The following is a 227,396-nucleotide window of genomic DNA, read 5'->3' on the forward strand; positions in this document are numbered from 1 at the left end:
ACGAATTCGTGACGCTTGCCTCCATCGTGGAGAAGGAAACGGGCATCGCATCGGAACGTCCGCATGTAGCTTCGGTTTTCGTGAACCGTTTGAACAAGGGCATGCGCATCCAGTCCGACCCGACGATCATCTATGGTCTGTTTGGTGGAGCAGGAAAACCGCCGGATCGCCCGATTTTCAAGTCGGATATCGAAAAGCCGACGCCGTATAATACTTATGTCATCAATGGCCTGCCGCCGACGCCGATCGCCAATCCGGGCAAGGCCGCGCTTGAAGCCGTTGCCAATCCGCTCGACACCGACGATCTCTATTTCGTTGCTGATGGAACGGGAGGCCACGTCTTCGCCCGCACTTTGCAGGAGCACAATGCAAATGTGCGCAAATGGCGGACGGTTGAGCGGGAAAAAGCCCAGCAGCAACAACAGAATGCCGTTCAGTGACGGGCTGACGCTGACCGGCTTCCGGTCGGCATGAGGGGAAGGGAAGCATGGCGCTCCAGAGTATGACAGGGTTTGCGCGCCATGCGGTGCAGCATAGCGCAGCAGGTCCGGATAAAACCAATGGCGAGGCGCGTATCGTCTGGGAAGTGCGCTCGGTCAACGGCAAGGGGCTGGACCTGCGCCTGCGCCTGCCGCCGGGGCTGGAGGCAACCGAGCATCCGGTCCGCTCGCTGCTTGCCCGCTATTTTTCACGCGGCAATTTTCAGGCCACGCTGAACGTCGAATATGTGCAGGCGCAGGCGGGCTTCACCGTCAATCAGGCCATGCTCGATGAAGTGCTGAAACTTGGAGCCGAATTGCAGGCCCGCCACGGCCTCGCGCCCGCAAGTATCGACGGTATTTTTTCGCTGCGCGGCATTATCGACCAGACGGAAGTGAGTGAGGACGAGGCGACGCGTGCGGAACTGGAAGCGGCGATTGTCGTAGCATTCGAGGGCGCGCTCAAATCAATCGCCGAGGCGCGCGAGCACGAAGGAAACGCGCTTTTCACGATCCTTTCGGGCCATGTCGACACAATCGAAGGCCTCACGCTTGCGGCGCGCAACGATCCCTCGCGCGGCATAGAAACCATCAAGGCACGGCTTGCGGCGCAGGTCTCGCTTCTGCTGGACGGCGCGCACGATCTTGATGACGCGCGGCTTTATCAGGAAGCAGCGTTTCTGGCTACCAAGGCGGATATTCAGGAAGAACTCGACCGGCTTGAGACGCATGTGGCGTCGGCGCGCAAGCTGCTTGCCGATGGCGGACCGATTGGCCGCAAGCTCGACTTTCTTTCACAAGAATTTAATCGCGAAGCGAACACCTTATGCGCCAAGTCGAACGCGGCATCGATCACGGCCATCGGCCTTGAACTGAAGGCGATCGTCGATCAGTTTCGCGAACAGGTACAGAATCTGGAGTAACGGGAATATGGCCACCTCTTCGGTTGAAAATGGCATTGCGCGCAGAGGTCTCATGGTGGTGATCTCGTCGCCATCGGGAGCGGGGAAGTCCACCATTGCACGGCAATTGCTCAACGATCCGGACATGAAGCTTTCGCTGTCGATCAGCGTGACGACGCGTCCGCGCCGTCCCAGCGAGATCAACGGCGTGCATTATCACTTCATCACCGCGCGCGAATTCGAGCGCCTGCGCGATAATGACGAACTGATCGAATGGGCACAGGTGCACGGCAATTTCTATGGCACGCTGCGCGAGACCGCAGAGATTGCACTGGCTGACGGTCAGGACATGCTGTTCGACATCGACTGGCAGGGCGCGGAGCAGTTGCAGGCCCAGATGCCTGCCGACGTGGTCTCGATCTTCATTTTGCCGCCGAGCATGCATGAATTGCAGCAGCGCCTCAATCGCCGCGCGGAAGACACCGCCGAAGTGATCGAAACCCGGCTGCAAAACGCCCGTTTTGAAATCCAGAAATGGGTGCAATACGATTATATCGTCATCAACGAAGACCTTGAGCGCTCTTATGCGGGGATCAAGGGCATCATCACGGCGGAGCGCCTGCGTCGCGACCGCCGTCCCGGCCTGTTCGATTTCGTCACCGGCCTTCTGGAGGAGGAACCGGGGCGTGACTGAACTCCCGGATATTTATAAAAATTATATCGAATGCCTGAACGGGCAGGACTGGGAACGGCTGGGACAATTCGTTGACGAGAAGGTGGTGCACAATGACAGGCCGCTCGGATTGGCTGGCTATCGTGCGATGCTGGAAGGGGATTTTTGCGCCATCCCCGATCTCTGCTTCACCATACAATTACTCGTTTCCGAGCCGCCCTTCGTTTCGTGCCGCCTCTGGTTTGACTGCACACCCAAAGGCGAGCTGTTCGATCTTCCCGTGAATGGCCGGAAAATCCAGTTCGCCGAGAATGTCTTCTACAAGTTTCAGGCGGGACGGATCGCACAAGTGTGGTCGATCATCGACAAGTCTGTGATTGAGGCTCAACTTGCCGGCAGTGCCAGGCACCTGGAATAAGACTTGTTATACCGCCGTGCCGCCGACCGTTACCTGATCCATGCGCAAATGTGGCTGGCCGACGCCGACCGGCACCCATTGCCCGCCTTTGCCGCAATTGCCGCTGCCGGTATCGAGCTTCATGTCGTTGCCGATCATCGAAATACGCTGCATCGCGTCGGGTCCGTTGCCGATCAGCATCGCGCCCTTGACGGGCGCGCCGATCTTGCCATCTTCGATCATATAAGCTTCCGTGCAGCCAAAGACGAACTTGCCCGATGTGATGTCCACCTGACCGCCGCCGAACGAAACCGCATAAATGCCCTTCTTCATCGAGGCGATGATTTCTTCCGGTGTCTTGTCGCCTGAAAGCATATAGGTGTTGGTCATGCGCGGCATCGGCGTATGGGCATAGGATTGGCGACGTCCATTGCCGGTCGCCTGCATTCCCATCAGTCGCGCGTTCTGCCGGTCCTGCATGTAATTGACCAGCTTGCCGTCATCGATCAGCACGGTGCGATTGGTCGGTGTGCCTTCATCATCGATAGTCAGCGAGCCGCGCCGCTCGGCAATCGTGCCATCATCGACAACCGTCACGCCTTTGGACGCAACCTGTTGTCCGAGCAGACCGGAGAAAGCCGATGTCTTCTTGCGGTTGAAATCGCCCTCAAGCCCATGCCCAACGGCTTCATGCAGCATCACGCCGGGCCAGCCGCTACCGAGCACAATGTCAAAAGTGCCTGCTGGAGCAGGGATGGCTTCAAGGTTGACGAGCGCCTGACGAAGTGCCTCGTCGGCCGCGAGCTGCCAGCTTTTGCTGGTGAGGAAATCGCCAAAGCCCTTGCGCCCGCCCAGCGTATGCGAGCCTGATTCCTGCCGGTCGCCATGGCCCGCCACGACCGACACGCTCAGCCGTACCATGGGGCGGATGTCGCGGACGAAATGCCCGTCGGCACGCAGGATCTCAACGTGCTGCCATGAGGCGGCCAGCGAAACCGAAACCTGCCGTACTTTCGGGTCCTTGGCGCGCAGATAGGCGTCGATCTGCTGGAGCAGTTGCACCTTGGCGTCGAATGTCGGCGAACCGATGGGGTTCTCATCCGTATAAAGCTGGCGATTGGTGCCTGCGGGAGCGGTGGAATAGCTGCCGCTATGCCCGCTCAATGTGGCGGAAACCGCATCGGAAGCGCGCTTGAGGGCGCCAACCGAAAGATCGCCTGCATGGGCGTAGCCGATGGCTTCGTCTACTACGGCGCGTAGGCCAAATCCTCGGTCCTGGTTGAAAGAGCCGGTTTTGAGGCGGCCATTGTCAAAGACGAGCGCCTCTGCCTCGCGATACTCCATGAACAACTCGCCATCGTCGCTGCCCTGGAGGCTCTGCGCGACAAGGCGCTCAATATCGTCGCGGCTGGCATCGAAACTATCAATCAGGCTCTTCATAAAAATAATCCTGCGGCATGTGTGTGCCGCAGGATGTAAGCCTTAAACCAGCTGAGAACAACCGGGTGGTCATCCCTAAATCAGGGAAGAGCGTCGAAGCCTTCACCAAATCCGTTCAAATCCACCGGAATGCCCACGCCCTCTTCGGGGGTCTGGAACACGATGAAGGTTGCTGATTTGCCAGAGCGGAACGTGTTGAGAAGATCGTCTTCAAGGATTACTTCTGCATAGCAGCCATCTTCAAAGCAGCGCACGAAATAGGCGCGGCCAATATCCTTGCCATCGATATTCAGGCCAAGCCCGTTGGGCAGCAAGACGCCGAGCGGTGCCAGAACACGCAGGATGCGCGCCTTGTTGTCGGCGGTCTTGAGAACGACGACCGAAAGCCCCAGTTCAGGACGCTTGGCAGCCACCACATTCTGGATCAACGCGCATTGTTCGGTCTTGGCGCCCGCTGGCGTGTCGCACAGAATCGACCATGCGCCATGCTGCGACTTGAGCGTCCCGCTCTGTTGCGGCGTGGAGGAGGATTGCGGCTGCGTCGGCGATTCCTGGGGAGCAGGGAGCTGCGCGGGCGTTTCCTGTGCTGTGGCCGGCATCGCAACGGCGGCCAGCCCCAGAGCTGCGCCCGTTGCGAGATATGCCAGGCGTTTAAAGGTCGAGCGGCGGGCAGATATGCGCAAAATCATGAAATCTCCAGATCGAATCACCGGGACGTTAACGCGCAAAGCAGGTGGTGAAAAGCGCTTGTCGCTTCCATCTCACCCTCGCGAGAGCAATACCGTCCGTTACAGACATTGTCACGCGGCACATTAAAGGAAACGTCCTGCGCAATCATGGCTTCATTATGGGTTTCCCCGGTTTTCCAAGTTTTTTCCAAGTTTTTATGACCAAGCCTGCCAGTTGCGAAAGCGATGGATGCGGGCCTCTGACGCAGCCGCGCGCGCAAAAATGCCGCACAGGAACATATTCGCCTTCCTTGCGGTGTGCGCTAAGGTGTGGTTGAACGCGGACGGGGGATGCGGCCGTCTTTACGTCCGGCGTCCAGCCTGAAAAGGCGAAAAGGGAGAGAGTTCTGGTGGATAAGATTTTTGCCACAACGAAGAGCGCCGTCGCGGGTGCTCTTGGATTGCTGTGGACGGGCGGGGTCGCTCTGGCGGATCAGCCGCGTCCATGGGAGATAAGATTTCAGGATGCTGCCACGGGTATCGCCGAGCAGATCCACTGGTTTGAGCGTTATACGCTCTGGTTCCTTGTTCCGATTACATTGCTGGTTCTGGCTCTGATTCTCTGGTGCGTCATCAAGTTTCGCGCTGGCGTTAATCCTCAGCCATCGAAGACCAGCCATAATACGGCTATTGAGGTGATCTGGACGGTCGGTCCGGTTATCGTTTTGCTGTTTCTGGCGGTGCCGTCGTTCCAGCTTCTGACCGCGCAATATTCGCCGGAAGATCCGACGCTGACGGTCAAGGCGACCGGCTATCAGTGGTATTGGGGATATGAATATCAGACCGAAACCCCGGTCAGTTTCGACGCCCTGATCCTCAAGGACGATGAACGCGCCGAAGCAGGCAAGGAAGACCGCGCTCGTTATCCGCGCCTTCTGGCGGTCGACAATGAAGTCGTGGTTCCTGTAGGCGAGACGGTTCGTCTTCTTGTGACGGCTGGCGACGTGATCCATTCCTGGACCATTCCCGCTTTCGGCGTGAAGATGGACGCCGTTCCCGGACGCATCAACGAAGCCTGGTTCAAGGCCGACAAGGAAGGCCTCTATTACGGCCAGTGTTCGGAGCTTTGCGGCAAGGATCACGGCTTCATGCCGATTGCCGTGCGCGTGGTCTCGAAAGAGCGTTACGAGACGTGGCTGGCTGCGGCAGCATCGGATGTTCCAGGAGCCAACAAGGCGCTTCAGGCCGCCATCGAAGGCGATGCAAACGAAAAAGTGGCTGCGGCGGGCCTCTGAAATCCCGCCAGAGCGTCGCGTGTCCATGAGGGTGCGCACAGGACGCTCTGACTATTAAACCTACGCATCGGACCTTCGAGAAGCCGGAATGGTTTTGGGCCGATGTCGTAGCAAGACTGGAAGAAACGGGAGCAAATTCCATGGCTGGCACAGCAGCTCACGAGCATGGAGCCCATGACGACCACAAGCCTCGCGGCTGGGTTCGCTGGGTCTACTCGACCAACCATAAAGATATCGGGACTCTGTACCTGATTTTCGCGATCATTTCGGGTATTATCGGCGGCGGTCTGTCGATTGCGATGCGCGCCGAATTGCAGGAACCCGGCATCCAGATTTTCCATGGCCTGGCGGCGATGGTTTATGGCGTTGAAGGCGATGCGGCTCTTGATGCCGGCAAGCACATGTTCAACGTGTTCACCTCGCTGCATGCACTGATCATGATCTTCTTCATGGTCATGCCGGCGCTGATCGGCGGCTTCGCCAACTGGATGATTCCGCTCATGATCGGCGCGCCGGACATGGCGTTCCCGCGCATGAACAACATCTCGTTCTGGCTGCTTCCGCCTGCCTTGCTTCTGCTGCTGATTTCCTTCTTCATGCCGGGACCGGCCGGAGGTTGGGGACCCGGCGGCGGCTGGACGCTTTATCCACCTTTCTCGACGTCCGGCCAGCCCGGACCGGCTGTAGACTTTGCCATTCTGGCAGTTCACATTTCCGGTGCATCGTCGATTCTGGGCGCGATCAACTTCATCACCACTATTTTGAACATGCGTGCTCCGGGCATGACGCTGCACAAGATGCCGCTTTTTGCATGGGCCGTGCTGGTGACGGCATTTTTGCTGCTGCTGTCGCTTCCGGTTCTTGCCGGCGGTATCACCATGCTGCTCACCGACCGCAATTTCGGCACTGCCTTCTTTGCACCCGAGGGCGGCGGGGATCCGATCCTCTATCAGCATCTGTTCTGGTTCTTCGGCCATCCGGAAGTTTACATCCTGATCCTGCCGGGCTTCGGTATCGTCAGCCATATCGTGTCGACCTTCTCGCGCAAGCCGATCTTCGGCTATCTGGGTATGGCCTACGCCATGGTCGCAATCGGCGTTGTCGGCTTCGTCGTGTGGGCGCACCACATGTACACGGTCGGCCTGTCGCTTGACACGCAGCGCTACTTCGTCTTCGCAACTATGGTGATCGCGGTGCCGACCGGCATCAAGATCTTCTCGTGGATCGCGACGATGTGGGGCGGCTCGATTACCTTCCGCGCGCCGATGCTCTGGGCAATCGGCTTCATCTTCCTGTTCACCATTGGTGGTGTGACAGGCGTACAGCTCGCCAATGCCGGTCTCGACCGCGCCCTGCACGACACCTATTACGTTGTGGCGCACTTCCATTACGTTCTGTCGCTGGGTGCCGTGTTTGCGATCTTCGCGGGCTGGTACTACTGGTTCCCGAAGATGAGCGGTTATATGTATGACGAGTTCACCGCGAAGCTGCACTTCTGGGTCACTTTCATAGGCGTGAACCTGGTCTTCTTCCCGCAGCACTTCCTGGGTCTTGCTGGCATGCCGCGCCGTTACATCGATTACCCCGATGCCTATGCGGGCTGGAACATGGTGTCCTCGTATGGCTCCTATATTTCGGGCTTCGCTGTGCTGATCTTCCTCTACAACGTTTTCGAGGCGTTCGCGAAGAAGCGTGAAGCAGGTGCAAATCCGTGGGGCGACGGGGCAACCACGCTGGAATGGCAGCTTTCTTCACCGCCTCCATTCCACCAGTGGGAACAACTGCCGCGCATCAAATGATGATGTCGGGCGAAGACTCTGGCGAGGTGGCCAAAGAAAACTTCGCCCGGACGAGGAAATGTGCTATGTGCGGGCGGCATTCTATTCCGCCCGCAGCCGGTCGATCCAGAGTCAGTATTCAAGCTGGCATTTGACGCGGTACTTTTCGGGGCGACGAGTGCTTCCGGGAGGTATGATCGTGATGGGTGTCCGTTTGCATCTTTGCAGGATGCGGCGATGACCCGGTGAGTTCGAGGTTGTTGAAGTTAATGTCTCTGGTGGAAAAAAATACGGCTTCCGATAATGCATTCGCCCTATCCGAGGCGACTGCGCGGGATTACCTTACTCTTTTGAAACCGCGCGTAATGTCGCTGGTGGTGTTCACGGGGCTTGTCGGTCTAGTGCTGGCACCCGGACACATCAATCCGGTTCTTGCCGTGATCAGCATTCTTTGCATCGCAATCGGCGCCGGGGCCTCGGGTGCGCTCAATATGTGGTATGACGCGGACATCGACGCGATAATGAAGCGCACGCGCAACCGTCCCATTCCCGCTGGCGTGATCGAACCCGGCCAGGTGCTGGCCTTCGGTCTCACATTGTCGGTCTTTTCGGTCATCACACTTGGCCTGATGGTTAACTGGCTTTCGGCAGCTTTGCTGGCCTTCACCATCTTTTTCTATGCTGTGGTCTATTCGATGTGGCTCAAGCGTTCGACGCCGCAGAATATCGTGATCGGCGGGGCGGCGGGAGCTTTTCCGCCAATGATCGGCTGGGCCGCAGCCACCGGCGAGATCACCTGGGACAGCACGGTCCTGTTCCTGATCATCTTCCTCTGGACGCCGCCGCATTTCTGGGCCTTGTCGTTGTTTTCTGCCAATGATTACGAAGCCGCGCGCATTCCTATGATGCCCAATGTGAAGGGCGAGCTTTCGACCCGCCGCCAGGCGATGTTTTATTCGCTTCTGATGGCACCGGTCGGCGTGCTGCCATGGGTGATGGGTTTTGCCGGGCCTGTTTACGGTACCGTTTCGGTTCTGCTTGGTCTGGCTTTCATCTATTATGCGTGGCGTCTTCTGATGGCGCAATCGCAGCCGCAAATGCTGACTGCGGCCCGCAAGCTGTTCCGCTTTTCGCTGATCTATTTGTCAGGCATCTTCGCGATGCTGCTGCTGGAGGCCGTGACGCTGAATATTTTGACCGCCAGCGGGCTGCTGTGAAGACCGTGGCAATGGAGACTGTTTTGAAGGACAAGCCAGAGCAAGAATCGGCAAAGGAGGGACTGGATATGATCGTTCCGACCGAGTCGCAGAAAAAAGCGCAGCGCAACCGCTCGTTCGGGCTTGCCATCGCGCTCGTGCTGTTCGTGCTGCTTGTCTATGTCGGGACGCTGGCCAAGATGGGTGCGAACGTGTTCATACGGCCAATGTAGGCGTTGGGTCTTTCGGGAGGAGAAAATGGCGGAACGGCAGGAAAATAGCGGAAAGCGCGACAAGCAGCGCTCAAACACGACAATTGCCGTGGCTTGTCTCGCTTTCTTTGTATGCATGGTCGGCGCGGCCTACGCTTCTGTGCCACTCTATCGCATTTTCTGTCAGGTGACCGGCTATGGCGGTACCACGCAGCGCGTGGAGCAGTATTCCGACACTATTCTCGACAAGACCATCAAGGTGCGTTTCGACGCCAATACCGCGAATGGCCTGCCATGGGATTTCAAGCCGGTGCAGCGCGAGGTGACGGTGCGCATTGGCGAAACCACCATGATCAAATATGAAGCGCGAAATATGTTCAGCGGCCCCACCTACGGGCGTGCGAGCTTCAATGTCGCGCCGGGCCGGGCCGGAGCCTATTTCAACAAGGTTGAATGCTTCTGCTTCACCGACACGACGCTGCAACCCGGCGAAGACATGGAAATGCCGGTTGTTTTCTTCGTCGATCCGGAATTCGTCAACGATCCGGACCTCAAGGATGTGAAGACGATCACGCTCTCATATACTTTCTTCCCGATTGAAAATCCGGGACCGGTCGCCGATGCGAAGGGCGCGGCTTCATCCGGTAACGGGAGCTGAGCACGGGAATTGCAGGGTGCGGCGATAATGCCGCAAAGACAAACGAATAAACCGGTTTTATGGTGAGAGCCGGTTTCGAATTGAAGACATATAGCAGTATCCGGAAAGGTTTCGGATAACAGATACGGGCGATATCCGACAGTAAAAATATCGGCCCTTGCAGCGAATGAGAAACTTGCCTGATCCCCCTTTCGGGGTTTATGCAGGAAGACACCTGAGAGGAATCCCCTGAGGGGATACATGGGGAGAGACATGGCGGACGTTCATCAAAAGAATCACGATTATCATATTATCGATCCCAGTCCCTGGCCGTTCATTGGTTCGATAGGCGCATTCTTGCTCGCCATTGGTGGCATTTCATGGATGCGTTACAATAGTTCCGGCGAGCTGGTTTTTTTCGGCGTCAATATTGTAACGCCATGGATTTTCTTCATCGGCGTCGCAGTTGTTCTCTACTGCATGTATGCTTGGTGGTCCGATACGATCAAGGAAGGCCATGAAGGCCATCATACGCGCGTGGTGTCGCTGCATCTACGCTATGGCATGATTATGTTCATCGTGTCTGAAGTCATGTTCTTCGCGGCATGGTTCTGGGCGTTCTTCGATGCGAGCCTGTTTCCTAACGAAGTGCATCAGGTGGCGCGTGCCGAATTCACCGGCGGTCAGTGGCCTCCAAAAGGCATCGAAGTTCTCGACCCGATGCATCTGCCGCTCTATAACACCGTAATTCTGCTTCTGTCGGGCACCACCTTGACCTGGGCGCACCATGCATTGCTGCATAATGACCGCAAGGGCATGATCTCCGGTCTGGCAATAACCGTCGCGCTTGGTATGCTGTTCTCTTTCGTGCAGGCCTATGAATATGTGTACGCACCGTTTGCGTTCAAGGATTCGATCTACGGTGCGACCTTCTTCATGGCGACCGGCTTCCATGGCTTCCATGTGATCATCGGCACGATCTTCCTGGCGGTCTGCCTGATTCGGGCAATCGGAGGCGATTTCACTCCGAAGCAGCACTTCGGCTTCGAAGCGGCAGCATGGTACTGGCATTTCGTCGACGTGGTCTGGCTGTTCCTCTTTTTCGCCATCTATGTCTGGGGTGGCTGGGGTGCGCCAATGCACGGCTGATCCAGCGCCAAACCTGTATTCTGAGGGCGGCCCTGGCGACATGGCCGCCTTTTATTTTTAAGACTCTGGGAGAGCACGCAATGTCGGATGACAATTCATACTCGCCGGTCGATCCGATCAGGAGCGGGCTTGTCGGGCATTGCCCGCACTGCGGCGAGGGACATCTCTTCAACGGATTCCTGACCGTGGCCCCGCGTTGCAATGTATGCGGTCTGGATTATGGTTTTGCCGATTCAGGCGATGGCCCGGCAGCTTTTGTGATCCTCATCATCGGCTTTATCGTGGTCGGCTCGGCGCTATGGATGGAAGTCAATTTCGGACCGCCGCTCTGGGTCCATTTCATCCTGTGGGTACCGCTGGCGATTATTCTCAGCCTGATCGCGATGCGTTGCATCAAGGGCGTTCTGATCAATATGCAATATCGCCACAAGGCGGCCCAGGGGCGTCTGGACCAGCATCCGGATAACGACAAATGATCCAGACACAAAACCCACGCCGGTTCCCGTGGGGCGTATTGATCGCATCGGCAGTCGTGCTGGCCATATTGCTGGTGCTCGGCACCTGGCAGGTGCAGCGGCTGTTGTGGAAGGAAACGCTGATCGCCTCGACGCAGCAGCGCATCCACGAACAGCCATTGCCGCTCGACGCGATGGAAAAGGCCTACCGGGAAGACGGAACCGTCGAATATCGCCCGATAACGGTTTCCGGTACTTTCATGCATCCGGGCGAGCGCCATTTTCTGGCGACCCATGCGGGCGAGGCGGGTTTTTATGTCTATACGCCGCTGCTGCTCGAAGACGGGCGCTTCGTGCTCGTCAATCGCGGCTTCGTCCCCTATGACAAAAAAGACCCCGAAACCCGCCTTGACGGACAGCTGGACGGCCCAGTGAGCATAACTGGTCTTGCGCGCGATCCCTTGAAGCAAAAACCCTCCTCGCTCATTCCCGACAATGATCTTGCGAAGAATGTTTTCTACTGGAAGGACTGGGCGGCGATGGCCGAAAGCGCCGGTCTGCCCGCGCTTGATGAAACCGTGCCTTTTTTCATCGATGCGGATGATAAGCCCAATCCGGGCGGATTGCCCAAGGGCGGTGTGACGATTATCGATTTTCCGAACAATCATCTGCAATATGCAGTGACGTGGTATGGCCTCGCTCTGGCGCTCATAGGGGTTGTCGGGACGTGGCTGTGGCGCCATCGGAGGTTGGTAAGGGGTTGACAATGGCCGCTTTGCGGCCCAACTCCGGGATTGGAATTTTTGCGTGCTTCAAGCTGCACTAAACCCTGTGAGAACACTTTATGTCTGACCAACGCCCCCCTCTGGAAATACGCCTTTGCGGCCCGCGCGGCTTTTGCGCAGGTGTTGACCGGGCTATCCAGATTGTCGTGCTGGCACTGAAGAAATATGGCGCTCCGGTCTATGTGCGCCACGAGATCGTGCATAATCGCTATGTGGTCGAGGGGCTGCAATCACGGGGCGCGATTTTCGTCGAGGAACTCGATGAGATCCCAGCGGAGCATCGCGGCCAACCGGTGGTCTTTTCCGCCCATGGCGTGCCGAAATCCGTGCCGGCGGATGCCGAATCCAAGAACCTCTTTTATCTCGACGCGACCTGCCCGTTGGTGTCCAAGGTGCACAAGCAGGCCATGCGCCATCAGCGCCTTGGCCGCCATGTCATTCTGATCGGCCATTCCGGCCACCCCGAAGTCATCGGCACGATGGGGCAATTGCCCGAAGGCGCAGTGACGCTGATCGAAACGGTCGAGGATGCGCGGACCTGCTCGTTTGCGGATGAGGACAATCTCGGCTTCGTCACCCAGACAACGCTCTCCGTGGATGACACAGCCGGTATCATCGAAGAGTTGCAGGCGCGGTTTCCCAAGCTCACCGCACCGGCGGCGGAATCGATCTGTTATGCCACCACCAACCGGCAGGATGCGGTACGTGCCGCAGCCCCCGGCTGCGATCTGTTCCTGATCGTCGGTGCGCCCAACTCGTCCAATTCCCGACGTCTAGTGGAAGTGGCGGTAAAGGCTGGCGCGCGCATGTCTCTGCTGGTGCAGCGCGCCGCTGAAATCGAATGGGGCAAGCTTGGCGATATTTCCGTGGTTGGCCTTTCGGCAGGCGCTTCGGCGCCGGAAATCATCGTCGATGAAATCATCGACGCATTCCGCCAGCGCTTCGATGCGAAGATAGAACTGGCTGAGACGGTCGTAGAAACCGAGAATTTTCTCGTCAATCGTGAAATACGCGATGTAGAACTGACGACGAAGGATATGGCATTCGTCAACGGCGACAATCGAGTCGTCGCAATACCGAAATTTGCGCAGGGGAAATAAGCGGCATGGCCGTCTATACAGACATCAACGAAATCGAGCTTGGCGCATTTCTTGAGCAATATGATATCGGCACGCTGACCTCTTATAAGGGCATTGCCGAGGGCGTGGAGAATACCAACTATCTGCTGCATACGAGCGCGGGCGCTTTCATTCTCACGCTCTACGAAAAGCGGGTCAATCGCGGCGACTTGCCATTTTTCCTCAATCTGATGCAGCATCTGGCGCAGCGCGGTCTCGACTGCCCGCAGCCGGTGGTGCGGCGCGACGGCGCGGTGATCGGCGAGCTTGCGGGTCGTCCCGCGGCAATCGTCACATTTCTGGAAGGCGTGTGGATGCGCCGTCCCACGGTTGCCCATTGCGAAGCCGTGGGTGAAGGGCTGGCCCATATGCATCTTGCGGGCAGCGACTTCACCATGCGCCGCCGTAACGGCCTGACACTGCCCGACTGGCGTCCGCTGTGGGACCTGTCGAAAGAGCGCGCCGATACGGTCGAACCGGGGCTGGTGGCGGAGGCTGAAGCCGACCTCCTGTTCCTTGAAAAAAACTGGCCCACCGGCCTGCCCGAAGGCGTTATCCACGCCGATCTCTTCCCTGACAATGTGTTCTTCCTCGATGACAAGCTGTCGGGCTTCATCGATTTCTATTTCGCCTGCACGGATATTCTGGCCTATGACGTGGCCGTCTGCCTGAATGCATGGTGTTTCGAGAAGGACTTTTCCTTTAATCTCACCAAGGGAACGGCATTTTTGCGCGGTTATAATACCGTGCGTCCGCTGTCGCAGGCGGAAATCGAAGCCCTGCCGATCCTTGCGCGCGGTGCGGCGTTACGCTTCATGCTTACCCGTCTTTATGACTGGCTGACTGTACCCGATGGCAGCTTCGTGACCAAAAAAGACCCGATGGAATATGTCCGTCGCATGCGTTTCCACCGCCAGATCCGCTCAGCGAGCGAATATGGTCTGGCAATGCAGGGGGCGGTTGCGTGAAGCACATCGAAGCTTTTACGGATGGTGCCTGCTCTGGCAATCCTGGCCCCGGCGGCTGGGGCGCCGTGCTGCGCTGGAACGGCAACGAGAAGGAATTGAAGGGCGGCGAAGCCGACACCACCAATAACCGCATGGAGCTTATGGCGGCGATTTCCGCGCTCAGTGCGTTAAAGGAGCCATGCGAAGTCGACCTTTATACGGATTCGGTCTATGTGCGTGACGGCATTTCCGGCTGGATCGAAGGCTGGAAGCGCAATGGCTGGCGAACTTCGGCTAAAAAGCCGGTCAAGAATGCCGAACTCTGGCAGGCGCTGGACGAGGCGCGAAAGCCGCATACTGTCCGCTGGCACTGGGTCAAGGGACACGCTGGCCATCCCGAAAACGAGCGCGCCGATGAACTGGCCCGTGCAGGCATGGAGCCGTTTAAATATTCCGGCCATCATTCTCTGAAAGTAAAATAAAAGGGCGGCTTGTGCCGCCCTTCTTAGAGCGCGTTTCGATCTGACTGAATCAGATCGGCGCTCTAAATCAGAGCTGTTCGAGAAGCGCGCTTGCGCTGGATGTAACAGCCTGTCCCGGCTGCTCTTCGATGTTGAGCGCCTTGACCACGCCGTCTTCGATGATTGCCGAATAGCGCTTGGAACGCACACCGAGGCCACCGCCCGACAGGTCGAGATCAAGACCCGCGGCCCTGGCGAAATCGGCGCTGCCGTCGGCGAGGAAGAGGATCTTGCCTTCGCCGCCCGAAGCTTCGGCCCATGCGCCCATCACGAAAGGATCGTTGACGGCGACGACTGCAATCTGGTCCACACCCTTTGCGAGAATGGCGTCACGGTTTTCGAGATAACCGGGCAGGTGGTTGAGATTGCAGGTCGGGGTGAAAGCGCCCGGAACGGCAAAGAGAACGACCTTTTTGCCCTTGAAGACCTCGTCGGCGGTCATGTCCTTGACGCCGTCCGCCGTCTTTACCTTGAAGGTTGCTTCAGGCAGCCTGTCACCAACTTTGATCGTCATATTATCTCTCCTGGGAAGAATGAGGCGAATCGCCTTCGTAACGAAAAGCGCGCCACAGTTTAACGATTATATAAGTCGAACTTCAATCGAGTTTGACGCTGCCTGAAACCGCCTGGCCGTTTTGCACCAGCGTATAGTCGATTGCGGCTCCTGCTTTTGCGTTGCCGCGAAACTTGGCTGCAAAACGCGAATTTTGTTCCTGCACTTCGGGCACCGCGTCCAAAGGGCTCAATTCATTGCTTGCAATGAAAAGCTGCGCCGGAGCGGCAGCATCGGGCAGGGCGAGCTCGAATATGATCCGGTCTTGATGATGGCTGGCTTCACTGACGCCGAAATTGCTGGAGGCAGGGGAGGGCAGGCGGTCGAATGCGGTCTGGATGATCGTACGCGTTGCGATAGCCTGCGGTGAGGAGGCTTCTGCGCGCTCTGGTAGGGGAAGATCGAATTCGGCCAGCACGGGTATGCATATCTTCTCACAGATACCCAGAAAAACATTGCCCTTGAGGTGCTTGTCGCTCGGCTTGATCGTGAATGTCAGAGGCAACGAGACCGGCTGTGTATAGCCCACCCCCCCTTCATAGCCAGCGCCGAAGCGCACCGGAACCGGAAAGTCGATGCGTGCCTTGCCGTCGCCCGAAACGGTAATCTGGGGTGGCACGCCCGCATCGCCCGGATTTCGCCAATAGGTTTTCCAGCCCGGTCGCAATTCGATCTGCAACGCGCCGCGTAATTCGCCTTTGGTGCTGCTATCCTCGATGAGAATGCGAACCCGTCCGCCCGGCGTTTGCGTCCAGTCTGAGGTCGAAGCCTGCGCTGGCGCGAGCAGGGCGAGAAAGGCGATTGGCACAAGCAGGTGGGCTTTGATTTTCATGCCGTGAAGGTGGATTAAAATAATGGCTCCTTCAAGTCTCAGGGCATCGGTCGGTCACAAGATTTTCGCGTGAGGCTGAAATGATATTGTTATTTCGTGCAGGCTTGCTACCTTCTATATATGACCATTTTGCGGAAGCTGAATCAGGAGCAGGGGTTCTTGAACGGGCAATTCCTGCTTGCCATGCCCGGAATGAACGACGAGCGGTTTGCCCGTGCGGTGGTCTATATTTGCGCCCATTCCGAAGAAGGGGCGATGGGCTTCATCATCAACCAGCTTCAGCCGGTCGGCTTTCCCGAACTTCTTCAACAGATAGGCGTCATCGATGACGACGATCTGATCGTACTGCCCGAAAGTGCGCGGCATATGATCGTGCGCAATGGCGGTCCCGTCGACCGTTCGCGCGGGTTTGTGCTCCATACTGATGACTATATGGTGGATTCGACCATGCCGGTGGCAGAAGATGTCTGTCTGACCGCGACCGTCGATATTCTGCGTGCCATCTATGGCGGGCGGGGACCGGCGCAGGCGCTGATGACGCTCGGCTATTCCGGCTGGGCGCCGGGGCAGCTCGATCTGGAATTTACCGAAAATGGCTGGCTCACCTGTCCCGCCCCGATGGACATGCTTTTCGACAGCGACATTACCGGCAAATACGACCGGCTGATGGCCCAGATGGGCATCGATATGTCACGGCTCGTTTCCGACGCTGGCCACGCGTGACTTTTCCAAAACTCAGGCCGCGTCCGCGTCGAGCTGTTCCTTGATCATGCGGGTGGCTTCTTCGCGGCTTGATGGCTGGCCGAACATGAAGCTCTGCACATATTCGCAGCCCATCTGGCGCAATTGCAGCGCATCGCTTTCGCTTTCGACGCCTTCGGTGACAACGGCGAGGCCAAGGTCGTGGGCCATGCTCACGATGGAGCGCAGGAGCGTGGTTTTCTGCGGCTTGTCGCCCTTGACGAAAGAGCGGTCGATTTTGATGATATCGAACGGAAAGCGCGTAAGGTAGGCCAGCGACGAATAGCCAGTGCCGAAATCGTCGAGCGACAGGCCAATGCCCATCGTCTTGAGGCGCGTGAGCACATGCGCCGATTGCTCCGGATTTTCCATCAGCACGGATTCGGTCAGTTCCAGCTTGAGGCTGCCGGGACGAAGATGAATGCGCGAGAGCACCGAACGCACATCATTGATAAGGTCTTGCCGGATCAGTTGCGTGCTCGACAGATTGACCGAGACGAACAGTTCGATCTTCGGAAACTGCTCCTGCCATGCGAACAGATCTTCGGCGGAACGCTGGATGGCGAACAGGCCAAGCTGCACGATCAGGCCGGAGCTTTCAGCAATGGGGATGAATTCCGATGGCGAAATTGTACCCCGCCGTGGGTGTTCCCAGCGCATCAACGCTTCAAAACCGGCAATATCGCCTTCTTCCATCCTGACGATCGGCTGATAGACGAGGCTGATCTCGTCGCGCTCCAGTGCGCGGCGCAGATCGGATTCCAGTTGCAGCTTGTCGCTGCCGATGGCCCGGAAAGCCGGGCGGAAGGGTTCGATGCGGTCGCCGCCGAAGCGCTTGGCCTGATGCATGGCCAGTTCCGCATCCTTGACGAAGTCTTCTGCGGTGGAAGCGGTCTTTGTCCATGTGATGAGGCCGACAGAGGCCGTCAGCACGATTTCCCGCTTGGCATAGGCGATCGGCGCGCGAACCGCCTGACGCAGTGCTTCGGCAAAAGAGGCGATGCGGCCCGGATCGCTTTCAGAGGCAAGCAGCAGGCCGAACTGGTCGGAGGAAAGGCGCGAAAGCGTATCCTGCGGTTTCATCAGGCGCGAGAGGCGGCGCGAGATGGTGAGCAGGATGGTATCGCCTGCTGACATACCCAGACTGTCATTAACCTGCTTGAAGCGGTCTATATCGATGATGAAGACTGTTGGATGCAGCCTGCTTTCGCCGCGCGCCATGTTCATGACATTGCTCAGGCGGTCGAGGAAAAGCTCGCGATTGGGCAGGCCGGTGAGATTGTCGTGCACCGCATCATGCAGCAGCCGCTCTTCGGCTTTCTTCTGTTCGGTGACATTGATGAGCGTGCCCACGCAGCGTACGACCTCGCCATCCGAGCCGATCACCGGGCGCGCGCGCAGCGCATACCAGTGATAATGGCCGTCATTGGCACGCAGGCGAAAAATCTGGCCGATGCGCCCGCGCCGGTTTTCCAGAATGGCGTCGAGCGTTGAGCGGAAACGGTCACGGTCATCGCCATGCATCACGGGAAGCCAGTTGCGCACCGGCCCTTGCAGGGAACTGGCCGTGCTGCCCAGATAATTGGCGATGTCGGGCGTCGTCACCACGCGGTCGCGCGGGACATCCCAGTCCCAGACGATATCGCCTGCGCCGATGACGGCGAGCGCCTGCCGCTCCATGTCCGAGAGCAGCCCTTGCTGAAGCGCGCCGCCCGAAAAGGCGTGCTGCATGACGGTGAAGCCGATCAGAAGGACGATCAGCACCAGACCGCCGCCAAGTGCCGGCTGGATGATGTCATTATCGAGATTGCCGGAAACGGTCATCCATGCGCCCAGCAGCCAGATGAGCGTAAGAAGCCATGCCGGGATCAGCATGACCGCGCGATCATAGCCCTTGACAGCGAGATAGCCGATAATGGCGACCCCTGAAATCACGGTGAGGGTTAGGGATATGCGCGCGATGCCCGAAGCCACCGGCGGATCGAAGACCGCGACACCCGCCAGCGCCAGCAGGCCGAGCACCCATGTAATCGCGCCATAGCTGAAATGATCGTGCCAGCGATTGAGGTTGAGATAGGTGAAAAGGAAAATCACCAGCGAAGCGGCCAGCGCCACTTCGGTTCCGGCTCGCCAGATTTGCTCGCTGCCGGAAGTGATTTCCATCAGCTTGTTCCAGAAGCCGAAATCGACGCATATATAGGCGAGCACCGCCCAGGCGAGCGCCGCCGTAGCCGGGAAAAGCGAGGTCCCCTTGACCACGAAAAGAATGGTCAGGAACAGTGCCAGCAGGCCGGAAATGCCAAGCAAAATGCCGCGATAGAGCGTGTAGGAATTAACCGCATCCTTGTAGGCTTCCGGCTCCCATAGATAAAGTTGCGGCAGGTTGTGTGACGACAGTTCGGCGACGAAAGTAACCACCGTGCCCGGATTGAGCGTTATGCGGAAGACGTCCGCATCGGCGCTTGGCTGGCGATCGAGCGCGAAGCCTTCACTGGGCGTGATCGAGGAAATGCGCGGCGAGCCGAGATCGGGCCAGATAATGCCCGAATCGACCAGGCGGTAATGCGGTGCGACGATCAGGCGGTCGATTTGCTCGTCGGTCGGATTGGCAATGGAGAAAGCGGCCCAGTCACCGGAAGCGTTGGAATTGGGGTCGGCCTGTACTTCGATGCGGCGCACGATGCCATCCGCGCCGGGGGCGGTCGAAACCTGAACGCTTTCGCCCTGATTGCGTAGCAGCTCGACGGCGCGCGACAGATCAAGGGCAGTGTCTTCCTTGGAAATCTTGATTGATTCCGCGCTTGATGCATGCGTTGCCGAAAAGGTCAGAATAACGGCAAGCGCGACAAAGCGCACAAGACTTGTCAGCAACCTTTCTGTCAGACCGTTCACGAGCGTTCAACCTTGCCATTGATCATGCGTATGTCGCCTTCTATCAGGGCAAACAGCAGATGATCCTGCCAGAAGCCGTTTATCTTGAGATAAGAGCGCAAGAGTCCTTCTCTCTGAAATCCGGCTTTTTCGAGAAGCCGTATTGAACGAACATTATGCGGAATACAGGCAGCTTCAATCCGGTGCAACCTTAGTTCTGCGAATGCAAAGGAAATCGCCAGCGAGAGAGCTTCGGTCATATAGCCCTTGCCCGCGAATGGCGCGCCGCTCCAGTAGCCGATCATGCAGTTCTGCGCGACGCCGCGCCTTATATTGCCAAGCGTAATGCCGCCCACCAGTTGGCGGTCGCTGTTGCGGAAGATGAAGAACGGATAGCCGGTGCCGTCCGAAATTTCCTCCTGTACGCGCCTTATCCTGTGACGGAACGCACTTTTGGTGAGATCATCGTCAGCCCATGACGGCTCCCAAGGCGTGAGAAAGGCGCGGCTTTGTTCGCGCAGCCTGGCCCAGCCTGCAAAATCACCCATTGCCGGTTCGCGCAGATGAATGCGCGGACCGCGAAGGATAGTCGGATTACTGCGGCGGAATGGCAGGCCGATCATATCAGCCAGGGCAATAGGTGAATAAGGCAGTATGGCACTGGGAAGTTGAAGTGTGTACCAAGCATAACATACCGCCCTGTTCCCTTATGCCTATTCCCTTAAATAGCCATCTTCCTCGTATGAGCACTGGTCGAAAGAGCATCGCTGAGGCCATCGAAGCTCATCAGGCGTCCGACAGGACCGACACCGGCAATAGTGGGCTTGTTGTCTAGGAACAGGCGTCCCGCCAGGTCGGTCAGGCGCTTGGGCGTGATATGCGCCAGGCGATCCAGCAACTCACTATTGGCGACCGGGCGGCCATAAAGCAGCAACTGGCGCGCGATCTGGCCTGCGCGGCTTGCCGCACTTTCCTGCGACATGAGCAGGCTCGCACTATATTGCGCCCGCGCCCGATCGACTTCCTCGATGTCGATCGCGTCGGCTGCCTTGTGCAATTCCCCGATAATGACGGGCAGCAGTTCCACCAGTTCGTCACGCCCCGTCGCGGCATGAATGCCGAACAGGCCCGTATCGGAAAAGCCCCAGTGAAAAGCGTAGACCGAATAGCACAGGCCGCGCTTTTCGCGCACTTCCTGAAACAGGCGTGAAGACATGCCGCCGCCAAGGATCATTGACAGAAGCTGCGAGGCATAGAAATCGCGCACATGGTAGGCGCGGCCCTCAAAGCCGATGAGCACCTGTGCGTCCATCAAATCGCGATTCTCGCGAAAATCCCCGCCGACATAATGCGCCAGATCGAGAGTGGGGGCCGTGTTGAAGGCCCGGAAGCCGCCAAGCCGCTTTTCCACTTCGCGCACGAATTCGTCATGATGCACGCCGCCCGCTGCCGTCACGACCATGCGGTCGGCGCTGTATTGCTCGTCCATATATTGACGCAGATCGGCGGAAGTGAAAGAGGCCACAGTTTCCGGCTCGCCGAGAATGGCGCGTCCGAGGGGTTGATGGCGATAGGCGGTTTCGGCAAAACGGTCGAAGACGATATCGTCGGGCGTATCGTGCGCCGCGCCGATCTCCTGCATGATGACCTGCTTCTCGCGCTCCAGTTCGTCCTCGTCGAATTTGGGAGCTGTCATGATATCGGCAAGAATATCGATCGCCAGCGGCATGTCGTTGCGCAGCACCCTGGCATAATAGGACGTGGTTTCCACGCTGGTGGCCGCATTGATTTCACCGCCGACATTTTCGATGTCCGAGGCGATCTGCCACGCCGTGCGCTTATTCGTGCCCTTGAACGCCATGTGTTCGAGAAGATGGGCGATGCCATGCTTGTCCGGCGCTTCGTTTCTGGCGCCAGCCTTGACCCATATTCCCAAGGCGACGCTTTCCACATGTGGCATATTATCAGTGGCAATTGTCAAGCCGTTGGAAAGACGCGTTACTTCAACACCCATCAGAAAAATGCTCCCATAGTCCCATGCGGGTTCCTGCTCTTAATTCCGGCTTTATCACACGCGGGAATGGCGGCAGACGTATTCTTCCACGATTTTCAACTCGTTGTGAAGAACTGTGAAACTTTCTTTTCGTTGCATCAGGTCCGCAAGCCATGCCGGAAGCTGCGGCTCGACCCCGCATGCATCCCTTACGGCATCGGGGAACTTGGCCGGATGCGCAGTGGCCAGAATCACCATCGGGGCGGTGCCGGACACTTTTTCGCGAGCGACCTTCACGCCGATGGCTGAATGCGGATCGAGCAGATAACCATCGGATTCCAGTACGGATTTGATGGTTTTCGCTGTTTCGGCGACATTCGAGCGCCCGGCGAAAAACCCGCTACGAATGGCGGCAAGCGGCTTTTCCGAAAGGGTGAAGCCGCCTGACTGCCGGAGACCGTCCATCAGGCCGCGTACGGCTGCCGCATCGCGCCCATGCGCCTCGAACAACAGCCGCTCGAAATTGGATGAAATCTGGATATCCATCGACGGCGAGGTGGTCTGCGCCACGCCGCGCATTTCATAAGCGCCGCTCTCAAGCGTACGCGCAAGAATGTCGTTGTCGTTGGTCGCGATGATGAGCTGCTCGATGGGAAGGCCCATCTGCCTGGCGACAAAGCCCGCGAAAATATCGCCGAAATTGCCGGTTGGTACGGTGAAGGAGACCGGGCGGTCCGGCGCGCCGAGGCTCAAGGCGCTCGTGAAATAATAGACGATCTGCGGCATGATGCGCGCCCAGTTGATCGAATTCACGCCTGAAAGCGACATGCGATCCCGGAATTCGAGATCGTTGAACATGGCTTTGACAAGGTTCTGGCAATCATCGAAATTGCCTTCGATGGAAAGTGCATGCACATTGGTAAAGCCGGAACTGGTCATCTGGCGCTGCTGCACCGGCGACACGCGCTCATGCGGAAACAGGATGAAAATATCCACATTGTCGCGCCCGCCAAAGGCTTCGATAGCAGCGCCGCCGGTGTCGCCCGATGTCGCGCCCACGATTGTCGCCCGCTCGCCACGGCTCGCAAGAACATGGTCCATCATGCGCCCGAGCAACTGCATGGCGACATCCTTGAAGGCAAGGGTCGGGCCGTGGAACAACTCAAGAATGAATTCATTGCTGTCGGTCTGGACCAGCGGGCACACGGCGTCATGGCGGAATGTCCCATAGGCTTCACGCACCATGCGCTCGAAATCGGCCTGCGGAATTTCGCCGCCGATAAAAGGCGTCAGCACGGCCAGCGCGATATCCTCATAGGATTTTCCACGCAGCGCACGGATCTGTTCGGGTGAAAACTGCGGATATTCCTGCGGCAGATAGAGACCACCATCGCGGGCAAGTCCGGCGAGCAATGCATCGCTGAACCCCAGAACGGGCGCTTCTCCGCGTGTGCTGATATATTTCATTTCCAAGCCTTCAACTTCGGGTCAGGGTGGCAGTGAACCGCACAATGCAATAGAGCCTCCCTAAAAAAGCCGCAAGAATTAAAGCATCCTTTGAGGGATGGGGTTGCTCTTGGCGTCAAAAAACGGGAAAACACCATCATGTTACGCTCACGCGTCAGGGCGATATGCATCTGGTGGATGCACGGCGCTCTAATATAGAATAGGTCGATCAGCGCAGGGAAGCCCGGTTTATGCAGAAAGCATTACAGAATCGTTCATCGTTGTTTCCAGTCCTTGCAACGGTTTTGCTCGCAGCACTTGCAGGGTGCACGACGAGCGGCACTCAAAAATCCGCTGATTCATCGTCCGCCGAGACGGGGGATCAGCGCATCAGGGAATCCGAACTTCGCGCCTATTGTCCAACAGTGACCCTGCGCGAAGGGACAGCCTATTTCAACACCTATGACAAGGGCGGCGACAAGGAGCCGGCCCATGTCATCTATCAGGCAGCGCTCACCAACACGACGCGCGCTTGTCAATATGGCGCGGGCAACATCACCATCGACGTGGCCGCTGCCGGAAAGGTCGTGCCCGGCCCCAAATATAAGAGCGGCAACATCACCATGCCGATCCGTGTAGCGGTGTTGCAGGGAGGTCAGGTGGTCTATTCCAAACTGCACAAGCAGACTGTGAATATCGCAAACTCCGATACGGCGACCCAGTTCGTCTTTAATGACAAGGGTATTTCCTTCCCCGCGCCAGCGAGCCAGAATGTGCAGATTTTCGTCGGTTTCGACGAGGGGCCATATAATACGAAGTAATAGCGGCCCGCTTTGGACCCGTAAATATGGAGACGCATGAAAGATTCATGCGTCTCCTGAAATATATCTCATTTATCTTGCGTTATATTAGGAAATCATTTTATACATCAGTATTTATTGTATATTGCTAAATATAATATTCGTAACATATGTATTTACTCTTCCGTAAAAATTGGAATATATGAATGTTCATCATATATTCAGGAATTTATCTCATATGATGCTTCCGATTGACTGTGTCTATTAAAGTAGAGAAGTCGATACGGGAGATTTCAAGCTGGTTATCGAGGACATTGACGAGGCAGGCCAACTGATGCGGTTTCAGCATAATGGTTTCTTCTCGCCTGTTACTTTCGTCATCTGCATCCTGTTGCTGCTGGGGGGAATGGCGGGCAAATGGGCTGGAGACAGTTTCCGCCTTCGCGATAGGCAGGTGGGCATGGATGCTTATATGCACGCACTCGCTGCCCATGCAGACCGCATTGCGGTTTCGGCCCGCAAGGCGCTCGTCCAGGCTAATCGTTCGCCTTTCGAAAAATGCTCGCGGGAAGACAAGGTCTATCTGCGCGAGCTTATTTTTTCTGGCTATCATATCAAGGATATCGGTCGGCTCGGCGATGACCGGCTGCTATGTTCGACCTTGCTCAGTGATATTTCGGATGAACCGAGGCGCTCGGCGGAAGATGTGCGGCTTCGCGACGGCACATATATTTATCGCGACAGGAATCTGATCACGCCCGGCAGCCACGGTCCGGTCATCGGAAATGGCGACGCGAATATCGTGTTGAGCGCGGTGGCCTTCGACGCCATGAAGACGCGCAAATATGCCTTCGCCATTTTCATGGCCAATGAGGACCGGACGCAATTCGCCCGGCTTTACGGTTTTCCGGACGGTTATCTGCAAGGACAGAATCTGGCGACCCTTTTCGCAAAGAGAGAGCATGTAGCCGCCGCTTCGAGCAATGGGCTGCAAGAGCAGAGCTGCGATGCGGCGACTGGCATCTGCATCAGCCTCGCAACCAGCCCCGAATCGGGCAATCCTTCCGGCCAACTGCTGCCCATATTGTTCACAAGCCTGGGAATGCTTGGCGGCGGCGGCGTGGTGATGGCCTGGCTTTATTACCGAAGCCGGAACCGCTCGCTCAATTCAATGCTTAAAAAGGCGCTGGCGGCAAAGAAGCTGGCCCTCGTCTATCAGCCGATCGTAACCGTCTCTGACGGCAGGACCGTTGGCTTTGAAGCGCTGATTCGCTGGGAGATAACAAAAGGCGAGTTCATTCCGCCGGATATTTTCATCGCGCGCGCCGAAACCATTGGCCTTGCCGATAAGATCACGATCTATGTGCTCGATCGCGTGATCGAGGAAATGGGTGAATTGCTTCGCCAGAAGCGCGCATTGCGCATCAACATCAATATGACGGCGAGCAATCTGCAAAATCCTGGTTTCATGGATGCGCTCAGGCAACGCCTTGATGCGTCGGATATAGAGCCGCAGCAAATCGGACTGGAACTGACCGAGCGCACCGCGGTCGATTTCGCCAGAGCCACCGCCGGCATCAGGCAATTGCGCGAGCGGGGACACCGGATTTACATCGACGATTTCGGCACTGGCTATTCGAATCTTGCCTATCTCGGCGAGCTTCATGTCGATGCGATCAAGATCGACAAGGTGTTCACGCGAACCGTGGGTAATGAGGGCGAGGCTGTTTCGATTGTCCCGCAGATTGTTTCCATGGCGCAGGAGCATGGGCTGGACATTGTGGTCGAAGGAATCGAAACCCCGGCGCAACTGGAATATTTGCGCGGCCTGTGCGGCGGACTTTCGGGGCAGGGCTGGCTCTTCGGCAGGCCGATGGATGCAAATGCCGCACAGGCTCTTGTCGGCGCTGTCGCACAGCGCAAAAGGCGCCGGCGTTCGGTCAAGCCAGGCGGGAAACAAAATTAACCATAGGAAAAATCTATACAATTCTAATCAAATTGAATTGTGGATATGAAGCGAAAAGCAAGAAGTTTGCGCTAAAACGGCTGCAAGCGAGATTGCCGCCCTGAAAACAGGCAGGGAATGGTGCCTTGTGAAACTGCGACGAAACGAGAGGATGCAGCGGATCATAAGCTGCGCTGGTCTATGCCATGAAACATAAATATGAACGTGTGCTTGAGCCGACGGATACCTGGGCGATTTTCGAAATAGAAACGGGCGAGCCCGCCTCTATTGGCGACAGGTTGCTTATCGGCCTCGACGAGAGCGAAGCCGATAAATTGCTGGCGACCCTCAACGCAGAGCCTAAAGGCCGCAACAAGCGCAGCGCGGCCTGATCGATTGCATCGCAGGATCAGGCATCGACCCAGACAGACATGGCATCAATGACGCTCGGCAGATCCTTGTGGCGGTGAATGACAGTTTCAGCGCCTGCATCGGTCAGCTTGTCGGCATGGCCCGGATAAGTATGTGCGCCGCCGGTGAAACCGATCACCCGCATGCCAGCGGCGCGTGCGCCGTGAATGCCATGGGCGGAATCCTCGATCACGATCACATTGGCAGGATCGACGTCGAATTGTTGCGCGGCATATAGAAAGACATCCGGCGCAGGCTTGGACTTCTTCGTTCCCACTTCTCTTGCCGAGAAAATTTTCGGTGCGAACAGATCGTAGAGTTCTACGCGCTTGAGCATGATTTCAAGGCGCTTGCTGGTCGAGTTCGAGCAGATGCATTTCGGCAGCTTGAGGGCTGAAACCACCTCGACAATATCTTCCACTGCCTGAACTTCATTTTTCAGCCGCTCGTCGAGCAGCTTTTCCGACTTGTCCAGCAGCGACGCGGAAATCGGAATGCCCGCTTCCCGCTCGACGGTGAGCAGGATATCCTGCCACGTCAGGCCGGCGAAGCGTTCGGCCACTTCGTCGGGCGAAATCTCAAAACCGGCTTCGGTCAGAAGAACGGCATCCACTTCCGCCGCGATGATTTCGGAATCGACCAGCACGCCATCGCAGTCGAAGATAATGAGGGACGGAGCTGCCATAGATTTGGCCTTCTTGCTATAAGGGGAGGAGGTCCGGCAATTGCCGGAAAATCACGCCGTTCAGCTACACCCTTACGAGCATCGCGTCAAACTTCACCAGAAACTTCACGGCGGCGGCGGTCCAGTTCCTCGCTATAGCGACGCAGCGTATGGCTTTCCGTGAGAAGCCCCAGTACCTTACGTTCCTGCGCATTGTTGATCACTGCCAGCGCTTCGCTCTCCGCCCGGTCGAAGCGCGCAACCGCTTCCTTGGCGTTCATCAGCGGCAGCAGGAATTCATCCTGGTACCGCAGCAGGTCGGCGATGCCGCGCTCGCCATCGGCGGTATCGAAACTGTCCGAATAAGCTTCCGGAACCGGAATCATTCCCACATAACAACCGTTGCCATCGACCGCGATTACGCGCTGGGTCGAGCCGAGCGGAAAATCGTGCCGGAAGGTTGCGATATCCGTGTCGATGGGCACGGTGCGCACGTCATGACGCATCATGCGCTGCACGGTGAGATCGCGAACCCAGCCGATATCATGGGCGGAGCGGATGGCCTCGCCGCGCAGGTGAAAGCGCCAGGTGGCGAATGAGTAACCGAAGGTCTTTCTAACCATCAGGGACGAGGAGACGACGGCGCCCAGAACCAGCATGGAAATGGGAAAGTCGCCCGTCACTTCCAGCGCGAGAAAGGTCATGGTCATGGGACCGCCGACGATTGCGACCGCCATCGAACTCATGCCGATCACCGCATAGACCTGCGGCTCCAGCGCAAGCGGCGACATCATGCCGATCACGGCAGCAAAAAGCTTGCCGGTCAATGCGCCCAGAAACAGCGAGGCGAAGAACAGGCCACCGCGAAAGCCTGAACCGATAGTCACCGCCGATGCGAGCGACTTGCTGAAGATCAGCAGAAGAAGGATCGGAATGGTCAGTTCGGCGTGAAGATCAAGATGCAGCGCTCCATGGCCTGAAGCCAGAACCTGCGGCGTAGCGAATGCGATTATGCCGACAAGGACGCCGCCAAGTGCCGGTGCCAGCACGGTCGGAATGGTACTTTTGCGCGCGGCCTGCTCGATGAAGGTCACGCCGCGCATGATGAGAATGGCAATGCCCGCTGCGAAGAAACCCAACACCAGCGCCGGCACGTAGTCGCGCGCCGTAACCCCATCGATAGCGCCGATCTGTATGATGAAGGGCGCGCCGCCGATTGCCTGCGTGACGAGCGCGCTGACGATGGCCGAAACGACCACAGGCGCAAGGGTTGCAATGGAATAAACCCCGATAATGAGTTCAAATGCATAGAAGGACCCTGTCAGCGGCGCATTGAAGGCGCTGGCGATTGCTGCAGCCGCCCCGCAGCCGACAAGCGTGCGCAGATCAGCGCGGCGAAGTTTCAATGCGCGACCGATCCGCGAGGCAAAACCGCTGGTAAGCTGCGTATAGGCCGCTTCGAGGCCGACCGATAAACCGAACCCGTTGGCGATGAGATTCTGTCCGACCAGAATGAAACTGTCGGTCAGCGAAAGATGGCCGCCATGCAACGCATTGGCTTCGATGGGATCGACTATGGGCCTTTTGCGCCAGCGCGCCAGAACCCAGATGACGATCCCCATCAATATGCCGCCTGCCAGCGGTGCGATGAAGGCGGTGGAGGGAAGCTGCAAGGCGGAGCTGAGCCTTTCGCCTTCGCCCAGACTGAACAGTGCCTGATGCATCCATTGCGATATGCTGCCAATAGCGGCAACGACGAAGGCTGAAATAATGCCGATGGCGGCGCCTGCGATGACAAGACCGAACTCGCTTCCGCGTACGAGTGCGCGCATGCGGAACGGCACGAAAAGAACCCGTAAATATCGGTTATGCCGCAATTGGTTTATGTTCATTCTCAAATACCAGGCGGGTAATGCAAACAAGGGCGGCCTGCCGGACATTTCCCGAAGCAAACCAGTCTTGAGTAGATGATAGGCGAAAATAAATAACCAGCCCTTATCGTCGCAGCTGCCGCCTGAGTTTCCCCGAACTTAATTGACGGCTTTACGATGGCGCAAACAAAACTGTCAAAGCCTTGTCGGTTCATAAAGTCCCGCAAATGCGGGGCTTTGCGGGAGAGTTAAGAAAAAGTTTACAATTTCAATCACTTGGCGTTAACGGCATATTTACCCTGTCCAGTAACCATAGGGCCAAGTTTTTCGCGTCCACAGGTAATCGAGTATCCCATGTCCCTAGTACGTCTTGCACATGAGTTGCCTATTGAGGCCCCGCGTAATGCCTGGCTCGACTCCATCATCAAGGGTGATTGCGTTTCCGCACTGGAACGCCTTCCAGATCATTCCGTGGATGTCATCTTTGCCGACCCGCCCTATAATCTCCAGCTTGATGGCCAGTTGCACCGCCCGGACCAGTCAAAGGTCAATGCGGTTGACGATCATTGGGACCAGTTCGAGAGCTTTCAGGCTTATGATGCCTTCACCCGCGCCTGGCTGCTGGCCTGCCGCCGCGTTCTTAAGCCAAACGGCACCATCTGGGTCATCGGCTCCTACCACAATATTTTCCGCGTCGGTACGCAGCTTCAGGATCTGGGCTTCTGGATGCTCAACGACATTATCTGGCGCAAGACCAATCCGATGCCGAACTTCCGCGGCCGTCGTTTCCAGAATGCGCATGAAACGCTGATCTGGGCCTCGCGCGATCAGAAGGGCAAGGGCTATACCTTCAACTATGAAGCGATGAAAGCTGCTAATGATGATGTGCAGATGCGCTCGGACTGGCTGTTTCCGATCTGCACCGGCTCCGAGCGTCTGAAAGATGACAATGGCGACAAGGTGCACCCGACCCAGAAGCCCGAAGCGTTGCTCGCCCGCATCATGATGGCCTCAAGCAAGCCCGGTGATATCATTCTCGATCCATTCTTTGGCTCCGGCACTACCGGCGCGGTGGCAAAGCGCCTCGGACGCCACTTCGTCGGCATCGAGCGCGAGCAGGATTATATCGACGCGGCGACCGCACGTATCGAAGTAGTTGAGCCGCTCGGCAAGGCCGAACTCACGGTGATGACGGGAAAGCGGGCCGAACCGCGTGTGGCCTTCACCTCCATCATGGAAGCCGGTCTTCTGCGTCCTGGTACCGTTCTTAGCGATGCGCGCCGCCGTTTTGCTGCCATTGTTCGCGCCGATGGTACGTTGACGGCGAACGGCGAAGCCGGTTCGATCCATCGCATGGGTGCGAAGGTTCAGGGGTTCGACGCCTGCAATGGCTGGACTTTCTGGCACTTTGAAGAAAACGGCGTTTTGAAGCCGATTGATGATCTGCGCACGATCATCCGGGACCAGATGGCGGCTGCGGGCGCCTGACCAGAGATTTCAATCGGACGGCCTCCAGCACAGTCTGATATCGAGGCGCTCGAATCGTCAGGTTCGAGCGCCTTTTTGTCAGTGGCGTTTGGCCTGCTGCTTGAACGCACCTGGGATAGCTGCCGTGATCGCCTTTTTCATGACGGTTGGCAGGGCTTCGCCGCCAAGCTCTTCAGGAGCGGACCACCAGCCGTCTTCCGCCGTATGCCGGGCGATATTGCGGGCTGAATAGACCGAAAGCCGCAATTCAAAATGCGTAAAAACATGGGTGATCACGCCTGACGCCACCCAGCCGGCTGGGAATGGTGCGGCTTCGATGCTCGCATCGCCGTCGATCCGCGCGGTCCAGCCGCTGCCGGGAACTTCCGTCATGCCTGCCAGCAGTCCTTCGCCCTTGCGCTTGCGCAGCAGGATCGAACCGTCATCAGCGATGGCGATAAAGGCAGCACCCGTGCGGACGGGTTTTTGCGCCTTGGGAGCCTTGCGCGGAAACTGTTCCGGATCGTGCTCGCCCAGCGCCTTGCAACCCTCATTGATGGGGCAGATCGCACAGGCTGGCCGGCGCGGCGTACAGATCGTCGCCCCCAGATCCATCATGGCCTGCGCGAAATCTCCGGGCCGCGCGGGTGGCGTCATATCGCCCATCAATGCGCGTATCTGCGTCTTGGCCGCAGGCAAAGGCGTGTCGATTGCAAAGAGCCGCGAAATGACGCGCTCCACATTGCCGTCAACCACCGCAGCCGGTTCGCCGAATGCGATTGCCGCGATTGCCGCCGACGTATAATCGCCGATGCCCGGCAATTCTTTCAGCGCGGCGGTGCTGGCGGGAAACTTGCCACTATATTGCGTGGCGACGAGGTCCGCGCATTTCTTGAGATTGCGCGCGCGCGAATAATAGCCAAGTCCCGCCCATGCGCGCAGAATATCGTCTTCGCTGGCTTTCGCCATCGCCTCTATGTCAGGCCAGCGTTCCACGAAAGCGGTGAAATAGGATTTGACGGCCTCGACGGTGGTCTGCTGCAACATGATTTCCGACAGCCAAACCCGATAGGGATCGGGTTTGGCACCGCGCATTTGCTCGGTTGGCGTGACGCGCCACGGCAATATGCGATGGTGACGATCATACCATGCAAGCAGCTTGTCTGTTCGGTCGAATGAGGGGCTGGTCAGCATAAGAACATATGATTTAAGTTATGGGCAATCATTTGAATCTTGATTAAAGACCTTCCTTTAGAATTGATACAGATAATAAAGTGCATTGTCGGTCATATCATTATCGATCATGTGGTGCGCATACGAAAGAAGAGAGCCATTGGATAATTCCATCCCGGTCTATGCAATCAATCTTGAACGCTCGCGGGACCGGTGGGAGAGCCTGAAGGCCAGCGCAGATCAATACTCTGTCGATCTGCGCCGCGTGGAAGCGGTCGAGGGCAAGCTGCTCGACAGGGACGTGTTGGCTGATTTCGACGAAGCAGGCTTTCGCCGCTGGCATGGAAAGATACCGTTGCCCGCTGAAATCGGCTGCTATTTTAGCCATATCAGGGCACTCGAAATCATTGCTGCTGCACCGGAACCTTATGCGGTTATTGTCGAGGATGACGTCCGCTTCACGTCCGCTTTCGCACCCTTTATTGCCAAAGCGACGCAATTGCACGGGTGGGATGTGATAAAACTCGTCAATCATCGCACCCCGGCATTCCGCAGTTTTCAAAAGGTTGATGAAAAATTTTCTATCGGTCGTTGCCTGCATGGCCCTCTGGGCAGTGCGGCTGCCTATCTCGTATCGCGGGAAGGCGCGCAAAAATTGCTGGATGCAATCCGGGTCATGTCTTTGCCTTACGATGTGGAGCTGGAGCGCGGTTGGGCAGGACAGTACGAAATATTCACCACGGACAAGCCTGTATTGACCCTGTCAGGTGCGTCCATTTCGACCATTGCGCAGGGCAGGGGTGTTTATGCCAAAACCCGGTTGCCAGCCTATAAGAGGCTTGGCACGCTTTTGTTTCGGGCAACCGACTATATACGGCGAATCGCTTATGCATTGAGAATGACGCGCTTGGGAGAGGTCAGGGGTTGAGCTTTTTAAAGAAATCATTCCTCGTTCGCCGCAGAGTAGACACCTGGGCGCTGGGCGTCGCATCGGCGGCTATGCCCATCCGCTTCGGCCTGGGTCCGCTCCTGCTTTTTCTGTTTTCCTGCATCGGCATCTATCTCTCCTGCGGACGGCACGCGACGGCGCGATTGTTTGCCAGGAAATTCTATATTTTCATCCTGCTTTATGCGGCCTGGTCGCTGGGCCTGATCCTGTTTCGTGGTGAGCCGCTAAGTGACAATCGCCAGATTGGCTATGCGCTGCTGATTGCAGTATTTGCCTTTGCGGCTCCCGGCATGGTTCTGGTGCGTGACCCGCTTCGCGCCTATGTGGTGGGTGCGCGCGTCGGCACCATACTCGCGGTATTGGCTGCTTTTTATCTCGCCGTCATCCATGGCGGGCGCATCGGGGTTGGCGGTAATCAGGCGGTTTTTGCCTTCGTCGCAGGTGTTGCCGCCATCTCGGCCTCAATCCCGCTGCACAAGGCGCCACGCTATCTTGCCAATGGTCCGCACTGGATGGTGCTGGGATTGGCGGCGGTGTTGGCGTCCGAAACCCGCGCGGTCATTGTCGTCCTGCCGATATTCGCGGCAGTCGAGATAATCTTTTTCCTCAGACGTTTCAGCATCCGGCAACAGGGCGCAGCCTATGCGGCGCTGGCGGCAGCATTGGCCGCTTTGATCATTGTCGGCCCGGTGGGCGACATTCTTTCCAAGCGCTTTGCCGGCATGGTCGAATATTACGACAGCGGCGATAGTTCCAAATGGGAAGACAAGGCATCCGCCGATATTCGCGGGGTCATGTGGGAGAGCGCCGTAAAAATCATTGTCCAGCATCCGGTCACAGGCGTCGGCGCTTATTCAAAAATGGATTTGGTCAGGCAGCAGGCGGGAGATCAGGCACGATTGCTGGAAGGGTTCCGCCACGTCCACAACACCATTCTGGATGAGTTGCTCAATGACGGGATTATCGGGCTTGTCCTGATGCTGACGGCTTTTCTTTCTCTCTTTGCCCATATTTGGCGCTTTTCGGAGAGTTGGGGAATGCGTCGCGCTTTGATCTATTTTTTCGTCATATCGACAAGTTACGGCATGTTGCATAATCCGCTTCTGCATGAAGTGACGATTGCATCGGTCATGTTCTTTCTGGCAGCATTGAACGCGGCCTGTTCGCGCCGGATCATGGCCGCACGCCGGGCCGGTCTTTCCAGCTATTTTCGCGTGAAACGAGCATTATGAAAGCAATAGTGACAGGTGCCGCCGGTTTCATCGGCTTTCATACAGCCTTGCAGCTTCTCGATGAGGGCTGGCAGGCCGTCGGTATCGACGATCTCAATGCCTATTATCCGGTGGAACTCAAGCAGGCGCGGCTTGCCATCTTGCAGGCGCGACAGGGATTCCGCTTCGCAAAGGCCAACATTGCCGAGGTCGCAGCTTTCGAGGCGGCAATAGGCGCGGATCGTGATGCGGATATCATCGTCCATCTCGCAGCGCAGGCGGGTGTGCGCTATTCCATCGAAAATCCTGCCGCCTATATCTCCTCCAATGTCATGGGGCAGGTGACGGTTTTCGAGACAGCGCTGAAACTCGAAAAGCGCCCGCCGGTAGTTTATGCCAGCTCGTCTTCCGTCTATGGCGCGAACGAAAAGATACCCTTTAGCGAAAATGATCCCGTAGATCATCCGGTTTCGGTCTATGCCGCGACCAAGCGCTCCGGCGAATTGCTGGCTTTTTCCTATCGCCATGTGCATGGGCTGCATTCCACCGGCCTGCGCTTCTTCACCGTCTACGGCCCCTTCGGACGGCCCGATATGGCACCGTGGCTGTTCACATCGGCCATTCTCAAGGGCGAGCCGATCCGCGTTTTCAACAACGGCCAGATGCAGCGCGATTTCACCTTTATTGACGATATCGTCAGCGGTGTCGTCGGGGCGGCAGGGCGTATTCTGGCACAGCCTGAAGCAACCGCGCCCATTTATAATCTGGGCAATAACCGGCCTGTCATGCTCAATGATTTCATCGGCGCGATTGAAAAGGCGACCGGCAAAGAGGCAATACGCAGGCTGGAGCCGATGCCGGCCGCCGATGTGCCGCGCACTTATGCCGATATAGATCTTGCCGCGCGCGACCTTGGTTTCAGCCCCAAAATTACACTTGACGAAGGTATTCCTTTGTTTGTCGAGTGGTTTCGCTTCTATAATGGAGCGCGATGAGGGAACCGAAATCCAAACGGGGCTTTCGCCCGCTGGCGGATATGGCGTCGGGTCTGGTCGATCCGATGTTGCAAAAACGCGCCGGTATCAATCTTTCACTGCTGCAATCATGGGAAGATATCGTCGGCCCCGCGATTGGCGCTTCGTCGCGCCCCTTGCGCATTCTCTGGCCGCGCCGCCTGCATGAGGATGACCCGTTCAGTCCCGCGACGCTGATTGTCGCCTGCGAGGGGTTTGCCGCCTTGCAGATTCAGCATGAGACCGGTGAGATCATCAGCCGGGTCAACGGATTTCTGGGTTTTTCAGCCATTGGACGCATTCGCATCGAGCAGAAGCCGCCAATATTGCCCGGCAAGCCACGCGCAAAGCGGCTCGCGGCTCTGGCTCCGTCCGAAGAACGGCGGATCGACAAGGCCACGGATGGCATCGAAGACGATGCTCTGCGTGCCGCGCTGGCGCGGCTTGGCAAGAATATACTCGCTGAGAAGCGCACCACGAAGAAGTGACTGTTTTTGAGTGATAAATCGCTGTAATCGGACACAAAGCGCGCTGCTTGCCATAAATTTGATGTAAGTTTGGTGCTGTGCTGAAATTCATGTGAACGGGGTGGGCTGGTGAATGCATCTGCGTCGCATTAGATTACAACAAGAAGTCAACATTGAAACAGGACTGGATGATTCGTATGGCTGCAACGCTTAATCGCAGACACGTCATTTCTCTCGCGGGCGCTGCCGCCGCGGGAGTGGCTTTTGCCGGAAATGCCCACGCGCAGTCGCGCGATGCCGAGGGAACTGTCGATGCGGCCAAGGTCGCGGAACCAGGCAAGCTCAAGGACATGGTCTATGGCAATGCCGATGCGCCGGTCACGATCGTCGAATATGCCTCGCTAACCTGTTCGCATTGCGCCGATTTCACGGTTAATACTTTCCCCACGATCAAGGAAAAATATATCGACACGGGTAAGGCGCGGCTGATTTTCCGCGAGTTTCCGTTCGATCCGCGCGCAACCGCTGCCTTCATGCTGGCGCGCTGCGCACCGGAAGAGCGTTATTTCCCCATGATCGAAGTCTTTTTCAAACAGCAGCAACAATGGGCAACAGCGCAGGATGGTGAAGCCGCACTGCTACAAATTGCAAAACTTGCAGGTTTTACACAGGAGTCGTTCAAGGCTTGCTTGACGAACCAGCAACTTCTCGATGATGTGAGAGCGACGATGGACCGCGGATCGAAGGATTTCGGCGTAAATGCGACGCCGACATTCTTCATTAACGGAAAAAAATACGCTGGAGCCCTTTCGGTTGACGAAATGTCGGCAATCATCGACAACCTGCTCTAGGCCGCCTTTCGGCATGAAAAGCGGACGCTTCACTGCGTCCGCTTTTTGCGTTGCTGGAGGAGTGTGCTGATGCGCTTTTCCAGACTGCGCCTTGTTGGTTTCAAATCCTTTGTCGAGCCGATGGAGTTCGTCATCGAAGGCGGACTGACTGGCGTCGTGGGGCCGAATGGTTGCGGCAAGTCCAATCTTGTTGAAGCGCTGCGCTGGGTGATGGGTGAAAACTCATACAAGAACATGCGCGCCTCCGGCATGGACGATGTGATCTTTTCCGGCTCTGCCACGCGACCCGCGCGCAATATGGCGGAAGTTACTCTTTTCCTCGATAATTCCGACCGCAACGCCCCCGCCGCCTATAATGACACCGATGAATTGCAGGTGTCGCGTCGCATCGAGCGTGAATCCGGTTCAGTCTATCGCATCAATGGCAAGGAAGCCCGGGCCAAGGACGTGCAGCTTCTGTTTGCTGACCAGTCTACGGGCGCGCGTTCTCCGTCCATGGTCGGGCAGGGACGTATTGGCGAGCTTATTCAGGCCAAGCCGCAGGCGCGGCGCGCGTTGCTGGAAGAGGCGGCGGGCATTTCCGGCCTGCATAGCCGTCGTCATGAGGCGGAATTGCGCCTGCGTGCTGCCGAAGCCAATCTCGAACGCCTTGAAGATGTAGTGGGCGAACTGGGAAGCCAGATTGAAAGCCTCAAGCGGCAGGCGCGGCAGGCCAATCGCTTTAAGGGGTTGTCCGCCGATATTCGCCGCACGGAAGCAGCCCTTTTGCATTTGCGCTGGGTACAGGCCAAGGCGCAGGAGGGCGAAGCGCAGAGCGCACTGGCGCAGGCGACCTCCGCTGTCGGCGGCATGGCGCAGGCACAAATGAACGCTGCCCGCGACCAGGCTGTCGGCGCGCAGCAGTTGCCGCAACTGCGCGAGGCGGAAGCCAAGGCCGCCGCTGCTTTGCATCACATTTCCATCACCCGCACACAGCTTGATGAGGAAGACGAGCGCATCCGTGCGCGCCGCGCCGAGCTGATGAAGCGGCTCGAACAGCTGACCGCCGACATTGCGCGCGAAGAACAGATGCTGGGTGAGAACGCCGATATTCTGGCGCGCCTTGACGATGAAGAGCAGGAACTGATCGCGGCCAATGAGGCATCGGGCGAGCGTGACGAGGAAATCCGCGCCCTGTTTGAGGAAGCCGAAATCCGTCTGGCCGACAGCGAAAGCGCGCTGGCGCGGGTGACGGCAGAACGCGCGGAAGCCGCCGCCGAGCGGGTGCAGATCGAACGCGCGCTCAAGGAAACGCAGGATCGGCGCGATCGCCTGACCAGCCAGATGCACAATATCGAGCGTGATATTGCATCGGTCACGGAGCAGATCGGTGGCCTGTTCGACCCCGCCGAAAAGCGCCTTGCAGTCGATGCCGCGACAGAAACGCTGGCAGCTTGCGAAGAAGCCGTGATCACGGCGGAAGAACTGGTGGGTGCTGCGCGTGAAGCCGAGACGGCAAGCCGCCAGCCCCTCAATGATGCGCGCACCGAACTTAATCGCATCGAGACTGAAGCGCAGACATTGGCACGCATTCTTAATGCGGGCGAGGCTGGGCAGTTTTCGCCTGTGGTCGAGGAATTGCGGGTTGAAAAGGGTTATGAGATAGCCCTTGGCGCGGCGCTTGGTGAAGATCTCGATGCGGCCAGCGACGATCAGGCTCCGGTTTACTGGACTTATAATCCAGCCCTTGAAAGCGATCCGGCTTTGCCAGCGGGTGCAACCCCGCTCGACCGGCTGGTCGATGGGCCGCAACAATTGCGGCGCAGGCTGGCGCAGGTCGGTGTGGTGTCCGAGAGTGACGGCAAGTTCTTGCAGGCCGCTTTACATCCCGGCCAGCGGCTGGTGAGCAAGGCTGGCGCATTGTGGCGTTGGGACGGTTATACGGCCAGCGCGGATGCACCGACCCCGGCAGCCCAGAGACTGGCGCAGAAGAACCGCCTTGCCGAACTCGAACAGGAAGCAGTTTCTGCCCAAAAGCGCGTGCAAGATGCCGAACAGATGGTAGCGCGGGGCGAAATGGCGGTCCGCGAAGCGGTCGAGCAAGAGCGCGTCACCCGCGACGCATGGCGCACCAACCAGCGCAGCCTCGATGAGGCGCGTGAAGCGCTGGCGGTTGCAGAACGCGCGGCTGGAGAACTTGCGACCAGGCGTTCGGCGTTGGATGAAGCCAAAGCCCGGCTTGAAGAAAATCTGGAGGAAGCGCAGATCCAGGCTGTCGTGGCCGAAGATCATCTCGGCGAAATGCCGGATATGGAAGCAATTGCTCAGCGTCTTTCAGCACTGACCAATGAAGTTATGGCCGACCGCACGGCGCTGGCGGAAGCGCGCGCTGCCTATGAAGGGTTGCGCCGCGAGGCGGATGCGCGAAAGCGTCGTCTGGAAATGATTGCGATCGAACGCCGCAACTGGATTTCGCGCGCAGAAAATGCCGACCGTCAGATTGCAGCGCTTAATGATCGGCGCGTTGAGGCGGCGGATGAGGCGGAAAATCTGGCAGAAGCGCCCGATGAAATTGAAAATCGCCGTCGCGCGCTGTTGAACGAGCTTTCGCAGGCAGAAGCTCGCCGCAAGGAAGCGGCAGACATTCTGGCTCAGGCTGAAACGGCTCAGAGCGAACTCGACAAGGCTGCGACGCTTGCTATCCAGCAGCTCGCCGCCAGCCGCGAACAGCGCGCACGCGCCGAAGAGCGCCTGAATGCGGCCGAGGAACGGCGCAAGGATGCGCAAGCGCGCATTGCCGAAGCACTCAATTGCGCTCCGCATGAAGCGATCAGGCATACCGGCCTCAAGCCGGAAGACCGTTTGCCTGATCCGGATCAACTGGAACGCCAGCTTGAGCGGCTCAAGATCGAGCGCGAACGGCTTGGCGCGGTCAATCTGCGTGCAGAAGAAGAAAGCCAGGAGCTTTCCGGTCGCCTTGATGCGATCATCTCCGAACGCGAGGATATAATCGAGGCGATCAAGAAGCTGCGCCAGGCCATCCAGAGCCTGAACCGGGAAGGGCGCGAGCGCTTGCTTGCGGCCTTCGATGTGGTCAATGCGCAGTTTCAGCGCCTGTTCACGCATCTGTTCGGCGGCGGCACTGCGGAATTGCAGCTTATCGAAAGTGACGATCCGCTGGATGCGGGGCTTGAAATTCTCGCCCGCCCTCCCGGTAAGAAGCCGCAGACCATGACGCTGCTTTCGGGTGGCGAACAGGCGCTGACCGCCATGGCGCTGATCTTCGCCGTCTTCCTGACCAATCCTGCGCCGATCTGCGTGCTCGATGAAGTGGACGCGCCGCTCGACGACCATAATGTTGAGCGCTATTGCAACCTGATGGACGAAATGGCTGCGACGACTGAAACGCGATTTGTGATCATCACCCACAATCCAATCACCATGGCCCGTATGGATCGCCTCTTCGGTGTGACCATGGGTGAACAGGGTGTGAGCCAGCTTGTCTCGGTGGATTTGCAAACGGCGGAAAGCTTGCGCGAAGCAAGCTGACCTGCACTTTTTAAGTTTAATTCTCGCTCCACACGGCCAATTCATTGCCTGCCGGATCGGTGAAATGAAAACGCCGCCCACCGGGAAAGGCAAAGATCGGCTTGATAATTTTGCCGCCAGCTTCCGTAACACTATCCAGTGCCGCTTCGAGTTGCGTCGCATAAAGGACGGGCAAGGGCTTGGACGCCGCCGAGGGTTCGGCATCGAAACCGCCGTCCAGACCTTCGGAAAAGGCGGAGTAAGTCGGGCCGTAATCGGTGAAGGACCAGCCGAAGGCGCGTGAATAGAAGCTCTTGACCGAGTCGAGAGAGCCATTGCCTGCTGGTATTTCCAGATAATCGAGCTTGCCGGTGGTGCGCATTATTGCCTCCTGATTGTTCGCTATTTGTTCTTATTCTTGCCGTATTTTCATATCGGAGTCAATCGTCGCGCACGCAGTCTTCCAGTCTAATCGATTCTATTGTCGCGCTCCCTCTTTTTTCGTTGGCATGGCGTGGGTTGATCGCATAAGCACGATGGCAGTTTACGCAAGCGCCTGTGGAGTGGCACTCGTGCCTGCGGATCGTAATCTGTGCGAGGAGGCCAGAATGGTGAAGTGGGTGTACTCATTCGGCGACGGTAAAGCGGAAGGTGCGGCGAGTGACCGCAATCTTCTGGGCGGCAAAGGGGCGAACCTGGCTGAAATGAGCAGCCTTGGCCTGCCGGTGCCCCCCGGATTTACGATCACGACCGAAGTTTGCACCACCTATTTCGACAATGAGCGCACCTATCCGGCGGAACTCGATGCGCAGGTGAAAACCGCGCTCGATGAGGTCGCGACGCTGACGGGACGTAATTTCGGCGATGCCGAAAAGCCGCTTCTGGTGTCGGTGCGTTCCGGCGCGCGCGCTTCCATGCCCGGCATGATGGATACGGTTCTGAACCTTGGTCTTAATGACGAGACGGTTCAGGCCATTGCGCGTGAGGCGGGCGACGAGCGTTTCGCCTATGACAGTTATCGCCGTTTCATCCAGATGTATTCCGATGTCGTTCTGGGCGTCGATCACGGCTTCTTCGAGGAAATCCTTGAAGACAAGAAGGCCGATCTGGGTATCGAGGTCGATACGGCGCTGAGCGCCGATGACTGGAAAGAGGTGATCGGGCTTTACAAGGCGAAGGTCGAGGAAGAACTGGGCGCGCCGTTCCCGCAGGACCCGCGTGAGCAGCTCTGGGGCGCCATTGGCGCGGTCTTCTCAAGCTGGATGAATGCCCGGGCGATTACCTATCGCCGCCTGCATAATATTCCGGCCGCATGGGGCACGGCGGTCAATGTGCAGGCCATGGTGTTCGGCAATATGGGCGAGACATCGGCCACCGGGGTTGCCTTCACGCGCAATCCCTCGACAGGCGAGAAGAAGCTTTACGGCGAATTCCTTGTCAATGCGCAAGGGGAAGATGTGGTGGCGGGCATCCGCACACCGCAGAACATCACCGAGGAAGCGCGCATTGCCGCGGGTTCCGACAAACCATCGCTGGAAAAGGTCATGCCGGAGGCTTTTGCCGAATTCCTGAAAGTCGCGGGCAGGCTGGAACAGCATTATAGCGACATGCAGGATCTCGAATTCACCATCGAGCGCGGCAAGCTCTGGATGCTGCAGACGCGCTCGGGCAAGCGCACCGCCAAGGCGGCGCTGAAAATGGCCGTGGAAATGGCGGCTGAAGGGCTGATCAGCGAAGAAGAGGCGGTGCTGCGCATCGACCCGGCGGCGCTCGACCAGCTTTTGCATCCGACTATCGACCCGCGGGCCGAGCGACAGGTGATCGGCATGGGCCTGCCTGCCTCGCCGGGGGCCGCAACGGGTGAAATCGTGTTCTCGTCCGAAGATGCGGAGCAGGCAAAAGCGGAAGGTCGCAAGGTCATCCTTGTGCGCATCGAAACCAGCCCGGAAGACATTCACGGCATGCATGCGGCTGAAGGCATTTTGACAACTCGCGGTGGCATGACCAGCCATGCGGCGGTCGTAGCGCGCGGCATGGGCAAACCCTGCGTTTCGGGCGCCGGATCGTTGCGTGTCGATTACCGCAACGGCACGATGCTGGCAGCAGGCCAGACTTTCAGGAAAGGCGATGTCATCACTGTCGATGGCGGCAGCGGGCAGGTGCTGAAAGGCTCTGTCGCCATGCTTCAGCCTGAGCTTTCGGGTGATTTTGGCCATCTGATGGAATGGGCGGACAAGACCCGCCGCATGAAGGTGCGCGCCAATGCCGAAACCCCGGCGGATGCCCGCACAGCGCGGTCGTTCGGGGCGGAAGGCATCGGCCTTTGCCGCACCGAGCATATGTTTTTCGAAGGCGAACGCATCGTGGCCATGCGCGAAATGATCCTTGCGGACAATGAAGAGGGTCGTCGCTCGGCGCTCGCCAAGCTCCTGCCGATGCAGCGATCGGACTTCAAGGAATTGTTCGAGATCATGAAGGGGCTTCCCGTCACGATCCGCCTGCTCGACCCGCCGCTGCATGAATTCCTGCCGCGCACGGATGAGGAAGTGGCAGAGGTCGCCGCATCCATGGGCGTGGATGCCTCCAGACTGCGGGAACGCGCCGATAGCCTGCATGAATTCAATCCGATGCTGGGCCATCGCGGCTGCCGTCTGGCGATATCCTATCCGGAAATCGCCGAAATGCAGGCGCGTGCCATTTTTGAGGCGGCTGTCGAGGCGGGCAAGGCAACCGGGGAGCCGGTGGTCCCGGAGGTTATGGTGCCGCTGGTCGGGCTGAAGGCGGAACTGGATTTCGTCAAGGCGCGTATCGATGCCGTGGCAAAGGAAGTCATGAGCGAGGCAGGCATCAGGATCGACTATATGGTCGGCACGATGATCGAGCTGCCGCGCGCGGCTCTCCGCGCTGCGGAGATTGCCGAAACGGCGGAATTCTTCTCGTTCGGCACCAACGATCTCACCCAGACCACCTTTGGCATCTCGCGCGACGATGCCGCCGGTTTCATCACCTCCTATCAGAGCCGTGGTGTAATCGAGCAGGACCCGTTCGTGTCTCTGGATATCGACGGGGTGGGCGAGCTGGTGCAGATTGCGGCGGAACGGGGTCGCAAGACGCGTGAAAAGCTCAAGCTGGGCATTTGCGGCGAGCATGGCGGCGACCCGTCGTCGATTGCTTTCTGCGAAAAAACCGGGCTGGACTACGTGTCCTGTTCGCCGTTCCGCGTGCCTATAGCACGTCTTGCGGCGGCGCAGGCGGCCATCAGGCAAAAATAACTGTTATAAAATTTAGCTTTGCCTCCGCTGAAGCCATATAATGGAGCTTGCAGCCGTTCAGGCCCCGTTGGATTTCTCCTCCGGAGACAAGATTTTCATGACTGCTGCATAGTTGCGGCCAAGGCTCTCGAATAAGGCGTTGTCCCCGGTTAGAGGGGCGACAGAAAGCGTGGTTCCATCATTGCGTAGCGTGACGAAGATGACCTGATCCTGCGGCTGTCCGGCAATGGCGATTGCGCCGATACGCTGCGCGTCTTTGGTGTCGAGAGCGGGCATATTGAAGAGTACTTCGCCGCCGATCCGTTCAGCGGCCTTGGCAAGGGCTGCGTCGAACCCTTCGGTCAGAACGTCAATGGCGCCGAGCGCAAACTCAAGTTCCACAGCTTCGAGCGACATGATTTCCGGTTCGGTATCAGTCGAGCCGGATGACGCTGATAAACAGCCATGATGAAGGGTGCGTTCCATACCGTCCTCTCCGACGAATCCGAAAAAAGCCCCCATATACGCAATCATGCCTTTCGTTAGAAGTTGCTGCAATAGGCTTTCTATTGATTTAGCTATATTTTTTCCGTTTCCTTCAAGCTGCATGAATTAGCAGGCGAAACAACGCCTGCATTCTTTTGCCGGGCCGGTGTCTCTGCTATGCATGGGCGCAATTGCACATATTGTCTGGAACGTCGTATGAGAAAGCTTCGCTATCAGCGCCGTCAATCGCGCTCAGCTATATGGGCGCTGCGTTTTGGCATGTTTTCAACGGTGCTTCTGGCACTCGGTTTTTTCATCCATCGCTTCTGGGTGCTGGAAACGCCGGATTTCGTGCTGGTGGCTGGCTTGAGCGGAGTTCTTGCGCTCCTTGCTTTGCTATGCGCGGTCAAGGGATTTCGCAATTTATGGATCAATGGCGACAAGGGTGGCGCACGATCGTTCTGGGGCGGCTTTCTTGCCTTTGTTGTGCTGTTGCCGCTTTGCATCGCGGGTGGCCTCTGGTACGGCTCGCCGCCGCTCTATGATCTGGCCACCGATTTCCAGGCGCCGCCGCAATTCCCGGCCCAGATGCCTGAACGCCTGCCGCGCATGAACTCGATCACGGCAGGTATGCAGAGCGAAATACTGGCGCAGATATCGGCTTATCCTGACGTTCTGGGGCGCCGGTATCAGGCAGCACCCGATCGCGTGGCGCAGGGTGTTGCAACCGCCCTGAAAGCCTTCGGCTGGACGCAGATCAGCCGGGACTCGCCTTCGGCGCAGCAGAATATGATCCGCTTTGCCGCCACCGCCCATAGTTTCATTCTTGGCCTGAAAAGCGACGTGGTTATCCGCCTGCTAGATGAAGGCGAGACAACCTATGTCGATATGCGTTCGCTGTCGCGCTACGGCAAGCGTGACATGGGACTGAACGCAGCCTTCATCACGCAATTTCTGGCGGAGCTTGAGGGCGAGGTGAACAAGGCTCCGCTCGATGTCGAATAATCATGCGGGTTGATAGATTCCGTCAAGCGAGGGGTTGCCGTCTGTGGTAATTTCGCCGCGCCCCGCAAGGTCTTCCAGATGGGCCAGAACCGACAGGGCCGCAGCACCATGCAGGCGCGGATCGGTTTCGCGATAGATGGCTCTGACCATATCGGGAATGGTGCGGTCGCCCTGCACGATACGTTCAAGAATTGCACGCTCGCGCATTTTGCGATGAGCGCGCAGTCCGCGCACGAAGGCGGTCGGCTTCGTCACCGGCCCACCATGACCGGGCAGATAGATATAGTCGTCGCGCAAGAGCAGCTTGTCCAGCGAAGCCATATAATCGCTCATTGCCCCGTCGGGCGGCGCAACGATGGATGTCGCCCATGCCATGACATGATCGGCGGAAAACAGCACGCCCGTATCTTCAAGCCCGAAAGCCATGTGGTTGGCGGCATGTCCGGGTGTATGAATGCCGCGTAATGTCCAGCCATCGCCATGAACTGCTTCGCCGTTGCCAAGCGCCAGATCGGGAACGAAGTCGGTATCGGCGCTGGCTTCCAGCATGTTGATTTCCCCTGCATGATAGGGGCGGGCGGGGCGGTGCGGTCCTTCGGCGACGCTCAGCGCGCCAAACTCGTCCTTGAGCCGCTTTGCGAGCGGCGAATGATCGCGATGGGTATGGCTGACGAAAATATGGCTGACGGGGCGACCCGCAATTGCCGCAAGAAGAGCCTGATAATGCGCTTCGTTTTCCGGGCCAGGATCTATGACGGCAAGCGTGTCGCGGCCCACAATATAGCTGTTGGTGCCATGAAACGTGAAAGCGCTTGGATTGTTGACAGTCAGGCGCAAAATATCTTTACCCAAGGCAACCGGCGTCCCATATGAGGGGACAAAGCTGCCGTCGAAATCAAGCGCCATGAAATACGGTCCAGTTCTCGTTGGTTCGATTGCCGAAACGGCATAAGCCTTATATAGTTGGGTTTCAAATGGATAATCTGGGCAGAGCATCGGAAACGCCCAGTTGAAGGAGCGAGACAGGAATGCGTTACGAAACCAAGTCGAAAGTTGCCACTGCATCACTTGCAGCCGAATATTTGCCTACGGGACAACTGGCGCGGGCTTTCTGGTTTGTTTCCCTTGCGCTCGTCGGCACTGCCGTCCTGACGATCTCGGCCAAGATCAAGGTCGATCTCGTCTATGTCAATGTGACGATGCAGACCTTCGCGCTCTTCGCAATCGCAGCACTTTACGGCTCCCGCCTCGCAGTCGCAACCGTCGCGCTCTACCTGCTCGAAGGCGCACTCGGCATGCCTGTCTTCACCGGAACGCCGGAAAAGGGCATCGGCCTTGCCTATATGGTCGGCCCGACGGGCGGCTATCTGCTGTCCTATCTCGCCGCGGCATGGATGGTTGGCCGCGCCGCCGACAAGGGTCTGGCGCGCAATCCGCTGGCATTGGGCGGCGTCATGCTGCTTGCCGAAGCGGTCGTGCTGGTCATGGGCGCAGGCTGGATGGCCTATCTCTTCGGTCTTGAAAAGGGCATTGCGTTCGGCTTCGGCATCTTCATCATCGGCGATCTGGTCAAGCTCGCTCTTGCCGCTTGCGGTGTTCCGGCTGTAATCGCGCTGTTCAAGCGCTGATTGCTGCGGCTCAGGCGATATTCTGGAAAGGCCGGATAATTCCGGCCTTTTTCATATCTTTGTTGAAACTGCTTCGTGGTTGACAAGCGGCATCGGGCAAAGTTTTGTTGTCCGGCAATCAATTTGCTTGGCGGGAGAACGAAGTGAGGGTTGAAACACTTGGCGTAGAGCCACTGACAAAAGCCGTTTTCGCGCCTTTCGGCGATGTGATCGAGGTCGCAGGCGCCGAGCGCCGCCTTATCAATAATGGCACGACCGAGCGTTTTCACGACTTGGCGCGCGTCGAAGCCGAGGGAACCGAGGCGCGTGTCCTCATCAATATCTTTCGCGGACAGCCCTTCGCTGCGCCCATCGACATCACCATGATGGAGCGGCATGCCTTCGGTTCGCAGGCTTTCATCCCCTTGCAGGGCAGGCCGTTTCTGGTCGTGGTGGCGGAGGATGCAGGAGGAAAGCCCGGCAAATTGCGCGCGTTTCTGGCGCATGGGGATCAGGGCGTCAATTACTGGCGCAATGTCTGGCATCATCCGCTCCTGTCACTGGAGCAGGCCAGCGATTTTCTGATTGTCGACCGTGCTGGCAAGGAAGACAATCTGGAGGAATATTTTTTCTCCGATTTCATCTATCGTATCGACGCCATTCCGGCTTTCTGAACAGCAAATCCAAGGACCATCATGGGCAAGCTCTCCACTCATGTTCTAGATACAGCTCATGGCAGTCCCGCTGCTGCGATGCGAATCGAACTTTATCGAATCGCTGCAAATGGCACGCCGGAACTGATCAAGCGCACCGTGACCAATCTGGACGGCCGCACCGATGCGCCGCTTCTTGAGGGCGGCGAAATGCGCAGCGGCACCTATGAACTGCAATTTCATGTGGCCGAATATTTTGAAGGCCGTGGCGCGGATCTCTCCAACCCGCCATTTCTCGATCTGGTTCCGATTCGTTTTGCGATTGCCGATGCGGACGGCCATTATCATGTGCCACTACTCGTAAGCCCGTGGGCCTATTCAACCTACCGCGGCAGCTGAACGAACTTATCCCCGCCTTTAAAACTGCGGGTAAGCTCCTCGTATTGTCAATGCGAGGAACTGTTCATGGACCAAACACCCAATCTAAAGCTTCCCTATATCCTGCCCAGCCAGGCGCAGAAGCACGTCACCCACAATGAAGCATTGCGGCTGCTTGATGCCGTGGTGCACTTGAGCGTCCGTTCGCGCATGCAGGCCGAAGCGCCCGAAACGCCCTTGGCGGGAGAACGTTATATCGTGGCATCTTCCGCCGTCGGGTCTTGGGGCGGTAAAGATCATCTGATTGCCTCTTACATTGATGGTGGGTGGTTGTTCGTGTCGCCCGCCAAAGGCTGGCTGGCCTATATCGAAGACGAAGCCGGACTGATGGTATTCAACGGTATAAACTGGGAAGGCACGGCCTCGGTGCCTGACAGCCTGTCGCTCTCACTGCTGGGTGTGCAGGCGACCGCTGACGCGATCAATCGTTTCGCGGTTTCGTCCGAGGCGAGCCTGTTCAACAATGCCGGTGCCGGTCATCAGGTGAAGGTCAACAAGCAGGCATCGACGGATACGGCCAGCCTGCTATTCCAGGCCAATTGGACCGGCCATGCGGAAATGGGATTGAATGGCGATAATAATTTCAGCATCAAGGTTGGCGATGATAGCGGCAATTGGCGCGAAGCCGTCAAGGTGGATCACGCCACGGGAAATGTTGCGGTCGGCTCGGTGTGGCCACAAACGCGATTGCATGTCGACGGCCCCATCCGTCCCGCATCCTATAGCGTGGCTGGCCTGCCATCGGCTGCGATGCATGGCGCGGGGGCTATGGTTTTTGTGACCGATGCCGGTACGGGTGCGCAAATGGTCTGTTCGGATGGCAGTGTCTGGAGGGACATGCGCGCCGGCGCAATTATCGCTTGAGCCGGTGAATTGTTTCCCGGCGGATTGGCTGGGAAATGTCGAGTTTTGTTGCCTGACAGGTTAAATGACTATGAAGCGAAAGTACGCTGCTTTCCAGTTGCGGCGGTAAAGTGTCTGCTTCGCGAATTTTCTTGGGAGAAAATCCGAAGCGTGACCTGAACGCCCGGACAAACTGCGTTCCATCGCGAAAACCGCAATGATAGGCGATTTCCTTGAAGGAAACCGGCTTGTCCTTCCTGCTGGTTAAGATCCGGTTTGCATGATCAAGCCGTCGGTCGCGGATAGCCTTGGCGACACCGCCATCGGCTTCCAGTGTGCGATAAAGGTGAGAGCGGGATACCCGGAAATGCTGCATGAGCGAATGCGGACCCATCAGCGGATTGGCTATATTGTCCTCTATATAGGCGAGAATGCGCGAGCGCATGGGCTGGCTGACCGGCAGGTTTTCGGGAAAACCTTCATTGTTGCCATGGATACCGCTGGCGAGCAGCAACAGGATTGCTTCCTTGGCCGCTTCAGCTTCCGCAATCGTCAGCTCGTTAATGGTGCAATTCACCTCTTTAAGGTATTTGGCAAGAAGGCGGGTGATAGCAGCCTTGGCTTTCAGAACAACGCCGTGCAGGTTGCATAACCCGACATGCTTTTCCAGTTCGTGCCGCGGCATCACCACCGTAATGCGCGAACCGGCCTCCACCTCGCTGGACACTACTTGCGACAGGTCGTGAATGAGGATGTCGCCGGGCCCGGCTCGGATGCTGGCGCCGTTAAAATTTCCCTGCATCCTGCCCGCTAGTATGAGCTGTAACATATAATGGTTAAAGTGGCTCCGGGCGATGATGCTCTTTGTGCGCTTGTAGGTTTGGCTGTTGAATGTGACCGAGCCGACAAGTACCGTACCGAGCATATGAAACCGCAAGGATCCATTAAGGCCTTGATTATCTTTATCATTTAGAGGGGATACTTCGTAGAGAAGTTTCAGTGCCTCGCGCCAGAAGCCGTCCCGGATTGTGGAATCCACCATGTCGGTTGACAGAAACACTTCGCTGGCGATGTCGGTTCTGTCATGGTTCAGCAATGCTCTCGACCTTTATTTATGTCCACCCTGTGCTTGAGTGTAGGTCGATGTTAATCCATTTTTGGGAATTACTGCAATAATAAACTCATATATATTGAGTTATCATATAGTATAAGTGATAATTTATTATTGATATTGTGTTCTTGCAAAGCGATAACGTAATTTAATTCTATTTAATAATTCTTATTTGTAATAATATTTATTTTTCACTCTTGTGGGTATGATAGTAAATGTTCATGGCGATTGAATCGCCATGAACTGTTTTCTTTGTGATGTGCTTTAATAGGGGCTGTCGACCTTGCCCATTTCGACATAGACAGTCTTGATCTGGCTGTAATGCGAGAGCGCCGCGATACCATTCTCGCGCCCGATGCCTGATTGCTTGTAACCGCCAAACGGTACTTCCACCGGCGTCAGATTATAGGCATTGATCCAGCAGGTGCCGGCCTTGATCTGTCCGATTACGCGATGGCCGCGTGCGAGATCGGCGGTGAACACGCCTGCGGCAAGGCCGAATTCCGTATCGTTGGCCCGTGTGATGACTTCCTCTTCGTTCGAAAATTCCAATACGCTCATCACGGGCCCGAAAATCTCTTCGCGCGCGATCGTCATCTCGTCGGTGACATCGGTAAAGACGGTAGGCTCGATGAAGAAGCCCTTATCGAAGCCTTGCAGTTTGGGGATGCCGCCGCCGCAGGCAAGCGTCGCGCCTTCCTTTTTGCCTTGCTCGATATAGGACAGAATCTTGTTGCGTTGCGCGGCATTTATCAGTGGACCCATCTGCGTGGCCTCATCCAGCGGATCGCCGATGCGGATGGCGCGCGTGCGCTCGATAAGGCGTTCCACAAACCGCTCGCGGATGGCTTTGTGCACGAAAACGCGCGTGCCGTTGGAGCAGACCTGTCCGGTCGAATAGAAATTGCCGAGCATCGCACCGCCGATGGCGCTTTCAAGATCCGCGTCATCGAAGATGATGATGGGCGATTTGCCGCCAAGCTCCATGGTGACATGTTTGAGGTGTTCGCCCGCCTGTGCCATGATGCGCTTGCCCGTCGGCACGGAGCCAGTGAGCGAAACCTTGGCTGTCAGGCGGTGATTGACGAGGGCTGCGCCGACTTCGCCAAAGCCCTGAACGACATTGAACAGCCCATCCGGCAGGCCCGCTTCCTGATAGGCTTCGGCAAGGGCCAGTGCGGAAAGGGGGGTGTTTTCGGAAGGCTTGAAGATGAAGGCATTGCCCATGGCGAGTGCCGGGGCGGATTTCCACGCGGCGATCTGGATCGGATAATTCCATGCGCCGATGCCCACGCAAATGCCCAGCGCCTCTCGGCGCGTATAGGCGAATGAGCCGCCCAGTTCCACGAATTCGCCGTTGAAACCGGAAATGATCCCGCCGAAGAACTCCAGCGCGTCGGCTGCCGAAGCCGCATCCGCGACCAGTGTTTCCTGTAATGCCTTGCCGGTATCGAGCGTTTCGATCTTCGAGAGCTTTTTGTTTTTCTCGCGCAGGATTTGCGCCGTGCGCCGCAGGATGCGGCCACGCTCGACGGGTTTGAGTGCTGCCCATTCGGCCTGTGCCTTCAGCGCTGCGACAAACGCACTTTCGATCACATCGGGCGTTGCCGTATGAAGCCTCGCGATTTCTTCGCCCGTTGCCGGATAGATGACGGGAAGCGGTTTACCGGCCTTGTCCTCCACATATGCGCCGCCGATAAAATGCGAGGCTTTCGGCTGTATTTTCATGTTCTTCTCCTCGATATTATCAGCGATCCGAAACCTGCCAGCGCGGATTGATCCACGGCTCCTGATTGGAACGCGGCAGCGGTGTGCGGCCAAGTATATGGTCTGCGGCTTTCTCGCCCGCCATGATCGACGGGCCATTGAGATTGCCGTTGGTGATGCGTGGGAAGATGGATGAATCCGCTACGCGCAATCCTTCGACACCAATCACGCGACACTCAGGATCAACCACTGCGAAGGGATCGTCAACCGCGCCCATCCGCGCAGTGCCGCAAGGATGAAAGGCGCTCTCCGCATGTGCGCGGATGAAACTGTCGATTTCCTCATCGGTTTGAACATCTGCACCCGGCTGGATTTCTGCGCCCCGATAGGGAGCGAAGGCGTCCTGTCCGAAGATTTCGCGCGTCAGCCGCACGCAATGGCGGAAATCGGCCCAGTCATCCTCATGCGACATGTAATTGAACAGGATGCGGGGTTTATCGTGCGGATTGGCCGAACGCAAGGATACGCTGCCGCGGGATTTCGAGCGCATCGGCCCGACATGGGCCTGAAAGCCATGCGATTGCGCCGCCGCCTTGCCGTCATAGCGTATGGCTGCGGGAAGGAAGTGATATTGAATATCGGGATATTCGACACCCGCTTTCGAGCGCACGAAAGCTGCCGATTCGAAATGATTGGTCGCGCCATGGCCCGATTTGAAGAACAGCCACTCCGCCCCGATCAGCGCCTTGGAGAACAGGTTGAGCTTGGAATAAAGCGTGATGGGCTGCGTGCATTCCTGCTGGATATAGACTTCCATATGGTCTTGAAGATTTTGCCCGACACCGGGACGGTCGGCAACTACCTCTATGCCGTGCTCGGCAAGATGGGCGGCGGGACCGATGCCTGAAAGCATGAGCAGCTTGGGCGAATTGATGGACGAGGCCGCAATAATGACTTCGCGCCGCGCGCGGATGGTGGAGAATGTGCGACCTGCTTCGATTTCCACGCCGACGGCGCGCTTGCCTTCCATCACGACCTTGCGGGCAAGCCCCCTGACCAACTGCACATTGGGGCGCTTGAGCGCGGGCTTGAGATAGGCATTGGCTGCCGACCAGCGACGTCCATTATAGATCGTCTGCTCCATCGGGCCGAAGCCTTCCTGCTTCGCGCCGTTATAGTCATCCGTAACTTCGAAGCCCGCCTCGCGTCCGGCGTCGATAAAGGCCTTGAACAGCGGATTGTCGCGACGTCCGCGCTGGATATGCATCGGCCCGTCAGTGCCGCGCCAGCCCTCCTGTCCGCCATGGGCATTTTCCATGCGTTTGAAATAGGGCAGCACATCGGCGAAGGCCCAGCCCTGCGCACCGCTTTCGGCCCAATGGTCATAATCGCGCGCATGGCCGCGCACATAAACCATGCCATTGATCGAGGATGACCCGCCCAACACCTTGCCGCGCGGCGTCACCAGGCTGCGTCCGCCAAGATGCGGTTCCGGCTCGGTCGCAAAGCCCCAGTCATAGGTCTCCATATTCATGGGCATGGAGAGGGCTGCGGGCATCTGGATCAGCGGGCCGATATCCGGACCGCCGAACTCGATGACGATCACCGAATGCTGCCCGTCTTCCGACAGGCGATAGGCCATGGCGGAACCGGCGGAGCCGGAGCCGATGATAATGAAATCCGCTTCCATATTATTTTTCCCCCGAAAGCTGCATGGCAATATATTCCTCCACCAGCGCGGTTGCGGATGCTGCATCCGGCGTGCCTGCGCCCAGCGCGTGGCGAATATAAAGCCCGTCGATCAGCGCTCCCGCGCCCTCGGCGATATGATTTGCCCGCTCCCGCCCGGTCAGTTGTGCAAGGGCGAACACCAGATTGGAATGAAGCCGCCGCGCATAGACGCGCAATAGCCGCCGTGTATCCTCCGATTGCTGCGCATGAACGTAGAAGGTCAGCCAGGCGGCAATGGTTTCCCGCGAGAATTGCGCTGCGGAAAAATTGACCGCGATGATCGCCGCAAGGCGCTCATGCGGCGTCTGCGCATGTCCGGTTGCTTTGTTGAGATCATTGCCCAATTCACGCAGCAAATGGCGCATGGTGGCGAGGATCAGCTTGTCCTTGCCGCCAAAATAGTGATGTGCGAGGGCGGGCGATACCCCCGCCTCGTGGGCGATCTGCGCAACTGTCACATCCAGCGAGCCGCGTTGGCCGATGGTGCGTATGGCGGCATCGATAAGCTCGCGCCGACGCTGGGGTTCCATTCCGATTTTTGGCATTTCCGTTCGTATCTCATGTTAATTGCTCGCTATTCTATTTTTGATTGACTGATCAATCAATAAAAATCTGACTCGGAAATCTTGCCCCGATTAATGGTTGCGGATCGGCTATGCTTTGTTCACATTGTTGGCCGCCATGCGGGCTGATGTGACGGCGAGTCGATGATCGAGGTGAGGCGATGGAAAGCAATCCGGTTCTGGTGGAAGTATTTCGCGGCCCGGTGGTGGAAAGCCGCCATCGTGGCGCAATCGCGGTTTATGATGGCGACGGGCGCAGGGTGTTTTCGCTTGGCGACATAGAGCGGTCGACTTTTCCGCGCTCGGCGGTCAAATCCATTCAGGCACTGCCATTGGTGGAAAGCGGTGCCGCCGATGCTTTCGGCTTCGACGATGCCGATCTCGCCATGGCCTGCGCGTCGCATTCCGGTGAAGAAGAGCATGTCGCGCGCGCCCAATCGATGCTGAAGAAGGCCGGGCTTGATGCATCGGTGCTTGAATGCGGCAGTCACTGGCCGTTCCAGCAGCCCGTACTCATCAAGCTGGCGCAAAGCGGAAAAACGCCGACGCCGCTGCACAATAATTGCTCTGGAAAACATGCGGGATTTCTAGCAACCTGCATGCATTGCGGCATGGAAACCAAGGGCTATGTCGCGCTTGGTTCTGATATTCAGGACATGGTGCGTGATGCGATGGTGGATGTGACCGGCGCGGTCCACGATATCGACCATTGCGGCACGGATGGCTGCTCGATACCCACCTACGCCATTCCGCTTTCGAATATTGCCCATGGCTTCGCCAGGATGGCGACAGGAACCGGGCTTGGTGAGAACCGCGCCAAGGCTGCGCAGCGCCTGATCCATGCTTGTATGACCGAGTCCTTTTATGTGGCGGGCACTAGACGCGCCTGCACTGAACTCATGCGCATGGCGCCGGGGCGGATTTTCGTCAAAACCGGCGCGGAGGGCGTCTTTTGCGGCGCGGTGCCGGAACTGGGCCTCGGCTTTGCGCTCAAATGCGATGACGGCGCAACACGCGCATCCGAAGCCATGGTGGCAAGCCTGCTTTCGCGCATGTTCCACAAGGATGCGGAACTATCGGCAAAGCTTGCAGCTTTCGCCAGCCCGGGAATGAAGAACTGGAACGGGATACCTTTTGGCAGCGTGGCCCCGGTAGAGGTGTTTCGCAATGCTGTCATAGGTTAGGGCAGCAGGCTTGCGCAAAGCCTGCCGCCAGCCTAGAATCGTTCTATGAGTAGAGCATTTACCAAGGAACAGGACGACGCGCCCGACGATCTGGGAGAGCGGCCGATCAGCCCGTTTCGCAACCTCGTCACGCGCAATGGCCTTTCCCTGATAGAAGATGAGCTTGCGCACCTTCAGCGCGAACTGGCGCAGGCCAATGTCGCAGGCGACCGTTCAGCCATTGCCCGCATCTCGCGTGATCTTCGTTACTGGGCTGCGCGGCGCGAGACGGCCGAACTTTCGGTGCCCGAGGCAGGCAGCGATGTCGTTCGCTTTGGCATGACAGTCGAGCTTGAGGACGAGGACGGCGAAACTCGTATCTGGACCATTGTCGGCGAAGACGAAGCCGATCCCTCGAAGGGCAAGATTTCTCATGCCGCGCCCGTTGCCATCATGCTTTTCGGCAAGCCGGTCGGTGATGTCGTGAAGATCAATGGCAAGCAATGGGAAATCGTGTCGGCGAAGATTTAGATCAGAGCCAGCCTTTTCCCCGAAAATAGACAAGTGGCAATATGGCGGACGCGATCATCAGGCCCAGCGCCATGGGGTAGCCCCAGGGCGAATTCAGTTCCGGCATGAAGGAAAAGTTCATGCCATAGATTGATGCGACCAGCGTTGGCGGCATGAAGCCCACGGCTGCGACCGAGAAAATCTTGATAATGGCGTTTTGTTCGACCGAAATCAGCCCGACGATAGTATCGAGCAGGAATGTCACTTTGTTGGACAGGAAATCCACGTAAGCGGTCAGCGACTGGGCGTCGCGTTCCAGCGATTTGATCCACGAACGCGTGTCCTTCTTTGTGGCGACAGGGCTGTTGATCGCCGAAAGGTAGACCAGCATGCGGCTTAGTCCCGCAAGGCTTTCGCGCACGCGCGACAGAAATGTTCCCTGTCCGCCGATCTGCGTGAGAATATGCCGGAAATCCTGCGTCGTCATGGGGCGGGCCTTGGGCTGGCGGCGGTAGATCGAATGCGACGCTGCATCGATCTTTCCGGCGGCCCCTTCCAGAATATCCGCAAGGCGGTTCGTTGTGGCCTCGGTGATGCCTAGCATGATGGCAAGTCCCGAACATTTGGCCGATATCAACCCGTTGCCCGGCTTCGTCGCCCGCAAAATATAAATGCTGACGGACTTGGGATCGGCATAGCGTACGGTGATGAGGCGAGTGCCGTGCAGGATAAAGGTCACGGGGGCCAGTTCCCTGTGGTCGAGATCGACCGCGTGAAGGATCGGCACGGTGAGATATTGCGCGCCGCCCTCCATATAGAAGCGGCTTGATTCCTCGATTTCCGTCATGTCTGCATGCGTGGGAATGGAGATACCCGTCCATGCTTCTACAATGTGGTCTTCATTGACGGCGGGTGCGAACAGATCGATCCAGATGACATTATCGGGCAATGGCTGGCCCGGCTCGATATCGACGCGTTGGAGATGGTCTCCTGTAAGGCAGTAAAGCGTAATCATGCGGCACCTGATGGCAAATCCCTGAAACTGTTTTCCAACATTGCGCGAAAATTGTTAACGGAATGCGGCGGCGCTTTCAAAGCTTTGCCGCGCCGTCGTCAATCTGCATTGACAGTATGAGCGCACGAAGGTTAATCATCCGATGATTTGGAGCATTGATGCGACGACCCGGACACAACTGGCGCCGCTATGTGCCGTTTTGTGGTTTCCCTAATCATAGAACCGGAAAGGTTGGTGGCCTTATGAGCCATACAAGCCCGATTTCTCTTGTCGACACAGAGAATGAAATGCAGGTGCAGCCGGAACCGCTCATCGACGCGGAAACGGACAGTGTACCGCCACCCAGCGCCCAGCGTCCGCCAAGCAAGGCTCTGCGCATCCTTCTGGGATTGAGCCTTGTGTTGATCGCTGCCAATCTGCGGCCCGTTTTTTCCAGCGTATCGGTGCTGCTGCCCGAAATTATCGAAGGCACGGGCATGTCATCGATGGCCGCAGGCGTGCTGACGACCTTGCCGGTTCTTTGCATGGGACTTTTTGCGCCTTTCGCGCCGCGACTGGCGCAGCGTTTCGGCGCGGAGCGCGTGCTGCTTTTTGTCGTGGCCGTTCTGACGGTGGGAATGCTGCTGCGCGGCTTCGATCATGTCGCGTGGCTTTTTCTCGGCGCAGGGCTGGCGGGAGCCGCGATTGCCATGGGCAATGTGCTTCTGCCCGGCGTGGTCAAGCGCGACTTTCCCAAGCAGGCGGCAATCATGACCGGCCTTTATACGATGGCATTATGCGCAGGCGCAGCCTCTGCTGCCGGATTTACCATCCCGATCAAGGATATGCTTGGCGGATCGTGGCGGCTGGCACTGGCGTTCTGGGCCATTCCGGCGGCGCTGGTTCTGGCTTTGTGGCTGCCGCAGGCCCTGCGGGCGAAGCACAATACGGCTCATTCGGGCTTTCGCGTGATCGGCTTGTGGAAAGACAGGCTCGCATGGCAGGTGACGCTGTTTATGGGGCTGCAATCCTCACTGGCCTATATCGTGTTTGGCTGGTTGGCGCCGATCCTGCGCGAAAGAGGACTAAGCGCTGCAACCGCTGGGGGGCTGGTCTCTTTCTCCATCATGGCTCAGGTGATTACCTGTCTGGCGATCCCCTCGATCGCCATCCGGCAGAAAAACCAAAGCGCAATCAATGTCATTCTGTGCGCCTGCGCGACATTGGCGCTTGCTGGCTTTCTCTATCTGCCAAGCTGGACGTTCTGGCCGCTGGCTATCGTGCAGGGCATCGGGCAGGGCGGACTCATTGCCGCTGCCATGATGGTGATCGTGTTGCGCGCGCCTGACTCTCATACGGCGGCGCATCTTTCCGGTATGGCCCAATGCGTGGGCTATGTCCTGGCAGCGATAGGCCCGCTGCTGGTAGGCATGATTCATAATGTGACGGAAAGCTTCGCAGCTTGCGGCATTCTGTTTGCGGTGCTGGGACTGTGCGCGGCAATCAACGGCTGGGGTGCCGGGCGAGCCCGTCATATCGATGTGCGAACCGAGACGGAAACGGCATAAGGCAAGCCCAAAGTCCGGCAGGTCCCGAACATCGGGGCCGGCCGGTTTCAGTACAGTTCAGATGAACTGGCCAAGGCCGGGAATGGCCCCGACAACCGCATCAACTGGTTCATCTCCTGCCTTTTCCTTGGCAAAGCGGATGGTTTCCCTGGCCACGCCGGAAATCTCGCCCATGCCCAGACCCGCCGACATCAATTGGGAACCAAGGCCCATCACGCCGCCCATGAGGCCGGAAAGAAGGCCGCCGCTCTTGACTTGGGACACGGCTTCTTCGGCACCCGGAATTGCGGCCAGCAATTCCTGCACCTTGTCGGCCGGACCTTCCTTTTGCAGAAATGCTAAAATCATGCCAACGGCCTTTTGCGCCGTTGCCGCATCGATGCCGACATTGGAGGTGATGCGGGCGATCAGTTCATCCATGAGACTCTCCCAAATAATCTTACGTTTACGTAATACGCATTCTCGCCACGACTTTGCAAGTTAAAGATGGCTTTGCCGTTGTAGCGGGAGCGTGCTGCGGTTATACCGTAAAAGGAGAAAATTTTAGGGAGCGACCTGCCTGATGACTGCCGATGACGCTATTTTCCTTGGCGCAAGCCGCAAGCCGGACGATTCCTACCAGCAGCCGGAATATCTGGCGCTCAAATATGGCAACCGGCACGGACTTGTCACCGGCGCGACGGGGACGGGCAAGACGGTGACATTGCAGGTTCTGGCAGAAAGCTTTTCCGCCGCTGGCGTCCCGGTTTTCTGCGCGGATATCAAGGGCGACCTTTCGGGTATTGCCGCGACAGGCATTCTCAATGACAACCTTTCAAAGCGCGCCGCCGAGATCAAGCTCGACCCTTATGAGATGCGCGCCGCGCCGGTCATTTTCTGGGATATTTTCGGCGAGCAGGGCCATCCGGTCCGCGCGACCATTTCAGAAATGGGGCCGCTATTGCTTTCCCGCCTCATGAATCTCACCGAGGCGCAGGAAGGTGTGCTCAACGTAGCTTTCCGTCTGGCCGACGAAGAAGGTCTGCTGCTGCTCGATCTCAAGGATTTGCAGTCGATCCTCACGGAAATGGCGGAACGTTCCTCCGAATTGTCGGCCAAATACGGCAATGTCAACAAAGCTTCCGTGGGCGCGATCCAGCGCTCCCTGCTTGTGCTCGACCAGCAGGGTGCTTCGAATTTTTTCGGCGAGCCAGCGCTGCGTATTGCGGACCTCATGCGTACGACGACGGACGGGCGCGGCGTGATCAGTGTGCTCGCCGCCGACAAGCTGATGATGAGCCCGCGTCTTTACTCGACCTTCCTGCTCTGGCTGATGTCCGAGCTGTTCGAGGAATTGCCGGAAATTGGCGATCCCGACAAGCCGAGGCTGGTATTCTTTTTCGATGAAGCGCATCTGTTGTTCGACGAAGCGCCAAAAGCCCTTATCGACCGTGTCGAGCAGGTGGTGCGGCTGATTCGCTCGAAAGGCGTGGGTGTCTACTTCGTCACACAGAATCCGCTCGATGTGCCCGAAAGCGTGCTGGCGCAGCTTGGCAACCGGGTGCAGCACGCGCTTCGCGCCTATACGCCGCGCGAAACCAACGCGGTGAAAACTGCCGCAGATACATTCCGTCCGAATCCCGATTTCAATACATTTAAGGCGATCACCAATCTGGCGACCGGCGAGGCGCTGGTTTCGACCTTGCAGGCTAAGGGCGTGCCGTCCGTCGTACAGCGCACATTGATTCGCCCGCCATCGTCGCGCATCGGCCCGTTGACGCCGGACGAGCGCGCGAAAATCATCGCGGCAAGCCCGATATCGGGGCAATATGATCAGTCGGTTGACCGTGATTCTGCATTCGAGATGCTGGCTAGAAAAGCGCAGGCTGCTGCCCAGGCGCAGCAAAAGGGCAAGGAAGCCGAAGCGGAATCCAGCGAGGGTGGCGGCGGCATTTTCGGCGATCTTGTCGGAACAGCGCTTGGCACGGGCCGCCGCTCAGGGCGTCAGACGGTTGCGGAAGCCGCAATGAAATCGGTGGTGCGCTCGGTCGGCAGTTCGCTTGGCCGCGCTTTGGTGCGCGGTATTCTCGGCAGCTTCAAGCGCTAAGCAAGGCAATAGGGAGTGGGTGCTTCTCATAGGGGTTAATTTTTCAGAATTTGCCACTCTAGGTTGATATGATCCTCCTGATTACAAAAAACGAGCATAGTTTTTTTGCCTTGGCAGGCTGTTATTTTTGTCGGGTGTTCTCAGCGGGAGATTTCGCTACTTGTTGTCCGATGTAAATCGGAGGCTGAGCACCATGCCGTTATCCCAGGGTCTTCTTTCGCAGATCGCCCGCGATGCTCTTTGGGTTAGTGAAGATGTAGCCACCGATGGTGCGGAGCTGCCGCTGCAGATTGGTTGTGTTGTGGCACAAACCGGTGAAAGGGGGGTACAAAGTATCGCGGCCAGAGAAGTGGAACGTAACGCGATGGAACTTGCCCAACCATCCCCAAAACTGTCGACACATATCGCTCAATTGGCAGACAACGCAGTGAACCGGCATATCCAGCAAATCAACGCCGATAACGCTAAATGGGGCATCAATCTCTCAGAAGAAGAATCTCTCATTCAATCTCATTTTCGACGAGGCTTGTGCGGTGAAAGCTGTGATGCGGTTTTGTCATCTCTTCAAGACACCTCACTGCATGGAAGGGTCCAGAAGATCAACGCCGGATACAGAGGAGAAGTGCATTTTTTCTTGCAGAGTCCCGATGGTGAAATTTTCATCGAGCCAACGTGGAAGCAGATTGTGGTATCGCGTAGTGAAGAACAAACAAATCCAACGGAGATCGCGAATAAATTGAATAGTTTTCCGGACGTATTTGTTGGAAGTAAAAGTCAGTTTTCCAAGCAAGTTGCTAATTCTTGTGCGACGCTTAACAAGCATCACCTCATCTCAGAGGTGCTGAATTATTGGGGCATAAATCAGGATGGCCGGTTCATATAATATTCTTCATTCGGCGCGCTTTAACACCAAGGCGCTGAGATGCTAACGCATCACGCCCTGAAAATGCTCAATCGCCGCACAGACTTAACCAAAACCCAATGAGTTTCTTTCATCAAGCTTTGGTATAAGTTGGCGACTATGGCAGTTTCGCCTGCTCCCTTATCCCTATCACATGACCAGAATAGGCGACTTCGGCGGAACGCGATTGTAAAGATCCATGACGTCCTGATTGAGCATGCGCACGCAGCCCGATGAAACGGCCTTGCCGATGGTCCACCATTCGGGATTGCCGTGCAGGCGATAGATCGTGTCCTTGCCATCCTTGAAGATATAGAGCGCGCGGGCGCCAAGCGGGTTCTTGAGGCCCGGATCCATGCCGCCATTGCGCGCGCTGTAGGGCTCCAGTTCCGGCTGACGGGCGATCATGTCGTCCGGCGGCGTCCAGCGCGGCCATTTGCGCTTGTACTGGATAACGGCGCGGCCCGACCATGCGAAGCCATCGCGACCGATACCAACGCCGTAGCGCATGGCCTGCCCATTGCCGAGCACCAGGTAAAGGAAGCGGTTGGCAGTATCCACGACGATAGTGCCGGGCATTTCGCCGGTCGGGTCCTGTACGACCTGACGCAGATAACGCTTGTCCATTTTCTGGATCGGAATGGCGGGCAGTTGATAGCCCTCATCTTCGACCGCCGCATACATGGAAACCCAGCTTCCATAGGAGGCGTCGACATTGGCCTGCGGGGTTTTTTTGATGGGGTTTCCTGAAGCATCCACATCGATGATCGGAACATTCTGCCCCAACTGAGCACAACCGGCGAGGCCGGCCGCCGCTGTTGCTGTCATTGCCGTAAGAAATGAACGGCGGGTAAGGGTTGTTTGCATGAGATAACCAGATTAGTGACGGGAGGAGTTACTGATACAATGTTAGGGTTAACGAAACGCGACCAACGCTCTGATTGCGTCTGCAAGTTGAAGACGGGCAGTAGCGGCCCTGTCTGATTGGCCGCAAAACGCCTCAAAAATGTGGCGTCGGGCCGGTCGCAATAAGGCTTAAACGTGGCCGGGGCATAGTCTGTGTCTCGTGTTGCCGTTGTGACACAATTTTGGGAGCAATGGTTGCCTGCAGCGGGGCTTCCCTGATCGGCTCTTGGTAAAATCAGTCCAGAAGTTCCAGGCTGGGCAGGATAAGGGCCGGGGAATACTGCTTGTATTCGTCGGGCTGGCCGGAACGGTTTATCCATACTGCCCGCATGCCGAAGCGTGCCGCTCCCGCAACATCCCAGCGGTTTGACGACTGAAAGGAAATCGCCGAAGGATAAAGCCGCCATTGCAAGGTGACGAGTTCGTAGGCGGCGGGCGCTGTTTTGTAGCGCTTGACGGCATCGACCGAAATCACATCGTCGAGCAGTACATCAAGGGCTGCCGATTTGACGGCGGCCTCCAGCATGGCGGGCGAACCGTTGGAAAGGATCGCCAGCCGCGCGCCCCGGTTCCTGAGGGACTTGAGAGCAGCAGGGACTTCCGGATAGCAGTCAAGATTCCAGTAGGCATCAAGCAGATCGTTGCGCAATGCCGGATCGACGGAGGGATAGCGGGCAAAGGCGAAGTCGAGCGCTTCCTCGGTCAGTTTCCAGAAATCGCTATAGGTTCCCATCAGGCTCAGAATCCACGAATATTCGAGCTGTTTGGCGCGCCAGAGTTCGGAGAAGGCGCGGCCGTCCGGCCCGGCCTTGTCTTCATGCCGACGCACCGCCGAATGGACATCGAACAATGTGCCATAGGCATCGAAGACATAGGAACTGTAAGCCACTGGGTTTCTCCGTTCAGACAGGCGTATGGAAAGTTAATCTGGACTCTATTGTCCAGCGATTTCAATAATAATTCCCAGTGATTTCAATAATAATTCATTGTGCAGTCGATGAAATTTGGAATATGCGCCATTGCCGCCCGCACTGTTGCGGCCTATGTAGATTGAGCACGCAAGTTTTGGGGCATGTATCCGCTCTGCCCATCGCAAGCCGAATGATATAGAGGAGAGTTCCAATGGCTTTTGAACTGCCGGCCCTTCCGTACGACTATGAAGCACTTAGCCCCTTCATGTCGCGCGAAACACTCGAATTTCACCATGACAAGCACCATCAGGCCTATGTCACCAACGGCAACAAGCTGCTGGAAGGCTCCGGCCTTGAAGGCAAGAGCCTCGAAGAGGTTGTCAAGGAAAGCTTCGGCAAGAATCAGGGCCTCTTTAACAATGCCGCCCAGCATTACAATCACATCCATTTCTGGAAATGGATGAAGAAGGATGGCGGTGGCAAGAAGCTGCCGGGCAAGCTTGAGAAGGCGATTGAATCGGATCTCGGCGGCTACGACAAGTTCCGCGAAGACTTCCTCGCTGCCGGTGCTGGCCAGTTCGGCTCGGGCTGGGCATGGCTCTCCGTCAAGAACGGCAAGCTTGAAATTTCCAAGACCCCGAACGGCGAAAACCCGCTGGTTCATGGCGCAACGCCGATCCTCGGCGTCGATGTATGGGAGCATTCCTATTACATCGATTACCGCAATGCGCGTCCGAAATATCTCGAAGCTTTTGTCGACAGTCTTGTCAACTGGGATTATGTCCTCGAACTGTACGAACAGGCCTGATTGCTGCTGACAGCAATTCGCTAGCTAATATGTAAAGCCCCGGTCCTCCGGGGCTTTATGTTGTCATTTAAGCCAGCTCTTAATCTGCAATATATTGCTTAGACAATGTGCTAATTCGATTTGAAATTTTTAAATGCTATCAAGCTGTCGTTTTAAATAACATAGGATTTCATTATGCTAAAGAAGCACAGTATGTTTTTCTCTATATTTGCTCTTACTATGATTGTTTCTTCTTCTTCTTATGCATGCATCATGAAGGGATTGGCGGATCAGGGAGGGAATTGCGCGGCCCAGTGTGAACAATATGGGCAGCCATATTGGTTGTGCATGCTTGGATCGCCTGCCCCAAAAGAAAAGCAGAACGACGCTCATAATTCTTCGCCTGCTGTTGATTTGCCAAAAGCTATAGCGAGATAAGGCACATAGGCTCCGCGTGAGCGGAGCCTATTTAATAATAGTATTTTGGTCAGGCTTTTCACAACATCGTGAATTACATGTAATAAGCCTTATAAATCCTGCATGCTACTTTCCTTGAAAGGTCCTTACTCTGTGCAGTGGTTGCATTGGCCGCGACTGTGCTGGATATTCGGGCTCGACCAAGACTCATCAAGCTTTGGTTAAGCTTGTGTGGCGGTTGAACCTTTTCAAGGCATGATGCGTCAGCATCTTAGCGCCTTGGCTATAAGTGGCTAACTTTGTTTGATTTTTAAGTGCGGAGGCTTGCATGCGTTTCTTCTTCTTCACCATTGGCTCTCTCGCCCTGCTGGCGGCAGGAGCGGCGCACGCCGATGCAATTGCGGATCGTCAGGCCATCATGAAAGAGATGGGCCGATCGGTCGGTGCCGTTGCCTCGATGATCAAGGGTGAAAAGCAGTTCGATGCGGCAACGGCTCTGGCTGCACTCGAAACACTTGATGCCGATGCCCATAAATTCGACGCGGATACCCTGTTCCCGTCCGGCTCCGATCAGGGCGACACGGAAGCCTCGCCCAAAATCTGGGAAGACAGGGACGATTTCGTCAAGCATATCGAAAAGTTCAGAACTGATGCCGCTGCGGCAGCGGCTGCGAACCCGCAGGACCTTGATGCGCTGAAGCCGGTTTTCCAACAGGTCGCCGCCAATTGCGGCTCCTGCCATCGGGCCTATCGTATCAAGAAAGACTGACTGCGGAACGGCAACCATGACTCGTAAACTGGTATATGGTCTCGCAGCGATAATTGCCGCAGGCAGTGCGGCGTTCTGGGTGCTGACCGAGCCGCAGAAAGTGGATGAGCCGGTGCTTGCATCCTTGCAGCCGGGCGATGCCGTAAAGGGCGAGCAGGTGTTTTGGGCCGGGGGCTGCGCTTCCTGCCACGCCGCCCCTGGCGCTTCGGGCGATGCACGCAAGCTTCTCGCGGGCGGGCATGAGCTGATTTCGGATTTCGGCATCTTCGTTGCGCCCAATATTTCGCCGTCGGATCAGGGCATCGGAAGCTGGACCTTGGAAGATTTCGCCAATGCCATGCTCATGGGCGTCGGGCGGCAGGGCGAGCATCTCTATCCGTCCTTTCCCTATACGTCTTACGCAAGGATGCAGCCGCAGGATGTGGCCGATCTCTTTGCCTATATGAAGACGTTGCCGGAATCGGATAATGCCACCGCCGGTCACAGACTGGGTTTCCCGTTTAATATTCGTCGTGGGCTTGGCTTGTGGAAATTACTCTATCTTTCCGGTGAGCCGGTGCTTGAGACCGCCGATGCGTCCGATCAGGTGAAGCGCGGTCAATATTTAAGTGAAGCGCTGGGCCATTGCGGCGAGTGCCATACGCCGCGCAATATTATTGGCGGGCTGAAGACCAACCAGTGGATGGCAGGGTCGCTTTCGCCTGAAACGGGAAGCGATGGCAGCAAAGGCATCGTGCCCAATATCACTTCGGGTGAGGGCGGTATCGATAGCTGGAGCGAAAACGACATCGCCTATGCGCTGCAAAGCGGCTTCACTCCGGATTTCGATTCGTTAGGTGGATCGATGGCCGATGTAGTCGCCAACATGGCGCAACTCACCGATGCAGATCGCGAAGCGATCGCTGCTTATCTCAAGGCGATTCCGGCCCACGCAAACGGTTATCCGGCAAACCGCTGACCTATCGTCTGACGCAACGGACCACCGAGGGCGCGCCAGCATTGGTATACTTGCTTTGCATCGTATAGAGCCAACCCTGGCATTCGCTCATAGAGGTGAAGCAGCGGAAACGGTCGATCGGCACACGGGCATCGTCATCGCTGATGAAAGGTGATTCTTCGACACCGCTGAACTGTCCGACAATGACGCCGCTGCCGTGCGGTGGCGTATTACAGCGCTGCCCCGCATATTCGCTGACATCTTTGCGGACCTGAGCCTGTGCGCTGGTCGCGACGAGGGAGGGCAGCCCCAGCGTGAATGCGATCAGGAAAGTCATCGCGCGTTTCATGATGCGATCTCCATGTCGGCTTTGCACAATATAGGCCCGGCAAAAACTCCCGGCAAATCAAGTTGCCGGGAGTTGCTTGTTACTTTGGCTGATCGGGAAGCTTGCCAACTGCTTTCAATGCGAAAGCATAAGAATAAGCGACTTCTTCAAGCCGCGAGAACCGGCCTGACGCACCGGCATGTCCCGCATCCATATTGATACGGAACAAGACCGGATGGTCGTCGGTCTTACGTTCCCGCAGTCTGGCAACCCATTTGGCCGCTTCCCAATAGGTGACGCGCGGGTCGGTGAGGCCCGCAACCGCCAGAATGAAGGGATAGGACTGCGCCGATACATTATCATAGGGCGAATAGCTGGCAATGTTGCGGTAATCATCTGCCGAACTGATCGGATTGCCCCATTCGGGCCATTCGGGAGGCGTCAGCGGCAGCGTGTCGTCAAGCATGGTGTTGAGCACATCGACAAAGGGGACCTCGGCGATGATGGCTCCAAAGGCATCGGGAGCCATATTGGCGACCGCGCCCATCAGCATGCCGCCCGCCGATCCGCCATGAGCGACGATCCGATCATGACTGGTGAAGCCTTCGTGCACGAGATGGTGTGCTGCGGCGATGAAGTCGGTAAAGGTGTTGGCCTTGTGCTCGCGCTTGCCATTTTCATACCAGGCAAAGCCCTTGTCCTTGCCGCCGCGAATATGGGCGATGGCATAGATGAAGCCGCGATCCACGAGTGAAAGCCGCGACGTGCTGAAGCTTGCGGGAATGGTGATGCCGTAGGAACCATAGCCATAAAGCAGGCATGGCGCGGTGCCGTCGAGCCTCGTGTCCTTGTGATAGAGCAGCGAGACCGGCACCATTTCGCCGTCAGCAGCAGGAGCCAGAATGCGGCGCGTGACATAATCCTGATTATCGTGGCCGGAAGGCACTACCTGCGTCTTGAGCAGCGTGCGCTCGCGCGTGCGCATATTATAATCGTAAAGCTGTTCCGGCGTGGTCATCGAGGAATAGGAGAAGCGGATTACATCCGTATCATATTCCGCGCTGCCATGCAGGCCGAGCGAATAGGCTTCCTCATCGAAAGCGATGGCGTGCTGTTCGCCGGTTTCGCGGTCGTGAATGATAATGCGCGGCAATCCGTTGTCGCGTTCCATCCAGACAAGATGATGCCGGTAGGCGGAATGCGACAGGATCAGCCGTCCCGGCACTTCGGCCACGACTTCTTCCCAGTTTTCCGGTTGAGGCGCGGATGCCGGCGCGCGCATGATCTTGAAATCCTTGGCGCCATCGGCATTGGTCAGAATATAGAAAACATCGCCGCCTGGCGCGATGTCATATTCGACGCCTTTTTGGCGCGCCATGACGAGCTTCGGCTTTGCTGCCGGATCGTCGGCAGGCAGCAGCCAGCATTCCGATGTTTCATGATCGTGAATGTCGATGAAAATGTAATCATCGAGCGATGAGCCGCCGACGCCGAGAAAGAAGCCGGGATCCTGCTCTTCATAAATGAGCGCATCCGCCGACTGTTCGGTACCGATCCTGTGATAGAAAACCTTGGATGGCCGGTGGTTTTCGTCAAGCAGCGTGTAGAAGAAGCCCCGGCTTTGTGCGTCCCACACACCGCCGCCATTGGTATCGGCAACCATGTCGGAAATATCCGCCATGGTGGTGAGATCGCGGACTTTCAGTGCGTAGAATTCCGACCCTTTGTCGTCATAGCCCCAGATAAGCAGATTATGATCGGGCGAATGATCTGCGGAGGCGAGGCGGAAATAGGCTTTGCCCTCTGCTTCGTGGTCGCCGTCGAGCAGGATGGTTTCCGCGCCGCCGTCGCGCGGAGTGCGCAAAAAGCGCGGCTGCTCGCCGCCTGTCTTGTAGGACACGCCATAGGCATAGGGACCGTGCTTTGCGGGAACGGAGGAATCGTCTTCCTTGATACGCCCGCGCATTTCAGCAAAAAGCTGCTTTTGCAGCGCTTCCGTGTCCTGCATCAGCATTGTCTGATAGGCGTTTTCCGCTTCCAGATGCTTGCGGATGTCCGGTGCGAGCACGGCGGGGTCCTTGAAGACTTCCTGCCAGTTTTCGGCGCGCAGCCATGCATAATCATCCGTGCGGGTGATGCCATGGCGTGTGTCTCTCACGGGATGTTTGGGTGCGGAAGGAGGTGAAAGACGATTTGAATCGTAGGGCATTGAAAATCCGTTGTGTTTGAAATGGAGCGGTTCCATGCCTGATGAAGTATGGAACCGCTCCCCGATCGTTTAGTTTTGGTGGTCGAAATTACGAAGTTGGGCTTTCATCGAAAACCAGCGCGTGTCCGTTCATGCAATAACGAAGGCCGGTTGGCGGCGGACCATCAGGAAAGACATGTCCCAGGTGAGCGTCGCAATCCGCGCAGCGAATTTCAGTGCGCACCATTCCATAGGAGCGGTCTTCGAAGGCTACAACAGCATCCGGTTCTATTGGCTGGTAGAAGCTTGGCCATCCGGTACCTGATTCATATTTCGTCTCCGCGCTATATAGCGGGCGATCGCAGCAGACGCAGCGATAGACGCCGTTGAGCGAACTGTCGAAATTCGGGCTTGAGAAAGCACGCTCGGTGCCATGCTGGCGGGTGATCTGGTACTGGACCGGCGTGAGTTGCTCGCGCCATTCATCATCAGTTTTGACAACCTTCAGCGAACGGGTCTGATCGGCAGGATTGGACATGGTTCGATCCTCTCTATGGGTGGGGCGGCTGACAATGGGATCATCGGGGCATCGTGCTTCCCGCATCCGCTCTGCAACCCGTTCCTTTATATAATTGGCATACAGGCTAAATGCGAGTTGATCTCAATGAAATATATTCGAGTTGGGCCATTTTGCGGCCTCGTTTCCCTGTCACAGCCCCAGTCAATAAATTGCGTTTGTTTGCTCTGCGCTGCAATATCTGGTGCAGAAAATTTTGTTGTTCATATAAAAGCTGCGAAGTATGGGAGTTGGGTATCTGAAATGCTTGGGTCCCTTTCTTCATCAATAAATGGTGAAGCTCAAATTCTGGTTATCATCGGTTGTGCAGGCTTAATAGCGATTAAAAGTTCGATTTAAGTGCATTGTATTAATTCACTCAAGAAGAGTTCATCTCCATTAATGTAATGTGGTTTGACAATTCTATTGCAAATAGCAATATTCATTGATAATTGCAGGATTGATTAAGTTGGTTCGCGCACAGGAATTTGTGGGGCGGGGTTCAGTTTTTTGAGCCGCCATCTGCTTGAGCTAAAAGAACACCAAAAAGGAAAAACAATGGAAAACCCTGAAACCCATGATGAGAATGCAGAACTGCTTTTGACCCTGACGGCTGACGTTGTCGCCGCCTATGTCGGAAACAATTCGATTCGCGCCAGTGAACTGCCGTTGCTGATTGCTGAAGTGCATACTGCTTTCAAGCGTCATGTCGAACGTGAAGAAGCGCCGGTCGTCGTTGAAAAGCCGAAGCCTGCCATCAGCCCGAAGAAATCGATTACTGACGATTACATTATTTGTCTCGAAGACGGCAAGAAGTTCAAGTCTCTCAAGCGTCACCTGATGACCCATTACGGCCTGACGCCTGAACAATATCGCGAGAAGTGGGATCTCGATCCCAATTATCCGATGGTCGCTCCCAATTATGCGGCTGCGCGCTCGCGCCTTGCCAAGAAGATGGGCCTGGGCCGCAAGCCCAAGGAAGCCTGATCGCTCTGAATATCAGGCACAATTGCGCCGATAACATCACATAAACACGTTGCGCTGGCATTCGTTGGCGCAACGTATTTTTTCTTTGTTTCTTCCTCACTGCGAAACCGCCATTCCATCTGGAAACAAACGCCGAACTCAGTCTGCGAGCCGGTCGCGAGCCTGTTTGAGCGCGATGTGGCGATTGAGATCGTAACTCCAGTGACCATTCATGCCTTTAAGGCGCTCGCGCTCGATCAAACGGTTGAGTTTGCCTTTTGCATTCCGCCTCTCCTCCTTCGATGCAATCAGTAATTTATCCATGTCGATCCCCGCAATGATTTGCAGGGCGGCGCGCTGCATGGCGTTCGAGCGCTCCTCGACGCGGGCGGCGAGAAAAGCTGTCTTGGCGGTTCTAAGAGCAGTTTCCATCTGTTTTTCCTCGTTGGTTGTGTTGGGTCGTCGAGGATAGGATCGCTCAATATCCGGGCTGTTGGATAATATTCCTATAATTAATTAATCTCTGGGCATAAGCCATTTCAATAAACTTATCCACGCTTGCGTTTTCCTCATTATAAGAAGATATTCCTATTAATGTGAGGAAGCTGTAATGTCTTTGGAACTATCGAACGTCATTCACAACCGGGCAGAAGCTATCGAGGCTTTGCAAGTGATCGCGGCGCGGCATGGGCGAACAATCAGCCTGGGATATTCCGGCCGTGCCTTGAGCCGGAGGCGGCAGGCGAGCAGCACGGAATTGTGCGATGCCCTGATCGATCTGCTCGCAGCCTCTTTCGCGGTCAGCGGGGTGGAGCTGCGTGCGCCTCTGCGTGGCAGGCGCGCGGTTGCCCGCGTCAGGCAGGTGGGCATGTATGTCGCCCACACCTCGTTCGGCATGGCGATGAGCGAAGTAGCCGCCGGCTTCGGTCGCGACCGCACCACGGTCATGCACGCCTGCCATCTCGTGGAGGATATGCGCGACGATGAGGAATTCGACGCTATCATCTCGTCTTTTGAAAGGATCGTACATTCCGCTTTTACAGCATGGAGGATCGCGGCATGAGCATGAGATTTTCAGCTTCCGAGACGCGAATTATGCGTTTCCTGAAACAGGGCGGCTGCGAGGTGCAGGATTCGGTTCGCGAAACTCATGTTCTGCTGGTGGGGGAGCAGGGCACCATTGCAGCTTCGCGCATGGAAATAGAAGCCATGCAGAACAAGGATATGCTGCGCCTTGAGGGGCAGCATATCGCACTCTCGCAACGCGGCCGCAAGAGCGTCGCAAGCAAGCCAATCCCATCACGGGCGGCAGCCCGCGAGACGCAAACCGTAGAACTGGAGAAAGGCGAAAAGGTTGAAATCAACCCCTGCGAATCGCCCCTTGCCATGCTTTATCGCCGCAAGGGCTCCGATGGCGAAGCCTTTCTTTCGGAAGACGAGTTTCGGGCGGGTGAACGTCTGCGTGCGGATTTTACGCGCGGATCGCTGATGCCGTCGGTCACATCGCGCTGGGATGTGAGCGTAAGCGGAGGCGGACGGTCTGGCGCAGGCGGCATGGCCGAGCTCACCGATATAGCGCTGGCCAGCCGGATGCGGGTCGAACGTGCGCTGGCGGCGGTCGGGCCGGAACTGAGCGGAGTGCTGATCGATATCTGCTGCTTTCTCAAAGGGCTGGAAAGGGTCGAGAGGGAACGGAAATGGCCAGTCCGGTCCGCAAAAATGCTGCTCAAAACCGCTCTTGCAATACTGCACCGCCATTATTGTCCGCCGCAGGAGCAGCCCCGACGATCTAATGCGATTCTGCATTGGGGGAGCGATGATTATCGTCCGTCCCTCCATCAGGAAAAACGAGGCTGAAGCATTTCCGGCGAACCAGTTTTTTCTTTGCTGGAAATGTCTTATCAGGAATGCCAATGCAAGAGGATCGTGTGGGAGAATAAGATGCAAAAGAGCAGGGATCGGTTGGAAACCATTTTATTGCGGCTGGAAAAGCGCGCAGTCGATGAACAGGTTTTCGGCAGGACCTATGCCGATACGGCCCGCGAGGAGGCGGATGCTTCCGATGCGCGCATGGCGCAGGGCAAAGCGCTGGGGCCGCTTGATGGGCGCATTGTATCGATCAAGGATCTCTTTGATGTGGGGGGCGAGCCTACGCTGGCGGGTTCCGCCATTCGCAAGACAGCCGCTCCTGCAATCACGGATGCACTGATCGTCGAGCGTTTGCGTCGCGCCGGGGCCGTCATTGTCGGCAAGACTCATATGACCGAATTTGCATTTACGGCAGTCGGCCTCAATCCGCATTATGGCGTTCCGGCCAATGCAATCGACCCGACGCGCATCCCCGGCGGTTCCTCATCGGGGGCTGCGGTATCGGTCGCGGAAGGCACGAGCGAAATCGCCATCGGCTCCGATACTGGCGGTTCGGTGCGCATTCCCGCTGCATTGAATGGCGTGGTGGGTTTCAAGCCGACAGCACAGCGTATTCCGCTCAAGGGTGCATTTCCGCTTGCGCCTTCGCTTGATTCGGTGGGGCCTTTGGCGGGCAGCGTCGCCGATTGCATTTTAGCGGATGCGGCAATGGCGGGAGAACCGCTGGTCCTGCCCGAAGCCCTATCGCTGGCGGGGCGGAAGGTTGGTGTGCCGGAGGGCCTGCTGCTTCAGGATATGGAAGAGCCGGTGGCGGCAGCTTTCATGAGTGCCAAAAAGGCACTTGAAGATGCTGGCGCGCATATGGTCGAAATTAAGATCGACGACCTTATTTTGCAATTGCATGAAGCGACACGCATCGGCTCGATAGCCGGGATCGAAGCCAGCCGCGTTCATGCTGACAGTTGGCTCCCTGATTTGGCGGCCAATGTCGATATCAGGGTCAAAAGCACGCTTTCCAGGCGCATTAAAGTATCCGATGACGCTTATGCGGTGTTAATGCGCACGCGCGAAAATCTTGCGTGGCAAATGGATGAGCGGCTGCGCGGGATCGATTTTTTTATCACGCCGACTACGCCCATTGCCGCAACGACAATAGCTTCGGTCAGCAATGATGAGGATGAATATGATCGCGTTGAAACATTGTTGCTGCGCAATACGCAGATCGCCAATCAGTTCGATCTTTGCAGCATAAGCCTGCCTATGCCGGTCACGCCTTTGCCTGTCGGCCTGATGCTGACAGCGCGCGCTGGCACCGACCGGCATCTGCTGGCGATGGCGCTTTCGGTGGAAGAGGTTTTACGCTGAAACCCTGGCTGCTTCCGCCTCGCGGTGAATGCGCGCGACCATGGCGCGCAACCCGTTTGAGCGCTGCGGCGTGAGATGCTCGTCAAGTCCGAGTTTGCGCAGCACTTCTTCGGGATCGGTGGCAAGGATTTCCGAGGCTTTCCGGCCCGAATAAAGCGCAAGCACGATGGCGACGAGGCCGCGCACGATATGCGCATCCGAATCTCCGAGAAATTCGATGACTGGATCGGCTCCTTCATGCGGCAGCGTCTTCAGCCAGACCTGACTGACGCAGCCCTGAACCTTGTGCACCGTGTCGCGGGCATCGTCCGGGTAAGGCGGTAATTCTCGTCCGAGGTCGATCACATAGCGATAGCGATCTTCCCAATCGTCGAGAAATTCGAAATCGGACATGATGTTATCGATTGTGGTGGTCATGATATTCGCCTGAAATTCCGTCGCTATCGGGTATGTAGCCTATATAGGTATAAAAGCAGGCGAGGTCACGGAAAAGCTCAACGCTGTGCGCGGATTTGATGCAATGCGCTTTCGCGCGGCGTCGGAATCGGGATGAATTCCCGCTTCGTCGGAGCAGGAAGGGCTGTCTGTTTCTGTGTTGAACTGAAATGGCTGCTCAGATAGTCGAGCATTGCACCGCTATTTGCGAGCAATTGGCGTCCTGTGCTGGCAAGAAAGGACTGCCCGCCCTCGCAAAGCGGCGGATTATCTATGCAGAGCTTGCCAATCTCGACGGCGGTCTTGCCGCTGGCCAACAGATCACCGATCTGGTCACGCTCGGTTTTGCCCTCAACCGGCGCGGCTTGTTGCTGCGTTTCGCTTTCCGGTTCCGCTGGCAGGAAGTGCGGCATTATGAGAAATGCCAGCGACAGCCAGAATGCAGATTTGAGAACAAAGCGGATCATTGTGCTCGCGGATTATGCGCCTGTGTTGATCGATCGATGGGTACAGTCTGTGCTTGAATAGAAAAGATTTCGTAACCGGAGCGATTCGGACGGCCTGCCTGCGCTTCCCAGAAAAGCGGGTGCCTGTCCATCTTCTGTTTACCATAGCGACAAAAGCTACGCCTCAAAGACCCATATTCAGCCGCACGGCGCACCGAATGGCTTTGCTTTATCGTTTCTTTAAAGCCTCGCCTGCAATCTGACGTCAGGAAAACCGGATTGATCCCGGCAGTCCGCAGATTAGTGAGTGAGTAAAGCACATTGAAAGCCATTTTTTTGAAAGCAGCCGAAATCCGCAGCACCTTCGTGCAGGCTTTTGCGCGCTTTCATGACGATTTCTGCCGGCATCGGGCGGATAAGACCTCGCTGATATTGATGCCTGTTCTCCTGTTCGCAGCGGTTCTCGCCTCCAGCGCGGCCACGGGCTTTGCCGAGCTGGCCATTCTCGCAGCAAGCCTTGCCGGAATGGCGATGATTTTTAGCGCGCTCGGTCTCATGGGACTGCCCGCATCTTTTCTGATTGTGCTCAATTTTACCGTCTATGCAGCCGGTCTGGCCGCACTCGGTTTTCTCGCCCATGACAACGCCGCGCTCTGGCTTATAACGGCGGCGTTGCCGCTTGAAATCTGGTTTGCAAGCCGCAAGCGCTCCGTCGTAGGAGCGGGCGTCGGGACGGCGGCGCTTATTCTCGCATTTTTTGCCATCAGAAGCGGCGGCGCGATTTCCGGCGGCTCACTTGTTTCCGTCGTTGTGCTGGTTCTTTATACCGCGAGCCTCATCACCCGTAGTTTCAATACCAGAACTGCGACGCAACAGGCCGCACCCGCCAGTTCCGTGCTTGCCCCCATGCTGCCTAAGGGCGATGTGCGCATCGTCATGGATTTTGAGGGCGTCTTGCAGAATATCGATGATCAGACAGCTGCTCTGCTTGGCGTTCAGCCAAAAATGCTGGAAGGTGTTGCGCTGATTGATCGCGTGCATGTGGCCGACCGCGTGCAATATCTCTCCTTGCTTGCAGATCTACGCTGCGGCTCGACCGCCCATACGGCGGATATCCGCCTGCGCTCCATTGAAAATGGCAGCCCGGTTTTCCTCGGCTACCGGCTGGAGGGTGCCTGCGTGGATGACACAATCGTGCTGGTCGGACGTTCGCTGGAAGGCGAGCAGGATCTCATTCGGCAGATTGATACGCTGAAATCGGAACTCGAAGCGGAACGGATCGGCAAGGGGCGGCTTCTGGCGACGGTCAGCCATGAGTTGCGCACGCCGCTCAATTCGATCATCGGCTTTTCCGATATGCTTTCTCATGAGATGGCCCAGGGCATGGGTTGTCGTCTGGAGAATGAAAAGCAGCGTGAATATGCCGGGCTTATTCACCAGTCGGGCCATTATCTGCTCGAACTGGTCAATTCAGTGCTCGATAATTCGCGACTGGAAGAAGGCACCTATCGCATCGAACCATGCAGTTTTGGGTTCCGCGAGGCGGTCGATATGTGCACTTCGGTAATGTTGCCGCAGGCGGAAAAGAAGGGCATCGCCTTCTGTCACCGTGTCAATACGGCTGTAGGCGAGGTGATGGCGGATCGCCGGGCAGTCCAGCAGATTTTGATCAACCTTGCCGCGAACGCTGTCAAATTCACCGAGCCGGGCGGCTGCGTCACCATCGATGCGGCGAGGGTCCTGACCGATGGTCGCGCCATGCTCGAAATCTGCGTCTCGGATACGGGCATCGGCATCGCGCCGGAAGATTTGCAGCGCATCGGAACGCCTTTCACGCGCGCCGACAACAGCTATACGCGCGCACAGGAGGGGAGCGGCCTTGGCCTGTCTGTGGTCAAGGGGCTTGTGGAATTGCATCAAGGCTCGATGAAGCTTAAAAGCAGCGTGGGCGAGGGAACGGTTGTAACCATTCAACTGCCCGTCGCAGGTCCGCAAAACCAGAACAAACACCAATGTGATCCTTTGGGAGAGGATGATCGGCAGCTTGGCACGGTGATCGACATGCACCGTCACCAGGGAGAACGGCATGACGAATGGCAGAAAGACGAAAACCGGAAAGAGGGCCATGCGCAAACCCGTAAAACGGCGTAGTCCCGGTCGTCGCCTGTTCCAGCTTTTTTTCAATTCCGCTTCGGCGCTGGCGATCATTGCCGGCAATTTCATCGTGCGCAATCCGGTCCTGACTGGCGGCGCGACTGCCTTTGCAGTGGTGATGGGTTTCGTTTCGGCCAATGCGCTCTGGTACCAGCCGCAGGCCCACGATGCCGTCTTCTTCAAGACGCGGTCGGATTTCATATTCAAGGCGACGCCGCGAGCGACCCTGCCCAGCACGATGGCAGCGGAGCATGCCGTGGAAAAACCGGCAGAACCTGCAAAAAGTGTCGCTACTGTGTTGCAGGATATGGAGCCATCGCAGGAACTTGCTGGTTTGTCACCCGACCGACTGCAAGTTACCGGCTCGATTGATGAAATGCTCCCTGCCCTTGCACCCAACGCCGACCTGGAAATCGCGCGCTTGCAGCAAAGACTGTCGACGCTGGGCATATATAAAGGGCAGGTCGATGGATTTTCTGGCCCGCAGACCCGCGAGGCAGTCGAGCGCTGGCAGGGGCTTCAGGCAAAACTGGGCGTGATGCAGAAAAAGCCTGCGCCCGGAAGAAATGCTGTATTTGCGTCCCGCGATTCAAAGCAGGACGATGTGGCGAAGATTATGCAAAAATCCGGGGAATTTGTCGTGCCGGTCCCGCGTCCGCAGCCTGTTGTCGCTGTAAAGGAAGCGCCCGCAAAGCGCGCGCCCGATCTGGCTTCGCTGCAAAGCAAGGTGACGCCGGAACGCAAACCGCCCGAGCTGGTTCCCGCCGCGCAACAGCAGGCCAAGGTCTCGTCGCAGGATATCGTGCGTGTGCAGGCAGGGTTGAAGGCTTTCGGCAACGACAGGGTAAGCGTGGACGGTGTTCCAGGTAAATCCACGCAGGAAGCGGTCCGCGAATTCCAGAAGCTTTTCGGCTTACCCATGACTGGCGAAATCGATGCCGTACTGATCGGCAAGATGCGCGAGATTGGCCTCATTAGCTGATGCGGGACAGATCATGCGCCTGACGTCGGATTTCTGGGTTTCGGCATTGATTCGCAGGGTGCAGGGCGAAGGAGGGTTTGCGTACCTCGTCCGGCGCGGCGCTATGGAAGCGGGTGCGATCTTCATCAAGCTCGGCTCGCGTCATGGCATATGTGACCTTTATTCGCCTGCTCCGCAAACCTCCTATGAAGATGATAATAACGGCGAACGCATGTTTGCGTGCATCCTTCGCGATGCCGACGACGAGACGGCAGCGGCGCGCATGGAACGCGAAATCCGCTTCGATCCTGATCTTTGGCTTATCGAGCTGGAAGATATAGCCGATCCCGCCCGCCTGTTTTCGATAGCGGAAGGCGAGGGGGGCTTAGCTTAAAGAATGCACGCCGTGTCCGTCGAAAGTGGCGCTTTTCTCCGCCGACGCACTATTGTGCGCCTGCGCCATTTCCCGCAATTTGCTGCGCAGCAGTTTTGACATGTCGTCGGCTTTCCAGCGCCGAAGCAGCGTCACGGCTTTTTCGCGATCGATGGAGCGGTACATATGAACGAATTCGCGCAGATTTTCGCGATTGGCATCAATCGGTCCCAGAACCGAAGTCATGACGAGATAGCATTCCGATGAGGAAAGACCGAGTGCGCGCAGCGCGATCGGCAGGTAGGTATTGGGCCATTGTCCGATGATCGCATCGGCGCGCTCAAAGGACAGATCGAGCGCATCGGCAAGTGCAGTGCGGAAAATCTGGTCGTCGATCAACAAGGCGGTATCGATCAGATGATCGACTCCAGAAGTTGCGCCTGAACTCAGCAATGGTTGTTGTAAAGAGAATGCCATCTGGTCAGAACGGCTTGCCGCGTGGCGCGCTTCATCCTCAGAAAGGGAGGCGGGCGCAGGCGTTTCCAACTGCTCCGTCTCCAGATTGGCGAGATTTTCCTGCAACTTGAGCAGGCGGTCGATGACCGGATCGGCGAAACTGCCCAACACTTGTTTGAGCAGCGTATCGGCGGATTGACGGCGCGCAATGGCGCGCGCATGCAGCAGCCCGTGCCTGCCGATTATGTCGATCAAATCGGCGGGGCGCAGCAGGGGCGAGCGCAAAAGCAAAGGGGCGGAAATCTCCACCGGTTCATTGGACAATGCCAGCAGAAGATGACGCGGAGCGTTTTCCAGCGAGGCCAGCGCATTGGCCGCCTGACGCTTGCCGCGCGTGGTTGCGCTTTGCAGAAGCGGCAGGGCCAGATCTTGGAATTGCTGGATGTCATGCCGTCCGGGACGTGTAATGGCCGCAAAGGCGGCTATCGCGGCGACCAGAAGATCGTCCGCCTTGCTGCTGCCGCCCGCATTAGGGTTCGACGGCCCCCGACTCCCTGAAATCTCCTCCAGAACGCGGAACTGGTCATTTGTCACGCAAGATACCCCGGTAGGCTCCGAACCAAACGCTATTACATAGTCTGCCGAATACCGGCGGCTTGAATAATAGTCACCAAGCCTTAGCAACTCATTAACCGTGAGATAATCGGGGGTTAGAGTAGTTCAAACGTTGTGCAGCTTGCGTTCTCGAAGAAGCGCTGTACTTGGGTCTGCCAACTTGCATCGGGAACGAAGGCGCGCAATATGACCGCGCCTTCGCTGATATTCTGTTCAACCAGAATGGTGCGGCTGTCGTTCTGGCGGCCATTGGCGCGCAAGCCCGCCATGCCTATAGGATCGGCGATGATGAGATCAAGCGCGCGCTCATTCGAAACGTTATCGTTGAGGCTGTAGAGATTGTCGCCGTTGGGCGCATAGATCGACAGCGACCAAAAGGGCGGGGTGCCCCTGGTGGCGATCTGCACAGGCCCATCGGCTAGATCGAAACGGCAGGCCGCCTGCGCAATCAGCGGGTCGGGATTACTGACCACGCCTGCCTGTTCGCCCAGATGATGGAAACGATAGGCGTCGCCCAATATTTCCATATGTGACCAGGCGTTTTTGTCTGAATAGAGGGGAACAAGCAGTAGAACGGCGATATGCACGATTGCGGCGCCAGCAAGTCCGAGGAGAAGCAGGTGTAATATCTTAGCCACGGCACGCATCCCCCTGACCGGGAGCAGGCAAAAGGCGTGGCATGACGAGATCGGCAAGGCCGGATGAACTTGCCGCAGGTGTGTCGTATAGTGTCATGACAAGAACAAAAGGCCCGCTGCCTTCCACCGCAAGCCAATTATCCGGGCTTGCATCCGGCCCCACGGCGATCGTCACGCTGCCATCTTCATTATAAAGAATCTCGCGCGAATGCAGCGCCGGCTGTAAGCCATCTCTTGGTGTTATCGGCATGAGGTCGGAATTTGCCGGATAAAGCGTCCAGAAACGGGCAGGCGGGGTGAAGCCGCTCAAGCGATAATTGCAGCGCCGCTGCAATTCCCGGCCATTGCTGTCGCGCCGCGCATAAAAGGCCAGCCCCTCGGCGGTGCCCAATGCGAGCGAGGCTTTGCGTGCGGCCCGCGCTTTGGAATAGGGGTCGGCATCCATCGTGCCCGATGCAGGATAGGCGCTCCATCCGCCGACCTGCAACTCGCCAAAACCGTCGAAGTGATCGAGCGTATAATCGGTGATCCATATGCCGCCGCCCAGCGCAACCGCCAGTACCGCCAGAATTTTGGATATGGTCTCTAGCATCGCGCACTCAAAGAACTGAAACTTTTGTACGCCCGGCAAGTGCTGGCACCGGCGGCGCATTCAGAAGCCGGTCGTGCAATTCGCGCAGGGCCTGTGTGGCCGCGGGCGAAAGAACACGCGGCGGTGCTGCCATCATCTCGTCGGGCTTGCCCGTTGCGGCGACTTTCGGTTCCGCAGTCTTGGGCTGGGCCGGGAAGGGCGGGTCTATCCCCGGTATTGGTTTGAGCACGATATTCTGATGGGCATAATTCATCATGCGCTGCCATGCCATGGCTGGAAGCACGCCGCCGGTGAGGTTTTTCATCGGTGTGAAATTATCATTGCCGAACCAGACAGCGGCGGTGAAATTTCCGGTAAAGCCGACAAACCATGCATCGCGATAATCCTGCGTCGTACCGGTCTTTCCGCCCACGCGCGTCATCTGCAGCGCCGCCCGACGGGCCGTGCCGCGCTCAGGCACCTGCACCAGCATGGAGTTCATCTCATAAGCTGCTTTTTCGCTCAGAGCGCGGTGTGGCTTGGGAGCATCGCGCCGATAATCCCACAAAACTTTCCCATCTGTTGCAACGATCTGGGTGAAGGCATGTCGGTTGCCCGCCATGCCGCCATTGGGAAATACGTTGAAGCCGGTCGCCTGATCCATCACCGTCATTTCAGATGTACCCAGCACCATGGTCTTGTGCGATGAAATAGGCGATTCCACCCCCATGGCTTTGGTCAGCGCGACTATGGGAGCTGTGGTGAGATAGTCGCGCGCGAGCCTGACCGGCACGCTGTTGAGCGAGCGCACCAGTGCCGTCGTCAGATCAACGCGCCCGGCAAAACTGCGGCCATAATTGCGCGGCGACCAGTTGCCCCAGCTGATCGGCCCGTCGGAAATTACTGTGCTGGGGGTCAGCCCCTTTTCCATGGCTGCGGCAAAAACATAGGGCTTGAAGGAGGAGCCGGCCTGACGCAATGCGCTGGTCGCCCGGTTGAACTGGCTTTCGCCATAATCGCGCCCGCCAACGAGCGCGCGCACAGAGCCGTCATTGGCCAGCACGACAGTCGCGGCTTGAGAAACATCATACTCCTGGCCAAATTGCCGAAGATGAAATTCCAGCGATTCTTCGGCTGCCTTCTGGAGATTGCGATCGAGCGTGGTGCGCACGATCAATGTGTGCTGCGGAATATCGCTTGCGATCTGCTTTACTTTTTCAAAGGCCCAGTCGAGGAAATAATCCGGACTTTCATTCTTGGCCCGGTCGATGATGTTGGCCGGGTTACGGCGCGCGACCGCAACCTGCCCATCGCTCATGAAACCGCTTTCGACCATGTTGGACAGCACGACATTGGCGCGTGCACGCGCCGCTGGAAGATTGATATGCGGCGCAAATTTTGCCGGGGCCTTGAAAAGCCCCGCCAGCATGGCCGCTTCTGCAAGGGAGACATCCTTGACGTTCTTGCCGAAATAAAATTCCGAAGCCGCAGCAATCCCGAAAGTGCCGCCGCCCATATAGGCGCGGTCGAGATAAAGTTGCAGGATTTCCTTCTTGCTCAGATTGCTTTCCAGCCAAAGCGCAAGAAAGGCTTCCTTGATCTTGCGCTCGATGGTGCGTTCATTGGAGAGGAACAGGTTCTTGGCCAGCTGCTGCGTAATCGTGGAGCCGCCCTGTACGACGCCATTGGCGCGCAGATTCTGGTTGAGCGCGCGGGTCAACCCCCAGAAGTCGATGCCGTAGTGATCAAAAAAACGGCGATCCTCGGTGCCCAGAACCGCCTTGACGACATGATCGGGCAATTCGTCTATCGGTACGGCCTGCCGGTGCAGGATGCCGCGCTGGCCGATCTCGTTGCCGTAGCGGTCGAGAAACGTCACCGCATAATCGTCCTGCGAGCGCCAGTCTTTCTTGGTTTCCTCGAAAGCAGGCAATGCAAGCGCCAGCATGAACACCGCGCCGATAACGCCGAGCGTAAACCCTTCATCCAGAACTTCAATGACGAAACGCCGAAAGCCCTTCACGCGCAGGCGATTGGAAAGGATGGTGATGTTTTCCCATCCTTCGCGCAAGGTAAAACGCAGATTGTAGAGCGCCGAATCGATCCATGCGTCAAGTCCGATCAGTCGCGAAACCCGGAAGGGCCTGCGCTTGTTCTTCCCAGAATCTTTGTCAGCCGGTTTACGCATGAACGATGACTTCGGCACCCTCTGAATGTGGATACGGGCAAGATTTGCCCCGCAATCATAGCAGATTAGTAAGCTATAACTTATCTTAATTGGTAAACGGATATTGCAAAAAATAATGGGAAAAAAATCAAGAATAGGAAAATAGTCCTTGACTGCGTAACGGTCGTTTGATAGCTATAAGGCACAGTCGAGAAATTGCGGCTGAGGCCGATACAGCTTCGACCCCCCGGCTGATATTGGCGAAGTATTGCCCCCGGAAACCTGATGGCTTTCGGGGTTTTGCTTTTTGATGCGAAAGCATATCCCGCAAAGTCGAGGACATGGAGCAAAGCAGGAAACGGGGTAGCCTTTGGATATTGCAATTGAAAATCGCAAAAGGAGACGAGCGCCGTGAGGCGCGGGTCAGGCTGGCTTTTCGCCTGCAAATGAAACACGCCATAGAAATTGCGCAAATCGCAGAGGTCCTGGGCCTTTCCGAGAAAGGATATCGGGACCGCGTCCGCCGCCTGAAGCTGGAGGCGGACAAGCTCAATATGCCGACGGCTGCGGATCATGCGCTTGAGCGTTTGCAGGCGGAACTCCGCAAGCTCATCGAGGGCGAGGAATTGCCCGATAAAAGCAAGGCGGAAGCCTTGATGGCGCTGGCGCGGGCCGTGAAGACGGTTGGTGAGCTTGCCTCTGAAACCGGCTCTTCCCGTCAGGAGGAGAATGCCGGAACGGTGGTGAGCCTGAGCGAACTGCGGCAGGTGCTGGCACGTATAGACAGGAGAATTGAAGAACTTGCACAAAGGCGCGCGCGGGAAATCCTGGGCGGCGGGCTTGACGCAAAGGCAGATATTGGCGGCGGAAAACGAATGGCTGATAAGGGCGCGTGATGCGCAATTGCCGCCCGCCGGTGACTGGCGGGTCTGGCTTATTCTGGGCGGGCGCGGTTCGGGCAAGACGCGGGCAGGTGCCGAATGGGTGTCGGGAATGGCGCTGGGGCTGATGCCCTTTGCCGCCCGGCCAAGCGGTCATATTGCATTGGTCGGTGAAACCTTTGCCGATGCGCGCGAGGTGATGGTGGATGGCCCGTCGGGCATTCTGTCCGTCTCGCGTATTGCACGCCCGCGCTATGAGGCCACGCGGCGGCGACTTTTATGGGACAATGGCGCGGTGGCGTCGCTTTATTCCTCGGAAGACCCCGATGGTTTGCGTGGTCCCCAGTTCGATGCGGCATGGTGCGACGAACTGGCGAAATGGAAACGTCCGCAGGAAACATGGGACATGCTGCAATTTGGCCTGCGTCTGGGCCAGCGGCCCCGGCAGGTGGTGACGACGACACCGCGCGCAGTGCCATTGTTGAAAACATTGATGACCGATGCTTCGGTTTCCATGACCCATATGCGCACTGCCGAGAATGCCGCGCATCTGGCCGATGGCTTCATGCAGACTATCAACCAGCGATATGCCGGGACCCGGCTGGGGCGGCAGGAACTCGACGGCGAACTGATCGAGGAACGCGCAGGCGCATTGTGGTCGCGCGAGCGCATCGAGCAATGTTTCGAGCAGGCAGCACCACCATTGGTCCGTATTCTGGTGGCGGTCGATCCGCCTGCCTCATCGGGCAAGGCGTCGGATGCCTGCGGCATTGTCGTGGCTGGTATCGACGAAAACGGGTTTGGCCATGTGCTGGCGGATGAAAGCATGGAAATGGCCAAGCCGCATCAATGGGCGCGCCGGGCTATCGCGCTTTATCATGCCTATGAGGCGGATGCGATATTGGCCGAAGTCAATCAGGGCGGTGAAATGGTCGCCGCCGTGCTTTCGGCGGAAGATGCGTCGGTGCCGGTTTTGATGCGGCGCGCCTCGCGGGGCAAATGGCTGCGGGCCGAGCCGGTCGCGGCACTTTACGAGCAGGACCGGGTGCGCCATGCCGGACGCTTTTCGGCGCTGGAAGATGAAATGTGTGATTTTGCGCCCGAAGGTTTGTCCAGCGGGCGTTCGCCCGACCGGCTCGATGCGCTGGTCTGGGCCTTGGGCGAACTCATGCTCGGTGCGGAGCGCAAGCCGCGCGTCCGGCGCTTCGGCTGACAACTGAATTAAAATTGGAGAGCCAACATATGGCGTGGAATTGGCCGTGGCGCAAAAGCGCCGCGAACGCAGCCTCGCATTCTCATGCGCAGCGGCAGACCAAAATGGCGACCGGGTTCGTGGCGCTGCATGTCGAGCGCGGCGCATCGTGGATCGCGCGTGATTATACGACATTGGCCCGCGAGGGCTTTATGCGCAATCCGGTGGCGCATCGTTGTGTGCGCCTGATCGCGGAAGCAGCAAGCAATGTGCCCTGGCTGTTATATGAAGGGGCCACGGAGCACGAAATCCACCCGCTGCTCGATCTGATTGCGCGGCCGCAGGCAGGTGTCGATGGCAGCAGCTTTTTCGAGCGGCTTTACGGGCATCTGCTGATTTCCGGCAATGCCTATGTCGAGCGGGTCGACCTGCCCAGCGGCCGGTTCGAGCTGCATTTGCTCCGGCCCGAGCGTGTGACGCTGGAAACCGCAAGCGATGGCTGGCCGCTGTCGCTCGTCTATCGTTTCGGCTCGTCGGGCAGGGCGGTTTCGCTGGCTGGTTCAGCACCCACGGGGCTGCATCTCAAACTGTTTCATCCGCTGGATGACCACTATGGTTTTCCGCCGCTCGAAGCAGCCCTCATGGCGCTCGATATTCATAATGCGGCGGGCGCATGGAACAAGGCTTTGCTCGATAATTCAGCACGACCGTCCGGCGCGCTGGTCTATGCGCCAAAGGATGGTGGCAATCTGACGGAAGAGCAGTTCGAGCGTCTCAAGGCAGAGCTTGAAGACGGCTATACCGGGGCATCGGGGGCGGGGCGCCCCTTGCTTCTGGAGGGCGGGCTCGACTGGAAAGCCATGGGTTACAGTCCGCAGGACATGGATTTCATTCAGGCCAAGAACAGCGCCGCCCGCGATATTGCGCTGGCCTTCGGCGTGCCGCCCATGCTGCTGGGCATTCCCGGCGATAATACCTACGCCAATTATGCCGAAGCCAATCGCGCCTTTTATCGCCTGACCGTGCTGCCGCTGATCGACCGCACGGCAAAGGCATTTGGCGGCTGGCTGGGGCCATTGTTCGGCGGTGATCTGCGGCTCGAACATGATGTGGACCGGATCGAGGGCCTGTCGCTGGAACGCGAATCCCTCTGGCGGCGCGTGTCCGAGGCCCCGTTCCTGACTGATGACGAAAAACGCGATGCGGTCGGCTATCAGCCGCGCGCATGAAGGAGCTTAAGATGAGCAACTGGAATGATGCGGTTTTCGCTTCCGATGCCGCCTGGATATGGTTTTCCAAAATTGCGGGCGCGGTGGCCGGATCTGCTGTTTCGCTCGCCTATATGCTGCCGCACGGCAAGCGCGAAGCGGCGATCCGCTTCGCCGTGGGCATCATCTGCGGCATGGTGTTTGGCGGCGCGGCGGGCGTGAAAATCGCGCAATCGCTGGCGCTTTCTGAATCGCTGGGGCGCGCCGAACTCATGCTGATGGGATCGGCTGCGGCAAGCTTTGCGGCCTGGTCGGCACTGGGCATTTTCAAGCGCTTTACCGACCGGGCGAAAGATGCGCCTCTGCCCGCAATCTTGCCGGGAATGCCGCCATCCGAAAGGAACAAGAATGGCAAAACCTGATTTCAGGCTCGAAACCAAACGCGCTCCCCTTGCCTTGGATGAGGTGGAAATCGACGGTAGTTTCGGCGGCTATGCCAGCGTTTTCGGCCTGCCCGATCTTGGCAATGACGTGATCGAACCCGGCGCGTTTGCGCGGGCGCTGCGTGAACGCAAGGCTTCCGGCGTGCGTATGCTGTGGCAGCATGATGCCACTGAGCCCATCGGCATATGGACCGCTATTCGCGAGGATGCGCGTGGGCTTTACGTCGAGGGCAGGCTGGCCAAGGGCGTGGCGCGCGCTCGCGAAGCGCTCGAACTCATGCGCAGTGGCGGTCTTGACGGGCTTTCCATCGGCTTTCGCACAGTGAGGGCGCGCAAGGATGCGCGCACCGGCCTGCGCCATATCCTTGAGGCGGACCTGTGGGAAATCTCGGTGGTTACATTTCCGATGCTGCCGCAGGCGCGCGTCAGCACGGTCAAGGCACAATTGCCCACGATCAGACAATTTGAACGCTGGCTCACGCGGGATGCGGGGCTGAGCCGTGGCGCTGCGCGCACCGTCATAGCCAAAGGCTATGCGGCGCTGGCAGCTCATCAGGGCCGGAAAGGGCGGGACGCCATCTGGCAGGACGAAGCAGGGCTTGCGCGGCGTATGCGCGATGCTTGCAGACTTATGATCCCTAACTCGAAATAACAGGATGAATATGCAGAAAAATCATGCAATCCCGCTCGAAACCAAGAGCGTGGAAACCAAGGCGCTTGGCTCCAGTTCAGGCCACGATGGTGATGTATCAGAAGCTTTCGACGAGTTCATGACGGCATTTTCCGCTTTCCGCGAAGCCAATGATGAGCGTCTGAAGAAGGTTGAGAAAAGCGCCGATACGGACGTGCTGTTGCGCGACAAGGTTGATCGTATCAACCGCGCGCTGGATGAGCAGAAACAGGCGCTCGACCAGTATGCGCTCAAGAACGCGCGCCCGCCGCTGGGTGCGGGCGGTGCGGTTGCCAATATCGAGCACAAGCAGGCTTTCGACTTTTATGTGCGTCGAGGCGACGAACAGGCGCTGCGCGGGGTCGAGCAGAAGGCGCATTCCTATGCATCCGGCCCCGATGGCGGCTATCTGGTTCCGGCGGAACTGGAAACCGAAATCGGTCGCAGGCTTGGTGTTCTCTCACCCATCCGCGGCATTTCCAGCGTGCGTCAGGTCTCGGGCGCTGTGCTCAAAAAGCCGTTTTCGGTCAGCGGCCCTGCCGTGGGCTGGGTAGGCGAAACCGATGCGCGTCCGCAGACGGCTTCGGCGAAGCTTGCAGAATTGCAGTTCCCGACCATGGAAATCTACGCCATGCCAGCGGCAACCTCGTCACTTCTCGATGATGGGGCGATCAATGTCGAGCAATGGATTGCCGATGAGGTGGAAGCTGCTTTTGCCGAACAGGAAAGCGCCGCCTTCATCACCGGTAATGGTGAGAATAAGCCGACCGGCTTCCTTCATTATGACACGGTGGAAGACGGAGCCTGGGAATGGGGCAAGCTCGGCCATATCGCAACGGGTACTGAAGGCGCGCTGCCTGCGGAAGATCCGTCCGACAAGCTGATCGAGCTGATCTATGCGCTCAAGGCTGGTTATCGCCAGAACGCCAATTTCGTCATGAACCGCAAGACGCAAAGCGTATTGCGCAAGCTCAAGGATGCCGATGGCAATTATCTCTGGCAGCCCCCGGCTGCTGTCGGTGAAAAGGCCTCGCTCATGGGTTTCGGCCTGGTCGAGGCGGAGCATATGCCCGATATCGACGCAGCCGCCACGCCGATTGCTTTCGGCGACTTTGAACGCGGCTATCTCGTCGTTGACCGTATTGGCATTCGCGTGTTGCGGGATCCGTATTCCGCCAAGCCTTATGTGCTGTTCTACACTACCAAGCGCGTTGGCGGCGGCGTTCAGGATTTCGATGCGATCAAGCTTCTGAAGTTCTCTGCCTGATGAAAATGACAGCGGTCTGGCTGTCAATTTTCTCAGGTCGTTTCACCATCCCCTGCCGGATTTGGCAGCTAGATTCCGCTTTTGATCGGGTTGAATCTGTTTATGGGGTGCCATGCGTAACTCTCTGATTTGATAGTTATTTATAGGGGAAAGCCAATGACAATGTTTCTTGTCACGCCACCGGTAACGGAACCGGTGACGATTGCCGATGCACGCGCATTTTTGCGAATTTCCACCCAGAGCGAAGATGATATTCTCGAACGGCTGCTCAGGACGGCGCGCGAGCTTGTCGAGGCTGAAACGGGCCTTGCGCTGATCGACCAGACCTGGCGTCTGCGGGTCGATCGCTGGCCGCGTTCGGGCCGCCTGGCCCTGTTTCGCTATCCGGTGAAGGCGGTGACAGCTGTTGTCGCCTATCAGCCCGATGGAACCGCCATCAGCTTCTCGCCGGAGGAATTCGTTCTCCAGCACGACCGCAGGCCGCAGCGTGTCTATATGGCGCAATATCCTGATGCACGTTCTTTCACCGGGCTTGAGGTCGATTTTCTTGCCGGATTCGGCGAAACAGGCGCCGATGTGCCCGACACGCTCAAACAGGCCATATTGAGCCTGACCGCTCATCTCTATGAATCGCGCGCGGGCGTGAATGCCAAGAGCGCACCCACGTCCTTTCCTCCGATGGTCGGCCAGATGGTCGATGGCTGGCGGCGGATTTCCTTATGAACAATATGCTCTTTATCGATCCGGGCCAGCTCACTTCCGAACTGGCCCTCGAAGCCATGCTTCCGGTTGGGGATGGCATGGGCGGCTATGAGGAAACATGGTCCGAAGTCGCCACTGTCTGGGGACGTATCGAGCCTGTATCCACTGCGCAGCGCGATTTCGGGACAAGGCCGCGCCCGGAAGTGACACACCGCATACTGGTGCGTTTTTGCGATGACATCTCCTCGGACAAGCGCTTGCGCAGGGGCGGTCGTGTCTTTGCGCTGCGTTCGGTGCACGATCCTGACGAGAGCGGGCGCTATCTCATCTGTCTGGCCGTGGAGGAGGGGCGATGAACATTGCCATGAAACTCACCTTCGACGGCCTCGTGCGCGCCCTGCGCTTCCGGCAGCTTGCCGTGCGCGAGGATCTGGCGCTTGGACGCAGGCCCGGCAGCAGCGAAATCAAGGAAACAAGCGGGGAACGATATGACGAGCGGCGCAGCAGCATTGCAGAAGGCCCTGTTTGAGGCTCTCAGGAATGACGGCGAACTGATTGAAACGCTTGGCGGGGAACGTGTCTATGACCGTGTTCCGCCGAAAACGCCGTTCCCCTATATCACGCTGGGCGAGACGCTCAGTCGCGACTGGAGTACCGCGAGCGAACCGGGCGGTGAGCACTTTCTCAACATCCAGATCTGGGCGCGCGAAGCCGGACGCAAGCGCGTGCTCGACATCGCCGCACACATCGCCACGCGGCTCGCAGATGGGATGCTCAGTCTGGATGGGTATCGTCTGGTCAATCTGATGCTCACGGAAGTTCTGGCGCGCAACACCGATGGTCTTGGCAGCTATCTGGGCACCATGCGATATCGCGCGGTGACGGAAGCAGTTTACTGATAGGAACTTACAATGGCAGCTCAACGCGGCAAGGATATCTTGCTGAAAATCGCGCAGGGGGAAAACCTGTTTGAAACCTGCGCGGGTCTGCGCACCAAACGCATCGCCTTCAATGCGGAAACAGTCGATGTGACCGATGCAGACGCAGCAGGCCGCTGGCGGCAATTGCTTTCGGGCAGCGGCGTTCAGCGCGCCTCTGTCAGCGGCTCGGGCATTTTCAAGGATGCGGCATCGGACAAGCTGATGCGCAGCCTTTTCTTCAATGGCGAGATCAGGGACTGGCAGATTGTCCTGCCGGATTTCGGCACCATAACCGGACTGTTCCAGATCGTAGCGCTGGAATATGGCGGCAATCACGATGCGGAAGTGACCTTTGAAATCGCGCTGGAATCAGCCGGGCTGATTGCTTTTGGAGAAGCACTATGATGGTCAATCGACATCGTGGCGAGGTTGCGGCAAAACTTGATGGTCGTGACTGGACCCTATGCCTGACGCTGGGTGCGCTGGCGGAACTGGAGGCGGCTTTTGAGGCGGACAATCTTTCCGATCTGATTGCACGCTTTTCCACGGGTAGGCTTTCCGCCCACGATATGCAGCGCATCATCTGCGCCGGCCTGCGCGGCGGCGGTCATAATGTAGGCTATGAGGATGTTGCCGAAATGCGCGCGGATGGCGGCGCTGCCGGTTTTGCGCGTCTGGTTTCGGCGCTTCTGACAGCTACTTTCGGAAGCGCTGAAAAGGCAGAAAGCGATTCCGCGCCAAACCCTTGAGTGCCGCAGTTGAATCACAATCTTCGCCCGAACCTTTCCCATGGCCCGAACCCTTTCCATGGGATGAGGTCATGCGGGCGGGGTTGGGTCTGCTGCGGCTTTCTTCCCAAAACTTCTGGGCGCTGACCCTGCGCGAATTCGCTGCCGCAATCGGGCCTTTGCCGCGCGCGGCGAATGCGCCCACGCGCGCGACGCTCGATGCGCTGATGCACGCTTTTCCCGACAGGTGATTTTACATGACAGATGAAACAATGCGCGTTTCCGTTGAGGCGGATACGAGCGCATTCGACCGTGCCTTGACCGACCTTGAAAAGCGCTCGTCGAGCTTCGGTTCCAGCCTGACCACAGCATTCAAAAGCGCCATACTGTCCGGCAAGGGACTGGAAGACGTTCTGCGCGGTCTGGCGACCAGTCTGGCCGGTTCGGCCCTTTCGGCGGGCCTTCAGCCGCTCCAGAATCTCGGCTCGTCGCTGATGTCGGGCGCATTGGCCGGTATGCGCGGCATCATACCGTTCGCCAAGGGCGGAGTCGTATCGAGCCCCACCTACTTTGGCATGGGCAATGGTTCGCTGGGCCTGACCGGTGAGGCGGGGGCGGAAGCCATCCTGCCGCTGGCGCGCGGCGCGGACGGACGGCTGGGTGTGGCGAGCGGTGGTGCAGGCGGCAAGCCGGTTCAGGTGGTCTTCAACATGACATCGCCCGACGCCTCGTCTTTCAGAAAATCTCAGGCGCAGCTTTCCACCATGCTGGCGGGTGCGGTGCGTCGCGGTGCGAGGAGGATGTAATGGAAGTCTTTCATGATGTCCGGTTTCCGCTGGGCGTTTCTTTCGGCGCAACCGGCGGGCCGGAATGGCGCAATGAAATCGTCACGCTTACTTCCGGCATGGAAAAGCGCAATGCGCGCTGGGCGCATTCGCGCAGGCATTTCGATGCCGGAACCGGCCTGCGCTCGCTTGATGATCTCAAGGCCGTGCTGGCGTTTTTTGAGGCGCGGCGCGGCTCGCTTCATGCGTTTCGGTTCCGCGATCCGTTCGATTTTTCATCGGCCTTGAGTACTGCCGCGCCGTCACCCTTCGATCAGCCGATCGGTACGGGCGATGGGGCGAACCGGCATTTCCAGCTTATCAAACGCAATGAAGCCTATGACCGTCCGATCCGGCGACCGGTGGGCGGATCGGTCGTCATTGCCGTCGACGGCGTACGTCTGGCTGAAGGCGAAGCCTTCAGCGTTGACAGCGCAACGGGGGTGGTTGCTTTTCAGCCTGAATATACGCCCGCCAATAACGCGCTGGTGACGGCAGGCTTTCTTTTCGACGTGGCGGTTCGTTTCGACACGGATCGGTTGATGGCCAGCATCGCCTCGTTTCAAGCGGGTGAAATTCCCTCTATTCCGATTGTCGAGGTGAAGGCATGATCCCGGTTCCGGCGGCACTTGAATCACATCTGCAAAGCGAAGTGACAACCCATTGCTTTGCCTGGCTTATAAGACGCTCCGATCAACTCGTCCTCGGCTTTACCGATCATGACAGGGCGCTGGTTTTGCAAGCTGTTTCCTGTGAGCCGTTGACGGGCCTCAACAGCAGCGAGGCGACGACCGCGCTCGGCCTTTCCATCGCCGGTGGCGAAGTGGAAGGAGTGCTGTCTTCCACCCGCATCAGCGACACCGATATCGAGCAGGGGCGCTATGATGGTGCGACCATCGAAACCTATCTGGTCAATTGGAAAAATCCTCAGCAGCATATGATGCTTCGGCGTTGGACGGCGGGTACGATCAGCCGTTCGGGCAGCCGCTTTGTCATGGAACTCAAGGGTGCAGCAGCAGCATTTGATGCCATACGCGGACGCCGCATCCAGCGTCAGTGCGATGCGAAGCTCGGTGACGGGCGCTGCGGTGTGAATCTTGGCGATCCGCGTTTTTTCGCCCATGGCTCGGTGATCCGGGCCGAAGGTGCGGCTCTGACGGTTGCCGGGCTTGGCGGCTTTGCAGGCGGATGGTTTAGGCAAGGCACTCTCTCCTGGGAAACGGGTGCCAATGCTGGCCGTTCCATACGCGTGGCAGGCCATGAAGGCGGTGAACTGCATTTACGTGAACCGCCCCTAATGCCGGTTGGCGTGGGTGACGGTTTTCGCATTGTCGCTGGATGCGACAAGAGCTTTGCGACTTGCAAAGCCAAATTTGGCAATGGCAGCAATTTTCGCGGCTATCCGCATCTGCCGGGCAATGATGCGGCCTTTGCCTATGTCAACAGCGAGAATGAATATGACGGGAGTGCACTGGTTCCATGATGATCGCGGAAACTGTCATTGCCGAGACCGAATGCTGGCTCGGCACGCCATACCGTCACGGTGCGTCGCGACGTGGTGTCAGTTGCGATTGCCTTGGGCTGGTGCGCGGCGTCTGGCGTTCGCTCTATGGGGTGGAGCCGGAAAATCCCGGTGCCTATGCGCCCGACTGGGCGGAAGCAGCAGCCGGCGATCCATTGCTCGAAGCGGCCCGCCGGCATATGGGCGAGCGCGATGGCCTCGAACCGCAGCGGGGCGATCTGCTGGTATTTCGCTGGCGACCCGGCCTCGCGGCCAAGCATCTTGGTATCATGGTGCGTGAGAACCGTTTCATCCATGCCTATGAGGGGCATAGTGTGATGGCCTCGGCGCTGGTGCCGCAATGGCGCGCGCGCATTGCCGGAATTTTCATTTTTCCCGAACGGAAACCATAGAAATGGCGACAATAGTTCTGCAAGCGGTTGGTGCTGCCGTTGGCGGCATTTTCGGTCCCGTGGGTGCGGCCATCGGCGCTGGGCTGGGCGCGATGGGCGGCTATGCCGTCGATACCGCAATCATCAATTCCACCCGCCATATGGAAGGCGCGCGGCTCAATAGCGGTCGTGTAGCGACCGCCGAAGAAGGTGCCAGCCTGCCTTTCGTCTACGGCACGGCGCGACTGTCGGGCACGCTCATCTGGGCCACGCGTTTCGAGGAGAAGAAAACCACGGAGCGGCAAGGCGGCAAGGGCGGTCCCAAAGTGACCAGCTACAGCTATTTCGGCAATGCTGCGTATGCGATTTGCGAAGGCGAAATCGCAGGCATTCGCCGCGTCTGGGCCGATGGGCAGGAGCTTGACCTCACGGGGATCGATATGCGCATCTATCGGGGCACGCAGGCGCAGCAGCCCGATCCGCTGATCGAAGCCAAGCAGGGCACCGGCAATGCTCCTGCCTATCGCGGCACCGCCTATGTCGTGTTCGATCGCATCCCGCTCGACGCCTATGGCAATCGTCTGCCGCAATTCCAGTTCGAGGTCATGCGCCCGGTCGGAAAACTGGCGCGCGATGTGCGCGCCATCGCCCTTATACCCGGCTCGACCGAATTCGGCCTCTCGCCAGATCCGGTCAGCGACCAGCCCTTCTGGGGAATGCAACGCTGGGTCAATCGCAATGCCACACGCGGTCGCAGCGACTGGAGCGTCGCCATGGACGAATTGCAGGCGCTTTGTCCGGGGCTGCGCCATGTGGCTATTGTGCTGCCATGGTTCGGCGACGATCTGCGCGCGGGCGAGTGCCGCATCCGCCCCGGCGTCACCGATGCCTCGGCGCGCAGGCCAAGCAAGCTCTGGACGGTGGAAAACGTCACGCGCGCGCAGGCGCATGTGATTTCAAAAAGCGGCGAGGGCGCAGCCTATGGCGGCACACCCTCCGACCAGAGTGTTATCGATGCCATTCGCGATGCGAAGGCGCGCGGCTTGCAGGTGACCTTATATCCTTTCATCATGATGGATATTCCCGCTGGCAACGCGCTGCCGTCGCCCTATGGCGGCATCGGGCAATCGGTCTATCCATGGCGCGGGCGCATCACCTGTCATCCTGCCGCCGAGGTCGCGGGATCGCCGGACAAGACGGCGGAAGCGGGAGGACAGGTCGAAGCTTTCGTCAATGGAGCATGGGGTTATCGGCGTTTTCTGAATCACTGCGCCAATCTGGCCTTGCAGGCTGGCGGCGTCGACGCCTTTCTGCTGGGGTCGGAACTGCGGGGGCTGACCCACATACGTGACAGCCGCGAGAGCTTTCCATTCGTGACGCATCTCTGTGCGCTTGCCGCCGAGATGCGCACCAAACTTGGTGCTGCCTGCCGCATCAGCTATGGCGCGGACTGGTCGGAATATTTCGGTTATCAGGCGCAGGACGGCAGCGGTGATCTGTTCTTCAATCTCGACCCGCTCTGGTCGCATCCGGCAATCGACGCCATCGGCATCGACAACTATATGCCGCTGGCCGATTGGCGCGATGCGGACCTTGACGGCGGCAATCCCGATGGGTTTGAAAGCCCCTATGATCTGGATGGCCTGATCGCCAATATAGAGGCGGGCGAAGGTTTCGACTGGTATTATGCAAGCTCGGAGGATCGCGCCGCGCGTATCCGCAGGCCGATTACCGATGGCATGGCGGGCAAGCCATGGGTCTATCGCTATAAGGATATTCGGGCATGGTGGAGCAATCGCCATTATAACAGGATCGATGGCAGGGAAGCGGCGCAGCCCACCGGCTGGGTGCCGCAATCCAAACCGTTCTGGTTCACCGAACTTGGATGCCCTGCCGTGGACAAGGGGCCGAACCAGCCCAACGTCTTTCCCGATCCGAAATCATCGGAAAATGCTACGCCTTATTTTTCCAACGGGTCGCGCGCCGATATCGCCATGGATCGGTTTTTGCGCGCTCACTACCATTACTGGCCGCAAAACAATCCTGTATCGCCGGTCTATGGCGGGCCGATGCTCGATATGGACCGCATCTATCTGTGGTCATGGGATACGAGACCGTTTCCAGAATTCCCGCTTCGGGGTGATATATGGGGCGACACGGCCAACTGGCGATTGGGCCACTGGCTCAATGGGCGGATCAGCGGGGTTGCGCTGGATGAACTGATCGCGGCCATTCTCAATGATTTCGGATTGCCGCAGGCGGATTGTTCCGGGGCAGAGGGCCATCTGACCGGCTTTGTCATATCGGAATCGGCAACGGCGCGCGGCGTGCTGGAGCCGCTCCTGGACATATTCGGCGTTCATGGTTTCGAGCAGGCCGGGCGCTTCGTATTTGAAAACATAGCGCGCGCCGCTCCGGTGCTGGACCTTCAGGCGGCGCTGGTGGAGCCGCAGGACGGGGATGCCCTGACTTCGGTGCTCGATGATCAGAACGAACTTCCCGCCGTGGCGGAGTTTTACTGCCATGATCCGCTGCGCGACTTTCAGGTCGTGGGCGCAACGGCGCAGCGCGATGAGGGGCAGGGAACGGAAAGCCTGAGCCTGTCGGGAGCGATGGAGCCGGGGCAGGCAGCGGCTCTTGCGCAAGGCTGGATGGCGCGCCGCTATGCACAACGCCGCACGGCCAGTTTTGCCTTGCCCTGGTCGCAGGCGGCTCTTCATGTCGGAGATCGTGTTCGTCTCGACATTCTGGGCGGCGGACGCGATTATGTGGTGACAGCGCTCGAAGACGCAGAGGTCCGCGCGGTAAGAGCTGTGGCGCTGGCCCCCAACATCGTCTTCGCGGACCGGGGCGAGACGCCGCGTCTGCCGCCCGGAGGCCCGGTTTCGGATATGAAGCCGATCTTTCATTTGCTCGATCTGCCGCTCTGGCCGGGTGCGGAATATCCCGTCGGCCAATTCCGCATTGCCTGCCATGCAAGGCCATGGCGCGGGGTTGCGGTCTATGCGTCGCCAGCAGATGACGGCTTTGCCGAACGCGCCCTGATTGGCGAGCGTGCAGTGATGGGCGAATTGCTTGCTCCGCTTGCAGGTGCTCCGAGCGGTCGTCTTATCGACGGGCAATATGTGGAAGTGGCGCTCTATGCGGGCGAGTTGCAATCGCGTCCGCTGGCGCAAATTCTCAACGGAGCCAATACGGCTTTGCTGCAATCGCCGGATGGGGATTGGGAAGTTTTCCAGTTTCTCGATGCCGAGGAAGTCGGGCTCAACCAGTGGCAGCTTGGCAGGTTGCTGCGCGGCCAGCTTGGTACGGAGCCAGCCAGCCGGGTCGAAAAGCCGGTCGAGACGCCGTTCATTCTGCTGGATGGCGCGGTGACATCTATCGGACTGCAACCCGCTGAACTGGGGCTGGATATCAACTGGCGGATTGGCACGGCGGGGAAGGTTTTTTCCGATGAATTCTTCGCTACGGTTCGTCAGAGCGGCGGTCTGCGGGCATTGCGTCCTCTAAGTCCGGTCCATGTGAAAGCGGATCGCCGTGCCAATGGCGATCTGGCGTTCAGCTGGATCAGGCGCGGTCGCATCGATGCGGACAGCTGGCTTGGCGAAGATATTCCGCTCGGAGAGGAACGCGAGGCCTATCTTGTCGAAATATGGCAGGCGGGGCAACGCGTGCGAAGCGAACAATTGTCCGAATCTACCTGGCTTTATAACAGCGCCCAGCGGCTTGGCGATGTGGGAACAGATGATTTTCTGTTTCGTGTCGCCATGCTGGGCGCAAAAACCGGCGCAGGCGATTTTGCAACTCTCAATCTTATGGGCGGTATGTAAAACTCAGAAAGGAAATTTATGATTGACAATAAACCATGGTATCTCTCGCGCACGGTCTGGGCAGGTCTGGTCGCCTTGACCCTCCCACTTGCAGGCGCGTTCGGTCTGGGAAGCGGTGTGCTGGATCAGGGCCTTCTGACCGAAACGCTGCTGCAACTTGCCACAGCGATGGCCGGTCTTGTGACGGTGTTGGGCCGTGTCGGCGCAACTTCGCGCATTTCATAATATTACAAATCGTGATAGTGAGGTTTTGAAAAGTGGCATGATCGTGCAATGTTGAAAGATATTGATAAGATCATACTTAAATAACTCCGGACGGTTCCGGCCCTTGTTCGGGCCGGAGAAGTTCGGCGAGTCAAAAAAATCCTTTGTGCCTGAAAGCAGAGTGTATCGTTCATGCATTGTTCAGCTGTGAGGCGCTATATAAGGCTGCATGATGAAACAGAACGCTGCTCTCAAATTTTTCGCGCTTCTCGCGGTCAGCATTGGCTTGTTGCCGGTTGATGCCGGTGCCTTGCCGATGGGCGCGCCGCAGAAGTCCAGTCTTCTGATCGCTGCCGCTGGCGATTGCGCGGCAGTGGGCCAACGGGTGGCCGCCTCGCAGGGCGGGCAACTGGCCAAGGCCACGCCGACGACGCAGAACGGCAAGCCCATGTGTATCATTGTCGTGCTCGTACCCGGTCGCGATGGCGAGCGTCCGCGACGCGTCGAAGTCGCGGTTCCGGCTCAGTAAGCGCCTTTGCAAGGGGAAGTCTTGGCTTGCGTATCCTGATTGTTGAAGATGACAAGGACCTGAACCGGCAGCTTTCGGATGCGATGGTTGCGGCTGGCTATGTCGTGGACAGTGCTTTTGATGGTGAAGAAGGTCATTATCTGGGCGATACCGAACCCTATGATGCGGTTGTCCTCGATATAGGTCTTCCGCAAATGGATGGTATCAGCGTCGTCGAGCGCTGGAGGCGCAGCGGGCGCACGATGCCCGTTCTCATGCTGACGGCGCGCGACCGCTGGAGCGACAAGGTGGCCGGTATCGATGCCGGTGCTGATGATTATGTCGCCAAGCCTTTCCATATCGAGGAAGTGCTGGCGCGCCTGCGCGCGCTGATCCGCCGCGCGGCGGGTCATGCTTCATCGGAACTGGTCTGCGGGCCGCTGAATCTCGACACCAAGACATCGAAAGCAAGCGTCGATGGCGTCGCACTCAAGCTGACCTCACATGAATACCGCCTGCTCTCCTATCTGATGCATCATATGGACGAGGTCGTCTCGCGAACCGAGCTGGTCGAGCATCTCTATGATCAGGATTTCGACCGCGATTCCAATACAATCGAAGTTTTCGTCGGACGGCTGCGCAAGAAGATGGGTGTCGATCTGATCGAAACCGTGCGCGGCATGGGCTATCGCATCCGCTCGGACGAGCAGGCCGAGATGAAAGGGAGCGGGAACTGAAGCTTCTTCGCATTTTCCCACCGCTGCGTTCTCTTGCAATACGCGTCGTTACGCTTTCGACGCTCTGGGTCATTCTGGCGCTGGTGGTCGTGGCCACCTTCATCAGCACGCTGTATGGTGACGCTGCGCGCAGCAATTTCGAGCGGCTTCTGACGGCGCATCTGTTCAGCCTCGTCGGTTCTGTCAGTATCTCGGGCGATGGTCTGCTTCAGGGGCGTCCCGAACTGGGGGAACTGCGTTATTCCCGTCCGCTTTCCGGCTGGTACTGGTCAGTCGAACCGGTGACGCCGAATACCCGCGGCCAGTTGCAATCTCCGTCCTTGCTGGGGCGTAAAGTGCCGGAAATTCCGGTGACGCAGGTTCCCTTCGATAGCTCCTTCATGCGTAGCTATACGCTCCCCGGCCTGAATGGCGAGAAACTCTACGTCGTGGAAACGGAAGTCGTGCTCGACAATGATAACCGTGTTGCACGCTTCCGCGTCATGGGTAATCTCACCGAAGTCCTTGCGGAGGTTTCGGATTTCATAACGCGGCTCGCGCTCTACCTGGCTATATTTGCCCTTGGCAGCATTTTGATAAATGCAGCGGTGATCCTGTTTGGCCTGCGTCCGCTCGACAAGGTGCGCCGGGCGCTTGGCGATATACGCGAGGGGCGCTCGCCCCGGCTCGATACCGCGCTGCCGCTGGAGATTGCGCCTTTGGCGCGCGAAATGAATGCGCTTATCGAAAACAATCGCCGCATCGTCGAGCGGTCGCGGACGCAGGTCGGCAATCTCGCACATTCGCTCAAGACGCCGCTGTCTGTACTGGTGAACGAGGCACGCGCGATGGGCGGAGAGCATGGACGCATCGTGCGTGAGCAGAGCGAGGCCATGCAGGTGCAGATCCAGCATTATCTCCAGCGCGCGCGCATCGCCGCCCAGCGCGACAGTGTGGTGTTCCGCACATTGGTGACGCCGGTTCTTGAGCGTATGCAACGGGTAACGGCGAAGCTCAATCCGACGTTCGAGATACAATTTCGTAACCACGCGCCGGGTGCGGTTTTCGCGGGCGAGAAGGAAGACCTTGAAGAAATTATTGGTAATTTGCTTGAGAACGCAGGAAAATGGGGCCGCAGGCGTGTGAATATCGTTTTGCGTATGGGGCTGGAAAAACCGCAGGGTGGGCAGCATCAGTTTGAAATCCTGATCGAAGATGATGGGCCCGGACTGGCGCCCGGCAGGATCGACGAAGCATTGAAGCGGGGCAGCCGCGTCGATGAAACGAAGCCCGGAACGGGGCTCGGACTGGCGATCGTGCAGGATACGGTTCGTGAATATGGCGGTAGCCTGCATCTTGGTAAAAGCCAGCTTGGCGGGCTTCAGGTGCGCGTCGTCTTGCCCCTGACTGAAGATTGACGCCGAAAATTGATGTTTGACTTTGCCAAGAGGCGAACCAGAAGATTAGAACAATAGATGTGTGATGCGATAATATGCACACATTATTTTAAAAGGCCGGTTTATTATGACGATGGTATCGAGACTCTCTCCCTCGCTTCTGGTTGTTTTTATGGCGCTTGCCCTTGCAGGTTGCGGAACGGTTGGCAGCGGCAAGGGAACAGGTCTGGCGTCTCTTGGAAAATTTTCTTCATCATCATCGACACAGCCGAACCTGCTTGAGCCATTGGGCAGTGGGCTGTTGGGCAATGCGGCCAGCCAGTTGAGCGAGGACGATCGCCGCAAGGCGCTTGAGGCAGAATATCGCACGCTCGAATATTCCCCTGCGGGTAAAGCGATTTCGTGGAGCAGCGGCTCGGCCTCCGGCGACGTGATGGCGGCGCAACCCTATCAGGTGGGTTCGCAGAACTGCCGCCAATATACGCACACATTCTCTATTTCCGGCGTGCCGCAGACAATGCGCGGGACCGCCTGCCGCAATCCCGACGGAAGCTGGACGCCGCTGACCTGATCCTCTTTGCGGCGAATTGCCCCTGTCGGGCGCGTTGGCGCAGGTAGATGTTGGTTTTTGCCTTCGCTGCGACTAAGTCTCAGCCATGGAATTCTGGTTAACCGCCGCATTGCTGACTTTTGCAGCCACACTGATTGTTTTGTTGCCGCTGACGCGCAACAGGCAGGGCTTTCTGCCTGCCGAAAAAAATGATCTGGAAGTTTACCGCGACCAGTTGCAGGAAGTGGAGGCGGATGCTGCGCGCGGCATGATCGATGTCGCGAGCGCCGAGCAGGCGCGCCTTGAAATTGCGCGCCGCATTCTTGGTGCGGAAAAGGCCGGTACGAAAACTACATCAGGCACGGACAAGGCACGCTCGGGCCGCTTTCTGGCTTTTGCCGCCGTGCTCGCGGTTCCATTGATCGCGTGGGGCGTCTATCCGCTTTTCGGCGCTCCAGATATGCCATCCATGCCGCTTGCCGCCCGTCTGGCTGACAGCCCGGAACGCAACTCGGTCGATCAGCTCATTGCGCGGGCAGAAGCCCATCTGGCGCAAAATCCCGACGATGCGCGCGGCTGGGATGTGCTGGCCCCGATTTATCTGCGGCTCAATCGTGGTGCTGACGCCGCCAATGCCTATCGTTCGGCCATCCGTCTGGAAGGCGAGAACCTGGCGCGCGTTCTTGGCCTCGGCGAAGCCCTGGTCGAGATATCCGGCGGAACGGTCACGGCGGAGGCGGAAACGCTTTTCAAAAAGGCCGCGCAGCTTGGACCTGATGATGTCCGCCCGCAATTTTATCTGGCGCAGAGCGAAATACAGGATGGCCGCAGTGATGCCGCGGCGCTAAGGTTGCAGGCGTTTCTGGACAAAGCCCCGGCTGACGCGCCTTGGCGCGCGCAGGTCGAGCAGACGATTGCCAGCCTTAGTGGAGGGGCCGCTGCCCCGCAAGGCCCGACACCCGAAGATGTTGAAGCGGCGGCAGCACTTGGCGCCGAAGATCGTCAGGCCATGATTGAAGGCATGGTCCAGCGTCTGGATGCAAGGCTTCGCGAAAACAGCGCTGACGTCGATGGCTGGAAGCGCCTCGTGCGCTCCTATATGATCCTCAATCGCCGCGATGCGGCTCTGGACGGCTTGAAAAGGGGGCTTGAAGCCCTCGAAGGCGAGGAGCGTGCGGATCTGCAAGGTTTCGCCGCCGGACTTGGTTTGAAAGCGGGGAGCGCGACCCAATGAGTGCGACTACGCAGGAAAATGGACCCGGAAAGTCGGGGGTGAACAAGGGCGCAGGCATTGCCCGTGCCGTCAGCCGGAGAAAACGCAAGCGTCTGATGCTGATCGGCGGCGCTCTGGCGGTTCTGGCCGTGGCCGTTGGCCTCATGCTGATGGCTTTCAGTCAGGATATTCGATTTTTCCGCACGCCTGCCGATCTGACCGAACAGGAAATTACTTCCGGCGCGCGGTTTCGTCTGGGGGGGCTCGTCGAGGAAGGTTCGGTAACGCGGCAGGGCAGCGAACTCCATTTCACCGTTACAGATACGATCAAGACCGCCAAAGTGGTTTTTGAGGGTATTCCGCCCGACCTTTTCCGTGAAGGGCAGGGGGTCGTAGCCGAGGGCCGTTTCGGTCCTGACAGAGTGTTCCGCGCCGACAATGTGCTGGCCAAGCATGATGAGAATTACACCCCCAAGGATTTGGCCAGCAGCCTGAAGGAAAAGGGCGTCTGGGAAGGCCAATGAAGAAACCGGGATACAGTCTATGAATGTCGAGATCGGCCATTTTGCACTGGTGCTGGCGCTGGCCCTGTCGGTCGTGCAATCGATCGTGCCCGTTATTGGCGCGCAGCGCAGAGACATGCAGCTTATGGCTGTTGCGGTGCCAACTGCGGTGGCTGTTTTCGCGCTGATCGCCTTTTCCTTTGCGGTCCTCACCATCGCTTATGTCGTTTCGGACTTTTCCGTTCTCAACGTGGTCGAGAACTCGCATTCGCAAAAGCCGCTTCTCTATAAGATCACCGGCGTATGGGGCAATCACGAAGGCTCTATGCTGCTGTGGGTGCTGATCCTGAGCTTCTTCAGCGCGCTGGTGGCGGGCTTTTCCGCCAACCTGCCCGAGACATTGCGCGCCAATGTTCTGGCGGTTCAGGGCTGGATAGCAACGGCTTTTCTGGCTTTTGTCATCTTTACCTCCAATCCTTTCACGCGCATCTTCCCCGCTCCCATGGAGGGTGGAGACCTCAATCCGATCCTTCAGGATATCGGCCTCGCAATCCATCCGCCGCTCCTTTATCTTGGTTATGTCGGCTTTTCCGTCTGCTTTTCCTTTGCCATTGCCGCCCTTATCGAAGGCCGTATCGATGCGGCATGGGCGCGCTGGGTTCGCCCATGGGCGCTGGTCGCATGGATGTTTCTGACCGGCGGCATCGCTATGGGATCTTACTGGGCCTATTACGAACTGGGCTGGGGCGGCTGGTGGTTCTGGGACCCGGTCGAAAATGCGTCCTTCATGCCATGGTTGGTCGGCACAGCCCTGCTTCATTCCGCCCTTGTGATGGAAAAGCGCTCGGCGCTGAAAATCTGGACGGTCCTGCTGGCGATTCTGACATTCTCGCTTTCGCTGCTTGGTACTTTCCTGGTGCGCTCCGGTGTTCTCACTTCCGTGCACAGTTTCGCGACCGATCCGGGGCGCGGCCTTTTCATTCTCGCCATTCTGGCGGTCTTCATCGGCGGTTCGCTCTCGCTGTTTGCCTTGCGCGTGCAGAACCTTGCGTCCGGCGGATTGTTCCAGCCGATCTCGCGCGAAGGCGCGCTGGTCTTCAACAATCTCTTTCTGACGACCGCTGCCGCGACGGTTCTCATCGGCACGCTCTATCCGCTTCTGCTCGAAGTTTTGACCGGCGACAAGATTTCCGTGGGCGCGCCCTTCTTCAACATGACCTTCGGGCCATTGATGATCCCGCTGCTTTTCGCCGTGCCGTTCGGCCCGCTGCTTGCGTGGAAGCGAGGCGATCTTTATGCGGTCGCGCAACGATTGATGACGGCATTTGCCTTGTCGCTGGTGGTGACGGGCATTGTCTTGTGGCGCAGCAATGCCCACTCGGTTCTTGCGGCAATGGGCATCGGCCTTGCCGCATGGCTCATCTTCGGCAGTCTCACCGATCTGCTTCTGAAAGCGGGCATCGGCAAGGTATCGCCTGCAAAGGCATTTGCGCGCTTCAAAGGCTTGCCGCGTTCGGTTTTCGGTACCGCACTTGCGCATATGGGACTTGGGATCACCCTGCTGGGGATCGTCAGCGTCACAACGTTCGGCACAGAAAACGTATTGGTCATGCGCCCCGGCGATACCACGAAGGTTGCCGATTACTCGCTGCGCTTTGAGGGGCTGCGCCCCGTTACCGGATCGAATTATACTGAAAATCGCGGCAGCTTCACACTGTTCGATTCAACGGCCCGTGACCTTGGCCTGATCGAACCTTCCAAGCGGTTCTTCCCTGCCCGCCAGATGCCGACCACAGAATCAGGCATAAGGACATTATGGTTCAATCAGGTCTATGTCGCGCTTGGCGACGAGGTGGGCGATGACGCTATCGTGGTGCGTGTCTGGTGGAAACCGCATGTGACGCTGATCTGGTACGGCGCGATTGTGATGATGCTGGGCGGCATTTTCTCGCTGGCCGACCGCCGCCTGCGCGTGGGCGCACCATCAAAGGCACGCAAATCCGCATCGTCATCCACAACAGGAAAAGCAGGGGCGACGGCATGAGGCTGCGCGCGGCGGCTGCATCGCTTGTGCTGGGGCTTGGGCTGTCGTTTCAGGCGACACCTTCTCTGGCGGTCAATCCCGACGAGGTTCTGTCCGATCCGCAGCTTGAAAGCCGTGCGCGCGAAATCTCGGCAGAACTGCGCTGCATGGTCTGCCAGAATGAATCCATTGATGATTCCAATGCCGAACTGGCGCGCGACCTGCGCATTCTGGTGCGCGAGCGCCTGACTGCGGGCGATTCGGACCGGCAGGTCATGGATTTTGTCGTGGCTCGTTACGGCGAGTTCGTTCTGCTAAAACCGCGTTTAAATGCGCAGACTGCCTTGCTCTGGGGTTTTCCGGTGCTGATTCTGCTGATTGGCGGAGGTGCGCTGATATTTTCTTTCCGCAAGCGCGACACGATGGCCGAAGTCCAGAAGCCCCTCTCGGAGCGTGAAAAAGCCGAGCTTACCCGGCTTCTTGACGATAAATAACCCACCGTTCGGGCCGGTATTTTTTCTCAACCTTACAAAACTTTCATCTTCCGGAAATCGAGCGGTAAGGTAGCTCTCGCTATCTTACGCCCTATAAAGGATTTACAGTGCCGGATTGCCTTGATGGGGTAACGGCCTCGGATTGCTCGTAAGGAGAGACAGATGTCAAAAGCTACGATTTCCAAATATCGCAAAAGTGTTGCAGCCGTAGCACTGGCGGCTGCGCTCGCTGGTACATTCGTTGCAACGGGTCCGATGGGCGCGCTCAATGATGCCCGCGCTGAAGCTGTGAAGATCACCCCGCCCGTTCAGCAGGCAGGCTTCGCGGATCTGGTTGAAAAAGTCCGTCCGGCTGTTGTCAGCGTTCGGGTGAAGAAGGATGTGCAGGAAACCGCCAATAGCGGGCGGCAGTTCTTTGGCTCTCCGGGGTTTGACCAACTGCCTGACGGGCACCCGCTCAAGCGTTTCTTCCGTGATTTCGGCGTCGAGCCGCGCGGCGATGCGCGTCCCGGAAACCGCCAGAAAAGCCGTCCGGGACATGAACGTCCAGTGGCGCAGGGTTCCGGCTTCCTGATTTCGGAAGACGGTTACGTTGTCACCAATAATCACGTCGTTTCCGATGGCGATGCCTATAGCATCGTGCTCGATGATGGTGCGGAATTCGATGCCAAGTTGATCGGCACCGATCCGCGCACCGATCTTGCCGTGCTCAAGATCGAAGATGCCAAGCGCAAATTCACCTATGTCACCTTTGGCGATGATAACAAGATCCGCGTCGGCGACTGGGTGGTTGCGGTCGGCAATCCCTTTGGTCTTGGCGGCACGGTTACGTCCGGTATCGTATCTGCCCGTGGCCGCGACATCGGTGCTGGTCCCTACGACGACTTCATCCAGATTGATGCAGCCGTGAACAAGGGCAATTCCGGCGGACCGGCTTTTGATCTGTCGGGTGAAGTCATCGGCATCAATACTGCTATCTTCTCACCATCAGGCGGCAGCGTCGGCATTGCTTTTGCCATTCCGTCATCGACCGCCAAGCAGGTCGTCGATCAGCTCATCAAGAAGGGGTCGGTCGAGCGCGGCTGGATCGGCGTGCAGATTCAGCCTGTCACCAAGGACATCGCAGCCTCGCTTGGCCTTGCTGAAGAAAAGGGAGCGCTTGTCGCTTCGCCGCAATCCGATGGACCGGCCGCAAAAGCTGGCATCAACGCGGGAGATGTGATCACCGCAGTCAATGGCGAGACGGTCGATGGCCCGCGCGAGCTTGCCCGCAAGATCGCCAATATCACGCCCGGCGAAAAGGTGGCTCTGACTGTCTGGCGCAAGAACAAGGCCGAAGAGGTCAACATCACCATTGCGGCCATGCCGGAGGATCTGGGCAAGACGGACAATCCGGCTCCAGGCGGCGATACGCAGCAAGGCGAAACTCTTGACTCGTATGGCCTGACGGTTGTTCCGTCTGAAGACGGCAACGGCGTTGTTGTGACCAATGTCGATCCCGATAGCGATGCATCGGATCGCGGCATCCGCTCCGGCGATGTGATCGTAACCGTCAACAACCAGGCTGTTAAAGACGCACAGGACATCAACAAGGCCATTGATGAAGCCGCAAAGGCGGGTCGCAAGGCGGTCCTGCTGCAATTGCAGAGCAACGATCAGAGCCGCTTCGTGGCTTTGCCGATCGATCAGGCCGGGTAACCGCAACGGATGATCGTTCTGACGAAAAACGTCTGAAAATTGGATGCCAGGCGGAACTTCCGTCTGGCATTGCTTCATTTTCTCCAGCGACCCGGTTTATAGTGACGCCATGAAGATTCTCGTTATTGAAGACGACCGCGAAGCGGCCCGCTATCTTGAGAAAGCCTTTACCGAGGCCGGACATTCAGCCGATATCGCGGGTGATGGTGAAATCGGCTATGCACTGGCCGAAAACGGCAACTACGATGTGCTGGTCGTGGATCGTATGCTGCCCAGGCGCGACGGGCTTTCCGTCGTGGCGGGCCTGCGCGCCAAAGGCATGGAAACGCCGGTGCTGATCCTGTCTGCCCTTGGTGAAGTCGATGATCGCGTTACCGGATTGCGTGCGGGCGGAGACGATTATCTTACCAAGCCCTATGCTTTCTCGGAATTGCTGGCGCGCGTCGAGGTCTTGCAGCGCCGCTCAAGCCCACGCGAAGCGGACACAATCTATCGTGTCGGTGATCTGGAGCTTGACCGGCTCGCGCATACTGCCCGCAGGCAGGACGTTGATATCGCGCTTCAGCCGCGCGAATTTCGCCTTCTCGAATATCTCATGCGTCATGCCGGGCAGGTCGTCACCCGCACCATGCTTCTGGAAAATGTCTGGGACTATCACTTTGATCCACAGACCAATGTGATCGATGTGCATATTTCGCGCTTGCGCAGCAAGATCGAAAAAGGCTTTGATGGACCGCTGCTCCATACCGTGCGCGGCGCGGGCTATATGCTCAAAGCAGACCGGACAAAACAGCCGGGCACGGCTGCCAGGACGGAATGATGAGCCGCTTTTCTGCGCTGATGCGCACAACGGCTGCTCGCCTTTCAGCGCTCTATCTGCTGCTGTTTGTAGTTGGTGCCGTGGCCCTGGTCTTCTATATGACCAATCTTTCCGCGTCCTTTCTTGCGGGGCAAACGCAGGAAGCACTGGGTGAAGAAATTGCAAGTATCGGCAAAAGCTATGCGCGAGGCGGCATTCCGCAGCTTGTGCGTTCTATTGACTATCGCTCGCGCCAGCCCGGCGCCTATCTCTATCTGGTCTCTGATCCCACCGGACGTATCCTGGCCGGAAATGTCGAAAGCGTGCAGCCCGGTGTTCTGGACACGAACGGCATTGTCGAGCGCGCTTTCACTTATAGCCGCTATGGCGAACAAGGCGCGCAAACCGAACATCGCGCGATTGCCGTGGTGATCGCATTGCCCAATGGAATGCGTCTTCTGGTCGGGCGCGATCTGGGCGAGCCGGAACGCTTCCGCGATCTTGTCCGCCGCTCGCTCATGCTGGCGCTCGGTATCATGAGCGTAGGGGCTTTCCTCATCTGGTTCTTCGTGGGTCGCCGGGCGCTCAAGCGTATCGATGAAGTTTCGGGCGCGTCGCAACGCATCATGGAGGGCGATCTGACGGGGCGGTTGCCGGTTAATGGTTCTGGTGATGAATTTGATCGCCTTTCGACCAATCTCAACATCATGCTGGGGCGCATCCTTGAACTGAACGAGGGGCTGAAACAGGTCTCCGACAATATCGCTCATGATCTCAAGACGCCGCTCACACGTCTGCGCAATAGCGCCGAAGAAGCGCTTTCGGGCCAGAAGGATGGCCCTGAATATCGTGCGGCTCTGGAAGATATTATCGGCGAATCCGACCAGCTTATCCGCACATTCAATGCAATCCTGATGATCTCACGGCTGGAGGCAGGCTATTCATCGGAAAATCTGGATGACATGCCGCTCGCGTCCATTGTGGGCGATGTTGCCGAAATGTATGAGCCGGTCGCGGAAGATGCAGGCGTCAGATTTGAGCTGGGTACACTGGATGATACGCCCGTGCGCATCAATCGCGAGCTGATCGGCCAGACAGTTTCCAATCTGGTAGATAATGCCATCAAATATGCCGGTGGGGAGAGGGGCGGCTCCATTGTGACCCTGGCCATGGAGCGCGATCCGGGACATGTGCGCATCGTCGTGGCCGATAATGGCCCCGGCATTCCTGAGAACAAGCGCGAGCAGGCCACCGAGCGTTTTGTGCGGCTTGAAGAAAGTCGCACCCAGCCGGGCTCCGGGCTGGGGTTAAGTCTTGCCAAGGCGATTATGAAGTTGCACGGTGGCGCGCTTCGTCTTGAGGATAACCAACCCGGCCTGCGGGCGGTACTGGAGTTTCCGCTGCCTCATGACGAGACAGCTAAATAAATATGCAATGCCAGATCGGATTATAAGAGGGGACTATGGCGGCAGAGGACGCAAAGGCACTGTTTTTTGATCGTAAACTCTGCCCGCTTGCGCCGCTCGACGAGCAAAGGGCGCAATCCTTTCTGGCTGATCTTGAAGCCAGAGCGCAGGAAGATGAATTTTCCCGCGTCCTGGCGCTTATGCGTGACAATAATATAGCAGCTTTTCTTGCCGCCGTGCTGGACCTTTCCCCCTATATAAGGGAAGTGCTGACACGCCAGCCCCGCATTCTCGACCGGATCGCAGCCCATGCGCCGGAGACGGCGCTGGCCGGTGTTCTGGCCGAAATTTCCCTGTGCGACACACAGGCAGGGATTAGCGAAACCATCCTGATGAGCAGATTGCGCCAGCTCAAGCGCGAGGCGCATGTGCTGATCGCACTGTGCGATGTGGCGCGCATTTTCGACACCGAAACTACCACCGGCTGGCTTACAGATCTCGCCGAAGCCAGTACAGGAGCCGCCATTCGATTTCTGCTGCGCGATGCGGACAGCGTGGGCAAGATCGTGCTGTCAGATCGTGACGATCCTGAAAAGGATTGCGGCTGGATCGTGCTGGGCATGGGCAAGTTCGGTGCGCGGGAACTCAACTATTCCTCCGATATCGATCTGATCGTCTTTGTCGATGAAACCCGGCCCGCCATCGGTGATCCCTATGAATGTATCGAGACATTCTCGCGCCTGACACGCAGGCTGGTGCGTATCCTTCAGGATCGCACGGCGGATGGTTATGTCTTCCGCGTTGATCTGCGCCTTCGTCCCGATCCTGGTTCGACGCCGCTTGCGATTCCGGTGGGAGCCGCGTTGCATTATTATGAGGGGCGCGGTCAGAACTGGGAACGCGCCGCCATGATCAAGGCGCGGCCCGTGGCGGGCGACCGCAAATCGGGCGAACAGGTGCTGGCCGAGCTTGCGCCCTATGTCTGGCGTAAATATCTCGACTATGCCGCAATCGCCGATGTGCATTCGATCAAACGACAGATACATGCCCATAAAGGCCATGGCGATATTGCCATTCGCGGCCATAATGTGAAACTGGGGCGCGGCGGCATTCGCGAGATCGAATTCTTCGTCCAGACGCAGCAATTGATCGCCGGTGGGCGCTTTCCGGAATTGCGAGGCAACCAGACCGTGCCCATGCTGGGCAGGCTGGCGGAACGCGGCTGGATTACTGATGCGGCACGCGATGCGCTGGCGCGAGAATATAATTTCCTGCGTGAAGTCGAACACCGTATCCAGATGATTGCCGATGAGCAGACCCATATTCTGCCGGAAGACGACGAAGGTTTTACCCGCGTTTCATATCTGATGGGCTATGCCGACACGGCAGAGTTTTCCGATCGATTCCTCGGCGCGCTCCAGACGGTCGAAAAGCACTATGCCGCCCTGTTCGAGCAGGCGCCGGAACTGGGTTCTTCCGGCGGCAATCTTGTCTTCACCGGCGATGTGGACGATCCCGGCACGCTCGAAACGCTCAGCGCCATGGGCTATGAGCGTCCGAGCGATATTTGCCGCGTCATCCGCACCTGGCATTTTGGCCGCTATCGCGCCACGCAATCGGCGGAAGCGCGCGAGCGTCTGACCGAATTGATACCGGCCCTGCTCAACGCCTTTGCCGAAACAAGGCGCGCCGATGAATCCCTGCTGCGTTTCGACAGCTTCTTGCAGGGCCTGCCTGCGGGCATTCAGCTTTTCAGCTTGCTGCAATCCAATCCGCGCCTGCTTGATCTCATCGTAATGATTATGAGTGCTGCACCGAAGCTCGCGGAGATCATTACCCGTAACCCCCATGTTTTCGATGGCCTGCTTGATCCGGTCATATTCTCGGAAGTACCCAATCGTTCCTATCTCGAAGAGAGGTTACGCGTGTTTCTGGGGGCTGCGACCGATTATGAAGAAGTGCTCGACCGCCTGCGCATTTTCGCAGCCGAACACCGTTTCCTGATCGGCATCCGTCTTCTCACCGGAACGATAGATGGGGTGCGCGCAGGCCGCGCTTTCTCCGATCTGGCCGAACTGATGGTGGGCAAGGCTTTCGAGGCGGTGGAGGCCGAATTACAGCGGCGGCACGGCAGGGTGAAGGGCGCGAAAGCAGCACTTCTTGCCATGGGCAAGCTTGGCAGCCGCGAGCTTACGGCCGGGTCCGATGTCGATCTGATCCTGCTTTATGACCACGACAGGCACGCTGAGGAATCGGACGGCGAAAAGCCGCTTGCGCCGTCGCAATATTATATCCGCCTGACGCAGCGGCTGATTGCAGCACTTTCCGCGCCGACCGCCGAAGGCGTGCTTTACGAGGTGGATATGCGGCTCCGGCCATCAGGCAATAAAGGCCCCGTCGCGACCCATATCGAATCCTTTGGCAAATATCAGCGCAGCGAAGCCTGGACCTGGGAGCATATGGCGCTGACGCGTGCACGCCCGATCCATGGCGATGCGGCCTTTATCGATTTCATAAAAAGCGAAATCGAAGATGTGCTCGCCACTCCGCGTGACAGAAAGAAAATTGCTCATGACGTGCGCGAGATGCGCGAATTGATTGAGCGGGAAAAACCGCCACTTGACGATTGGGATTTCAAGCTCAAGCCGGGCGGCATTATCGATCTCGAATTCATCGCCCAGTTTGCGGCTCTTGCGGGAAGGGTGGCGCATACGCCGCGCCCGCTGGGCACGGAGGACGTGCTGGCGGGGCTTGCGCCGTCATTTGCCGATCCTGCCCGTATTGACAGTCTCGTTGTAGCGCATCGCTTCTATACCAATCTCAGCCAGACCACCCGGCTCTGCATTGGGCGCGATGCAAGGCGCGAGGAGTTCATCCCCGGCATGATCGATCTGCTGTGCCGCGCCGCCGATATGCCCGACATCCAGCGGGTCGAGCATTATCTGACGGAACTGGCGGTGGAGGTTCGCTCAGGCTTTGATGAACTTGTGCAATAATCAGGCAGCGTGGGTTTCGGACTGAAGACCGGGAGCGCCGTTTTCGCGGCGATCGGGAATGCACACTGAAACCACCGTGCCCACACCTTCCGTCGAGCGGATGCGAAGCCAGCCGCCATGCAGTTCGGCCAGTGAGCGCGTGATGGCAAGCCCGAGGCCCGAACCGGTATGGGTCTTGGTGAACTGGTTTTCCACCTGCTCGAAGGGCTGGCCGATCTTCTTGATCGCCGATTTGGGAATGCCGCAGCCGGTATCCTGTATGGTCATGAAAAGCGCTGTGCCGGTCTTGCGTGCGCGCACGGTGATCTGTCCGCCATAGGAGGTAAATTTCACGGCGTTGGACAGAAGATTGATCAGAACCTGCTTAATCGCGCGGCGATCGGCATAGAGCTGCATTGCCTCTTCAATGCGCGTATCCACCGTAATTTCCTTCTCGTCCGCCTGTAGCGAGATCATGCGCACCGTTTCATTAATGAGCGGACATAGATCGATTTTTTCGCGGTCGAGCGAGAAATGCCCCGTCTCGATCTTCGACATGTCGAGAATGTCGTTGATGACGTTGAGCAGGAAATTGCCGCTGGTGTGGATATCGTTGATATATTCTTCATAGCGGTCAGAGCCGAGCGGCCCAAACGTCCCTGCCTGAATCATTTCCGAGAAGCCGATGATTGCATTGAGCGGTGTGCGCAATTCATGCGACATATTGGCGAGAAATTCCGATTTGGCACGGTTCGCAGCTTCCGCGCGTTCTTTCTCCTGGCCATATTTGCGTGCCAGTTCCGAAAGCTCGCGCACGCGGTCGCGCTCGCCCTTGCGGGCGATGGAAAGATCGTGGATCGTAGCCATCAGGCGGCGCTCGCTTTCGACCAGACGCTCCTGATGCTGCTTGATCTGCGTGATGTCGGTGCTGATGGAAACCATCCCGCCATCCTGCGTACGTCGCTCGTTGACCTGGAGCCAGCGCCCGTCGCTCAATTGCCGCTCGAAAGTCTGGCCGCCCGCGTGATTATGCTCGTTCGCCATGCGGCGCTCGAAGCTGAACGGGCGGGTATGGGCGTCAACTTCGTTGCGCGGTACGCCCGGCCTCAACGTCCAGACCGGCAGGCCCGCATATTCGCTGAATTTGGAATTGGCCATGACCAGACGGCTTTTGGCGTCCCACAAGACGAAGGCTTCCGAAATATTCTCGATGGCTTCGCGAATGCGCATATCGGCTTCCGCTGTCTGCTGCGCAAAGCGGTGCTGCTCGCTGACGTCGAAAGCGATGCCGACCAGATGCAGATCGCTCTCGGTCGTGATTTCCGCGCGCACTCGCATCCACACCCATGAGCCGTCTGCGTGGCGCATGCGCCATACGCGGTCCACATGGGAAATATCCCCCGCTGCCGCCCGTTCCGCGATCGAATAAAGATCGCCATCTTCGGGATTGATGATCGCGGAAACATCGCCGAAAGGGAGCACTGCGTCCTGTGCCTCATAGCCGAGCATTTCATACATGGAACGCGACCAGTAGATACGCCCGCGCGCCATGTCCCAGTCCCACAATCCGCCGCGCCCGCGCGCCAGCGCCATATCGATGCGTCGCTGGATCTGGCCGGAAAGATCGTCGGCTTCCCGCGCCCGCGCCGCCTGGCTGAAATAGGCGTAAAGGATCGCGAACATCACTCCGGTCGTGCCGGCAAACAGGGTGATGCTGAGCGAAACCGCGCGTTTCCATTCGGCAAAGATCGTCCGCTCCGGTTGTACCGCGATGACTGCAAAAGGCGTTGAGACCGTTTTGGATAGGGCGCCGAAGGCTGCTTCGCCCTGCATGGTGATTGTGAGCACGCCTGCGCGTTCGGCAAAAAGCAACAAAGGCTGGACCTCGCCGAACACTGCACTTGCCTGCTTGCCCACCATGTCCGACTGCGGCCCGGAGGCGGCGATGATCGTCGAGGTGTCGTTGACCAGAGCGATTGTCATGCTGGGAGAGGAAAGGCCGCGCGAGCGGAATTCTGCGATGATGTTTTCGATATCTTTCGGTGCCATCTGCGCAGGCGCGTTCACGCCCCCATCGATACCATTGGATGCGCGCTCGATCATCTGCGCCAGATTGGCTGTCGCTGCCGAAAGAGCGGCCTTGTGCTGCTGCTCGATATCCTCGCGCCACGAAAGCATTGAAAAAACACGCGCCACGCCGAGAATGATGAGGAATATGATAATGAGCGCCGGAACGAGGCGGCGCAATATCGGCTCCATCGAGATGAACTTGCCATAGGCCGGGCCGGCAAGAAGACTGACATGACCCGAGAGCCTGCCTTTCTTTCTTTCCCGTCGGGGCGCGCAATGCTTCCCCGCCGGCGCGTCATACGCGTCGGTGCTCGCCATCGAGGGCCCCTCTTGATTTTTTGAATCAGTTCCAACGATAGGCTGAAGCATCAGCCGCCCGGAACTGCACGAACTGAAGTCTGTACTCAAAGCGTTTCGAAACGTCAGCTCCGAACAAGCTTAATGAATCAAAAGTGATTCGCTCTGTCCAGAGAATTCGTTAATGCATGATGAAATTCTCTACCTATCGGTTTTCTTTTTTCCATGAATCTCAAGGTGTTAACCGGAATCAGTTTCTAAGGCGGTGCACTTAAAGCCCTGAAATGACTCATGAAAGCTGCAAGTTTTTGTATGGACGGCCGAGCTTTGCCCTAAGAAGGCCGGTCGCTCCTTGCCGCTCCTGACTGTGGTAGGTAAGGAGCTGGCATTACCCATAAATAGGGAACTCGCGAATCAGGCGAGTGTCCTCTCCACAATATCGCGCAGATCGGTGGAGAGGCTGGCAACAGCGGAAATGCGCGCCAGCGCTACTCGCGCGTGCTCGCGCCGTCCTTCTTCAAGCGAGCGCCAGGAACGCAGCGACGTGAGCAGCCGCGCGGAAAGCTGAGGATTTTCCGGATCGATAGCCAGGAGCGTATCGGCGAAAAAGGTGTAGGCTGTCCCATCCGAACGATTGAAGCCCGTCGGGTTAGCCGCACAGAACGATCCGATCAGGGCGCGTACCCGATTGGGGTTGTCGAGTGAGAACAGCGGATGCTCCATCAATGCGCGCACGTTCTGGAGTGCGGCTTCACCGGGGCGGGTGGCCTGCACCATGAACCATTTGTCCATGACGAGTGCATCCTTGCCAAAGCGTTGCTCGAAGGAGGCAAGCGCCGCATGTGCTTCCGGCGTATCACCAAAGCGATGCACCAATATGGCAAGCGCTGCGGCGCGATCCGTCATATTGTCGGCTTCGCCAAATTGTTCTGCCGCGCGGTCGGGGTGGCTGTCATGGCGGCTCAGATAATCAAGCAGCACATTACGCAAGGCTCGCTTGCCTGCCTGTGCCGCATCGGGCGAAAAGGCGCGCTCCTGCCGCAAGGCGTCGTAAAGCGAGGTAAACTGGTCGGTATAGGCTGAAGCTATGGCACCCGTCATATGCTGACGGCTGGCTAGAATGGCGTCGGGATCGACATTCTGGCCCATTTCCCGCGCAATATCGTTTTCACTCGGCAAGGTCAGGCAAAGTGCGCGAAAGGCTGGATCAAGCCTCTCGTCAAAAGCGATGCTCCCAGCCAGTTCGGTGATGATGCCATCGACTTCCGGTTCGTAGCCGTCGCGTGCACGCTTGGCGCCATCAAGCAGCGCTTTTGTGAAAATACCGTTCATGGCCTGCCAGCGTGCGACGGGATCGCTGTCGTTAAGCGCAAGGAAACTGCGTTCCTGCGCCGAAAGTTCTTGAGCCAGATTGATAGGGGCCGAAAAACCGCGCAGCAGCGAAGGTACGGGACGCTCGGCCACGCCATGAAAAACAATGGATTCTTTGGCATGGCAAAGATGAATGACCCCATCGCGAACCATGCCGCCCTCGATGGATGTGGGCTGCATATCGTGACCATCCGGCCCGACAAGGCCGAAGGCAATGGGAATATGCATCGGCTTTTTTACGGGCTGCCCGGGCGTGGGCGCGTTTGTCTGCGCAAGCTCGATAGTAAAACGGGCCTGTTGCGCATCATGGCTGAAACGGGCTTGGACCAGCGGCGTACCGGATTGATCGTACCAGAGCGCGAATTGCGAAAAATCCTGCCCCGATATATCGGCGAAGACCTTGATGAAATCTTCGATGGTCGCAGCCTCGCCGTCATGGCGCTCGAAATAGAGGTCCATGCCCTTGCGGAAAAGCTCAGGCCCGATGATGGTGCGGATCATACGCACCACTTCCGACCCTTTTTCGTAAACCGTGGCCGTGTAGAAATTGTTGATCTCGCTATATTCGCGCGGGCGAACCGGATGCGAGAGCGGGCCGCCATCTTCCGGGAATTGCTGCGCCTTGAGGATTTTTACCTCGGTAATACGCTTGACGGGACGTGAGCGCTGGTCGGCCGAAAACTCATGATCGCGATAGACCGTCAGCCCTTCCTTGAGGCAAAGCTGGAACCAGTCGCGGCAGGTGATACGGTTGCCGGTCCAGTTATGGAAATATTCATGTGCGATGACCGCTTCGATACCGGCATAATCGGCGTCGGTGGCAGTCTCTGGATCGGCCAGCACATATTTGTCGTTGAAGACATTGAGGCCCTTGTTTTCCATGGCCCCCATGTTGAAATCCGAAACCGCCACGATGTTGAAAACATCAAGGTCGTATTCGCGCCCGAACTTTTCTTCGTCCCAGCGCATGGAACGCTTGAGCGCATCCATCGCGTAGAGTGCGCGCGCCTCCTTGCCGTGCTCGACATAGATGGCCAGATTGACCGGGCGACCCGATTGCGTGGTGAAATGGTCCTCGACAACGCTAAGTGAACCTGCCACCAGCGCAAACAGATAGGATGGCTTGGGATACGGATCGTGCCAGATCGCAAAATGCTGCCCTGACTGATCAGCAACCATGCCGCTTTCGAGGACATTACCGTTCGAGAGCAGGATCGGCGCAACGTTGCGATCAGCCTCGATGCGCACGGTGTAGACGGAAAGCACATCGGGGCGGTCATAATAATAGGTAATGCGGCGAAAGCCTTCGGCCTCGCATTGGGTGCAATAGACATCGCTTGAACGATACAGCCCGGAAAGCTGGCGGTTGGTCGTCGGGTTTATTTCCGTGACGATCTCCAGAACGAAGCGCTCACCTTCCGGCAGATCGGTTATCTCCAGCCTGTCCGGCGTGGCGGTGAAGCTGTTGCCGCCCAGCTGCGTGCCGTCAATGCTGACACTGACCAGTTTCAGTTCGTCGCCATCAAGGATGAGCGGTCTGCCCACAGGCGTGCCGGGGCGGCGATCAATGATGAGTTCCGCCCGCACGATCGTTTTTTCCGGCTCTAGCTGGAAATCGAGTTTGGTAGCGGGAATAGCATAAGGCGTGGGGCGATAATCTTCGAGGCGAAATGTCCGGCCGGTTTCAGTACGCATTGCAAAATTCTTTTCTGTGATCCGTTCGTCGGGCGAACCGTAACCGGCTTTTCGCCATCCGACAAGAAAAGCTAAGATAGCGAGATATTTTGTTTTTCTGTCCTCTGCTGTGCTGGCACTTTTGCGCGAACCGGCTTATGCATAGCCCGCTATGGCATCAGGCCTGTTCAAGGAATTGCGTTGTGAAATCTCTCCCGGACGCGTCTCCATCGAATATTTCACCGAGTGAGCCGGTCGAGGTCAACCTTCTTGGCCATAATCCGCTGCTGGGTATCGGCCTCAAAATTGCGTCCGTTACGGTTTTTGTCGGCATGTCGACGCTGATCAAGGCGGCTGAAGGTATTCCCCTTGGACAATTGATCTTCTTCCGCTCCTTCTTCGCAGCGCTTGCAATATTGTGTTATTTCGCCTGCCGTGGTCAGTTTTCCGGCATTCTTTATACGCGGCACGGCTTCAGCCATTTCTGGCGCGGATTGGTTGGCGTGGGCGCCATGTCCTTGAGCTTTCTGGCGCTGACCCGGCTGCCTTTGCCAGAGGCCATTGCCATCAATTATGCCTCGCCGCTGATTGCAGTGATTCTGGGTGCTCTCGTGCTGCATGAAGTAGTGCGTCTTTATCGCTGGAGCGCGGTGCTCATTGGCTTGTTCGGCGTGCTGATTATCATCTGGCCCCGTATGACGCTGTTTGCGGAAGGCAATGTCGGGCAATTCGAAGCAGTCGGTGCCTTGGCGGCGCTCGGCGGAGCAACCATGGCCGCTTTTGCGATGATGCTGGTGCGCCGCCTTGTGCAAACCGAACGCACCTCAACTATCGTTATTTATTTTTCCCTGTCCTCCAGCGTTATTGCGCTGTTCAGCCTGCCTTTCGGCTGGGTAATGCCGAACTGGCCGCAACTGGCCATGCTGATCGGGGCTGGCGTGGCCGGTGGAGTAGCGCAGATTCTGCTGACTGAATGTTATCGCCATGCGCCCATGTCCACGATTGCGCCATTCGAATATACGTCGATGCTGCTGGGGCTGGGCATCGGCTTTTTGCTTTTCGGTGATATTCCGACCTTCGAAATGCTTGTGGGCAGCGCCATCGTCATGGGGGCAGGCGGGTTCATCATCTATCGCGAGCATAAGCTGGCGATAGAGCCGCACAAGGTTAATGCGCCGCAGCAGCAGTAAGCCTACCGGGTCAGGACTGTTCCGGAGTACTTTCCGAACGGGGATCGAGCAACATGGTTTCCGGCGTGGATTGCCCGTCCGGAGTGTGGAACTTGTATTCTGTTTTCTGATCGCTGTGAGCCGGGCGTCGATGATGACGCATGCGCCAGAAGGCATGCAGCCCGTAAATGCCATAGGCTAGCGCCATAACGACGAAGAAGCCTCGCGCGCCCATCAGATCCATCAGAGGACCGGACAGTGCCGGTCCGAATACGCTCCCGGCCCCGTAAATTATGAGCAGTCCGCCCGAAATCTTCACGAATTCACTGTTATCGGCATAGTCATTGGCATGGGCGACGTTGAGGCTGTAGATCGGATAGAGCACCGAGCCGAACAGGAACATCATCCCATAGAGCGTATAGGGTGACGAGGGATGAAACAGCACCATCACCATCGAAAGCACAAATCCGATAATGCCCGCCACGATCATGACATAACGCCGGTCCATGAAATCCGAGGCGCGGCCAAGCGGATACTGGAAGATCGTTCCTCCCACCATGGCGCTGGCCAGCATGGTCGCGATGCCAAATGTCGACAGCCCGTTCTTTTCGCCATAGATTGCCGCCAGGAAGTTCCATGTGCCCGCCACGATACCGGCGAGCAGGGAGCCAATGGCGGCAACTGGTGAGCGGCGATAGAGCCCCTTGATATCGAGGGAGACCTGCGTCAGTGGATTTGGCGACTGGGCACTTGAAAGGGCGGTTGGCAGCAGAGCACTTGCATAGATGATGGCGCAGATGATGAACAGCGTCTGCGTTCCCGCATCGCCAAAGGGCAGGATATATTGCCCGCAAAGCAAACCAAACATCGTGATGATCATATAGATCGAGAATATCTTGCCGCGCGATTCATTGGTGGCGCGCTCATTCAGCCAGCTTTCGATAATCATATAGGAGCCGGCAAGTGAAAACCCGGCAATGCCGCGGAAAATCATCCAGGCGGACGGATCGACAATGAGCGAGTGCAAAAGCAGTGCGATAGACAGCAGCGTCAGTAGAGCGGAGAAGACGCGCACATGACCGACACGGCGCACCAGATGGGGAATAACGATGCAGCCAATGGTGAAAGCAAGCGAATAGCTGGTCCCCATCCCGCCGATGATCGTAGTGGACCAGCCCTCCATACCTCCGCGCAGGGGCAAAAGGATGCCTGCGAGGCCACCGGCAAGCAACATGAGAAACGTGCTCGCAAGCAGAGCAGCGATGGGCAGAAGCTGTCCAGCCATGTGAAACTCCACGAAGCCTGTATATTGTAAAGGTGCCCGCCACGGTCAGGCGTCTTGCGAACGGCGAATTAATACATGTTTGCGGCATGTTGGTGACATTGCTCACTGTCGATGCCGTTGCCTTGAAGGACAATCAGTCCTCTAATTCAGCAAGCTTCATTTTTACAGCCAGAAAATCACGCCAGGCAAAACGTTTCTGTGCGGGGGTGCGCAGCAGATAGGCCGGGTGCAGGGTGGGCATGACCGGAATTTCCATGCCTGATGGCGTGCGATGAACTTTCCAATTGCCGCGCAGGCGTAAAATCCCCTCCGATGCGCCCGTCAGCGCCTTGCCTGCCGGGCCGCCCAACGCGACCAGCACTTTAGGAGTGGCAAGCTCGATCTGCCGTTCGATAAACGGGCGGCATAATTCGGTTTCCAGCGGCGTAGGCGTGCGATTGCCGGGGGGGCGCCACGGAATCGTATTGGCGATATAGACGCTTTCGCGTTTTAACCCGATCGCCTCGATCATCCGGTTGAGCAACTGCCCGGATTTGCCGACGAAGGGCAGGCCCTCGATATCCTCATCGCGGCCCGGCGCTTCGCCAACGAACATGATGTCCGAAGACGGGTCGCCATCGGCAAAGCAGAGATTCTTGGCGGTGAATTTCAGGTTGCAGCCATCATAGGCCGCAAGCCGCTCGCGCAGCTCTTCCAGCGTTGTTGCTTGTGACGCGGCTTCGCGCGCAAGCGCTATCTGGGCGTTATCCGGTAAATCTGCTGCGGCCTGCACTGGCCTGCTTGCCGGAGATGGAATGGCGGCGGCGCGTGGTTCGCGCGATGGCCGCACGGTCTCAGACAGGCTCGTGATTGGCGCGGCTTTTTGCGTTGGAGCAGGGCGCTGCGGCGCGGCAAAACGGTCAATGGGCGTTTCCGAAAGCGGCATGTCGACGCCCGCTTCCGCATAAAAGCGCAGCAGCTCCTCCATATCCAACGTTTCGCGAGTGTCTTGCATTCATATACCTCACCAAGTGAGGTGGCGAATTTTGGCTGCAAATGCAAGAGGGCGACCGGCTATTTCACGCCCGCACAGCCTCATTGTACGATTGCTTTGCGAGAGTTTTGGACAATTGGACGCATAGGCGATAGTTCTCAACTCTGCCAGAGGATAAACGAATATGGGGAAATGTGTCCCTTTCGAATGCGTCTTATCGCTATTCGAGATAGGATCATGAGTAAAACAATTGGATGCATTGCTCGCGCTGGCATAGTGAAGCAATAGCATACCGGACGGAGGCATAGATGTCTGAAGCGAATGCGCTTCCTGAACGCGAAAGCATGGAATTTGACGTTGTGGTCGTAGGCGCAGGTCCAGCGGGACTTGCTGCGGCGATCCGGTTCAAGCAGATCAACCCTGAGCTTTCCGTCGTCGTGCTTGAAAAAGGTGGCGAAGTCGGCGCGCATATTCTTTCCGGTGCGGTGGTTGATCCGGTGGGCATCGACCAGCTTCTGCCAGACTGGCGCGACGACGAGGGCCATCCCTTCAAAACCCCGGTGACGGACGATCATTTCCTTCTCCTTGGCCCTGCCGGTTCGGTGCGATTGCCCAATTTCGCCATGCCGCCGCTGATGAGCAATCACGGCAATTATATCGTCTCGCTCGGCAATGTCTGCCGCTGGCTTGGAACGAAGGCTGAAGAACTGGGCGTAGAAATCTATCCCGGCTTTGCGGCGACCGAAGTGCTTTATAATGACGAAGGTGCCGTGATCGGCGTCGCAACCGGCGATATGGGTATTGAGCGCGATGGTACGCATGGTCCCAATTACACCCGCGGCATGGCACTGCTGGGCAAATATACGCTGATCGGCGAAGGCGCGCGCGGCTCGCTCGCCAAGCATCTGATAGCAAAGTTCAAGCTCGATGAAGGACGTGAGCCGGGCAAATACGGCATCGGCCTCAAGGAACTCTGGCAGGTGGACCCCTCGAAGCACAAGCCGGGCCTGGTGCAGCATTCGTTTGGCTGGCCGCTTGATATGAAGACCGGCGGCGGCTCATTCCTCTATCATCTGGAAGACAATATGGTTGCGGTCGGCTTCGTGCTGCATCTCAACTACAAGAATCCGTATCTGGCGCCGTTCGAGGAATTCCAGCGTTTCAAGACGCATCCGGCCATCCGCGACACGTTCGAGGGCGGCAAACGCCTTTCCTATGGCGCGCGCGCTATCACCGAAGGCGGGTTCCAGTCAGTGCCGAAACTCTCCTTCCCCGGCGGCGCGCTGATTGGCTGTTCGGCGGGTTTTGTCAATGTGCCGCGCATCAAGGGCAGCCATAATGCGGTTCTGTCGGGCATTCTGGCCGCTGACAAGATCGCGGAGGCCATTGCCACGGGCCGTGCCAATGACGAGCCGGTAGAGATCGAAAATAGCTGGCGCGATAGCGCCATCGGCAAGGATCTGAAAAAGGTCCGCAACGTCAAGCCGCTCTGGTCGCGCTTCGGAACGGTAATCGGCGTGAGCCTTGGCGGTCTCGATATGTGGACCAACCAGCTTTTCGGCTTTTCGCTCTTCGGGACGCTCAAACATAGCAAGACCGATGCGCAATCGCTGGAGCCTGCGGCAAAACACAGGAAGATTGATTATCCCAAGCCCGATGGCGTATTGACTTTCGACCGCCTGTCATCGGTGTTTCTGTCAAACACCAACCATGACGAAAACGAGCCGGTGCATTTGCTGGTCCGCGATATGGAATTGCAGAAGACCTCGGAGCATGACGTCTTTGCCGGTCCATCGACGCGCTATTGTCCGGCGGGGGTCTATGAATGGGTCGATGCGGACGGCAATGCCGCTGCTGACCCGAATGCTAAAGATGTTCGCTTTGTCATCAATGCGCAGAACTGCGTGCACTGCAAGACCTGCGATATCAAGGACCCGAACCAGAACATCGAGTGGGTCCCGCCACAAGGCGGCGAAGGACCGGTCTATGTGAACATGTAGAGCATTTCCAGCAAAAGTGCGTAGCGGTTTTGCGTCCGGATAATGCGAGAGAATAAATGTTCACATTTGAGACCGTGTGCGTCTCGACCGCCGCCAGAGAAATGCCGGCGAAGGACCGGTCTATGTAAACAGCGATCGGGCGGCAGGATTTTCTTCCTCCGCCCGATTATGCTCTGTTACTGAAAGGCAGTTTCGTAAAAACTTCTGAGCTTGCGCGAGTGCAGGCTTTCATCGGGCATGGAGGCAATTTTCTCCATCGCCCTGATGCCGATCTGCAAATGCTGCGCCACCTGTCTTTTATAGAATTCGGTGGCCATTCCCGGCAGCTTCAGTTCCCCATGCAAAGGTTTGTCGGAAACGCAGAGCAGGGTGCCGTAAGGCACGCGAAAACGAAAACCATTGGCGGCGATGGTAGCCGATTCCATGTCGAGCGCAATGGCGCGCGCTTGCGAGAGCCGTTGAACGGGGCCGCGCTGGTCGCGCAGTTCCCAATTGCGGTTGTCGATGGTTGCGACCGTTCCCGTGCGCATGATGCGCTTGAGGTCGTAACCTTCCAGGCCGGTAATTTCTTCGACCGCTTCTTCGAGCGCTACCTGAATTTCTGCGAGTGCGGGCAGGGGAACCCAGGCAGGCAGGTCGTCATCAAGCACATGATCTTCGCGCATATAGGCGTGGGCCAGAACGTAATCGCCAAGCTGCTGGCTGTTGCGCAGGCCTGCGCAATGACCGAGCATCAGCCATGCATGCGGTCGCAATACGGCGATATGATCGGTAATCGTTTTGGCGTTGGAAGGGCCGACGCCGATATTGACCATGGTGATGCCGGAATGATCGGCGCGCTGCAAATGATAGGCGGGCATTTGCGGCAGGCGCTGAAGCGGATTTCCGGTACTCGGCGCGGTTTCACCGGCTCGCGTTATGATATTGCCCGGTTCGATGAAGGCTTCATACCCGCCGCCGCCCTCCGCCATGAGCTGGCGGGCATAGGCGCAGAATTCGTCCATATAAAACTGGTAGTTGGTAAACAGCACAAAGTTCTGAAAATGCTTTGGGACGGTGGCGGTGTAATGCGAAAGCCTGTGCAGGGAATAATCGACGCGCTGCGCTGTAAAGGGGGCGAGCGGCAATGGTCCGCCCGCCGCGGGGTCGAGATCGGCATTGACGATCTTGTCATCGGTCGATGTCAAATCCGGCACGTCGAACAGATCGCGCATGGGATATGTGAAAGCATCGGCGATTGCCGCTTCCACATAGGTGTCTTCCATGAAGGCGAAATGGATCGGAATCGGCGTGGTGGATTCACGCACCGTGACCTGCACGCCATGATTACGCATCAAAAGCCGGATTTGCTCGACCAGATAGTCTTCGAAAAGATCAGGTCGGGTGATGGTGGCTGAATAGTCGCCCGGCATACTGACATGACCATAGGCCAGGCGCGAATCCACATGCGCGAAACTGGATGTGGACAGGCAGATTTCGGGATAGAAAGCTCGGTAGCGCTGGGGCGGAACCTCGCCGCGGGCAAGATTTGCGAAGGCATCGCGCAGAAAGGCGGTGTTGCGGTCGTAAAGCCTGCGCAGGGCGGCGACGGCCGCGCGCGCATCTGCGAAAACTTCCGGCTCTATGGCCGGAGGAGTTTTGATCGCGGTGAGAAATGTCTGTTCGATTCGCTGTGTCATGGCCTAGTATAGCCCAGTCTGGCAAAATCCATGAAGGTGGCATGTACGACTTTATGCGTTGCGTTGCAGGCTGACATATAGAACCAGTCCGATCCCGTTCATCCCGCTTTTCTGGCCTATTTGATTATAGGCGAAAACCGCAGAAGGCCCGGTGAACACGGCAGTAAACAAAAAGATGCGCAAGGCGATTGCGCTGAAAATGCGAAGCCTGGCAGTCATGACCGATAGCTACCGCCTGCATGTTGCATACGCTTCGCCGTAACCGGATCGATGACCGACTGATCTTTATAAATATCGTATTTGCGATCAACGAAAATGCTGGCGACAATTGCCAGCCCCGCGATCAGCAAGCATACGATGGTGAAACGCCACAGTAGCATGTTTGCCCCCGAAAAATGGCCGTTCTATCTTTACAACATTCAAATTAACGTCCGCACCTGAACCTTTCCTGAGGCGCATATTCATCTGGCGTTCAAAAATATTGATGTTTTACGAACCTGTACCGGGCCTTACTTGCGTAAAGCACGGTGGTAACTATGTTAACTGGAACCGGAATTCCGCGCAAAGCCAAGAAAACGGGAGTTAGAGCACGATGTCTCAACAGATAAAACCCATTGAGCTATATTATTGGCCGACGCCGAACGGCGTTAAGATCAGCATCATGCTGGAGGAGCTTGGGGTTCCCTATCAGGTCAAATATATCAATATCGGCAAGGGTGATCAGTTTCAGCCTGATTTTCTCAAGATTTCTCCCAACAACCGCATGCCTGCCATCGTCGATCCGGAAGGCCCGGGCGGCGAGCCAGTTTCGGTGTTCGAATCTGGCGCGATCTTGCAATATCTCGGCCGTAAATTCGGCAAGTTCTACCCATCCGACGAACGCAAGCGCGTCGCCGTTGATGAATGGCTGATGTGGCAGATGGGCGGATTGGGACCCATGTCGGGACAGGCGGGACATTTCCGCGTCTATGCCCCCGAAAAGATTCAATATGGCATCGACCGCTATACGAACGAGGTCAATCGCCTTTACGGCGTGCTGAACCGCCAGCTTGAAGGGCGCGATTATATTGCCGGTGAATATTCCATTGCCGATATGGCCTGTATCGGCTGGATCAACGCCTATGCGAATTACGACCAGAAACTGGAAGATTTCCCCAATCTCAAGCACTGGCATGAAACGATGAATGCGCGGCCCGCCGTACAGCGCGGCCTGCTTGTGGGCAAGGAAGAGCGTGAACGCGCGGCTGCTTCTGCCAATCAGGAAGAAGAGCAAAAAATCCTGTTTGGCCAAAAGGCCCGCTGACTATAGCGTGGCGTCATTTAACAACGTGAAAACTAAATACGGGTGAAGCGACTCATCTATTTCCTGAAAAGATGGGTCGCTTTGCCGTCATATTATCGTCGGGTCAGATATTCGCTCTGGCAGATCAGTCCCCGTCATGCGACCGGAAAGCAGAAACCAAAGCTGGCTATGGTTATCATTCGGTTTCCGCGCAAATAGCGGAGCAAAGGCATGATTTTCAAAAAAACCAGCAATCCGTATAGTTTGGATGTTTAACGAAATACCAATTTTACCCCTTGTTGGGATTTCGTTGGCTTCCTGTTAAGCATTTGGTTTAACGCGCATTTTATCCCTCTGCCTTATCTTGAGGATCATGAACGGAACGACAGATCCGGCGGTTCGGGACGGTAAAGCCAGCCCCGAAAACAGAACGGACGGTTCTCGGGATTTAACAGGGAAAAAGACAAATGACGCAATTTCACAGCTTCGCACAACACGACAAGACGGCTCCACAGGATCGCATCCTTCTGGAAATGGGTTTGAAATATGCGATCGGTCGTGACTGTGAGATCGACGTTATCGAGGCACATAAATGGCTCAATATCGCAGCCATTCGCGGGAATCAGAAAGCTGCCCGCATGCGCAATCAGGTCGCAGCGACCATGAGCAAAAGCGAGCTTGCTGCGGCACTGCGCGGTGCGCGCGAATGGATGACATCGCATTAGACAGCATCTCCCCGAAACGGTCCCGCTATCTATCGAGCGATTCGGGATATTAACTCTGCTTCAATAAAGATCGGACAGGTGCACGGAATTACTATAAATTTACTTGGAGACACTTCTATGACTGTAACACGTCAAGAATGTCGGTTAGAAATTTTGTATTGTAGATAGTCGTAATATTGAGCAAATGATTGACAGCCATCTCGTCTGGCGGCAGATTTGAATGTAGACGAGTTTAGTTTGATAGGAAGCTACAAAATGTCTATTCGCACTATGACAGCCTTGGCTGGCACCGCCATTATCATGGGCATGTCGGTTTTTGCCTTTTCATCTCCCGCCAGCGCGTTGACGATGAAGGAATGCAGCGCGAAATATCAGGCGGCCAAGGAAGCGGGTACGCTTGGCGACCAAAAGTGGAATGATTTCCGCAAGGCCCAGTGCAGCGATGACGCCGCCGCTGCTCCGGCCCCCGCAAAGAAGAAGGCCGCAGCGCCCGCTGCCGACGATGCAGCCAAGGGCCTGACGATGAAGGAGTGCAGCGCGAAATATAAAGCCGCCAAGGAAGCTGGCGCCGATAATGGCATTAAGTGGAATGATTTCCGTAAGTCCGAATGCGGCCCCGGTGCTGACCCGGCGGCACTGAGCACGGATGGCACTTCCGAACCCGCCGCGCCAACCATCGCCGCTCCGCGCGGCGTTAAATTCCCGACGAAGGTTTCTTCGAAATTCTCGAGCGAATCGCCCGGAAAAGCCCGCATGCGCACCTGCCTTGAGCAGTATTATGCGGCTAAGGAAGCCAACGCCTTGGGCGGCCTCAAATGGATACAGAAGGGCGGCGGCTATTACAGCCTGTGCAATGCGCGCCTGAAAGGCAATTCGTAATCCATCGACAAGATCAAAAGGGGGCCTCGAAGGCCCCTTTTGTTGTTATGTTTTTTTCGAGAACCAGCCGGTCAGGCCGGTGATAAGCCAGCCAAGCATCATGAGCGTTCCCCCAGTCGGGGCGGCGTAGGGGAAAAGCCTGTTGCCCGTCAGGCTGCGTAAATAGAGATCACCGCAGAAAAGCATCAGTCCGATAAACAACATGGTACCGCCGATTTGCGCGGTACGGCTGGCCGGTGCGATCAGGGAAAGAACGAGCAAGGCGGGCGCATGACCCAGCAACAAGGGAGCGATAGTCGCAAGCTGGCTTCCCGTTCCATGGGCGGACCCGGCATAGGCGGCGATTGCCAATGCGCCGCAGAGCCCGCCAAGCGTGCTGAACAAGATGTTGCGCGACGGGCCGTTTCGGGAATCAGGCATACGATTTCTCCACTGTCAGACGAATTTTTGAATGCGCTGCGCATCCGCGAGCGCTTCGGGGAGGGCGGCTTCGAAAACATCGAGCTGTTCATTGATGCCGACGCTCACACGAATGCAGCGATCGAGAACTGGCGCGCCGGGCTTGCGCACAAAAACATCGCGGGCGATCAGTCCGTTGAGCACCGCCGTTGCAAATGCGCCATCAGCGCCGCAATCAATGGCGACGAAATTGGTGGCTGAGGGGATCGCGACAAGACCGTTCTGCTCGGCAATTTTCCCGATTCGATCCCGCCCCGCATGGATTTTTCCGACCACTTCACGCAGATAGGCCTGGTCTTTGAGAGCCGCGATCCCCGCCGCCTGTGCAATCCGGTTGACCGCGAAATGATCGCGAATCTTGTCGAAAGACCGGATCGCCTCGGCGCAGCCTATGACATAGCCGCAACGAATGCCCGCAAGCCCATAAGCCTTTGAGAGCGTGCGCATCCGCAATATATTGGGCCGATCGGTCTCGAAAGCGGGAAAGGCTGTTTCAGGACCGGTTTCGCAATAGGCTTCATCGAGAATCAGCATCGTGGATTCAGGAACCCGCTCGATGAAGGATTGAATATCCGCGCCTTCATGCCATGTGCCCATCGGATTATCGGGATTGGCAATATATAGAATCGCGGGCTCTTCATTGCGCGCCATATCGATGAGGGCATCGAGATCTGGCCTGTCCTCTTTATAAGGTACGCTCAGCAACTGCCCGCCATAGCCCGAGACATGATAATTGAACGTCGGATAGCCGCCGAGGGAATTGATTACCTTATCGCCCTGCTGGACATATTGCCTGACGACCAACCCCAGCAGGGCATCGACACCGGCGCCGGGCATGACGTTTTCAACATTGATGCCGTGATGGGCCGCAATCGCCTGACGTAATTCACGGTTTTCCGGATCGCCGTATTTCCAGACTTCTGAGGCTTCTTTCTGCATTGCAGCGATGACGGAAGGAGCGGGGCCGAAGCTGCTTTCATTGGCGCCGATTCGTGCCGCAAACGGCTTTCCACGCTGCATTTCCAGCGTTTCCGGGCCAACGAATGGTACGGTTTCGGGGAGGCTTTTCACAAGGGGTGTAAGACGAGGCGATGCCATGGCGTTTCCGGTCGGTTTGGTCTGGGGGAACGCAAGGACCGCAAAAACCAGCCTTCCGCACCCGATAATGGATCAGGGCTCAGGCATATCAACTTGTCCCGCCTCTTTCTATATAGAGAGGAAAGAAACATATTCTCTTATGGAAGCAAGGAACCAGAAATTCCAAGAGTATAAGTGATTTCAAGGGCTTGGAGAAACAATGGCGGAGAGGATGGGATTCGAACCCACGAGACCCTTCCGGGTCTACTCCCTTAGCAGGGGAGCGCCTTCGACCACTCGGCCACCTCTCCGGTAAGGGCGAGATAGCCGGTACGCTTCATCATTTCAAGCGATTTGCGCGCTGGAAGGTAAAATTCCCGCCAGAATCTCATTCTTTATATAAAGGCATATGCGAATAACCGCGATTTCATGCTTCCCGGAACGGTCTTAGGCAGTGTCCGGGCGACTCGCGCGGAGCCGGGATTCGCCTGTTTCGTGATGGAGCCGGTTTGTAAACGCATTTGCCGGAGAGCGGTTGCCATAATTCCACAGCCATGGCGCAGATTCGGCACCTCTCATTTCCTGATTGCTAAAAAATACGTCTTTTCAAGCGTTAAGAGGAGTTAACAGGCATTAAGCAATGTTAAAAATGTCTGAATTTCTCAATCCAAAGGCGGCGAATTCGTGTCTTTTCTGCAACAACCCCTCTGCATAGCGGTCTCGCAGGGGGTGGGAAGCTATATTCGATGTTGAAACGAAAAAGCTGGCGAGTATCTTCACATCCAGAAGAAGGAGCGCTTCGGGGCGACTTTTTCATCAGGGGATGGGGACAGGTTGTCCTTCAGCCAAATCAAAATGCCCAGACCCATTTTTAACTTTGACTGGAGGTCAGAAATGAACATCAAGAGCCTTCTCCTCGGCTCCGCTGCCGCCCTGGTTGCAGCTACCGGCGCTCAGGCTGCCGACGTAATCGTCGCGCCAGAGCCAGAAGCAGTTGAATATGTCCGCGTCTGCGATGCTTACGGCGCTGGCTACTTCTACATTCCGGGTACCGAAACCTGCCTGCGCGTCCATGGCTATGTCCGTTACGACGTCAAGGCTGGTGACGATGCTTACTCTGGTTTTGACCGTGAAGGCTGGGATAAGGGCGCTCGTTTCGCACTGCGTCTTTCGACCGCTTCGGAAACCGAACTCGGCACCCTGTCGACCTTCACCGAACTGCGCTTCAACTATGGCGCTGATTCTTCGGGCATTGACGGCGTATACGGTGATGCGTCCGGTAGCACCGATCTGCGCTTCGCTTACATCAAGCTCGGTGGCCTGAAGGTCGGTATCGACGAATCCGAATTCCACACCTTCACTGGTTACCTCGGCGACATCATCAACGATGACGTGGTCGACGCTGGTACCTACCGCACGGGCAAGATCTCGTACACCTTCACTGGCGGAAACGGCTTCTCTGCCGTGCTCGCTCTCGAAGAAGGCGGCGATGACTACGTAATCGACGAATATGTACCGCATATCGTTGGTGGCCTGAAGTACGCTCAGGGCTGGGGTTCGATCGCAGCCGTTGCAGCTTATGACTCGGTTATCGAAGAATGGTCTGCAAAGGCTCGTTTGGACGTTAACCTCACCGAACAGTTCTCGGCCTGGGTACAGGGCGGTTATTCTTCGGAAGAAGGCATCGACCAGAACTACGGTCGTTGGGGCGGCGATTGGGCTGTCTGGGGTGGCCTGAAGTTCAAGGCAACCGAGCGCGCAGCAATCAACTTCCAGGCTGCTTACGAAGACTGGGGTAAAACCGCTCTTGCTGCTAACGTAGCTTACCAGCTCGTACCTGGCTTCACCATTACGCCAGAAGTCACCTACACCAAGTGGGACACCGATCATCCGCTTCGTGAAGCTGGTCTTGTTGAAAAAGACGCATTCGGAGCAACGATCCGCTTCCAGCGTTCGTTCTAATCCTTTCAGGATTGGTTACAGGAAACCCGGCAGCATCGCTGCCGGGTTTTTTGTCATGTGCGCTTGCGATAGAATCTTTGATTGACAGCGGGGCCATTGCTGCCTTTCCTGTATCTATTAATGAATGCTTCGGATCGGATGGCGAACGGATTCCATATGCTTTATGTTGCGCAGAGATGCGTAAAAACAAGCAGGTAGAGCGGTTCCAATGATTCCATGAGAACCGAGGCCGCTCTATAGTATGAGGAAACCTACATGCCGATATTGATCGCTCAACTGGCGATTCTTGTTGCCATTGCTTTTATTATCGGCTGTATTTTGAACCGCTTTGCCAAAAGCCGAATAAACGCCGGCAAGGATAGGGAAGACATTATCATCGCGGCTGCTCATGCAGCGCCCGCAATAGATGAAAAGCCGCAGGCTCTGGAAAGCCCCCAGGCTGCTGTCGTGCACATTGCAGAACCGCTCGAAGACGAGGATGAGGAAAAAACGGGCACGCCTGCGCTTCAATCAACAGCGGAAGAAACAGAAGGCCCTGCTCAAGCCATAGAAGAGGATGAACCGGAACATCCCGCTGAAAAGATCGAGGAACAGCATCGACCGGAATGGCTTGAAGCCCCGCTTCGCGGCAAGGTGGACGACTTGACTGCCATCAAAGGCATCGGGGCGGCTGTGCAGGGCATGTTGCATGAACTGGGCATTTTCCATTATTCGCAGATCGCGCAATGGAACATGGAGGAAGCGGCATGGATCGAGCGCCGGATCGGCTTTTCTGGTCGAGTGACGCGCGAAAACTGGGTGGCACAGGCAGGAAAACTTGCCGAATCAGCGCGCAAACCCGCGCCGAAACGCGCTGCCAAGCCGAAGAAACCTGCGTCGAAAACGAGAGCCACCGCACCGCGCCGGAAAAAAACATGAGCGTGATCGCCTGTATTTCGCTGGATCAGGACCTGCCATGAACAAGATCGGCGCGTATATCGGCATTGCCGGTAAGGCGCGTCTTGTAGACCTCATAATTCTCCATCACGCGCTGCACATAATTACGCGTTTCCGAATAGGGAATTCGCTCTATCCAGTCGATGACCTCTTCGATAGGCTTGCCACGCGGATCGCCATATTTTTCGACCCACTGCAAAGCGCGGCGCGGCCCGGCATTATAACCGGCGAAGGTCAGCACATAGGAGCCGTCGAAACGGTCGAGCTGCTCGCCAAGAAAATGAGCGCCAAGCGTGGCATTATAAGCGGCGTCGGTAGTTAGCTTCTGGGATGAGAAAGCCATGCCGTTGCGGCTTGCGACATTTTTGGCGGTGGCTGGCATGAGCTGCAAAAGCCCGCGCGCGCCTGCTTTCGAGACTGCGCCGACATTAAATTCGCTCTCCTGCCGGGCGATGGCATAAGCAAGCGCCTTGCCCGATCCACTGATATTAGCGCTGGCGGGGATAGCGCCGAGCGGATGCGAAAGCGCGCCGACATCTAGTCCGCGCAGGGAAGCTGTCTTGCCGACACGCAAGGCGAGATAATGATTATCATTCTTTTCGGCCATGCTGGCGAGAAGGGCCAATTCGCCAACACTGCCAAGCTCTCGCGAGAGCAGCATATAAAGTGTGTTCGCCCGGTTGCTATAACCAATCTGTTCAAGCCTCCTGATTGCCTGAACCGCGGGATGGCCCGAAAAACGCACCCGCTCTGCGACGGATGGCTTTGGATAGGCCAGTTCGGGCGCTTTTTCGCCTAGTTTTGCGGCAGAAAGCTGGCCGTAAAAAGTGGTGCCGAAATGTGCCGAGCGGCGATAATAGTTGCGGGCATCGCCACCGCCACCGGCTTCAGCGGTGCGTCCTAGCCAGTAATAGGCGCGCGAAGCGGATATGGGGCGCGAAGAAATCTCTGCGATTTTAGTAAAATGCGGCACGGCAAGCTTCGGCTGCTTTAATGCGCGTAAGGCATACCATCCTGCGTGAAACTCGGCCTCAGCCGCCATTGCGGGTGATTCGGCAGCGTGTCCCGCAGCAAGTTTGTAGGCAAGTTGCGGCTTTCCGATATCGAGAAGCTCGCGCGAAAGGATGCGCCGCTCGACCCACCACGCATCGGGATCGACAAGGGAGGATGTCTGGCGAGGAGCCTTGAGCATCAGTTCGGCGGCTTCGGTGAAGCGGTCCGCACGCCTTAGATGGCGGATTTGGAGAAACAGATAGGCAGGGTTTGCATGCCAGAAAGCGTCCACATCGGCAATGACCTTGGCCGTATCGGGTGATTTTTTCGCCAATGCCGCAAAGGCTTTGTAAAGCGATTGTGCCTGCGCAGGCCCTGCAAGCTGCTTAGCCGATTGCAGGCGGTTATTATAAAGCGAGCGGATAATCCGCTTTTGGTGATCTTCGCGCGTCAGAACTGCGCCGAATTCTTTTAGAATTCGGGTTTCCTCGTCGGCTGAAAGGCGCGCCTGCGGCCACCAGTGCGCGAGAAGCTTATGTACTTTGGCGGTATTTTCATCCGCCATATAGGCCCGGGCAAGGGCGATCATTCCTTCGGTTGTCTGTGGAAGTGTCGTGCCGAAAGTTGCGATCACCGTGCTGGCTGGCGGGTTTTCCTTAAGAAGAGCGCGCTCGGAATTACGGCGCAGCGCTGGCATTCCGGGCCAGCCAGGCAATTCGGAAGTGGCCGCGGCGATTTCGGCGCTTGGCACTCCGGCTGTCCCAGACGTTGCGATTGCCCATGTGAGGATCTGGCGATCGAGCGAGCCTTGCGGCATACCATTACGAAAGGCAAGCGCGCTGTCTGAATCGCCGGAATAAAGCGCGTCCAGTCCACTTTTAAGTGTTCCGGCTACGATGGCAGGATTTTCTATCCGGCCGAACGATGAGGTGATGACAGGATCGGGTGTCGCCGGGCGCGCCGTTGGAACTACCAGATTGATCGGCGATTCAGACGGCGCCAATCCCGGTATGGCTGGGGATGACAAAGGGCGCGCGAGCGGAGTCGGAACATTGGCGGGCAGGGAAGACTGGGCATAAGAAGGTGCGACCTGTCCCGCCAGCAGCGTGCTAGCCAAAATAAGGCCGCTCGAAACGAGCGTTCTTTGTTTTGTGGGCGTGGCTATATCTTTTTCCCGCTTGAACTGGCGAGGCGAGGCCCCAATAATGGGCAAGCTATTGTTTGAATGAGGCATTTCTAAGCCCCGCCCATCTCCCATAGGTTGCGTCCGTAATTGTAGTTGCGATGCATGAAACAAGGGTTAATAAAGGGTTATATTGCTGTTTGCGCCTGTTCGCCTCATGGCGGACTGCTATAGGGAGAGGCGATATATTTATTGCAAAACCATCTCTGCATCGCTGTTTTACGCGCGCAATTTGCTTGCTCGATTCGCGCTGCAAGACTATGGTGCACCGCCTTGTGGGTGCCATGGATCAGCGTGGCGCAATGAGGCGCTTTATGTATTTTTCAGGAGTTCACGATGCTGAAAGGCTCAATCACTGCACTTGTCACGCCATTCGATAGTGAAGGGGCGTTCGACGAGAAAGCCTTTCGTGATTTTGTGAACTGGCAGATCGAAGAAGGTACGCAGGGGTTGGTGCCGGTTGGCACCACGGGTGAAACGCCTACCCTTTCGCATGACGAACACAAGCGTGTCGTTGAAGCCTGTATCGAAGTGGCAGCAGGCCGCGTGCCGGTAATAGCGGGTGCGGGCTCTAATAGCACGGTGGAAGCCATCGAGCTGGCGCAGCATGCGGAGCAGGCTGGCGCGGACGCGGTGCTCGTCGTTACGCCCTATTATAACAAGCCCAATCAACGTGGCCTTTACGAACATTTCTCGCGCGTGGCGCGTTCGGTCTCAATCCCTGTCGTGATCTACAATATTCCGGGCCGATCGATTGTTGATATGCTGCCTGAAACCATGGGCGCACTGGCGCGCGACCACAAGAATATCATTGGCGTGAAGGATGCGACCGGCAAGATCGAGCGCGTATCCGAGCAGCGTGAAACCTGTGGCAAGGATTTCATCCAGCTCTCCGGCGAGGATGCGTCGGCGCTTGGCTTCAATGCCCATGGCGGGGTGGGCTGCATTTCCGTGACGGCCAATATTGCACCGCGCCTTTGCGCGGAATTTCAGGCGGCCTGCCAGGCTGGCGATTTTGGCCGTGCGTTGGAACTGCAGGATCGGCTGATGCCACTGCATAAGGCACTGTTCATCGAGCCGAATCCATCCGGTCCCAAATATGCTTTGTCGCGCCTTGGCCGCGTCGAAAATGTCCTGCGCTCGCCCATGGTGACGGTTGAAGCCGCAACGGCACAGAGAATCGAGCAGGCTATGCAGCATGCGGGGATTATCAACTGATCTGGCCAAATGCCGTTTTGGACGATTTATGCTCCCGCTTGCGGGAGCATTTACGTTTGATGCCGCAGTTAACTTCTTGAATCAATGGGTTCTGCATCCCAAATATCGATTCCGATTTCAGAACCGATGCTGTATATGATGCGGTTATGAATAAGCCGAAGAATTCTCCCGCGCGTAAAATCATTGCGGAAAACCGCAGGGCGCGCTTCAATTACGAGATCATCGATACTTTGGAAGCCGGTCTGGTTCTGACGGGCACCGAGGTCAAGTCATTGCGCGCTAATCAGGCCAATATAGCCGAAAGCTATGCGAGTTTTGAAAATGGCGAGTTCTGGCTGATCAATTCCTATGTGCCTGAATATACGCAGGGCAACCGTTTCAATCACGAACCGCGCCGATTGCGTAAGCTGCTGGTCAGCCGGCGCGAAATGTCCCGGCTGTTCAACTCTGTTTCTCGCGAAGGCATGACTGTCGTTCCGCTCAAGCTTTATTTCAATGATCGCGGGCGAGCCAAACTTGAACTGGCTCTGGCGCGTGGCAAGAAAACCCATGACAAGCGCGAAACGGAAAAGCAACGTGACTGGAATCGCGAGAAGGCGCGGTTGCTGCGGGATCGCGGTTAGTTAAGCGGAAACCTCATTGAGATAGGCGCGCGCATTTCTGAAAATATCGCGAAACATTGGGTCGGTCAGCCGGCCCGTATTCGTATTGTAGCGCGAGCAATGATAGCTCGAAAATATGCGCAATTTCCCGATATCCGTTACCTTTCCGTGTCCGAAAGGATGGCGGGCGACCGGTGCGCCCATGGCGCGGACGGTCGACTGATGCGCGATCGTACCCAATGTCACGACCGCTCGTAAATTTGCAAAATGCGTGAGCAGGGGGCTGAAAAACTGGCGGCAATTATTGATCTCGCTGCCTGTCGGCTTGTTTTCCGGTGGCACGCAGCGCACGGCATTCACAATGCAGGCGTCGAGCAGTCGCAGGCTGTCATCGGGGCGGGCCTCGAACTTGCCCGTTGCAAAACCGAATTCGCACAAGGTGCTGTAGAGAAGCTCGCCTGCATAATCGCCGGTGAAAGGGCGCCCGGTGCGGTTCGCCCCGCGTAGGCCCGGAGCCAGCCCGACGATCAGAAGCCGCACATCGTCGTCATGTGCAGGCAGAAAAGGAGAGACCGGCGCATTGTGCCATTGAGGCTCTTTGCGCCGCCATTCTTGTAAAAAATCATGCAGCCGGGGGCAAATGGCGCAATTCGGAGAGGGTTCTGAAATCATGGTCCTGCATGAACTGGACGCAGGAAGACGTCAATAGTCCTCATCTATATCTTCATCGTGACGGCGCTGCTGCTGCGGACGCTCGGACGGGTCGCGCCCGATTTCCGCCTTCAGCGAAACGAGATCGATGAAATGATCTGCCTGCCGGCGCAATTCGTCGGAAATCATTGCAGGCTGCGTGGTGAGTGTCGAAACCACCGAAACCTTACGGCCTTTGCGCTGTAATGCCTCGGCCAGCGAACGGAAGTCGCCATCGCCCGAGAAGATCACGAAATGATCGACCGTATCGGTGAGTTGCATGGCATCGACGGTGAGTTCGATGTCCATATTGCCCTTCACCTTGCGGCGGCCTGTGGAATCCGTGAATTCCTTGGCAGCTTTGGTGATAACCTTGTAGCCGTTATAATCGAGCCAGTCGATCAGCGGGCGGATCGACGAATATTCCTGGTCTTCCACCAGCGCCGTATAATAATAAGCACGCAGCAGGTAGCCGCGCTTCTGGAAAGCCTTCAATAATTTGCGGTAATCGATGTCGAAACCGAGAGTCTTTGAGGCTGCATATAAATTGGCGCCATCAATAAAAAGCGCAATCTTTTCACGAGAATCGAACATCGTGTAATATATCCACTCTACGGTCGGAAGGGAGTGGGCCATCGACCGCGTATTTAGATTTGTTTTTCAAACGGCGGGCGGTATTAATTTTTACCAAAGACGCTTATTGCGTTCTAAGGAGAAATTATAGAAAAACAAGCAACTAATGGTTGTTATTTGCTCCCACTAAATTGCCAGCGGTCTGATTTTGGCGTTTTCTAGACGCCAGTAATACCGGAACGCAAACGCCGAAATCAGACCACCGGTAATTTTATGAATCTATTGGAGTAACCCCTGTAGCCTGAAATCCATTGTACCGATATGAAACAGTTAGGGCTTATGTCAGATAAATCAATGGCGGATGATTGCTGATGCATATGTATACGCATTTTCGCGCTTTTGCTTGTAATTACGCCGCACAAGCGTTATGTGCAGAGAAATTCCGTTAAAGCTTAAGAAATGAAAGGGACCGCCCATGGCCCGCGTCACCGTTGAGGACTGCGTAGATAAGGTCGAGAACCGTTTTGAACTGGTTCTGTTGGCCGGTCATCGCGCACGCCAGATTTCCCAGGGCGCACAGATCACCATCGACCGCGACAACGATAAAAATCCAGTGGTCGCGCTGCGTGAAATCGCCGATGAAACGCTTTCACCTGACGATCTGAAGGAAGACCTGATTCATTCGTTGCAGAAGCATGTCGAGATCGACGAACCGGAAGCAGCCGCTCCGGCGCAGATTCCGGACGCTTCCGAAGATGCTTCTGAAAGCATTGCCGAGACAGCAGAAGAAGACGTGGTTTCTTTTGACCGCATGTCGGAAGAAGAATTGCTCGCTGGCATTGAAGGTCTGGTCGCCCCAGAAAAAAGCGACGATTTCTGATCGGCATCACGGCTGCTTGAAACAATGAAGCGTGCGCGCGGCTGATCGGCTGCGGCGCACGTTTTTGTATAATGGCGGCCCATGTTGCCTTTCACTGCCCGGAAATTAAGCCTGTTGGTAAAAAACAGCTTTGGAAAAGCGTAAAGTATTATATTTTTTAGCGTTTTCTGGTCAAAATAGCGATTATGTCTGTATGCGGCTTTAGGGAGTTTCGGTAGATGATGCGCCAATATGAGCTTGTGGAGCGTGTCCAGCGATACAAGCCTGACGTGAACGAGGCGCTTCTCAATAAGGCATATGTCTATGCCATGCAGAAGCATGGCAGCCAGAAGCGTGCTTCCGGCGATCCGTATTTCTCCCATCCGCTTGAAGTGGCCGCTATCCTCACGGATATGCATCTTGATGAAGCAACGATTGCAATCGCTCTGCTGCATGACACCATTGAAGATACGACCGCCACACGGCAGGAGATCGACCAGCTTTTCGGGCCTGAGATCGGTAAGCTTGTCGAGGGATTGACCAAGCTCAAGAAGCTCGATCTGGTTTCCAAAAAGGCAGTGCAGGCGGAAAACCTGCGCAAGCTGCTGCTTGCCATTTCAGAAGATGTACGGGTACTCTTGGTGAAGCTTGCGGACAGGCTTCATAATATGCGTACGCTCGGTGTGATGCGCGAGGACAAGCGCTTGCGTATCGCAGAAGAAACCATGGATATCTATGCGCCGCTGGCAGGGCGCATGGGCATGCAGGACACGCGCGAAGAGCTTGAGGATCTGGCTTTCCGCTACATCAATCCCGATGCTTGGCGCGCCGTTACCGACCGTCTTGCAGAACTTCTTGAAAAAAACCGTGGCCTTCTTCAGAAAATTGAAGAGGACCTTTCCGAGATATTCGAAAAGAACGGCATCAAGGCCAGCGTCAAAAGCCGCCAGAAAAAGCCCTGGTCCGTGTTTCGCAAGATGGAAACCAAGGGGCTGTCCTTTGAGCAGCTCTCCGATATTTTTGGCTTCCGCGTCATGGTCGACACGGTGCAGGATTGCTATCGCGCGATGGGACTGATCCATACCACCTGGTCGATGGTTCCGGGCCGTTTCAAGGATTATATTTCGACGCCCAAGCAGAATGACTATCGTTCGATCCATACCACCATCATCGGACCGTCGCGCCAACGCGTCGAATTGCAAATACGTACTCGCGAGATGGACGAGATTGCGGAATTCGGCGTGGCCGCCCATTCGATCTACAAGGATCGCGGCAGCGCCAGCAATCCGCACAAGATTTCCACCGAAACCAATGCATATGCATGGTTGCGCCAGACCATTGAGCAGCTTTCGGAGGGCGACAACCCGGAGGAGTTTCTGGAGCATACCAAGCTCGAACTGTTTCAGGATCAAGTCTTCTGCTTCACGCCCAAGGGGCGTCTTATTGCGCTGCCGCGCGGCGCGACCCCGATCGACTTCGCCTATGCGGTGCATACCGACATTGGCGATAGCTGCGTCGGCGCGAAGGTTAATGGCCGCATCATGCCACTGATGACTGAACTCAAGAACGGCGATGAAGTGGACATCATCCGCTCCAAGGCGCAGGTACCGCCTGCGGCATGGGAATCGCTCGTGGCAACAGGCAAGGCGCGCGCCGCCATCCGTCGTGCGACCCGTTCGGCGGTGCGCAAGCAATATTCCGGGCTTGGCATGCGCATTCTGGAGCGTGCCTTCGAGCGCGCCGGAAAGCCGTTCAGCAAAGATATTCTCAAGCCTGGCCTGCCGCGTCTGGCACGCAAGGATGTGGAGGACGTGCTGGCGTCGGTGGGACGCGGGGAACTGCCATCCTCTGATGTGGTGAAGGCGGTCTATCCTGATTATCAGGATACCCGCGTTACTTCGCAGAACAATCCGGCGAAAACCGGCGAAAAGGGTTGGTTCAACATCCAGAATGCGGCTGGGATGATCTTCAAGGTGCCAGAAGGTTCAGAAGACACGAAGATGCCGCCAGAAAACGGCGAAAAGCCGAGCCGCAAGGCGCTACCGATTCGCGGCACCAATTCCGATCTCCCGGTACGTTTCGCGCCCGAAGGGGCCGTTCCGGGCGACCGCATCGTGGGTATTTTGCAGCCCGGCGCAGGTATCACCATCTACCCGATCCAGTCGCCAGCTCTTACCGCCTATGATGACCAGCCCGAGCGCTGGATCGACGTACGCTGGGACATCGACGAAGGGATGCATGAGCGTTTTCCGGCTCGCATCAGCGTCTCCGCGATCAATTCGCCGGGGTCGTTGGCCGAGATCACGCAGATCGTTGCATCCAACGATGCCAATATTCACAATCTCTCCATGGTGCGTACTGCACCCGATTTTACCGAAATGATTATTGACGTTGAAGTGTGGGATCTTAAACACCTCAATCGCATCATTTCCCAACTCAAAGAAAGCGCGGGCGTCAGTGGCGCAAAGCGCGTAAACGGATAGGACCAGAATGAACACCGAAGACGTGCTTGCCGTCTTCCGCGAAGCGGGAGCGATCCTTGAAGGTCATTTTATTCTCACCTCCGGCCTGCGTAGTCCCATCTTTTTGCAAAAGGCACGCGTTTTCATGCACGCCGACAAGACCGAGAAACTGTGCAAGGCGCTGGCGGAAAAAATCCGGGTGGCGGGTCTGGGCCAGATCGATTATGTCGTCGGGCCTGCGATTGGCGGCCTCATCCCATCCTACGAAACCTCGCGCCATTTGGGCGTTCCGTCGGTCTGGGTGGAGCGCGAGAACGGTATATTCCGCCTGCGTCGCTTCGATATGCCGGAAGGCGCGCGGGTCGTCATCGTGGAAGATATCGTCACGACCGGGCTGTCCATTCGCGAAACTATCGATTGCATGACAAAGCTCGGCATTGAAGTCGTCGCGGCCGCCTGCATCGTCGACCGCTCCGCAGGCAAAGCCGATGTCGGCACGAGGCTCATCTCGCTTGCTGAATATGAAGTGCCAGCCTACACGTCCGATAATCTGCCGCCGGAACTGGCCGCAATTCCGGCCGTCAAACCGGGCAGCCGCAATATCTGACCCGATTTTCAGGCAGTCATACTGGATAATTCCAATCCTGCGGCGAAATTGCTCTTGGAGTATTGGTCCTGCATCCCTAATTTAGGGAGCAGACCAAATGCTTGCTCATATCCCTGTCGCTAGGAAATCATCGTGGCTGTTGTGCCTCTCGTCTTCGATCCCAAATCGGCTTATCGCGCACCCTGCGGGGTGTGTGCCGAGTGCGATGTCCGCCAGATGGCGGTCTGCGCTGCGCTCGATGACCGGGATCTTGGCGCGCTCGAAGCCATCATGAGTTCCAAGCAACTTGATGCCAACGAATTGCTGGTGGAGGAGGGCGAGCCGAAGCGCCGCGTCTTCAGTCTCACTTCAGGCATGTTGCGGATATATACACTGCTGCCCGACGGACGCCGCCAGATAGCAGGCTTTCTGGTTCCGGGCGATTATCTCGGCCTTGCCGATGATGATGTCTATTCGCAATCCGCCGAAGCGGTGGTGCCTTCCGCTCTTTGTGCTTTTTCGGCCAGGGAAATGGACGAATTGATGGAAAGCTTCCCCCGGCTTAAAGAGCGGCTGTATCAGATGACCCGCGATGCACTGCGTACCGCGCGCGACAATCAGCTTGTACTGGGCCGTCTTGCGCCGGTGGAAAAGCTCGCAAGCTTTCTACTGGTTCTGGCCGCGCGCACAGAACAACATGGCGGCAAGGCCGATCTGGTGCATCTGTTGATGAACCGCACCGATATCGCCGATTATCTCGGTCTGACCATCGAAACGGTGAGCCGCAGCTTCACCAAGCTCAAGACACAGGGCCTCATTCAGTTGCTGGATGCCAATACGGTCGAAATCCTTTCGCGCCGCTCGCTGACAGTCGTTGCTGGCATGGACCCCGATGCGGCCTGACCCCCATTATTAAACTGCCGGATTGCAAGTTTTAATTGCGTTGATTTAAATCAATGCAATTCCCTTTGGCGCCGCCTAAACCTGACCGTGGAAATTGACCTGGCCCGCTGCATAATTCCTGAAGCGGAATTGCTGGCCTACTTCAATGAGGTGGATAGGTGTCGTCGTGGCAGGCAATCGAACATCGTCTGAATGCGGGGTGGACGTGCCATGCATGAAGCTGCGATAAGGCGTTATGCGGCGCTGACCGTGCCGCGCTATACTTCGTTTCCGACGGCGGCGGATTTTGTATCCGTCACTTCCGACACGACGCGCTGCTGGCTGCGCCGGATCGGTCCCGAAGAAGCCGTCTCGCTTTATATTCATGTGCCGTATTGTAAGCAGATCTGCCACTATTGCGGCTGTCATACCAAGATGGCGGTCCGCGAGGACGTGGTGGAGAATTTCGTTACCGCGCTTCTCAGCGAGATCGAAACAGTAAGTAGCAATCTGACCGTCAGACCGCAGATCATGCATCTGCATTGGGGCGGCGGCACGCCCTCCATTCTAACGGCTCTCCAGTTTCATCGCATTCTTGCCGCGTTGCGTCTGGCATTCGACTTTCATCCTGAAATGGAACATGCCATCGAACTTGACCCGCGCACGGTCACATCGGTTCTGGCACGGACGTTGGCGCTCATGGGAGTCAATCGCGCAAGCCTTGGCGTTCAGGATATCGATGCCGATGTGCAGAAGGCCATTGGCCGCATTCAGCCAATAGAAATCGTTATTCGAGCAACTTCTTTCTTGCGCGAGGCCGGTATAGATAGGCTGAACTTTGACCTGATCTACGGCCTGCCGCACCAGAGCGTCGAAACGCTGCGTGAAACATGCGAGCGGGTTGCGTCGCTCAAACCCGACCGGGTGGCTTGCTTCGGCTATGCGCATCTGCCGCAGCGCCGCGCCAATCAGCGACTGATCGATGCCAGCATGTTGCCGGACGCGGAAGCGCGCTTCGCGCAGGCGGGGACTGTCGCGGAAAATTTTACGCGTTTCGGTTATCAACCAGTGGGGATTGATCATTTTGCACTACCCCACGATGAGCTGGCCATAGCCGCCGCGAACGGGACGCTGCATCGCAATTTTCAGGGTTATACGACTGATGGCTGCCAGACGCTGATCGGTTTTGGCCCATCGTCAATCTCGCAGTATCCGGGCGGCTATGCGCAGAATATTTCCGATGTCGGCCAATATAGCCGCCGCGTGGATACGGGGGAGATGGCGACTGTTCGCGGCTATTCCATGCGAGAGAGCGACAGGGTTCGCGCGGGGATCATAACCGCGCTCATGTGCAATTTCCGGGTCGATCTCAATGATATCGCGCCGGATATGGAATTCGCCGACGAACTGGCTCTACTGCGCCCGCTGGTGACGGACGGGCTGGTCGAGGTGCGTGATGGCGTTATCAGCGCCACGGAGGATGGCAAGCCGCTTATCCGTCTCGTGGCTGCTGCATTTGATGAATTCCGCAGGGAGAACATGCAAAGCTTCAGCTTCGCCGTGTGAGCTTGCGACAAGACAAAGAAATAGAGCGTGCTGCGCTCTATTAAAATATTGCCACTGCACCGGGCCGTCGAAAGGTCGGTGGCAACCCGGAGCACCGTTCATTGGGGGATGAGCGGTGCTCCACTTTTTTCAGGCTTTGTGAAGCTTTTCGAGCTTGGGCAGGAATATGGTCAGCAACCCGAGCAGCGGCAGGTAGGAACAGATCTGGTAGACGAATTCGATGCTGGTGTGGTCGGCGACGATACCGAGCACCGCAGCTGCAATCCCGGCTATGCCGAAGGCCAGCCCGAAGAACAATCCCGAGACCATGCCGATGCGTCCGGGCAGCAACTCCTGCGCGAATACGATGATTGCCGGAAAGGCGGAGGCGAGTACAAAGCCGATGATGATGGTGAGAACCGCTGTCACTTCCAGATTTGCGTAAGGAAGCGCCAGCGTGAAGGGAAGAATGCCGAGGATCGACACCCAGATGACTTTGCGTGTGCCGATCTTGTCGCCGATAGGACCGCCGATGATGGTTCCCGCCGCAACCGCGCCCAGAAACAGGAAAAGCAGCAGTTGCGAGGCCTGCACGGTGACGCCGAAATGGCTGATCGTATAGAATGTATAATAGCTCGTCAGGCTAGCCATATAGACATATTTGCTGAAAATGAGCATGGCTAGCACGGAAATGGAAGCGATCACCTTGTTGCGCGGCAGCGGTAATGTCCTGTCTGGCCGGGGCCGATTCGCATTGGCGAGGCGATAGCTGTTATACCAGTTGCCCACACGCCAGAGCAGGAACATGCCCATCAGGGCCGCGAGTGAAAACCATGATACGCTGACCTGGCCGAAGGGCAGCACGATGAAAGCGGCGAGAAGCGGCCCCACCGATGAGCCGAAATTGCCGCCCACCTGAAACAGCGATTGCGCGAAACCATGCCGTCCGCCTGAGGCGAGGCGCGCCACCCGCGCAGCTTCCGGGTGAAACACGGACGATCCGAAACCGATGCAGGCAGCGCCCAGCAGGAGGAACGTATAATGATGTGCCGTCGCCAGCAGAATAAGACCAATCAGCGTGCTGCCCATACCAAAGGTCAGCGAATAGGGCAGTGGCCTGCGATCAGTATAAATGCCTACCAGGGGCTGTAGGATCGAAGCTGTCATCTGGAAGGTGAAGGTGAGAAGCCCGATCTGCCAGAAAGTCAGGTTGTAATTCTCTTTGAGCATCGGGTAGATAGCTGGCAGCAACGACTGCATCATGTCGTTGAGAAAATGGCCCATGCTCGTGGCCAGGATAATGGTGAGAACCGTATTGTTCGCACCGCTGTTCGAAGGCTGCTCGGCAGCGCTCATGCTCATTGCTTTCTCCGGGGACCGCTCGTTGCGCATTGATGTCGCGCGCAATGGAAAAATTGCGAATAATGCTTATCCTCATTGCTCCTACAGGGAAAGTGGAAACACTCCAATGCAATAATAACAATTGTTTCCGCACGCAGGGACCAGTATGAGAAGTTTATGTTGTTTCGCCGTCGAAATCCGCTGACCAGAAAAGAGCGCCTCAGGCTGCTCGTATGGCCACGCCGGTCTTTCTCCCGTTCATTGAAATATGGCGGCAAGAGAGTGCTGCGCATCGCTGCCTCGCCCCATGCGGTAGCGGCGGGACTTGCTGTCGGCGTTTTCTCGGCTTTCACGCCGTTTTTCGGTTTCCATCTGATTATCGCAATCGTGTTGGCCTACTTTCTGGCAGGTAATATCGCCGCTGCCGCCCTTGGCACCACACTTGCCAATCCGCTGACGCTTCCCTTCATCTGGGGCAGTACCTATGAGCTTGGCCGACTAGTCATCGGAGGGTCGCTCGGCGACGCGCCGCCCTTGCATCTAGGACGTGCGCTGGAAACCATGCGTTTCGATGAAATCTGGGCGCCGCTCCTCAAGCCGATGCTGTTCGGATCGACGATTCTCGGCGCGGTTTTCGCCGTGCTGGTTTATTTCGTGACGCGGCTTGCCGTATCTGCATTCCGCCGTCGCAGGCTTGAACGTCTCGCGATCAAACATTACCGGCATCGCAGGCAGGAACTGCGAAACACATGATAATTGGCATTGGCAGCGATCTGATTGATATACGGCGTGTTGAAAAGACGTTGGAAAAACACGGCGATCGTTTTCGGCAGCGCGTTTTTACCCCGATTGAGCAGGCAAAGTCCGAAGGGCGCAAGCAGCGCGCCGCATCCTATGCCAAGCGTTTCGCGGCCAAGGAAGCTTGTGCCAAGGCGCTTGGGACCGGCATTTCGCACGGCGTTTTCTGGCGTGACATGGGCGTCGTGAACCTGCCATCGGGCAAGCCGACCATGAAGCTTAGCGGCGGGGCGGCGGAGCAGTTGAAAAAACTTCTGCCGGAAGGCATGCGTGCTGCCATACATCTGACAATTACCGATGATTTTCCTCTCGCACAGGCTTTCGTGATTATCGAAGCCCTCAATGCGAGCGAATGATTGCAATCAGATTGCTTCGGGCAATCTTAGCCGTTATTAGATCGCACAACGGCAAGCGGAGATACAATGAACGTGTCCAGCAAAAGTGAAAGCAAAAAATCCGGCGGCCTTGGCGAAACCGTCAGCGTTATCGTGCAAGCGCTGCTGCTGGCGCTGATTATTCGCAGCCTTCTTTTCCAGCCCTTCAGCATTCCGTCCGGCTCGATGCGCCCGACGCTGCTGGAAGGCGACTATCTGTTCGTGTCCAAATATGCCTATGGCTATTCACGTTATTCGCTGCCTTTCGGCCTTGATCTGTTCTCAGGCCGGATCTGGAGCGCCGAACCCAAGCGCGGCGATGTGGTGGTGTTCAAACTGCCCAGCGACACATCGATCGATTACATCAAGCGTGTGATCGGCCTGCCGGGCGACCGTGTGCAGATGCGCGGCGGCATGCTCTATATCAACGATCAGCCGGTCAAGCGCGAGCGGGTCGGGACCATCGACAATCCTGATGTTACAGAGGTTAATCGGCCCGTCGAGGTCTATCGCGAAACGCTTCCCAATGGCGTGACCTATGATACGCTGGATCTTGCGCCCAATTCCATCGGCGACGATACGCGCGTTTTTGAAGTTCCTGCCGGTCATTATTTCATGATGGGCGACAACCGCGACAACTCGCTCGATAGCCGTTTTGGCGTCGGCTATGTGCCGTTTGAAAATCTGGTCGGTCGCTCGAATATTATTTTCTTCTCCATTGCGGACAAGGCAAGCCCGCTGGAAATCTGGAAATGGCCCACCGATGTTCGCTTCAGCCGCCTTTTATCATGGGTCAGCGGCGAGCCGCATACCGCAGTTACCGGAAACTGATATGGTTTCCGCGCAGAAGGCCGCAATTGCTCTGGAAGAGCGCACAGGCTACCGTTTTCTCGATCTAAAACGGCTGGAACGTGCGCTTACCCATTCGAGCGTTCAGACACCTTCGCGCGCCAATTACGAGCGGCTGGAGTTTCTGGGTGATCGTGTCTTGGGCCTCGCCGTCGCCGAGATGCTTTTCAACGCATTCCCCGATGCGCCTGAAGGCGAATTGTCTGTGCGCCTGAATGCGTTGGTCAATGCCGAAACCTGTGCGGCTGTTGCCGATGAAATCGGGCTTGCCGATCTCATCCATACCGGTTCGGACATAAAATCGCTCAATGACAAGCGTCTCCTGAATGTGCGGGCCGATGTGGTGGAAGCTCTGATTGCAACCATTTATATCGAAGGCGGGCTTGAGGCTGCCCGTGTTTTCGTCATGCGCTATTGGCAAAAGCGCTCGCTTGAAACGGGCGCAGCGCGGCGCGATGCGAAGACGGAATTGCAGGAATGGGCGCATCAGCAGGACAATGTGCATCCGATTTACGCTATTGTAAGCCGCAGCGGGCCGGATCACGATCCGCTATTTGTCGTGGAAGTGACCGTAAAGGGGTTCGACCCCGAAACAGGCGAGGGGCGGTCCAAGCGTATAGCCGAGCAAAGTGCTGCGGAGGCAATGCTCTATCGGCAGGGCATATGGAAACGAGACGGTTCCGCTTGATGCGGAACGGCGCTTTCTGGCTTATTCAGAAAACAAATAGAGCGTTGCATAATCGCGAAGCGAAACGCTCACCCAAAGGATGGACAATGAACGATCCGACGACGCCGATAGATGGCGAAACTGAAACCGGGGCGACCCGTTCCGGCTTTGTGGCGCTGATTGGAGCGCCGAATGCCGGAAAATCCACGCTGGTCAATCAGCTTGTGGGCACCAAGGTTTCAATCGTCACGCATAAGGTGCAGACGACGCGCGCATTGGTGCGCGGTATTTTCATCGAGGACAATGCGCAGATCGTGCTTGTTGATACACCCGGTATTTTCCGGCCCAAGCGCAGGCTCGACCGTGCTATGGTCACGACAGCCTGGGGCGGAGCGAAGGATGCCGATATTATTCTGGTGATCCTTGATGCGCAGGGCGGATTGAACGAGAATGCCCAGGCGCTTCTCGAAAGCATGGCCAATGTGCGTCAGACGAAAATATTGTTGCTCAACAAGGTCGACCGCGTTGATCCGCCTAAATTGCTTGAACTTGCCCAGAAGGGCAATGAAATAGCAACTTTCGACCGCACGTTCATGATTTCCGCGCTCAACGGGTCAGGCTGCAAGGATTTGGCGAAATATCTTGCGCAAAGCGTGCCTGAGGGTCCGTGGTATTATCCAGAAGACCAGATTTCCGATATGCCGATGCGCCAGCTTGCCGCCGAAATCACCCGCGAAAAGCTCTATTTGCGCCTGCATGAAGAACTGCCTTATTCGTCCACCGTTGAAACCGAGCGATGGGAAGAGCGCAAGGATGGCTCGGTGCGTATCGAACAAGTGATATATGTCGAGCGCGAAAGCCAGAAAAAGATCGTTCTTGGCCACAAGGGCGAGACGATCAAGGCAATCGGGCAGTCCGCACGCAAGGAGATCGGCGAAATTCTGGAGCAGAATGTGCATCTGTTTTTGTTCGTGAAGGTGCGCGAAAATTGGGGTAACGATCCCGAGCGCTACCGCGAAATGGGACTTGATTTCCCGAAATAAGCGGCAATGCTTGGCATTGGATGCCGGTCGCGTTTGGGCGCAAGCCGGTTTCCGCTTGCTGGAAATATTCTATGGAATGGCGTGACGAAGGCATAATTCTCGGCACACGGCGTCATGGTGAAACGAGCGCCATCGTCGAGGTGATGACGCGCGAACATGGCCGTCATATGGGTATGGCGCGCGGCGGGCGTTCCCGCCGCATGCAGCCTCTGCTTCAGCCGGGAAACCATGTCGATTTGACATGGTGGGCGCGTCTGGATGAACATCTGGGCAGTTTCACTATCGAACCGCTGGGCTTTGCCGCCGCGCGCCTGATAGAAACGCCGGTCGCGCTTTACGGTATCCAGCTTGCGGCATCGCATTTGCGGCTTCTGCCCGAACGCGATCCGCAAAGAGCGCTCTATGAAACCCTCCATCTCATCCTCGAACATTTCGACGACCCGCTGGCGGCGGGCGAATTGCTCTTGCGCTTTGAAGTGATGATGCTTGAAGAACTGGGCTTCGGCCTTGACCTCAAGGAATGCGCCGCCACTGGTACACGCGAGAATCTGATCTATGTTTCCCCTAGGTCAGGGCGCGCGGTTTGCGCCGATGCAGGCGCGCCATGGGCCGACAAGCTTCTGCCACTGCCTGCTTTCGTCAATAGCACTGCCGTGCGTGCTTCCTGCTATGACGATCTCGACCGCGCTTTCACTATGACCGGTTTCTTCTTCACGCGCCATGTCTGGGAGCCGCGCGCGCAGACGCCACCGGATGCACGCAGTGGATTTCTCAATGCAGTGGCGCGCACTATTACCATGGCTTAAACAGGCAAGCTGAAGACCTCGCCTTCAAAGGCATCCGCTCCACGTCCGATTTCCTGTATGGCCGCAATCATGCGGCCCTGGCGCTCAAGTATCCCGTCCGCCAATTCTATCAACCGCATATTGGGTGTTGCGGAAGGTGAAAGCCTGCGGAGCATTTTTGCAAATTCTACCTCATCCCCAGACGGGTTTAAGGCCAGCGCCACGATATAGGCGCTGGCCGTAGAGCGCGATATGCCCGCATAGCAATGGATTAGGAGCGGCTGCGCGCGATCCCAGTCTTCCGCGAAGTCGAGCAATTGTTCGACATGGGTTCGATTGGGCAGCACCAAGCCGTCGCGCGGCTCGATAATATCATTGAAGATCAGGCTGAGCCGATGGGTGGCAAGGGGTAGGGAAGGCATACCGGCACTGGTGAGTGTTACGATATGGCTGGGCCGGTGCTGTTCGATCTGGGCGGCCAGTTGCGAGAGCGGACTGACGACGATATGCGGCATGATGAGAGCATTTCCAGCAAAAGTGTGAAATGGTTTTGTATCAGGACAATGCGACAAACAAACATTTAGAGCGGCGGGTCCCGCTCTAACCTTTGCGCGCTTTTTCCAGTTCGCAGAAGCAGGTCAGAAACTCTTCCTGTACTTCTTGCGTTGGGCGCGGCGTAAGCGAAAGCCCTTCGGGATCGAATCCGCGCGGACGACCAAAATATTTGACGGCTTCGCTTTCTGTGAAGCCCGCAAGCCGTGTGGCTTCAAAATAAGCCGCGACCTGATCGGCGCGTTTGATCTGTTTTCTGAGGGCTGCGGGAATGATCGGGGGAAGCGAGAAGCGCAAGTGAATGGCGTTTTCCAGTCGTGCTTCGATCAGCTTGTAATTGCCGCCCATCACCGCTTTGAAGGGCGAAATCATATCGCCGATCACATATTCGGGCGCATCGTGGAGCAATGCCAGCATCTGCCATTCTTTGCTGGCGTCGGGAACGAGCCGATTGAAAATCTGTCCGACCAGCAGCGAGTGCTGTGCCACCGAATAGGCATGTTCACCGACCGTCTGCCCGTTCCAGCGCGCCACGCGCGCAAGCCCATGCGCGATATCCTCGATCTCAATATCAAGCGGTGAGGGGTCGAGCAGATCCAGCCTACGCCCTGAAAGCATACGCTGCCATGCGCGTTCTTTTCCCGATGAGCGGTCCACGGCTGCCATCAGGCATCCCCCGTTTCCGGTTCCGACAAACCGAAACGCACATGTGGCGGCAGGGTCAGCGTGATGATCGTGTCATCGGCCATGATCGGCGTGCCGGAATCAATTGCATCCTTTACGCGGTCGATGCGCACAAGAGCCAGGCCGAGGTCGCCCGCCGAACTGCCGAGCGTTCCGATTTCGCGCTCGCTTACCTTGACCGGCGTGCCCATCGGGGGCAGGGAGGCTTCCGTTCTTGCTACCAGAACGCGGCGACGCGCCGTGCCGCGATGCTGCATGCGTGAGACTACTTCCTGCCCAACGAAACAGCCTTTCGGAAATGTCACGCCGCCGGTCTGGTCGAAATTCACATCATGCGGGAAAGCATCGCCATAGGCAAAATCGGCTTCGCCTTCGGCAATGCCATGTTCGGCGCGAAGCCGAACCCAGGCACTTTCATCATTCGTACCGTCAGCGGGGCCATAGATGCGCAGCACATTCAACCCTTGCGGAAAGCGTGAATCGCGCTTGATCACATCATCGTTTGAAGGAGTAGAATCATTTTGCCAGCAAACGCTCACAAGCGATTCTGGCAATTGGGCAATTTCTGCTTTGGCGCGCAGGCGATAGAATATCATTCGCTTGATAAAATCACTCGCAATGCTTGCCGGCATATCGAAGCGCAGGCCATTTTCGATGCGCGATACGAGAAAGTCGAACAGGATTTTTCCTTGCGGCGAAAGAAGCGCGCCGGGCTTCAATTCGTCCGTCCCCAGCTTGTCGAGGTTGGTGGTGATCACGGCTTGCAGAAATTTCTCTGCCTCTTCGCCCGTGATACGAACCAGCGCTCTGTTGGAAAGATTTACCATTCCGGATACCATCGTCATTGCTTCTTCCTTGCCTTTGCCGCCATCGTTACGTAAGCCCCATCGAAGAGGCTCGCAAGTCCCATCAAGTCAGCAGGAGACAACAATGGCTGAAACGTTCGATACGATCCTGAAAGGTGCAACCATCGTCAATCACGACGGCACAGGTCAGCGCGACATCGGTATTCGTAACGGACGGATAGAGGCGATTGGCTCTCTTGGGACAAATTCCGCGGGTGAGGCCATCGACTGTACGGGGTTGCATGTCCTTCCCGGCGTGGTCGACAGTCAGGTTCATTTTCGCGAGCCGGGACTGGAGCATAAGGAAGATCTCGAAACGGGTTCTCTTGCTGCTGTCCTTGGTGGCGTGACGGCTGTCTTTGAAATGCCCAACACCAAGCCGCTGACAACTTCAGCCGAGACGCTTGAAGACAAGATCCGGCGCGGTCGTCATCGCATGCATTGCGATTTCGCATTCTGGGTCGGTGGAACGCGTGATAACGCGAAAGATGTGGCGGAACTCGAACGCCTGCCGGGTGCAGCGGGCATCAAGGTTTTCATGGGCTCATCGACCGGCGATCTTCTGGTTGAGGATGACGACGGCGTTCGCTCCATTCTCGAAAATACTCGCCGCCGCGCCGCATTCCATTCAGAAGACGAATTCCGCCTGAAAGAGCGTGAAGGCCTTCGCGTTGAGGGCGACCCGTCCAGCCATCCGGTATGGCGCGATGAGGTGGCGGCACTCCAATGCACTCAGCGTCTGGTGCGCATTGCGCGCGAAACCGGCGCGCGCATTCATGTGCTGCATATTTCGACTGCGGAAGAGATCGATTTCTTGCACGCGCACAAGGATGTGGCGACCTGCGAAGCCACGCCGCATCATCTGACGCTTTCGGCGGATGATTACGCGACGCTCGGCAATCTGATCCAGATGAACCCGCCCGTGCGCGACAAGCGCCATCGCGACGGCGTCTGGAAAGGCATTGATCAGGGCATTGTTGATGTTTTGGGTTCAGATCATGCGCCGCATACGCTGGAAGAAAAGCAGAAGTCCTATCCCGCTTCGCCATCCGGCATGACGGGTGTGCAGACGCTGGTGCCGATCATGCTTGACCATGTAAATACCGGAAAGCTGTCGCTCGAACGCTTCGTCGATCTTTCCAGCCACGGCCCCAACCGTATTTTCGGCATGGCACGCAAAGGCCGCATTGCTGTCGGCTATGATGCCGATCTGACGATCGTCGATATGAAGCGCCGCGAAACCATCACCCACGAACAGGCAGGCTCAAAAGCAGGCTGGACGCCTTACCATGGAAAGAGTGTCACCGGCTGGCCGGTCGGCACTTTCGTGCGTGGCATCAAGGTGATGTGGGAAGCGGAGATCGTCAATCCGAACAAGGGCGAGCCGGTCGAATTTCTGGAAGCTTTGCCGCGTCGTTAATTCAATGGAGCGTATCCTATTGGAGGATACGCTCCGGCAGCAGGGTTCCGGCAATGATCTGTTCGCGCATTTTTTCAATCAGCTCGAGCGCGCAATCCTCGCCTGCTTCACGCATGAGTTCGGTCAGCGCAGTGGTGAAAGCAGCTTCGGCCAGTATTTCAGGCTCGATACCTTCGGAGATACCATCAGCCCAGGCTTCGTTCTGATATTCGATCGCGACCAGCTTCTTTTCATGGGCAATCATTTCGTCCAGATCGGCTGGCATATATTCCATAGGCTTCATCCTGGCTTGCGCCTTTCTACTGCATGGGCGGGTTTCTCACCGTCATCGGGAGTGAAAATGCTTTGCAGCCTGACTGTCATTTTTAAGACAGTATTAACAGATCACTGCGGATTTGGATGGCGCAATTTACGTCAATCCGCATAAGAGTTATGAATTGGTTAATTGCCATAGCGCGAGATGATCTCGTTCGACAAGCTTTCTCCCTCCTTCGTATAGCGGTCAATCGCCGCAAGGGCAGAAGGCGTGCAGCGCACATAATTATCGCTGAAAACACGATATCCATAGTTGAAACTCGATATAAGCCGCATTCTTTCCGCCTCTGGCGGATTTTCGGCGGCAATGATCGCATCCATCCGGTCGCGCCATTCGCTGCCGGTTTCTCCGCAAAGATTGCGCAGATAATGCAGCGAACCGAGGATTTCGGCGACCCTCAGCAGCTTCCCCTCATAGGGTGCATCCTGCGCGGATAGGGCCGGGGATGCCGCACCCAGCCATAATCCAACCGTCAGCAGTGAAAGCCAGTTGCCTTTCAAGTGTAACCCTCTCGCTCGCCGGCTTTGTTGCGTGAAATAGGGGCTGCTTCAAGGCAGCTTTCGCAACAGGATTAATATATAAGCCCATCTTCACGTTCCGCCACCGAACGCGCCACGTCCAGCGTGCTTTCGGTCACATTCGCCGTGGCCATTTCTTCCACCGTCAGCCAGTGAATGGAAACCGCGTCGTCGCCTGCCTGTTCACGGCCTGAAAGATCGAAGGCACGATAGACGGACAGATAATAGCTCTTTTCATAAGCCTGGCCTTCCAGCGCCAGATCGACCGTAATCACATGGGCAAGCGAACCGGCATCCAGTGCTGTTTCTTCCTTCAACTCACGAAGGGCCGCTTCCTGTGCGGTTTCTCCCGCCTCGACGCTGCCGCCGGGAAAGGCAAGCCAGCCTTTCCAGGGCTCCTTGCCGCGGCGGACGAGCAGGAAGCGCCGGTCGCGGCGGCAGATCAGGGAGACGCCGTGAATTTGCGGCGGAACGGGAAAAAGCGGAACTGTAGTCATGCATCAGCTATGATGGCCCCGCGCGGATTTGGCAATACAGCCGTGGCTTGACCCATGAGGGAAAAGCCTGAACATAGGCGCCATGTGTGGACGTTTTTCTTTAACTGCAAGCCGGGAAGAGGTTGAAGCCTTGCTCGGTGCAATGATTACGGAGGATTTTCCTCCACGTTACAACATTGCGCCAACCCAACCGATACTCTCCATTCTGGCGGGTGAAACGCCGCCGCCCGGAAGCAACCGGCCTGACAGGGCGGGAATGCTGGTCCGTTGGGGTTTTGTGCCGTCATGGGTGAAGAACCCCAATGACTGGCCTCTGATGTTTAATATCCGCTCGGAAACCGCCGCGGAAAAGAATTCATTCCGCGCGGCCCTCAACCATCGTCGTGCACTGATACCTGCTTCCGGCTTTTATGAATGGCGGCGCGAGGGCAAGAACAGATCGCAGCCCTATTGGATCAGGCCGCGCAACGGCGGCATTGTGGCTTTTGGTGCATTGGTTGAAACATGGAGCAGCGCCGACGGATCGCAGATTGACACGGCGGGTCTGCTGACAACAAGTGCCAATGCACTGCTGCGCCCGATCCACGAGCGCATGCCGGTCGTGGTGCAGCCGGAAGATTTTGCCCGCTGGCTCGATTGCAAAAACTTTCTGCCCAGGGAAGTGGCCGATATCATGCGGCCCGTTCAGGATGATTTCTTCGAGGTCATTCCGGTGTCCGACAAGGTCAACAAGGTGGCCAATACATCGCCGGATTTGCAGACCCGCGTGGAAGAAGGCTTGACGGCGGAAGCGCCTCAGCCAAAAAGAAAGAAAAGGTCGGAACCGGAGGCGGATTCGGGCGGCCAGCTTTCCATGTTCTGATTTCAGCTTTTATTTTTTGGGGAATTTCTGTGTACTCAGCCGCTCTTTCCGGGTTTCTTCTTGGCGCGTCGCTTATCATCGCCATCGGCGCGCAAAATGCGTTCATCCTGCGTCAGGGGCTGTTGCGCCAGCATGTTTTTATTCTGTGTCTGATTTGCGCGCTGTCCGACGCCCTGCTCATAGTGGCCGGTGTTGCGGGGCTTGGAACGCTGATCGCGCAATCGCCCAGGCTCATTTCTTTCGTCACTCTGGCGGGTGCGGCTTTTCTGTTCTGGTATGCGTCGGTGGCCTTTCGCCGCGCATTCCATCCGGAAGCCATGCAGGTCAGATCGAACGGTAGTGTGAGCTTGAAAGCAGCGGTTGCAACCTGTCTGGCGCTGACTTTCCTTAATCCCCATGTCTATCTCGACACGGTGGTATTGCTTGGCAGCCTGTCAGCCCGCTTCGAGGGTTTTGCCCGCGCTGTCTATGCCGCAGGCGCGGTAACTGCATCATTCGTGTGGTTTTTCTTGCTTGGCTATGGCGCGCGGCTATTACAGCCCGTCTTCGCCAGGCCTGCCGCCTGGCGCGTGCTCGATTGCATCATCGGCGTGGTGATGGCGCTGATCGGCATCAGCCTTTTAGTGCGTTTTTTTAATCGAATCTTTTAATCGCCAGGATCGAGCGGCGATGATTGTCGTTGCGCGCTTTGCCCTTGCGATCTGTCTTGTTCAGCAGGGCGGCAACCAGAACGGCGGGTCCGATTTCGCGATATTGGCTGATCAGTTGATCTTGTCGCGGTTGCGGTTGATTTTTAGGCATTGGTCCATCCTCATCCAAAATGTACCTCACTATTTTGTGATGGATTGAGACGGAATGAAGGCTGATTGAGGCCGGTTTTACGGTATTCCGGTTAACGCTCTTCAAGATCTGGAAGGGTTGTAAAAATGCCACAGAAAAATCGGGGTAAATCCACCATTGCGAACGGGCTCTTCTAAAAGTCCTTGACGTGAGCGGTTGGGGTGGGGATAAGTGGCCGCATGAAAATGCCGACCGCAATCATTTGTACTGGTTCGATTATTATAGGCTAGCAGCTTGCTGGCCCGGCCGTTTTCGTCTCCCCTCGCATAAACAGGATGATAACGCCCCGGCCAGTCGGCTGTGGTTTTTCGTACCCGTATTTTCAGGCCTTTTGGGGAATTAGAATGGCTGATGCGCCGCAACTCCGTCTCTACAATACGCTGACCCGCACCAAGGAGGATTTCGCACCCCTCGATGCGAATAATGTGCGCATGTATGTCTGCGGCCCGACTGTTTATGACCATGCCCATATCGGCAATGCGCGGCCGGTGATCGTATTTGACGTGTTGTTTCGCCTGCTGCGCCATGTCTATGGCGCGGAGCACGTCGTTTACGCCCGTAACATTACTGACGTCGACGACAAGATCAATGCGCGTGCGGCTCGCGATTATCCGGACTTGCCGTTCAACGAGGCGATCCGCAAAGTCACTGAAAGCACCAATGCGCAGTTTCAAGCCGATGCGAGTGCGCTCGGCAATTTGCACCCGACCGTGCAGCCGCGCGCAACCGAACATATGGATGAAATGCGCGCGCTCATCGACCGGCTCGTGCAGCGCGGCGTCGCCTATGTCGCGGAAGATCATGTGCTGTTTTCCCCATCGACAATGAATACGCGCAAGGGGCCGCGTTATGGTGCGCTTGCGCGCCGTTCGCTCGATGAAATGTTAGCAGGTGCACGCGTAGATGTGGCGTCTTACAAGCGCGACGAAATGGACTTTGTGCTGTGGAAACCGTCGAAGAAAGATGAGCCGGGCTGGCCGTCCCCGGCGGGAATTCAGACGTTAGGCCGCCCCGGCTGGCATATCGAGTGCTCGGCCATGTCGATGGCGAAGCTCCTGGAGCCATTTGGCGGCGGTCTGAAATGCGACGATCCGGAAAAGAACCAGTTCGACATTCATGGCGGCGGTATTGATCTGGTCTTTCCACATCATGAAAACGAGATCGCCCAGTCCTGCTGTGCCCTTGATACAGAGCGGATGGCCCGTGTCTGGATGCATAATGGTTTTCTGCAAGTCGAAGGGCAGAAGATGTCGAAGTCTCTCGGCAATTTCATCACCATTCGCGACGTACTCGATAAGGGCCTGCCGCAGCTTGACGATTGGAACGATAATTCCATCCGTGACCGTTGGGTGGGGCTGGCGGCTCGCCTGTCCATGTTGCAAACCCATTATCGCGAGCCGATCAACTGGACGGGGCAACGTCTGGCGGAATCTGCGGAAGAGTTGCATCGATGGTATGGCCTCCTGCGAGACGAAGGCTTCGCTTCGCCACAGCAGGTTTCTGCGGATCATGAAGCGGTCGCGGCATTGGCGGACGATCTCAATACCTGGGCTGCGATTACCGCGCTACGAAAAGCCTTCAAGACGAAGGACACTGCGGTACTGGGCGAAGGCATGGCGCTTCTGGGCTTGCTCGATCCCTATTTCATGGCGGTCTCCGACCTGCCCATCTTCGCGAAGGTGGCCGTGGACAGAGAGGTGATTGAAGCGCGCATTAGCGAGCGTCTGCATTTCATCGCCGAGAAGAACTGGGCGGAAGCTGACCGCATTCGTGATGAGCTTCTTGGAAAAGGAGTGCAGTTGAAAGACGGCAAGGACCCTGCGACCGGCGAACGCGTCACGACTTGGGATGTGGTAAGCTGATAGCAGCCGACAAGAGGGAAGGATGCCATGACTCTTGATAACAAGCCGCTTTATAGCGGCGGATGCCAATGCGGTGCGGTGCGTTTTCGTATCGAGGGCGCGTTGGGTTCCGCCTCGATCTGCCATTGCCGCATGTGCCAGAAAGCATTCGGCAGCTTTTATGCGCCGCTGGTTTCCATTCGGGAAGCAAAGCTTAAATGGACGCGCAATGAGCCGAAGCGCTTTCAATCCTCTAATCATGTCAGGCGCGGGTTTTGCGCCGAATGCGGCACGCCGCTCACTTACGAAGCGCCGGATGGCGTTGCGCTGGCGATTGGTGCCTTCGACAATCCGGAAGCGATTGGGCCGGTCATTCAATGGGGGGTCGAAAAGAAGCTTCCCTATGTCGACGGTCTCGCAAAATTGCCTGGTTGGGAAACCGAGCGCGATCCAGAGAGCATCGAATTCATAAGAACCATGGTTTCCTACCAGCATCCCGACCACGATACGGACAATTGGCAGAAGCCATAAATACTCAAGCAGACATCCACCGACAGGCAGGCAAAATGACACGCGAGCGCATCTATGTTTATGATACGACTTTAAGGGATGGACAGCAAACACCCGGCGTTGACTTCTCGGTCGAGGACAAGAAAGCGATTGTCGGACTGCTTGAAGAATTGGGCGTCGATTATATCGAGGGTGGCTATCCCGGCGCCAATCCCACCGATACGGCCTTTTTTAGGCAGCGCCGAACAACGCGAGCGAGATTCACGGCCTTCGGCATGACCAAGCGGGCCGGAGTTTCCGCTTCCAATGATCCGGGACTTGTGACCTTGTTGCAGGCGTCGAGCGACGCGATCTGTTTTGTCGCCAAAAGCTGGGATTACCATGTGCGTCTGGCGCTTGGATGCACCAATGAGGAAAATCTCGAATCCATCACCGCTTCCGTTACCGCCGCCCGCATGGCAGGGCGCGAGGCACTGGTCGATTGCGAGCATTTTTTCGATGGTTACAAGGCAAACCCTGATTACGCACTGGCCTGCGTAAAGACCGCCTATGCGGCAGGCGCGCGCTGGGTAGTACTGTGCGACACCAATGGCGGCACGCAGCCTTCCGAAATCGCCAGCATCGTCAAAGCGGTGTGTGCTGTCGTACCGGGCGAAAACCTTGGCATTCATGCCCATAACGATACGGAACAGGCGGTTGCCGTCTCCCTGGCAGCCATTGACGCCGGGGTGCGCCATGTGCAGGGAACGCTGAATGGAATTGGCGAGCGCTGCGGCAACGCCAATCTCGTATCCCTGATCCCCACACTGGCGCTCAAGCCCTATTGGGCGGATCGTTTCGAACTGGGGGTTTCGGCAGAGGGATTGAAGGCGATCACGCGTATTTCGCGCGCTTTCGACGATATTCTTAACCGCGCGCCCGCTGAGCAGACACCTTATGCTGGCGCGTCGGCCTTCGCCACCAAGGCGGGCATTCATGCCTCGGCGCTTCTCAAGGAACCGCAGACTTACGAACATATTCCGCCGGAAACGGTCGGCAATAGCCGCCGTGTCATGGTGTCCGATCAGGGTGGAAAGTCGAACTTCATCGCTGAACTGGAGCGGCGCGGCATTCACGTAGCCAAGAACGATGCTCGCCTTGATGCGCTGATCATGCTGGTCAAGGAGCGTGAAGCGGAAGGTTATGCCTATGAAGGGGCGGATGCGAGTTTCGAGCTTCTGGCGCGCAACATGCTCAGTCCGCAGCCGGAATTCTTCAGGGTGGATTCGTTCCGCTGCCTGGTTGAGCGCCGGTTCGATGTCAATGGCATGCTGAAGACGGTTTCGGAGGCGGTAGTCAAGGTTGAGGTAGATGGCGAGATGCATATGTCGGTTGCGGAAGGTCACGGCCCGGTCAATGCGCTGGATATCGCACTGCGCAAGGATCTTGGTCGCTATCAGGAAGAAATCGAGGATCTTGAACTGGTTGACTTCAAGGTGCGCATTCTCAACGGCGGCACGGCGGCGATTACCCGCGTACTCATCGAATCGGGCGACGCAACCGGCACGCGCTGGCGCACTGTGGGCGTCTCCGACAATATTATCGATGCATCCTTTCAGGCGCTGATGGACTCCATCAATTACAAGCTGATGAAAAACCGGTCTCTGGCCGGGCTTGTGGCGGCGGAATAGTCGCTTCAATCACGCTAATTGATGCTTTGATCAGTTTAATTGAATGGATTTTATCAATCGCTGAGCGCATAGCATACTCAATATGGTATTCGAAGTTTCGGCTTTCCGAGAGCCGGATTCAATGCGGAGATGGAAATGACCGAGCAGACCTTGTCCGGGGCCCGCCTTTCGGACGGGGCGCGGGGCTTTTTGATGGCGCTGGGTGCCTATGGGCTTTGGGGTGCGCTGCCATTCTATCTCAAGGCACTTTCTCACGTACCTGCTATCGAAGTCGTGGCGCATCGCATTGTCTGGTCTGTGCCTGTCGCACTGCTACTTCTGGTGTTGCTGGGACAGTTTAAGGGTATTTTCACAACCCTGCGCCAGCCACGCATGCTGGCTATGGCGGCGCTGACAGCGACGCTCGTCTCGGTCAATTGGACGGTTTACATCTGGGCGGTGGCTCATGATCAGGTTATGGCGACGGCGCTCGGCTATTATATCGGTCCCTTGGTCAACGTGGTTCTGGGCGGCCTTTTTCTTGGAGAACGTTTGAGCAAGACGCAATATATAGCGGTGGGCTTTGCCTTTGCGGCAGTGCTGCTTCTGACATTAGAGGCCGGGGGACTGCCCTGGATATCGATCGTCCTGCCGGTGACGTTCGGGCTTTATGGGTTCTTCCGTAAGTCTCTGCCGATGCCGGCCTTACAGGGCTTCACGCTTGAAGTGCTGATCCTTGGTATTCCCGCGCTCGCCTACATTCTATGGCTGGGCGCGAATGGGCAGGATCATTTCGTCGCCGGTTCGTCATCCGATATTTCGCTACTGTTGCTTGCCGGTCCGCTTACTGCCATTCCGCTCATTCTTTATGCGGGCGGCGCGAAACTGCTGCGTTATACGACGCTGGGGCTGATGCAATATATGACGCCGACGATGCTGTTTCTGTTTGCGATCTTCATTTTTAATGAGCCGTTCTCGACGGCACAGCTTGGTGCATTCGTGCTGATCTGGACGGGGCTTGCGCTTTATACCTGGTCGATGGTTCGGGAGCATCGCCGTAACCGGATACGGGTAGAGAAGTAAATTTCAGAGTGGTTCTGGTTTTGACGGAATCATTGAAACCGCTCTATCTATTTGTTTTTATACATTTCCAGCAAAACCGTTTCACGCTTTTGCTGGAAATGCTCTAGTGCTCTGACAATTTGAAATTTATACGGTGGCCAACGCCACGAATTCCGCAACGTTGAGCGTCTCGGCGCGGCGGGTTCCGTCAATACCGGTTTTTTCCAGCAATTGCGCGCCGCCAACCGGCTTGAGGCTCTGACGCAGCATCTTGCGGCGCTGACCGAATGCGGCTTGCGTTATCTGGCCCAGCCTTGCCGCGCGGCAAGGCAAAGGCTCCTCGCGTGGTACGATATGCACGACCGACGACGTGACCTTGGGGGGCGGCGTGAATGCCTGCGGCGGTACGTCGAATAGGATTCTCGCCTGCGCGCGCCATCCCGCCAGCACGCCCAACCGCCCATAATGGGTGCTTCCGGGCGCCGCTACGATGCGTTCGGCGACTTCCCTTTGAAACATCAGCGTCATGGATGCATAGAAAGGTGGCCATGGCTCGGTCAGCAACCAGTTGAGCAGTAATTGCGTGCCGACATTGTAGGGCAGATTGGCAATGATACGCGGCTTTGGCCCATCAGGGAAAAGTGCTGCAAAATCCTGCTCAAGTGCATCGCCTGCAATGATCCGCAGCCGTCCCGGATAATAGGCTTCGATTTCCGCCAGAGCGTCAAGGCAGCGTTCGTCCCGTTCGATCGCCGTCACATAAGCGCCTTGTGCGAGAAGGGCGCGGGTGAGCCCGCCTGGACCGGGGCCGACCTCGATTACCGGCTGATCCTGAAGGTTGCCCGCCTGTCGGGCGATTTTGGAGGTCAGATTCAGATCGAACAGAAAATTCTGGCCCAGTGATTTTTTTGGCATCAAATCATGCTGTTCGATGACCTCGCGTAGCGGGGGGAGACTATCGATGCTCATGATCTGTGCCCCGCGGTGTTTTCCGCCAGCTTGTCCGCAAGGCGGATGGAAGAAATCAGGCTATCCGGTCGTGCAATGCCCTTGCCTGCAATATCGAAAGCGGTGCCGTGGTCGGGTGAAGTCCGGATGAAAGGCAGGCCAAGTGTTACATTGACGGTTTCGTCAAAGGCCAGCGCCTTGGCGGGAATCAGCGCCTGATCGTGATACATGCAAATAGCGACATCATAAGTGGCGCGCGCTGGCGCATGAAACATCGTGTCCGCTGGCAGCGGACCCCAGGCATTGATGCCTTCGCGCTGTAACTCTTCGATGGCTGGACGGATGATGGCGTCATCCTCCTTGCCGAGTGCGCCGCCTTCGCCCGCATGGGGATTAAGACCGGAAATCGCAAGGCGAGGGGAGGCAATACCAAAACGCTCTTTCAGTTCCCGTGCGGTGATGCGCGAGACCTCAAGGATAGCCTGTCTGGTGAGGGCCGATGACACCTGCGCCAGGGGAATATGGATCGTCACCGGTACAGCGCGCAGTTGCGGTCCAGCAAGCATCATGATGGGGGTGACGGTCCGGCCCAGATAACCGCTTGCCAGTTCCGCAAGGAATTCTGTATGGCCGGGGTGGCAAAAGCCCGCCTCATAGAGCGGCTTCTTGGCAATCGGGCAAGTGACGACTGCCGAAGATTCACCGCGCAATGTCAGGGCTACGGCCCGTTCGATCGCCTCTATGGTTCCGGCTGCGTTTTCCGGCAATGGCGTGCCGGGGCTTTCTTTATGGCTGTTGGCAAGCGGCAAGACCGGAAGTTGCTGCGTTAAAATTTGGGTAGCTTCCGATGCTGTGTTTATGGTGTAAATTGGCACTTCGAGGCCAAGATGACGCGCCCGTGCAGCCAACTGATCCGGATCTGCGATCAGCATAAAAGGCGGCAGCGCAAGTTCAGCACGCTTCAACCATGCCGTGAGCGCAACATCAGGCCCGATGCCCGAAGGGTCGCCAATGCTAACGGCGAGCGGAAGAACAGGCTGGGCGCTCATTGGGTTTCTCGGCTGGTCAGGAGCAAGGAGGTGTCGACCTCCATTCATAGATCTGAAATAACGCTGCGCGGTTCCGGCAGCATATATTAGCGATTTACAATGGTGGCCTTCTCACGAAGTTCCTGCAAGTATTTCTTGCTCATATCCTCGGCCTTTTTTTCCTGTCCGGCTTCGGAATCTATGCCTTCCATGGAGAAGACGAGCTGGGCGACACGGTCGTCCGATACCTGACGGGTTCCGCAAACGGCGAGGAACTCGACGCCCTTTTCCGTATCATGTGGCGGCGTGGTGCGGTTGACGCCGGTGGCCTTGACGTCCTTGGACCATTCGCCTGGAAGCTGTTGCTCGATGATGCGGCCAAGATCGCGCACAGTAACGTCGATTATGCCCTTGGCCTGCTGGCGAGTATTGTCGCAAGTCTGGAAGCGCGAGCGCAGGGCATTCGCCTCCTGACGGCGCTTGGCAAGTGTGCCGGGGGAGCGTTTGGCAGCAGGAACGACAAAGATGACCTGTTGCAAGTGGTATTCGGTGGCGACAGGTTTTTTGCCGCCATCCTTGAGCATGCGCTGCACGGCTTCCTGCTCGCTGATCATCCCGGAGGAACGGAAACGCGTGCTCACGAGCCGCCCCCATCCCATCTGGACCATGATGAATTTCTTGAAGTGATCGGGTGTGATTCCAGCTTGATTCATGAGCTGGTTAAGCTGCGTCACGCTCATCTTGTTGCGCGTCGCAAAACCCGCATAGGCCTGATCCACTTCCTGATCGGAAATATTGATGCCGCGCGTTTTCATCTCCACGCGCTTGAGCATTTCGTCCGTCAATTCCTGCCGAGCGGTCTGGTTGAGATTGCCGCCCTTGCGTTGTAGTTTGAGAAAAGCCACGCGGCGCTGGATATCGCCCGTGGTGATTGCATTGCCGGAAACAATGATCTTGACCTCTGTCCCGCCGCTCGCCGCGAAAGCCGGGCTAAGTGTCGCAGTCGTTCCAAGCGCCGTCAGGCACACCGCAGCGCCCAGCATGGAGGCGAAAAGAGGTCTTGCAAACATCATCTTTCTTTCCCGATTCCTTCAGGTCGGCAAATACGAGGCTTTACCGGATGTGTTTAGTTCTGGTTGGTCGATGCCACACTATTATTATAGGCCGGATACGTCGAAAACCAACCCTGTCTTGATGCTTGTATAGATTAGCCAGTGCGGCGAAACAATGACCCTTTGGTATTTTACCAGTACAGGAAAGGCGACCTCAACGAGAGAAAGATCGGTCACAATGGATTATGCCCGCTCTTTCAGGTATCAGAATGTCGAGGTGCTGCTGCCTATATCGCCAAGCGTGCGGAACGATATATTGAAGCCGATACTATGCGATGCTTTGTCTTCGCCCGGATTGCGGGTCTGGACGTAGGCCATTGAATAGGTGAAGCATTCATCATCATAGGCAAGCCCTGACGAGGCGCGCACGAGTGTATCGGACACAAGATCGTAGGTGCCAGAACCGAACACGCTCCAGTTTGTATTGATCCGCGCCGTGGCCGAACCCGAGACTTCCTGCCTGAGTTCGGCATAGCCATAAGCGGGCTGCGGCGCGATGTAGGCATATTGGGCCGAGACAGTCAGCTTCTTCCAGCTTTGCCGTGCTTCCAGTTCGCCGCGCTTGACGTCCAGATTCTCTTTGTCGAAACGTCCGCGTGCCGCCAGCGCAAGGCCGGTCGAATTCGATGTGCCGATCATGGCGACATAGTCGGAACGCGCGCCTTCCAGACCGGAATCAGCACCAATATTGAGGAAGTCGCCGGAGCCGTAGGAGTTTACACCGCCCAACTGGAACGATTGCCCGCCAAGCGCGTAAAGTGCCCAGTCGCTATTGTTGAAATTGCCGGAATAGCGCAGGCCGAGATTGGCGCGTGTACCGCCTTCTACACGGTCATAACCGGCGAACTTGTCGCGCGAAAACAGGTTCGTCGCATCAAAAACGAAGCTCTGCGCATCTTCATTGGGGAGTTCGCCCGCATAGCGTTCATTATTGCGCATATATAGCTGTGCGATCGGCTCCAGAATATGCGTGGCGCTGGTGCTTGAGAATAGGATCGGCCAACGGAGTTCCAGCCCGGCTGTCGCCATGCCGCGGAATGCTTCGGAACGTACCGAATCCGCTGCAAACCCGGCAAGGCTCGGATCGAAATTTGTATTGGCGCCAATTACATCGCCGCGCAGCGCCAGCAATGGCGTAATCACCAGACCCGCCGGGGTGATGAAGGTACGCTTCCATTCCGCTTCATTGGTCAGCCGCATATTGGTGCCGCTGAAACCGGGGATGCGGGGATAGGGATTTGGTCTGTCTACCCAATTTCCATTCTCGTCCCTGACCCGGACAAACGGATCTGTATGATTGGCGTTCTTGCGGTAGAGAACCTGCAAATTGGTATTGAAGCTCAGTTCGCCGCCATAAACGGAATTGGGCAGGGTGTAGGAATAATCGAGGCTTGGGAAAACCCACGGCTGGCGCGAATGCATTTCATTCGGATGGTCAGGCAGATAGGATTCCTGCACATTGAAGCGATAGAAATTCAGGTCGAAATAATTGCGATTATTAACGCCGGTCAGATAAATCTTGGAGACTTGCGTTTGTCCGCTATAGCCTGCCAGATCATAGGTGCGGCTGAAATTGCGATCAGTCTGGGCCATCACGTCCCAGCCGAAACGCCAGCGCGAATTGATCGCGAAATCACCCTTCGAGGACACCATGCCGCGATTGTCTTCTTCACGGTCGATCGTGTTGAGGTCGAATTCTCCCGGCTTGTTCTGGTGAATGCCGGCGATGCGCAGATTATAGGTGCCGTTTTCAAGACGGTGGCGCCATTCCGCTTCCGTTAGGAAACCCTGCTTGGTGTAAGCCGTCGTCGAAAGTGTTACGTCGTAATTGGGTGCAAGCGCCCAGAAATAGGAATTCTTGATGCCGAAGCCCAGATCGTCTTTATAGGCGAAGCCGGGAAACAGAAAACCACTTTTGCGCTTGACTGTCGGATCGGCCATCTCGAAGGCGGGAAAATAGGCCAGCGGCATGCCGAAAAGCTCAAAACGCCCCCGCTCGAAGCGAACGGTTTTAGTTGTGCTGTTCCAGATGATCTTGCGGGCCTTGATCCGCCAGAGCACTGGCTTGTCAGGGTTTTTCTTGCAGGCTTCGCAGGCGGTATAGACGCCGTTGTTGAAGGTTGTGATCTCGCCATTGCTGCGCTCTGCGCTTTCAGCAGCAAAGCGTGTATTATCGGTCGTCTCGACGCGCAGGCCATTGATGAAGCCATCGCGGAAACTGTCGGTTACATCAAGATGGTCGGAGTAGATCTTGTTGCCATCGCGCTCGACGATTTCAACATTACCGCTCGCCGTCATGCGCCGCGTCTGCTGGTTATAGGTCACACGATCTGCAACGAGGCGATTGCCGTCATATTCGATGCGCACCTTGCCCTGAGCGGTGACGACATTCACATCGCGGTCATAGACAAGCTCATCCGCCTGCAAGATCATGCGCGCATTCGGATCGCTCTGATAATCGGTGCCAAGCGCATCCTGCGCCTGGACTGGCGAGGGGGCAATTGCGACAGCAATGAAAGGCGAAGCAAGGACGCATGCCATCGCAGTCCCGCGGGCAAACCACGAGAGTGCATGGGGCAGCACCATGCGGGCGTTACTCAAACCCACTAACCATCCTCCTTATGCAACAAAAAGGAGACACCAAAGAATGTCGCAATAACAACAGGAACCCAGGCAGCCACGAATGGCGGAACGAATCCCGCATTCCCGAATGCCTTGACCAATACCGTGACGACATAAAGCATGAAGCCCGCAATAACGCCACCCAGAATCATCGCTCCCGATTGACCAAAGCGCACAAATTTCAAAGATACCGTTGCAGCAATGAGCGTCATTGCCATCAACAGCGCAGGCAATGCCAGAAGTGACTGGTATTGCATATCAAATGCATTCGCAGAATAGCCGAAGGAGCGGGCGACTTCGATCTTGTGACGCAGTTGCGTGAAGGGAATCGTATCGGGTGAGGCCAGCTTTTCTTCCACATATTCCGGTCGCAGCTGCGTGGCGATATTCAGGCTGTCCAGCCGTACCGGCTCTTCCCCGCGTGAGAATCGGGTAACATCGGTTAGCTCCCAATGGCCTGCCTTGAGCTTGGCAATCCGTGCGTCGTAGCGCAGCTTGATGTTCTTTTTTTCATCGAACTGAATGAACGTTGCATCGGCAAGGGTCGTCCCCTGATCCAGAATGCTCTTGGCCCCAATGATCGTTTCGCCTTCGTCTGTCTTCTGGCGCAGCCATGGGTCGCGCAAGGCGGAAACATCCGTGACCTTGCCGCTTTTCCATGTCGCCGCGATCTCCTCCGCTTTGGAAAAACCATAAGCGGCAAATGGATTGAGAATAAAGATCGTCGCCAGTCCGAATAAAAGAGCGCCGAAGCATGCTGGAAGCAGGAATTGCCAGGCCGAAACCCCGACCGAACGCGCGACCACCAGCTCATATTTCCGATTGAGCGATATGAGCGTCGCCATGGCCGAAAAAAGTGCGACGAAGGGGATCATCTGCTGCATGATGAAGGGCACACGCATGGCGGAAATGCCCAAGGCGGCCCAGACCGTGTAACCGGGAAGATTGGCAAGCTTGCTCGCATTCTCGGTAAAATCGAGCAGCAGTGCCAGCGCGAAAATGCCGAGTAGAAAATAAAAGGTTATCTGCACGTAACGCAGGAAGAAATAGCGGCCAAGCGTCCAACCGATCATGCGCGGCCTCCTGCATCGCCGCGAAATCTTCCGATTGCGCGATTGTAGGTGTCGGAGATGCTGCGCCTGAGGCGGTCGAAGCCGTCCAGAAGCCGATCATTCCACTTGTCGGGAAACCCGATGCGGCGTCCCGTTGCTAGTGCAAAACCCGTCACCAGAATGACGCCGAGCGGCACAAGATACATGACGACCATATATGTTTCGTCCTTATCCGCCCGGTCGGACGAGAAATAACCTGCCCAGTAGACCAGAAGTGCCGTGCTGATTGCCGAGAATGAGGCCGATACGCGCGCTTCGCGATGCGAGCGGGAATCGCCGGCGAAAGCAAGGGCGATCATCGCGAAGACCACGGGATATAGCCATTCGGTCAGGCGGCGGTGCAACTCTGCCTTGTAACGCAATGGCCGTGTTTGCAGGATCGGATCGTTGGGATCGGGATTGAGCAGATAGGAAAGCGGACGGTCTTTCGCATAAATGACCAAGTCGTCGCCAGCTGAAGTGAATTGGCTAAGATCGAAGGCATAGGAATTGAACTTGATGATCGAGACGGTGCCGTCCGAAACGTCGCGCCGTTGTACCTCGCCATCATGCATCAGCAACATGTCGCCCGCAGGTGTGCTCGCAATCGCGCCATCGGCCGCATAATAGATCAGATCCAGTGAAGGATCACGCGAATCGGCAATGAACAGCCCGCCAATGCTGCCATCGGCGCGACGCTCGGCAATCTGGATATAGAGATTGTCGGCCAGCTTGCGAAAGCTGCCTTCCTGAACCACCACATTGAGCAGATCCGCGCTCGCATTGGCGATCATGGCGCGCATGTTCATGCGCGAATAGGGATCGACATAATTGGCGACGAGAAACGAAACCACGGAAATGACAGCGGCGAGCAGCAGGATCGGGCGCATGACGGCGCTGCGCGGCGCACCCGACGCATTGATGACGACCAGTTCGGAATCCTGGTTCATCGTCGAGAGCGTCTGCGTAATAGCGATGATCAGTGCAAACGGCATGACCAGCGGAATTGCAGACGGAATCAGCAGCGAGCTGAACTGTACGATTGTCTGAAAAGACTGGCCGCTTGTGGTGAGGAAGTCGATGCGCTGAAGCACCTGTACCGTCCATGTAATGCCCACTGCGGCACCCAGCACCGCAAAGAACATGATCGCCACGCGGCGCAGGATGTACAACTCGATCAATCTCATAGGTGGAGTCTACATCCCGGTTTCGTTGAAGAAGCCTGCCCAGAGAAAACAGTGCTCTTATTCTAACGTATAATCTAATTGCGTTTGGCTAAAATTAACCCAACAAACTTGGTTAACAGATTACTAAATATTTTCCGCCGGGGCTAGCTTTGAAGACTGTTAAAGGAATCGCGCGAATTGAAGCAACTTGTTTTTTTCCGGAACGGGAGATGTAAAACATACTCGGCAAGACCTCACGCCAGTTAACGCAAACTTGAATTTGATGCTGCGGCGCTCTTGCCGTTTTGCCATATTCGTCTCACATGAGTGAGGAAAAGTCGCGACACAATCGTGTCATCTCATTGTCTGGTCCCAGTCTGGAGTCGTTATGCCCAAACATCCTTCCATTTCTTTCAGTGAATTTTCAGCGCCGCAAAAAGGCGTAAGCATCATTTTGGTCGCCAAGGGCGGAGGGTTTGCGGACGAGGCAGCACAGGCGGTCGGCGGTGCGGATAAAATCAGGCGTATAGCTGAAATTTCAGGTTTTTCCGGCGCGCTAGGAAAGACCGCAGAAACAATTGACACGTCAGGTGAGGGCGTGGACAAGATCATTCTTGTCGGCGTCGGCGATCCGGGCGAGCTTGGCAATGACGATTGGATCAAGATCGGCGGTGCGGCTTTTTCGCGAATCGGCAAATCTGTGCGCGCGACCGTGACGCTGGCATTACCCGAAACAACTATTGCCGGTGATGAAGCTGCCGACGTGGCGTTGGGGATGCTCCTGCGCTCTTACGATTTCAATCGTTACAAGACCCGCAAGGACGAGGAAGACGGCGAGCCGAAACATGCGGCCAAGATCAATCTCTGCGTGGCGGATGTCGCAAGCGCCAAAAAGGCCCTCGAAGTCGCCGAAGCCGTGGCGGATGGCGTGTTGAAGGCGCGCGATCTGGTCAATGAACCGGCCAATATTCTTGGCCCGGTTGAATTTGCCGAAGAAGCAGAAAAGCTCGAAAAACTCGGCGTGAAGGTCGAGGTGCTCGGCGAAAAGGAAATGAAGAAGCTCGGCATGGGCTCGCTTCTTGGCGTTGCACAAGGTTCCGTGCGTCCGCCACGTCTTGTCGTGATGCAATGGCAGGGTGGCAAAGGCAAGGATCAGCCAGTGGCCTTTGTCGGCAAGGGCGTGGTTTTCGATACGGGCGGCATTTCCATCAAGCCTGCATCGGGCATGGAGGAGATGAAGGGCGATATGGGCGGGGCTGCAGCCGTCACCGGCCTGATGCGCGCGCTCGCGGGCCGCAAGGCAAAAGTCAATGTGATCGGCGTGATCGGCCTTGTCGAGAACATGCCGGACGGTAATGCGCAGCGTCCCGGCGACATCGTAACTTCCATGTCGGGCCAGACAATTGAAGTCATCAACACTGATGCGGAAGGCCGCCTCGTGCTGGCTGACGCACTTCATTACACCAATGATCGCTTCAAGCCGCGTTTCATCGTCAATCTTGCCACGTTGACCGGCGCGATCATGGTGGCGCTGGGCACACATCATGCCGGGCTGTTCTCGAACGACGATGAGCTTGCCGACCAGCTTTACGAAGCAGGGCAGGCGACGGGCGAAAAGGTATGGCGCATGCCGCTCGGTAAGGAATATGACAAGATGATCGATTCCAAATTTGCCGATATGAAAAACAGCTCCGGCCGTTACGCGGGTGCGATCACGGCGGCGCAGTTCCTCAAGCGATTTGTCGGCGAAACGCCATGGGCGCATCTGGATGTTGCCGGAACGGCGATGGGCTCGCCCGCCAATGAATACAACCAGTCATGGGCTTCGGGCTATGGCGTACGTCTTCTCGACCGCCTTGTGCGCGATCATTTCGAAAGCTGAAATCGATTCAGGAACAACAAGTTGGAGCGAGGAAGTGAATCACTTTCTTCGTTCCCCTTTATCCTGTACGGATAGGCATGGCTGAAATCCTCTTTTATCATCTGACGGAATCGACTCTCGATGAGGCTCTGCCGGGCCTTGTCGAGCGCTCGCTGGGGCGTGGCTGGCGGGTGACGATTCAGACGGTCAGCGAGGAACGACGCGACGCTCTCGATAGTCTACTCTGGACCTTTTCCGACACGTCTTTTGTGGCGCATGGGACCGACAGGGAGCCTCACTCCGAACACCAGCCCGTATTGCTCACCACGTCGCAGGCTAATCCCAATGGCGCGACGGTCCGCTTTCTTGTCGAGGGAGCGGCGCTTGAGCAGGCCGGGGATTATGAACGGCTTGTCGTCATGTTCGACGGTCACGATCAGGACCAGCTTGAGCAGGCGCGCGCGCAATGGAAAGCCTTCAAGGCGGAGAATCACGATTTGACCTATTGGCAGCAAACATCCGATCGTCGCTGGGAGCGAAAAGCCTGATGCGCGCGATTTTCGTCGCCATGATTATTGCGGGTTTCGGCCTTGCTCTGGGTTATCCGTGGTATATGCGCCATTTCACCGGCAGCGAGATTGGCCGCTGGACTATTCTCGAAAGTCGCGACAGCGGTTTCAGGACGCAGGAAATACGTCTCTCCGAAGCCGATGCGCCAGTGCGTATTTTTGTGGATGCCACGCCGCTGCCCGGTTATGTTCCGGTCGAACGCCGCTCGGCGCTGACGCTTGCCGTCAGCCGCGATGGGTTTCCGATCCTGTCCAAAGGGCTGGATTTTGTCTCAGCAAGCAGTTCCATCAATTCAGATCGCCCGCAGGATGGAAGCGTGCTGCGCCAAAGTGCAGGCGACATCGATCCGGTACTGCCGGGTCTCTATGCTTTCCGCGCCGTGCAGGGCAATACGGACGGGCTTCAGCTTTCAAAAGTGGATCTGGTACTACGCCGTGGCGCGCAGGACGCTGACGAAACTTACACGACGATCGGCCTTGTGCTCGGTGTTCTGGGTGTCTATGCGTTGATGCGAACCCGCCTGCGCCGCCCATAAAGCATTTCCAGAAAAAGTGCGAAGCGGTTTTGCGTCCGGATAATGCGTCAAAACAAAAACTTGGAGCGGTTCCGATGATTGCGTTTAAACAGGAACCGCTCATAAAGCTGAATCATGCAGACATCGCGTCTTCATATTCGGAAGACATCGCCAGCCAAGCGTCTTCCGCCTGTGCGAGAGCGGTTTTGGCGTCGCTCATCTCCTTGTTGATCTGGGCCGCTTTATGCGGTTCCTTATCATAGAGCGCGGGGTCTTCCAGCCGGCTTGCGAAACCCTGAATCTGTTTCTGCAATTTCTGGATCAACCCTTCGGTTTCCTTGATCTTTTTTTGCAATGGCGCCAGCGTTTCGCGCTTTTGTGCAGCCAGTTTGCGCTGCTCTGCCTTGGTGATCTTCGGCTCCTCATTGCGGTCTGCCGCAGGCTCTCCGCGAGCATCCGCGAGTACGATCTGGCGATATTCGTCGAGATCGCCGTCAAAGGGCTGCACGCCGCCTTCGCGCACCAGCCATAGACGCTCCATGGTGGCTTCGATTAGATGCCTGTCATGAGCGATCAGAATGACCGCGCCATTGAAATCGTTGAGCGCATGCACGAGTTCTTCGCGGCTGTCGATATCGAGATGGTTGGTCGGTTCGTCAAGAATAAGCAGATTGGGTCCATGGAAGGTCGCAAGCCCCATGAGAAGGCGTGCTTTTTCACCGCCCGACAGATCTTTGGCAGGCGTCAGCATTTTTTCGGTCGAAAGCCCCATTTGGGCTACGCGCGCGCGAACTTTCGCTTCTGTTTCGGCCGGCATCAGCTTGCGCACATGCTCGATAGCGTTGTCTTCCGGTATCAGATCGTCAAGCTGATGCTGGGCGAAAAAGGCGACCTTCAGATTGGGCGAGAGGGTCAGCTTTCCCTTTTCAGGGAGTAAACGTCCTGCGATCAGCTTGGCGAGCGTCGACTTGCCGTTGCCGTTGGAGCCGAGCAGCGCAATGCGGTCATCATTGTCGATGCGCAAGGTGAGATCATGCAGAACCGGCTTGCCCGGCATATAGCCAACATCGGTATCATCGAGCGCGATAATCGGCGAGGCGGTCTTTTTTTCGGCATCGGGAAAACGGAACGGCTGCACATTGCTTTCGACATACAGATCAATGGGCTTGAGCTTTTGCAATGCTTTCAGGCGCGATTGCGCCTGGCGCGCCTTGGTCGCCTTGGCCCGGAAACGCTCAACAAAGGATTCCATATGCTTGCGATGGGCTTCCTGCTTGGCATGTGCTTTCTGCTGGAGTTCCAGCATTTCATGCCGCTGCCGCTCGAACTGGTCATAATTGCCGCGCCAGAAGCTGATCTTCTTCTGATCGAGATGCATGATCGACGTGGTGGCCGAATTAAGCAGGTCGCGGTCGTGGCTGATGATGATGACCGTATGGGGATAACGTTTCACATAATCGACCAGCCACAACACGCCTTCAAGGTCGAGATAGTTGGTCGGCTCGTCAAGAAGCAACAGGTCAGGTTGCGCAAACAGCACCGCTGCCAACGCAACGCGCATGCGCCAGCCGCCGGAAAAAGCTGAAGCCGGTTGTCGCTGCGCCTTTGAATTGAAGCCAAGACCGGACAGAATCGCGCCTGCGCGCGCTTCCGCCGAATGGGCATCGATATCAGCAAGGCGCATGTGAATTTCCGCAATACGATGCGGGTCTGTCGCCGTCTCGGCCTCTTCGAGCAGCGCCGCGCGTTCCTTATCGGCCTTCATCACGATTTCGATGAGAGCTTCTTCCGTACCCGGAGCTTCCTGCGCGACCTGACCTATTCGCGTGTTCCTGGGAAGCGATATGTTACCTGTTTCAGGCGTAAGATCGCCGGTAATCACGCGGAACAGGGTGGATTTACCTGTGCCATTGCGACCGACAAAACCGGTCTTGGACCCTGCTGGCAGGGTCACGCTGGCATGATCGATAAGGAGGCGTCCGGCAATGCGAACGGATATGTCGTCGAGAATAAGCATGGTAAGGCTCTATCGCATGGCTGTTGGCAATTTCGCAAGGGATTGGCGGGGCGCAGCATGCAATTTCCAAAAAAGCGGAAACTTCCTGCAACTGTGCCTTGCCGAAACACTTGGCAACCGGGCCTATCGACGGTATAGAGCCTCATTTCCTCCCTTTCCATCAAAAGGTATCATAATGGCAATCGAACGTACCTTCTCCATGATCAAGCCCGACGCGACCCGCCGCAACTTGACCGGCGCAATCACGGCCAAGCTCGAAGAAGCCGGCCTGCGCGTTGTCGCGTCCAAGCGCGTCTGGATGAGCCTCCGTGAAGCCGAAGGCTTCTACGCTGTTCACAAGGAGCGCCCATTTTTCGGTGAACTAACCGAATTCATGTCTTCCGGCCCGACCATCGTTCAGGTTCTCGAAGGCGAAAATGCGATTGCCAAGAACCGTGAAGTCATGGGCGCGACCAACCCGGCTGATGCTGCCGCTGGCACCATCCGCAAGGAATTCGCCCTGTCGATCGGTGAAAATTCCGTCCACGGTTCCGACGCTCCGGAAACCGCTGCCGAAGAAATCGCTTACTGGTTCTCCGGTACAGAAATCGTCGGATAATAGCCAATATTGAACAAAAAAGCCGGGCATCGCCCGGCTTTTTTGTTCGCTAAATTTATTACTTTAAATCAAAGGCTTTGGGCGAGGGTGGCCAACTCTTCGCCATTCTCGTCGATAAGCACAAGCTTGCCGGTTTCCATTTTATAGGAACGGGTCTTGCTGAGAGCATCAAGGAACTTGCGCTCCTGATTCATAAGAGCAGGCGGGCACTGCATATAGGTTGAACCAATCTCGGCAAAAGAAATACTCTTGCCGGATATGACGGTCTTGCTGAAATAGCGATTGCAGCCGCCGGAGCCGCTTGCCGCGCCATCAGTATTGATTGTCAGTGTGGTCTGCGCATTGTCTATGACGCCACCGCCCTGAATATCCTCCGCAAGCCAGTCCCTGCCTTCAATACTGCTCGCCACCCTATCATCGGTGCTTTTGCGAACCATCACGACATTGATGTCGATGGCTGCTACGGGCTTCTCCAGATCGATGAAGTAACGCTCGTCATTGACGAACCAAAGCGTATCGCCTGCGGTAATGCGGGCTTGAAGTGCATAACTATGGCCGGGCTTGATCTGATCGGCATCGAAACTGATGGCGAAGGGAAGCGGAGAGCCTTGAACCGTTTCAATGCGTGTTTCGGCAATCGTTTTCGCTGGTGCGTCCGCGTGCGATATATCATTGAGTTGGACAGTGAGATGGGCTTCCGGCGGCAGCGCGATACGTTCGCGATAAAGGACCTTGCCGCTAACGATTTTCTCGGCGGCAATGCTGGCTGTTGGCATAGAAGTGGTGACAAACAGGGCTGCTCCGCCCAGCATGCCAATGCCGATAGTGAGCGCCGCCGCGATTGAAAGCGTTTTCATTAGTCCTTTTATCATTACCAGTTTCCGAAACTCTTGCCCCCGCATATTTCTTATGGCCGACAATAATCGAAGCTTCATGTGAAAATTGTGGCAGCGTAATTGGGTGCGCCTGAAATTCTCCCTTATTTTAGGAGCTTAAGTAGTTAATTCACAGTTAAAACAGGGAGCTCGGATATTTGGAAAATACGAAAGGCGATATCCACGGTTATTGCCATCGCTCAAGATTTTGTTCGTCTTCGGTCTTGGCCGCAACCCATCCGCCTTCCGTATGGCCGACAAGATGCTCGCGCTTCCAGAATGGCGCGTCGGTTTTCATGTAATCCATGAGAAATGAAGCAGCTTCAAAAGCAGCATTGCGATGGGCGGATGCGGTGGCGACAAGAACGATGTTCTCACCGGGCCTGATAAGGCCATAGCGATGGATGATCGAAACGCCCGCCAGTGACCAGCGTTCGCTCGCCTTATGGGCAATGCGGCGGATTTCGGCTTCGGCCATTCCTGGGTAGTGTTCCAGCTCAAGCGCTGCGAGCCTGCCATTTTCATCGCGGCAAAGACCGGTGAAACTGACGATCGCGCCTATATCATTGCGCCCCTCGCCGAGTTTGCGGATTTCGTCGGCAATATCGAAATCGGCACTGCGGACGCTGATCAGAAGAGGGCAGGTCTGTTGCCCACTCATCTCAGCCTCCTGTCATGGGCGGGAAAAGCGCCACTTCATTGCCGTCCCCGACCAGTTCGTTATGATCGACATGTTCCTGATTGATGGCGGCGCGGATGATGTTCTCGTGCTCGAAAGCGGCGGCATATTCGTCGCCACGGTTTTTGAGGTGGGTGATCAACCCGCCGACAGTCATCTGTGGCGAAGGAAGTTCGATCACTTCCTCACCCTTGCCGATTTTCTCCCGCACCCAGGCGAAATAGATGAGTTTTATGCTCACGAGATCAATCCATGACGTGTTTGAGGCCAGCGCGGAAATAATCCCATCCCGTATATAGGGTGAGAATCGCGGAAATCCAAAGCAGGCCGATGCCGATCTCGGTTGTATAGGGCAGAACCTTGTCCCCGGCAGGGCCGGCCAGCAGAAAAGCAAGCGCGACCATCTGGGCCGTGGTTTTCCACTTTGCGAGTTGGGAAACGGGAACGCTGACTTTCAACTCGGCCAGATATTCACGCAGGCCGGAAACCAGAATTTCGCGACAGAGAATGATGATTGCGGCCCAGAGGGTCCATCCGGCAATCGTGCCGTCTCCTGCGAGCAGTAGCAGGCAGGCCGAAACCAGAAGCTTGTCAGCAATGGGGTCGAGCATCCGGCCGATGGTCGATGTCTGCTGCCATATGCGTGCAAGATAACCGTCCAAGAAATCGGTGATACTCGCGACGGCAAAAATCGCTAATGCGGTCCAGCGGGCGAAGTCACTCGATTGCAGGCGTCCTTCCACGAAGAAGCACAGGACGACGATTGGCACGGCGACAATCCGTCCGTAAGTCAGAATGTTGGGCAAAGAAAGTGTATGATTTTTCCGCATTATACCGCCGCATCCTTTATTAGTGTCCATCATCATCAGGGATGGCAAAGAAAATCAACACCTGCGCTTATTGTTCTATTAGGACGTAATGCCGCCTGTGGAGCATTTTCGGTGCAAGTGCGGACAAATTACCGTTATCTGTCCTGAAAGTGATCGTGAATGGTGCGCGCCATGGCCTCCGAAATGCCGTCGATCTGCATGAGATCTTCAATTGCTGCCCTTGAGACGGCCTTTGCGGTCCCGAAATGATGTAGCAAAGCGCGCTTGCGCATCGGACCGATTCCTGAAATCTCATCCAGCGGATTAGCGACCATTTCCTTTTTGCGTCGGGCACGATGCGTCCCGATTGCGAAACGATGTGCCTCATCGCGCAGGCGCTGGACAAAGTAGAGCACCGGATCGCGTGGTGGCAGGGTAAAGGGTTGCTTTCCTTCAACAAAAAAGCGCTCGCGCCCAGCTTCCCGGTCGATGCCCTTGGCGATGCCAATGGCGGTCACAAGCTTGCCGATGCCCAGTTCGGCAAGAATCTGGCGCACCGCGCCAACCTGTCCCTGACCGCCGTCGATAAGAATAATATCGGGCCAGGCCGGGAAGTTGTCGTCCATTTCGGCGTCGTTCACTGGCACAGGCACGGCATTCTCCGCATCATGTTCCCTGCCATGTTCCTTGACCAGCCGCGAAAACCGCCGTGCAATAACCTCGCGCATCATGCCGAAGTCGTCGCCCGGCGTGATATCCGTCGAGCGGATATTGAATTTGCGGTACTGATTCTTGACGAAACCTTCTGGTCCCGCAACGATCATGCCGCCGACCGCATTGGTCCCCATAATATGCGAATTGTCATAGACTTCGATGCGGCGCGGGGCATGGGCCAGTTTGAACGTTTCGGCAAACCCTTTCAGCAGCCGCGCCTGCGACGATGTTTCGGCCAGCCTGCGCCCCAGCGCTTCGCGGGCATTGGTCAGGGCATGATCGACCAATTCCTTTTTCTCGCCTCGTTGAGGCACGCTGACCTGAACCTTGCGGCTGGCGCGTGTGGACAGAGCTTCCGCGATCAAGGACTGGTCATCAACCGTTTCTGACAGCAGGACGAGGCGGGGGCAGGGCTTGTCATCATAGAATTGCGACAGGAACGCGCCGAGCACTTCGGCAGGGCCGAGCGAACTGTCGGCCCGGGGGAAATAGGCCCGATTGCCCCAGTTCTGCCCGGTGCGGAAGAAGAAGACCTGAATGCAGGTCATGCCGCCTTCCTGATGGATGGCGAAGACGTCCGCTTCCTCGACCGTTTGCGGATTGATGCCCTGATGGGATTGAACATGCGACAGCGCGGTAAGCCGGTCGCGGTAGACAGCGGCATGTTCAAAGTCGAGTTCGGCTGAAGCTGCCTGCATGGCCGCGGCGAGATGGTCCTTCACACTCTGGCTTTTGCCGGAAAGAAAGGCGCGGGCCTCACGCACCAGTTCCGCATAATCCTCATCGCTGATTTCGTGCGTGCACGGACCGGAACAGCGCTTGATCTGATAGAGCAGGCACGGGCGCGTGCGGCTTTCAAAAACCGAATCGGTGCAAGTGCGCAGCAGGAATGCCCGCTGAAGCGCATTGATTGTGCGTGTCACGGCTCCCCCGGAAGCAAAAGGTCCGAAGTACTCGCCTGCCCGGCTGCGCGCCCCTCGATGTTTGAAAATACCCGGTGCGCGATGATTCCCACTCAGAAGAATATAGGGAAACGATTTGTCGTCGCGCAGCAACACGTTGAAGCGCGGGCGCAACCGCTTGATGAGATTGGCTTCGAGCAGTAGCGCTTCGGTTTCGGTGCGTGTCACGACGAATTCCATCGTGACAGTATCGTGGATCATCCGCGTTATGCGGTTCGAATGGCCGACGCCGCGTGCATAATTGGAGACACGCTTCTTGAGGCTGCGCGCCTTGCCGACATAAAGCACGTCGCCATCACTGTTGAACATGCGATAGACGCCGGGATTATTCGGCAGATGCTTGACGAATGCGTTGATAATGTCGGCGCCATTCAGACCTTTCGTGTCCGGCAGGCCGTCCGAACTGTCCCATTGAATCAACTCGACTGCCGAAGGTGCAGCCGGGATTTCCTCAATGGTTTCATCATCCTCTTCCATATCGGCTTCTCCGACGACGATACCGGCCACATCCATCTCGTCATCCGGCGGCAGGTGCGGGGCAGTGTCATCATTGGTTTTGCGAGGACTGGTCATTCTCTGATTCCTGCGATGTCCGGCGTCTCCCATGCCAGATGCTGGCCGCCGTCCAGTGCGATCATTTGTCCGGTTACGGAACGGCTTTCCCAGAAATAGCGAACAGTGCGACCAAATTCGGACAGATCGGGCGCGCGCTGCAAAGGCAGCCTGCTGATCTGCAATTGGAAGTCATCCATATTTTGCCGTTCGCTCGGCAAAGTGGGGCCGGGGGCAATGGCATTGACGCGAATGCGTGGTGCCAGCGCCTGCGCAAGTGTCTTCGTGGCGCTCCACAGCGCGGTCTTGGAAAGTGTATAAGAGAAGAAGTGCGGATTGAGCTTCCAGACCCGCTGGTCGATAACATTGACGATAAGACCGCTTGCATCGGCAGGCAGCGCCTTCGCCATTTCCTCCGCAAGGATCACCGGAGCTTTGAGGTGAACGTCGAAGTGGCGGTCCCACAAATGCATATCGAGATTGCCGATACCGTCATCCTTGAATAGCGAGGCATTATTGACAAGCAGCCGGATCGGCCCGATCTCGTTTTCCGCTTTGTGCAACAGGGCGCGTACCCCGCTCTCGTCACTCAGGTCGGCCTGCACGACGCTGGCCTTGCCGCCGCGTTCGGTTATTTCAGCCGCAAGCGCGTGGCCCTCATCGAGTGATTGATTGCAATGAATTGCTACCGGAAAGCCATGGGCTGCCAGATCTTCAACGATGGCTTTTCCGATGCGCCGTGCTCCACCCGTCACCAGAACAGGGTAATTTGCAAGCGGATGGGCATCTGGATTATCCAACACGGTAAATACTTTCTTATCGTGATTCATTGCTTCATTTCATGCCACTTTGCCAGATAAAATACAGCGAAAAATGGCGTCGTGCTCCTTTGCTGTTAATAAAAGTCTAGCAAAATCAGGGGGTTTGTTGCAAATCGCTTTTTGCCATTCGGCTTTATGGTGTCGGTAAGCACTTATATAGGTACGATCCCCAAGCGTTGCGAGAATGCAACATCGCAATTTAGCCATCTTCTCGTCAGGATCTCTTCACAGAAGGGGGCAGATCATGCCGCAATTACCGCCGATATGTCAGTCCGGTCAGCGCGGCATGGGTGGTTCACTCCCGAAATCGCCTACCCGATAAGGGACCGCGCCAAAGTAATTTTAGTCAAGGAGAATGCTATGCGCACTCTTAAATCACTCGTAATCGCCTCGGCTGCGCTGCTGCCGTTCTCTGCTACCGCTTTTGCCGCAGACGCTATCATGGAGCAGCCTCCTGTTCCGGCTCCGGTTGAAATGGCTCCGCAGTATAGCTGGGCTGGCGGTTATACCGGTCTGTATCTCGGCTACGGCTGGAACAAGGTCAAGACCAGCACCGACGGCACCATCAAGCCGGACGATCTGAAGGCTGGTGCCTATGCCGGCTGGAACTTCCAGCAGGATCAGATCGTATACGGTGTCGAAGGTGACGCAGGTTATTCCTGGGCCAAGAAGTCCAAGAATGGCCTGGAAGCCAAGCAGGGCTTCGAAGGATCGCTGCGTGGCCGCCTTGGCTACGATATGAATCCAGTTCTGCCTTACATCACCGCAGGTGTTGCTGGTTCGCAGGTCAAGCTTGACAACGGCATTGACGACGAAAGCAAGTTCCGCGTTGGCTGGACGGCTGGTGCTGGTCTCGAAGCCAAGTTGACCGAAAACATTCTGGGCCGCGTTGAATACCGTTATACCCAGTTTGGTAACAAGACGTACAACTTCGGCGGTGAATCGATCCGCAACAAGCTCGACACTCACGATATCCGCGTCGGCGTCGGCTACAAGTTCTGATTAGTCGATAATCGTACAGAAAAACCGGGCAGGAAACTGCCCGGTTTTTTATTATTCAAGTCTCAACCCTGCGGCAAAAGCCTGGCCAGTTCTGGATGAAGTTCTTCAAAGCGCCTCATCCAGCGTTTGAGTTTCGGCCGTCCGCGTTCCCATTTGCCTTCGAAGCGCAGGGCGAGATAGCCAAGTGCCGCAGCGACGGCAAGGTGGCCGCCATGTAATTTAGTGGCAAGGCGAGGAGGTGCTTCATTGAGAAGGTCGAGCGCGCGTTCGGCCTTGCGCCATTGCAGGTCGAGCCATGGCTGGTGCACCTTTTCCTCGGGTCGCATTCTGCGTTCATAAACATGGGCCAGCAGCACGTCGCACAAACCGTCGGCAATGGCCTCGAAACGTTCTGCATCGGTACGTTTTTCGGCATTGCGTGGAAACAGCTTGTTGCCGGAAGTGCGGTTGAGATATTGCGTGATCACGCGGCTGTCGAAAATACTTTTGCCATCATCGGTGATGAGCGTCGGAATTTTACCGAGCGGATTGGCATTGATCAGGTTTTCCGGTTCAGACGAAGTATTCACGGCGATGCTTTCAGCGGGAATGCCAGCGTAAAGTGCCGCCATGCGCACCTTCGCGCTGTAAGGCGAGGCGGGCGAATAAAGTATCTGGGTCATGGCTGTTCCTGAGAATGAATATTATCGGGTTGATGGCATAAGGACGGTGCGGCTGCGACAGGCATTGGCATCGACCTGTTTGCAATCGCGAAATTTCAGGTCTTTGCTCATGCAGATACGCACTTCCTGAAGATAGTTTCTTTTGCAGGAGACCGAAATTCCGCCCGCTTTTATGCCCGGATTGGCTGCAATAAAGGCTTTTTCAACCAACAAAGGCTCGACGCGCCGTCCGCTTGCAAGATTACGCAGGCTGGGCGGAATGTTCACCCGCCTACGCGCGTCACGCATGGTTGCAAAATAGTCGTTTTGCGTCAGTCCCGAACAGCTTCCGTGCTTGCGCCATTGATAGGCTGCAAGTCCTGCCGAAGGCATGATGTCGGAAAAGCGGGATATGATGTGGCGTGGGACATAGTTGCCGCGACTGCGGCTATTATCGAACGAACAGTTCGCCGGATAGCCCCATTCATTTTGCGGCCAAAGCCCATGGACGACAAAGCCGGACGGTTTGTTTTTGCTGCATTGCTGTTTGTTGGCTCGCTGGCCTTCCAGAGTGCAATAGCTTGGCGACCAGGACAACGCCAGTACATAAAAGTCAAAATCACCAGGGCGGCTATCACTCCGATCCTGTGCGGTCACGGGAAGCACTGCAAGTGCAGTTGCAATCACGGCGGCTGGGATCACCGCCAATTTGCGCAGCATCAATGCCTCCGGTCAGCGTAGAACGCGGCAATTCGCATCATATACATGCCAGCGATCGAAGCCGTCGACGCAGAATTCCACATTCTGCCCCACGCCCGCAAAGCCCTGACCTTCTTCGACCATGTACCAGACGGAACGATATTGGCCGTCACTTAAAACGGCTGTCGCCTTGCAATAGGTACGCTCGATTTCTGCCGGGTTGTTTTTCGGTTCATAGCGCGTCAGCCGGACATCGCTCATGGCGGAAATGCCAACCTGCGGCAGGTTTGGCACATGGCGCACCTGGTAGCCGAAATCGGCGACAACGCTGCGCAGAACGCCCTGTTGGCTGCACAGCCCGGCATCGACAACACCTGCGGGGGCTGGTGCGAGATAGTCAGCCGCGCTTGCGGGCAAGGAAACAATCGTCAGGGGAGCAACGGCAGCGACCAAAAGTGCTGCTCGCGAAAACTGTCCGATGCGGTTCAACTTGCGTTGCATGTCTTGTCCTGTCCTGCAATTCGAGCCTGAAATACTGCTGAGGCGCAGTTTCAACCAGCAATCCGCGTCGGTCAAGTACGATCCGTTTCGCCGCGTATCCATTGAACGCTGAAATTGCTCCCCTTTTCTTCGCCAAGCAACTTGGTAAGGCAGGGAAGCAGGATTTGCATCTCACTTTCCAGTGTATAGGGCGGATTGATGACAATCATGCCTGTGCCGTCAAGGCGCGGATCGGGCGAGGGTGCGCGAATCGCAAGCTCGATCTGCATGATTTTGGCAATTCCGGTTTCCCGCAGTCGCTTGCTGAAACGTTCGGTTTCCTTGCGCTCCTTGACCGGATACCAGAATGCATAGGTTCCACCAGGAAAGCGCCTATATGCTTTGACAAGTCCGTCAACCAGGCGATCGAACTCGCCTTCTTTTTCGAAAGGCGGGTCTACGAGAATGAGGCCGCGCTTTTCCTTGGGTGGAACATGCGCACCAAGGGACAGCCATCCATCCAGCTCGATCACGCGTACCTGAATGTCGCCTGCAAAAAGCCTGGCGAGCTTTGCCGCATCCTGCGGATGCAGTTCCAGTGCCGACAGACGGTCCTGCTTGCGCAGCAGATGCCGCGTAAGCAATGGCGAACCGGGATAGTGCCGCAGCCCTCCTTTCGGATTGACTGTGTGCACGGCTTCAAGATAGGGGGCGAGCAATTCCATCGCCTGTGGTTCGACTTGCCCTTTTTGCACGGCGTCGATCACGCGCCCGATGCCGCCGGTCCATTCTCCGGTCTTGTCGGCTTCGGTTCCGCGCAGATCATAGAGGCCGATCCCCGCATGGGTGTCGATCACACGAAACGCCTGCTCCTTGCGCTTGAGGTATTCGACAATGCGCGAAAGGATGACGTGCTTGACGACATCGGCAAAGTTTCCGGCGTGATAGGCATGGCGATAATTCATGACTGCGCTTGTTTCACGCCTTGCTCTTTTCGGCAATATCCGCGTCTCGATAATTGTGACATATAAGTGTCATCAATTGCTTCCCTCCGAATCGAGTTAGCCAATGTCCGGTGGCGTCCTGCTCATAGTCCTTTGTGGCGCGTTTCTTCACGCAAGCTGGAATGCTATCGTAAAGGGAAGTGGTGACAAGTTTTTCGCAGCCGCGAGCGTGACGGGTGCCGCGGGTCTTATTGCACTCTTTATCGTGCCATTTCTGCCGCTGCCCGCTCCTGCAAGCTGGATTTATATTGCACTCTCCACGATCACGCAGATTTTCTATATGTCGTTGGTGGCCGCTGCATATAAATCAGGCGATATGAGCGAAGCCTATCCGATCATGCGCGGCACGCCGCCACTGCTTGTAGCGCTGGTCAGCGGGCCGCTGGTAGGCGAGTTGATGGGCTGGAAGAGCTGGCTCGGCATCGTGCTGATCTGCTGCGGCGTGCTTGCTATGGCGCTGGAAGCGCGGCGCCGGAATAGCGCAACCTCCTCCCGCACGGCAATGCTCGCTCTGGCTAATGCCGGTTTCATCGCGGGCTATACGATCATTGATGGTCTTGGTGTGCGCGTTTCAGGCGAGCCGCTTTCCTATACATTGTGGCTGTTTCTGGTGAATGCGGCACCGCTCACCGGTTGGGCGCTTTATCGCGAGCCGGATCGGTTTATCCATTATGTGCGCCATCGCTGGCGTCCTGCCATCATCGGCGGAATGGGAACGCTCGGCTCCTATGGTCTGGCACTCTGGGCGATGACCATGGCCCCGATAGCCGTAGTCGCGGCCCTGCGCGAAACAGCGATCCTGTTCGGAGTGCTGATTTCCGCTTTCGTGCTGAAAGAGAAAGTCGGCCTGCCGCGTTTTTTAGCAGCAGCCTTGATCGTGCTTGGCGCGGTGACACTTCGTATCGCCTGAAAGTACTGCCACACAAACCTGTTCCCGTGGTATCACGTCTGCGTTAAAAGAGAAGCCATGAGCCAGTCATTCACGAGACCGAATATCACAATCGGCCATTCCGCCTGCCCGCACGATTGCCCGTCAACCTGCGCGCTCGATATCGAACTGCTGGACGAACGCACCATCGGTCGCGTCCGCGGCGCAAAGGACAACAGCTATACGGCTGGTGTGATCTGCGCCAAGGTGGCGCGCTATGCCGAACGCACCCATCACCCCGACCGCCTGAAACATCCGCTCCTGCGTGCCGGGCGCAAGGGCGGCGGAGAGTGGAAACAGGTATCGTGGGAAGCAGCACTCGATCTTGTTGCGGAGCGTTTTCTCAAGGCAGAGCGGGATTTCGGCAGCGAGACGGTCTGGCCCTATTATTATGCGGGCACGATGGGGCTGGTGCAGCGCGATTCCATTCATCGATTGCGCCATGCCAAGCGCTATTCGAACCAGTTCGACAGCTTTTGCACCAATACGGCATGGACCGGCTATTTTGCCGGAACCGGCAGCTTGACGGGGCCAGACCCGCGCGAAATGGCGAAAGCCGATGTGGTCGTTATCTGGGGTACCAATGCGGCGGCAACCCAGGTCAACGTCATGACCCATGCAGTGCGTGCGCGAAAGGAACGCGGCGCAAAGATCGTGGTCATCGACATCTATGCCAATGCGACCGTGCGCCAAGCGGATATGGGCATCGTACTCAAGCCCGGCACGGATGGGGCCTTTGCCTGCGCGGTGATGCATGTTCTCTTTCGCGATGGCCTTGCTGACTGGAATTATCTCGAACGCTATACCGATGATCCAAAAGGGCTTGAAGCCCATTTGCAGACCCGCACGCCAGAATGGGCGGCGGCGATCACCGGCCTGTCGGTTGTAGAGATCGAAGCATTCGCTCATCTCATTGGTCGAACACAGCGCACTTTCTTCCGCCTCGGTTATGGCTTCACACGCCAGCGCAATGGCGCGGTCAATATGCACGCTGCAACCTCCATCGCCTGCGTGACCGGCGCGTTCCAATATGAGGGCGGCGGCGCGTTTCATTCCAATTCCGGCATTTTCAAACTGGATAAGCGCGAGATCGAAGGGCGCGCTTTCCAGAAGAACGGAATTCGCTATCTCGATCAGTCGAAGATCGGCCGCGTTCTGACCGGCGACCCTGACGCGCTTTATGGTGGCCCGCCTATCACTGCCTTGCTGATCCAGAATACCAATCCGATGAATGTGACGCCTGAGCAGCGCCTTGTGCGTGAAGGCTTTGCGCGTGAAGACCTTTTTACCGTGGTGCATGAGCAGTTCATGACCGATACGGCGAAAATGGCCGATGTTCTGCTGCCTGCTACGACCTTCCTTGAACATGACGATATTTATCGTGGTGGCGGCCAGCAGCACCTGGTGCTGGGGCCGAAGCTGATCGAACCCTATGCCGAGGCGCGGCCGAATATTTTTGTCATCAATGAACTGGCAAAAAGACTTGGCGTTGGGCATCTGCCTGGGTTCGATCTGGATGAGCGCACATTGATCGACAATATGAACGCCAGCAGCAATCTGCCGCATTTTGATGAATTGAAGCAAAAGCGTTTCATCGATATGCAGCCCCCATTTGAAGAAGCGCATTTCCTCAACGGGTTTAGATGGCCGGATGGCAAGTTTCGTTTCCGCCCCGACTGGACCGGCAGTCCCGCGCCCAACAGGCCGCCTGAAGTGATGGGAATGCAGGGGCCTTACCAGACGATTCCCGAATTTCCCGACCATTGGGCAGTGATTGAGGCAGCGGACAATGAGCATCCTTTCCGGCTCGCTACATCACCCGCCCATAATTTCCTCAATTCGACCTTTGCCGAAACGCCAACGTCGCTGGACAAAGAAATTCGCCCGCAATTGCTCATTCATCCGGATGATGCCGCGGAGCTGGGCATTGTCGATGGCGCGCAAATCGAGATCGGCAATCATCGCGGGGAAGTCTTGCTGCACGCCTGTATTCGCGCCGGTCACAAGCGCGGCGTCGTGATTTCAGAAGGAATTTTTCCCAATTCCGCTTTCAAACGAGGCGAGGGGATCAATGTGCTGACCAGCGCCGATGCGCCCGCGCCTTATGGCGGCCTCGCCGTTCACGACACCAAGATCTGGATCAGAAAGCTGGTATAGAATAGGCCCCGCGCCACAAACATTTGGCGCGGGGTTTGAACTCAACCTACGTAGTTCAGCTTGAGCTTGGAAAGGCCCACGGCTGCATTGAGGCCCTTCTGGCCTTGCACCGAGATTGGTTGCAGCGAGATCGTCTTCCATGAACCGCCGGTCAGAATATTGGTGCCAGCGCCAATGCCGATGGCCGCATTCGCCGAAGCGCCGACATAACGGCCCATGAGGGCGCCTTGTGGGCGAACGGTTGGCGCCCACACGGCCCAGGCGATCGTGCCGCCATTGGTGAAGCCGATATCAATGCCGAGCTTGGTGATATTGCCGGTATAATATTCAATCGGGCCATGACCGCGTACAGGTTTGAATATGCAGTCGACATCCTGCTGGCTGCCGATGATGACGCCGATTGCTGGGGATATGTCGCAGGTCAGCGTGCCGACTTCCGAGCGCGGTTGTGTGCGTGCTGTATATGCGGGCGATAGAACCACATCCGCGGCTAAGGCAGGAGCGGTTAATGCAATGCCGGAAACGACGGCCATAGCTGACAGGAAAGAAGTCGAAAAACGGAGAGACATGATTATTGTCCTCTTCTGTAAAGCATATTGAACAAGGCGACGACGCGCCTTTGGGAAACTGCGGCGCAGCTTTCCTGTCAAATGAACTAGAGCTTCTGTCCGGGAATTAAAGTTTCGCGCATGAAAAAAATCGAATGGGGCGATTTCTGTTACGGGGCTTACGCGCTGATGACCATCGCATTTTGCAGTCCATCGCCTTCGGTTTTGCCCGTGGCAAATTTGCACAATGCCAGCGCGTAAAGCCGATGTTCTGCCTTTAGCACGCGCGCGGCAAGAATATCAGCCGTGTCGCCATCGAGAATCGGAACAGCAGCCTGCGCCAGAATAGGCCCTTCGTCTACGCCCTCCGTCACCAGATGCACGGTGCAGCCTGCCAGTTTCATACCTGCATCAAGCGCACGCTGATGCGTGTGCAATCCGGGGAAAAGAGGCAGGAGGGAAGGGTGGATATTGAGAATACGTCCTGCATAAGGCGTAATGAAGCGCCTCGACAAAAGCCGCATATAGCCTGCCAGGCAGATGATGTCGGGCTTGATAGTAGCGAGAGCTGCAAGGATCGCATCTTCATGCACATCCTTAGAAGCATATTCCTTGCGCGGGAATATATGCGTGGAAACACCTGCCGCCTGCGCCTTGGCGAGACCGCTCGCTTCGGTCTTGTCGGAGAAGACGGCGACGACTTGTACCGGAAAATCGGGTGCCTGCGCAGCCCGGATCAGCGCCTCCATATTGGAGCCGCCACCCGAGATGAAAATGACGACCCGCTTGCGGTTCATAGGACCAGCGCGCCCCGATAAACGACGCCTTCGCCTTCGCGCTTGATCATGCGGCCCAGCGTGACGGCATTTTCGCCCTCTGCGGCAAGGGCGGCTAGAACCTCGCCCACCTTGTCTGGTTCGACCACGGCGATCATGCCGATGCCGCAATTGAAAGTGCGTAGCATTTCAAGCGGCTCCACACCGCCGGTTTTGGCAAGCCATGAGAAGACGGGCGGAACCGGAATTGCATCAAGATCGATTTCGGCGGCAAGCCCTTCTGGCAGAACACGCGGAATATTGTCGGGGAAACCGCCGCCGGTAATATGTGCTAGCGCCTTGATGCCATCACAGGCGCGGATTGCGGCAAGCAGAGACTTCACATAAATGCGTGTTGGCGTCAGCAGCGCTTCGCCAAGGGTCGCATCGGACTGGAACGGTGCTTCGGACTTCCAGCCAAGGCCCGACATTTCCACGATACGGCGCACCAGCGAGAAGCCGTTGGAATGAACACCCGACGAAGGAAGCCCCAGAATGATGTCGCCTTCACGCGCATCGCCGCGTGGCAACAGCCGGTTTCGTTCTGCGGCACCGACGGCAAAGCCTGCGAGATCGTAATCGCCATCGCGATACATGCCGGGCATTTCAGCCGTTTCGCCGCCGATAAGCGCGCACCCGGCCTGAAGGCAGCCTTCCGCAATGCCAGAAACGATAGCGACGCCCTGGTCCGGTGAGAGCTTGCCAGTGGCAAAATAGTCGAGGAAGAAAAGCGGTTCTGCGCCCTGCACAACCAGATCGTTGACGCACATGGCGACGAGATCGATGCCAACCGTGTCGTGTTTGTCGGCATCGATTGCGATCTTGAGTTTGGTGCCGACGCCATCATTGGCCGCGACCAACACCGGATCGGTGAAACCTGCCGCTTTCAAATCGAACAAACCGCCAAAGCCGCCGATTTCACCATCCGCACCGGGGCGGCGCGTGGAACGGACGAGCGGCTTGATCTTGTCGACCATCAGGTTCCCGGCATCGATATCGACGCCAGCCTGCGCATAAGTCAGCCCGTTCTTGCTGCCGGGCTTGCTGTCGGGGTTGTTTTCCACGGTCATGATCTGCTCCTGAAACTGGCCGGAAACTGGGCTGTGTCCCACACAGGGGATCATTCAAGCGCGCAATGACATGAGATTGCCTGCCCTGCAAGGCCGAAGGGGCGGAAAAGCGCAAAACAACGTGATAATCTGCCGAATATTCCCGTTCCGGCAAGATCGCATTGAGACAGTCATTACGATAAAAGTAACACGGGTCTATTATATAGGACAGAGCGAGACTGCCTTTTGCAGAGAGTGGATCAATATGGTGAAGAGACCAGCGCCAGCGCGTGGAAGCGTGAACAAGACGATACAGCAATCGGACGCGACGGCGCGCGACGGCGATATTCACGTCAATGTCGAACTTGGAGGCATCACCGGTACGAGCATACGGCGTCAGGCGATGTTCTGGGTTGTGGCAATGGCGGTGTTCGTGTTGTTCCTCGTGGTTTTCAGCTCGGTGCTGCTGCCTTTCGTGGCGGGTATGGCACTGGCTTATTTCCTCGATCCGGTGGCCGACCGTTTGGAGCGAATGGGTCTTTCGCGGTTGGCTGCCACCGTTGTCATTCTTTTGATCTTTCTGGTGACGCTTGTTATTGGCCTGATGATTATCATCCCGGTTCTGGCCACTCAGCTTGTCGATTTCATTTCCAAACTGCCCGATTACATCTCGCAGCTCCAGTCGCTTCTGGCCAATGAGAATTCGCAATGGCTCAAACGCTATATCGGCATTGACAGCTCGGTCATCCGCGAAAATCTCAGTTCGCTGCTCCAGCAGAGCGCCGGTTTCCTGTCGACGCTGCTTCAGTCCCTGTGGAATTCGGGGAAATCCCTTATCGATATTGCGGGGCTTTTCGTCGTCACGCCGGTGGTCGCCTTCTATATGTTGCTCGATTGGGATCATATGGTTGAAAAGATCGATTCCTGGGTGCCGCGCTCCCAGCTTCATACGGTGCGGCGCATTGCGGGCGAAATGGATGCAGCTGTAGCAGGTTTCATTCGCGGACAAGGAACCTTGTGTTTGATACTGGGTACCTATTATGCCATTGGTCTGACCCTGACCGGCCTCAACTTTGGCCTGCTGATCGGCTTTTTTGCTGGTCTTATCAGCTTCATTCCCTATGTCGGGTCCTTTATCGGTCTGACGCTTGCCATTGGCGTGGCGCTGGTACAGTTCTGGCCCGACTGGATCATGATCGTGGCCGTGGCAGCGGTATTTTTTCTCGGTCAGTTCGTGGAGGGCAATATTCTCCAGCCGAAGCTCGTCGGCTCTTCGGTGGGCCTGCATCCCGTCTGGCTGATGTTTGCGTTGTTTGCTTTCGGCTCCCTGTTCGGCTTTACCGGAATGCTGGTCGCCGTGCCTGCCGCAGCCGCTGTCGCAGTGCTTGTACGCTTCGCGCTGAACCGCTATCTCCATTCTCCTATGTATGACCCTGCCTATAAACAGCCAGACCCCGATGCTGGGCCGCTTATCGAGGCAGGCGAGAATGCAGGCAAGAAGCAATGAAACCGCGTCAGATTCCGCTCAATCTTGAGCACCAGCCCGGCTATCACCGCGAAGACCTTATTGTCACGTCATCGAACCGTGCGGCGGTGGAGCTTGTCGACCGCTGGCCCAACTGGCTGACGCCTGTCGTGATTCTTGCCGGGCCGACTGGCGCTGGCAAGACGCATCTGGCGGAAGTCTGGCGCTCCGCCACCGACGCGCTTCTGGTCGATCCGAACGCTATTACGGATGAGGCTGTGACCGGCACTGCGGAACGGCCTGTTCTGATCGATGATATTGGCGGCGAGCCTTTCGACGAGACGGGCCTGTTCCATCTCATCAACAGCGTGCGGCAGAATGCAGCGCAGGGGCCGGGGCCTTCGCTGCTGATAACGTCGCATCATCGCCCGGCGAACTGGAATGTGAAGCTGCCCGATCTCGCTTCGCGCCTGAAAGCCGCGACCGTAGTCGAAATCTCGGAGCCGGACGACATGCTGCTTTCGGGGGTGATTCACAAGCTGTTCGCCGACCGGCAGGTCAGTGTGGAGCCGCATGTTGTGAGTTATCTCGTCAGCCGGATGGAGCGTTCACTTCTCTCGGCCATTCGCCTCGTGGATTGGCTCGACCGCGCAGCGCTGGAACAGAAAACCCGTATCACCCGTACCCTGGCAGCACAGATACTTTCCAAAATGGATGACGGTAACGAATGAAGATTGCCGTCACTGGAGCAGGAGGGTTTATTGGCGGCGCGCTTTCGCGCCATCTTCAAAGCGAGGGGCATGTCATCCTTCCACTATCGCGCGCCGATCTTTCAGAACCGGATTTCTCGAATGCCCAAACCGTTATTCATTGCGCAGCTCTTGCCCATCGCACCGGGGCTGCGCGCCCGCAGGCGGATGAGTTCGATGCGGTCAACCATCGCCTGACGGTCGAACTGGCGCAAAAAGCCCGGCAGGCCGGTGTGCGGCGCTTCATCTTCGTCTCTACGATCTATACGGTTGCAGGCAATCCATCGCCGCTAACGCCGGGCATGAAACTCGCACCACGCGACGATTACGGTAGTGCCAAAGCGCGTGCTGAAACGGCGCTTCTCGCCATGGGCGGCATTGAAATCGTGATCGCCCGTCCCGTTCTTGTCTATGGACCGGGCGCACGCGCCAATCTTAAAGCCCTAGTGAAATTATGCGACACGCCCCTGCCGCTTCCCTTCGGTTGTGCGAATAATCGGCGCAGTCTTGTGTCGCTGGAAAATGTGGTGCGCGCGCTGACTTTTCTGGTCGATGCCCCGGCACAGACAGTTGCAGGCAAAGTTTTCCATCTGGCCGAGCCGCAACCGCGTTCGACACGCGAACTGGTGATAAAAACACGCGCCACGCTGGGCCGACCATCGCGACTGGTGCCGGTTCCTGCTGTATTCATGAAATTACTGCTGGCAGTTTTGGGAAAGAAAGCGCTTTTTGATCAGCTCTATGGTGATCTCATCGCTGATACATCGTCGTTGACAGGGGCAGGGTTTATATATCTGCCCGGTGATCCGCAACTTGCAGCTATGGTCACAGATGTTAAGCCGTGTTCGATCAATACGACATCGGAGCAGATTTAAGGCCTGCTCAACAGAGCGCACTAATTATGTTGGCCGACCGCCAATGGGGGCTTGATACGGGACTTTTGCGGTGCTTTTGAAGAAGCCGGAGCGGCTGCCTGCGGTTTCTTCGCAATCGATCCGGTAATGATTTTTGCGCTATCGGGTTTTCTGCGCCCGCCGACAAGCTGATCTTCATGCACCCAGCCAATCATATTGGTCGAAGGCACCACGACGCGGTGCCAGCGGCCCGTCTTGCCATAGGAACGCATTTCGCGCCCTTTTTCGACCGTGCCGATGGCGGGCGATTTATCCCATGCATTCTTGCGAATAGTCAGCTTCACTTTTGCGAAGATGACTGAAGGCGATTGGGCCGGTGCGTTGGTGCCGCGCGGCGGCATCGGCAGCTTGGCTGCGCGAACAGCGGTCTGTTCCAGTGGTTTTGGTCGGGCTGGCGCTACTGCCGCGATCGGGCGTGGAACGGGGCCGACTGCCTTGGCGAAGTCTTTCGCATCTGACTTCGAGGCAGCTTTCTTTTCAACTACGGCCTTTTCTGACTGTGGCTTGCGTTCGGCCTTCGCCGGTGCGGAGGGGGCGGGCTTGGATACGGAGCGTTGGAATAATCCGGTCAGTGCGGCATGCGGGTTCTTATGTTGGGAGGTGGCCCAGAGGCTGAATGCTCCAAGTCCTAAAATAACACCCAGCGCCAACAAAGGCGTGCTTGAACCCGATCTGCTTTTGCGCCTGGTGGAGCGCTTGGGCGAGCGAGAACTCCGTTTCCTTGCAGCCATTTGTTCCGTCCCTGTCCGAATCGCGACAGGAAGACACTAGCGTGCCTTCCTTCGCATTTGGTTACTGGAACTCGTTTAAACGGATCGGGTAACACCGCCGTCCACACGCAGATTCTGCCCCGTAATATAAGCAGCCCCTTCGGAAGCAAGGAACGAAACCGTAGCCGCTATTTCTTCGCTCGTGCCATAGCGCTGCATGGGTACGCTTTCACGGCGATCTTCGGTGGCGGGAAGGCTGTCGATCCAGCCGGGCAGGATATTGTTCATGCGGATATTATCGCTCGCATAGGCATCGGCAAAAATCTTTGTAAAAGACGCCAGCCCTGCACGAAATACCGCCGAGGTGGGAAACAGGGAAATCGGCTCAAAAGCCCATGCCGATGAAATATTGATAATTGTACCCGTTTTCCGCTCCTGCATGATGGGTACCACAAGACGGCTTGGCCGAATCACATTGAGGAAATAGGTATCCATCCCTTTATGCCAGTCTTCATCGGTAATTTCGAGGATTGGCGCGCGCGGGCCATGACCGGCGCTGTTGATCAGCGTATCGATGCGGCCCCATTTCTTCACGGTCAGATCGACGAGCCGCTTGAGATCATCCACTGACTGATTTGAGCCGGTGACGCCGATACCGCCAAGCTCACCGGCCAGAGCTTCGCCCTTACCCGAGGAAGATAGGATCGCCACGGCAAAACCGTCTTTGGCAAGCCGTCGTGCGGAGGCCGCTCCCATGCCGCTGCCGCCAGCCGTTACAATCGCTACTTTTTGCGCCGTCATTTCCCGGTCCTCTCAGTTGAATCAATCATGCTGCGAAAGTAGCCGCTGCTCTCGAAATCCCAAGTCATTTTTTGTGCATTTAAAATTTCACGATATTGCGGTGGCAATAAAAAACGCCGCAGAAGCGGCGTTTTATTAGGAGATGCTGAACAGATCACTCATGATCCGAAAGTTTGCTTCCATAGACTGGTTCGTCGGAAGCTGGGTCATTTCGCTTCTGGCTCGTCTCGTTTTGTTCGACTGCATCACGAAAAGCAGCCCATTCGCGTTCGTGACGGCGGTATAGCGCGTCTGAAGTCTGGATAGACATTTCGATCCTCCGTTGTCGTGGAAATCGAATAACACACACCCGCCAAAAAAGTTTAATCACAAACCGTAAGCGTTTGAAATCTAAATCGGTTTATATGTTTATAACTTCTTTTTTTGTTAATTCTCCTCAATGGAAATACCATCTTCCCCGATTTTCATCTCGATACCCGCAGGTTTTGTTTCTTCCTGATAGGCATAATAAGCAAACCCGGCGACCACAACTATAAGAGCGCCGATAATCAGATAAAGGCCATTTCGATTCACGCTGGAACTCCCCAAAGCTGAATTGCCAGATTAAAACGTGTGAGAAACCATATGGTTCCTCTCGCTTCGGCTTTTGTAAGCTGTTCGGCGGGGCGAACGAATAAATTTAGGCACTTCGGTTTTTATCGCTTGCTTTATATTCGATGATTATCTAGGGAAGGGCCGCTTGCAAAAGCACGGAGCGTAGCGCAGCCTGGTAGCGCACCTGATTTGGGATCAGGGGGTCGGAGGTTCGAATCCTCTCGCTCCGACCATTATTACAAACAATACACCAATCTTATTGCTCGCCGGATCATTGCGCTGTGCGCCTTTATCGCGTTGACATGCCGCGGTGTGTAAACTATTGCCTTGGTAAAATTTATCGCCCTTTCAGGGTAATGCATGGAACAAGGTTGTCGAAATGGTTGCACGTATTTACCGTCCAGCTAAGACCGCAATGCAGTCAGGTACGGCCAAAACCGACCGCTGGGTTCTTGAATATGAGCCGGAAAGCTCTCGCAGGGTCGAGCCTTTGATGGGCTACACCTCGTCGAGCGATATGCGAAGCCAGATTCGCCTGTTCTTCGATAGCTGTGAGGAAGCCGTGGAGTATGCGACCCGCAACGGTGTTGCTTACCGTGTCTTCGAGCCACAGGAAACCAAGCGGCGCAAAATCGCCTATTCGGATAATTTTCGCTTTGACCGCACGCAATCCTGGACACATTGAACTTCCTCCGCCTGAAAGCATATTCAGGCGGAAAATTTGATGGTAGCGGCATTCCTGGAATCTGGGTAAGAGAAATCAGATCAAATTCTTTGGCAGTGCCTCTGAATGAGGTCCCGTAGCTCAGCTGGATAGAGCACCGGCCTTCTAAGCCGTAGGTCGCAGGTTCGAATCCTGCCGGGATCGCCACTCTCAAAATACTTGTCGAATGACGCGATATTTGGCCTTTTTGGCCACTATGTTGCCCTTGGGTCAGCATTGCTGATCTTTCTCAACGTTCCTTCCCTCTGCGTCGGTCCGAAACTGCGACGCAATCTCGGCGCATAGATTTCGTCCACGGTCGGCTTCCGATCCCGTTCCTGCCGCTCACCGGGTTGATCGAAGCATTACAAATCGAACATGGTACGATAGCAAAGCGTGTCGCAGGTTGTGGGAATTTCGCGACAGGAGAAGGATTCCGAAAGGCGGCTTCTGGCCAGATAGGCCGAGTCGGCCCGAACGCGGGATTTTGGCCAATTTGACGAACAAAAGTAGAATATGGATTTTGATGGTCGTGGGTGCCTGTGTTTGCGTCGCAAATATCAGACGCAAAATCGAAACTTTAATCGGGATTTTCGCGACGTCCCCCCTTTTCCCGACGCCTTACCCGGCGGTAGGCTAGACCAATGGTAACAAACAGAGTGGACGAAATCACCGAAACGAACCGGCTCGCTTGGAACGCGCAACGCTTTGACGCGTGGGTATCCGCCTTCGGGACACCAGAAGATGAGGCGGCAAAGATCATTGCCGAACCGAAACATATTCTGCGGCGGCTATATCCCTATCTTGGAGACGTTACGGGGAAACGCATCTGCAATGTCCAAGGCTCTCATGGGCGCGTTGCCGTAGCACTCGCTCGGCTAGGTGCCGAGGTGTGGGTCATCGACTTCTCGGAAGAGAACCGGCGTTTTGCCCTTCGCTTGGCCGAAGCGGCTGGCGTCGTGATTGATTATGCTCTTTGCGATACCATGGAAGCGGGCAAACTAGGTCAGAACCACAGCTTCGATGTGCTCGTACTGGAGCTTGGCATTCTCCACTACCATCAGAATATCGAGCGGTTTTTCACAGTAATGCGCCAGCTCACAGCAAACGGTGGCATGCTCGTGTTGAACGAATTTCATCCGGTTCAGCGGAAGTTGTTTTGGGCCGAAGGTCCGCATGATTATTTCCAGACCGGCCTAATAGAGGCCGACGTGCCCAATCCTGACGCCACTAGCGTATCCTTGGGGAAATGCCTTTATCGCTTCTGGACGATGGGAGACATCATGACGGCCGCCATCCAAGCCGGGTTTACGATAGTAAGGCTGGATGAACACCCAGACTGGACGGATGTGAGCATTCCAGGAACTTTCACACTGGTCGCTTATGCATGACGGGTGGGACTCCGCTAATCACCGTCGCAGAAATCCTAAGTTTCGCGACAAAATCTCTGGCGCTGATTTTGCAGGAAAATTCCTGTTGCAAATATCAGGTGAAAATTGCGAATTTGCGCAATGATGATCTGCGACACTTCCCGCAAGGTATTGAAAAGCCCTATCTTTTTTTAAGGTAAGGGGAAATGGATTTTAGGTGGGGGGATGGCATGTTCTCTTTTAGTTTCTCCGCGCCCGATTGAGTGAGCTTTTTAGCGTTCGCCTGCCATGTATAAAGCTCGATCATAGCATGGGGTTTGCCGAGATAGCTCACAGTCAAACTAACGTGGCTCTACCCCGTAAAGGGACAGGAAGAGGCTTAATGCGTGACGCGATTGCTATCTGTTTTGACGCAAACGGTGTCTATAATTATTCAGGATTCCGTTTTGGGGCTGAGCGCTTTGATTGAGGTCAGGTCGCTGTCTGTTCTCCGGACGGTGACGCGGCTTTGCATCACGAGAAGAGACACGGGAACGCTTTACCGAACGGGCATGCTGCCTCTCATAACGTGGGCCTGCATCGCGGTAATATCGATCATTTCGATGATGTCGTGATCTGTAACGCGGCCCCGTACGGTAAATAACCGCAGATCTTTCGTAATGGCCATAGGAAGGGCCGGAATCCCTGTACCCATCATAATAATATGAATCGCTCACGCATCCGGACAGGAAAAGCGACAGCAAAGCGATAGTTGCAGTTGAAACAAGGGCTTTGAGGGTCATTGTAGTATTCCTGTTAAGTTTGCAGAATGTTGCCATATTCTGATCCTCCGTCCGGATAACCGCAAATCACAATAGAAATCAGAGTGCTACGAAGAAGAAAATCTGCGGGGCACATACTGATATGGATAGCAGTATTCCCCCCAACGAGGCGCACTGGCATGGAGCAACTATCTACCACCCCGTGCCTTGATAGGGGTTTGCAGTTGCCGCTAAGTGGATGAGATCATTATTATATATCGGTTCGGTACTCAGATGCGATCACTTCTATCCAGGTCCGGGCCGCTTCCCATGAAGGAAAAGTTTGCCGCTCGTCGTGAATGGCGTAAGCAACCCAACGATCGTCTGGATTGCCGGAGTCTTCTGTCATGATGGTGCCGATACGGTGTCCGTGATAGTCATGAATCGGATAGATCATCATTGATGCTCCTTTTTGAAGTTGGATTGAACCGCGAAACGAGGTCCGGAGCAAGAGTTTTCCAGTAAATACATGCGTGCTACGTCACGTCGGGTGGCTAGCGGACCGGGGAAGGAAGTTACCGGAGCGGCTCCCTCATTATCAATGGGCCATCCGATTGAGGGGCTACGAATCTCATAATGATGCGAATGGTTCTTGACCGAACCGGGGTTCTATCCGCACATTCCATCAGTGCCTGTTGAGCGCTGATTGCAAACTGCTTGCCTGCCCGGCGCACAGGCTGATATTCAACAGTCTCAATCCGAACCAGTTCACCTTCCGCATTATAGGTGACTTCGAATGTCGCGGAAGCCCGTTGATAATCGGTTCCTTCCGGTAGTTTCCAGCATTTGGTCGCCATTTCCGTTACGACCTCGGCATCGGTAGCTGCGACCGATTGTGTGACGGATAGCGTTAATGCAAGAATGCCCAACAGGCAGGTTTTGTTCATACGTCTTCCAGGTGAATCAGGTTCCACAGCCATCCATATTCACAACGTAAGCACGAAGGGCTTTGATTGCCAGCGCAGGGATGCGGACGACGCCATCTAGGCGCGCGGTGATGCTGATGCAATGTTTCCGCCAATTTGATCCAGGTTAAGCGATGTCGCGATCAGGAACTCTGGTTCAAGTCGGGGTAAGGAGCAGGAAAAGCAAGCAGCCTATTCCTGGGGCGTTTCAGTCTGCACATTCTCTTCTTGTTTGGTCTTGTTGGCTTTGTCGGATGAGTTCTTTTTACTTTTCTTTTCCGTTCCAGGCTTTAATTCAGCCGCGAAATCTACGGATGATTTGTCGGAGTTTGCAAGCAATTGATGAATGATTTCAATGAACTTCACTTCATCATCAATAAAGACCGATCCCTGCCGGGGTCTGGAGAAACGATTGAGGCCCGTAAATGAAAGTGTTTTGCTGTCCGGGTCGTAGGCGATGGTATTTATTTTTGTTATGCGCATTGGTTTGATCTCCATGCTTCTTGCATAAGCTGGCCTAAGAACGCTGTCACAATCAATAGGGTGCGATTGTCATAATTGATATCTGCTCGCTGCCCTTGAGATTACCAATGCGGGAGCCCCATCAGGCTTTTTTCAGAAACTCGGTTCGCAAAACCAGCCCCTTGACCTGTTTGGTATTGCAGTCGACCTCGTCAGGATTGCCGGTCAGACGGATACCTTTGATCAGCGTTCCGCGCTTGAGTGTCGTCGACGTGCCTTTTACTTTCAGATCCTTGATAAGAGTAACCGAGTCACCGTCATTGAGCTGGGCGCCGTTGCTGTCGCGTACGATTTCATCTGACATGCATAAATCCTGATCATGATTGGCTGTGATTCATATTCAGTATGCTTATAGGAATAAGGCCCGAATGCCACAAGGCTGCATCGCCCATAACATGGTAGCCCTTGCCGGTGCGCAACCGACTTGTTGCAACACGAAAACGCCGCGATCACAGCGGCGTTTCTCGGTCGCATATCTACTATTGGCCGTGCGGCCCATCGCCTCCACGCGTACGATTGTAATAACGTGGACCACGGTGGCGGGGGCGATCCCAATGGCGGTGGCGATGATGCCAGCGACTACGGTGCCAGTCACGGCGGTGCCAATGGTCATCCCTGTCGTTGAGCGCTGCACCAATTGCGACACCCGCGATCAGCGGAATGCCTATGAGAGCGGCGCTGCGCCCGAAATCATCTGATCGGACTGATCCTTCACGTATCGCAAGATAGCGCGAAGATGCCCAGCCTGACATGCCGCTATAACTCACCTGACACCAGCTATAGCCGGTTGCGCAGCTATGCACGGTAACAGGCGCCCGGTTGGGAATGCTGCCGATTCTGCCATAGCTGGTTCCGGGGCCGGTGCGGATATTAAGGTCAGCCGTCACAATTGCATTTGCGGCTTGCGCGGCACCGGCGGAAAAAACGCCGACAGCAACAATTGCGGCCTTGAAAGAAAGTTTCATCGCAGTTCTCCCTGAACAGCTTCTTTTCAGATAAACGAAGCAGGGGCGTGGGAGGTTCCTTGGCCATATCTGGCAGCGATTGCATTGCACCTTGGAACAGCGCGAAAACGGCGACTTTATCGACGGTAGCGCAAAATGACGGCTATCGCAAATATGGCCAGGCCGATTGCGATGACACCCTGCAACACAAATATCCAGTTCATCATGGTGTTTCCCTTGGGGCGTCCGGCAGCATAGAGAGCCGGTTCAACAGAAGGGTTTCCTATCGCATTTTGGCATAAAACAAAACGCACAAGGCGAAGTGGCGCCTAAAATCATGAAAATATTAAAGATTTTACTAATATACGATCAATAATGACCACTGAGGCAGGGGTAAAAAAGCGGCCGTTTGACCGCTTTTCCAAATTTGCCCCATCAATTAATTGTTCGGTCCAAAATATTTGTCTTTCAATTCGGCAATATCCTCATTCTCATACATGCTGATAATCGCGATCGAAGCGGGTTTCACAAGATCGCTATGGCGTGGAAAAGCAAAGCCGTATTTATCGGGGCTAAAAACATTGCCGACAACATCGATGGCTTCCTGCGGGTTCTTGTGCGCATAATATTCCAGCACCGGACTATCGCCGACAATCGCGGCAACCTCGTTATTGACCAGCGCTGCAACAGCTTCGGGAAGGTGATCAAAGGGCACTGTTGCAATGGATCGCTCTTTCATTATCTGTTCGGATACGCTTCCACTGCGCACTCCGACAGATTTGTTTTGTAGATCGGCAATACCGGTAATATTGTGAGTGATATGGGCCACGGTCATCACGCTGGTAATGGATGAGGTGACATAAGCAACGACGGCTATGCCGAATACGAGCCAGAATGCCTGCCAGATGCGGCCAATCCAGCCGAATAGATTTTTACGCGAGCTTTTTCCGGTCGTTGCGATAGAGACGACATGATAAAAACTCTCGGCAAAGCCTTCATGCCAGTATCTGGGGAAATTCTGGTCGAAGCGTCGGTCGAACAAAGTCAAAAAAAGTGTCGCTGCAAGAATAACAATGCCGATCCAGGCATAGGTGGCCAGATGTCCGGCGTCTTCGAGATTGGTTATCAATTCGCCCCAACTGTTCCCTGCATCCGTATGCGTCATGATACGCAGGCCCGCATCGAACCAGGGATGGGTGAAGTCTACGACCTCCGCACGGCTTTCCGTGATCGTTAGATTGGTGACACCTGCGTCGACCTGATTTTCGGAGACGGCTTTGACCAGCTCGTTATAGTTGGGATATTCGACAAATTTCGAAGCGAGATTGAGCCGTAAGGCGACATTCTGCCAAAGATCGATTGCCATGCCTCCAAAAGCGCCGCCCTGATTGGTGACGAATGGCTCGCTCACATAAACGCCGACCTTCACTGGCCTCAGAGGCGCATCTTGCGAACCGGCAGGCACACAGAATACTGCGAAAAAAATGAGCGCAAGAAAATTCCGTATTGCAAGGGAGGCCGAATTTCTGCCTATATTACACGACAACACTGACCGATACCTGTTTCTCATGGATATTGAATGGAGATTATAGGTATTTCTCCGCAGGATGGAAGTAGATTTGCAGCATTATTAAGCGCTATTATTTAATGCTAAATAATGATGCAGGTGCAGCGGGATGATCCTATCCGGGCAATAAAGCTTCCGGGACGGACAGAAATTCAAATGGCGGCAAATCCTTTTTTCAGATCGGCGATCAGATCCGGCACATCCTCAAACCCGATTTGCAGGCGTATGACCGGCCCCGCATAATCGCCTTTCGCAATCGTGCGGTCCTTGAGGTGGACTTCATTGGCAAGGCTTTCATAGCCGCCCCATGAATAGCCGAGGCCAAAAATTTCAAGCGCATTGAGAAATGCGTGTGCTTCCGGTTGCCCGCCCTTTTCCAGAACGAAAGCGAATACGCCGGATGAGCCGCTAAAATCACGCTTCCAGATTTCATGGCCGGGATGGCTTTCTAGCGCTGGATGCAGGACGCGTTCGACTGCCGGATGGCTTTCAAGCCAGTGGGCGATTTCAAGAGCGCTTTTGCGGTGATGCTCCAGCCGTACGCCCATCGTGCGCAGGCCACGCAATATTTGATATGTGTCATCGGGTGCCGCGCACAAACCCATCGTGCCATGCGTTTCCAGAAGTTGCGGCCAGCATTTTTCATTGGCGGAAATAGTCCCGAATAGAATATCGGCATGGCCTGATGGATACTTGGTTGCGGCGTGAATGCTGATGTCCACGCCGAAATCGAGTGCTCTGAAATAAATCGGCGTCGCCCAGGTATTGTCCATCATGACGATGGCTCCGCCCTTATGCGCTGCTTCCGCGATCGCAGGAATGTCCTGAACCTCGAATGTGTTCGACGCCGGAGATTCCGTAAAAATGACCTTGGTATTGGGGCGCATCAGTCCGGCAATGGCAGAGCCGATTTCGGGTTCATAATAGTCGACCTCTACGCCCATGCGCTTGAGGATCGTATCGACAAAATGGCGGGTCGGATTATAGATGGAATCGACAAACAGCGCGTGGTCGCCAGGCGAAAGGAAGCCGAGAAGGGGGACGGTGACAGCAGCTAGTCCCGATGGAACGCAAACCGTTCCTGCCGAGCCTTCAAGCGCATCAATCGCCTTGCACAAGGCTTCACTGGTTGGCGTGCCGCGTGTGCCATAGGTGTATTTCTGTCCGCCGCTCGCCATCGTTTGCGCATCAGGAAACAGGACCGTTGAAGCGCGTACCACGGGTGGGTTGACAAAGCCGTGATAGTCGCGCGGCGCATAGCCATCATGAGCAAGCCGTGTGTTTATGCCCGGTTTTTCTGTTCTGTCCTGCTTATTAGCCACGAAATTGCCTCCAGACCGTGTTGCATGCTGGTCCGCCGATTCTCATTTCGATGATTCTGCAAAGCCTGTTTGCTGAGAAGGCAGGCATGACAGAAAATCCTTGAGTTCTTCCCCGGCGGAAACCCTGCTGCATGGTTCCTTAAATCGGAATCGATTTAAGGTAAAATTATGCAGTTCCTTTGTAACAGTTATACCAAAGTAACGGAAAGAGTAGTCCTGTATGGCAGAGGCAAAAGCAAAGGATATTCTCCTCCAGCCGTTTCGTGTGGCTTCAGAACTGATGCGCGCCCTTTTCAAGCCTGCCTATCGGGGTGCTCCGTCGGCGTGGACGCTGGAAATGACGGCGGTAATTGTGGTTTTGCCGTTTATTCTGCTTGTGCTGCACATCTGGGACGCGCAGCTTGCCCGAAGCGCTATGACCAGCGATTGGATACTGATGAAGGGGCTGCGCGCGGCAACAGACTCGATCCGTACGCTCGTCTGGCTTTTTATTGCCCTTATTGTCTGGCTCGTGACGGCATGCCTGCTTTCTCCGTCGATTCGCATTTCTTTCCGGAGCGCGCTGGTCTGGTTACATGGCTGGGCAACTTTGCTGCTCATATCAATCCTTGCCGGAAGTTTTCCGTTGGAAATCGGCAAACTTGCTATAGGGCGGGCGCGGCCGGTGCTGCTTGACGAACTGGGCGCAGCCTACTTCTCTCCTTTCCACGGCGAGCATGCCTATGAAAGTTTCCCATCCGGCCATTCCATGATGGCAGGCATTATGCTGGTATCATTCTGGATTTTCCTTCCTCGCTGGCGAATCGCAACCGTGCCGGTTTGCTTGCTTCTCGCCATCAGCAGGCTTGCGGCGGGTGCGCATTATCCCACCGATGTGGTCGCAGGGCTGACCGTCGGCATAATTGCAGCTTGGTGGGTGGCGCGCTTTTTGGCGACGCGAAATATTATTTTTTCTTTTTCCGGGGAGCGGGCTTTTCCGCAGGTCTGAATTTGCCTGAAATATGGCCCTGTGGGAATGTATAAGCGTCTGAGAAATCTAGTAACTTATTGCCATGATTATATTATTTTGCAGAGTTCCATTTTAGGTATTATTTGCCCTCATCACTGGGCCGATTTACCCGGAAGTAGGGAAATCATGTAAAAACTCACGGATCTCGCACAGTTTTTTTCAATGATTTGGCCTTTTCTCCTGCGTTATTAACTTGACCAAAGCCAAAATATCGCCTTCGATAGGGTTGTGAAGGCGGCAGGGAAGTCACCATGCCCGAATTAAGCAATAAGGACCGATAACGGTTCAGGGTGAGGGGAATTGCCTGCATTAGGCATGGCTTGGGGGATGCACATTTTTCTCGAGCTTCTGCAAAAAATATAGCAACAAAGGCGTTTGGGCTGAATCCGGCTCTACGGCTTCCAGGGAACTTAAAAAAGGTTGCAGGCCAGATGAAAAAAACTGTTTTGACGGGTGTATTGGGTGTGGCGGCGTTGCTTGGCGCGGCTTGGGGAGCATCGGCGGACACGCTTTCCGATGTAAAGGAGAAAGGTTTCCTACAGTGCGGCGTCAATACTGGCCTTCTCGGCTTTGCTTCGCCTGATGATAAGGGCGAATGGTCGGGTTTCGATGTCGACTATTGCCGCGCAGTGGCAGCGGCAATCTTTGGCGATCCCACCAAGGTGAAATTCACGCCGCTTAACGCCAAGGAGCGTTTCACCGCGCTTCAGTCGGGCGAAGTGGATGTGCTGATCCGCAACACCACCTGGACCATCGGTCGCGATACGTCGCTTGGCCTCGATTTCGCCGGCGTAAATTATTACGACGGTCAGGGTTTCATGATCAATGCGAAGAAGCTGTCGGGTATCAATTCCGCCTTGCAGCTTTCGGGTGCATCGATCTGCGTTCAGGCCGGCACGACCACTGAATTGAACATGGCCGATTATTTCCGTGCCAACAAAATGGAATATAATCCGGTGGTCTTCGAGAAGCTCGAAGAGGCCAATGCAGCCTATGATTCGGGCCGCTGTGATGCCTATACCACCGACCAGTCCGGTCTTTATGCGACCCGCCTGACACTGGCTAATCCGGACGACCATGTTGTTTTGCCGGAAATCATTTCCAAGGAGCCGCTCGGCCCCGCCGTTCGCCAAGGCGATTCCCAATGGGCAGATGTGATTCGCTGGACCCATTACGCGCTGCTCAATGCGGAGGAATTCGGCATTACTCAGGCCAATGTCGAGGAAATGAAGGGTTCCGACAACCCTGAAATCAAGCGCCTTCTGGGTTCTGAAGCTGATACGAAGATCGGTACCGATCTTGGCCTCACCAATGACTGGGTGGTGAACATCCTTAAGGGTGTCGGCAATTACGGTGAGATTTTCGAGCGCAACCTTGGTGCGGGCAGCCCGCTCAAGATCGCCCGCGGCGTCAATGCCCAGTGGACCAAGGGTGGCCTGCAATACGGCATGCCGATCCGCTAGTGTGGCTTACGTATTTGAAGTTCTGAACACAGATACCAAGCAAATGACAGGAACTTCAAACCCACCGCACTAGGAAGGGGACCTTTATCAGCCGATATCAGGCGGGGGCGTTATGCGCCCGCCAGATTTTTCGGCTCTGTAGGTCTGCTAATCCGCATCTTGCAGCACGAATTGCAAGGCAGAACGGTTCGGCGTCCCATGTTTCTGAAAATGGATTCTATTTTCGGGCCGATGCTGTAGCCGAAAGAAAACAGGAAACATATGGCTTCCTTTTCTGTACGCGAAAAACGCCACAACAGCAGCGGAACTTCATTTTTGTATGATCCGCGCGTTCGGGGCATCTTTTATCAGGTTCTGGTTTTCGTGGCCGTTGTGGCTGTGATTTACTGGATCGTGGACAACACGATCACCAATCTCCAGCGCGCCAGTATTGCTTCCGGCTTCGATTTCCTGAATGGGCGGGCTGGGTTTGACGTCAGCCAGTCGCTGATTTCCTATTCCAGCGATTCTACCTATGGGCGGGCCATACTGGTTGGTCTGCTGAATACGCTCTATGTAGCGGTTCTGGGGATCATTACCGCATCGATCATTGGTTTCCTGGTTGGCATCGGGCGGCTTTCAAAAAACTGGCTGATACGCAAGATCTGTATGGTTTATGTGGAGATCTTCCGTAATATTCCGCCCCTTCTGGTTATTTTCTTCTGGTATTTCGGCGTCTTGTCGGTATTGCCGCAGGCACGAGAAAGCCTGGCCTTGCCATTCGGCGGCTTTCTCAATAACCGGGGTTTTTTCTTTCCTGCTCCGATATGGGGTGAGGGAGCGTGGCTCATTCCTGTGGCTCTGCTGCTCGGTATGGCTGCCGCCTTTATGATCGCGCGATGGGCGCGCCGCAGGCGCATGGCGACGGGCCAGCCTTTTCATACGGTTCAGGTGACGATAGCGCTGATTGTCGGCCTTCCATTGCTGGCGCTCATCGCCACTGGTTTTCCCGTTTCCTTCGATTTTCCAACGCTGGGCACGTTTAATCTCACCGGCGGCAGTCAGGTAAAGCCGGAATTTCTGGCGCTGTTTCTGGCCCTTTCCTTCTATACGGCGGCATTCATTGCCGAAACCGTTCGTGCAGGCGTGCTCGGGGTGAGCAAGGGGCAGACCGAAGCGGCCTATGCGCTCGGCCTGCGCAGCGGCACGACAATGCGCCTCGTCATCGTACCGCAGGCGTTGCGCATTATCATTCCGCCGCTTTCAAGCCAGTATCTGAACCTGACCAAGAACTCCTCGCTGGCGATTGCCATTGGTTATCCGGACCTTGTCGCGATTGGCGGGACGATTCTCAATCAGACCGGCCAGTCCGTTGAAGTGGTTGCAATCTGGATGGTGATCTATCTCGGCATCAGTCTGATCACTTCGGGCCTGATGAACTGGTTCAATGCCAAAATGGCACTGGTGGAGAGATAATAATGCAAAGCGGCAATCTCCAATATGTTCGTATGCAAATGGTTGATGAGGAAGCGCCCCCGCATTCCGTGCAGGGCATTTCGCATTGGTTGCGCGTCAATCTGTTCGCCACCCCTGTCGATGCGGCAATGTCCATACTGGCGCTTCTCGCGCTGGCCTGGCTTCTGCCATCGGTTATCGAATGGCTGTTCATCAATGCGGCATGGACCGGTAGCAGCCGCGAGGCGTGCCTGACCGTGGCGCAAGGTGGCACACAACCCGAGGGCTGGTCGGGTGCCTGCTGGGCGTTCGTGAATGCCAAGTATGAGCAGTTCATGTATGGCCGCTATCCGCTGAACGAACGCTGGCGCGTCAATCTCACCGCAATCATATTCGTAGCTCTGCTCGTACCGCTGCTAATTCCGAAGGTGCCGAAAAAGGCATTGAATGCAATTCTGTTTTTCTTTGTTTTTCCGGTGATCGCGTTTTTCCTGCTGGTTGGCGGCTGGTTCGGTCTGCGGTTTGTCGAAACCCCGCTCTGGGGTGGTCTGCTCGTCACGCTGGTTCTGTCTTTCGTCGGCATCGCGGTTTCTCTTCCGCTCGGTATCCTGCTGGCACTCGGAAGACGCTCGCATCTGCCGGTCATCAAGACCTTCTCCATCATCTTCATCGAAATGGTGCGCGGCGTGCCGCTGGTGACGGTGTTGTTCATGGCAAGCGTAATGCTGCCGCTTTTTCTGCCGCCGGGCGTGACGTTCGACAAGCTCATGCGTGCACTGATTGGCGTAGCGCTTTTTGCTTCCGCCTATATGGCGGAAGTGGTGCGCGGCGGCCTGCAAGCGATCCCGCGCGGCCAGTATGAGGGTGCGGAAGCATTGGGCCTGAGCTATTGGCAAAAGACGGGTCTTATAATATTGCCGCAAGCTTTGAAATTAGTGATTCCGGGTATCGTGAACACCTTTATCGGTCTCTTCAAGGATACCAGTCTCGTTTACATCATCGGCATGTTCGATCTGTTGGGCATCGTCCGCCAGAACTTCTCCGATGCCAATTGGGCCTCCCCACAGACGCCCGCAACCGGCTTGATATTTGCGGGCTTCGTTTTCTGGATATTCTGTTTCGCTATGTCGCGATACTCTATATTCATGGAGCGTCGGCTCGATACAGGTCACAAGCGATAAGAATAAGGGATGAGTAATGGCAATGAGTGCACAAAAGAGCGCTGTCCAGCAAACGGATGCCGATGGTGGTCGGTCAAAAATGGAAGTCTCTAAGACTGAGGTTTCGATCGACATCACCAATATGCACAAATGGTTTGGCGAGTTTCATGTTCTGCGCGACATCGATTTGAGGGTCATGCGCGGCGAGCGCATCGTCGTGGCGGGTCCCTCCGGTTCGGGCAAGTCGACCATGATCCGCTGCATCAATCGTCTGGAAGAACACCAGAAGGGCAAGATCGTCGTCGAAGGCGTCGAGCTGACCAACGATCTCAAAAAGATCGACGAGGTGCGCCGCGAGGTCGGCATGGTGTTCCAGCACTTCAATCTGTTTCCGCATCTGACCATTCTGGAAAACTGCACGCTGGCACCGATTTGGGTGCGCAAGATGCCCAAGAAGCAGGCCGAAGAAGTCGCCATGCATTATCTGGAGCGCGTCAAGATCCCTGAACAGGCAAAGAAATATCCGGGCCAACTTTCAGGTGGCCAGCAGCAGCGCGTGGCGATTGCGCGCGCGCTATGCATGAACCCGAAGATCATGCTGTTTGACGAGCCGACCTCGGCGCTTGATCCGGAAATGGTCAAGGAAGTGCTCGATACGATGGTGGGCCTTGCCGACGAAGGCATGACCATGATCTGCGTAACGCACGAAATGGGCTTTGCGCGTCAGGTCGCCAACCGCGTGATTTTCATGGATCAAGGGCAAATCGTGGAGCAGAATTCGCCTAACGAATTCTTCGACAATCCGCAACATGAGCGCACAAAACTGTTTCTGAGCCAGATTCTGCACTAATCGGACTGTTTCTTATCAATTGAAAACGCCCGCCGGTCATCCGGTGGGCGTTTTCTTCTTCCTGCATCCCTTTGCCGAACTGGATGCGCTCCGCCGAACGGACTGATGCTTCCAATCCAGCATACAGCCGAGATAGATTTTTCTAGCTTTTTCTATATCGAATATCCGGAGAATCGGACAGGTCCGTTCAAGGTAAATTGTCATTTCGGCACGCCTTTGCAACTGACGTTATGTGGAAAATCGTCAGGTGCCCGAGAATTATCGTAAACTCCATATATTCTATAGCTGTGAAAGTGGGTTGTCGGGAAAAAATGGGGTGGAGAGGTATAGCGACCTCGGAACGCCACCATGCTCACAAATAGTTGCAGAGAGGAGAAAACGATGTCCGGCCTTACGATTTGCCTATGGTTCGACATGCAGGCTGAAGAAGCGGCCAATTATTACGTCTCGGTTTTTCGCGAATGCGGCCGAACAGCCTCAGTCGATGGCCTCGTTCGCTTCAAACATTCTCACCAGCCTGCTGGTACGGATGTCGTTGTTGCGAATTTCACGCTTGATGGACAATCCATATGCGGCCTCAATGGCGGTCCCGAATTCAAATTCTCACCGGCGGCGTCTCTTATCATCAAATGCAAGGATCAGGCCGAGCTTGATGACTTCTGGGACAGATTGGTCGAGGGAGGCTCGCCAATGGAATGCAGCTGGCTGACCGATAAATACGGGTTCTCGTGGCAGATCGTGCCAGAGTTTCTGCTTGATATCCTGCAAAATGGTGCCCCAGATGTGAGGCAGCGTGTCGCCGAAGCGATGATGAAAATGGTCAAGCTTGATATTGCCACGCTGGAAGCCGCGCGCGACGCTATTTAGTTTTGCACGGCGGCAAGGGCATCATAGCCGTAAAGCCAGTCCAGATCCTTGAGAAAGCTTTCCGGCGAGCGCACCGCGAGTAACATATTGCGGCCGAGCGCAAAAGCGCCAGTTGCGTGATAGGCGAAACGGTTGAAGGCTCCACGTTTTGCAACCGTCGCAAGGCGTGTTTTGCGTATGATATCGAAATATCGAAGCGCTACCGTCGGATCCTTCGCGTCCAGCGCCTGTGCCACTGCTGCGGCGTCCTCGATTGCCATTGCGGCACCCTGTGCTGCAAAAGGCGTTACCGCATGGGCGGCATCGCCAAGCAGGATAGTGCGGCCCGCACAGACAAACTGCGCGTCAGCCATTTCAAAGAGTGGCCAATAAGTCCATTCGCGTGTTGATGTGATCACGTCGCGAACGGGCTGCCCCCAGCCCTTATATATCGGCAGCAGCTGCTCACGCTCGCCCGCTTTCGACCAGACTTCGCCCGGATTTTCGCCAGCGGTAATGGCAACAAAATTGAAAAACTCTCCGCCCTTGACAGGATAGGCAATGAAATGCGCCCGCTTGCCCAACCAGGCGGAAACGGCTTTTCGTTGCGGCAGCGCATTGGCAAAGGATGAGGGCAGGGTACTTGCGGCAATCGTGGTACGCCATGCGATATAGCCGCTGAAACGCGCCTTGCTATGCCCGGCGCGAGTGCGTTCGACCGACCACACGCCATCGCAGCCCAGAAGGTAATCAGCTTCGATGTTCTCGACTATCGTGCCACGTCTGACCTGCGCCTCGATCCGTTCGTCGATAGTTTCATGCTGTACGATCTCGGCGTCGAGATCGATCTTAATTGCAGGGTTTTCAAGACAGGCCGTCAGCAGGGCCGATTGCAGATCGGCACGGTGGCAGACGAGATAGGGATGATGCCAGCGCTTAAGCGCCTTGTCGCCAAGCTGCATCGCGAGCAAGGGGCGGGCGCTGCGGCCATCGACAAGATAGAGCGTTTCTGGCGTGACGGCTTTTGCGCGAAGCCTGTCGGCGACACCCAGGCGCTGCAAATGGCGCATTGCATTGGGGGCCAGTTGCAGGCCGGCTCCCACTTCGGAAAGTGCCGTGGCTTTTTCAAATAGCCGCACGCTCCAGCCCCTTGTGGCAAGTTCCAGCGCAGCGCTCAGGCCCGCAATGCCAGCTCCCGCAATCAGTATGCGTCCTCTGTCAATATCGCTCATATTCCCGGCGGCTTCGACCGTGCATGAATGTCAGGCAGCTTTTTCGACGGGCGCTTTATAAATGCAACCGACCGGGACGGTTTCATCGGCATGCAGTTGTGGATTGTAGCGAAAAAGCGTCGAGCAATAAGGGCAGACGATTTCACTTTCATTGCCCATGTCGAGAAAGACATGCGGATGGTCGAATGGCGGGTTTGCGCCAACGCACATAAACTCCTTCACACTGATTTCTATTGCATTATGACCTGCGTCGTTCTGGAAATGTGGGATAATGTGATCGGACATGATACGCTCCGTTAGCTGTGGATCGCGACATTCTGTTTGGCGAGGGTGTAGCGCGAACGGCTTGTTTCTGGAAGCGTTTTCAACAATTCTGGGGACATTTCAAGCACTTTGCTATCAAACTGTCATATGACATCCATAGGTTTATGGCCATGCCGGGATGTGCCGGCAAAAGCCGGAACAGGAAAAATGAGCGAAAACAGCACTATGGCAGCCCGGACGGACGAAATGGCCACCGATAGCCAAGATATATCAAGTGATAGTGATATCGCCGCTTTGATGCAAAGCCCGGAGCGTTTCGTTAATCGCGAGTTCTCCTGGCTTCAGTTCAATCGCCGTGTTCTTGAAGAGGCGGCCAATCTGCACCAGCCGCTGCTTGAGCGTTTGCGGTTTTTGTCCATTTCCGCAGCCAATCTCGATGAATTCTTCATGGTTCGCATTGCTGGTCTTGCCGCGCAGATGCGCGCAGGCGTGGCTCAGCGCAGCGCGGATGGTCGCACTGCGCAGGAGCAACTTGATTTTGTTCTCGACGAAGTGAGCCGTTTACAGGAGGAGCAACAGACGTGTTTGCGCACTCTTCGCGATGAACTCATCAAGGAAAATATCGCGATAGTTCGTCCCTCGGCCCTGTCGAAAGATGAGAAGGACTGGCTCGAAAATCATTTCCTAGAGACGATTTTCCCCGTTTTGACGCCGCTTTCCATCGATCCGGCGCATCCGTTCCCCTTCATTCCCAATCTGGGGTTCTCCATTGCGCTGCAACTGGCTCGACGGTTCGACAGCCATCCGATGACGGCGCTGCTGCGCATTCCCGTGGCATTGAAACGCTTTATCCAGCTTCCCTCCGAACAGCAGAACACCTATCGTTTCATCCGGATCGAAGATGCGGTCAGCCTGTTCATCGGAAGGTTGTTCCCCGGCTATGAAGTGCGCGGGGCGGGTACGTTCCGCATCATCCGCGATAGCGATATTGAAGTTGAGGAAGAAGCCGAGGATCTGGTGCGTCTCTTCGAGACGGCCCTCAAGCGTCGCCGCCGCGGTCAGGTGATCCGCATTGAATTCGACGCGGAGATTCCCGAAGCCCTGCGGGTTTTCGTTGCAACCGAACTGGGTGTTTCGGAGAACCGTATCAGTGTTCTCGAAGGGCTTCTTGCGCTGAACATGATTTCGGAAATCGTCTCGATTCCGCGCGACGATCTGAAATTTGTGGCTTACAATCCGCGTTTTCCAGAACGTATCCGCGAACATGCTGGCGATTGCCTTGCAGCAATTCGTGAAAAGGACATCGTTGTTCATCACCCTTATGAATCTTTCGACGTGGTGGTGCAATTCCTGCGTCAGGCTGCTGCCGACCCGGATGTGCTGGCGATCAAGCAGACGCTTTATCGCACCTCCAATGACAGCCCGATCGTGCGCGCGCTGGTCGATGCCGCCGAGGCCGGCAAGTCGGTGACGGCGCTCGTGGAATTGAAGGCGCGCTTCGATGAAGAAGCCAATATTCGCTGGGCGCGCGACCTCGAACGTGCTGGCGTGCAGGTGGTGTTCGGCTTTATCGAATTGAAAACCCATGCGAAAATGTCTCTGGTTGTGCGCCGCGAGGACCAGAGGCTGCGCTCCTACGTACATCTTGGCACCGGCAATTATCACCCGATTACGGCGCGCATCTACACTGATCTTTCCTTCTTCACATCGGATGCGGAAATTGCTCATGATGTGGCGCATATCTTCAATTTCATTACCGGCTATGCCCAGCCGGACGAAGAAATGAAGATCGCTATTTCACCGTTGACGCTGCGTACGCGAATCCTCAAACATATCGAGGACGAAATCGCCCATGCAAAAGTCGGACGGCCTGCAGCGATCTGGATGAAGATGAATTCGCTTGTCGATCCACAGATTATCGACATGCTCTACACGGCAAGTCAGGCCGGAGTTCAGGTCGATCTGGTGGTGCGCGGCATATGCTGCCTGCGGCCGGGCGTTCCCAGCCTGTCCGACAATATTCGGGCCAAGTCGATTGTTGGGCGTTTTCTCGAACATAGCCGCATTTTCTGCTTCGGAAACGGCAATGATCTGCCTTCGGGCAAGGCCATCGTCTATATTGCTTCCGCTGATATGATGCCGCGCAATCTCGACCGTCGCGTCGAGACCCTGGTACCCATCACCAATGCTACCGTGCATCGGCAAATCCTGTCGCAAATCATGTTTGCTAACATAATTGATAACCAACAAAGCTATCAGCTACTTGCGGATGGCACCTCTCGCCGGATAGAAAAAGAAGCTGGAGAGGAAGCTTTCAATGCGCAGGAATATTTCATGACAAATCCAAGCTTGTCTGGTCGCGGAAAGTCGCTGAAGTCATCTGCCCCCCGTCTGATCGCACATCGCAAACGTGTGCAGGCGGAAAGAAATACGACTTCATGAGTCCAGCCGTAGCACAGGGCCGATTAAAAGGTCTCAAACCCGTCGCGGTTATCGATATTGGCTCTAACTCGATTCGCGTCGTGGTTTATGAAGGCATCGTCCGTTCTCCGACCGTGCTGTTTAACGAGAAGCTTCTATGCGGTCTTGGCAAAGGGTTGGTCAGGACCGGCAAGCTGAACGAGAAATCTGTTGAGGTGGCGTTACGCGCGCTCAAGCGTTTTCGCGTGCTGGCCGAACAGGCTGGCGCGATTTCCATCCATGCGCTGGCGACCGCTGCGGCACGCGAGGCAAAGAACGGGCCTGACTTCATCGCACAGGCTGAAGCCATTTTGGGGCGGCATATCGAAGTCCTCTCCGGTAAGGAAGAGGCCCATTATTCGGCGCTTGGCATCATTTCGGGCTTCTATAAGCCGCAGGGAATCGCTGCCGACCTGGGCGGCGGCAGTCTCGAACTGGTGGCGGTGAAGGACCACGAAATCGGCGACGGCATTACTCTGCCGCTGGGCGGTCTGCGATTGCAGGACATGGCGAATGAGGATCTTGACGAAGCGGCCAGAATTGCCCGCACTGAACTGGATCGCGCCACGCTGCTTGAAAAGCATCAGGGCGAGGTTTTTTATGCTGTCGGCGGCACCTGGCGAAATCTCGCCAAGCTGCATATGACGGCGAATCATTATCCGCTCCATGTCATGCATGGCTATGAGATGGAGCCTGCGGAGGCACAGGACTTCCTGAAGCGGGTGGCGAAAGGCAATATCGACACTATGCCCGGTATTGAGGCTGTGTCGAAAAACCGCCGTCAGCTTCTCGCCTATGGCGCCACGGTTCTGCTCGAAGCCATCCGCCGTATGAAGCCTTCGCGAATTGTATTTTCAGCGCTTGGGGTGCGTGAAGGCTACCTTTATTCGCTCCTGCCCAAGAACGAGCAGAAACTCGATCCGCTGCTGGCTTCGGCGGAAGAGCTTGCCATATTGCGCTCGCGCTCGCCGCGCCATGCGCGCGAACTGGCGGCCTGGACGACGCTTTCGCTGCCGGTTCTTGGATTGGATGAAACGGAAGACGAGGCCCGTTACCGGCAGGCGGCCTGCCTCGTAGCGGATATAAGCTGGCGCGCGCATCCCGATTACCGCGGTCTGCAAGCGCTCAATATTATCGCCCATGGCTCTTTCGGCGGTATTGATCATGCGGGCCGCTCCTTCATGGCGCTGGCCAACTATTATCGGCATGAAGGGCTGGTCGAAGATGAGATCGGCCCGGAAATCGTCCAGCTTGCCACGCCGCGCCTGCGTGAACGCGCCCGGTTGCTGGGCGCGCTGCTACGGGTGATTTACCTGCTTTCGGCCTCTATGCCCGGCGTGATCCCGCGCCTGTTCTGGCGCGAGGAAGAAAAAGGTACTGCGCTTGTCATACCGGGCGATCTGGCTGAATTGATTTCGGATCGCCCGGAGGGGCGCTTGCAGCAGCTTGCCAAGCTGACTGGCAAGAGGCTTTACTTTGCGGTCGGCGACGCTGCTATTGAAGGAATGAGCGAGTGAGAAGCGGCAACTGGTTCCCTTATCCTTCTAACGAAACCGCCTGAATGCGGCGGTTCTCGAACTTGATGCCGATTTTACCGCCAATGAGATCGAGGGCTTTCTGACCGAAAACCTCTCGACGCCAGCCCTGCAGCGCGGGAACATCGGCATCGTCGCCTTCGGCCGCTATCTTCTCGATATCATCGGAAGTGGCGACAATTTTTGCCGCAACACTATGCTCTTCCGTTACCAGCTTGAGCAGCACTTTGAGAATATCGACTGCCGCAGCATTGCCTTCCGGCATATGGGAGGGCTTGGGAAGACGCGGCAGATCGTCCTTGGGGATAGCCAGCGCCGACTGGATTGCCGCGATCAGGCCAGCGGCCTGCGACGACCGCTCCCAGCCTTTCGGGATGGTGCGCAGACGGCCCAGCGCTTCCGCATCGCGCGGCTGCTGCTGGGCGATTTCGCCAATCGTATCGTCCTTGATGATGCGCCCGCGGGGCACATTGCGCTCGCGCGCTTCTCGTTCGCGCCATGCGGCGACGGCCTGCACGATGGCAAGTTCGATGGGCTTGCGCATGCGCGTCTTCACGCGTTTCCATGCATCGTCGGGATGCAGATCATAGGTTTCGCGCGCGCCGAGCACCGCCATTTCCTCATTGACCCATTCGCTGCGACCTTCATTCTCAAGCTTTTCCTTGAGATAGAGATAGATATCGCGCAGATAGGTGACATCGGCCAGCGCATAATCGAGCTGTTTCTCCGAGAGTGGGCGTCTGCGCCAGTCGGTGAAACGCGATGACTTGTCGATCTGCTTGCCGGTAATCTTCTGCACGAGCTGGTCATAGGAAATAGCATCGCCAAAGCCGCAGACCATTGCGGCCACCTGGCTGTCAAAGATTGGCGCAGGAATAAGGCCGCCAAGATGGAAGACGATTTCTATATCCTGACGCGCGGCATGGAAAACCTTGATCACTTTTTCATCCGCCATCAGCCGGAAGAAAGGTGCGAGGTCGAGGCCCGGCGCAAGAGCATCCACCAGCGCGGTGTGCTCCGGCGAAGCCATCTGGATGAGACACAATTCCGGCCAGAAGGTCGTTTCACGGATGAATTCGGTATCGACTGTCACGAAATCGGACTGGGCGAGAGCGGATATGGCCTCTTCGAGAGCCTGTGTGGTGGTGATCAATTGCATGGTTTCCCTTTAGACAAAGCTTTGCTGCTTGTCGCGGGGCAATCAGCAAATTTCCTTTTAACAATGCCTCAATAGTGATTTTTGTCGACATGTTCTGTCAAGCTGGTCTAACAAATCCTTATCGCGCCAGTGCAAGGCTTGACAAAACCCGGCCAAAATGCGCTTTTCCGCCCGAATTTGCAGCGCATTGGCTGCACAAGATTTATAGAGTTCCAAAAGGCAGAAATCATGCACCGTTATCGCAGCCACACCTGCGCAGCCCTTCGCAAGTCGGATGTCGGGTCCAATGTTCGTCTGTCCGGCTGGGTCCATCGCGTCCGCGACCATGGCGGTATTCTTTTCATCGACCTGCGCGACCATTATGGCCTGACCCAGATCGTTGCCGATCCTGATTCGCCTGCTTTCAAGATTGCCGAAACCGTTCGTGGCGAATGGGTCATCCGGGTCGATGGTGAAGTGAAGGCCCGCGCCGACGATTCGGTGAACCCGAACCTGCCGACCGGTGATGTGGAAATCTTTGCCACTGAAATAGAGGTGCTGTCGGCGGCAAAGGAATTGCCGCTGCCGGTTTTTGGTGAGCCGGATTATCCGGAAGATATTCGTCTGAAATATCGCTTCCTCGATCTGCGCCGCGAAACGCTTCACAAGAACATCATGAGCCGCACGAAGATCATTGCCTCGATGCGTCGCCGCATGACCGATATTGGCTTCAACGAGTTCTCCACGCCGATCCTGACGGCATCTTCGCCCGAAGGCGCGCGCGACTTCCTCGTGCCGAGCCGTATTCATCCGGGCAAGTTCTATGCGCTCCCGCAGGCTCCGCAACAGTATAAGCAGCTTCTGATGGTTGCTGGCTTCGACCGTTATTTCCAGATTGCTCCCTGCTTCCGCGACGAAGACCCGCGCGCTGACCGCCTGCCAGGCGAATTCTACCAGCTTGACCTTGAAATGAGCTTCGTCACCCAGGAAGAGATCTGGGAAACGATGGAGCCGGTCATGCGCGGTATTTTCGAGGAATTCGCTGAAGGCAAGCCGGTAACGCAGCAATTCCGCCGTATTGCCTATGACGATGCGATCCGTACCTATGGCACGGACAAGCCCGACCTGCGCAACCCGATCGAAATGCAGGCCGTGACTGAGCATTTCGCCGGTTCCGGCTTCAAGGTCTTCGCCAATATGATCGCCAACGACCCTAAGGTCGAAGTCTGGGCCATTCCAGCCAAGACCGGCGGCAGCCGTGCCTTTTGCGACCGGATGAATTCCTGGGCGCAGAGCGAAGGCCAGCCGGGCCTTGGCTATATTTTCTGGCGCAAGGAAGGCGACAAGCTTGAAGGTGCAGGTCCCATTGCGAAGAATATCGGCGAAGAACGCACCGATGCCCTGCGCCGCCAGCTTGGTCTGGAAGATGGCGATGCCTGCTTCTTTGTGGCTGGCCAGCCGTCGAAATTCTACAAGTTTGCGGGTGACGCCCGTACGCGCGCCGGCGAGGAACTCAATCTCGTGGACCGCGACCGTTTTGAACTGGCGTGGATCGTCGACTTCCCCTTCTACGAATGGGACGAAGACAACAAGAAGCTCGACTTCGCGCATAATCCGTTCTCAATGCCGCAGGGCGGCATGGATGCGCTGGAAAATCAGGACCCGCTCGAAATCAAGGCTTACCAGTACGATCTCGTCTGCAACGGTTTTGAAATCGCTTCCGGTTCGATCCGTAACCAGTTGCCCGAAGTCATGGTCAAGGCATTTGAGAAGGTTGGTCTGAGCCAGCAGGACGTGGAAGAGCGCTTCGGTGGCCTCTACCGCGCATTCCAGTATGGCGCGCCGCCGCATGGCGGCATGGCAGCCGGTGTCGACCGTGTGATCATGCTGCTGGTGGGCGCGAAGAACCTGCGCGAAATTTCGCTCTTCCCGATGAACCAGCAGGCGCTCGATCTTCTCATGAGCGCGCCTTCGGATGTGTCGCCAGCGCAGTTGCGCGATCTGCATATCCGGCTGGCCCCGGTGCAAAAAAGCTGAGCATTCATTTTACGATGTAAAAAAACCCGGCGTCGCGCCGGGTTTTTTGTGCTTGGCCTTAATTATTGGCGTCAACGCTTAGTTTAAGAAGCTGAATGAGCTTGGTTGGGTCCACCGAGGCGGTGGCGACGATGGACGCGAAAGTAACCGGCTGATCTGGTGAAGCGCTGATGGTCAGCGATTTTGGGTCGGAAAAATATTTATCCGCTGCCGCTGCCAGTTGCTGCGCGAATTCCGGGCTCTTGAGCTGCGTTGCCATCAACGGCACCAGCATTTTCATTTGCATGCCAAGCGTTTGCGCATCAGAGCCCTGCTGCTTCGCATAATATTCGAGCAGTTTCTGCGTCAGCGTGTCGTCGTCGAAATGAATTGTCAGGTTCTGAAGGTTTAATTGCTGGGCGAGATTAAGAGCCGCAAGCCCGGCCGCTTCCTTGTCGGCGTCTGCCTTGTTCATCTCCTGCTGCGTTTTCTGAACGGCTTCCAGAAAGGCCAGATCATAGCCACCAATCGTGCCGGTAATGTTGATCTTGCCCAGATCTACGGCATTGATTTCAAGCTGGTCCAGCACCATATCGCCCGATTGCGGTCGCCATGTACCCTTTGAGTTGAGCGAGCCGTTGAAACTGCTCATGTTAAGAGAGGCAAGCGGATTCTTGTCCTTTGGGAACGTCGCGTCGATATTTGCGATGGACCAGGCGTAATCCATCTTTTCCGTTTTGTTGGACGTATCGAGCGTGACCTCCATATCCCTGAGCGTCCCGCCCTCCGTGCCGGGTGTCCCGAATGTGATCTCGTCGATCTTCATCCTGTCGTAAAGAACGAACTTGTCGAGCGCACTGGTGGCTGTTTCGGGCGGAATAATCACATTCCCCATTTCTATGCCCTTGAAGGAAGCCTGATCGTTTTCCCCGGTCTCGCTTGCGGGAAAATCCAGATCCGGTACGCTTACTTTTTCGATCCTGTAGCCGCCTTCATCTGTGTCCTGAACATTTTCGAGCGTAATATCGCCGACCATGGTTTCCTTGTTGGAGAGGCTCGGAAGCCTGATCTTCGTGCCTTCGAGAATAATGTCGGAACCATCGGCCTGAACATCGGCAAAGCGCAACTCACCACCTTGCTGCGCATAGAGCGCCTTGATACGTTCGGCGACAGCATTGGCATCCGCGGCCATCGCCGCGCTGCCTAAAATGAGCGATATCGCTGTACTCGTGGTGAAAAGGCGGGCTGTGCGGCTGGTAAAGTCGAAAAGCTGCATTTCTAGACTCCTGATTTTATTTCATAAACGGTTGCGCATGGAAAAGGCCGCTGGTTTCATTTGTGGCATGATTGCTCTCAAGAAAACACAGCCAAACTTTTTATAGAGGGGGAATGGCGGCATATTCGTGATGAATGTACCGGATTGGTTCTCATCGCCACTTGCTGACGAATCGCGCAATTGGTACTGAGAACCATGGGAAAAAGTTTGATTCCGCCGGGCGACGGCGAAGAACACATCGAACGGGTCGATCTCAAATCTGCCCTTGAAGAGCGCTATCTCGCTTATGCGCTCTCCACGATCATGCATCGTGCGCTGCCCGATGTGCGTGACGGGCTGAAGCCGGTGCATCGGCGCATCATGCATACGATGCGGCTTTTGCGCCTCAATCCCGATCAGAGCTATGCGAAATGCGCTCGCATCGTCGGTGATGTAATGGGTAAATTCCATCCCCATGGCGACGCCTCGATCTATGATGCGCTGGTGCGTCTGGCGCAGGATTTCGCGGTGCGCTATCCGCTGGTCGACGGGCAGGGTAATTTCGGCAATATCGATGGCGATAACGCCGCCGCGATGCGTTACACCGAAGCGCGCATGACGGAAGTCGCAACGCTGCTTCTGGAAGGCATCACCGAGAACGCCATCGATTTTCGCCCGACCTATAATGAGGAAGACGAAGAACCGATCGTGCTTCCCGGTGCGTTTCCCAACCTGCTGGCCAATGGCTCGGCAGGTATCGCGGTCGGCATGGCGACCAATATTCCGCCCCACAATGTGGCGGAGCTTTGCACCTCTGCGCTTTATTTGATCAACCATCCCGATGCACCGGTCGAGGAACTCATTACCTCGCCGGAGCAATGGGAGGAACTCAAGCGCGAAGCGCAAAGCGATCCCGTCGCCCTGTTGAAAACCAAGGTCCGCGGCCCTGATTTTCCCACTGGCGGCGTCCTCGTCGAGGACCATAGCCACATTGTCGAGGCTTACCGCACTGGGCGCGGCTCGTTCCGGGTGCGCGCCCGCTGGCACAAGGAAGAAGGCAATCGCGGCACATGGGTGATCGTTGTCACCGAAATTCCCTATCAGGTGCAGAAATCGCGTCTGATCGAGAAGATCGCGGAATTGCTTCTGGCCAGGAAACTGCCGCTTCTCGATGACATTCGCGATGAATCGGCGGAAGATATCCGCATCGTTCTTGAACCCAAGAATCGTAGTGTTGACCCGGAGTTGCTTATGGAATCGCTTTTCAAGCTGACCGAGCTTGAAAGTCGCGTTTCGCTCAACATGAATGTGCTCTCGCATGGCAAGGTGCCGAACGTGCTTTCGCTGGGCGGCGTGTTGCGCGAATGGCTGGAACACCGCAAGGAAGTTCTGGTTCGCCGCGCCGAGTTCCGGCTGGCCGAAATCGAGAAAAGGCTGGAAATCCTCGGTGGTTTCCTCAAAGCCTATCTCAATCTTGATGAGGTCATCCGCATTATCCGCCAGGAAGATGAGCCCAAGCAGGAACTCATACGGACATTCGAGCTGAACGACGTTCAGGCCGAGGCCATTCTCAATATGCGCCTGCGCTCCCTGCGCAAGCTTGAAGAATTTGAAATTCGCAAGGAATTCGATGGGCTGACCGCAGAGAAAACCGATCTGGAGGCGCTGCTTGCTTCCGGCACGCGCCAGTGGAAAAAGATCAGCGCAGAGATCAAGACTGTGCGCGAAAAGTTTGGCCCTGAAAGCGTGCTTGGCAAGCGCCGCACCACATTCGGGCATGCATCGAGCCGTGACCTTGAGGAAATTCATCAGGCGATGATCGAGCGTGAGTCCGTGACCATCGTCGTGTCCGAAAAGGGCTGGCTGCGCGCGATGAAGGGCCATCTGGCCGATTTCTCGACATTGTCCTTCAAGGAAGGTGACAAGCTCAAGCTTGCCTTCCACGCCGAGACGACCGACAAGCTGCTATTTATCACCACAGGCGGCAAGTTCTTCACTATTGGCGCGAATACGCTGCCGGGCGGGCGCGGTCACGGCGAACCGATCCGTATCCTGGTCGATATGGAAAACGACCAGGATATTCTGATGGCTTTCGTGCATGATCCGGCAGCCAGACTGTTGCTCGTCTCACATGAGGGCAATGGCTTCATCGTCGCGGAAAGCGAGGCAGTCGCCAATACCCGCAAGGGCAAGCAGGTGATGAATGTAAAAGCGCCCGACGAAGCCAAGCTTTGCTTGCGTGTGTCGGGCGATCATGTAGCGGTCGTTGGCGAAAACCGCAAAATGCTCATCTTCCCGCTTTCTGAAATTCCGGAAATGACGCGCGGCAAAGGCGTGCGCCTGCAAAAATACAAGGATGGCGGCGTATCCGACATTCGTACTTTTGCGATTGCCGAGGGTCTGACATGGCAGGATTCAGCCGTGCGGACTTTCACGCGCAACAAGGACGAGCTTCTCGAATGGATAGCTGCACGCGCATCTGCTGGCCGTGCGGTGCCGAAAGGTTTCCCGCGTTCGGGCAAGTTCTGACAAGAGGCTGTCAGCCCTCAAAACGATGCCAGCCGCGCGGGCCTAGATGTTCCTGCGGCTTGAAGCGGGTTTTATATTGCATCTTGCGCGAGCCTTCGACCCAATAGCCCAGATAGACATGCGGCAGACCGGCGGCATGGGCGCGTTGAATGTGGTCAAGGATCATGAAGGTGCCCAGCGAGCGCTCTTCCATTTGTGGTGAGAAGAACGAATAGACCATGGAAAGGCCATCGGCCATCACATCGGTCAGCGCGACGGCGATCAGTTCTCCATCGCCCTTGGGGTCGATAAAACTGTCCGGTCCGCGTCTGCGATATTCGATGATCTGCGTATTTACATGGGTGTCCTCGACCATCATTGCATAGTCAAGCACGGTCATGTCGGACATGCCGCCCGAGTGATGCCGGGCATCGAGATAATCGCGAAACAGCGCATATTGCTCTGTGCTGGGCTGTGTTTTGTGAACGCGGCCGATCAGGTCGCGATTGTGATTCGAGACCCGGCGCATGGTCCGGTTCATCGAGAATTCGTCGGCGAGGATACGAACCGAAACACACGCGCGGCATGTCTCGCAGGCTGGGCGATAGGCAATATTCTGGGAGCGGCGGAAACCGCCCTGTGTCAGCAGATCATTGATCTCGGTCGCTTTGTCGCCGACCAGATGCGTAAAAACCTTGCGTTCCATCTGGCCGTCCAGATACGGACAGGGCGACGGGGCCGTCAGAAAGAACTGCGGAGATTGTTGCGGCTGATGGGTCATTCAATATCCACGAAACGGCAATACCCGAACCATCACGATACCCCATCAGAATCGGTCTGGCAGCGCGAAACGTCAATAGGTAATTTGCCTGCCAACCCTGAAACCGGGGCGAAAGCGTCGTTTAGGCGGTGTGCCTGTCTATTTAGCGGTCTGAACGGATGACCGCAGTGCCAAGTAGCAGGTCATGGACCGTGCGCTTGCGGTCGAGAACTAGTGTCGCCAGTAGAATCAATGGCGTCAATATGGCATTGAGAGCCCAGAACAGCACCGAATGGACGATGGCGAGCATCGGGGCCACCATGCCGCCTTCAAGCTTGATGAGCTTGAGATTCATCATCTGCATGCCCTTCGTGGCCTGTCTCGGACCGCCCATTGTGCGCGCTACATAGAGCAATGCAACGACGGGGAACATGATGGCATAGAGCATCCAGCCTATCCCCAGTGTGAGGACGCCGAAAAGGGCGATCAGGATCGCCACCGGAATGCAGAGAAGAAAAACGATCAGGTAATCGATCAGAAAAGCCATGATACGACGCGTACGCACGCCTTCAAAAAACGCGCGGCTCTCGTAACGTGGCGTCATGATTTCACCGTGCAGAATATGGTCGGACATGGTTCCTTCCAGTCATTCAAAAAGAAGCGTCCGGGAAATACATGTTCCGTCCGCTGCTCCGCACCGCGCAGAACAAGCCCAAAGTGGTGACAAAAACCGGCCATTTCAAGGAAATACTGATTTCAGGTAGCTTCCTCGCGCAATCAGTCATGTTTTTTGAGCTTTTTGGCGGCATCCAGTGCAAAATAGGTCAAAATGCCGTCGCAGCCTGCCCGTTTGAAAGAAGACAGGCTTTCCATCATGACCTTTTCTTCATCGATCCAGCCATTGAGGCCCGCCGACTTGATCATCGAATATTCGCCCGATACCTGATAGGCATAGGTAGGCAGGCGGAACGTGGTCTTCAGCCGGTGGATGATATCGAGATAGGGCATGCCGGGCTTGACCATCAGCATGTCCGCGCCTTCGATCACGTCCTGTTCGGCTTCGCGCACCGCTTCATCTGAATTGGCCGGATCGATATAATAGGTCTTCTTGTCACCCTTCAATACGCCCAGCGTGCCGATGGCATCGCGATAGGGGCCGTAAAAGGCCGAGGCGAACTTGGTGGCATAGGACATGATCGCGACATGATTGAAGCCGTTTTCATCCAGCGCCTGCCGGATAGCGCCGATGCGCCCGTCCATCATGTCCGAGGGTGCGATGATATCCGCGCCCGCTTCCGCCTGTGAAAGCGCGCCGCGCACGACCATGGCGACGGATTCATCGTTGACGATCTCGCCATCGCGCAAAATGCCGTCATGACCATGAGTGGTGAATGGATCGAGTGCTGCATCGGTGATGATGCCGATTTCCGGGACCTCTTTCTTGATGGCGCGTACGACCCGATTGATGAGATTGTCGGGACTGAACACGAAGGAGCCATCTTCGGTCTTCACTTCGGCTCTCTCGCGCGGGAAGGGGGCGATGGCTGGAATGCCGAGCTTCGCCGCTTTTTCCGCCAGACGCACCGCCATGTCGACGGAATGACGTTCGACACCGGGCATCGCTTCGACGGGTTCGCTCATGCCTTCTCCGTAGGTGACGAAAAATGGCAGGATCAGATCGTCGACGGTCAGGCGCGTTTCCTGCACCAGCCTGCGTGACCATTCGGCCTTGCGCATACGGCGCAGGCGTCTACTGCCGGTCACATCATCGATATGGCCGGTGATATTGGAGGGCGACAATTTGGACAGACGATCGTTCATAAAAACTTCCCGACAAAGAAAGCTTGAGAATCTACAGGTTCGAAAGCTTGTTATCAGATAGGGATGGTTTATCACGGTAAAAGTGGTGAAACCAAGCGCATTGGCCTGTGCAGGATTGACGCGGTGGCCTTCACTTTCTACCCATTTCATAAAACGGGAGAGCAGAATGCAGATCGATTTTGGCGGCGGCAGCGAAATCAGCTTCGAACGCAAGGGTAAGGCGGGCCTTGTCAGGCTTACGCGCCCGTCAGCGCTCAATGCCCTTACGCATGATATGATTCTGGCCCTCCACCGGGCGCTCGATACCTGGGAAATCGATCCGGCAGTTGCCTGCATGATTCTCGAAGGCGATGGCCGCGCCTTCTGCGCTGGCGGTGATGTAGTAGCGGCATATAGGGCGGGGCGGGACGGTGCGCCTGCTTATGATTTTTTCCGCGATGAATATCGGCTCAATGCGCGCATAGGGCGCTTTTCCAAGCCCTACATTTCGTTGCTCAATGGCATCGTCATGGGCGGTGGTGCGGGGATTTCCATGCATGGCTCGCACCGCATCGTGACGGAGAATACGCTGTTTGCGATGCCTGAAACCGGTATCGGCTTCTTCCCCGATGTTGGCGGCAGTGCCTTTCTGCCGCATCTGCATGATAATTTCGGCTATTATCTGGCGTTGACCGGAAACCGCATCCGTTGGGGAGATTGCCTGCAAAGCGGCATCGCGACCCACGCGGTCGCAGCCGACGACTTCGAAGACATGCGCGATGACCTGATCGCCACGGCGAATATCGATGCTATACCGGCCCGCAGCCAGCATCCGGATTTTGAAACGCCGCCCGAAACCCGGCAGGTGATCGCGGAATGTTTTTCGCACGCCACGCTGGAGGAATGTTTTGCCGCGCTCCAGCGTCTTGCCGACAATGGCAGCAAACCGGCGATCGATATCCTGACTGTCCTCGCCGCCCGTTCACCGACAAGTCTTGCCGTGACTTTCCGCCAGATCGCCGAGGGACGACTTCTTGGACTCGACGATTGCATGCGAATGGAATACCGCATCGCGTCGCGTATGATCGAGGGGCACGATTTTTACGAAGGGGTGCGTGCTGTACTTATCGATAAGGATGGCGCTCCGATCTGGCAGCCCGCCTCGTTAGACGAGGTAAAGCCGCAAGTAATCAATGCCTATTTTGCAAATCTGGGCGAGAGGGAACTGAGCTTTTGATGCGCCAGGACGAATTGCACCAGCACGTACAACCGAGCGGCACGGAATGGTCCTTTGTGTGGTTCATCAGGGTGATTGCGCTGGTAGCGTTGGCCAGCGGTGTCTATTACTGGATAAGGCTGATCGGTATTAATCCGGGCATTTTGTGGCGCTTCGATCTGATGCCATGGCAGTGGCAGACGGCGATTGTCGCGCTTGCGGTGCTTATGCCGGTTGCAGCGACCGGCCTGTGGATGCGCGCGCCATGGGGACCGGTGCTGTGGTTCGTGGCGGCAATCGGCGAGATCGCCATCTATTCGGCATTCTCGCGCTACTTCGAGTATAAGCCGATTACGGTCGCATTTAATGCGGTCTGCATCCTTGTCTATATCATTTTCCAGGTTTTGCTTTTCCTTCAAAAAAGACGCCAGTCGCGGGCAGGACTGGCGTCCTGAACCGCTGGCAAGCTCTATAGGGGTAAGCAAATATTAAGCTTGAAGCAGAAACTTCCGTGGTAAGTTACTGTTAAGTCTGACTTTTAAGCCCAATTTTATGCATCTCGCCTAAAGTCCTCTCAGAGCGGTGAGAAAATACACCGCTTGAACAGGCAAAGAGAGTGGCTTCACGCAAGGCTGCTCCGGCAGAGAGGCAGAAAATGAACCATGCACAGTATAGGGCGGCTGCGGCCGCCCCGCTCCGCAACCCGGAAGCGGCACTTCGCACCCTTTATCTGGAAGCCTTGCAACTGGTGGAGCGCCTGCACCGTCGTCTGCTTGATGTTATCAAGGACGAATTCGACCGCAGCGGCCAGAGCGATATCAACGCCACGCAGGCTCTTCTCCTGTTCAATATCGGCAATTCCGAACTGACGGCAGGCGAATTGCGCTCACGCGGCTATTATCTCGGCTCCAACGTTTCCTATAATCTCAAGAAACTGGTCGAGACGGGCTTCATCCATCATCAGCGTTCGCAGGCCGATCGCCGATCGGTGCGTATAAGCCTCACCGAAAAGGGCAACGAGATCGCCGATCAGGTCGCGGCCCTTTATCAGCGCCATATCGCCTCGATTGAGCAGGTCGGTGGCATTCAGGTCGAGGAATTTTCGGCGATGAACCGCTCGCTGCAACGCCTCGACCGCTTCTGGAACGACACGATTGCCTATCGTCTTTGACCGGCAGACCTTGTTGCAGAACGGTCACAATCGGTCCCTTTCATAGGGCATCGTAGGAAATTGCGTAATGTCAGGGCTGCGCCTCCCTTGAAAAGGGGGGCGGCGACATGAATAAGCCATAAAACCCCGCATAAGAAATTTAGACAGCGCATCTTCCATATATTGCCTCTGCGCAATCTCCTTACTTTTGGGATCGGGAAAAATGGCCAGAAACGACAAGAATACCGCCGCCTTCAGCGTGGACCGCCGCAGCTTTCTGCGCGGCGCCGCAACAGCCGGTCTTTCTGTGGCGGCTTCGGCTCTTGCTTCTTCGGCTTTCGCCCAGCAGCAGGCATTGACGGACATTCTTGCCGCGCCGCGCCGTGGCAACTGGGCAGACCAGTTCGATGCCCGCGCCACCGGTGCTCAGACGGTTGCGACCTACCAGCCGGTTCTAAGCCAGCAGACGGTTGCAAGCCTCCAGACGTCCATCGCGCAATATACAGATATAGCCGGACGTGGCGGCTGGCCTGCGGTTCCCGGCAATGCCAAGCTCCGGCTCGGCGTGAACGACCCATCGGTCCAGGTGTTGCGCCAGCGGCTGATCGTTTCCGGCGACCTTCCCCGTGAAGCGGGCGGGTCGAGCGCCTTCGATACTTATGTCGATGCAGCAGTCAAGCGCTTTCAGGCACGCCACGGCCTGCCTGCGGATGGTGTGATGGGGCAATTCACCTATGCCGCGATGAATGTGAATGCCAATACGCGCCTTGGCCAATTGCATACCAATTTACAGCGTCTGTCTCAGATTGCGGGTACAACCCAGTCCGAACAGCGTTTTGTAATGGTCAATATTCCCGCTGCTCGTATCGAGGCGGTAGAGGGCGGCAATGTCGCGCAGCGCCATACGGCTGTGGTCGGCAAGATCGACCGCCAGACGCCGATCCTCAACTCGAAGATTCACGAAGTCATACTCAATCCTTACTGGACAGCGCCCAAGTCGATCATCCAGAAGGATATTATTCCGCTGATGCGCAAAGACCCGCAATATCTGACGAGAAACAAGATTCGCCTCTATAACCAGCAGGGGCAGGAAGTTGCGCCGGAAAGCGTGGACTGGAATACGGACGATGCAGTGAGGCTGATGTTCCGGCAGGACCCCGGCAAAATCAATGCCATGTCCTCGACCAAGATCAACTTCCATAACCAGCATGCTGTCTACATGCATGACACGCCACAGCAGAGCTATTTCAACAAACTCATGCGCTTCGATTCATCAGGCTGCGTGCGTGTTCAGAATGTGCGCGACCTCGATGTCTGGTTATTAAAGAACACGCCGGGTTGGGATCGCCAGAATATTGAGAATATGATCAAGTCGGGTACGAACACGCCCATTCAGGTGGCTGATCCGGTGCCATTGCACTTCGTTTATATTTCCGCCTGGGCCACGGGAGACGGTGTCGTGCAATTCCGCGACGATATCTACAAGATGGACGGCGCGACCGAACTGGCGCTCGGTACCGATACCTGATTTGCCGCCGTTTGGCTGGCGGCAGTCACGCTATGCCGCATTTTGGTATATACTTTTCGCTTGGCGGCCATTGGCCTTGACCCGCGAAGTGTGATAATGCGCCTCGACCATATAGCTTTGACCGGCTAACCGGAGGGTGTGAACATGTCGCAAGCCAATGCCGCTACGAATTCAGTTTCGGATGCTTTCTTCAATGCAAGCCTTGAGGAAATCGATGCTGATATTTTCGGCGCTATCCGCAACGAACTTGGACGCCAACGCCATGAAATCGAGCTGATTGCCTCAGAGAACATTGTTTCTCGCGCAGTGCTTGAGGCGCAGGGCTCCATTCTGACCAACAAATATGCGGAAGGCTATCCCGGCAAGCGCTATTACGGCGGGTGCCAGTTTGTCGACGTGGTCGAGGAGCTGGCGATTGAGCGCGCCAAGAAGCTTTTCGACGCCCAGTTCGTCAACGTTCAGCCGAATTCCGGCAGCCAGATGAATCAGGCCGTATTCCTCGCACTTTTGCAGCCCGGCGACACCTTTATGGGACTTGATCTCAATTCCGGCGGCCACCTGACGCACGGCTCTCCCGTCAATATGTCGGGCAAGTGGTTCAATGTCGTATCTTACGGTGTGCGCGAAGACGATCATCTCATTGATATGGATGAGGTTGCGCGTCTTGCCCGAGAAAACAAGCCCAAGCTGATTCTGGCAGGCGGTACGGCCTATTCGCGCATCTGGGATTGGAAGCGCTTCCGCGAAATCGCGGATGAAGTGGGCGCCTATCTCATGGTCGATATGGCACATATTGCCGGCCTTGTGGCTGGCGGCGTGCATCCTTCGCCGGTTCCTCATGCGCATGTCTGCACCACGACGACTCACAAGTCACTGCGTGGCCCGCGTGGCGGCATGATCCTCACCAAGGATGCGGACATCGCCAAGAAGATCAATTCGGCGGTCTTTCCCGGTTTGCAGGGCGGTCCGCTGATGCATGTCATCGCCGGTAAGGCCGTCGCCTTTGCCGAAGCTTTGAAGCCGGAATTCAAGCTTTATGCCAAAAATGTCGTCGACAATGCGCGCGCTCTTTCCGAAGAGCTGAAGTCGCATGGCCTCGATATCGTTTCAGGTGGCACCGACAACCACCTGATGCTGGTAGACCTGCGTCCGAAGAATGCGACCGGCAAGCGCGCGGAGACGGCACTTGGCCGCGCCAACATCACTTGCAACAAGAACGGCATTCCTTTCGATCCTGAAAAGCCTTTTGTCACCTCCGGCATCCGCCTTGGTACGCCTGCTGGCACGACACGCGGCTTTGGCGTGGCTGAATTCAAGGAAATCGGCTCGCTGATCGCAGAGGTTCTCGATGGCCTCAAGGTTGCCAA

General features: G+C 56.5%; 222 protein-coding genes and 3 tRNA genes (2 of these 225 only partly in view). 134 read left to right on the forward strand and 91 right to left on the reverse strand.

Annotation, left to right across the window (positions count from 1 at the left end; translation table 11 throughout):
• The 4 genes in view from mltG to KUG47_RS03495 are tightly spaced (at most 47 nt apart) and all read left to right on the forward strand, a layout consistent with a single transcriptional unit that may run on beyond the window.
• Positions 1–440, forward strand: the final stretch of a protein-coding gene (mltG, locus tag KUG47_RS03480) for an endolytic transglycosylase MltG (protein WP_217676534.1). Its footprint begins 748 nt before the window's first position; 440 of the gene's 1,188 nt are visible here — the last part of the coding sequence; its start codon lies beyond the left edge, outside the window; its stop codon occupies positions 438–440.
• A 47-nt stretch (positions 441–487) separates the two neighbouring features.
• Positions 488–1,402: a YicC/YloC family endoribonuclease gene (locus tag KUG47_RS03485; protein ID WP_217676535.1), complete on the forward strand. Its 915-nt coding sequence runs from the start codon at positions 488–490 to the stop codon at positions 1,400–1,402.
• A gap of 7 nt (positions 1,403–1,409) precedes the next feature.
• Entirely contained in the window at positions 1,410–2,075 is a 666-nt protein-coding gene (gmk, locus tag KUG47_RS03490) for a guanylate kinase (RefSeq protein WP_217676536.1), read from the forward strand.
• Positions 2,068–2,472 carry an ester cyclase gene (locus KUG47_RS03495; RefSeq protein ID WP_340162775.1) on the forward strand — a complete coding sequence of 135 codons (405 nt, stop codon included), beginning with the start codon at positions 2,068–2,070 and terminating at the stop codon, positions 2,470–2,472. Before gmk ends, KUG47_RS03495 begins: the two co-directional genes overlap by 8 nt.
• A gap of 6 nt (positions 2,473–2,478) precedes the next feature.
• On the opposite strand, the gene tldD is transcribed toward KUG47_RS03495, so the two are convergent.
• A complete protein-coding gene (gene tldD, locus KUG47_RS03500; RefSeq protein WP_217676538.1) occupies positions 2,479–3,891 on the reverse strand; it encodes a metalloprotease TldD in 1,413 nt (470 codons plus the stop codon).
• An 80-nt stretch (positions 3,892–3,971) separates the two neighbouring features.
• On the reverse strand, positions 3,972–4,580 hold the full coding sequence (locus tag KUG47_RS03505; RefSeq protein ID WP_217676539.1) for an invasion associated locus B family protein: 609 nt from the start codon (positions 4,578–4,580) through the stop codon (positions 3,972–3,974).
• Positions 4,581–4,969: 389 nt separating this feature from the next.
• Here KUG47_RS03505 and coxB point away from each other — a divergent pair, with 389 nt between their 5' ends.
• The 11 genes from coxB to rnhA all read left to right on the forward strand — a co-directional run bounded on the left by coxB (position 4,970) and on the right by rnhA (position 14,613).
• A complete protein-coding gene (gene coxB, locus KUG47_RS03510) occupies positions 4,970–5,854 on the forward strand; it encodes a cytochrome c oxidase subunit II (protein WP_217676540.1) in 885 nt (294 codons plus the stop codon).
• Between the two features lie 140 nt (positions 5,855–5,994).
• The gene (gene ctaD / locus KUG47_RS03515) at positions 5,995–7,653 is read left to right on the forward strand and encodes a cytochrome c oxidase subunit I (RefSeq protein WP_217676541.1); all 1,659 of its coding nucleotides are present in this window, start codon (positions 5,995–5,997) and stop codon (positions 7,651–7,653) included.
• Between the two features lie 248 nt (positions 7,654–7,901).
• Entirely contained in the window at positions 7,902–8,849 is a 948-nt protein-coding gene (locus KUG47_RS03520) for a heme o synthase (RefSeq protein WP_217676542.1), read from the forward strand.
• Positions 8,850–8,917: 68 nt separating this feature from the next.
• Positions 8,918–9,061: a hypothetical protein gene (locus tag KUG47_RS03525; RefSeq protein WP_422718047.1), complete on the forward strand. Its 144-nt coding sequence runs from the start codon at positions 8,918–8,920 to the stop codon at positions 9,059–9,061.
• Positions 9,062–9,086: 25 nt separating this feature from the next.
• Positions 9,087–9,698: a cytochrome c oxidase assembly protein gene (locus tag KUG47_RS03530; protein WP_217676544.1), complete on the forward strand. Its 612-nt coding sequence runs from the start codon at positions 9,087–9,089 to the stop codon at positions 9,696–9,698.
• Between the two features lie 252 nt (positions 9,699–9,950).
• Positions 9,951–10,826, forward strand: a complete 876-nt coding sequence (locus KUG47_RS03535; protein ID WP_217676545.1) for a cytochrome c oxidase subunit 3 — start codon at positions 9,951–9,953, stop codon at positions 10,824–10,826.
• Positions 10,827–10,906: 80 nt separating this feature from the next.
• Entirely contained in the window at positions 10,907–11,302 is a 396-nt protein-coding gene (locus tag KUG47_RS03540; protein WP_217676546.1) for a DUF983 domain-containing protein, read from the forward strand.
• Entirely contained in the window at positions 11,299–12,045 is a 747-nt protein-coding gene (locus tag KUG47_RS03545; protein ID WP_217676547.1) for an SURF1 family protein, read from the forward strand. Before KUG47_RS03540 ends, KUG47_RS03545 begins: the two co-directional genes overlap by 4 nt.
• An 80-nt stretch (positions 12,046–12,125) precedes the next feature.
• Positions 12,126–13,166 carry a 4-hydroxy-3-methylbut-2-enyl diphosphate reductase gene (gene ispH / locus KUG47_RS03550; protein WP_217676548.1) on the forward strand — a complete coding sequence of 347 codons (1,041 nt, stop codon included), beginning with the start codon at positions 12,126–12,128 and terminating at the stop codon, positions 13,164–13,166.
• 5 nt (positions 13,167–13,171) lie between these two features.
• Positions 13,172–14,152: a homoserine kinase gene (locus tag KUG47_RS03555; protein ID WP_217676549.1), complete on the forward strand. Its 981-nt coding sequence runs from the start codon at positions 13,172–13,174 to the stop codon at positions 14,150–14,152.
• A complete protein-coding gene (gene rnhA / locus KUG47_RS03560; RefSeq protein ID WP_217676550.1) occupies positions 14,149–14,613 on the forward strand; it encodes a ribonuclease HI in 465 nt (154 codons plus the stop codon). The genes KUG47_RS03555 and rnhA overlap by 4 nt, the downstream gene beginning before the upstream one ends.
• Before the next feature lie 67 nt (positions 14,614–14,680).
• Here the strand turns inward: rnhA and KUG47_RS03565 are convergent, their stop codons facing one another.
• Positions 14,681–15,166 (reverse strand): peroxiredoxin, encoded by a 486-nt coding sequence (locus KUG47_RS03565; protein ID WP_217676551.1) that lies wholly within the window; start codon positions 15,164–15,166, stop codon positions 14,681–14,683.
• An 82-nt stretch (positions 15,167–15,248) separates the two neighbouring features.
• Entirely contained in the window at positions 15,249–16,037 is a 789-nt protein-coding gene (locus KUG47_RS03570; RefSeq protein WP_217676552.1) for a protein-disulfide reductase DsbD domain-containing protein, read from the reverse strand.
• A 120-nt stretch (positions 16,038–16,157) separates the two neighbouring features.
• On the opposite strand from KUG47_RS03570, the gene KUG47_RS03575 reads away from it, so the two are divergent.
• The gene (locus KUG47_RS03575) at positions 16,158–16,760 is read left to right on the forward strand and encodes a YqgE/AlgH family protein (RefSeq protein WP_217676553.1); all 603 of its coding nucleotides are present in this window, start codon (positions 16,158–16,160) and stop codon (positions 16,758–16,760) included.
• 12 nt (positions 16,761–16,772) lie between these two features.
• On the opposite strand, the gene KUG47_RS03580 is transcribed toward KUG47_RS03575, so the two are convergent.
• The 4 genes from KUG47_RS03580 to thrC form a co-directional block, all read right to left on the reverse strand.
• Positions 16,773–19,670: an EAL domain-containing protein gene (locus tag KUG47_RS03580; RefSeq protein ID WP_217676554.1), complete on the reverse strand. Its 2,898-nt coding sequence runs from the start codon at positions 19,668–19,670 to the stop codon at positions 16,773–16,775.
• The gene (locus KUG47_RS03585; RefSeq protein ID WP_217676555.1) at positions 19,667–20,272 is read right to left on the reverse strand and encodes a GNAT family N-acetyltransferase; all 606 of its coding nucleotides are present in this window, start codon (positions 20,270–20,272) and stop codon (positions 19,667–19,669) included. Before KUG47_RS03585 ends, KUG47_RS03580 begins: the two co-directional genes overlap by 4 nt.
• 98 nt (positions 20,273–20,370) lie before the next feature.
• Entirely contained in the window at positions 20,371–21,663 is a 1,293-nt protein-coding gene (locus KUG47_RS03590; protein ID WP_217676556.1) for a M16 family metallopeptidase, read from the reverse strand.
• Positions 21,664–21,717: 54 nt separating this feature from the next.
• On the reverse strand, positions 21,718–23,109 hold the full coding sequence (thrC, locus tag KUG47_RS03595; protein ID WP_217676557.1) for a threonine synthase: 1,392 nt from the start codon (positions 23,107–23,109) through the stop codon (positions 21,718–21,720).
• Positions 23,110–23,339: 230 nt separating this feature from the next.
• On the opposite strand from thrC, the gene KUG47_RS03600 reads away from it, so the two are divergent.
• The 3 genes from KUG47_RS03600 to KUG47_RS03610 all read left to right on the forward strand — a co-directional run bounded on the left by KUG47_RS03600 (position 23,340) and on the right by KUG47_RS03610 (position 26,225).
• A complete protein-coding gene (locus KUG47_RS03600) occupies positions 23,340–23,909 on the forward strand; it encodes a hypothetical protein (RefSeq protein WP_217676558.1) in 570 nt (189 codons plus the stop codon).
• A gap of 313 nt (positions 23,910–24,222) precedes the next feature.
• A complete protein-coding gene (locus KUG47_RS03605) occupies positions 24,223–25,854 on the forward strand; it encodes an EAL domain-containing protein (protein ID WP_217676559.1) in 1,632 nt (543 codons plus the stop codon).
• A 185-nt stretch (positions 25,855–26,039) separates the two neighbouring features.
• Complete coding sequence (locus KUG47_RS03610) at positions 26,040–26,225, forward strand: hypothetical protein (protein ID WP_217676560.1); 186 nt, start codon at positions 26,040–26,042, stop codon at positions 26,223–26,225.
• 17 nt (positions 26,226–26,242) lie between these two features.
• On the opposite strand, the gene KUG47_RS03615 is transcribed toward KUG47_RS03610, so the two are convergent.
• A complete protein-coding gene (locus KUG47_RS03615) occupies positions 26,243–26,929 on the reverse strand; it encodes an HAD family hydrolase (RefSeq protein WP_217676561.1) in 687 nt (228 codons plus the stop codon).
• An 86-nt stretch (positions 26,930–27,015) separates the two neighbouring features.
• Positions 27,016–28,800, reverse strand: coding sequence for a chloride channel protein (locus KUG47_RS03620; RefSeq protein WP_217676562.1), 1,785 nt, complete (start codon positions 28,798–28,800; stop codon positions 27,016–27,018).
• Between the two features lie 333 nt (positions 28,801–29,133).
• Between KUG47_RS03620 and KUG47_RS03625 the strand changes: the two genes are divergently transcribed.
• Positions 29,134–30,267 (forward strand): site-specific DNA-methyltransferase, encoded by a 1,134-nt coding sequence (locus KUG47_RS03625; RefSeq protein ID WP_217676563.1) that lies wholly within the window; start codon positions 29,134–29,136, stop codon positions 30,265–30,267.
• Positions 30,268–30,345: 78 nt separating this feature from the next.
• Here the strand turns inward: KUG47_RS03625 and mutY are convergent, their stop codons facing one another.
• Positions 30,346–31,440, reverse strand: a complete 1,095-nt coding sequence (gene mutY / locus KUG47_RS03630) for an A/G-specific adenine glycosylase (RefSeq protein ID WP_217676564.1) — start codon at positions 31,438–31,440, stop codon at positions 30,346–30,348.
• Positions 31,441–31,579: 139 nt separating this feature from the next.
• On the opposite strand from mutY, the gene KUG47_RS03635 reads away from it, so the two are divergent.
• The 6 genes from KUG47_RS03635 to smc all read left to right on the forward strand — a co-directional run bounded on the left by KUG47_RS03635 (position 31,580) and on the right by smc (position 39,438).
• Positions 31,580–32,347 (forward strand): glycosyltransferase family 25 protein, encoded by a 768-nt coding sequence (locus KUG47_RS03635; RefSeq protein WP_217676565.1) that lies wholly within the window; start codon positions 31,580–31,582, stop codon positions 32,345–32,347.
• Positions 32,344–33,600, forward strand: a complete 1,257-nt coding sequence (locus KUG47_RS03640) for an O-antigen ligase family protein (RefSeq protein ID WP_217676566.1) — start codon at positions 32,344–32,346, stop codon at positions 33,598–33,600. Before KUG47_RS03635 ends, KUG47_RS03640 begins: the two co-directional genes overlap by 4 nt.
• Positions 33,597–34,574, forward strand: coding sequence for an NAD-dependent epimerase/dehydratase family protein (locus KUG47_RS03645; RefSeq protein ID WP_217676567.1), 978 nt, complete (start codon positions 33,597–33,599; stop codon positions 34,572–34,574). Before KUG47_RS03640 ends, KUG47_RS03645 begins: the two co-directional genes overlap by 4 nt.
• Entirely contained in the window at positions 34,571–35,080 is a 510-nt protein-coding gene (locus KUG47_RS03650) for a DUF721 domain-containing protein (RefSeq protein ID WP_217676568.1), read from the forward strand. The genes KUG47_RS03645 and KUG47_RS03650 overlap by 4 nt, the downstream gene beginning before the upstream one ends.
• 176 nt (positions 35,081–35,256) lie before the next feature.
• On the forward strand, positions 35,257–35,910 hold the full coding sequence (locus KUG47_RS03655) for a DsbA family protein (RefSeq protein WP_217676569.1): 654 nt from the start codon (positions 35,257–35,259) through the stop codon (positions 35,908–35,910).
• Positions 35,911–35,979: 69 nt separating this feature from the next.
• A complete protein-coding gene (gene smc / locus KUG47_RS03660; protein ID WP_217676570.1) occupies positions 35,980–39,438 on the forward strand; it encodes a chromosome segregation protein SMC in 3,459 nt (1,152 codons plus the stop codon).
• 16 nt (positions 39,439–39,454) lie between these two features.
• On the opposite strand, the gene KUG47_RS03665 is transcribed toward smc, so the two are convergent.
• Positions 39,455–39,799, reverse strand: a complete 345-nt coding sequence (locus tag KUG47_RS03665) for a VOC family protein (RefSeq protein ID WP_217676571.1) — start codon at positions 39,797–39,799, stop codon at positions 39,455–39,457.
• A 226-nt stretch (positions 39,800–40,025) separates the two neighbouring features.
• Between KUG47_RS03665 and ppdK the strand changes: the two genes are divergently transcribed.
• The gene (gene ppdK / locus KUG47_RS03670) at positions 40,026–42,689 is read left to right on the forward strand and encodes a pyruvate, phosphate dikinase (RefSeq protein ID WP_217676572.1); all 2,664 of its coding nucleotides are present in this window, start codon (positions 40,026–40,028) and stop codon (positions 42,687–42,689) included.
• A 57-nt stretch (positions 42,690–42,746) separates the two neighbouring features.
• Here ppdK and KUG47_RS03675 read toward each other — a convergent pair whose 3' ends face one another.
• Positions 42,747–43,154, reverse strand: coding sequence for a hypothetical protein (locus KUG47_RS03675; RefSeq protein ID WP_217676573.1), 408 nt, complete (start codon positions 43,152–43,154; stop codon positions 42,747–42,749).
• Positions 43,155–43,370: 216 nt separating this feature from the next.
• Here KUG47_RS03675 and KUG47_RS03680 point away from each other — a divergent pair, with 216 nt between their 5' ends.
• Positions 43,371–44,159, forward strand: coding sequence for a DUF1499 domain-containing protein (locus KUG47_RS03680; protein ID WP_217676574.1), 789 nt, complete (start codon positions 43,371–43,373; stop codon positions 44,157–44,159).
• On the opposite strand, the gene KUG47_RS03685 is transcribed toward KUG47_RS03680, so the two are convergent.
• Positions 44,160–45,065 carry an MBL fold metallo-hydrolase gene (locus tag KUG47_RS03685; protein WP_217676575.1) on the reverse strand — a complete coding sequence of 302 codons (906 nt, stop codon included), beginning with the start codon at positions 45,063–45,065 and terminating at the stop codon, positions 44,160–44,162.
• A 122-nt stretch (positions 45,066–45,187) separates the two neighbouring features.
• Between KUG47_RS03685 and KUG47_RS03690 the strand changes: the two genes are divergently transcribed.
• The 4 genes from KUG47_RS03690 to KUG47_RS03705 all read left to right on the forward strand — a co-directional run bounded on the left by KUG47_RS03690 (position 45,188) and on the right by KUG47_RS03705 (position 47,721).
• Positions 45,188–45,787 carry a biotin transporter BioY gene (locus KUG47_RS03690; RefSeq protein WP_217676576.1) on the forward strand — a complete coding sequence of 200 codons (600 nt, stop codon included), beginning with the start codon at positions 45,188–45,190 and terminating at the stop codon, positions 45,785–45,787.
• Positions 45,788–45,930: 143 nt separating this feature from the next.
• Complete coding sequence (locus KUG47_RS03695; RefSeq protein ID WP_217676577.1) at positions 45,931–46,440, forward strand: ureidoglycolate lyase; 510 nt, start codon at positions 45,931–45,933, stop codon at positions 46,438–46,440.
• 21 nt (positions 46,441–46,461) lie between these two features.
• Complete coding sequence (gene uraH / locus KUG47_RS03700) at positions 46,462–46,818, forward strand: hydroxyisourate hydrolase (RefSeq protein ID WP_217676578.1); 357 nt, start codon at positions 46,462–46,464, stop codon at positions 46,816–46,818.
• A 66-nt stretch (positions 46,819–46,884) separates the two neighbouring features.
• Entirely contained in the window at positions 46,885–47,721 is an 837-nt protein-coding gene (locus KUG47_RS03705; protein WP_217676579.1) for a DUF2793 domain-containing protein, read from the forward strand.
• On the opposite strand, the gene KUG47_RS03710 is transcribed toward KUG47_RS03705, so the two are convergent.
• From KUG47_RS03710 to betI, 4 genes are all read right to left on the reverse strand, one after another.
• Positions 47,711–48,742 (reverse strand): helix-turn-helix domain-containing protein, encoded by a 1,032-nt coding sequence (locus KUG47_RS03710; RefSeq protein WP_217676969.1) that lies wholly within the window; start codon positions 48,740–48,742, stop codon positions 47,711–47,713. The genes KUG47_RS03705 and KUG47_RS03710 overlap by 11 nt on opposite strands.
• A 333-nt stretch (positions 48,743–49,075) precedes the next feature.
• Positions 49,076–50,539, reverse strand: coding sequence for a betaine-aldehyde dehydrogenase (gene betB / locus KUG47_RS03715; RefSeq protein WP_217676580.1), 1,464 nt, complete (start codon positions 50,537–50,539; stop codon positions 49,076–49,078).
• Positions 50,540–50,558: 19 nt separating this feature from the next.
• Entirely contained in the window at positions 50,559–52,208 is a 1,650-nt protein-coding gene (gene betA / locus KUG47_RS03720; protein ID WP_217676581.1) for a choline dehydrogenase, read from the reverse strand.
• A 1-nt stretch (position 52,209) separates the two neighbouring features.
• On the reverse strand, positions 52,210–52,794 hold the full coding sequence (betI, locus tag KUG47_RS03725; protein ID WP_217676582.1) for a transcriptional regulator BetI: 585 nt from the start codon (positions 52,792–52,794) through the stop codon (positions 52,210–52,212).
• A 179-nt stretch (positions 52,795–52,973) separates the two neighbouring features.
• On the opposite strand from betI, the gene KUG47_RS03730 reads away from it, so the two are divergent.
• Both KUG47_RS03730 and KUG47_RS03735 read left to right on the forward strand, forming a co-directional pair.
• Positions 52,974–53,996, forward strand: coding sequence for an asparaginase (locus KUG47_RS03730; protein WP_217676583.1), 1,023 nt, complete (start codon positions 52,974–52,976; stop codon positions 53,994–53,996).
• A gap of 45 nt (positions 53,997–54,041) precedes the next feature.
• Positions 54,042–54,506 carry a GreA/GreB family elongation factor gene (locus tag KUG47_RS03735; RefSeq protein WP_217676584.1) on the forward strand — a complete coding sequence of 155 codons (465 nt, stop codon included), beginning with the start codon at positions 54,042–54,044 and terminating at the stop codon, positions 54,504–54,506.
• Position 54,507: 1 nt separating this feature from the next.
• On the opposite strand, the gene KUG47_RS03740 is transcribed toward KUG47_RS03735, so the two are convergent.
• Entirely contained in the window at positions 54,508–55,500 is a 993-nt protein-coding gene (locus KUG47_RS03740) for a magnesium transporter CorA family protein (protein WP_217676585.1), read from the reverse strand.
• Positions 55,501–55,787: 287 nt separating this feature from the next.
• Here KUG47_RS03740 and KUG47_RS03745 point away from each other — a divergent pair, with 287 nt between their 5' ends.
• Positions 55,788–57,047 carry a CynX/NimT family MFS transporter gene (locus KUG47_RS03745; RefSeq protein ID WP_217676970.1) on the forward strand — a complete coding sequence of 420 codons (1,260 nt, stop codon included), beginning with the start codon at positions 55,788–55,790 and terminating at the stop codon, positions 57,045–57,047.
• Between the two features lie 57 nt (positions 57,048–57,104).
• On the opposite strand, the gene KUG47_RS03750 is transcribed toward KUG47_RS03745, so the two are convergent.
• A complete protein-coding gene (locus KUG47_RS03750; RefSeq protein WP_217676586.1) occupies positions 57,105–57,467 on the reverse strand; it encodes a DUF2267 domain-containing protein in 363 nt (120 codons plus the stop codon).
• Positions 57,468–57,609: 142 nt separating this feature from the next.
• Between KUG47_RS03750 and KUG47_RS03755 the strand changes: the two genes are divergently transcribed.
• Both KUG47_RS03755 and KUG47_RS03760 read left to right on the forward strand, forming a co-directional pair.
• On the forward strand, positions 57,610–59,133 hold the full coding sequence (locus KUG47_RS03755) for a helicase HerA-like C-terminal domain-containing protein (RefSeq protein WP_217676587.1): 1,524 nt from the start codon (positions 57,610–57,612) through the stop codon (positions 59,131–59,133).
• Positions 59,134–59,326: 193 nt separating this feature from the next.
• Complete coding sequence (locus KUG47_RS03760) at positions 59,327–60,016, forward strand: hypothetical protein (protein ID WP_217676588.1); 690 nt, start codon at positions 59,327–59,329, stop codon at positions 60,014–60,016.
• A gap of 168 nt (positions 60,017–60,184) precedes the next feature.
• Here KUG47_RS03760 and KUG47_RS03765 read toward each other — a convergent pair whose 3' ends face one another.
• Together KUG47_RS03765 and KUG47_RS03770 are read right to left on the reverse strand one after the other, a co-directional pair.
• Positions 60,185–60,901, reverse strand: coding sequence for a L,D-transpeptidase (locus KUG47_RS03765; protein ID WP_217676589.1), 717 nt, complete (start codon positions 60,899–60,901; stop codon positions 60,185–60,187).
• A gap of 274 nt (positions 60,902–61,175) precedes the next feature.
• Positions 61,176–61,829 carry a haloacid dehalogenase type II gene (locus tag KUG47_RS03770; RefSeq protein WP_217676590.1) on the reverse strand — a complete coding sequence of 218 codons (654 nt, stop codon included), beginning with the start codon at positions 61,827–61,829 and terminating at the stop codon, positions 61,176–61,178.
• Between the two features lie 233 nt (positions 61,830–62,062).
• Here KUG47_RS03770 and KUG47_RS03775 point away from each other — a divergent pair, with 233 nt between their 5' ends.
• From KUG47_RS03775 to KUG47_RS03785, 3 genes are all read left to right on the forward strand, one after another.
• Positions 62,063–62,659, forward strand: a complete 597-nt coding sequence (locus KUG47_RS03775; RefSeq protein WP_217676591.1) for a superoxide dismutase — start codon at positions 62,063–62,065, stop codon at positions 62,657–62,659.
• A 724-nt stretch (positions 62,660–63,383) separates the two neighbouring features.
• Positions 63,384–63,824: a c-type cytochrome gene (locus KUG47_RS03780; RefSeq protein WP_217676592.1), complete on the forward strand. Its 441-nt coding sequence runs from the start codon at positions 63,384–63,386 to the stop codon at positions 63,822–63,824.
• 16 nt (positions 63,825–63,840) lie between these two features.
• Entirely contained in the window at positions 63,841–64,782 is a 942-nt protein-coding gene (locus KUG47_RS03785; protein WP_217676593.1) for a cytochrome c, read from the forward strand.
• Between the two features lies 1 nt (position 64,783).
• Here KUG47_RS03785 and KUG47_RS03790 read toward each other — a convergent pair whose 3' ends face one another.
• The 3 genes from KUG47_RS03790 to msrB all read right to left on the reverse strand — a co-directional run bounded on the left by KUG47_RS03790 (position 64,784) and on the right by msrB (position 67,815).
• Entirely contained in the window at positions 64,784–65,110 is a 327-nt protein-coding gene (locus KUG47_RS03790) for a metallophosphoesterase (RefSeq protein ID WP_217676594.1), read from the reverse strand.
• Between the two features lie 79 nt (positions 65,111–65,189).
• Positions 65,190–67,298, reverse strand: coding sequence for a S9 family peptidase (locus tag KUG47_RS03795; protein WP_217676596.1), 2,109 nt, complete (start codon positions 67,296–67,298; stop codon positions 65,190–65,192).
• Positions 67,299–67,386: 88 nt separating this feature from the next.
• Positions 67,387–67,815, reverse strand: a complete 429-nt coding sequence (msrB, locus tag KUG47_RS03800) for a peptide-methionine (R)-S-oxide reductase MsrB (protein ID WP_217676597.1) — start codon at positions 67,813–67,815, stop codon at positions 67,387–67,389.
• Positions 67,816–68,391: 576 nt separating this feature from the next.
• On the opposite strand from msrB, the gene KUG47_RS03805 reads away from it, so the two are divergent.
• Positions 68,392–68,820 carry a Ros/MucR family transcriptional regulator gene (locus tag KUG47_RS03805; protein ID WP_217676598.1) on the forward strand — a complete coding sequence of 143 codons (429 nt, stop codon included), beginning with the start codon at positions 68,392–68,394 and terminating at the stop codon, positions 68,818–68,820.
• Between the two features lie 138 nt (positions 68,821–68,958).
• Here KUG47_RS03805 and KUG47_RS03810 read toward each other — a convergent pair whose 3' ends face one another.
• Positions 68,959–69,231, reverse strand: coding sequence for a cytoplasmic protein (locus KUG47_RS03810; protein WP_217676599.1), 273 nt, complete (start codon positions 69,229–69,231; stop codon positions 68,959–68,961).
• A gap of 184 nt (positions 69,232–69,415) precedes the next feature.
• On the opposite strand from KUG47_RS03810, the gene KUG47_RS03815 reads away from it, so the two are divergent.
• The 3 genes from KUG47_RS03815 to KUG47_RS03825 all read left to right on the forward strand — a co-directional run bounded on the left by KUG47_RS03815 (position 69,416) and on the right by KUG47_RS03825 (position 72,033).
• Positions 69,416–69,862 (forward strand): helix-turn-helix domain-containing protein, encoded by a 447-nt coding sequence (locus KUG47_RS03815; protein WP_217676971.1) that lies wholly within the window; start codon positions 69,416–69,418, stop codon positions 69,860–69,862.
• The gene (locus tag KUG47_RS03820) at positions 69,859–70,656 is read left to right on the forward strand and encodes a DUF6456 domain-containing protein (protein ID WP_217676600.1); all 798 of its coding nucleotides are present in this window, start codon (positions 69,859–69,861) and stop codon (positions 70,654–70,656) included. Before KUG47_RS03815 ends, KUG47_RS03820 begins: the two co-directional genes overlap by 4 nt.
• Before the next feature lie 84 nt (positions 70,657–70,740).
• Positions 70,741–72,033, forward strand: coding sequence for an amidase (locus KUG47_RS03825; protein WP_217676601.1), 1,293 nt, complete (start codon positions 70,741–70,743; stop codon positions 72,031–72,033).
• Here KUG47_RS03825 and KUG47_RS03830 read toward each other — a convergent pair.
• Both KUG47_RS03830 and KUG47_RS03835 read right to left on the reverse strand, forming a co-directional pair.
• The gene (locus tag KUG47_RS03830) at positions 72,025–72,450 is read right to left on the reverse strand and encodes a SufE family protein (RefSeq protein ID WP_217676602.1); all 426 of its coding nucleotides are present in this window, start codon (positions 72,448–72,450) and stop codon (positions 72,025–72,027) included. The genes KUG47_RS03825 and KUG47_RS03830 overlap by 9 nt on opposite strands.
• Before the next feature lie 77 nt (positions 72,451–72,527).
• Positions 72,528–72,935, reverse strand: coding sequence for a hypothetical protein (locus KUG47_RS03835; protein WP_217676603.1), 408 nt, complete (start codon positions 72,933–72,935; stop codon positions 72,528–72,530).
• A 300-nt stretch (positions 72,936–73,235) separates the two neighbouring features.
• On the opposite strand from KUG47_RS03835, the gene KUG47_RS03840 reads away from it, so the two are divergent.
• From KUG47_RS03840 to KUG47_RS03850, 3 genes are read left to right on the forward strand one after another with little or no spacing between them, the layout of a single operon-like run.
• Complete coding sequence (locus KUG47_RS03840) at positions 73,236–75,065, forward strand: ATP-binding protein (RefSeq protein WP_422718048.1); 1,830 nt, start codon at positions 73,236–73,238, stop codon at positions 75,063–75,065.
• Positions 75,040–76,050: a peptidoglycan-binding domain-containing protein gene (locus tag KUG47_RS03845; protein ID WP_217676604.1), complete on the forward strand. Its 1,011-nt coding sequence runs from the start codon at positions 75,040–75,042 to the stop codon at positions 76,048–76,050. Before KUG47_RS03840 ends, KUG47_RS03845 begins: the two co-directional genes overlap by 26 nt.
• A gap of 13 nt (positions 76,051–76,063) precedes the next feature.
• Positions 76,064–76,423 (forward strand): DUF1491 family protein, encoded by a 360-nt coding sequence (locus KUG47_RS03850; RefSeq protein ID WP_217676973.1) that lies wholly within the window; start codon positions 76,064–76,066, stop codon positions 76,421–76,423.
• Here KUG47_RS03850 and KUG47_RS03855 read toward each other — a convergent pair.
• The 4 genes from KUG47_RS03855 to KUG47_RS03870 all read right to left on the reverse strand — a co-directional run bounded on the left by KUG47_RS03855 (position 76,415) and on the right by KUG47_RS03870 (position 80,870).
• Entirely contained in the window at positions 76,415–77,452 is a 1,038-nt protein-coding gene (locus KUG47_RS03855; protein ID WP_340162776.1) for a DUF2336 domain-containing protein, read from the reverse strand. The two genes, KUG47_RS03850 and KUG47_RS03855, sit on opposite strands and share 9 nt — an antisense overlap.
• A gap of 116 nt (positions 77,453–77,568) precedes the next feature.
• On the reverse strand, positions 77,569–78,111 hold the full coding sequence (locus KUG47_RS03860; protein WP_217676605.1) for a DUF1254 domain-containing protein: 543 nt from the start codon (positions 78,109–78,111) through the stop codon (positions 77,569–77,571).
• The gene (locus KUG47_RS03865) at positions 78,104–78,703 is read right to left on the reverse strand and encodes a DUF1214 domain-containing protein (RefSeq protein WP_217676606.1); all 600 of its coding nucleotides are present in this window, start codon (positions 78,701–78,703) and stop codon (positions 78,104–78,106) included. The genes KUG47_RS03860 and KUG47_RS03865 overlap by 8 nt, the downstream gene beginning before the upstream one ends.
• Before the next feature lie 7 nt (positions 78,704–78,710).
• A complete protein-coding gene (locus KUG47_RS03870) occupies positions 78,711–80,870 on the reverse strand; it encodes a transglycosylase domain-containing protein (RefSeq protein WP_217676607.1) in 2,160 nt (719 codons plus the stop codon).
• A gap of 362 nt (positions 80,871–81,232) precedes the next feature.
• Between KUG47_RS03870 and KUG47_RS03875 the strand changes: the two genes are divergently transcribed.
• The 31 genes from KUG47_RS03875 (at position 81,233) to KUG47_RS04025 (ending at position 109,914) form a co-directional block, all read left to right on the forward strand.
• A complete protein-coding gene (locus KUG47_RS03875) occupies positions 81,233–81,745 on the forward strand; it encodes a hypothetical protein (protein WP_217676608.1) in 513 nt (170 codons plus the stop codon).
• Positions 81,651–82,943, forward strand: a complete 1,293-nt coding sequence (locus KUG47_RS03880) for a DNA-packaging protein (RefSeq protein WP_422718057.1) — start codon at positions 81,651–81,653, stop codon at positions 82,941–82,943. Before KUG47_RS03875 ends, KUG47_RS03880 begins: the two co-directional genes overlap by 95 nt.
• Positions 82,944–82,972: 29 nt before the next feature.
• Positions 82,973–84,151: a phage portal protein gene (locus KUG47_RS03885; protein WP_217676609.1), complete on the forward strand. Its 1,179-nt coding sequence runs from the start codon at positions 82,973–82,975 to the stop codon at positions 84,149–84,151.
• A gap of 11 nt (positions 84,152–84,162) precedes the next feature.
• The gene (locus KUG47_RS03890; RefSeq protein WP_217676610.1) at positions 84,163–84,552 is read left to right on the forward strand and encodes a DUF6107 family protein; all 390 of its coding nucleotides are present in this window, start codon (positions 84,163–84,165) and stop codon (positions 84,550–84,552) included.
• Complete coding sequence (locus tag KUG47_RS03895; RefSeq protein WP_217676611.1) at positions 84,539–85,225, forward strand: HK97 family phage prohead protease; 687 nt, start codon at positions 84,539–84,541, stop codon at positions 85,223–85,225. The genes KUG47_RS03890 and KUG47_RS03895 overlap by 14 nt, the downstream gene beginning before the upstream one ends.
• A 10-nt stretch (positions 85,226–85,235) precedes the next feature.
• Positions 85,236–86,510: a phage major capsid protein gene (locus KUG47_RS03900; RefSeq protein WP_217676612.1), complete on the forward strand. Its 1,275-nt coding sequence runs from the start codon at positions 85,236–85,238 to the stop codon at positions 86,508–86,510.
• A 156-nt stretch (positions 86,511–86,666) separates the two neighbouring features.
• A complete protein-coding gene (locus KUG47_RS03905; protein WP_217676613.1) occupies positions 86,667–87,233 on the forward strand; it encodes a head-tail connector protein in 567 nt (188 codons plus the stop codon).
• Positions 87,230–87,568: a phage head closure protein gene (locus tag KUG47_RS03910; RefSeq protein WP_217676614.1), complete on the forward strand. Its 339-nt coding sequence runs from the start codon at positions 87,230–87,232 to the stop codon at positions 87,566–87,568. Before KUG47_RS03905 ends, KUG47_RS03910 begins: the two co-directional genes overlap by 4 nt.
• On the forward strand, positions 87,565–87,741 hold the full coding sequence (locus KUG47_RS03915) for a hypothetical protein (protein ID WP_217676615.1): 177 nt from the start codon (positions 87,565–87,567) through the stop codon (positions 87,739–87,741). Before KUG47_RS03910 ends, KUG47_RS03915 begins: the two co-directional genes overlap by 4 nt.
• Positions 87,701–88,111, forward strand: coding sequence for a DUF3168 domain-containing protein (locus KUG47_RS03920; RefSeq protein ID WP_217676616.1), 411 nt, complete (start codon positions 87,701–87,703; stop codon positions 88,109–88,111). The genes KUG47_RS03915 and KUG47_RS03920 overlap by 41 nt, the downstream gene beginning before the upstream one ends.
• Positions 88,112–88,123: 12 nt before the next feature.
• Positions 88,124–88,537 (forward strand): phage major tail protein, TP901-1 family, encoded by a 414-nt coding sequence (locus tag KUG47_RS03925; protein ID WP_217676617.1) that lies wholly within the window; start codon positions 88,124–88,126, stop codon positions 88,535–88,537.
• The gene (locus KUG47_RS03930; RefSeq protein WP_254799264.1) at positions 88,534–88,881 is read left to right on the forward strand and encodes a gene transfer agent family protein; all 348 of its coding nucleotides are present in this window, start codon (positions 88,534–88,536) and stop codon (positions 88,879–88,881) included. Before KUG47_RS03925 ends, KUG47_RS03930 begins: the two co-directional genes overlap by 4 nt.
• Positions 88,878–89,111 carry a rcc01693 family protein gene (locus tag KUG47_RS03935; RefSeq protein ID WP_217676618.1) on the forward strand — a complete coding sequence of 78 codons (234 nt, stop codon included), beginning with the start codon at positions 88,878–88,880 and terminating at the stop codon, positions 89,109–89,111. The genes KUG47_RS03930 and KUG47_RS03935 overlap by 4 nt, the downstream gene beginning before the upstream one ends.
• Positions 89,112–89,117: 6 nt before the next feature.
• Positions 89,118–89,666, forward strand: coding sequence for a phage tail tape measure protein (locus tag KUG47_RS03940; protein ID WP_217676619.1), 549 nt, complete (start codon positions 89,118–89,120; stop codon positions 89,664–89,666).
• Positions 89,666–90,295 (forward strand): DUF2460 domain-containing protein, encoded by a 630-nt coding sequence (locus KUG47_RS03945; protein ID WP_217676620.1) that lies wholly within the window; start codon positions 89,666–89,668, stop codon positions 90,293–90,295. Before KUG47_RS03940 ends, KUG47_RS03945 begins: the two co-directional genes overlap by 1 nt.
• Complete coding sequence (locus KUG47_RS03950; RefSeq protein WP_217676621.1) at positions 90,292–91,167, forward strand: DUF2163 domain-containing protein; 876 nt, start codon at positions 90,292–90,294, stop codon at positions 91,165–91,167. Before KUG47_RS03945 ends, KUG47_RS03950 begins: the two co-directional genes overlap by 4 nt.
• Positions 91,164–91,598: an NlpC/P60 family protein gene (locus KUG47_RS03955; protein ID WP_217676622.1), complete on the forward strand. Its 435-nt coding sequence runs from the start codon at positions 91,164–91,166 to the stop codon at positions 91,596–91,598. Before KUG47_RS03950 ends, KUG47_RS03955 begins: the two co-directional genes overlap by 4 nt.
• 2 nt (positions 91,599–91,600) lie before the next feature.
• Positions 91,601–95,407, forward strand: coding sequence for a baseplate multidomain protein megatron (locus KUG47_RS03960; protein ID WP_217676623.1), 3,807 nt, complete (start codon positions 91,601–91,603; stop codon positions 95,405–95,407).
• Positions 95,408–95,425: 18 nt separating this feature from the next.
• The gene (locus KUG47_RS03965; protein WP_217676624.1) at positions 95,426–95,632 is read left to right on the forward strand and encodes a hypothetical protein; all 207 of its coding nucleotides are present in this window, start codon (positions 95,426–95,428) and stop codon (positions 95,630–95,632) included.
• A 211-nt stretch (positions 95,633–95,843) separates the two neighbouring features.
• On the forward strand, positions 95,844–96,140 hold the full coding sequence (locus KUG47_RS03970) for a hypothetical protein (RefSeq protein ID WP_217676976.1): 297 nt from the start codon (positions 95,844–95,846) through the stop codon (positions 96,138–96,140).
• A gap of 26 nt (positions 96,141–96,166) precedes the next feature.
• A complete protein-coding gene (locus tag KUG47_RS03975; RefSeq protein ID WP_217676625.1) occupies positions 96,167–96,856 on the forward strand; it encodes a response regulator transcription factor in 690 nt (229 codons plus the stop codon).
• Between the two features lie 74 nt (positions 96,857–96,930).
• The gene (locus KUG47_RS03980; RefSeq protein WP_217676977.1) at positions 96,931–98,253 is read left to right on the forward strand and encodes an ATP-binding protein; all 1,323 of its coding nucleotides are present in this window, start codon (positions 96,931–96,933) and stop codon (positions 98,251–98,253) included.
• 106 nt (positions 98,254–98,359) lie between these two features.
• Complete coding sequence (locus tag KUG47_RS03985; protein WP_217676626.1) at positions 98,360–98,803, forward strand: hypothetical protein; 444 nt, start codon at positions 98,360–98,362, stop codon at positions 98,801–98,803.
• Positions 98,804–98,888: 85 nt separating this feature from the next.
• Positions 98,889–100,016, forward strand: a complete 1,128-nt coding sequence (ccmI, locus tag KUG47_RS03990) for a c-type cytochrome biogenesis protein CcmI (protein ID WP_217676627.1) — start codon at positions 98,889–98,891, stop codon at positions 100,014–100,016.
• A complete protein-coding gene (gene ccmE, locus KUG47_RS03995; RefSeq protein WP_217676628.1) occupies positions 100,013–100,519 on the forward strand; it encodes a cytochrome c maturation protein CcmE in 507 nt (168 codons plus the stop codon). Before ccmI ends, ccmE begins: the two co-directional genes overlap by 4 nt.
• 19 nt (positions 100,520–100,538) lie before the next feature.
• Complete coding sequence (locus tag KUG47_RS04000; RefSeq protein WP_217676629.1) at positions 100,539–102,542, forward strand: heme lyase CcmF/NrfE family subunit; 2,004 nt, start codon at positions 100,539–100,541, stop codon at positions 102,540–102,542.
• Entirely contained in the window at positions 102,539–103,015 is a 477-nt protein-coding gene (locus KUG47_RS04005) for a cytochrome c-type biogenesis protein (RefSeq protein ID WP_217676630.1), read from the forward strand. Before KUG47_RS04000 ends, KUG47_RS04005 begins: the two co-directional genes overlap by 4 nt.
• A 162-nt stretch (positions 103,016–103,177) precedes the next feature.
• Entirely contained in the window at positions 103,178–104,713 is a 1,536-nt protein-coding gene (locus tag KUG47_RS04010; protein ID WP_217676631.1) for a Do family serine endopeptidase, read from the forward strand.
• 109 nt (positions 104,714–104,822) lie between these two features.
• A complete protein-coding gene (locus KUG47_RS04015) occupies positions 104,823–105,533 on the forward strand; it encodes a response regulator transcription factor (RefSeq protein WP_217676632.1) in 711 nt (236 codons plus the stop codon).
• Positions 105,530–106,939 (forward strand): sensor histidine kinase, encoded by a 1,410-nt coding sequence (locus KUG47_RS04020; RefSeq protein ID WP_217676633.1) that lies wholly within the window; start codon positions 105,530–105,532, stop codon positions 106,937–106,939. The genes KUG47_RS04015 and KUG47_RS04020 overlap by 4 nt, the downstream gene beginning before the upstream one ends.
• A gap of 35 nt (positions 106,940–106,974) precedes the next feature.
• Positions 106,975–109,914 (forward strand): bifunctional [glutamine synthetase] adenylyltransferase/[glutamine synthetase]-adenylyl-L-tyrosine phosphorylase, encoded by a 2,940-nt coding sequence (locus KUG47_RS04025; RefSeq protein WP_217676634.1) that lies wholly within the window; start codon positions 106,975–106,977, stop codon positions 109,912–109,914.
• Here KUG47_RS04025 and KUG47_RS04030 read toward each other — a convergent pair whose 3' ends face one another.
• Positions 109,915–112,281, reverse strand: a complete 2,367-nt coding sequence (locus KUG47_RS04030; RefSeq protein WP_217676635.1) for a PAS domain-containing sensor histidine kinase — start codon at positions 112,279–112,281, stop codon at positions 109,915–109,917.
• A gap of 393 nt (positions 112,282–112,674) precedes the next feature.
• Positions 112,675–115,326 (reverse strand): aminopeptidase N, encoded by a 2,652-nt coding sequence (gene pepN / locus KUG47_RS04035; RefSeq protein ID WP_217676636.1) that lies wholly within the window; start codon positions 115,324–115,326, stop codon positions 112,675–112,677.
• Positions 115,327–115,463: 137 nt separating this feature from the next.
• On the opposite strand from pepN, the gene KUG47_RS04040 reads away from it, so the two are divergent.
• Positions 115,464–116,495: a DMT family transporter gene (locus KUG47_RS04040; protein WP_217676637.1), complete on the forward strand. Its 1,032-nt coding sequence runs from the start codon at positions 115,464–115,466 to the stop codon at positions 116,493–116,495.
• A gap of 10 nt (positions 116,496–116,505) precedes the next feature.
• On the opposite strand, the gene KUG47_RS04045 is transcribed toward KUG47_RS04040, so the two are convergent.
• Positions 116,506–117,759, reverse strand: coding sequence for an MFS transporter (locus KUG47_RS04045; RefSeq protein WP_217676638.1), 1,254 nt, complete (start codon positions 117,757–117,759; stop codon positions 116,506–116,508).
• Positions 117,760–117,892: 133 nt separating this feature from the next.
• Positions 117,893–118,753: a uracil-DNA glycosylase gene (locus KUG47_RS04050; protein WP_217676639.1), complete on the reverse strand. Its 861-nt coding sequence runs from the start codon at positions 118,751–118,753 to the stop codon at positions 117,893–117,895.
• A 287-nt stretch (positions 118,754–119,040) separates the two neighbouring features.
• Here KUG47_RS04050 and KUG47_RS04055 point away from each other — a divergent pair, with 287 nt between their 5' ends.
• A complete protein-coding gene (locus KUG47_RS04055; protein ID WP_217676640.1) occupies positions 119,041–120,732 on the forward strand; it encodes an electron transfer flavoprotein-ubiquinone oxidoreductase in 1,692 nt (563 codons plus the stop codon).
• A 176-nt stretch (positions 120,733–120,908) separates the two neighbouring features.
• Here KUG47_RS04055 and KUG47_RS04060 read toward each other — a convergent pair whose 3' ends face one another.
• Positions 120,909–122,411 (reverse strand): AMP nucleosidase, encoded by a 1,503-nt coding sequence (locus KUG47_RS04060; RefSeq protein ID WP_217676641.1) that lies wholly within the window; start codon positions 122,409–122,411, stop codon positions 120,909–120,911.
• Positions 122,412–122,626: 215 nt separating this feature from the next.
• A complete protein-coding gene (locus KUG47_RS04065) occupies positions 122,627–122,791 on the reverse strand; it encodes a hypothetical protein (RefSeq protein ID WP_217676642.1) in 165 nt (54 codons plus the stop codon).
• Positions 122,792–123,003: 212 nt separating this feature from the next.
• Here KUG47_RS04065 and KUG47_RS04070 point away from each other — a divergent pair, with 212 nt between their 5' ends.
• The 3 genes from KUG47_RS04070 (at position 123,004) to KUG47_RS04080 (ending at position 125,297) form a co-directional block, all read left to right on the forward strand.
• Positions 123,004–123,714: a glutathione S-transferase N-terminal domain-containing protein gene (locus KUG47_RS04070; protein WP_217676643.1), complete on the forward strand. Its 711-nt coding sequence runs from the start codon at positions 123,004–123,006 to the stop codon at positions 123,712–123,714.
• 446 nt (positions 123,715–124,160) lie between these two features.
• Positions 124,161–124,418: a sel1 repeat family protein gene (locus KUG47_RS04075; protein WP_217676644.1), complete on the forward strand. Its 258-nt coding sequence runs from the start codon at positions 124,161–124,163 to the stop codon at positions 124,416–124,418.
• Positions 124,419–124,673: 255 nt separating this feature from the next.
• Positions 124,674–125,297 (forward strand): antifreeze protein, encoded by a 624-nt coding sequence (locus tag KUG47_RS04080; RefSeq protein WP_217676645.1) that lies wholly within the window; start codon positions 124,674–124,676, stop codon positions 125,295–125,297.
• Between the two features lie 45 nt (positions 125,298–125,342).
• On the opposite strand, the gene KUG47_RS04085 is transcribed toward KUG47_RS04080, so the two are convergent.
• From KUG47_RS04085 to KUG47_RS04095, 3 genes are all read right to left on the reverse strand, one after another.
• Positions 125,343–125,717 carry a DUF423 domain-containing protein gene (locus KUG47_RS04085; RefSeq protein WP_217676646.1) on the reverse strand — a complete coding sequence of 125 codons (375 nt, stop codon included), beginning with the start codon at positions 125,715–125,717 and terminating at the stop codon, positions 125,343–125,345.
• Positions 125,718–125,732: 15 nt separating this feature from the next.
• A complete protein-coding gene (locus KUG47_RS04090; RefSeq protein ID WP_217676647.1) occupies positions 125,733–126,854 on the reverse strand; it encodes a pyridoxal phosphate-dependent aminotransferase in 1,122 nt (373 codons plus the stop codon).
• Positions 126,855–127,054: 200 nt separating this feature from the next.
• Positions 127,055–127,144: transfer RNA gene (locus KUG47_RS04095), tRNA-Ser, on the reverse strand.
• A 583-nt stretch (positions 127,145–127,727) separates the two neighbouring features.
• On the opposite strand from KUG47_RS04095, the gene KUG47_RS04100 reads away from it, so the two are divergent.
• Entirely contained in the window at positions 127,728–128,795 is a 1,068-nt protein-coding gene (locus tag KUG47_RS04100) for a porin (protein ID WP_217676648.1), read from the forward strand.
• Positions 128,796–129,050: 255 nt separating this feature from the next.
• On the forward strand, positions 129,051–129,713 hold the full coding sequence (locus tag KUG47_RS04105) for an endonuclease (RefSeq protein WP_217676649.1): 663 nt from the start codon (positions 129,051–129,053) through the stop codon (positions 129,711–129,713).
• Positions 129,714–129,738: 25 nt separating this feature from the next.
• On the opposite strand, the gene KUG47_RS04110 is transcribed toward KUG47_RS04105, so the two are convergent.
• A complete protein-coding gene (locus KUG47_RS04110; RefSeq protein ID WP_217676650.1) occupies positions 129,739–131,958 on the reverse strand; it encodes a lytic transglycosylase domain-containing protein in 2,220 nt (739 codons plus the stop codon).
• 285 nt (positions 131,959–132,243) lie between these two features.
• Here KUG47_RS04110 and dapA point away from each other — a divergent pair, with 285 nt between their 5' ends.
• Both dapA and smpB read left to right on the forward strand, forming a co-directional pair.
• On the forward strand, positions 132,244–133,125 hold the full coding sequence (gene dapA, locus KUG47_RS04115; protein ID WP_217676651.1) for a 4-hydroxy-tetrahydrodipicolinate synthase: 882 nt from the start codon (positions 132,244–132,246) through the stop codon (positions 133,123–133,125).
• Between the two features lie 146 nt (positions 133,126–133,271).
• Positions 133,272–133,748 carry an SsrA-binding protein SmpB gene (gene smpB, locus KUG47_RS04120; protein ID WP_217676652.1) on the forward strand — a complete coding sequence of 159 codons (477 nt, stop codon included), beginning with the start codon at positions 133,272–133,274 and terminating at the stop codon, positions 133,746–133,748.
• Here the strand turns inward: smpB and KUG47_RS04125 are convergent, their stop codons facing one another.
• Together KUG47_RS04125 and KUG47_RS04130 are read right to left on the reverse strand one after the other, a co-directional pair.
• Positions 133,749–134,399 (reverse strand): uracil-DNA glycosylase, encoded by a 651-nt coding sequence (locus tag KUG47_RS04125; RefSeq protein WP_217676653.1) that lies wholly within the window; start codon positions 134,397–134,399, stop codon positions 133,749–133,751.
• A 30-nt stretch (positions 134,400–134,429) separates the two neighbouring features.
• The gene (locus KUG47_RS04130; protein ID WP_217676654.1) at positions 134,430–135,011 is read right to left on the reverse strand and encodes a LabA-like NYN domain-containing protein; all 582 of its coding nucleotides are present in this window, start codon (positions 135,009–135,011) and stop codon (positions 134,430–134,432) included.
• Between the two features lie 454 nt (positions 135,012–135,465).
• On the opposite strand from KUG47_RS04130, the gene rpoZ reads away from it, so the two are divergent.
• From rpoZ to hemN, 5 genes are all read left to right on the forward strand, one after another.
• Positions 135,466–135,870 (forward strand): DNA-directed RNA polymerase subunit omega, encoded by a 405-nt coding sequence (gene rpoZ / locus KUG47_RS04135; RefSeq protein ID WP_217676655.1) that lies wholly within the window; start codon positions 135,466–135,468, stop codon positions 135,868–135,870.
• 218 nt (positions 135,871–136,088) lie between these two features.
• The gene (locus KUG47_RS04140; protein ID WP_217676656.1) at positions 136,089–138,332 is read left to right on the forward strand and encodes a RelA/SpoT family protein; all 2,244 of its coding nucleotides are present in this window, start codon (positions 136,089–136,091) and stop codon (positions 138,330–138,332) included.
• A 7-nt stretch (positions 138,333–138,339) separates the two neighbouring features.
• Entirely contained in the window at positions 138,340–138,918 is a 579-nt protein-coding gene (pyrE, locus tag KUG47_RS04145) for an orotate phosphoribosyltransferase (RefSeq protein ID WP_217676657.1), read from the forward strand.
• 132 nt (positions 138,919–139,050) lie between these two features.
• A complete protein-coding gene (locus tag KUG47_RS04150; RefSeq protein ID WP_422718049.1) occupies positions 139,051–139,800 on the forward strand; it encodes a cyclic nucleotide-binding domain-containing protein in 750 nt (249 codons plus the stop codon).
• A 210-nt stretch (positions 139,801–140,010) separates the two neighbouring features.
• Positions 140,011–141,345 carry an oxygen-independent coproporphyrinogen III oxidase gene (gene hemN, locus KUG47_RS04155; RefSeq protein WP_217676658.1) on the forward strand — a complete coding sequence of 445 codons (1,335 nt, stop codon included), beginning with the start codon at positions 140,011–140,013 and terminating at the stop codon, positions 141,343–141,345.
• A 129-nt stretch (positions 141,346–141,474) separates the two neighbouring features.
• On the opposite strand, the gene KUG47_RS04160 is transcribed toward hemN, so the two are convergent.
• Positions 141,475–142,686, reverse strand: coding sequence for an MFS transporter (locus KUG47_RS04160; RefSeq protein ID WP_217676659.1), 1,212 nt, complete (start codon positions 142,684–142,686; stop codon positions 141,475–141,477).
• Between the two features lie 156 nt (positions 142,687–142,842).
• Between KUG47_RS04160 and bspA the strand changes: the two genes are divergently transcribed.
• The 6 genes from bspA to recO all read left to right on the forward strand — a co-directional run bounded on the left by bspA (position 142,843) and on the right by recO (position 147,202).
• Positions 142,843–143,418 carry a type IV secretion system effector BspA gene (gene bspA / locus KUG47_RS04165; RefSeq protein ID WP_217676660.1) on the forward strand — a complete coding sequence of 192 codons (576 nt, stop codon included), beginning with the start codon at positions 142,843–142,845 and terminating at the stop codon, positions 143,416–143,418.
• Positions 143,415–143,819, forward strand: a complete 405-nt coding sequence (gene acpS, locus KUG47_RS04170; RefSeq protein WP_217676661.1) for a holo-ACP synthase — start codon at positions 143,415–143,417, stop codon at positions 143,817–143,819. Before bspA ends, acpS begins: the two co-directional genes overlap by 4 nt.
• Positions 143,820–143,885: 66 nt before the next feature.
• Entirely contained in the window at positions 143,886–144,668 is a 783-nt protein-coding gene (gene lepB, locus KUG47_RS04175; RefSeq protein ID WP_217676662.1) for a signal peptidase I, read from the forward strand.
• A gap of 1 nt (position 144,669) precedes the next feature.
• Positions 144,670–145,374, forward strand: coding sequence for a ribonuclease III (rnc, locus tag KUG47_RS04180; protein WP_217676663.1), 705 nt, complete (start codon positions 144,670–144,672; stop codon positions 145,372–145,374).
• 86 nt (positions 145,375–145,460) lie between these two features.
• Positions 145,461–146,396: a GTPase Era gene (gene era, locus KUG47_RS04185; RefSeq protein WP_217676664.1), complete on the forward strand. Its 936-nt coding sequence runs from the start codon at positions 145,461–145,463 to the stop codon at positions 146,394–146,396.
• 71 nt (positions 146,397–146,467) lie between these two features.
• Complete coding sequence (recO, locus tag KUG47_RS04190) at positions 146,468–147,202, forward strand: DNA repair protein RecO (RefSeq protein WP_217676665.1); 735 nt, start codon at positions 146,468–146,470, stop codon at positions 147,200–147,202.
• Here recO and KUG47_RS04195 read toward each other — a convergent pair.
• The 3 genes from KUG47_RS04195 to ygfZ form a co-directional block, all read right to left on the reverse strand.
• Positions 147,199–147,696: a tyrosine phosphatase family protein gene (locus KUG47_RS04195; RefSeq protein WP_217676666.1), complete on the reverse strand. Its 498-nt coding sequence runs from the start codon at positions 147,694–147,696 to the stop codon at positions 147,199–147,201. The two genes, recO and KUG47_RS04195, sit on opposite strands and share 4 nt — an antisense overlap.
• 85 nt (positions 147,697–147,781) lie before the next feature.
• Positions 147,782–148,399: a YfbR-like 5'-deoxynucleotidase gene (locus tag KUG47_RS04200; protein WP_217676667.1), complete on the reverse strand. Its 618-nt coding sequence runs from the start codon at positions 148,397–148,399 to the stop codon at positions 147,782–147,784.
• A complete protein-coding gene (gene ygfZ, locus KUG47_RS04205; RefSeq protein WP_217676668.1) occupies positions 148,399–149,262 on the reverse strand; it encodes a CAF17-like 4Fe-4S cluster assembly/insertion protein YgfZ in 864 nt (287 codons plus the stop codon). Before ygfZ ends, KUG47_RS04200 begins: the two co-directional genes overlap by 1 nt.
• Before the next feature lie 85 nt (positions 149,263–149,347).
• Between ygfZ and KUG47_RS04210 the strand changes: the two genes are divergently transcribed.
• Complete coding sequence (locus tag KUG47_RS04210; RefSeq protein ID WP_217676669.1) at positions 149,348–150,682, forward strand: dihydroorotase; 1,335 nt, start codon at positions 149,348–149,350, stop codon at positions 150,680–150,682.
• 16 nt (positions 150,683–150,698) lie between these two features.
• Here KUG47_RS04210 and KUG47_RS04215 read toward each other — a convergent pair whose 3' ends face one another.
• The 3 genes from KUG47_RS04215 to KUG47_RS04225 all read right to left on the reverse strand — a co-directional run bounded on the left by KUG47_RS04215 (position 150,699) and on the right by KUG47_RS04225 (position 152,013).
• Positions 150,699–150,956 (reverse strand): hypothetical protein, encoded by a 258-nt coding sequence (locus KUG47_RS04215; protein WP_217676670.1) that lies wholly within the window; start codon positions 150,954–150,956, stop codon positions 150,699–150,701.
• Positions 150,957–151,123: 167 nt separating this feature from the next.
• Positions 151,124–151,498: a TIGR02301 family protein gene (locus tag KUG47_RS04220; RefSeq protein ID WP_422718050.1), complete on the reverse strand. Its 375-nt coding sequence runs from the start codon at positions 151,496–151,498 to the stop codon at positions 151,124–151,126.
• A 71-nt stretch (positions 151,499–151,569) separates the two neighbouring features.
• The gene (locus KUG47_RS04225) at positions 151,570–152,013 is read right to left on the reverse strand and encodes an NUDIX hydrolase (protein ID WP_217676671.1); all 444 of its coding nucleotides are present in this window, start codon (positions 152,011–152,013) and stop codon (positions 151,570–151,572) included.
• A gap of 82 nt (positions 152,014–152,095) precedes the next feature.
• Here KUG47_RS04225 and KUG47_RS04230 point away from each other — a divergent pair, with 82 nt between their 5' ends.
• Positions 152,096–152,875 carry an SOS response-associated peptidase gene (locus KUG47_RS04230; RefSeq protein ID WP_217676672.1) on the forward strand — a complete coding sequence of 260 codons (780 nt, stop codon included), beginning with the start codon at positions 152,096–152,098 and terminating at the stop codon, positions 152,873–152,875.
• Positions 152,876–152,904: 29 nt separating this feature from the next.
• The gene (locus KUG47_RS04235; protein ID WP_217676673.1) at positions 152,905–153,525 is read left to right on the forward strand and encodes a LysE/ArgO family amino acid transporter; all 621 of its coding nucleotides are present in this window, start codon (positions 152,905–152,907) and stop codon (positions 153,523–153,525) included.
• On the opposite strand, the gene KUG47_RS04240 is transcribed toward KUG47_RS04235, so the two are convergent.
• Positions 153,509–153,676 (reverse strand): hydrolase, encoded by a 168-nt coding sequence (locus tag KUG47_RS04240; protein ID WP_217676674.1) that lies wholly within the window; start codon positions 153,674–153,676, stop codon positions 153,509–153,511. The two genes, KUG47_RS04235 and KUG47_RS04240, sit on opposite strands and share 17 nt — an antisense overlap.
• 383 nt (positions 153,677–154,059) lie before the next feature.
• On the opposite strand from KUG47_RS04240, the gene cysS reads away from it, so the two are divergent.
• The 4 genes from cysS (at position 154,060) to rarD (ending at position 158,798) form a co-directional block, all read left to right on the forward strand.
• Positions 154,060–155,577: a cysteine--tRNA ligase gene (gene cysS / locus KUG47_RS04245; RefSeq protein ID WP_217676675.1), complete on the forward strand. Its 1,518-nt coding sequence runs from the start codon at positions 154,060–154,062 to the stop codon at positions 155,575–155,577.
• Positions 155,578–155,604: 27 nt separating this feature from the next.
• Complete coding sequence (locus KUG47_RS04250; RefSeq protein WP_217676676.1) at positions 155,605–156,087, forward strand: GFA family protein; 483 nt, start codon at positions 155,605–155,607, stop codon at positions 156,085–156,087.
• A gap of 35 nt (positions 156,088–156,122) precedes the next feature.
• Positions 156,123–157,736, forward strand: a complete 1,614-nt coding sequence (cimA, locus tag KUG47_RS04255; RefSeq protein WP_217676677.1) for a citramalate synthase — start codon at positions 156,123–156,125, stop codon at positions 157,734–157,736.
• A 135-nt stretch (positions 157,737–157,871) separates the two neighbouring features.
• A complete protein-coding gene (gene rarD / locus KUG47_RS04260; RefSeq protein WP_217676678.1) occupies positions 157,872–158,798 on the forward strand; it encodes an EamA family transporter RarD in 927 nt (308 codons plus the stop codon).
• Between the two features lie 126 nt (positions 158,799–158,924).
• Here the strand turns inward: rarD and rsmA are convergent, their stop codons facing one another.
• The 6 genes from rsmA to lptF form a co-directional block, all read right to left on the reverse strand.
• Positions 158,925–159,746, reverse strand: a complete 822-nt coding sequence (gene rsmA / locus KUG47_RS04265) for a 16S rRNA (adenine(1518)-N(6)/adenine(1519)-N(6))-dimethyltransferase RsmA (RefSeq protein WP_217676679.1) — start codon at positions 159,744–159,746, stop codon at positions 158,925–158,927.
• Entirely contained in the window at positions 159,743–160,774 is a 1,032-nt protein-coding gene (gene pdxA / locus KUG47_RS04270; protein ID WP_217676680.1) for a 4-hydroxythreonine-4-phosphate dehydrogenase PdxA, read from the reverse strand. The genes rsmA and pdxA overlap by 4 nt, the downstream gene beginning before the upstream one ends.
• A gap of 86 nt (positions 160,775–160,860) precedes the next feature.
• The gene (locus KUG47_RS04275) at positions 160,861–161,826 is read right to left on the reverse strand and encodes a SurA N-terminal domain-containing protein (protein ID WP_217676681.1); all 966 of its coding nucleotides are present in this window, start codon (positions 161,824–161,826) and stop codon (positions 160,861–160,863) included.
• A gap of 243 nt (positions 161,827–162,069) precedes the next feature.
• Positions 162,070–164,451: an LPS-assembly protein LptD gene (locus tag KUG47_RS04280; protein WP_217676980.1), complete on the reverse strand. Its 2,382-nt coding sequence runs from the start codon at positions 164,449–164,451 to the stop codon at positions 162,070–162,072.
• A 20-nt stretch (positions 164,452–164,471) separates the two neighbouring features.
• Positions 164,472–165,560 (reverse strand): LPS export ABC transporter permease LptG, encoded by a 1,089-nt coding sequence (gene lptG, locus KUG47_RS04285; protein WP_217676682.1) that lies wholly within the window; start codon positions 165,558–165,560, stop codon positions 164,472–164,474.
• Positions 165,557–166,765, reverse strand: coding sequence for an LPS export ABC transporter permease LptF (gene lptF / locus KUG47_RS04290; RefSeq protein WP_217676683.1), 1,209 nt, complete (start codon positions 166,763–166,765; stop codon positions 165,557–165,559). The genes lptG and lptF overlap by 4 nt, the downstream gene beginning before the upstream one ends.
• Before the next feature lie 367 nt (positions 166,766–167,132).
• On the opposite strand from lptF, the gene KUG47_RS04295 reads away from it, so the two are divergent.
• The 3 genes from KUG47_RS04295 (at position 167,133) to bspB (ending at position 169,710) form a co-directional block, all read left to right on the forward strand.
• Entirely contained in the window at positions 167,133–168,626 is a 1,494-nt protein-coding gene (locus KUG47_RS04295; RefSeq protein WP_217676684.1) for a leucyl aminopeptidase, read from the forward strand.
• A gap of 77 nt (positions 168,627–168,703) precedes the next feature.
• Positions 168,704–169,153 (forward strand): DNA polymerase III subunit chi, encoded by a 450-nt coding sequence (locus tag KUG47_RS04300; RefSeq protein WP_217676685.1) that lies wholly within the window; start codon positions 168,704–168,706, stop codon positions 169,151–169,153.
• Positions 169,153–169,710: a type IV secretion system effector BspB gene (gene bspB, locus KUG47_RS04305; RefSeq protein ID WP_217676686.1), complete on the forward strand. Its 558-nt coding sequence runs from the start codon at positions 169,153–169,155 to the stop codon at positions 169,708–169,710. The genes KUG47_RS04300 and bspB overlap by 1 nt, the downstream gene beginning before the upstream one ends.
• 112 nt (positions 169,711–169,822) lie before the next feature.
• Here bspB and KUG47_RS04310 read toward each other — a convergent pair whose 3' ends face one another.
• Complete coding sequence (locus KUG47_RS04310) at positions 169,823–171,706, reverse strand: ABC-F family ATP-binding cassette domain-containing protein (protein ID WP_217676687.1); 1,884 nt, start codon at positions 171,704–171,706, stop codon at positions 169,823–169,825.
• 175 nt (positions 171,707–171,881) lie between these two features.
• Here KUG47_RS04310 and ndk point away from each other — a divergent pair, with 175 nt between their 5' ends.
• A complete protein-coding gene (gene ndk, locus KUG47_RS04315; RefSeq protein WP_217676688.1) occupies positions 171,882–172,304 on the forward strand; it encodes a nucleoside-diphosphate kinase in 423 nt (140 codons plus the stop codon).
• A 68-nt stretch (positions 172,305–172,372) separates the two neighbouring features.
• Here ndk and KUG47_RS04320 read toward each other — a convergent pair whose 3' ends face one another.
• The 6 genes from KUG47_RS04320 to KUG47_RS04345 all read right to left on the reverse strand — a co-directional run bounded on the left by KUG47_RS04320 (position 172,373) and on the right by KUG47_RS04345 (position 177,725).
• Positions 172,373–173,176, reverse strand: coding sequence for an META domain-containing protein (locus KUG47_RS04320; RefSeq protein WP_217676689.1), 804 nt, complete (start codon positions 173,174–173,176; stop codon positions 172,373–172,375).
• A gap of 190 nt (positions 173,177–173,366) precedes the next feature.
• Positions 173,367–173,840 (reverse strand): molybdenum cofactor biosynthesis protein MoaE, encoded by a 474-nt coding sequence (locus KUG47_RS04325; RefSeq protein WP_217676690.1) that lies wholly within the window; start codon positions 173,838–173,840, stop codon positions 173,367–173,369.
• 1 nt (position 173,841) lies between these two features.
• Positions 173,842–174,099 carry a molybdopterin converting factor subunit 1 gene (gene moaD, locus KUG47_RS04330; protein ID WP_217676691.1) on the reverse strand — a complete coding sequence of 86 codons (258 nt, stop codon included), beginning with the start codon at positions 174,097–174,099 and terminating at the stop codon, positions 173,842–173,844.
• Positions 174,100–174,103: 4 nt separating this feature from the next.
• On the reverse strand, positions 174,104–174,688 hold the full coding sequence (gene pgsA / locus KUG47_RS04335) for a CDP-diacylglycerol--glycerol-3-phosphate 3-phosphatidyltransferase (RefSeq protein ID WP_217676692.1): 585 nt from the start codon (positions 174,686–174,688) through the stop codon (positions 174,104–174,106).
• A 134-nt stretch (positions 174,689–174,822) separates the two neighbouring features.
• Positions 174,823–176,916, reverse strand: a complete 2,094-nt coding sequence (gene uvrC / locus KUG47_RS04340) for an excinuclease ABC subunit UvrC (protein WP_217676693.1) — start codon at positions 176,914–176,916, stop codon at positions 174,823–174,825.
• The gene (locus tag KUG47_RS04345) at positions 176,913–177,725 is read right to left on the reverse strand and encodes an SDR family oxidoreductase (protein WP_217676694.1); all 813 of its coding nucleotides are present in this window, start codon (positions 177,723–177,725) and stop codon (positions 176,913–176,915) included. The genes uvrC and KUG47_RS04345 overlap by 4 nt, the downstream gene beginning before the upstream one ends.
• A gap of 351 nt (positions 177,726–178,076) precedes the next feature.
• Between KUG47_RS04345 and omp25 the strand changes: the two genes are divergently transcribed.
• Positions 178,077–178,718, forward strand: coding sequence for an outer membrane protein Omp25 (gene omp25 / locus KUG47_RS04350; RefSeq protein WP_217676695.1), 642 nt, complete (start codon positions 178,077–178,079; stop codon positions 178,716–178,718).
• 62 nt (positions 178,719–178,780) lie between these two features.
• On the opposite strand, the gene KUG47_RS04355 is transcribed toward omp25, so the two are convergent.
• The 4 genes from KUG47_RS04355 to KUG47_RS04370 form a co-directional block, all read right to left on the reverse strand.
• Positions 178,781–179,380, reverse strand: coding sequence for a glutathione S-transferase (locus KUG47_RS04355; RefSeq protein ID WP_217676696.1), 600 nt, complete (start codon positions 179,378–179,380; stop codon positions 178,781–178,783).
• A 21-nt stretch (positions 179,381–179,401) separates the two neighbouring features.
• Positions 179,402–180,079 (reverse strand): ribonuclease T2 family protein, encoded by a 678-nt coding sequence (locus KUG47_RS04360; protein ID WP_217676697.1) that lies wholly within the window; start codon positions 180,077–180,079, stop codon positions 179,402–179,404.
• A 12-nt stretch (positions 180,080–180,091) separates the two neighbouring features.
• On the reverse strand, positions 180,092–180,559 hold the full coding sequence (locus tag KUG47_RS04365) for a phage portal protein (RefSeq protein ID WP_217676698.1): 468 nt from the start codon (positions 180,557–180,559) through the stop codon (positions 180,092–180,094).
• A gap of 71 nt (positions 180,560–180,630) precedes the next feature.
• Positions 180,631–181,503, reverse strand: a complete 873-nt coding sequence (locus tag KUG47_RS04370) for a 23S rRNA (adenine(2030)-N(6))-methyltransferase RlmJ (RefSeq protein WP_217676699.1) — start codon at positions 181,501–181,503, stop codon at positions 180,631–180,633.
• A 103-nt stretch (positions 181,504–181,606) separates the two neighbouring features.
• Between KUG47_RS04370 and KUG47_RS04375 the strand changes: the two genes are divergently transcribed.
• Both KUG47_RS04375 and KUG47_RS04380 read left to right on the forward strand, forming a co-directional pair.
• Entirely contained in the window at positions 181,607–182,452 is an 846-nt protein-coding gene (locus tag KUG47_RS04375) for an EamA family transporter (RefSeq protein WP_217676700.1), read from the forward strand.
• 57 nt (positions 182,453–182,509) lie between these two features.
• Positions 182,510–184,627, forward strand: a complete 2,118-nt coding sequence (locus KUG47_RS04380; RefSeq protein ID WP_217676701.1) for a molybdopterin oxidoreductase family protein — start codon at positions 182,510–182,512, stop codon at positions 184,625–184,627.
• 41 nt (positions 184,628–184,668) lie between these two features.
• On the opposite strand, the gene KUG47_RS04385 is transcribed toward KUG47_RS04380, so the two are convergent.
• The 3 genes from KUG47_RS04385 to purM all read right to left on the reverse strand — a co-directional run bounded on the left by KUG47_RS04385 (position 184,669) and on the right by purM (position 187,060).
• Complete coding sequence (locus KUG47_RS04385; RefSeq protein ID WP_217676702.1) at positions 184,669–185,196, reverse strand: DUF992 domain-containing protein; 528 nt, start codon at positions 185,194–185,196, stop codon at positions 184,669–184,671.
• Between the two features lie 158 nt (positions 185,197–185,354).
• Positions 185,355–185,972: a phosphoribosylglycinamide formyltransferase gene (gene purN / locus KUG47_RS04390; RefSeq protein WP_217676703.1), complete on the reverse strand. Its 618-nt coding sequence runs from the start codon at positions 185,970–185,972 to the stop codon at positions 185,355–185,357.
• Positions 185,969–187,060 carry a phosphoribosylformylglycinamidine cyclo-ligase gene (gene purM / locus KUG47_RS04395; protein ID WP_217676704.1) on the reverse strand — a complete coding sequence of 364 codons (1,092 nt, stop codon included), beginning with the start codon at positions 187,058–187,060 and terminating at the stop codon, positions 185,969–185,971. The genes purN and purM overlap by 4 nt, the downstream gene beginning before the upstream one ends.
• 244 nt (positions 187,061–187,304) lie before the next feature.
• Here purM and KUG47_RS04400 point away from each other — a divergent pair, with 244 nt between their 5' ends.
• The 3 genes from KUG47_RS04400 to KUG47_RS04410 are packed head-to-tail and all read left to right on the forward strand — an operon-like array spanning position 187,305 to position 190,128.
• Positions 187,305–188,546, forward strand: coding sequence for an AI-2E family transporter (locus KUG47_RS04400; protein WP_217676705.1), 1,242 nt, complete (start codon positions 187,305–187,307; stop codon positions 188,544–188,546).
• Positions 188,543–189,235 (forward strand): DnaA regulatory inactivator HdaA, encoded by a 693-nt coding sequence (hdaA, locus tag KUG47_RS04405; protein ID WP_217676706.1) that lies wholly within the window; start codon positions 188,543–188,545, stop codon positions 189,233–189,235. Before KUG47_RS04400 ends, hdaA begins: the two co-directional genes overlap by 4 nt.
• Positions 189,232–190,128, forward strand: a complete 897-nt coding sequence (locus KUG47_RS04410) for an NAD-dependent epimerase/dehydratase family protein (RefSeq protein ID WP_217676707.1) — start codon at positions 189,232–189,234, stop codon at positions 190,126–190,128. Before hdaA ends, KUG47_RS04410 begins: the two co-directional genes overlap by 4 nt.
• A gap of 20 nt (positions 190,129–190,148) precedes the next feature.
• On the opposite strand, the gene KUG47_RS04415 is transcribed toward KUG47_RS04410, so the two are convergent.
• From KUG47_RS04415 to KUG47_RS04430, 4 genes are all read right to left on the reverse strand, one after another.
• Complete coding sequence (locus tag KUG47_RS04415; RefSeq protein WP_217676708.1) at positions 190,149–190,898, reverse strand: hypothetical protein; 750 nt, start codon at positions 190,896–190,898, stop codon at positions 190,149–190,151.
• A 75-nt stretch (positions 190,899–190,973) separates the two neighbouring features.
• Positions 190,974–191,678 (reverse strand): SDR family oxidoreductase, encoded by a 705-nt coding sequence (locus KUG47_RS04420; RefSeq protein WP_217676709.1) that lies wholly within the window; start codon positions 191,676–191,678, stop codon positions 190,974–190,976.
• A 154-nt stretch (positions 191,679–191,832) separates the two neighbouring features.
• Entirely contained in the window at positions 191,833–191,988 is a 156-nt protein-coding gene (locus KUG47_RS04425) for a hypothetical protein (RefSeq protein WP_217676710.1), read from the reverse strand.
• Between the two features lie 116 nt (positions 191,989–192,104).
• On the reverse strand, positions 192,105–192,251 hold the full coding sequence (locus tag KUG47_RS04430; RefSeq protein ID WP_217676711.1) for a hypothetical protein: 147 nt from the start codon (positions 192,249–192,251) through the stop codon (positions 192,105–192,107).
• 177 nt (positions 192,252–192,428) lie between these two features.
• On the opposite strand from KUG47_RS04430, the gene KUG47_RS04435 reads away from it, so the two are divergent.
• From KUG47_RS04435 to KUG47_RS04450, 4 genes are all read left to right on the forward strand, one after another.
• A tRNA-Pro gene (locus KUG47_RS04435) sits at positions 192,429–192,505 on the forward strand.
• Positions 192,506–192,651: 146 nt separating this feature from the next.
• A complete protein-coding gene (locus KUG47_RS04440; protein WP_217676712.1) occupies positions 192,652–192,957 on the forward strand; it encodes an ETC complex I subunit in 306 nt (101 codons plus the stop codon).
• 109 nt (positions 192,958–193,066) lie between these two features.
• Positions 193,067–193,143: transfer RNA gene (locus KUG47_RS04445), tRNA-Arg, on the forward strand.
• A gap of 491 nt (positions 193,144–193,634) precedes the next feature.
• Positions 193,635–194,366, forward strand: a complete 732-nt coding sequence (locus KUG47_RS04450) for a class I SAM-dependent methyltransferase (protein WP_340162777.1) — start codon at positions 193,635–193,637, stop codon at positions 194,364–194,366.
• A gap of 990 nt (positions 194,367–195,356) precedes the next feature.
• Here KUG47_RS04450 and KUG47_RS04455 read toward each other — a convergent pair.
• The 7 genes from KUG47_RS04455 to KUG47_RS04485 form a co-directional block, all read right to left on the reverse strand.
• Entirely contained in the window at positions 195,357–195,545 is a 189-nt protein-coding gene (locus tag KUG47_RS04455) for a hypothetical protein (RefSeq protein WP_254799267.1), read from the reverse strand.
• A gap of 115 nt (positions 195,546–195,660) precedes the next feature.
• Entirely contained in the window at positions 195,661–196,032 is a 372-nt protein-coding gene (locus tag KUG47_RS04460; protein ID WP_217676714.1) for a hypothetical protein, read from the reverse strand.
• Positions 196,033–196,242: 210 nt separating this feature from the next.
• Positions 196,243–196,533 (reverse strand): hypothetical protein, encoded by a 291-nt coding sequence (locus tag KUG47_RS04465; RefSeq protein ID WP_217676715.1) that lies wholly within the window; start codon positions 196,531–196,533, stop codon positions 196,243–196,245.
• Positions 196,534–196,654: 121 nt separating this feature from the next.
• A complete protein-coding gene (locus KUG47_RS04470; RefSeq protein ID WP_217676716.1) occupies positions 196,655–196,876 on the reverse strand; it encodes an alkylphosphonate utilization protein in 222 nt (73 codons plus the stop codon).
• Positions 196,877–197,051: 175 nt separating this feature from the next.
• The gene (locus tag KUG47_RS04475) at positions 197,052–197,537 is read right to left on the reverse strand and encodes an SH3 domain-containing protein (RefSeq protein WP_217676717.1); all 486 of its coding nucleotides are present in this window, start codon (positions 197,535–197,537) and stop codon (positions 197,052–197,054) included.
• Between the two features lie 418 nt (positions 197,538–197,955).
• Positions 197,956–199,086: a transporter substrate-binding domain-containing protein gene (locus KUG47_RS04480; RefSeq protein WP_217676718.1), complete on the reverse strand. Its 1,131-nt coding sequence runs from the start codon at positions 199,084–199,086 to the stop codon at positions 197,956–197,958.
• A 149-nt stretch (positions 199,087–199,235) separates the two neighbouring features.
• Complete coding sequence (locus tag KUG47_RS04485) at positions 199,236–200,405, reverse strand: cystathionine beta-lyase (RefSeq protein ID WP_217676719.1); 1,170 nt, start codon at positions 200,403–200,405, stop codon at positions 199,236–199,238.
• A 220-nt stretch (positions 200,406–200,625) separates the two neighbouring features.
• Between KUG47_RS04485 and lpxE the strand changes: the two genes are divergently transcribed.
• The 5 genes from lpxE to KUG47_RS04510 all read left to right on the forward strand — a co-directional run bounded on the left by lpxE (position 200,626) and on the right by KUG47_RS04510 (position 206,321).
• A complete protein-coding gene (gene lpxE / locus KUG47_RS04490; protein WP_217676720.1) occupies positions 200,626–201,393 on the forward strand; it encodes a lipid A 1-phosphatase LpxE in 768 nt (255 codons plus the stop codon).
• Positions 201,394–201,845: 452 nt separating this feature from the next.
• Entirely contained in the window at positions 201,846–202,877 is a 1,032-nt protein-coding gene (locus KUG47_RS04495; protein WP_217676721.1) for an amino acid ABC transporter substrate-binding protein, read from the forward strand.
• 261 nt (positions 202,878–203,138) lie between these two features.
• Positions 203,139–204,332 (forward strand): amino acid ABC transporter permease, encoded by a 1,194-nt coding sequence (locus KUG47_RS04500; RefSeq protein ID WP_217676722.1) that lies wholly within the window; start codon positions 203,139–203,141, stop codon positions 204,330–204,332.
• Positions 204,333–204,334: 2 nt separating this feature from the next.
• Positions 204,335–205,492 carry an amino acid ABC transporter permease gene (locus KUG47_RS04505; RefSeq protein WP_217676723.1) on the forward strand — a complete coding sequence of 386 codons (1,158 nt, stop codon included), beginning with the start codon at positions 204,335–204,337 and terminating at the stop codon, positions 205,490–205,492.
• A 16-nt stretch (positions 205,493–205,508) separates the two neighbouring features.
• Positions 205,509–206,321: an amino acid ABC transporter ATP-binding protein gene (locus KUG47_RS04510; protein ID WP_422718051.1), complete on the forward strand. Its 813-nt coding sequence runs from the start codon at positions 205,509–205,511 to the stop codon at positions 206,319–206,321.
• A 36-nt stretch (positions 206,322–206,357) separates the two neighbouring features.
• Here the strand turns inward: KUG47_RS04510 and KUG47_RS16715 are convergent, their stop codons facing one another.
• Positions 206,358–206,525, reverse strand: coding sequence for a glyoxalase superfamily protein (locus KUG47_RS16715; protein WP_254799268.1), 168 nt, complete (start codon positions 206,523–206,525; stop codon positions 206,358–206,360).
• Between the two features lie 177 nt (positions 206,526–206,702).
• Between KUG47_RS16715 and KUG47_RS04515 the strand changes: the two genes are divergently transcribed.
• Positions 206,703–207,188 carry a VOC family protein gene (locus KUG47_RS04515; RefSeq protein WP_217676725.1) on the forward strand — a complete coding sequence of 162 codons (486 nt, stop codon included), beginning with the start codon at positions 206,703–206,705 and terminating at the stop codon, positions 207,186–207,188.
• Here KUG47_RS04515 and KUG47_RS04520 read toward each other — a convergent pair.
• Together KUG47_RS04520 and KUG47_RS04525 are read right to left on the reverse strand one after the other, a co-directional pair.
• Entirely contained in the window at positions 207,185–208,390 is a 1,206-nt protein-coding gene (locus KUG47_RS04520) for an FAD-binding protein (protein ID WP_217676982.1), read from the reverse strand. The genes KUG47_RS04515 and KUG47_RS04520 overlap by 4 nt on opposite strands.
• 39 nt (positions 208,391–208,429) lie before the next feature.
• Positions 208,430–208,684: a zinc-finger domain-containing protein gene (locus tag KUG47_RS04525; protein ID WP_217676726.1), complete on the reverse strand. Its 255-nt coding sequence runs from the start codon at positions 208,682–208,684 to the stop codon at positions 208,430–208,432.
• A gap of 225 nt (positions 208,685–208,909) precedes the next feature.
• On the opposite strand from KUG47_RS04525, the gene KUG47_RS04530 reads away from it, so the two are divergent.
• Positions 208,910–211,105 carry an RNA degradosome polyphosphate kinase gene (locus tag KUG47_RS04530; RefSeq protein ID WP_254799322.1) on the forward strand — a complete coding sequence of 732 codons (2,196 nt, stop codon included), beginning with the start codon at positions 208,910–208,912 and terminating at the stop codon, positions 211,103–211,105.
• Positions 211,102–212,640 carry an exopolyphosphatase gene (gene ppx, locus KUG47_RS04535; protein ID WP_217676728.1) on the forward strand — a complete coding sequence of 513 codons (1,539 nt, stop codon included), beginning with the start codon at positions 211,102–211,104 and terminating at the stop codon, positions 212,638–212,640. The genes KUG47_RS04530 and ppx overlap by 4 nt, the downstream gene beginning before the upstream one ends.
• Before the next feature lie 19 nt (positions 212,641–212,659).
• Here the strand turns inward: ppx and rnd are convergent, their stop codons facing one another.
• On the reverse strand, positions 212,660–213,817 hold the full coding sequence (gene rnd, locus KUG47_RS04540) for a ribonuclease D (protein ID WP_217676729.1): 1,158 nt from the start codon (positions 213,815–213,817) through the stop codon (positions 212,660–212,662).
• A gap of 228 nt (positions 213,818–214,045) precedes the next feature.
• Between rnd and aspS the strand changes: the two genes are divergently transcribed.
• Entirely contained in the window at positions 214,046–215,833 is a 1,788-nt protein-coding gene (gene aspS / locus KUG47_RS04545; protein ID WP_217676730.1) for an aspartate--tRNA ligase, read from the forward strand.
• Positions 215,834–215,891: 58 nt separating this feature from the next.
• Here the strand turns inward: aspS and KUG47_RS04550 are convergent, their stop codons facing one another.
• Complete coding sequence (locus KUG47_RS04550) at positions 215,892–217,088, reverse strand: hypothetical protein (RefSeq protein WP_217676731.1); 1,197 nt, start codon at positions 217,086–217,088, stop codon at positions 215,892–215,894.
• 195 nt (positions 217,089–217,283) lie between these two features.
• On the opposite strand from KUG47_RS04550, the gene KUG47_RS04555 reads away from it, so the two are divergent.
• Positions 217,284–219,596, forward strand: a complete 2,313-nt coding sequence (locus KUG47_RS04555; protein ID WP_217676732.1) for a DNA topoisomerase IV subunit A — start codon at positions 217,284–217,286, stop codon at positions 219,594–219,596.
• A gap of 10 nt (positions 219,597–219,606) precedes the next feature.
• On the opposite strand, the gene KUG47_RS04560 is transcribed toward KUG47_RS04555, so the two are convergent.
• The 3 genes from KUG47_RS04560 to hemB all read right to left on the reverse strand — a co-directional run bounded on the left by KUG47_RS04560 (position 219,607) and on the right by hemB (position 222,156).
• Positions 219,607–220,356: an arginyltransferase gene (locus KUG47_RS04560; protein ID WP_217676733.1), complete on the reverse strand. Its 750-nt coding sequence runs from the start codon at positions 220,354–220,356 to the stop codon at positions 219,607–219,609.
• Positions 220,357–220,498: 142 nt separating this feature from the next.
• The gene (locus tag KUG47_RS04565) at positions 220,499–220,969 is read right to left on the reverse strand and encodes an RDD family protein (protein ID WP_217676734.1); all 471 of its coding nucleotides are present in this window, start codon (positions 220,967–220,969) and stop codon (positions 220,499–220,501) included.
• A 143-nt stretch (positions 220,970–221,112) separates the two neighbouring features.
• Entirely contained in the window at positions 221,113–222,156 is a 1,044-nt protein-coding gene (gene hemB, locus KUG47_RS04570; protein WP_217676735.1) for a porphobilinogen synthase, read from the reverse strand.
• A 166-nt stretch (positions 222,157–222,322) separates the two neighbouring features.
• On the opposite strand from hemB, the gene KUG47_RS04575 reads away from it, so the two are divergent.
• The 5 genes from KUG47_RS04575 to glyA form a co-directional block, all read left to right on the forward strand.
• Positions 222,323–223,372, forward strand: a complete 1,050-nt coding sequence (locus KUG47_RS04575) for an enoyl-CoA hydratase/isomerase family protein (protein ID WP_217676736.1) — start codon at positions 222,323–222,325, stop codon at positions 223,370–223,372.
• On the forward strand, positions 223,372–223,806 hold the full coding sequence (locus tag KUG47_RS04580; RefSeq protein WP_217676737.1) for a DUF6163 family protein: 435 nt from the start codon (positions 223,372–223,374) through the stop codon (positions 223,804–223,806). Before KUG47_RS04575 ends, KUG47_RS04580 begins: the two co-directional genes overlap by 1 nt.
• Positions 223,807–224,006: 200 nt before the next feature.
• The gene (gene ldtR / locus KUG47_RS04585; protein WP_217676738.1) at positions 224,007–224,522 is read left to right on the forward strand and encodes a transcriptional regulator LdtR; all 516 of its coding nucleotides are present in this window, start codon (positions 224,007–224,009) and stop codon (positions 224,520–224,522) included.
• Positions 224,523–224,724: 202 nt separating this feature from the next.
• Entirely contained in the window at positions 224,725–226,029 is a 1,305-nt protein-coding gene (locus KUG47_RS04590) for a L,D-transpeptidase family protein (protein ID WP_217676739.1), read from the forward strand.
• Between the two features lie 144 nt (positions 226,030–226,173).
• On the forward strand, positions 226,174–227,396 hold the 5' portion of the coding sequence (glyA, locus tag KUG47_RS04595) for a serine hydroxymethyltransferase (RefSeq protein ID WP_217676740.1). The gene runs 94 nt beyond the window's last position; the window shows 1,223 of its 1,317 coding nt (coding positions 1–1,223); it begins with the start codon at positions 226,174–226,176; its stop codon lies off the right edge, out of view.

The sequence above is a fragment of the Falsochrobactrum tianjinense genome (assembly GCF_019100495.1).
In the GTDB taxonomy this organism is placed as follows: domain Bacteria; phylum Pseudomonadota; class Alphaproteobacteria; order Rhizobiales; family Rhizobiaceae; genus Brucella; species Brucella tianjinense.

Bases quoted from the DNA above. Each gene is read 5' to 3' on its own strand.
- KUG47_RS03485 (WP_217676535.1), top strand. From the start codon at position 488: ATGGCGCTCCAGAGTATGACAGGGTTTGCGCGCCATGCGGTGCAGCAT.
- gmk (WP_217676536.1), top strand. From the start codon at position 1,410: ATGGCCACCTCTTCGGTTGAAAATGGCATTGCGCGCAGAGGTCTCATG.
- tldD (WP_217676538.1), bottom strand. From the start codon at position 3,891: ATGAAGAGCCTGATTGATAGTTTCGATGCCAGCCGCGACGATATTGAG.
- KUG47_RS03505 (WP_217676539.1), bottom strand. From the start codon at position 4,580: ATGATTTTGCGCATATCTGCCCGCCGCTCGACCTTTAAACGCCTGGCA.
- ctaD (WP_217676541.1), top strand. From the start codon at position 5,995: ATGGCTGGCACAGCAGCTCACGAGCATGGAGCCCATGACGACCACAAG.
- KUG47_RS03520 (WP_217676542.1), top strand. From the start codon at position 7,902: ATGTCTCTGGTGGAAAAAAATACGGCTTCCGATAATGCATTCGCCCTA.
- KUG47_RS03525 (WP_422718047.1), top strand. From the start codon at position 8,918: ATGATCGTTCCGACCGAGTCGCAGAAAAAAGCGCAGCGCAACCGCTCG.
- KUG47_RS03530 (WP_217676544.1), top strand. From the start codon at position 9,087: ATGGCGGAACGGCAGGAAAATAGCGGAAAGCGCGACAAGCAGCGCTCA.
- KUG47_RS03535 (WP_217676545.1), top strand. From the start codon at position 9,951: ATGGCGGACGTTCATCAAAAGAATCACGATTATCATATTATCGATCCC.
- KUG47_RS03540 (WP_217676546.1), top strand. From the start codon at position 10,907: ATGTCGGATGACAATTCATACTCGCCGGTCGATCCGATCAGGAGCGGG.
- KUG47_RS03545 (WP_217676547.1), top strand. From the start codon at position 11,299: ATGATCCAGACACAAAACCCACGCCGGTTCCCGTGGGGCGTATTGATC.
- ispH (WP_217676548.1), top strand. From the start codon at position 12,126: ATGTCTGACCAACGCCCCCCTCTGGAAATACGCCTTTGCGGCCCGCGC.
- KUG47_RS03555 (WP_217676549.1), top strand. From the start codon at position 13,172: ATGGCCGTCTATACAGACATCAACGAAATCGAGCTTGGCGCATTTCTT.
- KUG47_RS03565 (WP_217676551.1), bottom strand. From the start codon at position 15,166: ATGACGATCAAAGTTGGTGACAGGCTGCCTGAAGCAACCTTCAAGGTA.
- KUG47_RS03570 (WP_217676552.1), bottom strand. From the start codon at position 16,037: ATGAAAATCAAAGCCCACCTGCTTGTGCCAATCGCCTTTCTCGCCCTG.
- KUG47_RS03575 (WP_217676553.1), top strand. From the start codon at position 16,158: ATGACCATTTTGCGGAAGCTGAATCAGGAGCAGGGGTTCTTGAACGGG.
- KUG47_RS03585 (WP_217676555.1), bottom strand. From the start codon at position 20,272: ATGATCGGCCTGCCATTCCGCCGCAGTAATCCGACTATCCTTCGCGGT.
- KUG47_RS03590 (WP_217676556.1), bottom strand. From the start codon at position 21,663: ATGGGTGTTGAAGTAACGCGTCTTTCCAACGGCTTGACAATTGCCACT.
- thrC (WP_217676557.1), bottom strand. From the start codon at position 23,109: ATGAAATATATCAGCACACGCGGAGAAGCGCCCGTTCTGGGGTTCAGC.
- KUG47_RS03600 (WP_217676558.1), top strand. From the start codon at position 23,340: ATGCAGAAAGCATTACAGAATCGTTCATCGTTGTTTCCAGTCCTTGCA.
- KUG47_RS03605 (WP_217676559.1), top strand. From the start codon at position 24,223: ATGCGGTTTCAGCATAATGGTTTCTTCTCGCCTGTTACTTTCGTCATC.
- KUG47_RS03610 (WP_217676560.1), top strand. From the start codon at position 26,040: ATGAAACATAAATATGAACGTGTGCTTGAGCCGACGGATACCTGGGCG.
- KUG47_RS03615 (WP_217676561.1), bottom strand. From the start codon at position 26,929: ATGGCAGCTCCGTCCCTCATTATCTTCGACTGCGATGGCGTGCTGGTC.
- KUG47_RS03620 (WP_217676562.1), bottom strand. From the start codon at position 28,800: ATGAACATAAACCAATTGCGGCATAACCGATATTTACGGGTTCTTTTC.
- KUG47_RS03625 (WP_217676563.1), top strand. From the start codon at position 29,134: ATGTCCCTAGTACGTCTTGCACATGAGTTGCCTATTGAGGCCCCGCGT.
- mutY (WP_217676564.1), bottom strand. From the start codon at position 31,440: ATGCTGACCAGCCCCTCATTCGACCGAACAGACAAGCTGCTTGCATGG.
- KUG47_RS03645 (WP_217676567.1), top strand. From the start codon at position 33,597: ATGAAAGCAATAGTGACAGGTGCCGCCGGTTTCATCGGCTTTCATACA.
- KUG47_RS03650 (WP_217676568.1), top strand. From the start codon at position 34,571: ATGAGGGAACCGAAATCCAAACGGGGCTTTCGCCCGCTGGCGGATATG.
- KUG47_RS03655 (WP_217676569.1), top strand. From the start codon at position 35,257: ATGGCTGCAACGCTTAATCGCAGACACGTCATTTCTCTCGCGGGCGCT.
- smc (WP_217676570.1), top strand. From the start codon at position 35,980: ATGCGCTTTTCCAGACTGCGCCTTGTTGGTTTCAAATCCTTTGTCGAG.
- KUG47_RS03665 (WP_217676571.1), bottom strand. From the start codon at position 39,799: ATGCGCACCACCGGCAAGCTCGATTATCTGGAAATACCAGCAGGCAAT.
- ppdK (WP_217676572.1), top strand. From the start codon at position 40,026: ATGGTGAAGTGGGTGTACTCATTCGGCGACGGTAAAGCGGAAGGTGCG.
- KUG47_RS03675 (WP_217676573.1), bottom strand. From the start codon at position 43,154: ATGGAACGCACCCTTCATCATGGCTGTTTATCAGCGTCATCCGGCTCG.
- KUG47_RS03680 (WP_217676574.1), top strand. From the start codon at position 43,371: ATGAGAAAGCTTCGCTATCAGCGCCGTCAATCGCGCTCAGCTATATGG.
- KUG47_RS03685 (WP_217676575.1), bottom strand. From the start codon at position 45,065: ATGGCGCTTGATTTCGACGGCAGCTTTGTCCCCTCATATGGGACGCCG.
- KUG47_RS03690 (WP_217676576.1), top strand. From the start codon at position 45,188: ATGCGTTACGAAACCAAGTCGAAAGTTGCCACTGCATCACTTGCAGCC.
- uraH (WP_217676578.1), top strand. From the start codon at position 46,462: ATGGGCAAGCTCTCCACTCATGTTCTAGATACAGCTCATGGCAGTCCC.
- KUG47_RS03705 (WP_217676579.1), top strand. From the start codon at position 46,885: ATGGACCAAACACCCAATCTAAAGCTTCCCTATATCCTGCCCAGCCAG.
- KUG47_RS03710 (WP_217676969.1), bottom strand. From the start codon at position 48,742: ATGGTGGATTCCACAATCCGGGACGGCTTCTGGCGCGAGGCACTGAAA.
- betB (WP_217676580.1), bottom strand. From the start codon at position 50,539: ATGAAAATACAGCCGAAAGCCTCGCATTTTATCGGCGGCGCATATGTG.
- betA (WP_217676581.1), bottom strand. From the start codon at position 52,208: ATGGAAGCGGATTTCATTATCATCGGCTCCGGCTCCGCCGGTTCCGCC.
- betI (WP_217676582.1), bottom strand. From the start codon at position 52,794: ATGCCAAAAATCGGAATGGAACCCCAGCGTCGGCGCGAGCTTATCGAT.
- KUG47_RS03730 (WP_217676583.1), top strand. From the start codon at position 52,974: ATGGAAAGCAATCCGGTTCTGGTGGAAGTATTTCGCGGCCCGGTGGTG.
- KUG47_RS03735 (WP_217676584.1), top strand. From the start codon at position 54,042: ATGAGTAGAGCATTTACCAAGGAACAGGACGACGCGCCCGACGATCTG.
- KUG47_RS03740 (WP_217676585.1), bottom strand. From the start codon at position 55,500: ATGATTACGCTTTACTGCCTTACAGGAGACCATCTCCAACGCGTCGAT.
- KUG47_RS03745 (WP_217676970.1), top strand. From the start codon at position 55,788: ATGCAGGTGCAGCCGGAACCGCTCATCGACGCGGAAACGGACAGTGTA.
- KUG47_RS03750 (WP_217676586.1), bottom strand. From the start codon at position 57,467: ATGGATGAACTGATCGCCCGCATCACCTCCAATGTCGGCATCGATGCG.
- KUG47_RS03755 (WP_217676587.1), top strand. From the start codon at position 57,610: ATGACTGCCGATGACGCTATTTTCCTTGGCGCAAGCCGCAAGCCGGAC.
- KUG47_RS03760 (WP_217676588.1), top strand. From the start codon at position 59,327: ATGCCGTTATCCCAGGGTCTTCTTTCGCAGATCGCCCGCGATGCTCTT.
- KUG47_RS03765 (WP_217676589.1), bottom strand. From the start codon at position 60,901: ATGCAAACAACCCTTACCCGCCGTTCATTTCTTACGGCAATGACAGCA.
- KUG47_RS03775 (WP_217676591.1), top strand. From the start codon at position 62,063: ATGGCTTTTGAACTGCCGGCCCTTCCGTACGACTATGAAGCACTTAGC.
- KUG47_RS03780 (WP_217676592.1), top strand. From the start codon at position 63,384: ATGCGTTTCTTCTTCTTCACCATTGGCTCTCTCGCCCTGCTGGCGGCA.
- KUG47_RS03785 (WP_217676593.1), top strand. From the start codon at position 63,841: ATGACTCGTAAACTGGTATATGGTCTCGCAGCGATAATTGCCGCAGGC.
- KUG47_RS03790 (WP_217676594.1), bottom strand. From the start codon at position 65,110: ATGAAACGCGCGATGACTTTCCTGATCGCATTCACGCTGGGGCTGCCC.
- KUG47_RS03795 (WP_217676596.1), bottom strand. From the start codon at position 67,298: ATGCCCTACGATTCAAATCGTCTTTCACCTCCTTCCGCACCCAAACAT.
- msrB (WP_217676597.1), bottom strand. From the start codon at position 67,815: ATGTCCAATCCTGCCGATCAGACCCGTTCGCTGAAGGTTGTCAAAACT.
- KUG47_RS03805 (WP_217676598.1), top strand. From the start codon at position 68,392: ATGGAAAACCCTGAAACCCATGATGAGAATGCAGAACTGCTTTTGACC.
- KUG47_RS03810 (WP_217676599.1), bottom strand. From the start codon at position 69,231: ATGGAAACTGCTCTTAGAACCGCCAAGACAGCTTTTCTCGCCGCCCGC.
- KUG47_RS03820 (WP_217676600.1), top strand. From the start codon at position 69,859: ATGAGCATGAGATTTTCAGCTTCCGAGACGCGAATTATGCGTTTCCTG.
- KUG47_RS03825 (WP_217676601.1), top strand. From the start codon at position 70,741: ATGCAAAAGAGCAGGGATCGGTTGGAAACCATTTTATTGCGGCTGGAA.
- KUG47_RS03830 (WP_217676602.1), bottom strand. From the start codon at position 72,450: ATGACCACCACAATCGATAACATCATGTCCGATTTCGAATTTCTCGAC.
- KUG47_RS03835 (WP_217676603.1), bottom strand. From the start codon at position 72,935: ATGATCCGCTTTGTTCTCAAATCTGCATTCTGGCTGTCGCTGGCATTT.
- KUG47_RS03845 (WP_217676604.1), top strand. From the start codon at position 75,040: ATGCGCAAACCCGTAAAACGGCGTAGTCCCGGTCGTCGCCTGTTCCAG.
- KUG47_RS03850 (WP_217676973.1), top strand. From the start codon at position 76,064: ATGCGCCTGACGTCGGATTTCTGGGTTTCGGCATTGATTCGCAGGGTG.
- KUG47_RS03865 (WP_217676606.1), bottom strand. From the start codon at position 78,703: ATGCTAGAGACCATATCCAAAATTCTGGCGGTACTGGCGGTTGCGCTG.
- KUG47_RS03870 (WP_217676607.1), bottom strand. From the start codon at position 80,870: ATGCGTAAACCGGCTGACAAAGATTCTGGGAAGAACAAGCGCAGGCCC.
- KUG47_RS03885 (WP_217676609.1), top strand. From the start codon at position 82,973: ATGGCGTGGAATTGGCCGTGGCGCAAAAGCGCCGCGAACGCAGCCTCG.
- KUG47_RS03890 (WP_217676610.1), top strand. From the start codon at position 84,163: ATGAGCAACTGGAATGATGCGGTTTTCGCTTCCGATGCCGCCTGGATA.
- KUG47_RS03895 (WP_217676611.1), top strand. From the start codon at position 84,539: ATGGCAAAACCTGATTTCAGGCTCGAAACCAAACGCGCTCCCCTTGCC.
- KUG47_RS03900 (WP_217676612.1), top strand. From the start codon at position 85,236: ATGCAGAAAAATCATGCAATCCCGCTCGAAACCAAGAGCGTGGAAACC.
- KUG47_RS03905 (WP_217676613.1), top strand. From the start codon at position 86,667: ATGACAATGTTTCTTGTCACGCCACCGGTAACGGAACCGGTGACGATT.
- KUG47_RS03910 (WP_217676614.1), top strand. From the start codon at position 87,230: ATGAACAATATGCTCTTTATCGATCCGGGCCAGCTCACTTCCGAACTG.
- KUG47_RS03915 (WP_217676615.1), top strand. From the start codon at position 87,565: ATGAACATTGCCATGAAACTCACCTTCGACGGCCTCGTGCGCGCCCTG.
- KUG47_RS03920 (WP_217676616.1), top strand. From the start codon at position 87,701: ATGACGAGCGGCGCAGCAGCATTGCAGAAGGCCCTGTTTGAGGCTCTC.
- KUG47_RS03925 (WP_217676617.1), top strand. From the start codon at position 88,124: ATGGCAGCTCAACGCGGCAAGGATATCTTGCTGAAAATCGCGCAGGGG.
- KUG47_RS03930 (WP_254799264.1), top strand. From the start codon at position 88,534: ATGATGGTCAATCGACATCGTGGCGAGGTTGCGGCAAAACTTGATGGT.
- KUG47_RS03940 (WP_217676619.1), top strand. From the start codon at position 89,118: ATGACAGATGAAACAATGCGCGTTTCCGTTGAGGCGGATACGAGCGCA.
- KUG47_RS03945 (WP_217676620.1), top strand. From the start codon at position 89,666: ATGGAAGTCTTTCATGATGTCCGGTTTCCGCTGGGCGTTTCTTTCGGC.
- KUG47_RS03950 (WP_217676621.1), top strand. From the start codon at position 90,292: ATGATCCCGGTTCCGGCGGCACTTGAATCACATCTGCAAAGCGAAGTG.
- KUG47_RS03955 (WP_217676622.1), top strand. From the start codon at position 91,164: ATGATGATCGCGGAAACTGTCATTGCCGAGACCGAATGCTGGCTCGGC.
- KUG47_RS03960 (WP_217676623.1), top strand. From the start codon at position 91,601: ATGGCGACAATAGTTCTGCAAGCGGTTGGTGCTGCCGTTGGCGGCATT.
- KUG47_RS03965 (WP_217676624.1), top strand. From the start codon at position 95,426: ATGATTGACAATAAACCATGGTATCTCTCGCGCACGGTCTGGGCAGGT.
- KUG47_RS03970 (WP_217676976.1), top strand. From the start codon at position 95,844: ATGAAACAGAACGCTGCTCTCAAATTTTTCGCGCTTCTCGCGGTCAGC.
- KUG47_RS03985 (WP_217676626.1), top strand. From the start codon at position 98,360: ATGACGATGGTATCGAGACTCTCTCCCTCGCTTCTGGTTGTTTTTATG.
- ccmI (WP_217676627.1), top strand. From the start codon at position 98,889: ATGGAATTCTGGTTAACCGCCGCATTGCTGACTTTTGCAGCCACACTG.
- ccmE (WP_217676628.1), top strand. From the start codon at position 100,013: ATGAGTGCGACTACGCAGGAAAATGGACCCGGAAAGTCGGGGGTGAAC.
- KUG47_RS04000 (WP_217676629.1), top strand. From the start codon at position 100,539: ATGAATGTCGAGATCGGCCATTTTGCACTGGTGCTGGCGCTGGCCCTG.
- KUG47_RS04005 (WP_217676630.1), top strand. From the start codon at position 102,539: ATGAGGCTGCGCGCGGCGGCTGCATCGCTTGTGCTGGGGCTTGGGCTG.
- KUG47_RS04010 (WP_217676631.1), top strand. From the start codon at position 103,178: ATGTCAAAAGCTACGATTTCCAAATATCGCAAAAGTGTTGCAGCCGTA.
- KUG47_RS04015 (WP_217676632.1), top strand. From the start codon at position 104,823: ATGAAGATTCTCGTTATTGAAGACGACCGCGAAGCGGCCCGCTATCTT.
- KUG47_RS04020 (WP_217676633.1), top strand. From the start codon at position 105,530: ATGATGAGCCGCTTTTCTGCGCTGATGCGCACAACGGCTGCTCGCCTT.
- KUG47_RS04025 (WP_217676634.1), top strand. From the start codon at position 106,975: ATGGCGGCAGAGGACGCAAAGGCACTGTTTTTTGATCGTAAACTCTGC.
- KUG47_RS04030 (WP_217676635.1), bottom strand. From the start codon at position 112,281: ATGGCGAGCACCGACGCGTATGACGCGCCGGCGGGGAAGCATTGCGCG.
- pepN (WP_217676636.1), bottom strand. From the start codon at position 115,326: ATGCGTACTGAAACCGGCCGGACATTTCGCCTCGAAGATTATCGCCCC.
- KUG47_RS04040 (WP_217676637.1), top strand. From the start codon at position 115,464: ATGCATAGCCCGCTATGGCATCAGGCCTGTTCAAGGAATTGCGTTGTG.
- KUG47_RS04045 (WP_217676638.1), bottom strand. From the start codon at position 117,759: ATGGCTGGACAGCTTCTGCCCATCGCTGCTCTGCTTGCGAGCACGTTT.
- KUG47_RS04050 (WP_217676639.1), bottom strand. From the start codon at position 118,753: ATGCAAGACACTCGCGAAACGTTGGATATGGAGGAGCTGCTGCGCTTT.
- KUG47_RS04055 (WP_217676640.1), top strand. From the start codon at position 119,041: ATGTCTGAAGCGAATGCGCTTCCTGAACGCGAAAGCATGGAATTTGAC.
- KUG47_RS04060 (WP_217676641.1), bottom strand. From the start codon at position 122,411: ATGACACAGCGAATCGAACAGACATTTCTCACCGCGATCAAAACTCCT.
- KUG47_RS04065 (WP_217676642.1), bottom strand. From the start codon at position 122,791: ATGCTACTGTGGCGTTTCACCATCGTATGCTTGCTGATCGCGGGGCTG.
- KUG47_RS04070 (WP_217676643.1), top strand. From the start codon at position 123,004: ATGTCTCAACAGATAAAACCCATTGAGCTATATTATTGGCCGACGCCG.
- KUG47_RS04075 (WP_217676644.1), top strand. From the start codon at position 124,161: ATGACGCAATTTCACAGCTTCGCACAACACGACAAGACGGCTCCACAG.
- KUG47_RS04080 (WP_217676645.1), top strand. From the start codon at position 124,674: ATGTCTATTCGCACTATGACAGCCTTGGCTGGCACCGCCATTATCATG.
- KUG47_RS04085 (WP_217676646.1), bottom strand. From the start codon at position 125,717: ATGCCTGATTCCCGAAACGGCCCGTCGCGCAACATCTTGTTCAGCACG.
- KUG47_RS04090 (WP_217676647.1), bottom strand. From the start codon at position 126,854: ATGGCATCGCCTCGTCTTACACCCCTTGTGAAAAGCCTCCCCGAAACC.
- KUG47_RS04100 (WP_217676648.1), top strand. From the start codon at position 127,728: ATGAACATCAAGAGCCTTCTCCTCGGCTCCGCTGCCGCCCTGGTTGCA.
- KUG47_RS04105 (WP_217676649.1), top strand. From the start codon at position 129,051: ATGCCGATATTGATCGCTCAACTGGCGATTCTTGTTGCCATTGCTTTT.
- KUG47_RS04110 (WP_217676650.1), bottom strand. From the start codon at position 131,958: ATGCCTCATTCAAACAATAGCTTGCCCATTATTGGGGCCTCGCCTCGC.
- dapA (WP_217676651.1), top strand. From the start codon at position 132,244: ATGCTGAAAGGCTCAATCACTGCACTTGTCACGCCATTCGATAGTGAA.
- smpB (WP_217676652.1), top strand. From the start codon at position 133,272: ATGAATAAGCCGAAGAATTCTCCCGCGCGTAAAATCATTGCGGAAAAC.
- KUG47_RS04125 (WP_217676653.1), bottom strand. From the start codon at position 134,399: ATGATTTCAGAACCCTCTCCGAATTGCGCCATTTGCCCCCGGCTGCAT.
- KUG47_RS04130 (WP_217676654.1), bottom strand. From the start codon at position 135,011: ATGTTCGATTCTCGTGAAAAGATTGCGCTTTTTATTGATGGCGCCAAT.
- rpoZ (WP_217676655.1), top strand. From the start codon at position 135,466: ATGGCCCGCGTCACCGTTGAGGACTGCGTAGATAAGGTCGAGAACCGT.
- KUG47_RS04140 (WP_217676656.1), top strand. From the start codon at position 136,089: ATGATGCGCCAATATGAGCTTGTGGAGCGTGTCCAGCGATACAAGCCT.
- pyrE (WP_217676657.1), top strand. From the start codon at position 138,340: ATGAACACCGAAGACGTGCTTGCCGTCTTCCGCGAAGCGGGAGCGATC.
- hemN (WP_217676658.1), top strand. From the start codon at position 140,011: ATGCATGAAGCTGCGATAAGGCGTTATGCGGCGCTGACCGTGCCGCGC.
- KUG47_RS04160 (WP_217676659.1), bottom strand. From the start codon at position 142,686: ATGAGCATGAGCGCTGCCGAGCAGCCTTCGAACAGCGGTGCGAACAAT.
- bspA (WP_217676660.1), top strand. From the start codon at position 142,843: ATGTTGTTTCGCCGTCGAAATCCGCTGACCAGAAAAGAGCGCCTCAGG.
- acpS (WP_217676661.1), top strand. From the start codon at position 143,415: ATGATAATTGGCATTGGCAGCGATCTGATTGATATACGGCGTGTTGAA.
- lepB (WP_217676662.1), top strand. From the start codon at position 143,886: ATGAACGTGTCCAGCAAAAGTGAAAGCAAAAAATCCGGCGGCCTTGGC.
- rnc (WP_217676663.1), top strand. From the start codon at position 144,670: ATGGTTTCCGCGCAGAAGGCCGCAATTGCTCTGGAAGAGCGCACAGGC.
- era (WP_217676664.1), top strand. From the start codon at position 145,461: ATGAACGATCCGACGACGCCGATAGATGGCGAAACTGAAACCGGGGCG.
- recO (WP_217676665.1), top strand. From the start codon at position 146,468: ATGGAATGGCGTGACGAAGGCATAATTCTCGGCACACGGCGTCATGGT.
- KUG47_RS04195 (WP_217676666.1), bottom strand. From the start codon at position 147,696: ATGCCGCATATCGTCGTCAGTCCGCTCTCGCAACTGGCCGCCCAGATC.
- KUG47_RS04200 (WP_217676667.1), bottom strand. From the start codon at position 148,399: ATGGCAGCCGTGGACCGCTCATCGGGAAAAGAACGCGCATGGCAGCGT.
- ygfZ (WP_217676668.1), bottom strand. From the start codon at position 149,262: ATGACGATGGTATCCGGAATGGTAAATCTTTCCAACAGAGCGCTGGTT.
- KUG47_RS04210 (WP_217676669.1), top strand. From the start codon at position 149,348: ATGGCTGAAACGTTCGATACGATCCTGAAAGGTGCAACCATCGTCAAT.
- KUG47_RS04215 (WP_217676670.1), bottom strand. From the start codon at position 150,956: ATGGAATATATGCCAGCCGATCTGGACGAAATGATTGCCCATGAAAAG.
- KUG47_RS04225 (WP_217676671.1), bottom strand. From the start codon at position 152,013: ATGACTACAGTTCCGCTTTTTCCCGTTCCGCCGCAAATTCACGGCGTC.
- KUG47_RS04230 (WP_217676672.1), top strand. From the start codon at position 152,096: ATGTGTGGACGTTTTTCTTTAACTGCAAGCCGGGAAGAGGTTGAAGCC.
- KUG47_RS04240 (WP_217676674.1), bottom strand. From the start codon at position 153,676: ATGCCTAAAAATCAACCGCAACCGCGACAAGATCAACTGATCAGCCAA.
- cysS (WP_217676675.1), top strand. From the start codon at position 154,060: ATGGCTGATGCGCCGCAACTCCGTCTCTACAATACGCTGACCCGCACC.
- KUG47_RS04250 (WP_217676676.1), top strand. From the start codon at position 155,605: ATGACTCTTGATAACAAGCCGCTTTATAGCGGCGGATGCCAATGCGGT.
- cimA (WP_217676677.1), top strand. From the start codon at position 156,123: ATGACACGCGAGCGCATCTATGTTTATGATACGACTTTAAGGGATGGA.
- rarD (WP_217676678.1), top strand. From the start codon at position 157,872: ATGACCGAGCAGACCTTGTCCGGGGCCCGCCTTTCGGACGGGGCGCGG.
- rsmA (WP_217676679.1), bottom strand. From the start codon at position 159,746: ATGAGCATCGATAGTCTCCCCCCGCTACGCGAGGTCATCGAACAGCAT.
- pdxA (WP_217676680.1), bottom strand. From the start codon at position 160,774: ATGAGCGCCCAGCCTGTTCTTCCGCTCGCCGTTAGCATTGGCGACCCT.
- KUG47_RS04275 (WP_217676681.1), bottom strand. From the start codon at position 161,826: ATGATGTTTGCAAGACCTCTTTTCGCCTCCATGCTGGGCGCTGCGGTG.
- KUG47_RS04280 (WP_217676980.1), bottom strand. From the start codon at position 164,451: ATGGTGCTGCCCCATGCACTCTCGTGGTTTGCCCGCGGGACTGCGATG.
- lptG (WP_217676682.1), bottom strand. From the start codon at position 165,560: ATGATCGGTTGGACGCTTGGCCGCTATTTCTTCCTGCGTTACGTGCAG.
- lptF (WP_217676683.1), bottom strand. From the start codon at position 166,765: ATGAGATTGATCGAGTTGTACATCCTGCGCCGCGTGGCGATCATGTTC.
- KUG47_RS04295 (WP_217676684.1), top strand. From the start codon at position 167,133: ATGCCCAAACATCCTTCCATTTCTTTCAGTGAATTTTCAGCGCCGCAA.
- KUG47_RS04300 (WP_217676685.1), top strand. From the start codon at position 168,704: ATGGCTGAAATCCTCTTTTATCATCTGACGGAATCGACTCTCGATGAG.
- bspB (WP_217676686.1), top strand. From the start codon at position 169,153: ATGCGCGCGATTTTCGTCGCCATGATTATTGCGGGTTTCGGCCTTGCT.
- KUG47_RS04310 (WP_217676687.1), bottom strand. From the start codon at position 171,706: ATGCTTATTCTCGACGACATATCCGTTCGCATTGCCGGACGCCTCCTT.
- ndk (WP_217676688.1), top strand. From the start codon at position 171,882: ATGGCAATCGAACGTACCTTCTCCATGATCAAGCCCGACGCGACCCGC.
- KUG47_RS04320 (WP_217676689.1), bottom strand. From the start codon at position 173,176: ATGATAAAAGGACTAATGAAAACGCTTTCAATCGCGGCGGCGCTCACT.
- KUG47_RS04325 (WP_217676690.1), bottom strand. From the start codon at position 173,840: ATGAGTGGGCAACAGACCTGCCCTCTTCTGATCAGCGTCCGCAGTGCC.
- pgsA (WP_217676692.1), bottom strand. From the start codon at position 174,688: ATGCGGAAAAATCATACACTTTCTTTGCCCAACATTCTGACTTACGGA.
- uvrC (WP_217676693.1), bottom strand. From the start codon at position 176,916: ATGACCAGTCCTCGCAAAACCAATGATGACACTGCCCCGCACCTGCCG.
- KUG47_RS04345 (WP_217676694.1), bottom strand. From the start codon at position 177,725: ATGAATCACGATAAGAAAGTATTTACCGTGTTGGATAATCCAGATGCC.
- omp25 (WP_217676695.1), top strand. From the start codon at position 178,077: ATGCGCACTCTTAAATCACTCGTAATCGCCTCGGCTGCGCTGCTGCCG.
- KUG47_RS04355 (WP_217676696.1), bottom strand. From the start codon at position 179,380: ATGACCCAGATACTTTATTCGCCCGCCTCGCCTTACAGCGCGAAGGTG.
- KUG47_RS04360 (WP_217676697.1), bottom strand. From the start codon at position 180,079: ATGCTGCGCAAATTGGCGGTGATCCCAGCCGCCGTGATTGCAACTGCA.
- KUG47_RS04365 (WP_217676698.1), bottom strand. From the start codon at position 180,559: ATGCAACGCAAGTTGAACCGCATCGGACAGTTTTCGCGAGCAGCACTT.
- KUG47_RS04370 (WP_217676699.1), bottom strand. From the start codon at position 181,503: ATGAATTATCGCCATGCCTATCACGCCGGAAACTTTGCCGATGTCGTC.
- KUG47_RS04375 (WP_217676700.1), top strand. From the start codon at position 181,607: ATGTCCGGTGGCGTCCTGCTCATAGTCCTTTGTGGCGCGTTTCTTCAC.
- KUG47_RS04380 (WP_217676701.1), top strand. From the start codon at position 182,510: ATGAGCCAGTCATTCACGAGACCGAATATCACAATCGGCCATTCCGCC.
- KUG47_RS04385 (WP_217676702.1), bottom strand. From the start codon at position 185,196: ATGTCTCTCCGTTTTTCGACTTCTTTCCTGTCAGCTATGGCCGTCGTT.
- purN (WP_217676703.1), bottom strand. From the start codon at position 185,972: ATGAACCGCAAGCGGGTCGTCATTTTCATCTCGGGTGGCGGCTCCAAT.
- purM (WP_217676704.1), bottom strand. From the start codon at position 187,060: ATGACCGTGGAAAACAACCCCGACAGCAAGCCCGGCAGCAAGAACGGG.
- KUG47_RS04400 (WP_217676705.1), top strand. From the start codon at position 187,305: ATGGTGAAGAGACCAGCGCCAGCGCGTGGAAGCGTGAACAAGACGATA.
- hdaA (WP_217676706.1), top strand. From the start codon at position 188,543: ATGAAACCGCGTCAGATTCCGCTCAATCTTGAGCACCAGCCCGGCTAT.
- KUG47_RS04410 (WP_217676707.1), top strand. From the start codon at position 189,232: ATGAAGATTGCCGTCACTGGAGCAGGAGGGTTTATTGGCGGCGCGCTT.
- KUG47_RS04415 (WP_217676708.1), bottom strand. From the start codon at position 190,898: ATGGCTGCAAGGAAACGGAGTTCTCGCTCGCCCAAGCGCTCCACCAGG.
- KUG47_RS04420 (WP_217676709.1), bottom strand. From the start codon at position 191,678: ATGACGGCGCAAAAAGTAGCGATTGTAACGGCTGGCGGCAGCGGCATG.
- KUG47_RS04425 (WP_217676710.1), bottom strand. From the start codon at position 191,988: ATGTCTATCCAGACTTCAGACGCGCTATACCGCCGTCACGAACGCGAA.
- KUG47_RS04440 (WP_217676712.1), top strand. From the start codon at position 192,652: ATGGTTGCACGTATTTACCGTCCAGCTAAGACCGCAATGCAGTCAGGT.
- KUG47_RS04455 (WP_254799267.1), bottom strand. From the start codon at position 195,545: ATGATGATCTATCCGATTCATGACTATCACGGACACCGTATCGGCACC.
- KUG47_RS04460 (WP_217676714.1), bottom strand. From the start codon at position 196,032: ATGAACAAAACCTGCCTGTTGGGCATTCTTGCATTAACGCTATCCGTC.
- KUG47_RS04465 (WP_217676715.1), bottom strand. From the start codon at position 196,533: ATGCGCATAACAAAAATAAATACCATCGCCTACGACCCGGACAGCAAA.
- KUG47_RS04470 (WP_217676716.1), bottom strand. From the start codon at position 196,876: ATGTCAGATGAAATCGTACGCGACAGCAACGGCGCCCAGCTCAATGAC.
- KUG47_RS04475 (WP_217676717.1), bottom strand. From the start codon at position 197,537: ATGAAACTTTCTTTCAAGGCCGCAATTGTTGCTGTCGGCGTTTTTTCC.
- KUG47_RS04480 (WP_217676718.1), bottom strand. From the start codon at position 199,086: ATGAGAAACAGGTATCGGTCAGTGTTGTCGTGTAATATAGGCAGAAAT.
- lpxE (WP_217676720.1), top strand. From the start codon at position 200,626: ATGGCAGAGGCAAAAGCAAAGGATATTCTCCTCCAGCCGTTTCGTGTG.
- KUG47_RS04495 (WP_217676721.1), top strand. From the start codon at position 201,846: ATGAAAAAAACTGTTTTGACGGGTGTATTGGGTGTGGCGGCGTTGCTT.
- KUG47_RS04500 (WP_217676722.1), top strand. From the start codon at position 203,139: ATGGCTTCCTTTTCTGTACGCGAAAAACGCCACAACAGCAGCGGAACT.
- KUG47_RS04505 (WP_217676723.1), top strand. From the start codon at position 204,335: ATGCAAAGCGGCAATCTCCAATATGTTCGTATGCAAATGGTTGATGAG.
- KUG47_RS04510 (WP_422718051.1), top strand. From the start codon at position 205,509: ATGGCAATGAGTGCACAAAAGAGCGCTGTCCAGCAAACGGATGCCGAT.
- KUG47_RS16715 (WP_254799268.1), bottom strand. From the start codon at position 206,525: ATGACAATTTACCTTGAACGGACCTGTCCGATTCTCCGGATATTCGAT.
- KUG47_RS04515 (WP_217676725.1), top strand. From the start codon at position 206,703: ATGTCCGGCCTTACGATTTGCCTATGGTTCGACATGCAGGCTGAAGAA.
- KUG47_RS04525 (WP_217676726.1), bottom strand. From the start codon at position 208,684: ATGTCCGATCACATTATCCCACATTTCCAGAACGACGCAGGTCATAAT.
- KUG47_RS04530 (WP_254799322.1), top strand. From the start codon at position 208,910: ATGGCCACCGATAGCCAAGATATATCAAGTGATAGTGATATCGCCGCT.
- ppx (WP_217676728.1), top strand. From the start codon at position 211,102: ATGAGTCCAGCCGTAGCACAGGGCCGATTAAAAGGTCTCAAACCCGTC.
- rnd (WP_217676729.1), bottom strand. From the start codon at position 213,817: ATGCAATTGATCACCACCACACAGGCTCTCGAAGAGGCCATATCCGCT.
- aspS (WP_217676730.1), top strand. From the start codon at position 214,046: ATGCACCGTTATCGCAGCCACACCTGCGCAGCCCTTCGCAAGTCGGAT.
- KUG47_RS04550 (WP_217676731.1), bottom strand. From the start codon at position 217,088: ATGCAGCTTTTCGACTTTACCAGCCGCACAGCCCGCCTTTTCACCACG.
- KUG47_RS04555 (WP_217676732.1), top strand. From the start codon at position 217,284: ATGGGAAAAAGTTTGATTCCGCCGGGCGACGGCGAAGAACACATCGAA.
- KUG47_RS04560 (WP_217676733.1), bottom strand. From the start codon at position 220,356: ATGACCCATCAGCCGCAACAATCTCCGCAGTTCTTTCTGACGGCCCCG.
- KUG47_RS04565 (WP_217676734.1), bottom strand. From the start codon at position 220,969: ATGTCCGACCATATTCTGCACGGTGAAATCATGACGCCACGTTACGAG.
- hemB (WP_217676735.1), bottom strand. From the start codon at position 222,156: ATGAACGATCGTCTGTCCAAATTGTCGCCCTCCAATATCACCGGCCAT.
- KUG47_RS04575 (WP_217676736.1), top strand. From the start codon at position 222,323: ATGCAGATCGATTTTGGCGGCGGCAGCGAAATCAGCTTCGAACGCAAG.
- KUG47_RS04580 (WP_217676737.1), top strand. From the start codon at position 223,372: ATGCGCCAGGACGAATTGCACCAGCACGTACAACCGAGCGGCACGGAA.
- ldtR (WP_217676738.1), top strand. From the start codon at position 224,007: ATGAACCATGCACAGTATAGGGCGGCTGCGGCCGCCCCGCTCCGCAAC.
- KUG47_RS04590 (WP_217676739.1), top strand. From the start codon at position 224,725: ATGGCCAGAAACGACAAGAATACCGCCGCCTTCAGCGTGGACCGCCGC.